At 70.9% G+C, this 161,517-nt stretch carries 153 protein-coding genes, 1 tRNA gene, 1 other RNA gene and 3 pseudogenes; 71 read left to right on the top strand and 87 right to left on the bottom strand.

Annotated elements, in window-relative coordinates:
* Nucleotides 1-234: 234 nt before the first annotated feature.
* The 6 genes from prfB to ssrA all read left to right on the top strand — a co-directional run bounded on the left by prfB (nucleotide 235) and on the right by ssrA (nucleotide 5,597).
* Nucleotides 235-1,356: a peptide chain release factor 2 gene (gene prfB / locus AB0J88_RS27255; protein WP_364361872.1), complete on the top strand. Its 1,122-nt coding sequence runs from the start codon at nucleotides 235-237 to the stop codon at nucleotides 1,354-1,356.
* Nucleotides 1,357-1,490: 134 nt separating this feature from the next.
* The gene (gene ftsE / locus AB0J88_RS27250; protein WP_089245428.1) at nucleotides 1,491-2,171 is read left to right on the top strand and encodes a cell division ATP-binding protein FtsE; all 681 of its coding nucleotides are present in this window, start codon (nucleotides 1,491-1,493) and stop codon (nucleotides 2,169-2,171) included.
* 74 nt (nucleotides 2,172-2,245) lie between these two features.
* A complete protein-coding gene (ftsX, locus tag AB0J88_RS27245) occupies nucleotides 2,246-3,121 on the top strand; it encodes a permease-like cell division protein FtsX (RefSeq protein WP_364361874.1) in 876 nt (291 codons plus the stop codon).
* Nucleotides 3,122-3,263: 142 nt separating this feature from the next.
* The gene (locus AB0J88_RS27240; RefSeq protein WP_364361876.1) at nucleotides 3,264-4,517 is read left to right on the top strand and encodes a peptidoglycan DD-metalloendopeptidase family protein; all 1,254 of its coding nucleotides are present in this window, start codon (nucleotides 3,264-3,266) and stop codon (nucleotides 4,515-4,517) included.
* A 137-nt stretch (nucleotides 4,518-4,654) separates the two neighbouring features.
* Complete coding sequence (gene smpB / locus AB0J88_RS27235; RefSeq protein ID WP_364361878.1) at nucleotides 4,655-5,131, top strand: SsrA-binding protein SmpB; 477 nt, start codon at nucleotides 4,655-4,657, stop codon at nucleotides 5,129-5,131.
* Between the two features lie 88 nt (nucleotides 5,132-5,219).
* Nucleotides 5,220-5,597, top strand: a transfer-messenger RNA (tmRNA) gene (ssrA, locus tag AB0J88_RS27230).
* A 97-nt stretch (nucleotides 5,598-5,694) separates the two neighbouring features.
* Here ssrA and AB0J88_RS27225 read toward each other — a convergent pair.
* Together AB0J88_RS27225 and AB0J88_RS27220 are read right to left on the bottom strand one after the other, a co-directional pair.
* On the bottom strand, nucleotides 5,695-6,714 hold the full coding sequence (locus AB0J88_RS27225) for a lytic polysaccharide monooxygenase (protein WP_364361880.1): 1,020 nt from the start codon (nucleotides 6,712-6,714) through the stop codon (nucleotides 5,695-5,697).
* Nucleotides 6,715-6,810: 96 nt separating this feature from the next.
* Nucleotides 6,811-7,299: a hypothetical protein gene (locus AB0J88_RS27220; protein ID WP_364361882.1), complete on the bottom strand. Its 489-nt coding sequence runs from the start codon at nucleotides 7,297-7,299 to the stop codon at nucleotides 6,811-6,813.
* Between the two features lie 72 nt (nucleotides 7,300-7,371).
* Here AB0J88_RS27220 and AB0J88_RS27215 point away from each other — a divergent pair.
* From AB0J88_RS27215 to AB0J88_RS27190, 6 genes and pseudogenes are all read left to right on the top strand, one after another.
* Nucleotides 7,372-7,575, top strand: a pseudogene (locus AB0J88_RS27215) (YibE/F family protein); the annotation flags it as partial.
* Between the two features lie 33 nt (nucleotides 7,576-7,608).
* Nucleotides 7,609-8,331 (top strand): YbaB/EbfC family nucleoid-associated protein, encoded by a 723-nt coding sequence (locus AB0J88_RS27210; RefSeq protein WP_364361884.1) that lies wholly within the window; start codon nucleotides 7,609-7,611, stop codon nucleotides 8,329-8,331.
* Nucleotides 8,324-8,647: a hypothetical protein gene (locus tag AB0J88_RS27205; RefSeq protein WP_364361886.1), complete on the top strand. Its 324-nt coding sequence runs from the start codon at nucleotides 8,324-8,326 to the stop codon at nucleotides 8,645-8,647. The genes AB0J88_RS27210 and AB0J88_RS27205 overlap by 8 nt, the downstream gene beginning before the upstream one ends.
* Nucleotides 8,647-9,141: a hypothetical protein gene (locus AB0J88_RS27200; RefSeq protein WP_364361888.1), complete on the top strand. Its 495-nt coding sequence runs from the start codon at nucleotides 8,647-8,649 to the stop codon at nucleotides 9,139-9,141. Before AB0J88_RS27205 ends, AB0J88_RS27200 begins: the two co-directional genes overlap by 1 nt.
* Nucleotides 9,142-9,143: 2 nt before the next feature.
* Nucleotides 9,144-9,629, top strand: a complete 486-nt coding sequence (locus tag AB0J88_RS27195) for an EndoU domain-containing protein (RefSeq protein ID WP_364361890.1) — start codon at nucleotides 9,144-9,146, stop codon at nucleotides 9,627-9,629.
* Complete coding sequence (locus AB0J88_RS27190; protein WP_364361892.1) at nucleotides 9,611-10,036, top strand: hypothetical protein; 426 nt, start codon at nucleotides 9,611-9,613, stop codon at nucleotides 10,034-10,036. Before AB0J88_RS27195 ends, AB0J88_RS27190 begins: the two co-directional genes overlap by 19 nt.
* 3 nt (nucleotides 10,037-10,039) lie before the next feature.
* Here AB0J88_RS27190 and AB0J88_RS27185 read toward each other — a convergent pair whose 3' ends face one another.
* On the bottom strand, nucleotides 10,040-10,699 hold the full coding sequence (locus tag AB0J88_RS27185; protein ID WP_364361894.1) for a LysR family transcriptional regulator: 660 nt from the start codon (nucleotides 10,697-10,699) through the stop codon (nucleotides 10,040-10,042).
* A gap of 92 nt (nucleotides 10,700-10,791) precedes the next feature.
* On the opposite strand from AB0J88_RS27185, the gene AB0J88_RS27180 reads away from it, so the two are divergent.
* Nucleotides 10,792-12,105, top strand: coding sequence for an MFS transporter (locus tag AB0J88_RS27180; protein ID WP_364361896.1), 1,314 nt, complete (start codon nucleotides 10,792-10,794; stop codon nucleotides 12,103-12,105).
* On the opposite strand, the pseudogene AB0J88_RS27175 reads toward AB0J88_RS27180, so the two are convergent.
* The 14 genes and pseudogenes from AB0J88_RS27175 to AB0J88_RS27110 form a co-directional block, all read right to left on the bottom strand.
* Nucleotides 12,096-12,839 (bottom strand): annotated as a pseudogene (locus AB0J88_RS27175) (beta-propeller fold lactonase family protein); the annotation flags it as partial. The gene AB0J88_RS27180 and the pseudogene AB0J88_RS27175 overlap by 10 nt on opposite strands.
* 311 nt (nucleotides 12,840-13,150) lie before the next feature.
* Nucleotides 13,151-14,545 carry a GH1 family beta-glucosidase gene (locus AB0J88_RS27170; protein ID WP_364361898.1) on the bottom strand — a complete coding sequence of 465 codons (1,395 nt, stop codon included), beginning with the start codon at nucleotides 14,543-14,545 and terminating at the stop codon, nucleotides 13,151-13,153.
* Nucleotides 14,542-16,758 carry an alpha-xylosidase gene (gene yicI, locus AB0J88_RS27165; RefSeq protein WP_364361900.1) on the bottom strand — a complete coding sequence of 739 codons (2,217 nt, stop codon included), beginning with the start codon at nucleotides 16,756-16,758 and terminating at the stop codon, nucleotides 14,542-14,544. The genes AB0J88_RS27170 and yicI overlap by 4 nt, the downstream gene beginning before the upstream one ends.
* Complete coding sequence (locus AB0J88_RS27160) at nucleotides 16,755-17,636, bottom strand: carbohydrate ABC transporter permease (RefSeq protein ID WP_364361902.1); 882 nt, start codon at nucleotides 17,634-17,636, stop codon at nucleotides 16,755-16,757. The genes yicI and AB0J88_RS27160 overlap by 4 nt, the downstream gene beginning before the upstream one ends.
* Nucleotide 17,637: 1 nt before the next feature.
* The gene (locus AB0J88_RS27155) at nucleotides 17,638-18,603 is read right to left on the bottom strand and encodes a sugar ABC transporter permease (RefSeq protein WP_364361904.1); all 966 of its coding nucleotides are present in this window, start codon (nucleotides 18,601-18,603) and stop codon (nucleotides 17,638-17,640) included.
* Nucleotides 18,604-18,663: 60 nt separating this feature from the next.
* Nucleotides 18,664-19,974: an extracellular solute-binding protein gene (locus AB0J88_RS27150; protein ID WP_364361906.1), complete on the bottom strand. Its 1,311-nt coding sequence runs from the start codon at nucleotides 19,972-19,974 to the stop codon at nucleotides 18,664-18,666.
* A gap of 80 nt (nucleotides 19,975-20,054) precedes the next feature.
* Entirely contained in the window at nucleotides 20,055-21,098 is a 1,044-nt protein-coding gene (locus tag AB0J88_RS27145) for a LacI family DNA-binding transcriptional regulator (RefSeq protein WP_364361942.1), read from the bottom strand.
* Between the two features lie 135 nt (nucleotides 21,099-21,233).
* Nucleotides 21,234-21,872, bottom strand: coding sequence for a CbiX/SirB N-terminal domain-containing protein (locus AB0J88_RS27140; RefSeq protein ID WP_364361908.1), 639 nt, complete (start codon nucleotides 21,870-21,872; stop codon nucleotides 21,234-21,236).
* Nucleotides 21,873-21,945: 73 nt separating this feature from the next.
* A complete protein-coding gene (locus tag AB0J88_RS27135) occupies nucleotides 21,946-23,031 on the bottom strand; it encodes a uroporphyrinogen-III synthase (RefSeq protein ID WP_364361909.1) in 1,086 nt (361 codons plus the stop codon).
* Nucleotides 23,028-23,354, bottom strand: a complete 327-nt coding sequence (nirD, locus tag AB0J88_RS27130) for a nitrite reductase small subunit NirD (protein WP_364361911.1) — start codon at nucleotides 23,352-23,354, stop codon at nucleotides 23,028-23,030. Before nirD ends, AB0J88_RS27135 begins: the two co-directional genes overlap by 4 nt.
* Nucleotides 23,351-25,786, bottom strand: a complete 2,436-nt coding sequence (gene nirB, locus AB0J88_RS27125; RefSeq protein ID WP_364361913.1) for a nitrite reductase large subunit NirB — start codon at nucleotides 25,784-25,786, stop codon at nucleotides 23,351-23,353. Before nirB ends, nirD begins: the two co-directional genes overlap by 4 nt.
* Nucleotides 25,783-27,177 carry an FAD-dependent oxidoreductase gene (locus AB0J88_RS27120; RefSeq protein ID WP_364361915.1) on the bottom strand — a complete coding sequence of 465 codons (1,395 nt, stop codon included), beginning with the start codon at nucleotides 27,175-27,177 and terminating at the stop codon, nucleotides 25,783-25,785. Before AB0J88_RS27120 ends, nirB begins: the two co-directional genes overlap by 4 nt.
* Complete coding sequence (locus AB0J88_RS27115; RefSeq protein WP_364361917.1) at nucleotides 27,174-29,180, bottom strand: molybdopterin oxidoreductase family protein; 2,007 nt, start codon at nucleotides 29,178-29,180, stop codon at nucleotides 27,174-27,176. The genes AB0J88_RS27120 and AB0J88_RS27115 overlap by 4 nt, the downstream gene beginning before the upstream one ends.
* 68 nt (nucleotides 29,181-29,248) lie before the next feature.
* Nucleotides 29,249-30,529 (bottom strand): MFS transporter, encoded by a 1,281-nt coding sequence (locus AB0J88_RS27110; protein WP_364361919.1) that lies wholly within the window; start codon nucleotides 30,527-30,529, stop codon nucleotides 29,249-29,251.
* A 122-nt stretch (nucleotides 30,530-30,651) separates the two neighbouring features.
* Between AB0J88_RS27110 and AB0J88_RS27105 the strand changes: the two genes are divergently transcribed.
* Nucleotides 30,652-30,951: a DUF1330 domain-containing protein gene (locus AB0J88_RS27105; protein ID WP_364361921.1), complete on the top strand. Its 300-nt coding sequence runs from the start codon at nucleotides 30,652-30,654 to the stop codon at nucleotides 30,949-30,951.
* Complete coding sequence (locus tag AB0J88_RS27100; RefSeq protein ID WP_364361923.1) at nucleotides 30,948-31,574, top strand: methyltransferase domain-containing protein; 627 nt, start codon at nucleotides 30,948-30,950, stop codon at nucleotides 31,572-31,574. Before AB0J88_RS27105 ends, AB0J88_RS27100 begins: the two co-directional genes overlap by 4 nt.
* Here AB0J88_RS27100 and AB0J88_RS27095 read toward each other — a convergent pair.
* On the bottom strand, nucleotides 31,567-31,992 hold the full coding sequence (locus AB0J88_RS27095; RefSeq protein WP_364361925.1) for a nucleoside deaminase: 426 nt from the start codon (nucleotides 31,990-31,992) through the stop codon (nucleotides 31,567-31,569). The two genes, AB0J88_RS27100 and AB0J88_RS27095, sit on opposite strands and share 8 nt — an antisense overlap.
* 121 nt (nucleotides 31,993-32,113) lie before the next feature.
* On the opposite strand from AB0J88_RS27095, the gene AB0J88_RS27090 reads away from it, so the two are divergent.
* Nucleotides 32,114-32,551, top strand: a complete 438-nt coding sequence (locus tag AB0J88_RS27090) for a hypothetical protein (protein WP_364361927.1) — start codon at nucleotides 32,114-32,116, stop codon at nucleotides 32,549-32,551.
* Nucleotides 32,552-32,601: 50 nt separating this feature from the next.
* On the opposite strand, the gene AB0J88_RS27085 is transcribed toward AB0J88_RS27090, so the two are convergent.
* Both AB0J88_RS27085 and AB0J88_RS27080 read right to left on the bottom strand, forming a co-directional pair.
* On the bottom strand, nucleotides 32,602-33,039 hold the full coding sequence (locus tag AB0J88_RS27085) for an Imm1 family immunity protein (RefSeq protein WP_364361928.1): 438 nt from the start codon (nucleotides 33,037-33,039) through the stop codon (nucleotides 32,602-32,604).
* Between the two features lie 141 nt (nucleotides 33,040-33,180).
* Entirely contained in the window at nucleotides 33,181-33,720 is a 540-nt protein-coding gene (locus AB0J88_RS27080; protein WP_364361930.1) for a helix-turn-helix domain-containing protein, read from the bottom strand.
* A 72-nt stretch (nucleotides 33,721-33,792) separates the two neighbouring features.
* On the opposite strand from AB0J88_RS27080, the gene AB0J88_RS27075 reads away from it, so the two are divergent.
* Nucleotides 33,793-34,281 (top strand): nuclear transport factor 2 family protein, encoded by a 489-nt coding sequence (locus tag AB0J88_RS27075; RefSeq protein ID WP_364361932.1) that lies wholly within the window; start codon nucleotides 33,793-33,795, stop codon nucleotides 34,279-34,281.
* Between the two features lie 190 nt (nucleotides 34,282-34,471).
* Here the strand turns inward: AB0J88_RS27075 and AB0J88_RS27070 are convergent.
* Both AB0J88_RS27070 and AB0J88_RS27065 read right to left on the bottom strand, forming a co-directional pair.
* Nucleotides 34,472-34,544: transfer RNA gene (locus tag AB0J88_RS27070), tRNA-Ala, on the bottom strand.
* A 76-nt stretch (nucleotides 34,545-34,620) separates the two neighbouring features.
* Entirely contained in the window at nucleotides 34,621-35,211 is a 591-nt protein-coding gene (locus AB0J88_RS27065) for a YqgE/AlgH family protein (RefSeq protein WP_364361934.1), read from the bottom strand.
* 177 nt (nucleotides 35,212-35,388) lie between these two features.
* On the opposite strand from AB0J88_RS27065, the gene AB0J88_RS27060 reads away from it, so the two are divergent.
* A complete protein-coding gene (locus AB0J88_RS27060; protein WP_364361936.1) occupies nucleotides 35,389-36,192 on the top strand; it encodes an S-methyl-5'-thioadenosine phosphorylase in 804 nt (267 codons plus the stop codon).
* Between the two features lie 2 nt (nucleotides 36,193-36,194).
* On the opposite strand, the gene AB0J88_RS27055 is transcribed toward AB0J88_RS27060, so the two are convergent.
* Together AB0J88_RS27055 and AB0J88_RS27050 are read right to left on the bottom strand one after the other, a co-directional pair.
* Complete coding sequence (locus tag AB0J88_RS27055; protein ID WP_364361938.1) at nucleotides 36,195-37,085, bottom strand: hypothetical protein; 891 nt, start codon at nucleotides 37,083-37,085, stop codon at nucleotides 36,195-36,197.
* 95 nt (nucleotides 37,086-37,180) lie between these two features.
* Nucleotides 37,181-37,600, bottom strand: a complete 420-nt coding sequence (locus tag AB0J88_RS27050; RefSeq protein ID WP_364361940.1) for a hypothetical protein — start codon at nucleotides 37,598-37,600, stop codon at nucleotides 37,181-37,183.
* Nucleotides 37,601-37,783: 183 nt separating this feature from the next.
* On the opposite strand from AB0J88_RS27050, the gene AB0J88_RS27045 reads away from it, so the two are divergent.
* From AB0J88_RS27045 to AB0J88_RS27035, 3 genes are all read left to right on the top strand, one after another.
* Nucleotides 37,784-38,317, top strand: coding sequence for an arginase family protein (locus AB0J88_RS27045; protein WP_364361944.1), 534 nt, complete (start codon nucleotides 37,784-37,786; stop codon nucleotides 38,315-38,317).
* A 167-nt stretch (nucleotides 38,318-38,484) separates the two neighbouring features.
* Entirely contained in the window at nucleotides 38,485-39,513 is a 1,029-nt protein-coding gene (locus AB0J88_RS27040) for an MBL fold metallo-hydrolase (RefSeq protein ID WP_364361946.1), read from the top strand.
* A gap of 5 nt (nucleotides 39,514-39,518) precedes the next feature.
* A complete protein-coding gene (locus tag AB0J88_RS27035) occupies nucleotides 39,519-39,932 on the top strand; it encodes a VOC family protein (RefSeq protein WP_364361948.1) in 414 nt (137 codons plus the stop codon).
* On the opposite strand, the gene AB0J88_RS27030 is transcribed toward AB0J88_RS27035, so the two are convergent.
* Entirely contained in the window at nucleotides 39,916-40,596 is a 681-nt protein-coding gene (locus AB0J88_RS27030; RefSeq protein WP_364361950.1) for a DUF2071 domain-containing protein, read from the bottom strand. The two genes, AB0J88_RS27035 and AB0J88_RS27030, sit on opposite strands and share 17 nt — an antisense overlap.
* Nucleotides 40,597-40,848: 252 nt before the next feature.
* On the opposite strand from AB0J88_RS27030, the gene AB0J88_RS27025 reads away from it, so the two are divergent.
* On the top strand, nucleotides 40,849-44,028 hold the full coding sequence (locus tag AB0J88_RS27025; protein WP_364361952.1) for a BTAD domain-containing putative transcriptional regulator: 3,180 nt from the start codon (nucleotides 40,849-40,851) through the stop codon (nucleotides 44,026-44,028).
* Between the two features lie 3 nt (nucleotides 44,029-44,031).
* Here the strand turns inward: AB0J88_RS27025 and rfbB are convergent, their stop codons facing one another.
* The 5 genes from rfbB to AB0J88_RS27000 all read right to left on the bottom strand — a co-directional run bounded on the left by rfbB (nucleotide 44,032) and on the right by AB0J88_RS27000 (nucleotide 49,827).
* On the bottom strand, nucleotides 44,032-45,000 hold the full coding sequence (gene rfbB, locus AB0J88_RS27020) for a dTDP-glucose 4,6-dehydratase (RefSeq protein ID WP_364361954.1): 969 nt from the start codon (nucleotides 44,998-45,000) through the stop codon (nucleotides 44,032-44,034).
* Between the two features lie 14 nt (nucleotides 45,001-45,014).
* Nucleotides 45,015-45,764 carry a GntR family transcriptional regulator gene (locus tag AB0J88_RS27015; protein ID WP_364361956.1) on the bottom strand — a complete coding sequence of 250 codons (750 nt, stop codon included), beginning with the start codon at nucleotides 45,762-45,764 and terminating at the stop codon, nucleotides 45,015-45,017.
* Nucleotides 45,765-45,858: 94 nt separating this feature from the next.
* Nucleotides 45,859-47,937, bottom strand: a complete 2,079-nt coding sequence (locus tag AB0J88_RS27010) for an MMPL family transporter (protein WP_364361958.1) — start codon at nucleotides 47,935-47,937, stop codon at nucleotides 45,859-45,861.
* 59 nt (nucleotides 47,938-47,996) lie between these two features.
* Entirely contained in the window at nucleotides 47,997-48,665 is a 669-nt protein-coding gene (locus AB0J88_RS27005) for a response regulator transcription factor (protein ID WP_364361960.1), read from the bottom strand.
* Nucleotides 48,658-49,827, bottom strand: a complete 1,170-nt coding sequence (locus AB0J88_RS27000; RefSeq protein WP_364361962.1) for a histidine kinase — start codon at nucleotides 49,825-49,827, stop codon at nucleotides 48,658-48,660. The genes AB0J88_RS27005 and AB0J88_RS27000 overlap by 8 nt, the downstream gene beginning before the upstream one ends.
* 163 nt (nucleotides 49,828-49,990) lie before the next feature.
* Between AB0J88_RS27000 and AB0J88_RS26995 the strand changes: the two genes are divergently transcribed.
* The 3 genes from AB0J88_RS26995 to AB0J88_RS26985 all read left to right on the top strand — a co-directional run bounded on the left by AB0J88_RS26995 (nucleotide 49,991) and on the right by AB0J88_RS26985 (nucleotide 52,229).
* Nucleotides 49,991-50,356, top strand: coding sequence for a YciI family protein (locus AB0J88_RS26995; RefSeq protein WP_364361996.1), 366 nt, complete (start codon nucleotides 49,991-49,993; stop codon nucleotides 50,354-50,356).
* Nucleotides 50,357-50,387: 31 nt separating this feature from the next.
* Complete coding sequence (locus tag AB0J88_RS26990; RefSeq protein WP_364361964.1) at nucleotides 50,388-51,608, top strand: RNA polymerase sigma factor; 1,221 nt, start codon at nucleotides 50,388-50,390, stop codon at nucleotides 51,606-51,608.
* A gap of 207 nt (nucleotides 51,609-51,815) precedes the next feature.
* Complete coding sequence (locus AB0J88_RS26985) at nucleotides 51,816-52,229, top strand: four-helix bundle copper-binding protein (RefSeq protein ID WP_364361966.1); 414 nt, start codon at nucleotides 51,816-51,818, stop codon at nucleotides 52,227-52,229.
* On the opposite strand, the gene AB0J88_RS26980 is transcribed toward AB0J88_RS26985, so the two are convergent.
* Nucleotides 52,226-53,389, bottom strand: a complete 1,164-nt coding sequence (locus tag AB0J88_RS26980; RefSeq protein WP_364361968.1) for an NAD(P)/FAD-dependent oxidoreductase — start codon at nucleotides 53,387-53,389, stop codon at nucleotides 52,226-52,228. The genes AB0J88_RS26985 and AB0J88_RS26980 overlap by 4 nt on opposite strands.
* Nucleotides 53,386-54,000, bottom strand: coding sequence for a PadR family transcriptional regulator (locus AB0J88_RS26975; protein ID WP_364361970.1), 615 nt, complete (start codon nucleotides 53,998-54,000; stop codon nucleotides 53,386-53,388). Before AB0J88_RS26975 ends, AB0J88_RS26980 begins: the two co-directional genes overlap by 4 nt.
* A 120-nt stretch (nucleotides 54,001-54,120) precedes the next feature.
* Here AB0J88_RS26975 and AB0J88_RS26970 point away from each other — a divergent pair, with 120 nt between their 5' ends.
* Nucleotides 54,121-55,362, top strand: coding sequence for an MFS transporter (locus tag AB0J88_RS26970; protein ID WP_364361972.1), 1,242 nt, complete (start codon nucleotides 54,121-54,123; stop codon nucleotides 55,360-55,362).
* Here AB0J88_RS26970 and AB0J88_RS26965 read toward each other — a convergent pair whose 3' ends face one another.
* Nucleotides 55,363-55,551: a DUF1918 domain-containing protein gene (locus AB0J88_RS26965; protein WP_364361974.1), complete on the bottom strand. Its 189-nt coding sequence runs from the start codon at nucleotides 55,549-55,551 to the stop codon at nucleotides 55,363-55,365.
* Nucleotides 55,552-55,668: 117 nt separating this feature from the next.
* On the opposite strand from AB0J88_RS26965, the gene AB0J88_RS26960 reads away from it, so the two are divergent.
* The 3 genes from AB0J88_RS26960 to AB0J88_RS26950 are packed head-to-tail and all read left to right on the top strand — an operon-like array spanning nucleotide 55,669 to nucleotide 58,336.
* Nucleotides 55,669-56,613 carry an ATP-binding cassette domain-containing protein gene (locus AB0J88_RS26960; RefSeq protein ID WP_364361976.1) on the top strand — a complete coding sequence of 315 codons (945 nt, stop codon included), beginning with the start codon at nucleotides 55,669-55,671 and terminating at the stop codon, nucleotides 56,611-56,613.
* Nucleotides 56,610-57,359, top strand: a complete 750-nt coding sequence (locus AB0J88_RS26955) for an ABC transporter permease (RefSeq protein ID WP_364361978.1) — start codon at nucleotides 56,610-56,612, stop codon at nucleotides 57,357-57,359. The genes AB0J88_RS26960 and AB0J88_RS26955 overlap by 4 nt, the downstream gene beginning before the upstream one ends.
* A 14-nt stretch (nucleotides 57,360-57,373) precedes the next feature.
* The gene (locus tag AB0J88_RS26950; RefSeq protein ID WP_364361980.1) at nucleotides 57,374-58,336 is read left to right on the top strand and encodes a membrane dipeptidase; all 963 of its coding nucleotides are present in this window, start codon (nucleotides 57,374-57,376) and stop codon (nucleotides 58,334-58,336) included.
* A 34-nt stretch (nucleotides 58,337-58,370) separates the two neighbouring features.
* Here the strand turns inward: AB0J88_RS26950 and AB0J88_RS26945 are convergent, their stop codons facing one another.
* The 4 genes from AB0J88_RS26945 to AB0J88_RS26930 all read right to left on the bottom strand — a co-directional run bounded on the left by AB0J88_RS26945 (nucleotide 58,371) and on the right by AB0J88_RS26930 (nucleotide 67,462).
* Complete coding sequence (locus tag AB0J88_RS26945) at nucleotides 58,371-63,242, bottom strand: DNA repair ATPase (protein WP_364361982.1); 4,872 nt, start codon at nucleotides 63,240-63,242, stop codon at nucleotides 58,371-58,373.
* On the bottom strand, nucleotides 63,235-65,250 hold the full coding sequence (locus AB0J88_RS26940) for a flotillin family protein (RefSeq protein WP_364361984.1): 2,016 nt from the start codon (nucleotides 65,248-65,250) through the stop codon (nucleotides 63,235-63,237). Before AB0J88_RS26940 ends, AB0J88_RS26945 begins: the two co-directional genes overlap by 8 nt.
* Nucleotides 65,250-65,840, bottom strand: coding sequence for a hypothetical protein (locus AB0J88_RS26935; protein WP_364361986.1), 591 nt, complete (start codon nucleotides 65,838-65,840; stop codon nucleotides 65,250-65,252). The genes AB0J88_RS26940 and AB0J88_RS26935 overlap by 1 nt, the downstream gene beginning before the upstream one ends.
* Before the next feature lie 98 nt (nucleotides 65,841-65,938).
* On the bottom strand, nucleotides 65,939-67,462 hold the full coding sequence (locus AB0J88_RS26930; RefSeq protein ID WP_364361988.1) for an amidohydrolase family protein: 1,524 nt from the start codon (nucleotides 67,460-67,462) through the stop codon (nucleotides 65,939-65,941).
* Nucleotides 67,463-67,598: 136 nt separating this feature from the next.
* Here AB0J88_RS26930 and AB0J88_RS26925 point away from each other — a divergent pair, with 136 nt between their 5' ends.
* Nucleotides 67,599-68,663, top strand: a complete 1,065-nt coding sequence (locus AB0J88_RS26925; RefSeq protein ID WP_364361990.1) for a serine hydrolase domain-containing protein — start codon at nucleotides 67,599-67,601, stop codon at nucleotides 68,661-68,663.
* A 101-nt stretch (nucleotides 68,664-68,764) separates the two neighbouring features.
* Nucleotides 68,765-70,792 (top strand): glycerophosphodiester phosphodiesterase family protein, encoded by a 2,028-nt coding sequence (locus tag AB0J88_RS26920; protein ID WP_364361992.1) that lies wholly within the window; start codon nucleotides 68,765-68,767, stop codon nucleotides 70,790-70,792.
* A gap of 46 nt (nucleotides 70,793-70,838) precedes the next feature.
* On the opposite strand, the gene AB0J88_RS26915 is transcribed toward AB0J88_RS26920, so the two are convergent.
* Genes AB0J88_RS26915 through AB0J88_RS26890 form a run of 6 tightly spaced genes read right to left on the bottom strand, consistent with a single transcriptional unit; the run spans nucleotide 70,839 to nucleotide 76,430 of the window.
* Entirely contained in the window at nucleotides 70,839-72,395 is a 1,557-nt protein-coding gene (locus tag AB0J88_RS26915; RefSeq protein WP_364361994.1) for a SpoIIE family protein phosphatase, read from the bottom strand.
* Complete coding sequence (locus AB0J88_RS26910) at nucleotides 72,382-73,728, bottom strand: sensor histidine kinase (protein WP_364361998.1); 1,347 nt, start codon at nucleotides 73,726-73,728, stop codon at nucleotides 72,382-72,384. The genes AB0J88_RS26915 and AB0J88_RS26910 overlap by 14 nt, the downstream gene beginning before the upstream one ends.
* Nucleotides 73,725-74,747, bottom strand: coding sequence for a SpoIIE family protein phosphatase (locus tag AB0J88_RS26905; RefSeq protein ID WP_364351079.1), 1,023 nt, complete (start codon nucleotides 74,745-74,747; stop codon nucleotides 73,725-73,727). The genes AB0J88_RS26910 and AB0J88_RS26905 overlap by 4 nt, the downstream gene beginning before the upstream one ends.
* Nucleotides 74,735-75,154 (bottom strand): ATP-binding protein, encoded by a 420-nt coding sequence (locus AB0J88_RS26900; protein WP_364351082.1) that lies wholly within the window; start codon nucleotides 75,152-75,154, stop codon nucleotides 74,735-74,737. Before AB0J88_RS26900 ends, AB0J88_RS26905 begins: the two co-directional genes overlap by 13 nt.
* On the bottom strand, nucleotides 75,151-75,579 hold the full coding sequence (locus AB0J88_RS26895) for an STAS domain-containing protein (protein WP_364351085.1): 429 nt from the start codon (nucleotides 75,577-75,579) through the stop codon (nucleotides 75,151-75,153). The genes AB0J88_RS26900 and AB0J88_RS26895 overlap by 4 nt, the downstream gene beginning before the upstream one ends.
* Nucleotides 75,579-76,430, bottom strand: a complete 852-nt coding sequence (locus AB0J88_RS26890) for an STAS domain-containing protein (RefSeq protein WP_364351088.1) — start codon at nucleotides 76,428-76,430, stop codon at nucleotides 75,579-75,581. Before AB0J88_RS26890 ends, AB0J88_RS26895 begins: the two co-directional genes overlap by 1 nt.
* A 117-nt stretch (nucleotides 76,431-76,547) precedes the next feature.
* On the opposite strand from AB0J88_RS26890, the gene AB0J88_RS26885 reads away from it, so the two are divergent.
* A complete protein-coding gene (locus tag AB0J88_RS26885; protein WP_364351091.1) occupies nucleotides 76,548-77,582 on the top strand; it encodes an ADP-ribosylglycohydrolase family protein in 1,035 nt (344 codons plus the stop codon).
* 38 nt (nucleotides 77,583-77,620) lie between these two features.
* Here the strand turns inward: AB0J88_RS26885 and AB0J88_RS26880 are convergent, their stop codons facing one another.
* From AB0J88_RS26880 to AB0J88_RS26870, 3 genes are all read right to left on the bottom strand, one after another.
* Nucleotides 77,621-77,857, bottom strand: coding sequence for a S1 RNA-binding domain-containing protein (locus tag AB0J88_RS26880; protein ID WP_364351093.1), 237 nt, complete (start codon nucleotides 77,855-77,857; stop codon nucleotides 77,621-77,623).
* Nucleotides 77,858-78,017: 160 nt separating this feature from the next.
* Nucleotides 78,018-79,445: a trypsin-like serine protease gene (locus AB0J88_RS26875; protein WP_364351096.1), complete on the bottom strand. Its 1,428-nt coding sequence runs from the start codon at nucleotides 79,443-79,445 to the stop codon at nucleotides 78,018-78,020.
* 104 nt (nucleotides 79,446-79,549) lie between these two features.
* Nucleotides 79,550-80,863, bottom strand: coding sequence for an FAD-binding oxidoreductase (locus AB0J88_RS26870; RefSeq protein ID WP_364351099.1), 1,314 nt, complete (start codon nucleotides 80,861-80,863; stop codon nucleotides 79,550-79,552).
* A 47-nt stretch (nucleotides 80,864-80,910) separates the two neighbouring features.
* Here AB0J88_RS26870 and AB0J88_RS26865 point away from each other — a divergent pair, with 47 nt between their 5' ends.
* The 3 genes from AB0J88_RS26865 (at nucleotide 80,911) to AB0J88_RS26855 (ending at nucleotide 84,319) form a co-directional block, all read left to right on the top strand.
* Nucleotides 80,911-82,308 carry a PLP-dependent aminotransferase family protein gene (locus tag AB0J88_RS26865; protein ID WP_364351102.1) on the top strand — a complete coding sequence of 466 codons (1,398 nt, stop codon included), beginning with the start codon at nucleotides 80,911-80,913 and terminating at the stop codon, nucleotides 82,306-82,308.
* An 86-nt stretch (nucleotides 82,309-82,394) separates the two neighbouring features.
* The gene (locus tag AB0J88_RS26860) at nucleotides 82,395-83,666 is read left to right on the top strand and encodes a histidine kinase (RefSeq protein WP_364351105.1); all 1,272 of its coding nucleotides are present in this window, start codon (nucleotides 82,395-82,397) and stop codon (nucleotides 83,664-83,666) included.
* Nucleotides 83,663-84,319 (top strand): response regulator transcription factor, encoded by a 657-nt coding sequence (locus AB0J88_RS26855; RefSeq protein WP_364351108.1) that lies wholly within the window; start codon nucleotides 83,663-83,665, stop codon nucleotides 84,317-84,319. The genes AB0J88_RS26860 and AB0J88_RS26855 overlap by 4 nt, the downstream gene beginning before the upstream one ends.
* 1 nt (nucleotide 84,320) lies before the next feature.
* On the opposite strand, the gene AB0J88_RS26850 is transcribed toward AB0J88_RS26855, so the two are convergent.
* Nucleotides 84,321-84,758: a GNAT family N-acetyltransferase gene (locus AB0J88_RS26850; protein WP_364351111.1), complete on the bottom strand. Its 438-nt coding sequence runs from the start codon at nucleotides 84,756-84,758 to the stop codon at nucleotides 84,321-84,323.
* A 42-nt stretch (nucleotides 84,759-84,800) separates the two neighbouring features.
* Between AB0J88_RS26850 and AB0J88_RS26845 the strand changes: the two genes are divergently transcribed.
* Nucleotides 84,801-85,712 (top strand): GNAT family N-acetyltransferase, encoded by a 912-nt coding sequence (locus AB0J88_RS26845; protein WP_364351114.1) that lies wholly within the window; start codon nucleotides 84,801-84,803, stop codon nucleotides 85,710-85,712.
* 89 nt (nucleotides 85,713-85,801) lie between these two features.
* Nucleotides 85,802-86,890, top strand: a complete 1,089-nt coding sequence (locus AB0J88_RS26840; protein WP_364351117.1) for a hypothetical protein — start codon at nucleotides 85,802-85,804, stop codon at nucleotides 86,888-86,890.
* On the opposite strand, the gene AB0J88_RS26835 is transcribed toward AB0J88_RS26840, so the two are convergent.
* From AB0J88_RS26835 to AB0J88_RS26805, 7 genes are all read right to left on the bottom strand, one after another.
* Entirely contained in the window at nucleotides 86,880-87,824 is a 945-nt protein-coding gene (locus AB0J88_RS26835) for a DUF2332 domain-containing protein (RefSeq protein WP_364351120.1), read from the bottom strand. The genes AB0J88_RS26840 and AB0J88_RS26835 overlap by 11 nt on opposite strands.
* 19 nt (nucleotides 87,825-87,843) lie before the next feature.
* On the bottom strand, nucleotides 87,844-89,001 hold the full coding sequence (locus tag AB0J88_RS26830) for a glycosyl hydrolase (RefSeq protein WP_364351123.1): 1,158 nt from the start codon (nucleotides 88,999-89,001) through the stop codon (nucleotides 87,844-87,846).
* Between the two features lie 70 nt (nucleotides 89,002-89,071).
* Nucleotides 89,072-89,881 (bottom strand): carbohydrate ABC transporter permease, encoded by an 810-nt coding sequence (locus AB0J88_RS26825; RefSeq protein WP_364351126.1) that lies wholly within the window; start codon nucleotides 89,879-89,881, stop codon nucleotides 89,072-89,074.
* On the bottom strand, nucleotides 89,878-90,792 hold the full coding sequence (locus tag AB0J88_RS26820) for a sugar ABC transporter permease (protein ID WP_364351129.1): 915 nt from the start codon (nucleotides 90,790-90,792) through the stop codon (nucleotides 89,878-89,880). Before AB0J88_RS26820 ends, AB0J88_RS26825 begins: the two co-directional genes overlap by 4 nt.
* Nucleotides 90,793-90,794: 2 nt before the next feature.
* A complete protein-coding gene (ngcE, locus tag AB0J88_RS26815; protein WP_364351132.1) occupies nucleotides 90,795-92,210 on the bottom strand; it encodes an N-acetylglucosamine/diacetylchitobiose ABC transporter substrate-binding protein in 1,416 nt (471 codons plus the stop codon).
* Between the two features lie 22 nt (nucleotides 92,211-92,232).
* Nucleotides 92,233-92,991 carry an SIS domain-containing protein gene (locus AB0J88_RS26810; protein ID WP_364351135.1) on the bottom strand — a complete coding sequence of 253 codons (759 nt, stop codon included), beginning with the start codon at nucleotides 92,989-92,991 and terminating at the stop codon, nucleotides 92,233-92,235.
* Complete coding sequence (locus tag AB0J88_RS26805; protein ID WP_364351138.1) at nucleotides 92,988-93,884, bottom strand: MurR/RpiR family transcriptional regulator; 897 nt, start codon at nucleotides 93,882-93,884, stop codon at nucleotides 92,988-92,990. The genes AB0J88_RS26810 and AB0J88_RS26805 overlap by 4 nt, the downstream gene beginning before the upstream one ends.
* Before the next feature lie 120 nt (nucleotides 93,885-94,004).
* Between AB0J88_RS26805 and AB0J88_RS26800 the strand changes: the two genes are divergently transcribed.
* Nucleotides 94,005-94,928, top strand: a complete 924-nt coding sequence (locus AB0J88_RS26800) for a BadF/BadG/BcrA/BcrD ATPase family protein (RefSeq protein WP_364351141.1) — start codon at nucleotides 94,005-94,007, stop codon at nucleotides 94,926-94,928.
* Here the strand turns inward: AB0J88_RS26800 and AB0J88_RS26795 are convergent.
* Entirely contained in the window at nucleotides 94,884-97,337 is a 2,454-nt protein-coding gene (locus tag AB0J88_RS26795; protein WP_364351144.1) for an FAD-dependent oxidoreductase, read from the bottom strand. The genes AB0J88_RS26800 and AB0J88_RS26795 overlap by 45 nt on opposite strands.
* A gap of 61 nt (nucleotides 97,338-97,398) precedes the next feature.
* On the opposite strand from AB0J88_RS26795, the gene AB0J88_RS26790 reads away from it, so the two are divergent.
* Nucleotides 97,399-98,199, top strand: a complete 801-nt coding sequence (locus AB0J88_RS26790; protein WP_364351147.1) for a TrmH family RNA methyltransferase — start codon at nucleotides 97,399-97,401, stop codon at nucleotides 98,197-98,199.
* On the opposite strand, the gene AB0J88_RS26785 is transcribed toward AB0J88_RS26790, so the two are convergent.
* Nucleotides 98,196-98,948, bottom strand: coding sequence for a class I SAM-dependent methyltransferase (locus tag AB0J88_RS26785; RefSeq protein WP_364351150.1), 753 nt, complete (start codon nucleotides 98,946-98,948; stop codon nucleotides 98,196-98,198). The two genes, AB0J88_RS26790 and AB0J88_RS26785, sit on opposite strands and share 4 nt — an antisense overlap.
* Before the next feature lie 83 nt (nucleotides 98,949-99,031).
* Between AB0J88_RS26785 and AB0J88_RS26780 the strand changes: the two genes are divergently transcribed.
* Nucleotides 99,032-100,426, top strand: a complete 1,395-nt coding sequence (locus tag AB0J88_RS26780; protein WP_364351153.1) for a sigma 54-interacting transcriptional regulator — start codon at nucleotides 99,032-99,034, stop codon at nucleotides 100,424-100,426.
* Nucleotides 100,423-102,375, top strand: a complete 1,953-nt coding sequence (locus AB0J88_RS26775) for a VWA domain-containing protein (protein ID WP_364351156.1) — start codon at nucleotides 100,423-100,425, stop codon at nucleotides 102,373-102,375. The genes AB0J88_RS26780 and AB0J88_RS26775 overlap by 4 nt, the downstream gene beginning before the upstream one ends.
* Nucleotides 102,376-102,393: 18 nt before the next feature.
* On the opposite strand, the gene AB0J88_RS26770 is transcribed toward AB0J88_RS26775, so the two are convergent.
* Both AB0J88_RS26770 and AB0J88_RS26765 read right to left on the bottom strand, forming a co-directional pair.
* Nucleotides 102,394-103,086: a hypothetical protein gene (locus AB0J88_RS26770; protein ID WP_364351157.1), complete on the bottom strand. Its 693-nt coding sequence runs from the start codon at nucleotides 103,084-103,086 to the stop codon at nucleotides 102,394-102,396.
* Between the two features lie 15 nt (nucleotides 103,087-103,101).
* Complete coding sequence (locus AB0J88_RS26765; protein ID WP_364351159.1) at nucleotides 103,102-104,106, bottom strand: DJ-1/PfpI family protein; 1,005 nt, start codon at nucleotides 104,104-104,106, stop codon at nucleotides 103,102-103,104.
* 42 nt (nucleotides 104,107-104,148) lie between these two features.
* Between AB0J88_RS26765 and AB0J88_RS26760 the strand changes: the two genes are divergently transcribed.
* Entirely contained in the window at nucleotides 104,149-105,444 is a 1,296-nt protein-coding gene (locus tag AB0J88_RS26760) for an MFS transporter (protein ID WP_364351161.1), read from the top strand.
* Here AB0J88_RS26760 and AB0J88_RS26755 read toward each other — a convergent pair.
* The gene (locus AB0J88_RS26755) at nucleotides 105,410-105,634 is read right to left on the bottom strand and encodes a hypothetical protein (RefSeq protein WP_364351164.1); all 225 of its coding nucleotides are present in this window, start codon (nucleotides 105,632-105,634) and stop codon (nucleotides 105,410-105,412) included. The genes AB0J88_RS26760 and AB0J88_RS26755 overlap by 35 nt on opposite strands.
* A 218-nt stretch (nucleotides 105,635-105,852) precedes the next feature.
* On the opposite strand from AB0J88_RS26755, the gene AB0J88_RS26750 reads away from it, so the two are divergent.
* Both AB0J88_RS26750 and AB0J88_RS26745 read left to right on the top strand, forming a co-directional pair.
* The gene (locus AB0J88_RS26750; protein WP_364351167.1) at nucleotides 105,853-106,740 is read left to right on the top strand and encodes a helix-turn-helix transcriptional regulator; all 888 of its coding nucleotides are present in this window, start codon (nucleotides 105,853-105,855) and stop codon (nucleotides 106,738-106,740) included.
* Complete coding sequence (locus tag AB0J88_RS26745; RefSeq protein ID WP_364351170.1) at nucleotides 106,733-106,933, top strand: DUF397 domain-containing protein; 201 nt, start codon at nucleotides 106,733-106,735, stop codon at nucleotides 106,931-106,933. The genes AB0J88_RS26750 and AB0J88_RS26745 overlap by 8 nt, the downstream gene beginning before the upstream one ends.
* On the opposite strand, the gene AB0J88_RS26740 is transcribed toward AB0J88_RS26745, so the two are convergent.
* The 4 genes from AB0J88_RS26740 to AB0J88_RS26725 all read right to left on the bottom strand — a co-directional run bounded on the left by AB0J88_RS26740 (nucleotide 106,915) and on the right by AB0J88_RS26725 (nucleotide 111,868).
* On the bottom strand, nucleotides 106,915-108,798 hold the full coding sequence (locus AB0J88_RS26740) for a DUF2075 domain-containing protein (RefSeq protein WP_364351173.1): 1,884 nt from the start codon (nucleotides 108,796-108,798) through the stop codon (nucleotides 106,915-106,917). The two genes, AB0J88_RS26745 and AB0J88_RS26740, sit on opposite strands and share 19 nt — an antisense overlap.
* Nucleotides 108,799-108,921: 123 nt before the next feature.
* Nucleotides 108,922-109,287 carry a nucleotide pyrophosphohydrolase gene (locus AB0J88_RS26735; protein WP_364351176.1) on the bottom strand — a complete coding sequence of 122 codons (366 nt, stop codon included), beginning with the start codon at nucleotides 109,285-109,287 and terminating at the stop codon, nucleotides 108,922-108,924.
* 11 nt (nucleotides 109,288-109,298) lie between these two features.
* Entirely contained in the window at nucleotides 109,299-110,453 is a 1,155-nt protein-coding gene (locus AB0J88_RS26730) for a hypothetical protein (protein WP_364351179.1), read from the bottom strand.
* A 119-nt stretch (nucleotides 110,454-110,572) separates the two neighbouring features.
* The gene (locus tag AB0J88_RS26725; protein WP_364351182.1) at nucleotides 110,573-111,868 is read right to left on the bottom strand and encodes a PQQ-binding-like beta-propeller repeat protein; all 1,296 of its coding nucleotides are present in this window, start codon (nucleotides 111,866-111,868) and stop codon (nucleotides 110,573-110,575) included.
* A gap of 248 nt (nucleotides 111,869-112,116) precedes the next feature.
* Here AB0J88_RS26725 and AB0J88_RS26720 point away from each other — a divergent pair, with 248 nt between their 5' ends.
* Nucleotides 112,117-112,506, top strand: a complete 390-nt coding sequence (locus AB0J88_RS26720; protein WP_364351185.1) for a cupin domain-containing protein — start codon at nucleotides 112,117-112,119, stop codon at nucleotides 112,504-112,506.
* 255 nt (nucleotides 112,507-112,761) lie between these two features.
* On the opposite strand, the gene AB0J88_RS26715 is transcribed toward AB0J88_RS26720, so the two are convergent.
* Nucleotides 112,762-113,829 (bottom strand): DNA polymerase ligase N-terminal domain-containing protein, encoded by a 1,068-nt coding sequence (locus AB0J88_RS26715; protein WP_364351188.1) that lies wholly within the window; start codon nucleotides 113,827-113,829, stop codon nucleotides 112,762-112,764.
* Nucleotides 113,830-113,845: 16 nt separating this feature from the next.
* Between AB0J88_RS26715 and AB0J88_RS26710 the strand changes: the two genes are divergently transcribed.
* Nucleotides 113,846-114,694, top strand: a complete 849-nt coding sequence (locus AB0J88_RS26710) for an aldo/keto reductase (RefSeq protein ID WP_364351191.1) — start codon at nucleotides 113,846-113,848, stop codon at nucleotides 114,692-114,694.
* A 201-nt stretch (nucleotides 114,695-114,895) separates the two neighbouring features.
* Here the strand turns inward: AB0J88_RS26710 and AB0J88_RS26705 are convergent, their stop codons facing one another.
* Nucleotides 114,896-116,116 (bottom strand): FAD-dependent monooxygenase, encoded by a 1,221-nt coding sequence (locus tag AB0J88_RS26705; protein WP_364351194.1) that lies wholly within the window; start codon nucleotides 116,114-116,116, stop codon nucleotides 114,896-114,898.
* Nucleotides 116,117-116,239: 123 nt separating this feature from the next.
* On the opposite strand from AB0J88_RS26705, the gene AB0J88_RS26700 reads away from it, so the two are divergent.
* Together AB0J88_RS26700 and AB0J88_RS26695 are read left to right on the top strand one after the other, a co-directional pair.
* A complete protein-coding gene (locus AB0J88_RS26700; protein WP_364351197.1) occupies nucleotides 116,240-117,259 on the top strand; it encodes a GntR family transcriptional regulator in 1,020 nt (339 codons plus the stop codon).
* Nucleotides 117,231-117,647, top strand: coding sequence for a DUF5655 domain-containing protein (locus AB0J88_RS26695; RefSeq protein ID WP_364351200.1), 417 nt, complete (start codon nucleotides 117,231-117,233; stop codon nucleotides 117,645-117,647). The genes AB0J88_RS26700 and AB0J88_RS26695 overlap by 29 nt, the downstream gene beginning before the upstream one ends.
* Before the next feature lie 222 nt (nucleotides 117,648-117,869).
* Here AB0J88_RS26695 and AB0J88_RS26690 read toward each other — a convergent pair whose 3' ends face one another.
* Nucleotides 117,870-119,255, bottom strand: a complete 1,386-nt coding sequence (locus AB0J88_RS26690) for a cellulose binding domain-containing protein (protein WP_364351203.1) — start codon at nucleotides 119,253-119,255, stop codon at nucleotides 117,870-117,872.
* Nucleotides 119,256-119,401: 146 nt separating this feature from the next.
* On the opposite strand from AB0J88_RS26690, the gene AB0J88_RS26685 reads away from it, so the two are divergent.
* Together AB0J88_RS26685 and ctaD are read left to right on the top strand one after the other, a co-directional pair.
* Nucleotides 119,402-120,511, top strand: coding sequence for an FAD-dependent monooxygenase (locus AB0J88_RS26685; protein ID WP_364351206.1), 1,110 nt, complete (start codon nucleotides 119,402-119,404; stop codon nucleotides 120,509-120,511).
* 579 nt (nucleotides 120,512-121,090) lie between these two features.
* The gene (gene ctaD, locus AB0J88_RS26680) at nucleotides 121,091-122,845 is read left to right on the top strand and encodes a cytochrome c oxidase subunit I (RefSeq protein WP_364351209.1); all 1,755 of its coding nucleotides are present in this window, start codon (nucleotides 121,091-121,093) and stop codon (nucleotides 122,843-122,845) included.
* Nucleotides 122,846-122,904: 59 nt separating this feature from the next.
* Here ctaD and AB0J88_RS26675 read toward each other — a convergent pair whose 3' ends face one another.
* A complete protein-coding gene (locus AB0J88_RS26675) occupies nucleotides 122,905-123,459 on the bottom strand; it encodes a hypothetical protein (protein ID WP_364351212.1) in 555 nt (184 codons plus the stop codon).
* A gap of 90 nt (nucleotides 123,460-123,549) precedes the next feature.
* Here AB0J88_RS26675 and AB0J88_RS26670 point away from each other — a divergent pair, with 90 nt between their 5' ends.
* Nucleotides 123,550-124,554 (top strand): DJ-1/PfpI family protein, encoded by a 1,005-nt coding sequence (locus tag AB0J88_RS26670; protein WP_364351215.1) that lies wholly within the window; start codon nucleotides 123,550-123,552, stop codon nucleotides 124,552-124,554.
* Nucleotides 124,555-124,809: 255 nt separating this feature from the next.
* On the opposite strand, the gene AB0J88_RS26665 is transcribed toward AB0J88_RS26670, so the two are convergent.
* From AB0J88_RS26665 to AB0J88_RS26650, 4 genes are read right to left on the bottom strand one after another with little or no spacing between them, the layout of a single operon-like run.
* A complete protein-coding gene (locus AB0J88_RS26665; protein ID WP_364351217.1) occupies nucleotides 124,810-126,030 on the bottom strand; it encodes an MFS transporter in 1,221 nt (406 codons plus the stop codon).
* On the bottom strand, nucleotides 126,027-126,608 hold the full coding sequence (locus AB0J88_RS26660; RefSeq protein ID WP_364351220.1) for an isochorismatase family protein: 582 nt from the start codon (nucleotides 126,606-126,608) through the stop codon (nucleotides 126,027-126,029). Before AB0J88_RS26660 ends, AB0J88_RS26665 begins: the two co-directional genes overlap by 4 nt.
* Nucleotides 126,609-126,618: 10 nt before the next feature.
* A complete protein-coding gene (locus AB0J88_RS26655; RefSeq protein WP_364351223.1) occupies nucleotides 126,619-127,905 on the bottom strand; it encodes a nicotinate phosphoribosyltransferase in 1,287 nt (428 codons plus the stop codon).
* 23 nt (nucleotides 127,906-127,928) lie between these two features.
* On the bottom strand, nucleotides 127,929-130,589 hold the full coding sequence (locus tag AB0J88_RS26650) for a LuxR C-terminal-related transcriptional regulator (protein WP_364351226.1): 2,661 nt from the start codon (nucleotides 130,587-130,589) through the stop codon (nucleotides 127,929-127,931).
* A 186-nt stretch (nucleotides 130,590-130,775) separates the two neighbouring features.
* Here AB0J88_RS26650 and AB0J88_RS26645 point away from each other — a divergent pair, with 186 nt between their 5' ends.
* The 6 genes from AB0J88_RS26645 to AB0J88_RS26620 all read left to right on the top strand — a co-directional run bounded on the left by AB0J88_RS26645 (nucleotide 130,776) and on the right by AB0J88_RS26620 (nucleotide 135,129).
* Nucleotides 130,776-132,341: a hypothetical protein gene (locus AB0J88_RS26645; protein WP_364351229.1), complete on the top strand. Its 1,566-nt coding sequence runs from the start codon at nucleotides 130,776-130,778 to the stop codon at nucleotides 132,339-132,341.
* A gap of 79 nt (nucleotides 132,342-132,420) precedes the next feature.
* Complete coding sequence (gene clpS / locus AB0J88_RS26640; protein WP_089246162.1) at nucleotides 132,421-132,711, top strand: ATP-dependent Clp protease adapter ClpS; 291 nt, start codon at nucleotides 132,421-132,423, stop codon at nucleotides 132,709-132,711.
* 3 nt (nucleotides 132,712-132,714) lie between these two features.
* A complete protein-coding gene (locus tag AB0J88_RS26635) occupies nucleotides 132,715-133,209 on the top strand; it encodes a DUF2017 domain-containing protein (RefSeq protein ID WP_364351232.1) in 495 nt (164 codons plus the stop codon).
* A 57-nt stretch (nucleotides 133,210-133,266) separates the two neighbouring features.
* Nucleotides 133,267-133,758 (top strand): M67 family metallopeptidase, encoded by a 492-nt coding sequence (locus AB0J88_RS26630; protein WP_364351235.1) that lies wholly within the window; start codon nucleotides 133,267-133,269, stop codon nucleotides 133,756-133,758.
* A 61-nt stretch (nucleotides 133,759-133,819) separates the two neighbouring features.
* Nucleotides 133,820-134,152: a MoaD family protein gene (locus tag AB0J88_RS26625; RefSeq protein ID WP_364351238.1), complete on the top strand. Its 333-nt coding sequence runs from the start codon at nucleotides 133,820-133,822 to the stop codon at nucleotides 134,150-134,152.
* A gap of 11 nt (nucleotides 134,153-134,163) precedes the next feature.
* Nucleotides 134,164-135,129, top strand: a complete 966-nt coding sequence (locus AB0J88_RS26620) for a cysteine synthase (RefSeq protein ID WP_364351241.1) — start codon at nucleotides 134,164-134,166, stop codon at nucleotides 135,127-135,129.
* A 268-nt stretch (nucleotides 135,130-135,397) separates the two neighbouring features.
* On the opposite strand, the gene AB0J88_RS26615 is transcribed toward AB0J88_RS26620, so the two are convergent.
* Nucleotides 135,398-136,111 (bottom strand): hypothetical protein, encoded by a 714-nt coding sequence (locus tag AB0J88_RS26615; protein ID WP_364351244.1) that lies wholly within the window; start codon nucleotides 136,109-136,111, stop codon nucleotides 135,398-135,400.
* A 361-nt stretch (nucleotides 136,112-136,472) separates the two neighbouring features.
* On the opposite strand from AB0J88_RS26615, the gene AB0J88_RS26610 reads away from it, so the two are divergent.
* The 6 genes and pseudogenes from AB0J88_RS26610 to AB0J88_RS26585 form a co-directional block, all read left to right on the top strand.
* The gene (locus tag AB0J88_RS26610) at nucleotides 136,473-137,222 is read left to right on the top strand and encodes an MBL fold metallo-hydrolase (protein WP_364351247.1); all 750 of its coding nucleotides are present in this window, start codon (nucleotides 136,473-136,475) and stop codon (nucleotides 137,220-137,222) included.
* Between the two features lie 74 nt (nucleotides 137,223-137,296).
* Nucleotides 137,297-138,442: a glycosyltransferase family 1 protein gene (locus AB0J88_RS26605; protein ID WP_364351250.1), complete on the top strand. Its 1,146-nt coding sequence runs from the start codon at nucleotides 137,297-137,299 to the stop codon at nucleotides 138,440-138,442.
* Complete coding sequence (locus tag AB0J88_RS26600; RefSeq protein WP_364351253.1) at nucleotides 138,439-139,602, top strand: glycosyltransferase; 1,164 nt, start codon at nucleotides 138,439-138,441, stop codon at nucleotides 139,600-139,602. The genes AB0J88_RS26605 and AB0J88_RS26600 overlap by 4 nt, the downstream gene beginning before the upstream one ends.
* 10 nt (nucleotides 139,603-139,612) lie before the next feature.
* Nucleotides 139,613-140,341 (top strand): ribonuclease PH, encoded by a 729-nt coding sequence (gene rph / locus AB0J88_RS26595; RefSeq protein WP_364351256.1) that lies wholly within the window; start codon nucleotides 139,613-139,615, stop codon nucleotides 140,339-140,341.
* Nucleotides 140,338-140,952 carry an RdgB/HAM1 family non-canonical purine NTP pyrophosphatase gene (gene rdgB / locus AB0J88_RS26590; protein WP_364351259.1) on the top strand — a complete coding sequence of 205 codons (615 nt, stop codon included), beginning with the start codon at nucleotides 140,338-140,340 and terminating at the stop codon, nucleotides 140,950-140,952. The genes rph and rdgB overlap by 4 nt, the downstream gene beginning before the upstream one ends.
* Nucleotides 140,953-141,096: 144 nt before the next feature.
* Nucleotides 141,097-142,017, top strand: a pseudogene (locus AB0J88_RS26585) (AraC family transcriptional regulator); the annotation flags it as partial.
* Nucleotides 142,018-142,071: 54 nt separating this feature from the next.
* Here AB0J88_RS26585 and AB0J88_RS26580 read toward each other — a convergent pair.
* The 3 genes from AB0J88_RS26580 to AB0J88_RS26570 form a co-directional block, all read right to left on the bottom strand.
* Nucleotides 142,072-142,146, bottom strand: coding sequence for a DUF6186 family protein (locus tag AB0J88_RS26580; RefSeq protein WP_364738039.1), 75 nt, complete (start codon nucleotides 142,144-142,146; stop codon nucleotides 142,072-142,074).
* A gap of 122 nt (nucleotides 142,147-142,268) precedes the next feature.
* A complete protein-coding gene (locus tag AB0J88_RS26575) occupies nucleotides 142,269-142,676 on the bottom strand; it encodes a hypothetical protein (protein ID WP_364351262.1) in 408 nt (135 codons plus the stop codon).
* A gap of 154 nt (nucleotides 142,677-142,830) precedes the next feature.
* Entirely contained in the window at nucleotides 142,831-143,745 is a 915-nt protein-coding gene (locus tag AB0J88_RS26570) for an alpha/beta hydrolase (protein ID WP_364351265.1), read from the bottom strand.
* 113 nt (nucleotides 143,746-143,858) lie between these two features.
* Between AB0J88_RS26570 and AB0J88_RS26565 the strand changes: the two genes are divergently transcribed.
* Entirely contained in the window at nucleotides 143,859-144,395 is a 537-nt protein-coding gene (locus tag AB0J88_RS26565; RefSeq protein ID WP_364351268.1) for a helix-turn-helix domain-containing protein, read from the top strand.
* Between the two features lie 309 nt (nucleotides 144,396-144,704).
* Here the strand turns inward: AB0J88_RS26565 and hutH are convergent, their stop codons facing one another.
* Genes hutH through AB0J88_RS26535 form a run of 6 tightly spaced genes read right to left on the bottom strand, consistent with a single transcriptional unit; the run spans nucleotide 144,705 to nucleotide 152,589 of the window.
* Entirely contained in the window at nucleotides 144,705-146,243 is a 1,539-nt protein-coding gene (gene hutH, locus AB0J88_RS26560; protein ID WP_364351271.1) for a histidine ammonia-lyase, read from the bottom strand.
* A complete protein-coding gene (gene hutI, locus AB0J88_RS26555) occupies nucleotides 146,240-147,409 on the bottom strand; it encodes an imidazolonepropionase (protein ID WP_364351274.1) in 1,170 nt (389 codons plus the stop codon). Before hutI ends, hutH begins: the two co-directional genes overlap by 4 nt.
* Nucleotides 147,403-148,740 (bottom strand): formimidoylglutamate deiminase, encoded by a 1,338-nt coding sequence (locus AB0J88_RS26550; protein WP_364351277.1) that lies wholly within the window; start codon nucleotides 148,738-148,740, stop codon nucleotides 147,403-147,405. The genes hutI and AB0J88_RS26550 overlap by 7 nt, the downstream gene beginning before the upstream one ends.
* Nucleotides 148,737-150,110, bottom strand: coding sequence for an allantoate amidohydrolase (locus AB0J88_RS26545; RefSeq protein WP_364351280.1), 1,374 nt, complete (start codon nucleotides 150,108-150,110; stop codon nucleotides 148,737-148,739). Before AB0J88_RS26545 ends, AB0J88_RS26550 begins: the two co-directional genes overlap by 4 nt.
* On the bottom strand, nucleotides 150,107-151,744 hold the full coding sequence (hutU, locus tag AB0J88_RS26540) for a urocanate hydratase (RefSeq protein WP_364351283.1): 1,638 nt from the start codon (nucleotides 151,742-151,744) through the stop codon (nucleotides 150,107-150,109). The genes AB0J88_RS26545 and hutU overlap by 4 nt, the downstream gene beginning before the upstream one ends.
* 11 nt (nucleotides 151,745-151,755) lie before the next feature.
* Entirely contained in the window at nucleotides 151,756-152,589 is an 834-nt protein-coding gene (locus AB0J88_RS26535; RefSeq protein WP_364351286.1) for a MurR/RpiR family transcriptional regulator, read from the bottom strand.
* 106 nt (nucleotides 152,590-152,695) lie between these two features.
* Here AB0J88_RS26535 and AB0J88_RS26530 point away from each other — a divergent pair, with 106 nt between their 5' ends.
* From AB0J88_RS26530 to AB0J88_RS26520, 3 genes are all read left to right on the top strand, one after another.
* Nucleotides 152,696-153,529, top strand: a complete 834-nt coding sequence (locus tag AB0J88_RS26530) for a class I SAM-dependent methyltransferase (protein ID WP_364351289.1) — start codon at nucleotides 152,696-152,698, stop codon at nucleotides 153,527-153,529.
* A gap of 24 nt (nucleotides 153,530-153,553) precedes the next feature.
* Nucleotides 153,554-154,360: an MOSC N-terminal beta barrel domain-containing protein gene (locus AB0J88_RS26525; RefSeq protein ID WP_364351292.1), complete on the top strand. Its 807-nt coding sequence runs from the start codon at nucleotides 153,554-153,556 to the stop codon at nucleotides 154,358-154,360.
* Nucleotides 154,361-154,434: 74 nt separating this feature from the next.
* Complete coding sequence (locus AB0J88_RS26520) at nucleotides 154,435-154,998, top strand: dihydrofolate reductase family protein (RefSeq protein WP_364351295.1); 564 nt, start codon at nucleotides 154,435-154,437, stop codon at nucleotides 154,996-154,998.
* Nucleotides 154,999-155,003: 5 nt separating this feature from the next.
* On the opposite strand, the gene AB0J88_RS26515 is transcribed toward AB0J88_RS26520, so the two are convergent.
* From AB0J88_RS26515 to AB0J88_RS26490, 6 genes are all read right to left on the bottom strand, one after another.
* Nucleotides 155,004-155,291, bottom strand: coding sequence for a DUF1905 domain-containing protein (locus AB0J88_RS26515; RefSeq protein ID WP_364351298.1), 288 nt, complete (start codon nucleotides 155,289-155,291; stop codon nucleotides 155,004-155,006).
* A 199-nt stretch (nucleotides 155,292-155,490) separates the two neighbouring features.
* Complete coding sequence (locus AB0J88_RS26510; protein ID WP_364351301.1) at nucleotides 155,491-155,961, bottom strand: hypothetical protein; 471 nt, start codon at nucleotides 155,959-155,961, stop codon at nucleotides 155,491-155,493.
* On the bottom strand, nucleotides 155,958-156,383 hold the full coding sequence (locus tag AB0J88_RS26505; protein ID WP_364738036.1) for an EndoU domain-containing protein: 426 nt from the start codon (nucleotides 156,381-156,383) through the stop codon (nucleotides 155,958-155,960). The genes AB0J88_RS26510 and AB0J88_RS26505 overlap by 4 nt, the downstream gene beginning before the upstream one ends.
* Before the next feature lie 90 nt (nucleotides 156,384-156,473).
* The gene (locus AB0J88_RS26500) at nucleotides 156,474-156,968 is read right to left on the bottom strand and encodes a hypothetical protein (protein ID WP_364351307.1); all 495 of its coding nucleotides are present in this window, start codon (nucleotides 156,966-156,968) and stop codon (nucleotides 156,474-156,476) included.
* Nucleotide 156,969: 1 nt separating this feature from the next.
* On the bottom strand, nucleotides 156,970-157,290 hold the full coding sequence (locus AB0J88_RS26495) for a hypothetical protein (RefSeq protein ID WP_364351310.1): 321 nt from the start codon (nucleotides 157,288-157,290) through the stop codon (nucleotides 156,970-156,972).
* On the bottom strand, nucleotides 157,287-157,652 hold the full coding sequence (locus AB0J88_RS26490) for a YbaB/EbfC family DNA-binding protein (protein ID WP_364351313.1): 366 nt from the start codon (nucleotides 157,650-157,652) through the stop codon (nucleotides 157,287-157,289). The genes AB0J88_RS26495 and AB0J88_RS26490 overlap by 4 nt, the downstream gene beginning before the upstream one ends.
* Before the next feature lie 210 nt (nucleotides 157,653-157,862).
* Between AB0J88_RS26490 and AB0J88_RS26485 the strand changes: the two genes are divergently transcribed.
* Genes AB0J88_RS26485 through AB0J88_RS26470 form a run of 4 tightly spaced genes read left to right on the top strand, consistent with a single transcriptional unit; the run spans nucleotide 157,863 to nucleotide 161,477 of the window.
* A complete protein-coding gene (locus AB0J88_RS26485; protein WP_364351316.1) occupies nucleotides 157,863-158,345 on the top strand; it encodes an aldehyde dehydrogenase family protein in 483 nt (160 codons plus the stop codon).
* Nucleotides 158,297-159,631 (top strand): aldehyde dehydrogenase, encoded by a 1,335-nt coding sequence (locus tag AB0J88_RS26480; RefSeq protein WP_364352064.1) that lies wholly within the window; start codon nucleotides 158,297-158,299, stop codon nucleotides 159,629-159,631. Before AB0J88_RS26485 ends, AB0J88_RS26480 begins: the two co-directional genes overlap by 49 nt.
* Complete coding sequence (locus AB0J88_RS26475) at nucleotides 159,628-160,134, top strand: discoidin domain-containing protein (RefSeq protein WP_364351319.1); 507 nt, start codon at nucleotides 159,628-159,630, stop codon at nucleotides 160,132-160,134. Before AB0J88_RS26480 ends, AB0J88_RS26475 begins: the two co-directional genes overlap by 4 nt.
* 53 nt (nucleotides 160,135-160,187) lie before the next feature.
* The gene (locus AB0J88_RS26470) at nucleotides 160,188-161,477 is read left to right on the top strand and encodes a sensor histidine kinase (RefSeq protein ID WP_364351322.1); all 1,290 of its coding nucleotides are present in this window, start codon (nucleotides 160,188-160,190) and stop codon (nucleotides 161,475-161,477) included.
* The last annotated feature ends 40 nt before the right edge of the window (nucleotides 161,478-161,517 follow it).

Below are 161,517 nucleotides of genomic sequence, written 5' to 3'. Positions count from 1 at the left end.
CGGGCTGATCCAGGCCCTGGCCGACGCAGCAGACATCGCCGCAAATCCATCGCAGTCGCTCGCCGAACTGGACCAGCCCTTGCTTCGCTCGGCTGGACGACACCGCACCGCGTGAGCGCGCTGCTCCGCTCCCTCGCGTGGCCAGGCGCCGCCGTTGGTCCCGCTGGACCGCCGGTTTGCGGTCCCTGACGCAGCGTGCGGTGATCGGTGGGTCAGCGCGTATTCTTTTCTGTTGTGACCGCTGCCGATTACTCCGACCAGCTCAAGACTCTCGATGCCACCCTGCGCAACATCGAGGCCGTGCTCGACCTCGACAGGCTGCGCCGGGACAAGGCTGACCTGGAGGAGCAGGCGTCGGCACCCGACCTGTGGGACGACCAGGTCAAGGCGCAGGCGGTCACCTCGAAGCTTTCGCACGTCAACAGCGAGATCGACCGGCTTGCGGCGTTGCGCGGGCGGCTCGACGACGCGTCCGTGCTCCTGGAGTTGGCCGAGGGCGAGGACGACCCCAGTGCCCTCGCCGAGGTCGGCTCGGAGCTGACCGCTCTCCACAAGGCCGTCGAGGAGATGGAGGTCCGGACCCTGCTCTCCGGCGAGTACGACTCGCGGGAGGCGCTGGTCGCGATCCGGGCCGGTGCGGGCGGGGTGGACGCCGCCGACTTCGCCGAGATGCTCCTCCGGATGTACCTGCGCTGGGCCGAGCGGCACAACTACCCGACCGAGGTCTACGACACCTCGTACGCGGAAGAGGCCGGTCTCAAGTCGGCGACCTTCGCGGTGAAGGCGCCCTATGCCTACGGCACGCTCAGCGTCGAGTCCGGCACGCACCGGCTCGTCCGGATCAGCCCGTTCGACAACCAGGGCCGGCGGCAGACGAGCTTCGCCGGCGTCGAGGTGCTGCCGGTGACCGAGACGACCGACCACATCGACATCCCCGAGAACGACATGCGGGTCGACGTCTACCGGTCGTCGGGTCCGGGCGGCCAGAGCGTCAACACGACCGACTCCGCGGTTCGGATCACGCACATCCCGACCGGCATCGTGGTCACCTGCCAGAACGAGAAGTCGCAACTGCAGAACAAGGCGTCGGCGCTGCGCGTGCTCCAGGCCCGGTTGCTGGAGCGCAAGCGCCAGGAGGAACAGGCCAAGCTCGACGGTCTGAAGACCGACTCCTCCGGCTCCTGGGGCGACCAGATGCGCTCGTACGTCCTCCACCCTTATCAGATGGTGAAAGACCTTCGAACTGAGGAGGAGACGGGCAACCCGTCTTCGGTCTTCGACGGCGAGATCGACGAGTTCATCGAGGCCGGGATCCGTTGGCGCAAGCAGCGCGAGTTGGAGTCAGACCCCGCGTAACCCGTTATCTTCGGTGACTGTCTGTGTGCGCCTCCGTCTAATGTGTGGAATAAATTTCGGCCTTTCCGGCAATACGGGCACGATGGATGCCTAGAGGCTTGGAGTTTTCGTTACACCGCGTAGACTCCTGACCCGTGATTCAGCTCGAGCACGTGACCAAGACCTACCCGAAGGCTTCGCGGCCCTCGCTTGACGAGGTCTCCGTCGGGATCGAGAAGGGCGAGTTCGTCTTCTTCATCGGCCCATCGGGTTCCGGCAAGTCGACGATCATCAAGCTGCTGCTGCACGAGGTCACGCCCAACCGTGGGCGGGTGCACGTCAACGGCCGCGATGTCACCGCGATGCGGTCGTGGAAGATCCCGGCGTTCCGCCGGCAGATCGGCTGCGTGTTCCAGGACTTCCGCTTGCTGCCCAACCGCACCGCGTACGAGAACGTGGCCTTCGCCCTGGAGGTCATCGGTAAGACCAAGGCCGTCGCGCGGCGCGTGGTCCCCGAGGTGCTGGAGCTGGTCGGCCTGGGCGGCAAGGAGCACCGCTACCCCCACGAGCTGTCCGGTGGTGAGCAGCAGCGCGTCGCCGTGGCGCGCGCGTTCGTCAACCGGCCGCTGATCCTCCTCGCCGACGAGCCGACGGGAAACCTCGACCCCGACACGTCGATCGAGATCATGCGGCTGCTGGACCGGATCAACCGCACGGGCACGACGGTCGTGATGGTCACCCACGACTCCAACATCGTCAACCAGATGCGCCGGCGCGTCATCGAGATCGAGAGTGGTCGCATCGTGCGCGACCAGGCCCGGGGCGTCTACGGCTGACGCGCGATACCCCCGTCGCGCTCATAGTCCCGGCAAGTCGTTAGTCCAGCGGAGCTCCGGAAGGAATCCCCCCGATGCGGTTGAAGTACGTCATGTCCGAGGTGATGGTCGGACTGTGGCGCAACGTGACGATGACCGTCGCCATGATCATCACGATGGCAGTTTCGTTGACGATGCTGGGCGCCAGTGGCCTGATCTACACGCAGGTCAAGGACATGAAGGCGTACTACTACGACAAGATCGAAGTCGCCATCTTCCTGAAGCCCGAGATCACCGACGACCAGCGCACCTCGCTCGAAGGCTCGCTGAAGGCCGACCCCCTGGTTCGTGAGGTCATCTACGAGTCCAAGGACGAGGCGTTCAAGAAGTTCCAGACCATGTTCTCCGACGTGCCGGCGGTCGTCGACGCGGTCAAGCCCGGCCAGCTCCCCGAGTCCTTCCGGGTCGGCCTGAAGAACCCCGAGCAGTACCAGGCGGTTCGCGAGGCGTACGTGGGCAAGGAAGGTGTCGACCAGATCATCGACCAGCGCAATCTGCTGGAAAAGATCTTCAATATCCTCGGCTCGGTGCAGACCATGGCGCTGGTGGCGGCCAGCGTGATGGCGATCGCGGCCCTGTTGCTGGTCGGCAACACGATCCAGGTCGCGGCCTACAGCAAACGCCGAGAAGTCGCGGTCATGAAGCTGGTCGGTGCGTCCAACTGGTTCATCCAGGCACCATTCGTGCTGGAGGCGGTGGTCGCCGGCATATTGGGCTCGATCATCGGCTTCGGGGCACTGGCCCTCGGCAAGGTGCTGCTGCTCGACGGCTCGCTGTCCGAGCTCACCGACCTGCTGACGCCACTGTCCTGGGGCAAGGTGCTGATCATGCTGCCGCTGATGGCGCTGGCCGGCACCCTGGTCAGCTCGATCACCGCCTGGGTCACGCTCCGCTTCTACCTGCGGGTCTAAGGCCGTTAGCCGTGAGGCGCCCGCCCTGTCGCGAGAGCGGCGGGGCGGGCGTTGTGCTATATGCGCCTTGTTACTCGGTTTCCCCTTTGTGCCCTCTGTGCCGTAGGTAGCGTCAAGCTCACGTGCGGGTGAAGGGTGCAAGATGTACTCCTATCGCAGGAAAAGTCCAAAGCTAGCGGGGCTGTTGGCGCTGGTCGTGCTGGCCACCATCGCGCCGGCCGGCGCCGCCCGGGGCGACCCGAGAGACGACAAGAAACGGATCGACGCCGAGGTCGCCAAGGCGTCGTCGATCCTCGAGGGCGCCACCGAGCGCGCCCAGCAGGCGGCCCGCCAACTCGTCCAGGCGAGCGGGAAGCTCCCGGCCGCGCAGCAGTTGGTGATCGAGAGTCAAGGTCAGGTCGTCGCCGCCCAGGTTCAGGCGGAGACGGCGCAGCGCAAGGCGGAGTCAGCCCAGGCGGCCGTATCCGCCGCGCAGAAACGGTTCGCGACCGCCGACCAGGAGCGCCGGGCCGGTCAGGAGCAGATCGGTGAGCTCGCCGCCGCGGCGTACAAGGGTGGCCCGCTGGCCAATCTCAACGTCCTGATGCGGGCGCAGAACGCCTCCGACACGCTCTACCGGTTCACCTACGTCGACCGGGTCGTCACCGAGCAGCGGCGGACGATCCGTGGCTACATCGACGCGCTCGCGGTCGCCCGGCGGGAGGAGAACGAGGCCACCGTGGCCCGGGCCGTCGCCGACGAGGCGATGCTGCACGCGGACGCGGCCCTCGACGACGCGTCGGTTGCCGAGGACCAGGCCGAGGACGCGGTACGCGAGGTCGCCCAACTGGTGAGCCAGAAGGAAGAGGCACTGGCGATCGCCCAGGAGGAGCGGGCCGCGAGCCTCCAGAAATACAAGGAGGCGAAGGCCGAGGAGGCCCGGATCGCGGCGGCCCTGCGGGCGTGGGAGGCGAAACAGCGGGCAGCGGCCGAGGCGAGGCTGTCGGCCGGGCGCCTGTTCCTTCCGGTGCACGGCTACAAGTCGAGCGACTTCGGCAGCCGGTTCGACCCGTACTACCACGTCTGGCAGCTGCACGCGGGTGTGGACCTGGCTGCCGACGGCGGCACCCCGATCCGCGCCGCGGCCGCCGGCAGAGTGATCATGGCGGGCTGGAACGGTGGCTACGGCAACTACACGTGCCTCAGCCACGGCAAGTACAAGGGCAGGTCGATGTCGACCTGCTACGGACACCAGTCGGAGATCCTGGTCCACGAGGGACAGCAGGTGAAGCGGGGCCAGACCATCGGCCGGGTCGGCACGACCGGCGCGTCGACCGGCGACCACCTGCACTTCGAGGTCCGGATGGACGGTGACCCGGTGCAACCGCTGGGCTTCCTGCCACCCTGCCTCTGCTGACCGACCTCTTTCACCGGCAGGCCCGCGTTCTCCGTGACGCGGGCCTTGCCGTGTCCGCGCCGTGATGGAACCCAGATGTCGCCAGCGCGGGTGGCGGGTAGCATTGCACAGTTGTCCGAGCGAAAGAGGTCGAGGTCGTGCCGCGGGAAAAAGGCCGCAAGGTCGTCACGTCCAACCGCCGGGCCTGGCACGACTACGCCATCCTCGACACCTACGAGGCAGGAATGGCGCTGACCGGCACCGAGGTCAAGTCGCTGCGTGCCGGCCGGGCGTCCCTGGTCGACGCGTTCGCCCAGGAGAAGTCCGGCGAGTTCTATCTCTACGGCATGCACATCCCGGAATACAGCCAGGGCACCTGGACCAACCACGAGCCCCGGCGCACGCGCAAGCTGCTGCTCAACCGGGTCGAGATCGACAAGCTCCAGGGCAAGCTCAAGGAGAGCGGGCTGACCCTGGTGCCCCTGTCCGTCTACTTCAACGACGGCTGGGCCAAGGTCGAGCTCGGGCTGGCGCGCGGCAAGAAGGCCTACGACAAGCGCCAGGACCTGGCCAAGCGCGACGCCGACCGCGAGATCCAGCGGGCGGCCGGCCGCCGCGGCAAGGGCATGGACTGATTCGTCCCTCGATGGGCGGTTCCAACCTCGGGAAGAAACCATTGGCGCGACACGTTAATCTGTAGTGGCTGCGGCAGTCGCAGCACGAGGGGGTGACTGGTTTCGACTTCGTCCGTTGCGACAGGGGAAGCGAGCCGAGGAAGCCAACGTCGTCTCGAAAATCGGTCGTTGGAAACTTATAAGCGCCAAGCAGAATCGCGCTCAGTTCGCCCTCGCCGCCTGACGGCGGGTTAGCGAACTTGTCGGCCTGGGAGTGCCTTCGGCCCAGATTGCCGGCATCAGCTAGAAGGCTGGCCAATCGGCCCCGGTCGCGGGGGCCGTGCGGCGAGATTAATCAGCGACTGGGCCCGTCTCACCGACTCGCTCGTGTGATCGGTGGGGCCGAGTAAGGACATAGCGAGCTGCGCTCGGAGAAGCCCTGACAAGGCGCCGAAGGACCCGGGTTCGATTCCCGGCACCTCCACGAGTGGGTGGGCGGGGTCTGTCTGCTGTGAAGCGACAGACCTCGCCCACTCGTCATTCCGCTCCGGGGGCCGAGCCCCCGGTGACCCCCACGGTTCGGGTTACGTGGCTGCGCAGGTGGCTGTGGGCGTCGCACTCGTTCCTGAGCCCAGTAGGCCGAAGGTTGTGCTGGCTCCCGCCGCTGCTGAGCCGTTGTAGCTGGCGTTTGTCACCGTTGTTGTGCTGCCGGTGGTGGTGGCTGTGCCGTTCCAGACTTGGGCTACCTGTTGGCCGTTGGGGTAGGTCAGGGTGACTGTCCAGCTGGTGATCGCTCTTGAGCCTGCGGTTACTCGGACGTCGGCTTGGAAGCCGCCTGTCCAGGAGCCGGTTTGGGTGTAGGTGGCTGTGCAGTCGGCTGAGCCGCTTGGTGGCGTTGTCGGCTGGGTGGTTGGTGGCGTCGTGGGGGTGGTTCCGCCGAAGTTGATGTCGCTGCAGAAGTAGTAGGACTGGTCCTGGTGGCTGGCTTGCCAGATTGTGTAGAGCATCGCGCGGCCGCTTCGGCCTGGGGCTGAGACCGGGATGTCGATCTGGACGCCCTGGCTTGCTGGTTGCCACTGGGAGGCCGGGGTGTTGCCGATCTGGCTCACCAGTGTCAGGTCGCTCCAGCGCAGGGGTTGCGTGGTGGGGTCGTAGCCCGCTCTTGTCACGTAGACCCTGATGTAGTCGGCTCCGTGGCTTGCCTGGTCCTGTAGGCGTAGGGAGAAGCTCGTGCTTACCGAGGTGGCTCGCCAGTTGCCTACTGTGTCCATCGCGTTGTAGCGGCCTCCCTCGGCGTGGCCTCCGCTGCAGAGTTGGCCGTCGGGGATGTTGGACTGGTGGGCGCCGGCCAGGTTTTCTCGGTACAGGCCGTTCCAGTTCCACATGGCGTTCGGGTTCGACTGCCACGCTTGCCAGCACATGGGGTCTTCCGTGGCCATCTCGGGGGCCTGGAAGCGGGAGCCCCAGCGTTCCCAGCAGCCGTAGTTGCGGGAGGCCGGGTTGATGACGCTGCCGTGGGCCGAGGCTGGGGCCGACGGTAAGACGACGACGATGACGGCGGCCAGTGCTATCAGTGGGGCCACCAGGAGTCGGGCGATGCGCATGAGAGCTCCACGAGTCGTGACGGAAGCCGCCCCTTGCTTCCGTGCGCCATGTCGCTCCCGCAGCGCGCCCAGGGTGTCATGACGCATGCATAAGCGTCAATTAAATCCCGTCAGGTCAGGTGCGTAGGCCACCGCTACGAAGCGGGCTGTGCGGCCCGCCAGGCAGAGGGTCGCGAAGACGGGCAACGACATGGATGTGCGGGCGACGTAGACCGTCGCCGCGATCAGGGGCGGGATGCCGGCGGTGGCGCTCGCGAACAACAGGAGCGCTGAATACCTTGGCTTGTCGAGCAAGGCGACCAGTGCCGTCATTCGGTCGCGGAACGCGGACGGGCGGGACGGCTTACTCGGCTTGTCGACGATGCGGCGGAGCAGGGAGCCGCGGAGCAGGCCGCGGGTGGCCAGGAAGATGACCACCTTGCCGGTGGTCTGGCCGACCGCCGCGACGAGGCCGGCCAGCAGCGGGGCTGTGTCCGTGGTCGCGGTGAGGCCGACCAGGTAGGCCTCGACCGGGGTGAACGGTTGGAACGCCGACGCGAAGCCGACGACGGCGACGCCGAGCAGGCTGACGACGTCGGCGCTCATGCCTCTATGGCGACATGACCGAGGCGACGGGTCAACCCCACGAATAAACCAGACAAAAAGGACCAGCCACGCCTAGCCTCGACGGTCAACACCATCGTCCTGGCGTACGCCGGCGCCTCGTTGCCGTTGCTCCTCCTGGTCATCATCGGCGGCCAGCCGGCGTCCACCGTGCTCACCAGCGAGTTCATCGTGGACGAGATCGTCCGCAGCGTCGTCGGCACGATCGGCCTGATCGCCGCGGTCCCCGTGACCACCGGGTTGGCCGCGCTGGTCACCGCGCGGCGCTGACCGGCTGATAGAGTCCGACCGATGTCGACGGACGCATCGGCGCAGGGCACCGCCTTCGCCGGCCAGGTGCGGGTGTTCGCGACCGCTCGGCGGCTGGAGCGGGTCGAGCTGGAGCCGCAGCTCCTCCGCCTGACCCCTGACGAGCTCGGCGCCTACGTCGTGGAGGCGGCCAACCTCGCGCTCGCCGAGGAAACCGCACCGATCGACCCGGCGGTGCTCGACGAGGCGTTGCGGACCGCCATGGAGTCCGGGTCGGCGCTGATGCGCACCATCTCCGAGTCGCTCGGTGACGTGATGTTCCGGCTGCGGGAGCGCACCGGGATGAGCGGCGACCCGGGCACACAGGGGCTGTCCTCGGTGCTCGACGAGGCCGGGGACCTGCTGCGCCTCGCCACGAACAACTCGGCGCCGGCCGAGCGGACCGGTGAGGGCGCCGCGGGCGCGGTGACAGCGACAGTCCGGGCCGGCCCGCGCGTGGTCGAGATCGGCATCGCCGGCAGCGCGCTGCGATTGGGTGCCGACACGCTGGCCGAGGAGATCGTGACAGCGGTCAACGACGGCCTCGACCGACTGGGCGACGCGACCGCTGCGGCGGAGGCCAGCCCCGTCACGCCCCAACGGATCCGTGACGTCCAGGACGCCAGCCTGGCGCACATGCGCGCCTACACCGGGGCGTTGCGTGCCCTGCTGGGCAGCGTCGGCGGGCCGGTGCCGACCACCCGTGAACGGAGCGACGATGGCTGACCTGGGCGTCGATGCGGCGGCGCTGCGCCATTCGGGCGGCGGTGTGCGCACCGCGGCAGAGGGGATGGCGCAGCGGCTGGCGGCCTTCCAGTCCGAGCTCGCCGCGTACGGGCAACCCTGGGGCAACGACGACCTCGGCTCGCTGATCGGCATGGCGTACGAGACCGTCCTGGAGGTGGCGATGGACTGCATCACCGGCAACCTCGACGGCCTCGCCGAGGACGGTGCCGGGCTGGTCGACATGGCCGACTCCTACGACGCGGTCGAGCAGGAGAACGTGGCGGGCAGCCAGGCGTTCGACGGCCGGCTCGGCTGATGGGGCTCCAGCTTCCCGGCGAGCTCACCGGGCTGCTCGCGATGCTCGGCTACACCTGGCCCGAGGCCGACGAGCAGAAGCTCTTCGAGATGGGGCGGAGCTGGCTGACCTTCGGCGGTGGGCTGCCGGCGGACCTCCAAGCCGCGCACGCGTACGCCCAGCAGGTCTGGACCAACAACGAAGGCCAGGCGGTGCAGGCGTTCCAGGCCGCGTGGTCGGACCCGGAGTCGTTCAGCGCCAACCTCGACGACGCGGGCATCGCCTCGACCATCGTCGGCGCGGCGCTGATGGCCTGCGCCGGCATCGTGCTCGCGTTGAAGATCAACGTCATCGTGCAGCTCGTCATGCTGGCGATCCAGATCGCGCAGGCGATCGCCACTGCCGCGGTCACGTTCGGCGCCTCCCTCCTGGAGATCCCCGTCTTCAAGGAGCTCACCGGGCTGATCCTCGACCAGCTGATCGACCTCGCGCTCCAGGCCGTCCTCAATGGATGATCGTGGCCAGGACTAGCCGCGCCGGTGGCAACGCCGGCCTCTTCGAGCCCGCGCTCAAGTGGATGCGCAAGAAGGTGCAGACGAGCCGGCGGCACCACCACGTCTTCCGGGGCGAGGTGCGGGGCAGCCCGGCCCGCGGTCCGCGCGGGAGCGGTTGGCACCACCGGTTCATGGGCCAGGACCCGCCGGACCGCCGGGTCGTACGGGTGACCCGGCGCGGCGTCGACGGCACCTACGCGGCCGACGTCGAGATGCGCGGGGGACCGACCGGCGCCTGGTACCCCAAGCCCGCCGGCAGCTCGTTCTTCCCGGATAATTGGACGCCGCAGCGGGTCGACCGAGCCATCAACGACGCCTTCGACAGCGGCGGCACCGTCCCCGGCACCGGCGGCCGGCGCTGGCGCGGTGTGGCCGACGGCGTGCTCATCGAGGGCTCGTACCACCGCAACGGAAGGACATGGAACTCAGGATGGCCGATCGTGTCATGAGCGGGGTCACCTTCTACCGCGACGAGTACGGCGGACCCGCCGCCCGTCCCCGCGACGACTCGTGGAGCGCGATCGGCTCGCTGATGACCGGCGACGTGCAGAACGTGGCGAGCTGGGCGCTTCGGCTGCTGGCGTACGTCGACGACGTCGAGTCCGGTCGGAGCGCCGGCGAGAGCTGGCAGGGCAACTCGTGGGACGTCGCGATCAGCAAGGCCGGCGTGCACCTCCAGGACCTCGAGTCCGACGACTGGACCGGCACGCACACCCTGGCGGAGACCCGCGCCGTCCTGCTCGAATACCTCCGCTTCCTCCTGCCGGGCATCGAGGAGCGCCGCGGCGAGCTCGCCGCCTGGGAACGGGACGAGGGCCGCGAGCACCCCAGCCGCGCGGCGGTCGAGACCGGCTGACTGTCAGTACGTTCCGGAGACCTGCGGTAGCCACACCTCGGCGTCGGGCACGGCGGCGTGCCGCGAGACCAGTTCCTGGCGGAGGGTGCCGAGCGCGGGATGTGGGTTGTCCGCCCGCCAGACCAGCGAGATCGGATAGACCGGCGCCGGGTCGCGCACCGGGATGCGGCGCAGGTCCCAGCTGTCCGGCCACAGATAGCGCGAATGCTCACCGACCAGCGTCGACAGCGAGGCGGAGCCGGCGATCTCGGCCAGCAGCACCTCGTTGCCGAAGCCCGGCCCGACCACGTCGATGGTGAGCCCGAACGCGGCGGCGAGCTCGACATTCGGATGCGCGCGGTGGAAGTCCTGGAGCAGGACGGCCGGCGCGATCCGCCGGCTGTGCACGTCGACCCGCAGCGGCCGCCGGCCGGGCCGCACGGACGCGTCGGCCCGGTCCGCGACGCGGAGAAGCTCGCGGGCGTGCGGCAGGAAGGCCTGGCCGTCGACGGTGAGCTGGACCCCGCGCGCCGACCGGGTGAACAGCCGCACCGACAGGTCCTGCTCCAGAGCGGCGACCCGCTTGGAGACCGCCTGCTGGGTGATCGCCAGCGCTGCCCCGGCCTCCTGGAACTGGCCGGCGTCGGCGGCGGCGACGAACGTACGCACAGCTTCGAGATCCACCCCGCGACCCTAGAGCCACAACCGATCGTTGTGGCTCGCCGTCGGTCGCGTTGTTTGATGCCGGCCCGGCGGCCTTGCTTGGATTCGACGCGATGGCGAAACGATCTCTGGGCCGGCAGTTCCGGTTGTTGTGGGCGGCGTACGCGGTCAGTGCCTATGGCTCCGGGCTGGGCTTCGGGGCACTTCCGCTGATCGCCCTGCTGGTGCTCGACGCCGGCCCCGCGCAGGTGTCGGCGTTGGCCGCGGTCGGCCCGGCGGTCGGCGCGCTGATCGCGGTGCCGCTCGGGCCGCGGGTGGAGGTCCGCCTCAAGCGGCCCGTCATGATCGCGATGGACCTGACCCGCTTCGCGGTGATGATGACGATCCCGGTGGCGTACGCCTTCGGCCGGTTGACGTTCGTCCAGTTGCTCGTCGTCTCGGCCGTGGTCGCCGCCGCCAAGATCGCCTTTGGCGCGGCCAGCGGCGCCTACCTCAAGGCCCTCGTCCCGCCGGCCGACCTGCTGGTGGCGAACTCGCGCTTCGAGTCGACGACGTGGAGCGCGATCGCCGTCGGACCACCGCTCGGCGGGGCCGCGATCGGCGTGTTCGGGCCGGTCACGACCGTGGTCGCCGACGCGCTCAGCTACCTGCTCTCCGCGCTGGGCATCACCGCACTGCGCGGCGCCCGCGAGGAGCGCGCCGTGCGACCCCGGCTGCGGGGCGGCGACCTGCGGGCCGGTTGGCGACACATCCTGCGTCACCCCGGGCTGCGGGCGCTCTATCTCAACCACCTGGTCGTCGCCGGCCTGATCATGGCCACCGAGCCGCTGCTGGCGGTCCTGCTCTTGCAGGACCTGGGCTTCGCGCCCTGGCAGTACGGCCTCGCGTTCGCGGTGCCCTGCCTCGGCGGGCTGGTCGGGTCCCGCCTCGCCCGGCGCGTCGTGGCCCGCCACGGCCAGCACCGGATCCTGCGCGTCGTCGGCACGCTGCGCGCGGTCTGGCTGATCGGCCTCGCGTTCGTCCAGCCCGGCGTCGTCGGTCTCGTGACGGTGATCGCGGTGGAGATCGCGATCATCATCAGCATGAGCCTGTACAACCCGGTGCTCGCGACCTACCGGCTGGAGCACACCCCGGACGACCGCGTCGCGCGTACGCTCTCCGCCTGGTCGGTCAGCAGCGGCATCGCCATCGCCGTCCTGAGCGCGGCGGGCGGGGTGCTCGCCTCGGCGACCAGCCCCCGCACGGCCATCGCGGTGGCGGGGGTGCTGATCGTCGCCAGCCCGCTGCTGCTGCCGTCGCGTGCTCAGTCCGCGGCGAGCCCGGCCACCGTCGCGGGAAGCTCGCCCCAGGACCCGATCGGCGACAGGCTGCCGTTGGCACCGACGGACCAGCCGAAGACCTGGCAGGAGTCGGCGTCCAGCGCGTAGAGGAAGCGTCCGTCGGTGGTGAGGTCCTCGTCCCGGAGCCCGGTGTGGCCCGCGTTGCCGACGCCGGCGGCCGGGTCGTCGAGCGTGAGGCTGCCGTCGGCGCCGATCGCGTACCGCGAGACGCCGCTGTCGGCGAAGTTGGTCGTGTAGAGGAAGCGGTTGTCGTCGGACACCACCGCCCAGCAGATCTCGCTGCGCCCGTTGCCGACCGATGCCGACACCGGGGTCAGATCGCCCGCCGCGGTGGCGTACGACGAGGTCGCCGCCTTGCCCTTCGCGGCGCCGAACGCCTCGACGACCAGCAGCGTGCCGTCGTCGGTGAACGCGAACCCGTACGGCGTCTGGCCGGCCGACGAGAACGTCTGCGGCTCGCCGAGCTGACCGTCGGAACCCACCGGGAAGCTGACGATCGCGTTCGCCATCCGTTCGGTGACCATCAGCGCCGAGCCGTCCGGGCTGAAGCCGACCTGGGCCGGGTCGGCGCCTGCCTCCAACGTGCGCGTCGATCCGGGGACCGGCTCGAGGCCGCCTGAGGTCAACCGGAACCCGCATACCGAGGGATCACCGGTGTTGAGCACGTACACCAGCCCGTCGTGCTCGGCGACACTCTTCGGCGCCGACCCGCACGAGGTCGTCCCCATCGCCCGAGGCCCGTCGTCGTCGACCGCGAGGACCGACAGGTCCCCACTGCCCGCGTTGGTGACGAGCAGTGCCCGCCCGTCGCCGCTCAACATGGTGCAACCCTGCGAGGCCAGGTGCGGGACACCGTCACCGGCCCCACCGGTCGCGATCGGACCCCAGTCCGACAATGCACCGTTGGGACTGGTCCGGAAGACCACCACCTGGTTGCCGGCACTCTCATTGCTCTGGACGTAAACGGCACTAGGCGCCGAATCGGTGCGCATGTCCGATCTCCCCCGACAATCGCTGATCAAACGGCATACCCGCCATCTGCCGCCTCAATCGCCGTCACCGGGCCGTTGCGAAGATCAACTGTGGGTTGAACCCACCGCGCCGGTCAGCGCCGGCGCGGTGGGTTCCGCGATCACAGCTCGCCCGAGGCGGCCAGCCGCTTGTACCAGTGCGCGCTCTGCTTCCACGTGCGCACCTGGGTGTCGTAGTCCACGCGGATGATGCCGAAGCGGCGGTCGTAGCCGTAACCCCACTCGAAGTTGTCGAGGAGCGACCACACGAAGTAGCCGCGCACGTCCGCTCCCTGCGCCCGGGCCTCGGCCACCGCGCCGATGTGCCGGTGCAGGTAGTCGATCCGCCGGTCGTCCTGGATCGTGCCGTCGGGCGAGACGACGTCGTCGAATGCGGCGCCGTTCTCGGTGATCATCAGCGGCTGGTTCGGGTAGCGGTCGCGCAGGCTCAGCAGGAGCTCGGTGAACGCCGGCGGGTCGATGTTCCAACCCATCGCCGTGTACGGCCCGGGCTGCGGCAGGAACTCGACGTTGTCCGCCGCGACCCACGGCGACGCCGAGGAGGCGCCGTGGCCGTCGGCGGAGGACCGCTCCGAGACGCCGTCCCAGGCGCGGACCAGCGTGCTGGAGTAGTAGTTGACGCCGAGCACGTCCAGCGGGACCGCGATCAGCTTCTCGTCGCCGTCCTGCACGAACGACCAGTCGGTGACCGAGGCGGTGTCCGCCAGCAGGTCCGCCGGGTAGGCGCCGTCCAGCATCGGGCCGAGGAACGCGCGGTTCGCCAGCGCGTCGATCCGCCGCACCGCGTCGTGGTCCGCGGGCGAGTCGGACGCCGGACGGATGACGTGCAGGTTCAACGTCACCGACAGCTCGGACCTCGGCGCGAGCTCACGGACGACCCGGCCGGCCAGGCCGTGCGCCAGGTTCAGGTGGTGCACGGCGGCCAGGGCCGCGGCAGGCGAGGTGCGGCCGGGCGCGTGCACGCCCGACGCGTAACCCAGGTAAGCCGAGCACCACGGCTCGTTGAACGTGGTCCAGGTGTGCACCCGGTCGCCGAGCGCCTCGACGATGCCGGCCGCGTAGTCGCGGAAGCGCAGCGCGGTCTCCCGCGACGCCCAACCGTCGGCGTCCTCGAGCTCCTGCGGCAGGTCCCAGTGGTACATCGTCGCCACCGGCTTCACGCCGCGCTCCAGCAGCCCGTCGACGAGCCGCCGGTAGAAGTCGATCCCGGCCTGGTTGAACGCGCCCGCGCCACCCGGCTGCACCCGCGGCCAGGAGATCGAGAACCGGTACGCGTCGAGGCCCAGGTCGGCGATGTGCCCGAGGTCCTCCTGCCACCGGTGGTAGTGGTCGGCGGCCACGTCACCGGTGTCCCCGTTGAGGGTGCGCCCCGGAGTGTGGCTGTAGGTGTCCCAGATGGACGGACCCCGGCCGTCCTCGTTCGCCGCACCTTCGATCTGGTACGCGGCCGTAGCCGAGCCCCACACGAAATCCTTCGGAAAGACGTACTCCGTCACAGCCCCACCTCGTAACCCGACGACGATCCCGCGATCAGTTCCGCGGTGACCGCACCATTGTCGTATCGCACCTCGAACTCAGCACCGGGGCCGTCCCCCGGCGACGGGATCCGCACCCGCGTCCGCTGTCCTTCGGCCGGCGTGAACGCCCGCAGGCGCACGCCGTCGGCCCATTCGTAGTCCGGCTTGTCGTCGCGTGAACCGAACGGGATCACGGCGCCGGGCCGGGCCAGCACCGGCACGCTGTCGAACTCGTGCTTCTCCGTCACCCACGCCGGGCCGGTCAGCTGGGTGCCGGTCACCAGGTGCGTCCAGGTGCCGGCGGGCACGTAGAACGTGACCTCCCCGTCGGCGCTCATCACCGGCGCCACCAGGACGTCCGGGCCGAGCATGTACTGCCGGTCCAGGTGCGCCGCGGTCGGGTCGTCCGGGAACTCCAGCACCATCGGGCGCATCATCGGCACGCCCTCGCGGTGCGCCTCGTCGGCGACGGCGGCCAGGTACGGCATCAACGAGAGCTTGAGCTTCGTGAAGTGCCGCAGCACGTCGACGGCCTCGCTGTCGAACGCCCACGGCACCCGGTAGGAGCCGGAGCCGTGCAACCGCGAGTGCGAGGAGAGCAGGCCGAAGGCGACCCAGCGCTTGAACACGGCCGGGTCGGGCGTGCCCTCGAAGCCGCCGATGTCGTGGCTCCAGTAGCCGAAGCCGGACGCGGCCAGCGACAGCCCGCCGCGCAGCGACTCGGCCATCGCGGCGAACGTCGACTCGCAGTCGCCGCCCCAGTGCACCGGGAACTGCTGACCGCCGGCGGTGGCGGACCGGGCGAAGACGACCGCTTCGCCAACGCCACGCGAAGCCTCGAGCAGTTCGAAGACCGCCTTGTTGTACGCCTGCGCGTAGTGGTTGTGCATCCGCTGCGGGTCCGAGCCGTCGTGCCACACCACGTCGGTCGGGATGCGCTCGCCGAAGTCCGTCTTGAACGAGTCGACGCCCATGTCGAGCAGCACCTTGAGCTTGCTCTGGTACCAGGCGACCGCGTCCGGGTTCGTGAAGTCGACCAGCGCCATGCCGGCCTGCCACTTGTCCCACTGCCAGACCGAGCCGTCGGCGCGCTTCACCAGGTAGCCGTTGGCGCGGCCTTCCTCGAAGAGGTACGAGCGCTGGGCGATGTACGGGTTGATCCAGACGCACACCTTGAGGCCGCGCTCGTGCAGCCGGCGCAGCATGCCCTCCGGGTCCGGGAACGTCGCGGGGTCCCACACGAAGTCGCACCAGTGGAACTGCCGCATCCAGAAGCAGTCGAAGTGGAACACCGACAGCGGCAGGTCCCGCTCGGCCATCCCGTCGATGAACTCGGTGACGGTCTTCTCGTCGTACGACGTGGTGAAGGACGTCGAGAGCCAGAGCCCATAGGACCACGCGGGTACGCGGGCCGGGCGACCGGTCAGCGCGGTGTAACGGCGCAGCACGTCCTTCGGGGTCGGCCCGTCGATCAGGTAGTACGTCAGGGTCTGGCCCTCGACGCTGAACTGGGTCTCGGACACCACCTCCGAGCCGATCTCGAACGAGACGTGCTCGGGGTGGTCGACGAAGACGCCGTAACCGCGGTTGCTGAGATAGAACGGGACGTTCTTGTACGCCTGCTCGCTCGCGGTGCCACCGTCGGCGTTCCAGATGTCGACGGTCTGGCCGTTCTTCACGAACGCGCCGAACCGCTCACCCAACCCGTAGAAGGTCTCGCCGATCCCGATCGCCAGCCGGTCGTGCACGTACGCCTTGCCGTCCGCGTCGGTGACCAGGCCGACGCTGCGCGCGGTCGACGAGGTGAGCACCCGGTCGCCGTGCAGGAAGTCGACCCGCCACCCGTCGACGAGGGCGACCCGGGCGGTCAGCTCGCCGGCGGTGATCGTGGCGGACAGGCCCGAGACGTCCACCGTGACCGGGTGGCTGTCGCTGGAGGCCACCTCGAACACCGGAGTCTTCGGCACACCGCCCAGGTGATGCGCCACGGTGACGCCGATGACGCCGTCCGCGGGGGAGAAGAACCGGGCGGTGACGACCGGGCGGTTGAGGGTGTCGCCACGGGTGACGACGCGGCCGGTGGGTGCGTACGCGGTGAATCCGCGCTCTTCGAGCTCGACCGACTCGACCGCGCCGGGGCGCAGGACGCTGACCCCCGGTCGCAGTTGCCAGTACCCGTCGGTGAACTTCACTTCTCGGCTCCTGCCGTGATGCCGCGCGAAAGCGTGCGCTGGAAGATGATGAAGAAGAGGACAGCCGGAATGAGGCTGATCAGCGCGCCCGCGTTCGTGGTCGGTGCGTCCATCAGCCGATCGCCCTGCAACGAGGCCAGCGCGACCGGGATGGTCTGTGTGCTGTTGTCGATGAGCATGACCAGAGGGATCAGGAACTCGTTCCAGGTCCAGATGAAGAAGAAGATGAGCAGCACCGCGAGGGTGGGCCGCAGGTTGGGGAACACCACCCGCCACAGCACGGTCCACTTGCCGGCGCCGTCCAGCGCCGCCGCCTCGAGCACCGACTTGGGGAAGGTGCTGAGCACGGACGCGAGCAGGTAGGTGCCGAACGCGCTCTGGATGACGGTGAAGATGATGATCACCGAGAGCTGGGTGTTGTAGAGGCCGACCTGCTTCGCGGCGTAGTAGAGCGGGTAGATCAGCGCTTCCTGCGGCAGCATGTTGGCCAGCAGGAACAGGCCCACGATCCAGAGCCGGCCCTTGACCCGACCGATGCCCAGGGCGTACGCGTTGAGCAGCGAGACGACCACGCCGAGCACCGCGACCGAGCCGGCGATCAGCAGCGAGTTCCAGAGCTTCAGCGGAAAGTTGACCTGGTGCCAGTAGTTGGTCAGGCCCTTGGTGTAGAGCTCCGACGGCCAGCTCAGCGGCCCGCCCGTGGAGTAGTCCCCGGGCGACTTGAACGCGTTGAGCAGCATGAAGACGAAGGGCACCAGCATCGCGAGCGCGGCAATGGTGACCAGGGCCAGGATGATCCAGCGGCTGACGCCGCGGCGGTGCCGGTCGCTGGACTTCGGTGTGGCCGGTCGCTTGGCCGAGATCGTTGTGACGGCCATGTCAGACCTCCCGGTCCTGGCGCTCGTTGCGGTACTGCAGGTAGATGAACACCGCGGCGACGATGATGATGATCAGCGTCAGCACGGTGGAGATCGCCGAGCCGTAGCCGACCTGAAGCTTCTTGAAGAACGTGTAGTACGCGAAGTACGACGGCACATTGGTCGCGTTCTCCGGACCGCCGCGGGTCAGCGCGAACACCGGGCCGAAGACCTTCAGCGCGGCGATCGTGCAGGTCAGCGCGACCACGAAGGTCTCGGGCCGGATCTGCGGCAGGGTGATCGCCTTGAACCGGTGCCACCAGTTGGCACCGTCGACCTCGGCGGCCTCGTAGAGCTCGGGGTCGACGCGTTGGAGCGCCGCCATGAAGACCACCACCGGGTAGCCGATCTGCACCCAGATCATCACGCCCATGACGCTGGGCAGGGCGGTGTTCGGGTCACCGAGCCAGTCATGCCGCAGGGCACCGAGACCGATCACGTCGAGCAGGCCGTTGAACGCGCCGTCGGGCCGCAGGATCCAGCCCCAGACGATGCCGGCCACCACGACCGGGAGCACCTGCGGCAGGTAGAACGCGGCGCGCAGGGCGGAAGCGGTGCGAGGCTTGAACTTGCGCCCGATCACGTCGAACAGCACGGACGCGAGCACCAGGCCGGCCAGCGTCGGCACCACCACCATCGCGACGATCATCGCGACGGTGTTCTTGAACGACTGCCAGAACACTTCGTCCTGGAACAGCCGCGTGTAGTTGTCGAAGCCGATGAACGTCGGGTCGCCGATGCCGGACCACTTGGTCAGCGACAGGTAGACCGTCGCGATCAGCGGCCCGCCGATGACGACGAGGAACAACAGCGCACCGGGCAGCAGGTAGAGCCAGTAGCCGGCGCCGCGGCCCTTGCGCTTCGGCGGCTTCGGTGCGGCGGGGGTGGCCGGCCTGTTCTGGGCGGCCGAGGTCTCGGTGAGTGCCATGGGAGATCCTTCCCGGCGGGACGGGCGCACCGACCGTGGCCGGTGCGCCCGCGTGCCGACTTACTTACCGGTGATCTCCTTGACGCCGTCGTCGTACGGCTTGGCGATCGCGTCGAGCACCTGGTCGGGCGTCTTGGACCCGTTGATCAGGCTCTGGAAGCCCGAGACCAGCACGTCGTAGTAGCCGGGGACCGGCCAGTCCGGGTAGAAGGCCAGGCCGTCCTGCTGGCTGACGGTGTTGAAGTTCTCGATCAGCTTCTTGTTCTTCGGGTCGGTGATCTGCGAAGCGTCCGCGGCCACCGGGACACCACCGTTGTTGCCGATCAGCGCCTGGATCTCCGGGCGCATGGTGATGTCGATGAAGTCGTACGCGAGGCCCTTGGCCTTGCTGCTCGTGGGAACGACCCAGAGGTTGCCGGACGAGCCGGCGCTCAGCTTGTTGCCGGGGAACAAGAACGAGTCCCAGTTGGCCTTCATCTCGTCCTTGAACCGGCCGTACCACCAGCTGCCGGAGACGATCATCGGCGCCTTGCCGGAGATGAAGGCGGTGCCCATGTCCTCGGCCTTGAGGCTCGCCGACTCCTTGGAGACGTAGCCCTTGGCCACGTAGTCCGCGAACGTCTGCGCGCCGTACTTCAGGGGGTCGGCCTTGAAGTCGACCGGGTTCTTGTAGAGCTGGTAGTCGTCGACGAACTTGCGGTCGGCCTTGCTCAGCGCGAGCTGGTAGAACAGCTGCCCGGCCGGGTACTCGGCACCGGCCTCGGCCAGCGGGGTGATGCCCTTGGCGACGAACTTGTCCATCGCCTGGGTGAACTCGTCGTACGTGGTGGGTACGGCGATGCCGTTCTTGTCGAACAGGTCCTTGTTGTAATAGACCATGACGTACTCGCCGTAGTTGGGCACGCCGTACCAGTTGCCCTCGCCCATCACGCCCTTGTCGCTGTAGCGGGCGGTGGTCTGCAGGCTGGGGCTGAGCTCCTTGTCCCAGCCACGCTTGGTGGCCTCTTCGGTCAGGTCGGTCAGCAGACCCTGGGAGGACAGCAGGCCCGCGGTGGCGTTGCCCTTGTTGTACTCCATGATGTCCGGACCTTCGTCCGAGTTGATGATCATGCCCGCGTTCTGCTGGATCTGCTCGAACGCCTTGCGCTCGAACGTCACCTGCACGCCGGGGTGCTCGGTCTTGAAGATCTCGATCGCCTTGTCCCAGGCGATGCCCATCGCGCTGTTCTCGCTCTCGTAGTGCCAGAGCTTGAGAACCTTGGCGTCACTGCCTTCGGTGGCACCGCCGTCGTCGCTGCCGCACGCGGCCAGCGTCGTGCCGGCTATCGCGGCCAGCGCGACCGCGACGCCCAGCTTGCGGAATCGCCCCATTGCTATCCTCCTGTTGAGTATCGAGCCCGGTACTTACTGGCCCGCCGTTGCGTGGCAGCGCGGCGGCGGGCCGTCGCTTGTCAACCGCCCGGCGCCCCCGTGCCGGACAGTTCGTTGTCGGGCCGCGCGGCCGGGCACGTCGAGCCCCGGACCTCCAACGCGCACGGCAACAGCTGTTGGTGGTGGCCGCCCGTACCGTCCAGCTGGCGCAGCAGCGCCTCCACCGCGATCCGGCCCAGCGCCGAGCCGGGTGAGGTCATCGCGGTGAGGGCCGGGTGGGCCAGCTCGGCGACCGCCGGTGAGGTCACCATCGAGACGACCGAGACGTCGGTCGGCACCGCTCGGCCCCGCACCGCGAGCTCCGCGAGGATGCCGAAGATGGCGTTCTCGTTCATGGCCAGGACGGCGGTCAGGTCAGGCGCCTGGGTCATGGCCTGGGCGAGCGCCGCACGGCCGCCGGCGGCGCTGTCCTCGGCCGCGATCATCACGGGCTCCAGGCCGTAGCCGGCCATCGCCGCGACGAACGACTCCCGGGTGCGCAGGGCCGGTCCGTAACCCGCCGCGATGGTGGCGGCCGAGTGGTTCACGTAGACGATCCTTCGGTGGCCGAGGCCCACCAGGTGGTCCACCGCTTCCCGGACGGTCTGGTCGAAGTCGATGTCGACGTACGAGAGGCCGGTGGTGTCGCTGGTCCGGCCGATCAGCACCAGCGGGACGCCGGTCTCCTGGAGCACGCCGACGCGCCCGTCTTCGACCTGCACCTCCATCAGGGCGACGCCGTCGACCATCCGCTGGCTGGCGAGCCGGCGCAGGTCGTCGAGGTCGCCGGCGCCGATGGGCGAGAGCACCAGGTGGTAGCCCGCGTCGCTGGCGGCGGCGGCCGCTCCGGTCACGAAAGCGGTCTCGGTGGCACCGAAACCGCGCTCGCTCATGGGCATCAGGAGGCCGACTATCCGGCTGCGCCGCGTGGCCAGGCCGCGAGCCATGGCGTTGGGCTGGTAGTCGAGCTCGGCCATGGCCTCGAGCACGCGCGCGCGGGTGGCGTCGGAGATCGGCCGGGTGCCGGTGAGCACGTAAGACACCGTGCTGACGGAGACGCGCGCAAGGCGTGCGACGTCATGCATGGTAGCCACCGCGCACCTCCTTTGGCCTGCGATGGGATCGCTCCCGCCCGATCGTCGAAGCGTTTCGACTAACCGGTTCGACGAGACCGTAAGTCACGCGTTACGACGGCGTCAATAGCTGATGTCGAAACCGGGTCAGGAGCGAGACGCCAGCGCGGGAGCGCGGGCGAGATCGAGGACCACGTCGACGACCGCCGGGTGGGATACGAGGGGCGGCGTGACCACGTCGCCGCCGGCCTGGCGGAGCGCCCGGTGGAACCGACCGTCGGCGAGCAGATAAGCCAAGATCACGATGCGCTCGGCACCCCCGGCCCGCAGCGCCCGGACGGCGTCGGGCACCGAGGGCTGGGCGGACGCGGCGTAGCCGACGGACACGGGGACCGGCAGGGCCGCGGCGGTGGCTTCGACCTCGGCCCGGGAGCGGGCGTCACTCGACCCGGCGGCGGCCAACACAACCGCGTCGGCCGGCCCGGCCGCGGCAAGCCGATCGGCCAACACACCGAGCAACCGCCCAGCGGTCCCGAGCGGGGGTGAGACCGTCGCATCCTGGAACGCCTCGGCGATGTCGACCCGGACGTGATGACCGGCGGTCAACAGCAGGGGCACGACGACCGCCGGCCGGACGGCGACGTCGCGGACGTGGGGCGCCTGGACGTCGACGTACGCGAGCCGCACGTCCCCGGCATATCGCCGCGCGACCCGCCGAGCAAGATCGCAAACCTGACCCTGCCCGGCCGCCACGCGGGTGCCATGGGCGACGAGCACGAGCGTCATGCGCACACCCGTTGGCGGCAGGCGGCACGACGCCACATGAGGTCACGGACCTGAGCCGGGAGCACCGCCGGGTTCATGCCGGCGTCCGCAGGCGGTAGCCGCGCTTGATGACCGTCTCGACCAGGTCGGCCGAGCCCAGCGACGACCGTAGGCGGGCCACGGCCATGTCGATCGCGCCCTGGGTGCCGCTGGGTAGGGCCGCGGCCAGGCGCGCGCGGGAGACGACCGTGCCGGGTTGGCTGGCGAGCGTTCGTAGCACCGCCATCGAGGCTGGGGCCAACGGGAGGAACTCCCCGTCGACGATCGCCGCGTGACCGCGGAGCTCGACCGTTCGGCCCGCCACCACCAGCCGGCGCGCGCGGGAAGGGAGCGCCTCGGTGACGGCCCGGACCAGGGCGCCCAGCCGTGCCCGGTCGGGCACCAGCGTCGGCACCCCCTGCTCGCGCAGCGGAGCTGCCGTGACCGGCCCGACGCAGGCGGCCAGCACCCGGTCCCGGAACGCGTCGAGCACCGCCGACGCCCGGTCGCCGCCCGCGGAGAGCAAGGCGATGACCGCCGGCGCGCTGGTGAAGGTCACCGCGTCGATCTGTCCCGCCACGATCTGGTCGACCAGTCGGCGCAGCGGCTCCTGGTCCTCCCGGGCCGTCCACCGATAGACCGGCACCTCGACGACCTGCGCCCCGGCCGCCCGGAGCGCCGTCGTGAACTCGTCCTGCGGGCCGCCGTGCAGTTGGACCGCGATTCTCCTGCCCGCCACTCCCTCGGCGAGCAGCTTGTCGAGGATCTCCGCGCACGACTCCGTCGGCGCCGACCACTGCTCGGTCAGCCCGGCCGCCCGGATGGCGCCGCACGGCTTGGCTCCGCGCGCGATGAGCCGCGCCCCGCCCAGGCCGTCCCGGAGCGCCTCGCCGACGCCCCAGCCCTCGGCCGCCTCCAACCAGCCGCGAAAGCCGATGCCCGTGGTCGCGACCACGACGTCCGGGGCGTGGTCGACGCACGCGACGGTGGCCTCCCGGAGCGCCGCGTCGTCCAGCAACGGGATGATGGTGATGGCCGGGGCCGAAACCACCCGGGCGCCGCGGCGTTCCAGCAGTGCCCCGAGCTCGTCGCGCCGTCGTTCCGCCGTGATCGCGACCGTGAACCCTTGGAGCACGGTCATGCCGTGCCTACTTCGACCACGCCGCCGCGTACCCGGATCGGGAACACCGGCACCCGTGCGTCGGCGTCGAGGCACTCGCCGGTGTCGAGGTCGTACGCCTGCTTGTGCATCGGCGATGCGACCACCGGCCGGTCGCCGCGCGTGCCCACCACGCCCCGGGACAGCACGTGTGCCCCGCTGACCGGGTCGCGGTTGCCGATCGCGCGCAGCCCGTCGTCGTGCAGCCGGAACACCGCCACCTGTGCGTCGCCGACCAGGGCCGCCACGCCGCGCTCCGCGAGCAGGTCCGTGAACCGGCACACCGGCGTCCAGACGACGATCATGACGGCATCCCCAGCGGTACGGGCTGCCCGCGTTCGCTCCCGAACGAGATCGACGGGTCCGGTGTCGACGGCGCGTTGACGAAGGAGACGAAACGCCGCAGTTTCACCGGGTCCTCCAGCACGTCCCGCCACTCGTCGGTGTGCGAGGCGACGTGGCGCGCCATCGCCTCGTCGAGGTCGGCGCACAGGCCGAGGCTGTCGTCGACGATGACGGCGCGCAGGTGGTCGAGGCCGCCGTCGAGGCTTTCGATCCAGGCCGCCGTGCGTTGCAGGCGGTCGGCGGTGCGGATGTAGTACATGAGGAACCGGTCGACGGTCCGCACCAGCGTGTCCGTGTCCACATCAGACAGGAACAGATCGGCGTGCCGGGGCCGAAAACCGCCGTTGCCGCCGACATAGAGGTTCCAGCCCTGCTCCGTCGCGATGATCCCGAAGTCCTTGCTCCTGGCCTCGGCGCACTCGCGCGCACACCCGGACACCGCCGACTTGATCTTGTGTGGCGCCCGCAGCCCTCGATAGCGCAGCTCCAGCGCCACGGCCAGCCCGACCGAGTCCTGCACCCCGTAACGGCACCACGTCGAGCCGACGCACGACTTCACCGTCCGCAGCGCCTTCCCGTACGCGTGACCCGACTCGAACCCGGCCGCCACCAGCCGCCGCCAGATGTCGGGCAACTGCTCGACCCGTGCCCCGAGCAGGTCGATCCGCTGCCCACCGGTGATCTTCGTGTAGAGCCCGAAGTCGCGGGCGACCTCGCCGATCACGATCAACCGCTCGGGCGTGATCTCGCCACCCGGGATCCGCGGAACCACCGAGTACGTCCCGTCGCGCTGGATGTTGGCCAGGAAGTGGTCGTTGGTGTCCTGCAACGCGGCCTGCTCGCCGTCGAGGACGTGACCGTTGCCGAGCGAGGCGAGGATCGAGGCCACCGTGGGCTTGCAGATGTCACAACCGCGTCCGCGTCCATAACCGGAGACCAGCGCCGAGAACGTCCGGATCCCGCGCACCCGGACCAGATCGAACAGCTCCTGCCGCGAGTACGCGAAGTGCTCGCACAACGCCGTCGACTGCGCCACGCCGGCCTCGGCGAGCAGCGACTTGAGCAGCGGCACGCACGACCCGCAGGTGGTGCCGGCCCGGGTGCACGCCTTGACCGCCGGCACGTCGCCGCACCCGTCGCCGATCGCGGCCAGCACCGCGTCCTTGGTGACGTTGTTGCAACTGCAGACCTGTGCGTGGCCCGGCAACGCGACGTCCGGTGCGCCGGCCGAGAGGAAGTCGGCCAGCTTGCCGGGCACCGGCCCACCGACGGCGGCCCGCAGCGTGCCGTAGGCGGTCGCGTCGCCGACCAGGATCCCGCCGAGCAGCGTCCCCGCGTCGTCGGTCAGCGCCAGCTTGGCGTAGAGGCCGTTGGCCGGGTCGGCGTAGACGACGTCGAGCGCCCCCGCCGTCTGGCCGAAGCTGGCCACGTCGACGCCGAGCAGCTTGAGCTTGGTCGACGTGTCGGCCCCACCGAAGCACGCGGTGCCGCCGAGCAGCCGGTCGACGACGACATCGGCCATCGCGTAGCCGGGCGCGACCAGCCCGTAGCAGCGCCCCTCGACGGCGGCGCACTCGCCGACCGCGTAGACGGCCGGGTCGCTGGTCCGCAACGCGTCGTCGACCAGGATCCCGCCGCGCTCGGCGACCGCCAGGCCGGCGGCCCGGGCCAGGTCGTCGCGCGGGCGCACCCCGGCCGCGAACACCACCAGGTCGGTGTCGAGCGCCAGGTCCCCGGCGGTGTCGACGCGCAGCCGTTCCCCGTCGGTGGCGAGGGCGGTCACCGCGGTGCCGGTGTGCACCGCGATGCCGAGCTCCGAGATCCGGCGGCGCAGCATCGCGCCACCGGCCGCGTCGAGCTGCATGGGCATGAGGTGCGGCGCGAACTCCACCACGGACGTCCGCAATCCCAGCAACCGCAGGGCATTGGCCGCTTCGAGTCCGAGCAGGCCGCCACCGACGACGATCCCGGAGGACCGGCCGGACGCGTACGAACGCAGCGCTTCCAGGTCGTCGAGCGTGCGGTAGACGAAGCAGCCCCGCGCGTCGCGACCCGGAACCGGCGGCACGAACGGGAAGGATCCGGTCGCCAGCACGAGCGCGTCGTACGGGTATGCCCCGGCCGCCGTCCGCACCACCCGAGCCGCACGGTCCACCGACAGCGCGGGCTCACCGAGCCGGATGTCGGTGCCGGACGGAACCCCCGCCGGGGCGAGCGTGAGCTCCTCGGCGGTCGCACCTTCGAAATAGGCCGACAACCGCACCCGGTCGTACGCCCGGCGATGCTCCTCGGCCAGCACGGTCACCGACCAGCGGCCCTCCGTGTCGCGGGCGGCGAGCGCCTCGATGAGCCGCTGCCCGACCATTCCGTTGCCGACGACGACCAGTCTCATGCCGCGACCTCCGTATCAGGGTCCACCGTGGACAGCCAATCGACGAGTCCACACACCGCGTCCCGGCAGCCTCCGCAGCCGGTCGTGGCCCGGGTCGCCGCGACGACCTCGGCGACGGTCCGGCCGCCGCCTCGCCACACTGCCGTGATCGCGGCTTTCCGCACCGTGTTGCACCGGCAGACGACGGCCGCGTCCGGCATCAGCGCGGGGGAGTCGGCCGCGACGGGTGGGTCGGCACCGTGGGCGCGGCCGAGCAACAGCGACCGGCGGTCGACCGGCGCCTCGGCGTCACGGTCGAAGAGCTGCACCACGGTGCCGACGGCCGGGTTGTCGCCCAGCAGCACGGCACCGGTGATCCGGTTCTCGTGGATGACCAGCCGGGCGTACGTGCCGCGGGCCGGATCAGCGAAGCTGACCACCTCGGCGTCGGCGGGGGCCTCCGGCGAGCCCATGGCCGCGAGGTCGACGCCGCTCGCCTTGAGCCGGGTCACCACCCGCGACCCCCGGTACGCCGCACGGCCACCGGCGATCCGGTCGGCCACGGTCGCCGCGTGGTCCCAGGCCGGCGCCACGAGCCCGTAGACCGTGCCGCGATGCTCGGCGCAGTCGCCGATCGCGTACACGTGCGGGTCGCTGGTCCGCAGCGCGTCGTCGACGACGATGCCGCGGCCGACGGTGAGCCCGGCCGCGGCGGCCAGCCTGGTGTCCGGCCGCACACCGCAGGCGAGCACGAGCAGGTCGGCCGGGATCCGGTTGCCGTCGGCCAGGTGCAGCGCGTCGCCGGTCCACTCGCGGGCGCTCGCGCCGAGGTGCGCCCGGATCCCCAGACCGGCCAGCGTGCGGGCCAGCACGCGGCCGCCGTCGCCGTCGAGTTGCCGTTCCATGAGATGGGTGCCGAGGTGGACGACGTCGACCGCCAGACCGCGTCCGGCCAGACCGCGGGCCGCCTCAAGCCCGAGCAGCCCGCCGCCGAGGACGACGGCCCGGCGCGCGCCGGCCGCGTGCGACGCGATCCGCCGGCAGTCGTCGAGGGTGCGAAAGGCGTGCACGTTGGCCGCGTCCAGCCCCGGCAGCGGTGGGATCACCGGCATGGAGCCCGTGGCCAGCACCAACGCGTCGTACTCGTGCTCCTCCTGCGTCGTCCGCACGAGCCGACGCCCGGGGTCGACGGCGACCACCGGCTCGCCCAGCCGCACGTCGGCGCCGGCCGGCGCGGCCGCGATCGCCAGGTCGTCCTCGCCCACCTTCCCGGCGAGCAGAGAAGACAGCAGGATCCGGTTGTACGGCCGGTGCGGCTCGGCGCCCAGGGCGGTGACCTTGACGTCGCGGGCGCGCAGGTCCGCGACGACCCGCGCGCCCGCCATCCCGTAGCCGACCACCACGACCCTCATGCGGGCGTCACCTTCGCCGCGCAGACCTTGAACTCCGGCATCCGGGAGATCGGGTCGAGCGCGGGGTTGGTGAGCAGGTTCGCGCCGCCGTAGTGAAAAGGCATGAAGACCGTGTCGGCCCGGATCGTCGTGCTGACCCGGGCCGGCGCGGTCGCGCTGCCGCGTCGGGTGGCCACCGTGACCGGAGCGCCGTCGTCGATCCCGATCCGGGTGGCGAGGTCGGGGTGGAGCTCCACGTACGGGTCGCCCGGCAGAGCGGAGATCCGCCGGGTCTGCGCGCCGGACTGGTACTGGGTCAGCACCCGCCCGGTGGTCAGGTAGAGCGGGAAGTCCGCGTCGGGCTCCTCGGCCGCCGGCCGGTGCTCGACCGGCACGAACCGGGCGCGGCCGTCCGGCGTGGCGAACCGGTTGAGGAACAGCCTCGGCGTCCCCGGGTGTGCCTCGTCGGGGCAGGGCCAGAAGACCCCGCCCTCGGCGTCGATCCGCTCGTAGGTGATCCCGGCGTAGTCGGCCACGCCGCCGGCGCTGGCCCGCCGAAGCTCGTCGAAGACTCGTCCGGGATCGGCGGAGGTCGGCACGCCCAACCGCCCGGAGAGCTCGGCCAGCACCGCGAGATCGGTCCGCACGCCTTGTGGTGGCTCGGTCAGCCGCCGGCGGCGGATCACCCGGCCCTCGAGGTTCGTCATCGTGCCGTCCTCCTCGGCCCACTGCGCGGTCGGCAGCACGACGTCGGCCAGGGCGGCCGTCTCGGAGAGCACGAAGTCCGCGACCACCAGCAGGTCGAGGTCGCCCAGCCAGCGCCGCACGCCGGCCGCCCGCGGAGCGGAGACCACCGGGTTGGAGCCGAACACCAGCAGGGCGCGGACGGCGTCCGAGCTGAGCAACTCGTATGCCGACGGTCCCGGCCCAGGGATGTCCTCGGGCGCGACGCCCCACACCCGTGCCACGTGCGCGCGGGCCGCCGGGTCGTCGATGCGCCGGTAGCCCGGGAGTTGGTCGGCCTTCTGCCCGTGCTCGCGGCCGCCCTGCCCGTTGCCCTGCCCGGTCAGGCAGCCGTAGCCGGAGCCGGGCCGACCAGGCAGGCCGAGGGCGAGCGCGAGGTTGACGAACGCCGTGACCGTGTCGGTGCCCTTGGCGTGCTGTTCGGCGCCGCGGGCCGTGAGCACCATCGCCCGCCGCGCGTCCGCGAGGCGTTCGACCGCCGCGTACACGTCGGCGACCGGCACCCCGGTCAGCCGCTCGACCCGGGCCGGCCACCACTGGGCCACCGCGGCGCGGACCTGGTCGAAGCCGGTGGTGCGCGCGTCCACGTACTCCTTGTCGAGGTGTCCCTCGGTGATCGCGATGTGCAGCAGCCCGTTGCCGAGCGCGAGGTCGGTGCCCGGAGTCGGTTGCAGGTGGAGTGCCGCCAAGCGGGCGGTGGCGGTGCGCCGCGGGTCCACGACGATCAGTCCGTCGCCGCGCAGGTGGCGCACGAACGGCGGCATCGTCTCGGCCGGGTTCGCGCCGACGAGCAGCACGGCGTCGGCCGCGGCGATGTCCTCGACGGGGAACGGGAGCCCGCGGTCGAGCCCGAACGCGCGGTTGCCGGCCGCGGCGGCCGACGACATGCAGAAGCGCCCGTTGTAGTCGATCGTGCGCGTGCGCAGCGCGACCCGGGCGAACCGGCCGAGCGCGTACGCCTTCTCGTTGGTCAGCCCACCACCGCCGAAGACCCCGACGGCGTCGCGTCCGTGCCGCTCCTGGATCGCGCCGATGCCCGCGACGATGCGGTGGAGCGCCTCCTCCCAGGTCGCCGGTCGCAACGTGTCGCCGTCCCGGACCAGCGGTGTGGTCAGCCTCTCGGGGTGGTGCAGCAGGTCGGCCGATGTCCAGCCCTTCTGGCACAGGCCACCCCGGTTGGTCGGGAAGTCGCGCGCCTCGACGTCGACCCCGTCCGCACCGGCCCGCAGCGTCATCGCGCACTGGAGGGCGCAGTAGGGGCAGTGCGTGTCGGCGGCCATGCCCACCACGGTCGCGACCTGCGGTTTCGGGGTTCGCTCGGCGCTGTTACCGGGTTGAAAATCGCGTATCACGTCGACCTCAGGGCGGTGGTGAGATCCCGGCGCAGGTAGCACCACCAGGTCACCAGCACGCAGACGGCGTAGCCGGCCAGGAAGACCAGGAGCGCGGCGTCGATCGACCCGGTCCGGGCGATCGACATGCCGAACCCGCGCGGGATGAGGAACCCACCGAACGCGCCGACCGCCGCCGCGATCCCGATGACCGCCGCGGCGCCGCCGTCCTGACCTCGGAAGATCGCCGGGATCATCCGGTACGTCGAGCCGTTGCCGACCCCGCTGGCCACGAAGAGCACCAGGAACGCGGCCAGGAAGGGGGTGAAGCCGTGACTCGTCAGGACCGCGCCGACCCCGGCGGCCATCACGACGAACGCCGCCACGGTGACCCAGGCGCCGCCGAACCGGTCCGCGAGCCAGCCGCCGAAGGGCCGCGCGGCGGAGCCGACGAGCGGGCCGAGCGCGGCGAAGTGCACGCCGGCCACCGCCGGGAACTCGGCCTTGATGAGCAGCGGCAGCGCCGCCGAGTAGCCGATGAAGCTGCCGAAGGTTCCGATGTAGAGGAACGACATCACCCAGGTGTGCCGGTTCTTCAGCACGGCGGCCTGCTGGCGCAGGGGCGCCCGGGAGACGGCCAGGTTGTCCATCCGCAGCCAGGCGAAGAGGGTGGCGAGCAGCACCGGCACCAGCCACAGCAAGGGGGCGTACGCGATGCCGGCGACGACGACCAGCGGCACCGCGAACTGCACGACGGCCACGCCGACGTTCCCGCCCGCCGCGTTGACGCCGAGCGCGAGGCCCTTGTGGCGCTCCGGATAGAAGTAGGAGATGTTGGCCATCGACGAGGCGAAGTTGCCGCCGCCGAGCCCCGCCGTGGCCGCCGCGACGGCGAACGCCCAGTAGGGCGTGCCGGGGTTGGTCACGCAGGCCAGCATCAGCCCGATCGGGAGCAGCAGGAGCGCTGACGAGACGGTCGTCCAGTTCCGCCCGCCGAACCGGGCCACCGCCGCCGTGTAAGGAATGCGCATCGCGGCCCCGACCAGGTTCGGCAGGGCGACGAGCCAGAAGAGCTGGTCGACGGAGAACGCGAACCCGGCGGCCGGCAGGCTGACGGCGACGGCGCTCCAGAGCAGCCAGACCGAGAAGCCCAGATGCTCGACGACGATCGACCAGACCAGGTTGCGCCGAGCGACCCGGCGGCCGGTCGACGCCCAGAACTCTTCGTCGTCGGGATGCCAGTCGGTGATCCAACCCCGATGCTCGGCGGGCTCGACCCGCGTGACAGTGGTCGTCATGGCGGTCACTGTCGTGCCGGTCCGTTGCGTCGCTGTGACCGCTGGTGTGCGGTGCGCGTGAAATCGCCATCACCACGCCCGTACCGGCGTGGATAGGTGGCGGCACGCCGCATGATGGGGATATGACCGCCTACTGGATCAACACGTTCGTAGCTATCCACGACGAGGCCAAGCTCGCGCGGTACGTCGAGTTGGCCGGCCCGGCCATCCATGCGGCCGGTGGGGAGTTCCTCGCTCGCGGCAACCCGGTGCACGTGCTGGAGGGATCGTCGGCGCTCCGCACCGCGGTCATCCGGTTCGAGAGCGCCGACGCGGCGGTCGCCGCGTACCACAGCCCGGCGTACCAGGCGGCGCTGGCGGCGCTCGGCGACGGCGCCGAACGCGAGATCCGCATCCTGAACGCGGTGGAAGGGTCGGCATGAGCGGCTCCGCGACGGCCAAGCAGAAGCGGGTGTGGGACAGGAACGCGTCGACGTACGACCGGCAGATCGCCTTGCTCGAGAAGATCTGGTTCGCCGGCGGACGTGAGTGGATCGGCCGGCGCGCGCACGGCCGGGTCCTCGAGGTCGCGATCGGCACCGGCCTGAACCTGTCCTACTACGAGCCCGAAGCCGCCGTCACCGGCATCGAGCTGAGCCCGGAGATGCTGGCCATCGCCCGCAGCCGCGCCGCCGACCTCGGCCGGGCCGCCGACCTGCGCGAGGGCGACGCCGAACACCTGCCCTTCGCCGACGGGTCGTTCGACACCGTCGTGTGCGCCTTCGCGCTGTGCTCGATCCCCGACCCGGCCGCGGCCGTCGCGGAGATGCGCCGCGTGCTCGTGCCCGGCGGCACCCTCCTGCTGGTGGACCACATCGGCAGCACCTGGGCACCCGTCCGCGCCGCGCAGTGGCTGCTGGAGCGGATCACCGTCCCGGTGGCCGGCGAACACTTCACGCGGCGGCAGCTGCCGCTGGTCGAGGCCGCGGGCTTCGAGCTGGCGGAGACCGAACGCCTCAAAGCAGGCTCGGTCGAACGCGTCGAAGCCCGCAAACCGGTCAGCTGAAGAACGCGTCGATCGGCGCGCGGGCCTCGTCGAACAGCGCGGGACCCTCGCGCGGCACCCGCTTGGGGCTGGGGACTCGCGAGAGCTCCTGGAACTGCTCGCTCGACAGGGCGAACACGACGCGGCCCAGCCCGGCGCGGTCGATGGCGTAGGTGCACATCTCGCAGGGTTCGCAGCTGGTGTACATGGTGGTCTCGGCGACCGTCGACGGCTCGAGCTGGCGGGCCGCCCAGCGGGCGAGCTTGAGCTCGGGGTGAGCGGTGATGTCCGCGTCACCCGGCACCGTGTTGTGCGCCTCGGCGAGCACGTCGCCATCAGGCCCCACCAGCAGCGAACCGAACGGCCGCCCACCGGCTGCGGGCGCCCCCGCCGCCAATGCGATGGCACGGCGCAGAAACTGCTCGTCTCGTTGATCCATGGGTCCCAGGGTAGGCACATTAATTGACTCATGCCTGTTGACCGCGACTGATAGCGTGCGGCCCGACATGAGGATGACGGGGGCAATACCAATGAATCGAACCCGGCTTTACCTGAGCGGCGTGGCCGTCGCCGCGCTGATCGCGATGTCGGGCTGCAACCCGGCGGAACCCGCGGACCCGCCCGCCCCGACCGTGGCGCCGACCGACACCGCGAGTGCGCTGCCGCCCAACAACGCGGCCGACGACGAGGTCACCGCGAAAGCCTGCGACGACATCAAGAAGGATATCGAGGACAACGCGGACAAGATCGCCAAGGCCGAGAAAATCGGTCCGCCGGCCGGTCATATCGCCGTCAGTGCACAGTGGATGGCGGGCTCGGCGCAGGTCATCGCGCACTCCATCGGAGCGAACGACTCGGTCAGCGCTGCCGCCGACAAGGTCCAACAGGAAATGGCCGACCTGGGCGAAGCAACCAACAAATCGGCCGACGCCAAGCCCAGCAAGAAGGACCTGGAAGCCGCCGTCAAGGAACTGAACGCGGCCTGCTCGGCAGTTTGACGCCATTCACGAGGGCTCGGACTTCCAGCGCGGATGGCCGGCGTCAACGATCAGCCGGTGCGCCAGGTCAGGCTTAGATCGGGCCGGCCGCTATGGCAGAACTCCTTGAGCGCGGCCAGCGCCAGGGTGCGGTCGACGATGTCGCTTTGCGCGTAGCGGTGCGCTTGACCGTCGTTGACGATCTCCACGGGCGTATCGCTGACGTCCGGAGCCTGAAGGACCGCGCGATCGTCATGATCGAACGCAGCGATGTAGACGTGATACCGCCCGATGCCGCCGCCGACGCTGATGAAGGCGCCGGTCCCGTCGATGAGCGTCATCGCGGTGCGAGACCGCTGATCCAAGGCGTCGAGCGCGCTGACGACATCGTCAAGAGTCGGCGACTGGACGACGACGAGCTGCCGGCCGCCCGCCCCGTCGACGTCGTACTCGAGCTGCGGCGTAACAAGAGACTTGCCACTCGGGTCCGGTTCGTAGTCGTCGCTCACAAGTAATTAGCGCCACCGGCTTTCGAGGCGTCACAACCTGCGGAAACACGCGTCAGCGGTTGTCCCAACTCCTCGACACCTCAGCGTTCGAGCACAGTGGATAGACCATCGGCGGCTATTCCTGTCCCGGTCGGCCGAGGGTCATCGGGTGGCGAAGCCGGCCAGGATGACCTCGACGGCACTGTCGAGCACGGCTGCCGGGACCGGCGTCGCCGCGGTGGTCTGGGCCAGGCCGCGGATCAGCAGGTAGAGCTCCTCGACACCGACGTCCGGCCGGACGCTGCCTGCGGCCTGGGCGCGGTGCAGTGCCGTGTTGACCGCCGACTTGAGCTCGGTCGACGCCGCGACGACGGCCGGCGGGGCATCGTCGCCCAGCATCGAGGCCAGCGTGAGCTTGCTGGCGCCTCTCTCGATCATCTCGTGGATCAGGGTGGCCAGTGCCGCGTACGGGTCGGTTGCCGTGGCCGCGGCCCGGGCGCGGTCGAGCAGGCCGACGAAGTGCCGCACCAGCGCGGCCTCGATCAGCGCCTCCTTCGTCGGGAAGTGCCGGAACACGGTGGCGATGCCGACGCCGGCCAGCCGCGCCACCTCTTCGGTCGAGCCGGTTTCGCCGCGCGTGCCGAAGACCTGTTCGGCGGCGGCGAGGATGCGTTCGCGGTTCTCCCGTGCATCCTGGCGCATGGAAGCACTTTAACCGAAGTGGGGACTCCGCTACGGTAAACGGAGTCCAGACTTCGTTGAAGGGCAGAGACCATGCGCACCCCCGAAGAAACCGTCCGCACCGTGGCCGCCGGGGTCTGTCGCCTCATGCGCGGCGGCCTCACCTCAGCCGAAGAAGCGGCCCAGTTCGACGAACTGGCCGCCTGCTACGCCGAGCACACCGACGTGCGGCACCCGCTGAACCCGTTCGGCGACAACCCCCTGCGCAGCCGAGCCGCGCTGCGCGAACACTTCTCCGGCGGCGCTGCCCCGACCGGCGTCGAGCGTTACGACGTCGTCGACGACCATGTGCACACGACGGCCGACCCCGAAGTCGTGATCTTCGAGTTCCGGTACGCCGGCGTGATCGACAGCCGCACCTTCTCGATACCGTGCATCTTCGTGGTGCGGGTCCGCGACGGCGAGATCGTCGAGTCCCGCGACTACGTCGACCACGTGGCCGGTGCCCGCGCGTTCGGCCGTTTGCCCGCCTTGGCGGCGGCACTGACCACCAGCGAATCACCAGATCACCAGGGCGCGTGACGATCAGCGGCAGAGGATCGGTCAGAGGCCACACCGACATGGTCGGCCGGGACCAACCTCGCGCGTCCCGCGCAGAGCGCCCATCACACCGTGGGGTCCGGGGGTCGCCCCCGGAATAGGAGGATGCGACACAAATGGCCGGTTGGATCCTGTTCGCGCTCTCTGCGAACAAAATCCAACCGGCCATTTGTGGAGCCGAGGGGACTCGAACCCCTGACCCCCACACTGCCAGTGTGGTGCGCTACCAGCTGCGCCACGGCCCCAATTCGCACCCGGTGTCCCGGGCACTCGCGCAATATTACACATGCCCCACCCGTGGGTCATCTCGCAGGGGGTGGGTCAGTTCAGCGCCACGTCAGCCGGGAAGTGGGCTACCGCCGACAGGATGCCTCCCTGCCTCCGGAGGACCATCGGCCACAGGTCGTCCGGTCGGTCGACGAAGGCGTCACCCGGGAGGGCGTCGAAGACGAACCACGAGCCGCTCTGGATCTCTTCCTCGAGTTGGCCCGGCGACCAGCCCGAGTAGCCGGCGAACACCCGTATGCAGGTCAGCTTCTCCCGCATCGCGTCCGGGTCGATCGAGAGGTCCAGCGTGCCGATCGAGCCCGACACCGGGTGGAAGCCGCGCATCCGGGGGCGCTGCGCTCGCATGCGGGCCAGGCAGATCGCCGACTCGGGTTGGACCGGGCCGCCCTCGAACAGCACCGCGGGGTCGCGGGCCAACGTGCCCCACGCGCCCAGCACCTCGGAGACCGGCACCTCGGTCGCTCGGTTCAGCACGACACCGAGCGCGCCGCCCGGCTCGTGGGCGACCAGCAGCACGACCGTACGGTCGAAATTGGGGTCTTTGAGCGCCGGCGCGGCCACCAGGAGTCGACCGGTCATCGACTCCATCGATCGGCCCCCGATCGCCTGGCCTTCGCCTTGCACGCGCCTACCCTCCGAACCCACCGGTGGGCGGCCGCGACCCGTCGCTGCCGCACGTGGACAGGACATCAGGGTCGGCCATCCACGCGCAACACATCCGGCGAGTCGTTGCCATGCATCGCACCCTAGCCTGACCTACGGCCATGGTTAAGGCTGACAGCCTCGGCGAGAGGGATGAAAGTGACAGCACGTGCGGAGCTTGCGGTAATCGGCGGTTCGGGTCTCTACGCCCTTCTCGACGACGCCACGGAACACGAGATGGACACCCCGTACGGGCCTCCGTCCGACCCGATCACCGTGGCCACCGTCGGGGACCGGAAAGTGGCGTTCCTGCCCCGCCACGGTCGCGACCACCGTTTCCCGCCACATCGGATCCCGTACCGCGCGAACCTCTGGGCCTTGCGCGCGCTCGGCGTGCGCCAGATCATCGCTCCGTGCGCGGTCGGCGGCCTGCGCCCGGAGCTCGGCCCCGGCAGCTTCGTGATCCCCGACCAGCTCGTGGACCGCACGACGAGCCGGGTGCAGACCTACTACGACGAAGGCGCCGTCCACGTGAACTTCGCCGACCCCTACTGCCCGGTCGGCCGCGCCACCCTCCAAGGCGCGACCCAGCGAAACCAGATCGCCGCGACCGACGGCGGCGCCATGGTCGTCATCGAAGGGCCGAGGTTCTCCACCCGCGCCGAGTCCCGCTGGTACAGCGAGATCGGCGGCGCTGTCGTCAACATGACCGGCCACCCGGAGGCCGTGCTGGCTCGCGAGCTGGCCCTCTGCTACACGGCCATCGCTCTCGTCACCGACCTCGACGCCGGCGTCGAAGGCGACCACGGTGTCACCCAGGAGGAGGTGTTCCGCGTCTTCGGCGAGAACACCGAGAAGCTGCGCGGCGTACTCATGGACGCCCTGAAGACGATCCCCCTGGACCGCGACTGCCCGTGCGGCCACGCCCTCGACGGCCTGAAGCTGCCGATCGAGCTTCCCTAGATTCAGGAACCGATTGGCAACAACGTCCCGTTGAGCCCGTCGAGCACGGGCCGGTCACCCAACGGCTCGGACAGCGTCGCCGTCACCGGCGAAATGATCAGCTGGTCCGTGCACACCCCGTCGTCCCGGGTGACGCCGCCGGACACGACGACGACGTGCTCGCGCTCGGCCACGATCGGGGTGATGTCGTGGTCGCACGCACCGACACCGAGCGAATAGTGCAGGTCCAGACCGTCAGCGCCGGTGACGTGCTGCACGGCGACCATCCCCGCGGGCGCGGAGCGGTCGGTCGGCGTCGGCGCGGGCGACGGCAACGGCGCGGGATCGGCGACCGCGGCACGCAACACCGCCCGTCCGTCGCCGATCTCGAACCGCCACGCCGGCACGGTGGCGACACCGCGGCTGGTGCGGATCTCCATCGTGCGCAACGACACCCCGGACACGGTCAGCCCGACACAGTCACCGACAGCGGGCGCGGACACGGAGCCGTCAGGACCCGAAGCAGCAGGAGCGGGCGGAGGGGCGGAAGGGCCGCACGGAGGCGGCTCACCCAGATCCATTTTCTGGTACGACGATGCGGCGCTCAGCAAGGGCGCGGTCAACGAGCCGTCGCGGAACACCACCGTCCCGGGAGCCGGCCGGTCGGTGGGCAAAGCGATCGCCGTCGCCCACCACCCGGCAGCCAGAGCCTGCTTCTCCGACCCGATCAGCGACCCGTCGACGGAGGTCGGCTCCTGCAGCGGCACGTACCCCTGTTTCCAGGCGGTGTCGGTCGGGGACCACGCGTCGGCCACCTCGTCGGCCCACTGCTCGATCGCCTCGTGGCCCGAGGACGTGGACCCGCCGCCGTCGCCGGCATCGCCACCGGGCGTGGCGCACGCCGACAGCGCCACGACGACGACAACACAGGCAACGGCGGCACGATGACGACCCATGCGGGTGTGACGGCCCTGCCCGGCCGACGGTTCCGCGAGATCACCCGATCGGGTCAGGTTTCTCCCCCGATGTCGGTCTCGTAGGCGTCGTAGACCAGGTCGGCACCCCGCTGCCGATGCCGGGAGAGCGCGCGCAGCACCTCGCCACCGCACCGGCGAAGCTCGTCCACCCGCGACCCGGCGAGGTCGGCGCGGCGTTGCAACGCCGACATCGACACGGCGATCGCGGCGTGCTCCCGGGTGAGCATCTGGACCCGACGGTGCAGCCGCGGCGCGTGCTCGAGCAGTTCGGCGTAGAGCCCGTCCTCGCCCTCGGTCACCACGATGTGTTCGGCGAACGCACCCCGCAGCGACCGCAGCCGCACGCCCACCCGCTCGCGCCAGCCGGGCTCGGCGCTCGGTGACGCGATCGCATGCTCGAAGAGATGGATCTCGCGGAGCAGTGCCGCCCGGTGCCGTCGTGCGATCTGCAAGGACAACGCGTCGGTAGAGCTCGGTTGTGTGCCGCCCACCGCACACCTCCTGGTCTGAAGCGACCTCTGCACCGATAGTGACGGCGGTCACACCATGCTGTAAAGGGGATCGGCCGAACCCGTCCGTCCCTCTGCGATCTCGCGATCCCACCCGCACCGCCGGACCCGCTAGCGTGGCGGACAATGACCCGGTACGGCGCGATGTACGGACCCGACATCACCTTCCTCGGCGTACCTCCGTGTGACCTGGATGTTCCGGACGCGTGGGCGGACGCGGACGTCGTCATCCTGGGCGCGCCGTTCGACGGCGGCACCTCGCACCGGCCCGGCACCCGCTTCGGCCCGTCGGCCATGCGCCAGGCCTGCTATCTGCCGCACGACGGGTCGCGACCGGCGCTCGCCCTGCGGACCGACGGGCTCAAGGACCTCAAGGTGTACGACGCCGGCGACGTCGAGTGCTTCTCCGGCGACATCGAACGCAGCGTCCGGGTGATCGAGGCGGCGGTCGCGACGATCGCCGGCGCCGGTGCCATCCCGGTCGTACTCGGCGGCGACCACACGATCGCGCTGCCCGACGTCACCGGCGTCGCGCGCGCCAAGGGCTTCGGCCGCGTGTCGGTGGTGCACTTCGACGCGCACGCCGACACCGGCTACAGCGAGTTCGGTTCGCTGCTCGGGCACGGCCAGCCGATGCGCCGGCTGATCGAGCCGAGGTGACCGCGTTCCTCGCCAACCGGGTCGTGCTGGAGGCCTTGTCCGCGATCGCGTTCCGCCGTGGCGGCGGCACCTGGGACCCGAGCCGGCCACTGCTCGACGGTCGGCGTACACCATGAAATTGGTCACCGCCGATTGTCCTGACCGGCCGGTCGCGGTCTGATCGACGCATGGTCGAGGTCACCGGCACCGAGCAGCGCGCCGCCTGGCAGCGTAAGACACTGCCGCCGGTGGAGATCGTCCGGCCTGGCCTCTGGTCGATCCCGGTGCCGATGACCGGCAGTCCGCTGCGCTACGTCCTGGTCTACGCGCTCGCTCTGCCCGACGGCGTGGCCCTGGTCGACGCCGGCTGGCCGACCGACGACGCCTGGACGGCGCTGGTCGAGGGCCTGGCGCGGTGCGGCTACGCGCTCACCGACGTGCGTGCCGTGCTGGTCACCCATTGGCACGCCGACCACCACGGCCTGGCCGGCTCGGTGCGCGAGGCGTCGGGCGCGTGGATCGGCATGCACGCCCTGGACGCCGCGGCGATCAAGGGCCGCCGCGATGCGGGGGCGTTCGTCACCAACATCTCCGCCTGGGTACGCAACCGGGGCGGCACGGACGCCGACGTCGCCGAGACGGTCGGCTCGGTCGAGGACGCGCGCCGGTTCCGCTCGCTGGCCGAGCCCGACCGCCTGATCGAGGACGGCGAGCGGCCGGTGGCCGGCATCCGTGCCGTATGGACGCCCGGACACACGGCCGGCCATCTCTGCTTCTTCGACGAAGAGCGGCGGCTGCTGCTCGCCGGTGACCACGTGCTGCCGCGCATCAGCCCGAACATCACGCTCCATCCAGGACAGACCGCCGACCCGCTGGGCGATTTCCTCGAGTCCCTTACCCGCACGGGTGAACTGGAGGCGGACGAGGTGCTGCCGGCACACGAGTACCGGTTCGCGGGGCTGCGCGACCGCGTCGCCGCGCTGCACGCCCACCACGCGGAGCGGCTGGCGGAGGTGACCCGGCTGGTCGCCGCCTCACCCGGCGCGACGACCTGGGAGCTCGCCGAGCAACTCACCTGGTCGCGCCCGTGGCCCCAGGTCCAGGGCATGATCCGGCGTTCGGCCGTGGGGGAGACCTACGCCCACCTGGCCCACCTGGCCGCCCGCGGCGCGGTGGTGCGGCAGGACGGCGACGTCGACCACTGGCGGCTAGCCTGACCTCCATGAACTGGACCCTGGAAGTCGTCATCGTTCCGGTATCCGATGTGGACCGGGCCAAGGAGTTCTACGCTTCGAAGCTCGGGTTCGCGGTCGACCACGACACGGCCGGCCCGGGTTTCCGGATCGTGCAGCTCACCCCGCCCGGTTCGGGCTGCTCGGTGGTGATCGGCTTCGGCGCGGTCGCCGACATGCCGCCGGGCTCGCTCAAAGGCCTCCAGCTCGTGGTCAACGACCTGGATGCGGCGCGGGCACAGCTCGTCTCGCGCGGGGTCGAGGTCAGCGAGATCGTCGTCTACGGCGCCAACGGTCCGCGGCCGCGTGAGGAGGGCGACGACCTCAACAACGTCGGCTTCATCAACTTCACGGACCCGGACGGCAACGCGTGGGCGGTGCAGCAGATCACGAACCGGCCCTGACCTCGCGCCAGCCGCTGACCCGCACCAGCACGCCGGCCGAGGTGTGGACCAGCGGGTCGGTGGTCGGCGTCGGCAGGTGGGCGGCTTCCAACAGGTTCTGGTCGAGGTCGAGAAGCTCGCCCTGACGCAGCGGCCAGGGGCCGTGCTCGGCGTCGGCGGCGACCATCCGCCCGGACCGCACGCTGTAGAGCCGGTGGCGGGCGGTCAGGAACTCTTCGAGCGGCGTGGGCTGGGGGATGGGCCGGCCGACCCGCACGGTCGCGTCGCACCGCCGATCCGGTCGCCGATGCCGGCGGCAGCGGTAGTGGTGCACCGGCCCGTCGACCCGCACGGACATCGCCGACCACACGTAGGGCAGCGAGTACGTCAGCTGGGCGACCACTACCGGCACCAGCCGCGCGGCGTCGAGGGAGAAGAACCAGATGCCGGCCCGCCCATCAGGCCCGATGACGTACGTGCGGACGTTGGTCTCGGGGAAGCGGGAGAGCCAGGGGAGCGCGGGCACGTACGGAGCCCGAATGCCGGCCATGACGAACGGCACGAGCCCGACCCAGGCGTCGCCGTCGTGCGTGTCGACGGTCAGCCCGTCAGGCAGCAGGGCCTGCACCACGGGCGCGGGATAACGCCAGTGCAGAAAGGTGAGCTCACGCCAGGTCTGAAACATAACCGGGCGATCAACAACGACCGGCGGTGCATCCACAGTTACACGCTACGTCTCACGACCCCGGATGCCGGAGGCGGCCGCCTCCGCCACAGCCGTCGGGGACGAAGCGGCACCGCCCCACCGTCGGTGCCGCTTTGCGGTGAGTCGCGACCCTCGCCGCCCCCGATGGGGACAGCGTGGCGGACCGCGCATACCGGATCGCTTACCGTCTGGGGTTTCGTCCGGTTGTGCAGCTCTATAAGGTCGGTCGGCGTGGAGTTTCGCCTGCTCGGTCCGGTCGAGGTCAGTGTCTGTGGCGGTCGTGTCGGGATCGGGCGGCGGCAGGAGCGGTGGGTGCTGGCCATCCTGCTGCTCGAGGCCGGCCAGGGCGTGCCCGTCGGGCGCCTGGTCGAGCTGATCTGGGAGGGCGAGCCCCCGCGTGGCGCGCGCGGCGTCGTGCAGACCTACATCTCGAGGCTGCGGGCCCTGCTCGGTGACGCGGCCCGGATCGAGCTGACCAACGGCTCCTACCGGATCGACGTCGACCCGAAGACGGTCGACGCGCACCAGTTCGCCGCGCTCGTGGCAGAGGCCCGTGACAGCGACGACCCCCACCACCGCGCCGAGCTGCTTCGGGACGCCCTGGCGCTCTGGCGGGGGCCGGCCCTCGAAGATGTCGGGCCCGGGCGGGAGCGGCTGGCCGCCCGGCTCGAAGAGGGCCGCAGGACCGCGCTCGACCTGCGGATCGCCGCCGATCTCGAGACCGGGCGCCACGGCGAGCTGGTCGGTGAGCTGACCGAGCTGTGCGCGGGGGCGCCGCTGGACGAGCGGCTCGCCGGGCATCTGATGACCGCGCTCTTCCGGGACGGGCGGCGGCCTGACGCGCTGGCCGCGTACGGGCGGATCCGCGACCGGGTCCGCACCGAGCTCGGCCTGGAGCCCGGCGACGAGCTCCGCCGGCTGCACACCCAGATCCTGCGCGACGACCCGGCACTGCGCCCGGCACCGGCCGGGAAGCTGCCCGCTCAGCTCCCGGCCGCCGTGCCCGATTTCGTCGGGCGGACCGCGCTGCTCGGACAGCTCGACGAGCTGCTCACCGCCGGCCGCACGCCGGTGGTCATCTCCGCGATCGACGGTGCCGGTGGGGTCGGCAAGACCGCTCTCGCCGTCCGCTGGGGGCACCACGTCGCCGACCGGTTCCCCGACGGGCAGCTCTTCGTCAACCTCCGGGGGTACGAGTCGGCGCCTCCCGTCCGGCCCGTCGACGCGCTGGCCCGGTTCCTGCGCGCGCTCGGCGTACCCGGTGATCGCATTCCGCCCGACCCCGACGAAGCCGGCGCGCTGTTCCGGAGTGAGATCGCCGGCCGTCGGGTGCTGATGGTGCTCGACAACGCCGCCACCGCCGAGCAGGTGCGGCCGCTGCTGCCGGGCGCGCCGACGTGCGTGGTGGTCGTGACCAGCCGCGCTCAGCTCGGCGGCCTGACCGCCAGCCACGGCGCTCGGCGGCTCACCGTCGACCTGCTCACGGAGCCCGAGGCGTTGCTGCTGCTCCGCACGATCATCGGCGAGCGCCGGGTCGATGCCGAGCCGGCCGCCGCGGCCGACCTCGTACGCGCCTGCGGCCTTCTCCCGCTCGCCGTGCGGATCGCCGCCGCGCAGCTCGACGCCGAGCCGGCGACCACGCTGGGTGACTACCTCCGCCTGCTCGACAAGGGTCCGCTCGACCGGCTGACGATCGAGGGCGACGAGCTGTCCGGTGTGCGAGCGACCTTCCGCGCCTCCTACGAGCGGCTCGGCCCGCTGGAGCGCGACGTGTTCCGGCTGCTCGGCGCCGTGCCCGGCACAGACGTCGACGCCGCCGGGGCCGCCGCGCTCGCGGGGCTGACCCGGGCCGCGGCCGCCGGCGCGCTCGACGGCCTCCGCAAGGCGCACCTGGTCACCACGCCCCGGCCGGGGCGGTTCGGCCTGCACGACCTGCTCCGCACGTACGCCCGCGAGCTGACCGGCGACGACGAAGCCGCGGTGGCCCTGGGCGGCCTGCATGCTCACTATCTGGCCACGGCCGACGCGGCAGCGCGGCGGCTCTATCCGCACATGATCCGGCTGCCGCTCGCGGAGCTTCCGGAGGTGGCCGGCTTCGACTCCAACCCGGCCGCGCTGGCGTGGCTGGACGCCGAGCACCGCAACCTGCTCGCCGCGATCGGCCATGCCGCCTCGGCCGGCCCGAAGGCCGGGGCGTGGCAGCTCACCGACGCCCTGCGCGGCTACTTCTGGCAGGGCAGCCACACCGTCGACTGGCTCGCCGCGGTCAATGCCAGCCTCGGGGCCGCCGAGGCGGAGGGTGACCTGCAGGCCCAGGCCGCGATGCGCACCAGCATCGCGCTGGCCCGGCAGAACCAGGGTGACCTCGCCGGTGCGGCGGCCGAGTTCGAGACGGCCGCCGAGCTCTCCGACCGGGCCGGCTGGTCGCGCGGGCAGGCCGCCGCGGCCGGCAACCTCGGCGTGGTCCTCAAGAACATGGGCGACTTCGCGGGGTCGGCGCGCAGCAGTGAACGGGCGTTGGAGCTGCACCGGGCCAACGAGTACCGGCCCGGCGAGGCCAGCACGCTGATCACGCTCGGCGGGCTCTATCACGATCTGGGCGAGCTCCGCCGGGCGGCGGACTACTGCGTGACGGCGCTGGCCATGCACGAGGAGATCGGGTCCTCGATCGGCCAGATGATCGCGCTGAACAACCTCGGCGCGGTCGAGCACCTGCTGGGCGAAGCGACCGCCGCCGACCGGTTCCGGGCCGCGATGGAGCTCCAGTCCGACGTGGCGAAGGCGTACTCGGAGGCGCACCTGCTCGGTGGACTGGCCGCCGTGCAACGCGACCGCGGCGAGCTGACCGAGGCCCTGGCCAACGCGGAGGCCGCCCTGGTCAAGGCCCGGGAAGCGGCGGACCCGATGGTCGAGGGCGACATCCTGTCGCTGCTCGGCACCGTGCACCACTGGCTCGGCGACCCGCAGCGGGCCGTCGAGGAGCACCGGCGCGGGTTGGCGATGTTGGGCACCGGAAGCGAGTACGTGCGCACGCGGACCACCATCGGCCTCGCCGCGGCACTGCGGGACACCGGCGATCCGGCCTCCGCGACGACCGTCGCCGCCGACGCGCTGGCCCACGCCTGGCGCGCCGGACACCGGGTGCTGGCCGGCAACGCCCACCTGCTGCTCGGCAGCATCCACCTGCGGAACGGCGACATCGACGGCGCTGTCGACAGTGGACAGCGCGCGCTCACCCTGCACCGACAGACGGGCCACCGGCTCGGTGAGGCGCGCTCCCTGCGGCTCCTCGGCGACATCGCCCGCGCGAACGGCCTCGGCACCATCGCCCGGGAGCAATGGCACGCCGCGCTGGCACTGCTGTCGGAGCTCGACAGCGGCGAGATCGCGGACGTTTTGAAGCGCAACTAGCGCTCAGGCCCAGGCGGCCTCGTCGACGGCCTCGCGCGCCAGCAGGGGCTGCCACCAGTCACGGTTTTCCTCGTACCAGGTGATGGTCTCGTCAAGGCCCTGCTCGAAAGCGATCGTCGGTGACCAGCCCAGCTCGCGCCGGATCAGGGTGGAGTCGAGGAGATAGCGGCGGTCGTGGCCCGGCCGGTCCGGCACGGTCTCGATCAGGTCGTGCGGCAGACCCAGGCGGTCGAGGATCGCCGTCGCCAGGTCCGCCACGCTGACCTCGACACCGGATCCGACGTGGTACGTCGCACCCACGCGACCGTCGTGCAGCACGCGGTCGATCGCCGCGCAGTGGTCGTCGACGTGGAGCCACTCGCGGCGGTTGGCGCTGGAGCGGTAGACCGGCAGCGGCAGGCCGCGCAACGCTCGCGTGGCGAACAGCGGGATCACCTTCTCCGGGAACTGGCGCGGCCCGTAGTTGTTGGCGCAGACCGTGACGGTGACCGGCAGCCCGTAGGTCTCGTGGTAAGCGCGCACCGCGTGGTCGGCACCGGCCTTGCTGGCGTTGTACGGGGTGCGCGGCCGGTACGGCGACTCCTCCGTGAACGCGCCGGGGTCGTCGAGCGCCAAGTCCCCGTACACCTCGCAGGTCGAGACGTGGTGGAAGCGCGCGATGCCGGCCCGACGTGCCGCCTCCAACAGGCGTTGGGTGCCGAGCACATTGGTGGTGAAGGACTTCTGCGGATCCTGCACGGCGCGGCTGTTGTGCGACTCGGCGGCGAAGTTGACGACAACGTCGACCCCGTCGAGCGCCGCGTCGGCGATGTCGGCGTGGACGAACGCGACCTCGGCCGGCAGGCTGGCGCGGTTGCCGGCGTAGGTGAGCGCGTCGAGCGCCACGACCGTGTCGCCGGGGTGGTGCCGCAACCAGTAACGCACGAAGTTGCTGCCGATGAAACCGGCGGCGCCGGTGACCAGAAGCTGCACGCGGATCCTCCTCCTCAAGAAACGGGTGTGACGCCGGGCGGCTCGGTGCCGGGGCCGCCGCGGAACTCGACCTCCAGCCGGAACCGGTGCCCGAGGTAGCGGTGCTCGGACAGCGCGAGCGGCGTGCCGTCGGCGCGCACCGCGAGCCGGCGGACCAGCAGCACGGGCGCCCCGGTGGTGGTGTCGAGACCGCGCGCGACCGATTCGGTGGCCGCGGTGGCGGCGATGCTCTGCCGGACGACGTCGATGTCGTGGCCCTGCCGGCGCAGGGTCTCCCACGCGCCGGGCTCTTCGGCGTCGGCTCGGCTGACCGGGCTGGCGAACTCCAGCGGCACCCATTCGGTGACCACGTCGAGCGGGTTGCCACCCGCGAGCCGGACCGCCCGCACCCGCAGCGCCTCGCCGCTGGTGCGCAACAGGGCGGCGACGTCGGGCGGTGCGGGCCGGTACTCGTAGCCGGTCACGGTGCGGGTGAGCGCCAGACCGGCATCGGCTACGGCGGAGCGGGCGTGGCGGAAGCTGCCCAGGGCCAGGGTCTGGCCGAACGAGGTGCCGGACCGCACGTACCACCCGGCGCCGCGACGGGCGGCGATCAGCCCCTCGTCGCGCAGCCGCTCGAGCGCCTTGCGCACGGTGACCCGGCTGACCTCGTAGCGGCGCCCGAGTTCGGCCTCGCTCTCCAGCGCACCGGAGGCCGCGAAGTCACCGAGCGCGATGCGTTCCCTCAGCTCAGCAGCGACGGCCTCGAACCGCGGACCTGTCATAGATTTGTATGCTACAGGACAGACAGCGCCAGCTAGCGGGACAGCCGGGAAACCGGGGTGCCCGCCCCCGTGTGCGGGCACCCCGGTTGACTCCTCAGCGGGTCAAAGCCAGCTCAGGCGCGGCAGCGGGTGCGGTCTCACTGACGCCGAACCGGGCGTGGATGCGGGCCAGCCAGGCCGGCGCCCACCAGTTGTAGCGGCCCAGCAGGGTCATGGTCGCCGGGACCAGGAACATGCGGACGATCGTCGCGTCCAGCAGGACGGCCAGGACCAGGCCCAGTCCGATCGACCGGATGGGGACGAAGCCGCCGGCCACGAAACCGGCGAACACGATCGCCAGCAGCAGGGCCGCCGCCGTCACGATTCGGCCCGTCAGCTGCAGGCCCTCCGCGACCGCGGCCTCCGGCGAGGCGCCGGCCAGCCAGCGTTCGCGCATCCGGGACAGCAGGAACACCTCGTAGTCGACCGACAGGCCGAAGGCGATCGCCGCGACCAGCACCGGCACCGTCAGGTTGGTGCCGTCCAGCTCCGGCAGGCCCAGGTTGCCCTGCTGGAACACCCAGACCACCGCACCGAGGGCGGCTCCGATGCTGAGCAGGTTGGTCAGCACCGCCTTGATCGGCAGGATGACCGAGCCGGTGAACAGGAACAGCAGCACCAGCGTGCCGAGCAGGACCAACGCGATCGCCCACGGAGCCCGTTCGGCGAGCATGGCCCGGTAGTCGACCAGTTGGGCCGTGTCGCCGCCGACCAGGGTCTCGACCGGGGCCGGCAGGTCACGCACGGCCGTCACGACCGCGTTCTGGTGCGTCTCGTCGACCGAGGCCTGGACCAGCGAGTGGTCGCCGATCGGCTCCACTTCGACCTCGCGTACGCCCGGCATGGTCCGCATCCGGTCGCGCAGCGTCGTGACGGCGGGGCTGTCGGGTGCGGCGGCGACGACCGCGGAGACCTCGTCCGGCCCGACCTCGTCGGGGTAGTGGACGGCCAGCTGGTCGTAGAGCGCGCGGGTCTGTGTGCTCGCCGGCAGCAGGCGGGCGTCGCCTGCGGACAGTCGCATGTCCAGCACCGGGACCGCGATGATCAGCATCGGAACCAGCACCAGGACCGCGGTCAGGACGGGCCGTCGCTGCACCCGTCGCGCGAGTCGGGCGAACACGCCGACGCCGGCCGGACGCGGTGCCCGGGGCTTGATCCGCTTGCCGAACAACGCGAGCAGGGCGGGCAGCAGGGTCAGCGCGGCCAGCAGGTCGAGCAGGACCACGGCGGTGCCGGCGATGCCCATCGAGCGCAGGAACGGGTCGGCGAAGACGGTCAGCCCGGCCAGCGCGACCGCGACGGTCAGGCCGGAGAACAGCACGGTGCGCCCGGCGGAAGCGGCGGTACGCAGGATGGCCGCCCGCACCTCGGGGTCCACCGCCCGCTCCTCGCGGAACCGGTAGACGATCAGCAGCGCGTAGTCGACGGCCAGGCCGACGGCGAGCATCGAGACGATCTGGATCGAGTACACGGACACGTCGGTGACCTGGCTGAACGCGAACAGCACACCGAACGTGCCACCGACGCCGACCAGTGCGATCAGCAGTGGCAGACCGGCGGCGAGGAGGCCGCCGAAGACGATCAGCAGGAGCAGCAGCATGACCGGCGTGCTGAAGATCTCGGCGCGGGCCACGTCGCTGGCGGCCTGGTCGGCGAACTCGTCCTCGCTGAGTGAGCCGCCGGAGACGATGAGGTTGCCGCCCGCCAAGGAGGTCCCGGCGCGGATCCGCTCGGCCGCCGAAGCCGCCACGTCGTCCGCGTCCTCGCTGACATCCATCGTGACGGTGAACAGCAGCGCCTGTCCCGTGTCCGGTGCCGGCACCGGCGGGCTCACCTCGGCCACGCCCGGCATCGACCGCACGTCGGCACTGACCCGGTCGATGGCCGCCGTGACCGCCGGGTCGGTCGCGTCGATCCCGCTCACGATGGCGGTGATCTCTTCCGGCGCGGGCGCCAGCGCGTCGCGGCGATCGGCGGCGCGGTCCGACTCACTGCCCGGCACCAGGCCGACGTCGCCGACGAGGCGCTCGAAGACGCCGACGCCGACAGTGAAGCCGGCAGCGACGACGGCCAGCCAGATCACCAGCACGATGACCGGGCGGCGTACGGAGAAACGTGCGAGTGAGGTTGTCATGGACGAAATCCAACGCTGATCGCGTCGAAAGAGGATCGCCGTCCGGAGTGGACTCCGGCTCACTCGCCGGAGCGAGGAACCACCAGTCCGGCCTCGTACGCGAGGACTACCGCCTGCACCCGGTCGCGCAGTCCGAGCTTGGTGAGCAGGTTGCTGACGTGCGTCTTGACGGTGTGCTCGGTGACGTAGAGCTCGGCGGCGATCTCCGCGTTGGACAGCCCACGAGCGACGGCCTTGAGCGTCTCGGTCTCCCGCACGGTGAGGGCGGACAATCGCGTGTCGGACGGTCGCGGGGCCGCGGCGCGCGACACCACGTCGGCGATCAGCCGCCGGGTCACCGTCGGTGCCAGCAGGGCCTCGCCGCCGGCCACCACGCGCACCGCGTTGACCAGGTCGTCGCGGCGCATGTCCTTGAGCAGGAAGCCGCTCGCGCCCGCCCGCAGCGCGTCGTAGACGTACTCGTCGAGGTCGAAGGTGGTCAGCACGAGGACCCGGGTGTCGGAGGCGGCGCAGATCTGTGCCGTCGCCGCGATGCCGTCGACGTGCGGCATCCGCACGTCCATCAGCACGACGTCAGGGCGCAGCCGCTCCGCCGCGACGATCGCCTGCGCGCCGTCGGCGGCCTCGCCGACCACGGTGATGTCGGGCTGGGCGTCCAGGATGAGCGCGAACCCGCCCCGGACCAGCTCCTGGTCATCGGCGACGAGCACGCGGATCGGGTCAGCCATGCGGCCGCGCGGGTACGACCTTCTCCACGACGGGCAGCGTAGCGTGCACGCGGAACCCGGGGCCATCCGTCGCGGCCCCGGTCGACAACGTGCCGCCACACGCCGCCACCCGTTCCCGCATGCCGATCAGGCCGTGCCCGCCGGTGCCGCCCGGACGCCGGCTCGGGCCGCGCCCGTCGTCGCGCACCTCCAGCACCAGCGCGTCGTCGGACCAGCTCAGCTCCACCTCGACCCGGGCCGCGCGGGCGTGTCGGACCACATTGGTCAGTGCCTCCTGCACCACCCGATAGGCGGCGACGGCGGTGTCCGCGGCGATCGGCCGCCGGTCGCCGGTCTCGTCGAGCGTGACGGCGAGGCCGGCCACCCGGGCCTGCTCTACCAGCGGCGCGATGGCGTCCAACCCGGGCTGCGGTGCCCGGGTCGCGGGCTCCGAGCGCAGCACGCCCAGCGTGCGGCGCAGCTGGGTGAGCGCGTCGCGGCCGGCGTCGGCGATCGCGTCGAACACCTGCTCCGCCCGGGCCGGGTCGCGCCGGACCACCACCGGGCCGGCCTCGGCCTGCACGACGATGAGGCTCACCGAGTGCGCGAGGATGTCGTGCATGTCGCGGGCGATCCGTTCGCGCTCGCGGGCGGCGGCCTGGGCGTAGTCGGCCGCGAGCTGCTCCGCGCGGGCCTCCAGGTTGGCGATCAGGCCGCGCCGGGAGCGGGCGATGGCGCCGAGGGCGTACGCACCGCCGAACAGGATCACCGAGGCGCTCACCGGCAACAGGCTGTTCTTCGGTGTCAGCGAGACGCTCAGCCCGACCACCGTGCCGATGATGCCGAACGCCCGCCAGGCCGGGTTCGCCAACGAGGCGAACGTGTAGGTCGCGACGAGCTGTCCGAACGGGACTTCTTTGATCAGGTCGTTGACCGCGAGGACGCAGGTGGCACAGCCGGTGAGGAGCGTGACCGGGACGGGCCAGCGCCGGCGCCACGCGAGCGGCAGGGAGCTGAGCGCGGCGAAGACGTACATCGTCAGGGTGTCCTCACCGTCGACCACCGGTGAGGCGATCGTCGCGAGATAGCAGAGCAATGCGATGACCGAGTCGACGACCAGCGGCGGCAGCCGGTATGCCGCGTCGGTCACCTGCCGGACGGCTCGGCGCGCCTGCTCGACCACGCTGGCAGTATCCGCCGCGCCCACCGGCCCGCGCCTCCCTCCCAGGAGGGAGCTCGAAATTAATCTGGGGTGCTGTCGAAAACGGCGGCTCCCCGTTCGACCACCGGGCAGAGGAAGGTCGCCGAGGGCGGCCCGAGACACAGGAGGAAACATCGTGAAGGTCATGGTCATGATCAAGGGGACCGGCGCCGACGAGGGCAAGATCGCTCCGACCGCCGAGATGCTGAAGACGATGGGCGAGTACAACGACAAGCTGATCAAGGCCGGCATCATGCTGGACGGCGGTGGGCTGCGCCCCAGCTCCGACGGTCGCCAGATCGTCTTCGAGGGCGGCACGACCTCGGTCGTCGACGGCCCGTTCACCGAGTCCAAGGAGATCATCGCCGGGTACTGGGTGTGGCAGGTCAGCTCGATGGAGGAGGCCGTGGAGTGGGCGCGGCAGTGCCCGAGCGACCCCAACCTCGGCGTGCGCTCGGTGCTGGAGCTCCGGCCGTACTACGACGAGGCCGACTTCGCGGACCTGAGCTGACGGACGGCTGATCGGGGAGGGGAGGGGCGACATGGACGCACGGCGGACCGTCGAGGCGGTGTGGCGGATGCATTCCGGGCGGCTGGTCGCCTCCCTCACCCGGCTGGTCAACGACGTCGGGCTGGCCGAGGACTTCGCGCAGGACGCGTATCTGGCGGCGCTCGAGCAGTGGCCGCGCGACGGCGTGCCGGACGAGCCGGCCGGGTGGTTGCTCACCACGGCCCGCCGCCGGGCGATCGACATGATTCGTCGAGAGGGGGTACGCGACCAGAAGTACGCCCTGCTGGCGGTGGACGAGGAGGCCGGCGCCGCCACGGCGACCGACGAGGAGCTGCTGTCACTGGTGTTCGTGGCGTGCCACCCCGTGCTGGCGCAGGAGTCCCGCGCGGCGCTGACCCTGCGGATGGTCGGCGGCCTGAGCACCGACGAGATCGGCCGCGCGTTCCTGCTGCCGTCGGCCACCATCGGCCAGCGGATCTCGCGGGCCAAGCGCACCCTGGCCGAGGCCGAGGTCCCGTTCGCGCTGCCCGACCCCGACGAGCTGCCGGCCCGGCTCAACGCCGTGCTGGAGGTCGTCTACCTGATCTTCACCGAGGGCCACGCGGCCACCTCCGGCGACGACTGGATCCGCCGGGACCTGGCCGAGCAGGCGATGCGCCTCGGCCGCGTCCTGGCCGCGTTGATGCCCGCCGAGCCCGAGGTGCACGGGCTCGTCGCGCTGATGGAGCTCCAGGCGTCGCGCTTCGCGGCCCGGATCGGCCCGTCCGGCGAGGCGGTGCTGCTCGAGGACCAGGACCGGTCGCGCTGGGACCGCACGCTGATCGCCCACGGCTTGACCGCCTTGGCGCGCGCCCGGCGGTTGCGCAAGCCGCTCGGGCCGTACACGGTGCAGGCCGCGATCGCCGCCTGCCACGCCCGTGCGCCCAGCTTCGCCGACACCGACTGGGCCGCGATCCTGGCGCTCTACGACGCCCTGTCCCAGTTGGCCCCGTCGCCGATCGTGCGGCTCAACCGGGCGGTGGTCCTGTTGCAGGTGGACGGTCCGCAGGCGGCCCTGGACGCGGTCGACGAGCTCGGGAGCGATCCCCGACTGGGCCGCTACCACCTGTACGGAGCGATCCGCGGTGACCTGCTGCTGCGCCTGGGCCGCCGGGCCGAGGCCGCGGAGGAGCTGGAACGGGCGGCCGGCCTGGCACCCACCCGCCAGGAGCGCAACCTGTTGATGGAACGCGCGGCCGCCGCGACCCGATGATTGAGGCGCTGGCCGCCGGGGCACATCGACGGGCATGGCTTCGAAACGGCGCTGGTTTCTTGGCGGCTCAGCTCCCTGGTCGCCTTCGCCTTGTCCGTGAAGTCACTCATGGCGACACGGTGCCCGGTAGGCCACTGCTCGAACGCCGGCTGACGGCATGAGGTCGACGGATGCGGGAATGCGGCACGTGACGACAAGGAGGCAATCATGACGACGTCCACGCTGCCCATGCTGGAGACCTACCCGCAGGCGATCAGCCTGGATCGCATCCAGCTCGCGGCCACCATCGACATTCTCGACGACTGCGCGGAGGCGTGCACGGCCTGTGCCGACGCGTGCCTGAGCGAGCCCGACGTGGCCGAGCTCGTCAGGTGCATCCGCACGAACCTCGACTGCGCCGACGTCTGCGCGACGACCGCGCGGGTGCTGTCGCGGCACACCGGCTACGACGCAACGATCGGCCGGGCGATGCTCCAGGCCTGTGTCATCGCCTGCTCCGCCTGTGCCCAGGAGTGCGGCCTGCACGCCGAGATGCACGAACACTGCGGCATCTGCGCCGACGCCTGCCGCGCCTGCGAGCAGGCCTGCCGAGACCTGCTCGCGGCGATGGACTCCGCTTAGGCCGCAGCCGCCCAGTCGACGTGGTAGTCGAAGACCTTGCGCTGGGCCGCGCTGTTGGCGGCCAGGCGCAGGATCGTGGGCAGCATCGCGTCGCGGATCACCCGCCCGACCGGGCCGGCGGCCTTGCTGCTGTTGTTGCGGGCGGCGGCCTTGATGATGGCTTCGACCCGCGGGCGCCGCGCGGCCTCGTAGCGGGCGAAGGCGTCCGCCGGTGAAGCGTGGTCGCGCAGGCACTTGGCCAGCACCAATCCGTCCTCGATGGACAGTGAGGCTCCCTGGCCCGACGTCGGTGTGGGTGCGTGTGCCGCGTCGCCGACCAGCACGACCCGGTGGGAGTGCCAGGAGCGCAGGCCGCGTACGGACGAGATCGCGTCCATCGGCACCAGCTCCGTCGTCGCGTCGATGACCGCCAGCGCCGGTCCGGCGTCGTCGGCGAACAGCTCGCGCAGCCGGGACCGCCAGTCGACCGACGCCAGCTCGCCGCGGGCCGGCTCGCGGCGGTGCGGCACGTTGGCGAACCACCACACCTCGTCGCCCGGCGCGACCAGGTAGCCGAAGAACGCCCGCCGGCCGAAGATCATTTCGTAGTGGCCCGGAGGTGCGTCGACCGCGGCCACCGGTGGCGCGAAGCCACCGTTCCCGACCAGCCCGGCGTAGGCCGGCGGCGGGGCGGCCGGGTCGATGGCCCGGCGGACCGCGGAGTGGATCCCGTCGGCGCCGATCAACACGTCGGCCGATGCGGTGCTGCCGTCGGCGAACGAGGCCCGCACGCCGGTCGACGTCTCGGTCAACCCCACGAGCCGTTTGCCGGTCACCACCGGGATGTCGCGCGCGATGGCCTCGTCGTGCATGCCCCGGTAGAGGTCAGCGCGGCGGAGCGTGAAGCTGCGCGACCCGCCGGTGCTCGACTCGCCCAGCACCTTGCCCGTGGTGCTGCGCAGAGTGATGCCCGGCGTCGGGAAGGCATCGGCGAGGGCCGACTCGTCGGCGTCGAGGACGCGCAGCGCGTCGACGCCGTTGGGGGCCAGGGTGAGGAACGCGCCGCCGCGCGGCGTGGTCGACGCCTCGTAGACGGTGGCGTCGATGCCGGCTTTGCGGAGCGCCATGGCGGTCGCCGGCCCGGCGATGCCACCACCGATGACGAGTGCGGTGCGAATCATGACTCGTGCCCCTTCTGTCCTGTGTGGAAGGCAGCCCATTGCGGACCCCAGCCCGTGTCTGGATCGGTGATCTGGCCGATGAACCGCTCGACGAAGGCGATCTCGGCGTCGAGCAGCGCGCCTCGGTAGTCCTCCTCGACGAGGAACAGCGGGTGCAGCCCGTTCGCGAGCGCGCCGTCGACCAGTGAACGGGTCTGCTCGCGCAGGGAGGCCAGGCGTTCCAGGCGCTGCCGGAGCAGGGTGACCGCCTCGTCGGGCGGCAGCGCCGCGATCAGGGAGAGCGCCGCGACGAAGTGCGGGTATTCGTGGTCGGGCTCGCCGACGAGCTCGCGCAGCCAGTCGCGCAACTCCGAACGGCCGGCGTCGGTGATCGCGTAGACCGTGCGCTCCGGCCGCTGCCCCTCCCGCGTGGTCTCCTGCTCGGCGACGAAGCCGGCCTTGGCGAGCTGCCCGATCACCATGTAGAGCGAGCCGTGGTTGAACCGGATGCTCCGGTCGTCGCCGTTGTCGCGCAGCATCCGCGACAGCTCGTAGGGGTGTTTCGGCCCCATCGTCAGGTAGGACAGCACCGCCAGAGCCAGCAGATTGCCGACCTTCCGCTTCGAAGCCACCGCGGGACCTCCTTCAGTTGAGTCCAACTATCCATGACTGAATAGTCAGAGTCAACTAATGAAATCGCGACAGGTTGCGTACGGCCATGGATGCCTGTTGGGTCGTTACCCATGGGGCAGGTGAGACGGCGACCGCTGGTGGCGTTCCTGGTCGCCGAGGGCGCGTCGCTGGCCGGCAACAAGATGACCATGCTGGCGCTGCCTTGGCTGGTGCTCGACACCAGCGGCTCCCTGACCCGGGTCGGCCTGGTCGCGTTCGCCCAGACCGGCTGCTACGTGCTGGTGAAGATCGCCGGCGCGCCGTGGATCGACCGGCTGGGTCGCAAGCGCTGCGCGGTCGCCGGTGGGGTGGCCAGCGCCGCAGTGCTCGCCGCCGCGCCGGTGCTGAGCCACTCGGCCGGCCTGCCGTTCGCCGCGCTGCTGGTGATCGTCGCCGCGCTCGGCGCGGTGCAGAGCATCACCGACGCGGCCAAGCGACTGATGGTGCCCGACCTCGTCGCTGCCAGCGGTGCGCCGCTGGAACGGGTGACCTCGCTGTACGCCGGCGTCGAGCGGCTCTCGTTCCTCCTGGGCACACCGGCCGCCGGCCTGCTGATCACCTTGCTGGGCGCGGTGAACGTGCTGCTCCTCGACGCGGCCGCGGCACTGCTGGCGGCGTCGCTGATCGCGGCCGCGGTGCCGGCGGCGCCCCGGCAGGAGAGCACCGACGGCTACCTGGAGTCGTTGCGGGTCGGGCTGCGTTACGTGCGCACCGACCGGCTGCTGCTGGCCATCTCGGCGCTGCTGCTGTTCGCGAACCTGATCGACCAGGCGACGATGGCGGTGTACGTGCCGGCCTGGATCAAGCAGGTCTTCGACAACCCGTCGCTGCTGGGCACGATCGCCGGCGCGTACGGCCTGGGCGCGGTGTTCGGTTCGATGGTGTTCGCCTGGCTGGGGCCGCGCCTGCCGCGCTACGCCACGTTCGCGGTGTCTCTGCTGCTGGCCGGTTCACCTCTGCTCTTCGGCATGGCCTTGACCACCACCCTGCCCCTGCTGCTCGCCATCTGCGTCTGGGCCGGCGCGATGTCGGCGTCGATCAATCCCATCATCAGCAGCGCCATGTTCGAGCGGGTGCCGCAGGACCTGCATGCCCGGGTGTTCGGCTTCACCGGGTCACTGGCGTGGGCGGGTATTCCGCTCGGCGGGCTGCTCGGCGGCCTGGTTCTGGACACGCTGGGTCGCACGCCGGGACTGTTGCTCTCGGCGTTCCTCTACCTCGGGGTCACCCTGCTCCCGCTGGTCTTCCGGCGCACGTGGCGCGAGCTCGACAGGGACGAGCTGCCCACCGGCGTCGAGCCGGCGGCCGCGGTCAGCGGCTGATCACTCCTCCTGGCGCTCGACGTGGGCCTCGGTGCCCGGGAACACCAGTCCTTCGGTGCCGTCCGGCCAACGAACCAGGTACGGCGGGCTGCCATCGGAATGGCGTACCTCGACGATCTCACCGAGCCGCCGCGGATCACCCACGTGGATGCCCTCGACGACGAGTCGGTCACCTACCTCGGCTTGCATGACATGCCTCCTCGACCCGCTCTTTCCCCCGCATTTCCGACCCACACCTTGACGGCCGCTGGGACTGTAGTGCAACACTAGAGTCCGACTATAGAGTTCGCCTCTAAGGAGATCACGATGCACGCTGTCGAGGCGTCGGGGCTGGTCAAGGCCTTCGGCGCGACGAGGGCGGTCGACGGCATCGACCTGACCGTCCCGACCGGCTCGGTCTGCGGCTTCCTCGGCCCGAACGGTGCCGGCAAGACGACGACGATCCGGATGCTGGCCACGCTGTTGCGCCCGGACGCCGGGCAGGCGCGGGTGTTCGGCCACGACGTGGTCGCCGAACCGGCCGAGGTGCGCGCCCGGATCAGCCTCACCGGCCAGTACGCGTCGGTCGACGAGACGCTGACCGGTCGCGAGAACCTGACCCTGCTCGGCCGGCTGCACAAGCTGTCGCGAGCCGCCACCGCGGACCGGGCCGACGAGCTGCTGACCGCGTTCCACCTGGCTGACGACGGGGACCGGCTGGTCCGGACCTACTCCGGGGGCATGCGCAGGCGACTCGACCTGGCCGCCGGCCTCGTGGTGCCGCCCGACCTGCTCTTCCTCGACGAGCCGACCACCGGCCTGGACCCGCGCAGCCGGCGCGAGGTGTGGCGGCTCGTGCGTGAGCTGGTCGCCGACGGTGCGACCGTGCTGCTCACCACGCAGTACCTGGACGAGGCCGACCAGCTGGCCGATCGGATCGCGGTCATCGACCACGGGCGGCTGGTCGCCGAAGGCACCAACGGCTCACTGAAGTCGTCGATCGGCGGCGGCACGCTGCGGGTGCGGCTGCACGACCCGGCCGAGCGGGAGGCCGCCCGGCGCGTGTTGGCCCGGGCGCTGGGCGCGACCGAGCCGGCCGCGAACGATCCGGCCGAGCTGACCGCACGGGCCGACGCGGCCGGGGGCGCGGCGGCGGCGCTCGCCGAACTGTCGTGGGCCGGCATCGAGATCGCCGAGTTCGCGTTGAGCCAGCCCACCCTGGACGAGGTCTTCCTCGCCCTCACCGCCGCACCGAAGGAGACGGTCGCATGACCACTACGACGCTGGTGTTCGGCGGCCGGGCACTGAAGAAGTTCCGCCGCACCCCGATCCAGCTCCTGGACGTCGCCGTGCACCCGGTGGTGTTCACGCTGATCTTCAGCTTCCTGTTCGGTGGGGCGGTCGGCGGCTCGATCGACGCGTACATCGGCTATCTGGTCCCGGGCATTCTGGTGATGACGCTCCTGGTGACGACCGGCACCACCGGCGCCGCGCTCAGCGTCGACATCGCCACCGGGGTGTACGACCGCTTCCGCACGCTCTCGATTCGCCCGAGCTCGGTGCTCTTCGGCGCCCTGCTCGGGGATCTGGTCCGTTATGTGCTGGCCTCGATCGTGGTGCTGGTGCTCGGCTTCACACTCGGCTTCCGGCCGGGCGGCGGGCTCGTCGGCGTGGTGGGCGCCGTCCTGCTGGTTCTGCTGTTCGCGGTCAGCCTGTCGTGGGTCTGGACCCTCCTGGCGCTGACGTTGAAGACGCCCGGCGCGGTGCTCGCTTTGACCCAGGCGGTCCTCTACCCGTTGTCGTTCTTCAGCAACATCTTCACCACACCGGCGACCCTGCCGGGCTGGCTCCAGGCGTTCGTGGACGTCAACCCGGTCAGCCATCTCGTCAGCACGATCCGGGCGCTGATGGCCGGCACCGCACCCGGGGCGGCGCTCGGTTGGCTGCTGCTCGGGTGTGCGCTGCTGACCGCGGTCTTCGCGCCTCTGGCACTGCGGAGGTTCCGGGCCGCGGGTTGAGGCATGATGCGGAGATGGATCAACGGCTGCTCTGGGAGCAGCACTGCTGCCTCCCGCTGGTGCCCACGGCCGACCTCGACGAGCTGACCCGCTACGCCCGACCCGGCGGCGCGTACGTGTCGGTCAACGTCGGCTTCTCGCCGCACTCGACGGAGCTGGTCTTCGAGCTCCTGCACACCTGGCGCCGCGGGGTGACCGAGCACGACCAGCTGACCCTGGTCGACGGGGTGGCCGACATCGACGCGGCGACCCGCGCGGGCCGGATCGGCGTGGCCTTCGACCTGGAGGACTCGGGACCGCTCGGCGGGCGGCTGGAGCGGGTCAAGGAGTTCTACGACCTGGGCGTACGCACGCTTCTCCCGACCTACAACCTCCGCAACGCCGCGGGCTCGGGCTGCATGGACGAGTTCGACGGGGGTCTGACCGCGTACGGGCAGGACCTGGTTCGAGAGATGAACGCGGTGGGGATGGTGGTCGACGGCTCGCACTGCAGCATCCGCACCGGGCTCGACCTGGCCGCGATGACCCAGGCGCCGATGGTCTACAGCCACTCCTGCATGCGGTCGGTCTGGGAGCACGAACGCAACATCACCGACGACCAGGCGAAGGCTTGCGCGGAGACGGGCGGGGTGGTCGGCATCACCGGCGTGGGCGTGTTCCTCGGCCCGAACGACGCCAGCGTGGAGGCGATGGTGCGCCACATCGACTACGCGGTGGAGCTCATCGGCCCGGAGCACGTCGGCGTCGCCTCGGACTACTCCTTCGATCTCGAGGACCTCAACCGCGAGATGGCCCTGAACCCGGAGCTGTTCCCGGAGCCGTACCGGCGCTACGGCCCGATCAAGATCATGCCGCCGGAGGACCTGCTCCGGGTCGAGCGGGCGCTGCTCGACCGCGGCTACCCGGCGGAGGCCGTCACCGGCATCCTCGGCGGCAACTTCCGCCGGGTGGCGGAACAGGTCTGGAAACCCCTCTGAGAAAGATCCATAACCGATCTGACTCGGATCCGAGTCATGCTCCGGAAATTGATCTTCTTAGGGTTGCTTCGACTTCGCTGATGCGGTCGGCGACCAGGCCGACCGCGCCGACCGCGCGGGCCATCGGGTCGTCGTCGGCGCCGCCGAGGGCGCGCTGGCGCAGGTAGGCCGCCTTGACCTCCGACCAGCGAGCCGCCTGCGACGGGGTCAGCCGGCCCCGCAGGTCGGCCAGCTTGAGCAGGTTCGCCTCGGCCGCCGCGGCCAGCGTCTGGGCCTCGCCGACGTAGTGGTCGTCGAGGACCGCTTCCAGCTCGTCGTCGTTCATCACCGGCAGGATGCGCTCGGCGAGCTTGTTCATGTTGCGGTACGAGCCCTGGAGCAGGAACGGCGGCTCCGTGCGGGACGCGTCGTCCTGGCCCGCGGACGCGATGTAGGCCCGGTTGACCGACAGCACCACGTCGCGCACCCGCAGCAGCTTGCCCAGCACCGAACGGATCTGGGTGAGCTCGACCGCCGGGTACGGGTGTGCGAGCTGGTCCGGCAGCACGGACGTGTCGCCCCGGGCCATGCGGACCAGCAGCTCCACGTCCCCTCTATCCCTAGTGGACAGTGGAGCCAGCACCGGGTTGGCGGTCAGCGCGTTCTCGACGTAGCTGAGCGCGAACAGCTCGTCCCGACCGGACAGCACGTCGCCCAGGTTCCACACGTCCGCGCGGTTCGCGAGCATGTCGGGCACCCGGAAGCGTTTGCCCGACTCGGTGTACGGGTTGCCGGCCATGCACACCGCGAACCGTTTGCCGCGCAGGTCGTACGTCCGCGTCTGGCCGTTCCAGACCCCCTCCATGCGGCGCTGGCCGTCGCACAGCGAGATGAACTTCTGGAGGAGCTCGGGCGACGTGTGCTGGATGTCGTCCAGGTAGAGCAGCACGTTGCTGCCCATCTCCAGCGCGAACGAGATCTTCTCGACCTCCTGGCGCGCGGTCGCGTCGGGAGCTGACGCCGGGTCGACCGACGTGACCGCGGTGCCCAGGGCCGGGCCGTTGACCTTGACGAAAACCAGCCCGAGGCGGCTGGCCACGTACTCCATCAGCGTGGTCTTGCCATAGCCGGGCGGGGAGATGAGCAGCAGCAGGCCGGACTGGTCGACGCGCTTGGCGTCACCGGCCGCGCCGACCTGCCGGGCCAGGTTGTCGGCGATCAACGGTAGGTAGACCTCGTCGAGCAGGCGGTTGCGCACGAAGCCCGACATCACCCGCGGCTTGTGCTCGTCCAGCCGCAGCCGCCGGCCGGCCTCCTCTGCGACCCGCGTTCGGAGCCGCTGGTACGCGCGGTATGCCGGCACCCGGTTGTCCCGGAACCCTGCCGTGCGGGCCAGCACCTCGTCCAGCCGCAACGTGAGCTGCCGCGAGACGATCCGGGGGTGCGTGCCCAGCAGGCCGTCGACGGTCGCGGTCAGCTCGGCCGACGATTCGTACCGCGGGACGTCACAGAGCTCGATCGCCACCGCTTCGGCCAGGAACTCGCTCTGCCCCGCGTACGCGGCCAGCCAGGCCTCGACGAGCTGGTGCCGCGCGGCCAGGTCCGTGCCGAGCGCGCGTAGGTCCTCGTCGAGCTCGCGGGCGCGCGGGCGGCCCAGCGCCTTGCGGAAACCGGCCAGCAGCGACCTGGCGCCCGCGCTGGTGCCGAAGCCGTTGCCCGCGGCCAGCTCCTCGAACAGATACTCGCCGGCCAGCGGATGGTCGGGCAGTCCCGGGCCACCGACGAAGGCGGTGACCGCAGCCGACAACTCGGCCTGGAGCTCGTCGATCGCCGGTGAGCCCCCGAACGCCGCGCGGGCGCGGGCGAGCGACGCGGCTCGGCGGGTCCACAGTGGCTTCGTCGCCTCGGCCGCGCCGTGGGCCCAGAAGAGCTGGGCCGCCGCCCGGGCCGCCGGCGGGTAGCGCAACAGGCCGGCGCCGGCGTGCAGGCGCAGCAGCGCGTCGAGGACCGCGGTGGCGTCGGCGTCGTGGATGCCCCGCTCGTAGCCCTCGTCGATGCGCTCCTCGGCGGCCCGCCGCACCAGCTCGCCCAGGGTGCCGCCGGCGGCGGCCGCGTGCAGCGCGTCAAGGTCGGCCGTGGCCAGGATCGAGGTGGCCAGGAACTCCGCGCGACTGACCGACGGCGACTCGGAGACCAGCGGCTGGTCCCAGAACTCGCCGGTCGTGCGGAACTCCGGATCGTCGACCGGCGCGCGAAAGTCGGTGCCGGTGACCGCGACCGCCATGGCCCCGTCGTGCGGCACCAGCGCCAGTTCGATCGCCTGGGTGTTGACGGCGAACCGGTGCCGGCCGAGCTGGATCGTCTCGCCGCCGTCGCGGAACAGGTCGATCCGGTCGCGCAGCGCCCGGCCGGCCTCCTGCCGGGTCGCCTTGACCCGGCCGTCGAGCTCTTCGCCGCGGACCGCGTCGCCGAGCGCGCGCAGCTCGTCGGCGACCGAGCGGAGCTTGGCCACCATCGGGTCGCCGGCGAAGTACGTGTTGACGTCGTCGAGAGTGTCCATCGTGGACGCGCGGCGGCGGACGCTGGTCAGGATCCGGTCCGCCGACTCGACCAGGCGGTCCGCGCGCCGCGAGCGCTCATCGACCAGTGCCTGCTTGCGGGCCGAGAACGCCTCGTAGACGTCGGTGCGCTTGGTCGAGAGCTCGGTCAGGAAGTCGTCGAACTCGCCGTAGCGGGACTCCAGGACCTCCACCTGGAGCAGCAGACGGCCGAGCTGGTCGTCGCACGCCTCAGGGGTGTCGCAGGCCGCCAGTGCGCCGGTCACGGCCTGGTTGAGCAGCGCGAACTCGGCCGCGAAGCCGGCCCGGCCCTCGACCGCGGCCAGCTCGCGGCGGCGGGCTTCGAGGGTGGCCCGCGCCCGGTTGACCGCGCCGAGCACGTCGCCGATTCGTTCGAGGATGGCGGTGCGCACGGTCGCGTCCGCGATGTCCAGCGTGCCGACCACGTCGGTCACCAGGCGCAGCGCGTCGGCCTGCTCGGTGAGCTTCTCGCCGACCGGTGCGGCGGCCGCGACGGTGGGCACCTCGGCACCCTCGGCGGTGAGCCGCTCGACCTCGGCGCCGTAAGCGGCGAACGCGTCGTCGCGCTCGAGGAAACCGACCGCCCGCCGGGCCGTGGCGTCGAGCTCGGCGGCCAGCTCCGCGGCCAGTGCGTCGATCCGGGCCAGGTCGACGTAGCGCAGCTCCCGCAGTGTCTCCAGGTGACCCTGGGCGCGACGCAGGTCGGCGAGCTGGCGGATCCAGCCGTCGGTGCTCGTCGGTGGTTCGCCGTTGACCCGGCGCAGGAGCGAGGCCAGATCGGCCGCGGCCGTGTCCAGTGCGGTGCCGGCGGCGGCGGTGAGGGCCTGCACGCGCTCGTACTCGTCGAGCACCTGTTCGGCGGTCGCGCGTACCTCGGCGAGCGGGGTGCGCAGGTCGCACAGCTCCGCCTCGCCCAGCCAGTGGTAGTGGTCGAAGACCCGCACGCACGCGGCGATCAGCGCCTCGAACACCGGCACCGACGGGCTCATCTCGCCGACCATCCGCGCCACCGACAGCGCGTCGGAGATGCCGCGGACGAGATCGGCGTTGCCCACCCGGGCCAGCGGGCCGGTGCCGGCGGGCTGGCGGGCGGCGTACGCGTCGGATCGGAACGGGGTCTGCCAGACCTGCATCGGGTGTACGCGGGTCGGCTCGTCGGAGGTGGCCCGGAAGACCACGAGCGTGCCGTCGTCGAACAGCGAGTAGCCGTGGCACGCGAGCGGCGTCGCGACCTCCTTGCGGATCACGTTGTAGGGCAGCAGCAGGCTGCGTCCCTCGACGACCGCGTGGAAGACGTAGAGCACGTCCTCGCCGTTGGGTGACCGGATCAGCCGCTCGAACACCAGGTCGGCCGTGTCGGTCTCGAACGTCTTCACCACGCCCGTGGTCAGGTAGTAGCCGCCCGGGAAGATGATCCCGTGGTCCTCCGGCAGCCGCTGGCAGGACTGCCCGATGCCGTCGAGCCGCACCACGTCCTTGGTGCGCGTGTTGAAGACCAGATGACGCCAGGCGCTTTCCTTGTACGGCCGGACGCGGAGCAGGATCAGCGGACCGACCCGCGCCCAGTGCACGTCGGCGTCGGCCAGGCTCTGCAGCGGCTGCTCCACCGGCTCCGCGTAGATGCCTTCGCCGGACTCGGTGTTGTCTTCGATCTTGAGGGTGAGGTCGCCGCCGACCGTCTCCACGAACAGCTCACCGGCGATCGAGATGTGCGGGTGCCGGCCGAGCACGTGGTCGTCGCGGGTGGTCTCCACCCACTCAAGGTCGTGGCTGGGCGGGAAGACGTGGTCGCGCTCACCCCGGTTGTCGACGTATGCGACGGTGCCGTCCGGGGCCGTGGCCCAGCGCAGCACGCGGATGTCCTCGGTGCGCGGGCCGGTCTGGAAGACGGCGAGCAGCTTCCCGTCGACCTCGCGCAGCGTGGCGAGGCGGGTCTCCCGGTAGTAGCGGTAGAGCTCCGCGAAGTCGCGCTGGAACGTCTCGTCGTCGAGCAACCCGGGCACCTCGGCCGGCGGCACGTCGTCGAACCGGAAGGCGTCGCCGTCGCGCAGGAACCGGTGCAGCGAGAACACGTCGCCGACCGAGGTCTCGGGCTTGAGGCCCAGGAACACGTTGTAGCCGAACAGCATCACGCCGGCGGCCGGCACGATGTCGCGCGGCACGCAGTTGTGCTCGGTGCGGACCCGGTCGGTGCCGACCAGCCGGAGCTCGGTGCTGCCGAACTCGGCCAGCCGCCGGGCGTTGAGCTCCTCCGCCCGGCTGGCCAGCTCGGCGGACCGCGCCGCCAGCCGGTCGCGCAGGACCTCATAGGTGCCGGCGTCCAGAGTTGCCGTGGCCTGCTCAGCCACGGGCGGCCGACGAGTTGAGCGCGGCCAGCGGCGCGTCCGCGACACCGAGCTTCTCGGCGGCCGTCAGGAGCTCGCGCAGCTTGCCGGAGTCGTTGCCGCCTGCCTTGATCTGCTGGAGCAGGAACGCCGAGAGGGTCAAGTTGGTCACGTCGGCCGTGTTCACCTTGCCGAGCAGCTTGCCGAGGTCGTCGGCGAAGCTGGACGAGCCGTCGAGCCACGGGCCGGCCAGCGAGGTGGCCACGGTCGAGTTGCCGACGAAGCCGTCGACGCTCTTGCCCGTCGAGATCGCGCCGATCAGGCGGTCGAAGAAGATGCTGTCGCCGCCGACGATGTCGATGTCGGCCTTCTCGAGGCCCTTGCCGATGAGCTCGGCCTGCGCCTCGGCCACCTGCCGCTGCACGTCGATGCCGGCGAGCCGGATCTCCTTCTCGGCCTCCAGGCGAAGGCGGTATTCCTCGTGCTCGCGGGTCGCGTCGTCCAGCGCCGCCATCGCGGCCGCCTTCTCGGTCAGACCCTCGGCCTCGCCCTTGAGCTTCTCGCGCATGCCCTCGGCCGCCGCGATCGCCTTCTCCCGCTCGACCACCGCTTCGGCCCGGCCGACCTTCTCGATCGCCTCGGCGTCGCGCTCGCGCACCTGCACGTCGGCCAGCCCGGCGGCGGCTGCCTCGGCCTGCGCGCCTTCGGCCAGCCGGATCTTCGCCCGGGTGTCGAGCTCGGCGGCCTGCTGCCGGGCCTCGGCGAGGACGAGCTGCTCGCGGGCGCGGTGCTTGGCCGAAACCTCCGCGGCCTCGGCCGCCTTGATGTCCTTGACCAGGTTCTCCTGCGCCATCGCCTCGGCCTGGATGATCGTCGACTGGCGCAGGCGCTCGGCCTCCTCGACCACCCGCAGGCGCTTGATGTGCTCCTCCTGCTCGGCGACGGTCTTCTCCACGGCGATCCGCTCGCGGATCACCTCGGCGATCGACCGCTTCTCCGCCTCGACCTCTTTGTTCTTGGCGATCGTCGAGAGCTCGGTCTCCCGCTCGCGACCGATCACCTCGAGCATGCGGTCCTTCTCGATCCGCTCGGTCTCGATCGCGATGACGCGTTCCCGGTTTTTCTCCGCGACCGCGATCTCCCGGGCCTGGTTCTCCCGCTGGACGCCGAGCTGCTCGTCGGTGCGCAGGTTCGCGGAGTTGTAGCGCAGCCGCTGCTCGGCCCGGACCAGCTCGGTCTCGGCCTCCTCGCGTGCCCGCATGGTGTCGATCTCGCGCTTCTGCTTGATCTCCGCGTCGGCCTGTCGGCGCTCCAGCTCGAGTATGGCTTCCTTCGCGTCGACGTTCTGGCGTGTGATCTCCTTCTCCTCGTTGCGCCGGAACTCGTTGGTGCGCACGTGTTCGGTGGCGGTCAGCTCGGTGATCTTACGAATGCCCTGCGCGTCGAGGATGTTGCGCGGGTCGAGCTGGTCGAGCGGAGTCTGCTCCAGCACGTCGATCGCCGCGTCCTCGAGCGAGTATCCATTGAGGTCGGTGCCGATGACGGCGAGGATGCGGTCGCGGAACTCGTTGCGCTTGGTGTAGAGGTCGACGAAGTCGAGCTGCTTGCCGACCGTCTTCAGCGCCTCGGAGAACTTGGCGCTGAACAGCTCCTGGAGCGTCGCCTGGTCGCTGGCGCGCGCGGTGCCGATCGCCTGGGCCACCTTCACCACGTCTTCGGCGGTCTTGTTGACGCGCACGAAGAAGGTGATTTTGATGTCGGCCCGGATGTTGTCCTGACAGATCAGGCCGTCGTTGCCGGACCGCTCGATGTCGATGGTCTTCACCGAGATGTCCATGATCTCGGACTTGTGGAACACCGGCAGCACCACGGCACCGGTGAACGTGACGTCCACCTTGCGGGTCTTCGAGATGATCAGCGCCTTGCCCTGCTCGACCTTCTTGAACAGCCGGCTGACGAGCAGCAGGACGCCAAGGAGTACGAGGATGAGCACCACGACGAGGACGAGGAACCCGAGCGAGATGACGTCCATCAACGGTCCTTCGATCGATTCGAGAGGTCGGCCGGCACGACCCAGAAGAACTCGCCGGCGGAGTCGTAGTCGTAGATGACCGCGCGGGTGCCGACCGCGAACGTGTCGACACCGGTCTGGCGCACCTGCACGATGGCCGACGACCCGTCGGCGGCGTGCACCTCGGCCTGGCCGAAGTCGATGGCCACGCGGCCGGTGCGAATGACGCACTCCCGGCCGACGAAGTCATGACGAGAAGCCTCGGGCGCGGTAGGGAAGAACCGGCGCAACGGCCGGCGAAGCAGGTTGGCGACGGCCCAGCCGACCACCAGGCTGGCGACCAGCACCAGGACCTCGAAGACGGCGTTGTCGGGCAGCACGACCGTGCCGACGAGACTCGCGAACCAGGCAACCGCGACCACAATGGACAGCACGATCGTCGCCGGTGTGCCACCGAGCCCGAGCCGGTCGAGAATGCCGTCGAGCCCGCCGTCGGTCTCGGTGTCGAGCCCACCCGCCAGCACGACGATCCAATAGCAGACGACGACCGTCAGCAGGACGGTGAAGACCACGGACGGAAAGCCCAGAGTCGTGTCGATGAAGTCGCCCACCGGTCGAAACCACCCCCATGAATGTTCCTCAGGATGATGGCATGGGCGCACAAGCACGGGGTCATCCGAATGGCCGGATGACCCCAGGCTGTCGCGGTCTAGCAGGGGCAGCGCGCAACGAGCGGTGTCGGCGCGGGCGGTGCGGCGGAGGCCGCCTTCTTGACGTCGTCGAGCATCCGTCGGCGGGAGGCCGGGTCGATCACCTGGCCGCCGACGACCACCGAGTTGATGCGGGTCGTGTTGCGGATGTCGCGCAGCGGGTCGGCGTCCAGCAGCACCAGGTCCGCGACCTTGCCGCGCTCGATCGTGCCGCGGTCGTCGGCGCCGAGGTAGCGCGCCGGCTCCAGCGTCGCCGTCTGGAGCACCCGCAGGTTCGACAGGCCCGCCTGGGACAGCCGGGCCAGCTCGTCGTGCAGGCTGAAGCCGGGCACCAGGTAGGCCGTGCCGTTGTCGGTGCCGGCCATCAGTGGGACGCCCGCGCGGTCGAGGTCGTGGACCAGGCGGAGGCGGCGCTCGAAGATCTCGCGACCGCGGGCGTCCTGCTCCGGGGTACGCCCGTCCAGGTAGATCATGTCCAGGGCGAACTGCCAGAACTCCTGCGTCGCCGCCGGGACGTACGCGTAGCGGGGGTCGGTCATCGGGGTGTCGCCCGGCAGGTCGGTGAACGTGTGCAGCACCAGCGTCGGTGTGACCCGCGTGCCGTTGCGGGCCAGCCGGGCGAAGACGCCGGCGGCCTTGTGCCGGTCGAAGCTGCGGGCGGCCGCGTACTCGTACGGATGCATCTTGTTGAGCCAGCCGTTGTATTCGCCGCCCGCGATCGGCACCGACGTGATCGCGCGGCGCAGCTCGTCCTCGCGGCTCGACGTGTCGTACCAGACCTGGAAGAGATGCTCGACGCTCGCGAGGCCGGCGTCGCTGGCCTCGGTCAGCTGGACGAAGTCGGAGACGTGCCCCAGGAACGGGATCCGGTGCCGTCGCGCCTCGTCGGCGATGGCGAAGAAGGACCGTCGTGACAGTCGGGTGTAGACCTTCACGAAGTCGGCGCCGGCGGCCTGCTGCGCCCGGACCGTGGCCCGGGCCTCCTCGGGCGTGGCGACGGCGATGTACGGCGCTCCGAGCCCCTCCCACAGCGACGGCGAGCCGTCGACGATCGGGCTGCCGACGGTGTAGCGCGGCGCGAGCCGGGTGCCGGCCTCCACCTCGCGGCCCCAGCGGGCGACGTCCGCGTTCGCGCTCATCTCGCGGACGGTGGTGATGCCGTTGGCGATGTTCAACGGCGGCTCGATCGCCTCGCCGTCGAACGTGTGGTTGTGCATGTTCGCCAGGCCGGGGATGAGGAACCTGCCGCGCCCGTCGACCACGTCGGCGCCCAGCGGCACGCCGAGGCGGCGGCTCGGTTCGACGGCGAGGATGCGTCCGCCCCTCAGCAGCACGGTCATGTCCCGCTTCGCGGGCGCACCGGTCGCGTCGATGACGGTCACGTGGGTGATGGCGGTCACGTGGTCGACGGCGGACGGCACCCGGGGCGTCGCGCTTGCCCGGCCGGTCCCGACGGCCGCCCCGGCTGCCAGCCCGAATGCCCCGGCGAGCACCGAACGACGGGAGAAGTTGCTGCGCTGCATGGCTGGCACCCCTTCGCGTTTGTGTGGTGCCTCCACGATCGCCCGAGCACCGGGCCGGGGTCATTGCCGTGAGCGGGCGTATCGACGGTAGGGAAAGCCCCACTAATCCGGTTGTGCGTCGCCGTAGCGTGGTCGTGTGATCGAGAAGGATGAGCTGCGGGAACAGGTCCGCGCGACGGTGGCCGGCCTGATCGCCGACGGGCGCGAGACCGGCGTGCAGGTGTGCGCCTACCTCGGCGGCGAGGTGCTCCTCGACGAGGCGTTCGGCGTGGCCCACGACACACCGATCTTCAGTTTCTCCACCGGCAAGGGGCTGACCGCGACGGTCGTGCACGTGCTGGCCGAGCGCGGGGAGATCGACTACGACCTGCGGATCGCCGACGTCTGGCCGGAGTACGCGGCACACGGCAAGGGCGACACCACCCTGCGGCACGCGCTCACGCACAGCGCCGGCGTGCCCGCGTTGCCGGCAGACATCACCCGGGCCGAGCTGACCGACTGGGACCACATGTGCGCGCTACTGGCCGACATGACGCCACTGTGGACACCAGGGTCGCGTTACGGCTACCACGCCTGGACGTACGGCTTTCTGGTCGGTGAGACCGTCCGCCGGGCCACCGGGCGCGCACTGTCGCAGGTGTTGGCCGACGACGTCGCCGCGCCGCTGGGCGCCGACGGTGAGCTGTTCCTGGCCGTACCCGATGGCGATCTGCCGCGGTTGGCCACGCTCGAGGACGGCAACCTGTCGGAGGCGATGGAGTCGATCAGCAAGTTCCTGGTCAACTTCGACCGGATCGCCCCGCCTGGCGTGCGACCCGGCGTCGAGCTCGGCAACGACCCGGCGGTGCTCCGGGCCGAGGTGCCGGCGGTCGGCACGGTCACCGCGCGGGCGGCAGCACGGATGTACGCGGCGCTGATCGGCGAGGTCGACGGCGTGCGGCTGATCTCGCCGGAGCGGCTGCGGGAGGCGACCACGCTGGCGATGACGGGCGACGACTGGGCGACCGGCTCCCCGGCCCCGCGCGGCCTCGGTTACCAGCTCGACGACGAGTTCTTCGGCGCGAGCGGCAACGGCGGCAGCATCGCGTACGCGTTCCCGGCCCTTGGGCTGACCGTCGCCGCCACGAAGACCCTGCTGTCGGCAGGCAAGGACGACCCGATGGAAGACCTGCGACGGTTGATCCGCCAGACATTTCCATAAGTTCATCTTTTGCACGCTCACGGGCCGTAACGGGCCTCCAGGATCGGCGGGACCACCGATCCCAGGAGGAACGAGATATGTCCCGTTGGCAACGACGTGCCGTGACGGCACTCGCCGCCACCGTGGCCCTGAGCGGGGTGGCCGGCCTGACCGCCGGCATCAGCCCTGCCTCGGCCGCACCCAAGACCTTTGACCTGCAGGCGCACCGCGGCGGCATCGGGCTGCGGGTGGAGAACACGCTCGCGTCGTTCGGCAACGCGCTACAGCTCGGCGTCTCCACGCTGGAGCTCGACGTGCAGATCACGCAGGACGGGCAGGCGGTGGTCACCCACGACCGCAGGACCACCGGCTCGAAGTGCAAGGACACCGCGCCGGCGTTCCCGGGCGACCCGGAGTTCCCGTACATCGGCAAGTACATCAACACCCTCTCACTGGCGCAGGTGCGCACGCTCGACTGCGGCAGCCTGACGCTGGCCGACTTCCCGGGCCAGGTCGCCGTGCCGGGTGCGCGGATGCCGCTGCTCAGTGAGGTTTTCGCGCTGGTCAACCGCTACCAGGCGCGCGACGTGAAGCTCAACGTCGAGACCAAGGTCGAGGCCGGCGCGCCCAGCGAGACCGCGCCGCGCGAGCAGTTCGTGCAGGTGACCGCCCGCGAGATCCGCGATTCCGGCCTGCTCGACCAGGTCACGATCCAGTCGTTCGACTGGGGCGCGCTGATGCGGATGCGCCAGGTCGAGCCGCGGCTGCCGCTGGTCGCGCTGGGCAACCCCGCGATGAACCAGACCGGTATGCCCGGCAAGTCGCCGTGGCTGGGCGGGCTCGACATCGACGACTTCGGCGGCGACCCGATCAAGGCGATCAAGACCTTCGGCGCTTCCGCGTTCTCGCCGGTGCACGGCGACCCGCAGAACGGCAAGGTGACCGACGCCAACTACAAGCCGTACGTGACCAGGGAGATGGTCGACCACGCGCACAAGAACGGCATCAAGGTCATTCCGTGGACCGTCGACGACGTGCCCACGATGACGAAGCTGATCAACGACGGCGTCGACGGCATCATCACCGACTACCCCGACCGGCTGCGCACCCTGCTGGGCCAGTCGCGGTTCAAGCTGCCCAAGGCGTACGCGTCGCCGTTCGACGTGCAGGCTCACCGCGGCGGCCGGGCCGACCTGCCCGAGAACACCCTCCCGGCGTTCGCGAAGGCGCTGGCCAACCCCGCCGTCTCCACGCTCGAGCTCGACACGGGCGTCACCAAGGACGGCAAGCTCGTCGTGCTGCACGACCGGGCGATCAACGGCTCGCACTGCGTCGACACGGCGCCGGTGCGGCCGAAGGACCCGATGTTCCCGTACGTCGGCAAGCTCGTGCACGACCTCACGCTGGCGCAGATCAAGACCATCGACTGTGGCACGAAGACGCTGCCGGAACTGCCCGACCAGGTGGCCGTGCCCGGCGCCCGGATCCCGACGCTCGACGAGGTCTTCTCGCTGGTCAAGGGGAGCGACCGGCCGGACGTCCGGATGAACATCGAGACGAAGATCAGCCCGACGGCGAACGACACCGAGGCGTTCGGCCCGTTCACCGCCAAGCTGGTCAAGGCGATCAAGAAGGCGCGCTTCGAGGACCGGGTCACGATCCAGTCGTTCGACTGGCGCACGATCATCCGGGCGCGCGAGCTCGACAAGAAGATCGAGACGGTCGCGCTGGTCTGGCAGTACGGCCCGGCCGAGTGCGCGTCGCCGGCCGACGAGTGCTCGCTGCAGGCGGTCTACGGCGACAGGTCCGTCAAGAGCCAGTGGACCGGCGGCCTCGACTGGTGGAAGTACCGCGACCTCGGCAAGCTGGTCCGCGCCGCGGGCGCCGGCACGGTCTCGGCCAACTGGCAGGTCCACGACCCGACGCAGGGCACCGTCGTCAGCCCCGACTGGTACCTGCGCCAGGACCCGAGCTACTACTTCGGCCCCGACGTCCCGGTGCTCCAGGGCCGCGACAAGCTCAAGGTCGTCCCGTACACGGTGGACGACCCGGCCGTCATGCAACGGGTGATCGACCTCGGCGTCGACGGCATCATCACCGACAACCCCCGGCTGCTGATCCAGGTAGCGATCCGCAACGGCCTGCGCTAGCGCTGGTGAGCAAGGGTCCCTCGCGCTGCGCCGAGGGGCCCTTGCCTCAGTGTCGGTGCAGGGCGACCACGGCTATGTCGTCGCCGACCGGGGGAGTGGCCAGGGACAGCAGGTGGTCGGCGTAGCGTTCCAGGTCCGGGTCGACCTCCCTCGCAGCTTCCGCGAGCTCGGCCAGGCCGTGGTCGATGTCGTGGGTTCGGCGTTCGATCAGGCCGTCCGTGTAGAGGACGAGCGTGCCGCCCGGCGGGAGGACCAGGTCGAGGTCGCCCGGCCGAGGTGCGTCGATGCCGAGCAGTGGTGCCGGGTGTTCGACAAACGTCACCACTCCGTCGACGATCAGCACCGGTGGCAGATGGCCGGCGTTCGCCAGGCAGATCTGGCCCGTCGCCGGGTCGAGCATCAGCACGCAGATCGTGGCCAGTTCGCCCGGCAACAGCTTGCGCAGCAACTGGTCGGTCATCGCCAACAACGTCGCCGGCGGGTGGCCTTCGACCGCGTACGCCCGGACCGCGTGCCGAAGCTCGGCCATGACCGTCGCGGCGTAGAGGGAGTGGCCCGTGACGTCACCGATCGCCGCCAGGAGCTGCCCGTCGATCATCGTCAGCTCGTAGAAGTCGCCACCGACCTCGGTTTGGGCGCTGGCCGGCATGTAGCGGACCGCCAGGTCGTAGCCCGGCACCTCGGGAATCCGTTGCGGCAACAGGCTGCGTTGGAGGGTGACCGCGATCCGGTGTTCCTCGTCGTACGTCCGCTGCGCCTCGACCGCCGTCGCCAACGCCTGGACCAGGAGCCGGAGCACGTCGGCCTGGTCGCGCAGCGCGCTGGCCGGGATGGCCACGTGCAGCGGCGGCCGGTCGCCGCGAATGCGGGCGGTGCCGACCGCGACCTCGTCGCCCGGCCAGTCGAGTTGCGGCCACTGTTCGCGGGGGTCGCTGCGGACCATCGCGCCGACCGGTACGACCGCCGTCGCGGCGGGCCATTCGCGGACGATCGGCGGCCCCGTCGGGTCGGTGACCGCGGCCACCAAGCGATCGCCGGCCGAGCTGCCCGCGGTGACCGTGTCCGCCGCGACCACCGCGCCGCTGCCGAAGATCTCGGCCGCCCCGAGCGAGGCGGCGGTCAACAGTTCGGTGAGCGTACGCGCCGAGTTGACCGCGACCGTCGTCTCGGCGAGGCGGGTCAACCCCGCGGCCAGCGTCTCGGCCTGTCGGCGGGCACGGTAGTACCGCAGCACCGCGTGCGCCGTCGCCACCAGCTCGTCGGGCTCGATCGGCTCGGCCAGGTAGGCGTCGGCTCCCCGGGTCAGGCCCTGTGCCCGGTCGGCGACGTCGACCGCGTGCGCCGACACGTGGATGACCGGGATCGCCGCGAGCACCGGATGCGACTTGATCTGCTCGGCGACCTCGAAGCCGCTCATGTCGCTCAGGCGCACGTCGAGCACGACCAGGTCGATGTCACCGTGCGCCACCCGCTCCAGCGCGGCCGTGCCGCTGTCGGCCTCGACCACGGTGAGCCCGGCCCGGGTCAACCAGCGGACCAGCAGGTAGCGCTTGGCGTCGCTGTCGTCGACGACCAGCACCGTGGCGGACTCAGGATGCTCCATAGTGCTCCGCCGCCGGCAGCCGGACGGTGAACGTGCTGCCCGCGCCGGGCTCGCTGGCCACGCTCAGTGTGCCGCCGAGCAGGGTGACCAGGCGGCGGGCGTACGGCAGGCCGAGCCCTGTGCCCTTCACGCCGGCAAGCGTGCGGCCGGGCACCTGGTAGAACTCCTCGAAGATCCGCTCGTGCAGCTCCGCCGGGATGCCGACGCCGGTGTCGGAGACCTGGATCAGCCATTCGTCGCCGCTGCGCGTCGCGGTCATCCGCACCTCGCCGGCGGTCGTGAACTTGAGCCCGTTGTGCAGCAGGTTGCGCAGCACCTGGGCGAGCAGCACCTCGTCGGAGCGGATCGTCGCGGGTTGCTCCGGGTCGGTGACCACGAGCTCGACGGCGCCGGTGGCCATGGCCCGCACGGTGCCCCGCAGTTGGCTGAACAGCGCACGCAGGTCCACTTCGGACCAGTCCGGCTCGATCGTGCCCGACTCGGCCTTGGCCAGGTCCAGCAGGTCGTTCACCAGACGCAGCAGGTCGTCGGCGGAACCGCGGATCAGTGCCACCTGTTGGGTCTGGTCGCCGGTCAGCGGGTCCGACTCGGGGTCGTCGAGCAGCCGGGCCAGCCCGATCACCGCCGTGACCGGCGCTCGCAGCTCGTGGCTCACGTTGGCCAGGAACCGGGTCTTCGCCTCGCTCGCCGCCCGCAGCTGGGCGGATCGCTCGTCGAGCTCGGCGTAGAGCGCGACCACGCCGCGGTTGGTCTCCTCCAGCTCGCCGGAAAGCTGGGTGTAGAGGGCCATCACACCGCGGTTGGTCTCCTCGAGCTCGGCGTTGAGCCGGACCAGGTCGTCGCGATGCGCCCGGGTCTCCTCGAGCGCGGCGAGCAGCTGCTCGTTCTGCTCGGCCATCTCGTCGAGCGGGGTGCGTGGCGCCGACGCGGCCAGCGCGTCGCGGACGCGGTCGAGGTCGTCGGGCGTCAGCTCGACCCCACCCGGGATCCGCCGGCTCATCCGCACCACCGTCGTCGTCGGTCCGTCGTCGATCGTCAGGCTGTCGACCAGGCGACCGAGGCTCGGCAGCTGCGCCGCCTGGCTCGGGCCGATCGCGACGACCTCGACATCGAGTTTCCCACCGTTGACCGCGAACCACACTTCGGCGCCGGTGGCCGGCGGTCCGCCCCTGGCCGTGAACAGGGTTCGGCCGACCTCGCTGAGAGCGGTGGCCAGCCGCACCTGGTCCTGGTGTTCGAGGCCGACCGCCTCGGCCACCTCGCGGGCCCGTTGCCGGGCCACGAACACGTCGGATTCGGTACGCAGCACCACGTGCAGCAGGCGGGTGGTCATCGGCCGGCCCTCGCCACCAGCACGCACGCGTCGTCCCGCCGCACACCGGCATCGCGTACGAGGGTGGCGGCGATCACCTGCGGCGAACGCCCGCGCAGCCCGGGGTAGTCGTCGAGGTTCCACCGGTCGACGACACCGTCGGAGTGCATGACCAGCAGCGCGTCCGGGGTGACGGGATAGCCGAACTCCCGGACCGCGCGGCGCTGGTGACCGGCGATGCCGGGGAGCGAGACCAGGCCGCGCCGGGTGGTGTCGTCGACGAGGACTCCGGTGATGTTGCCGAGTCCGGCGTACCTGATCTCGTCGTCATCGAGTTGGGCGACCGCGACGGCGGCGCCCCTGGTGTGTCGCACGGCACGGTGCAGATGCTCGACCACCGCCGCGGGAGGCCCGGCCGGAGCGACGTGGAACGCCTGCACCACCGCCGAGGTCGCGGCCGCCGCCAACGGCCCGTGCCCGAGCCCGTCGCAGACCAGCACCTGGGTGCGGCCGTCCGCGACGCGCACCGCGTAGCCGTCGCCGCAGACCTCCTCGCCGCTCATCGCCCGGCTGATCGCGGCCGCTCGGGCGGGCGTCGGTGCGGGGCCGGGCCAGACCTGGGCGATGGCGACCGTGCCGCGGCCGGCGACCGAGCTCATGTCGAGCCAGCCCGCCTGGCGGGCGATGGCGCCGAGGCCGATGCCGAGCGTGCCGGCGGTGGAGTGCCCGTCCCGCGCCGACCGCGCGAGGTCGCCCATGCCGGGGCCGGAGTCGACCGCCACGAGCTCGACGCCCGCGACGTCGCCGGTGCGCACCGCACGCAGCATCAACCGGCCGTCGTCGGCGTGCTTCACCAGGTTGCTGGCCAGCTCCGTGGCGACGATCCCGAGCGCGCCGACCTGGTTGGCGGGAAGCCCCACCTCGTTGCCGAGGTCCTGTGCGGCCCGGCGGACCGCACTGACCGCGCTGGACTCGTCGAGCCGGAACCAGAGTCCGCCGTCGACGAGCCCGCTGTCGCGGGTCACCGCTACCGCGCCCATTTCGTGACGGTGATCCGGGTGCCCTGGCCGGCCGCCGTGTCGATGTCGAACTCGTCGACGAGCCGACGGGCGCCGCTGAGCCCGAGGCCGAGCCCGCCGCCGGTGGTGTATCCGTCGGTCAGCGCCAGGTCGAGGTCGGCGATGCCGGGGCCGTCGTCACGGAAGACGATGCGGATGCCCTTGCGCCGGCCTCCGTCGATCACGGTCACCTCGGCGCCGCCGCCACCGCCGTACACGAGGGTGTTGCGGGCCAGCTCGCTCGCGGCGGTGACCAGCTTGGTCTGGTCGACCAGCGACAGCTTCGCCGCGACCGCGACGGTGCGCACCAACTGGCGCACGCGGACCACGTCTTCGTCGGCGGCGATGGTGACGACCTGTGGCTCGCCGAGCCCGACGTCGGTGGTCACGGCGTCGCCGTCGGGCCGAAGCTGTCGAGGTCGCCGAGTTCGTCGAGGTCGAGGCCCAGGTCGTGGTGGTTCGCCCGGGCCTGGGCCAGCAGCTCCATGCCCCGCTCGACGTTGAGCGCGGTGCGGATGCCGTCGAGCGAGAGGCCGAGCTCGACCAGCGTGATGGCCACGGCCGGGCGCATCCCGACCACCACCGTCTCCGCGTCGAGCACCCGGGAGATCGAGGCGATCGAGGAGAGCATCCGGCCGACGAACGAGTCGACGATGTCGAGCGCCGTGATGTCGATGATCACACCGTGGCAACCGGTCGCGACGATCCGGTCGGCGAGGTCCTCCTGAAGCGCCAGCGCGGTCTGGTCCTGCATGTCGACCTGGATGGAGACGAGCAGGATGTCGCCGATCTTGAGGACCGGGACGCGTTCCATCAGTTGCTCCGGCCCTTGCGTGCCGACTCGATCATCCGCAGTGCGTGCCGGAGCGCGTCGGCGAGCGTCGCCTTCGTGGCGATGTCGCCGAACTCGATGCCGAGGGCGACGATCGTCTGGGCGATCTGCGGGCGGATGCCGGAGATGATGCACTCGGCGCCCATCAGCCGGGCCGCCACCACGGTCTTGAGGATGTGCTGGGCGACCTGGGTGTCGACGGCCGGCACGCCGGTGATGTCGATGATGGCGTACGGCGAGCCCGTGTCGACCAGCGTCTCCAGCAGGCGTTCCATGACCACCTGGGCTCGCGCCGAGTCGAGGGTGCCGACCAGCGGGATCGCGACGACGCCCTCCCACAGCTTGACCACCGGTGTGGCCAGCTCCAGGAGCTGCTCGGCCTGGTCGGCGATCAGCTCCTCGCGGGTCTTGGAGTAGCTCTCGAAGGTGAACAGGCCCAGGTCGTCGATCATCAGCCCGGCCGCGATCAGGTCGGTGAGGACCTGCGGCTCGGCGGCGCGCACGTCGACGACGTCGAAGAGCGCCTTCTTGAGCCCGAACACGGTGACGGCGGTCTCAGGAGCGCTGAACCCTTGCCGGGCGCGGCTGCGGGACAGGTCGACGAGCGCGGCGCGCAGGGCGCCCGAGCCGTCACCGGTCAGGTCGGAGTCGCCGGAGCGCAGCGATTCGAGGATCGCCCGGTGCAGATCCTGCACCTGCTTGAGCAGCTCGGTCCTCGTCAGGCGCCCGCGCAGCGACGCCGCGACCGCGTCGGTCCAGCTCGCGGTCAGCTTCTCGGTGTGAGTGTCGAGCAGCGCAGCGATGCGGCCGCTCTCCGCCTCGGTCAGTCTCATCCACGCCCTCCCCGGTAACGAGCCGGTCGCTCTCGGGGCGCCAGCCGGGCAGACGCTACCACCGCCGTGTCAATTCCGTGCCAGGCGGCAACTACCTCACGATCTAGGATCGATCGGATGTCATATCGGGCACGGGTACGCGGTTGCCTGTTGGGCGGCGCGATCGGGGATGCACTGGGCAATCCCGTCGAATTCCTCTCAACACACCGAATTCAGGAGCGATTCGGGTCAGAAGGGCTGGTGGAGCTGCTCGGCGAGCCGGCTCTGATCACCGACGACACCCAGATGACGCTGTTCACCGCCGAAGGCCTGATCCGCGCGAGCGTGCGGGGCGCCGACCGCGCCGGCGTCGTCCATCGGGCCTATCTGAGGTGGCTCGACACCCAGCGGCTGCCCGGGCCGGCGGCGGCCCCTGACGGTTGGCTCGCGGGGCACGCCTTCCTCTACGCGCGGCGCGCGCCAGGCAACGCCTGCCTCTCCGGTCTGTCGACCGGCCGGATGGGCACGCCGACCGACCCGGCGAACCCGGACTCCAAGGGCTGCGGCGCGGTGATGCGCTCCGCGCCGTTCGGCCTCGATCCACGATGGACGGTTGAGGAGGCGTTCGACACCGCTGTCGAGTGCGCGGTCCAGACCCACGGGCACCCGTCCGGCTACCTCGCGGCAGGCGCGTTCGCGGCGATCACGCACGCGCTGGTGCACGCCGAGCGGGACCTGGTCGATGCGGCCAACAGGGCCCTCGGGCTGGTGCGGCAACGGCCGAAGCACGAGGAGGTCAGCGCGGCGCTGGAGCAGGCGCTGGCCCTGGACCGGGCCGCGACGCCCGAGCGGGTGGAGACGCTCGGCGGCGGCTGGGTGGCCGAGGAGGCGCTGGCCATCGGCGTGTACGCGGCGCTGGCCCACCCCACCGACGTGCGGCGCGCGCTGCTGGTCGCGGCCAACCACTCGGGCGACAGCGACTCGACCGCGGCCATCGCCGGCAACCTGCTCGGCGCGTGGCACGGCGAAGCGGCCCTGCCGGCGGACTGGGTGTTCCGTCTGGAGGGCCGGGGCACGATCCTCGAGGTGGCCGACGACCTGGCGCTGGAGTTCCTGCACGGCGCCGAACTCCACGCCGACGGCAGGTGGACGACCCGCTACCCGGGGAGCTGAGATTTTCCGGGGGCGGGCCCACCCCCGGACAACCTCGATCAGGCCGGATGCACCGCGAAGCGGCGGGCGTCCGGGTCGATGGCGGCGATGCGCACCGGGACGATCGCGCCCTCCTCGAGCGGGGTCGGCCACTCGCGCAGCGGCGCGAAGCCGTCGACCTCGCCGATGCGCACGAACGCGCCGAACGGCACGACGCTCACCACGTCGCCGTGGACGACCGAGCCGACCGCATAGCGAGCGACGAACGCGGACCAGGCCGCGTCGGTAACAGACATGTAGGAATTCACCTCCTCTCGAAAACACGCCTGCGAAAGCGATGGAGGAGGTGCGCCGGCGGGCCGCGGGCCCGCGGGGCGGTCAAGAGATGGCCGGGTAACCGATCGAAGTAAGGCCCGTCAGGGCCGACCCGGCAGTCACCCGGCCATCATAGGCGGATCAGAGAGTCAGCGTCCACGAGTTGAGGTAGCCGGTGTCGGCCGACGCCGCGTCACGCACCCGCAGCTTCCACGCTCCGTTGCGGGCCTCGCTCGACAGGTTGACCGTGAAGACCTGGTCGATGTTGTCGGCGCTGCCGCCCGTGCGGTTGGCCAGCGTGTAGAGGCTGCCGTCCGGAGCGACCAGGGTCACGACCAGGTCGCCACGGTACGTGTGCACGATGTGCACCTCGGCCGTCGACGCGGTCGAGGCGTTGCCCGAGCAGCCCGAGACGGTGATCGTGCTCTCCACCGTGGACAGGTCGGGGATGGTCAGGTCGGTGCCGTTGGTGATCGCGCCGCAGCTGCCGACCGGGTTGACCGTCCAGGTGTAGGACGTGCTGCCCGATCCGCCGGCCGAGGCGGTGGCGGTCACCGTGACGCTGTACGAGCCGGCCGTCGTCGGCGTGCCGGTGACGGTGCCGGTGGACGACGAGATCGACAGGCCCGGGGGAAGACCGGTCGCGGACCACGTGTACGGCGCGGTGCCGCCGGAGGCGCTGTGGGTCGCGGAGACCGCCGTGCCGACGGTCGAGGAGCGGTTGCCGGGGTTGCCGACCGTGACGCCGCCGCCGGGCGGGCCACCGCCCAGGGAGATCGCGGCCGCGAGAATGTCGGCCGCGAAGTAGCGCACCTCGGTGTAGACGCCGGGCGCGTTGGGCTGCGCGCAGCCGATGCCCCACGACGTGATGCCGACCTGTACCCACTCGTTGTTGGCGTCGCGCTTGAACATCGGACCGCCGGAGTCACCCTGGCAGGTGTCGATGCCGCCGCCGGGCAGGACACCGGCGCAGATCTCCTCGTTGGGGATCAGGCCGGCGTAGCTGCCGCCCTGTGCGGCGCAGGTGCTGTCGCTGATGAACGGCACGGTCGCCTTGCGCAGGTAGCGGGACTGGCCGCCGCCCTGCACCGTCGCGCCCCAGCCGGCCACCGTGAAGGAGCCGCTGTGCAGCGAGGTGTCGGTGGCGATCTTCAGTAACGGGCTGGCGCTGATCGGGCTGGACAGGCGGATCAGCGCCCAGTCCTTGCCGTCGCCGTTGTAGCCGGGTGCCCGGTAGACGTAGTTGGACGTGCGGGTGGTCCGGGTCGGGTCCTGCAGGTCGACGACGCCCCAGGTCGCCGTGATCGACGTGTTGTTGCCGGTGCCACCGACGCAGTGCGCGGCCGTGAGCACCAGGCTCGGCGTGTACATCGCGCCGCCGCAGCCCATGGACAGCCGCACCATCCACGGAAACTCGCCCGCGGCGGCCGTGGTGCCGCCGACGACCTGGTCGGGGCCGGTGGGCACGGGGTCTGGTGCGGCGCTGGCCGGGGCGGCGAGCGCCCCGCCGCCGGCCACCATGGCCAGGGCGGCGACGACGCCGAGCGTCATCCGTCGTAGTCGGGACAAGTGATCCTCCCCATCGAACCTTGTGAGTTTCGTGGGAATCTATCGGCTTCGATCGAAGATCGGTCATCCCGAATTGACGGGTAGTGCCAAGTGATGGATTCGCGTCAGGCCGGCGCGATGTTCTGGTTCAGGTGGAAGACGTTGGTCGGGTCGTAGGTGCGCTTCAGAGCGGCCAGCCGCGCCAGCTTCGCGGGCGGAAAGGCCCGCCGGACGCCGGCGGCGCCCTCGTCGCTGAGGGTGTTGAGATACATCCCGCTGGAGTACGGCGTCAGCGGCGCGACCGCGCTCCGGGCGGCGGCCATCCGGTCGGCGTCCTCGGCCGGGTCGTCCCAGCGCGCCGCCGCGACGAGCTCGAACAGCGTGCCCCGCTGGCCGTACGCGGCGTCGTCGTCCGGCACGTCCTGGATCGCACCGCCGTAGGCCTGCAACGACATCGTCGGCCGCAGCGCTTCGGCGGCGTCGCCGCGGTCGACCAACGCGGCGGCCGCCTCGGCGGGCAGGCGGTCGAGGTAGAGGCCCTTCCAGTAGCGGCGGAAGTGGTGGCCGTCCACGGCGTCGTCGATCGTCTGAAGCTCCAGATAGGACAGTTCACGGACGGTCTCGCGGCGGGTGCGACCGAGGCCGGCGAGGTCGCGGGTGAGCCGACGCCCCCGCACCGGGTCGCCCACCCAGACGAAGCCGACGTCGACCCCGGCCGCACCGATGGTGGCCTGGTAGGTGGCCTCCCGCGGCGCGGCCGCGCTGAGCTCCCGCCAGCCATCCAGCACGGCGACACCGTCCGCCGGGTCGAACACGTAGCTGGCCAGCAGCGCACTGGTGCCGATCTCGTGGAGCTGGAACTCGAACGAGGTCACGATGCCGAAGTTGCCGCCGCCGCCACGCAGGCCCCAGAACAGCTCGGGGTGCTCGTCGCGGGTCGCGGTGACCACGGCCCCGTCGGCGGTGACCACCTCGTAGGACACGACGTTGTCGCACGACAGCCCGTACCGCCGGGCCAGCCAGCCCATGCCGCCGCCGAGGGTGAGCCCGCCGACGCCCGTGTGCGAGACGTTGCCGGCCGTGGTGGCCAGGCCGTAGCGCTGCGCCGCCCGGTCCAGGGCGCCGAGCATGGCACCGCCCTGCACCCGCGCGCGCCGGGTACGCGGGTCCACCGTCACCCCGCCCATCGGCGTCAGGTCGATCATCAGGCCGCCGGCCGGCACCGCGAGGCCGAGCACGCTGTGGCCGCCGCACCGGACGCCGATCTCGAGGTCGTGGTCGCGGGCGTGGCGGACGGCGTTGACCACGTCGGTGACCGTGCCGCAGCGCACGATCAGGGCGGGCCGGCGGTCGACCATCGCGTTCCAGACGGAGCGGGCTTCGTCATAGCCGGGGTCGGTGGGGTGCAGGACCTGGCCGGTGAGGGATGTCGTCGTCATGTCACTGACGGTGCCAAGAATCGGTACTACCAATAAGCTCCGATTCCATGGTGGGATCCTGGACCAATTCTGGAGCCGCGAGCGACCTGCTGATTCCCCTCGACCGGGCCGCACCGGTCGCGTTGCATCGCCAGATCGAGGCGGCGATCCGCGAGGGCGTCCGGTCGGGCCGGCTCCCGCTGGGCGCGTCCGTGCCGCCCACCCGCACGCTCGCGGCCGACCTCGGGGTGTCCCGCGGCATCGTGGTCGAGGCCTATCAGCAGCTCGTCGCCGAGGGTTACCTGAGCAGTCGGCCCGGTGGCTACACCCGGGTGGCGGCAGGTCCGTCACCGGCGCCACCCCGGGCGCCGGTGCGGCCGGCGGCACTGGTCCGGATCGACTTCGGGTACGGTCGGGCCGACGTCGCGCACTTCCCGCGGGCCGCCTGGCTGCGGTCGCTGCGGCGGGTGCTGAACCACGCGCCCGACGACCGGTTCGGCTACGCCAGCGGCGGTGGCGTGCCGGAGCTCCGGCACGCGTTGGCCGACTACCTCAACCGCGTTCGCGGCACCGACGCGTCAGCGTCCAATGTGGTGGTGACGAACGGGTTCGCACAGGGCATCGCGCTGGTCGTGCAGGTGCTCGCCCAGCGGGGCGCCCGCCGGATCGCCGTGGAAGACCCGTCACCCGACGACGACGCCCGGGAACACGCCCTGGCCGCCGGCATCGAGGTGGTCGGCGTGCCGGTCGGCCCCGACGGTGTCGACGTGGCCGCCCTTGACCGGGTGTCGGCGGACGCCCTGGTGTTGACCCCGTCGCACCAGTGGCCGACCGGCGGTGTGTTGCCGCCACCGGCCCGGGCGGCGGTGCTGCGCTGGGCCAGGGAGCACGACGCGGTGGTGGTGGAGGACGACTACGACGCCGAGCACCGCTACGACCGCGCCCCGGTCGGGGCGCTGCAGGGACTCGACCCGGACCGGGTGATCTACGCGGGCACGGCGAGCAAGACCCTCGCGCCCGGGCTGCGGATCGGCTGGCTGGTGACGCCGGCCGGCCTGGTCGACGAGCTCGCCGGGGCCAAGGTGCGGGCCGACCGCGGCTCGTCGGCCGTGGACCAGCTCGCGCTGGCCGACTTTCTCGCCCACGGCGAGTTCGACCGGCACCTGCGCCGGATGCGCCCGATCTATCGGCGGCGCCGGGACGCTCTGCTGGCCGGTCTGGCCCGGCACCTACCAGGATTCCGGCCCGCCGGAGTGGCTGCCGGCCTGCACCTCGTCGCGTGGCTCCCGTCCGGGCTCGCCGAGGACGAGGTCGTCGCCGCCGCCCGGTCCGCCGGGGTCGGAGTCGCGGGCGTCGGTCGCTACCGGCTCACTCCCGGTCCCGCCGGGCTGATCTTCGGGTACGCCACCCTCGACCCGCCCGAGATCGACGCGGGGCTGGCCCTGCTCGCGGCGGCCCTGCACTAGCACAGCCATCCATCGGCTATGAGGCTTGGCTGGTTGGCCAGGATTACTGGTCGAGCGACGCGCGGCGTGCGTCGTACCCTCGCGGCATGAGCACGACCCGGCCCAAGCCCTTCCGCTCGCCGCGGTGGCTGCTGCCCGCGGAGCTGGCGGGGGTCTCGGTCGACGAGCCGCGTCGGCGCCGCACCGCCCGGGACTGGGCAGCCGACGCGGCGTTGTTCCTTTTCGCCCTTGGCTTCGTGGTGCTCGACTCCGGCGGGGCGCCGTACTACGGCGACGCGGTCCCGCAGTGGTTCCACACGGCTGACCCGTTCGTCAGCCTGGCGGCGTGCATCGCGCTGTGGTGGCGACGGCGGTTCCCCATCGTGGTGGCTGGTCTCGTGTTCGTGGCCTACATGATCGGCGACAGCACCGTGGGTGCCGCGCTCGTGGTCGTGCTCACCGTCGCCGTGCACCGGGGGTGGCTGGTCGCCGTGCTCGTGGCGGACGCCTACCTGGTGCCGTCGCTCTGGTTCAGCTTCGCGCACCCGCCGCCCAACGTGGCGTGGCAGGCGATGGTGGTGATCGTGTTGCTGATGTTCGTGACACCGCTTGCCTGGGGGATGGCGGTCCGATGGCGGCGGCAGGTCGTGGCCAGCCTGCGCCGTGACGCCGAATGGGCGGCGCGCGACCACGAGCGGCGGCTGGCCGACGCGCGTCGGGCCGAGCGGGAGCGGATCGCCCGGGAGATGCACGACACCCTCGCGCACCGCATCTCGCTGATCTCTGTGCACGCCGGAGCCCTGTCCTACCGCAGTGCACAGGCCGAGGCCGGCGCGGGGCGGCCATTGGACGCCTCCGACGTCAGCGCCGCCGTCGACGTGATCCACGGCAACGCCCGACGGGCGCTGGTGGAGCTCGGCGACGTGCTCGAGGTCCTGCGCACGGACGACGACGAGGCGGCGCCGGCGGCTGCCGGGCCGCCACAGCCGCGGATCGGCGACATCAGGCGGCTGGTCGCCGACGCGGAGGCCGTGGGGCAGCGGGTCTCGGTCGCTGTCGAATGCGAGCCGGACGAGGCACTGCGCGGCGCCGTGCAGCGCACGGTCTACCGGACCGTCCAGGAAGGACTGACGAACGCCCGCAAGCACGCGCCCGGCGCGCTCGTCGACGTGCGGGTCACCGGCGCGCCCGGCGTCGGGATCACGGCGACGGTGAGCAACCCGCTGCCGGTCGGCACGACGGCCGCCAGCGGCATCCCGGGCGCCGGCGTCGGGCTGGCCGGGCTTTCCGAACGGGTCGCGCTCGACGGCGGCACGCTGGAGCACGGCCCGCACGGGGGCTGCTTCCGGTTGGTGACCCGGTTACCGTGGCCGGTATGAGCCGACCGGTGCGCGTCCTGCTCGTCGACGACGACGCGCTGGTGCGGGCCGGGCTGCGACTGATGCTCGGCGGCGCCGCCGACATCGAGGTGGTCGGCGAAGCGGTCGACGGCTCGTCCGTGCCGGACCAGGTGCGCCGCACCCAGCCGGACGTCGTGCTGATGGACGTGCGCATGCCGGTGGTCGACGGGATCACGGCGACCCGGGCGCTCGGTCCCGGCCCCGCGGTCATCGTGCTCACCACCTTCGACGCCGACGCCACCGTGGTCGAGGCGCTGCGCGCCGGTGCCGCCGGCTTCCTGCTCAAGCACACGCCGCCCCAGGAGATCGTCGAGGCGGTGCGCCGCGCGGCGGCCGGCGAGGCGGTGCTCTCGCCGAGCGTCGCGCGCACGCTGATCGACCATGTGGCGACCGGCGGCGACCGGGTCGGCAGCAACCGCCGCGACCGGGCGCGGGAGCGGCTGGCGGTGCTCTCCGAGCGGGAGCGTGCCGTGGCCCAGGCGGTCGCCGAGGGCTTGTCCAACGGCGACATCGCCGAGCGGCTCTACATGTCGGTCGGCACCGTCAAGGCGCACCTGTCCAGCGCGCTGACGAAGCTGGACCTGACCAACCGCATCCAGTTGGCCCTGCTGGCCCACGACGCCTCCGAGTGACCTATTTCGGCCTGCGGGCCACCACCTCGTCGTCCTCGAGCTCGCCGGACTCGACGAAGCCCAGGCTGGCGTACAGGGCGCGGGCCGCGGTGTTGTCCGGCTGGTAGGAGAGGGCGAAGCTGGGCGCGTCGATCTCGGCCAGGGCCGCGCTGACCGCCGCCCGTCCGTAACCCCGGCCCTGGTGCGCGGCGTCCACCGTGATGCCGCCGAGCCAGGCCGCGCCGTCCTCGGGGTCGATCGCCCACATCAGGAAACCGACGACGCCACCGTCCGTGGTGGTGACGGCCAGCGGCCGCCAACCGACCGGGCTGTAGTGGCACAGCGCGAGGTAGTAGGCCGGCTCGGCGACCCAGGCACGCTGAGGCTCGGTGACGGTGAGTCCGGCGACCGCGCGCCAGTTGTCGGCGTCGACCGGGCGGAGGGTTACGGAGATGTCCATGGCATCAGTAAATCTGTTTGCGCCGCCTGTTAGACAAGTGGCATGACGACCGTCCGCCCCGGCACCCCTGACGACGCGGGTCCGCTGCTCGCCATCCGCGCCCAGGTCTTCCCTTGGCAGGTCAACACCGTCGCCGGGCTGCGGCACGGCTGGGCGCTGTCCGCCCGCAACGCCAAGGGCGCGTTGTTCGCCGTCGACGACGAGCAGGGCCTGGCCGGTTTCGCCCGGGCCGACCTCAACATCTGGACCTCCGAAGAGGGCGCGGCCGGCACCGCGGTCATCGTCCGGCCCGACGCCCGCGGCCGGGGGATCGGCACCGCGCTGCTGGCCGCGGCCGAGGCGCACCTGCGCTCGATCGGCGGGCGCAAGGTGGTCGGTTACGCCGTCGACGAGCCCGACACGCTGCGGTTCGTCGAGAAGCACGGCTACACGCTCAACCACGAGGCCCGCTACCAGCGGCTGCTGCTCGCCGACCTGCCGCCGGCACCCCCGCTCCCGTCTGGTGTCACGACCGCCAGCTTCGCCGAGGTCGGTCCGGAGGCGGTGTTCGCCGTCGACAGCGAGGCCATGCTCGACGAGCCCTCGGACACGCCGTTCGACAAGGTCGAATACGACGACTGGTTCGCGGACATCTGGCACGACCCCAACGTCGACCGAGACCTGAGCCAGGTCGTGCTGGTCGACGGCGACCCGGCGACCATGACCTACCTCTACGCCGACCGGGAGTCGGGACGCTTCATGTCGACCGGCACCGGGACCCGGCGGGCGTATCGCGGCCGGGGCCTCGCCAAGATTGCCAAATCGGTCGCATTCCGGGCAGCACGGGACGCCGGGTTCATCGCGGGATACACCGGCAACGACGAGGTCAACAAGCCGATGCTGGCGATCAACGAGTGGCTCGGCTACCAGCCGATCGGCGCCGAGCGCTCGGCGGTGAAGACGCTCGCAGAGTAACCCGGGCCTGGCGATGCCGGCCCGGATCCGGTGTTCGCGCCGGACGGCCTGGCGATCTTCCTACCGTGGAGAACGGGGGGAGATCGGCCATGCTTCGTACTGCCTTGTCCCTCGCGCTCCTGGCACCAGCGCTGCCCTTCGCGGCGGCGCCCGCCGCGGCCCAGCCCGACGCCAGCCAGGTGGACGTGGCCATGACCAGCGAGGGAAGCCGGGAAGCCGAGTATCGCGTCGTGGTGCGCAACCGCACCGAGGCGCCCACTGACCTGACGGTCCGGCAGAGCGTGCCGGACGGTGCCCGTGTGACGGCCACGAGCCCGGCACCCGGGCCGGGCGGTTCGCCCGGTCCGGGGTCGCCGAGCGAGCTCGCCTGGCCTGTCCATCTAGGACCGTTCGAGAGCACGACGTTGACGACCACGTTCACACCTGAACGCCGTGCCTCGATCTCCGGAGCGGCGTGCGCCTACGTCGGCCTGGCCGGCCAGCCGGTCGACTGCTCGGCGTCGGTCTGGACGCCCGCCGACGTCGGCCCGACCGCGAGCCAGGAGAACCGGTGGCAGCTCTGGTGGCTGCCGGCCCTCGCCACGCTGCTGGTGGCCGCATCCGTCCTGTTCGCCCGGTACGGGTGGCCACGCGCCGCACGGCGGATCGCGGCGCTGAGCGACAAGGGCCGGGCCGGCGTCGCCGTGCTGACCGCGATCGTCCTGCTGGTCGGGCTCTCCGTGCTGGTGGCGGCGTTGGCCGTGCCGAGACTGGCGTCCACGGCCGCGGGAGCGCAACGCACACCCCCCTCCGGCTGGCTGGGACCGGTGGTCACCGGCTCGCTGGGCACACCGTTGCGGGAGAGCACGTTCGAGTTCACCGCGTACAACTTCAGCTGCGCACCGGCGGGTGGCGGGCAGCGGTGTACCGCTGTGGTCGGCATGACCAACCACAGCGCGGCGCCGGAGCACTGGCACCCACACTTGCAACGGCTCGCCTTCGGCATCGACCAGTCCGTGTCGACCGACGAGATGGCGACCCGGGCGGCCAACGGTGGCCGTGACGTGTTCGACGCGCCGGTGGTGCCCGGACACCGTTTGCTGGCCCAGGTCTCCTGGTCGCTGCCGGCCGGCGTCGACCCGACCACGCTGGAACTGCACAGCGGTGCGTTCGCCCAGGGGGTACGGGTCAGGGTGTGACCCCGAACCAGGTCATCGCCTGGCCGTGCCCGCGCGCGTACGCCAACGGCGTGCCGTCCAGGGTGAGCACGTTGTGGAAGCCGGGCTCCGGCGGCGCGGGCAGGTCGTCGAGGCCGAGCACGTCCGGCGACTCCAGCGACACCCAGTGGCCGGGCAGCCCGCGCACCACCTCCACGAACGCGTCCCGGCGCTGCTGGGGCACCTGGTAGAGCACCGAGGTGTGGAAGACCACCAGTGTCGCCTCGGCCGGCGCCTGGGCGGCCAGCGCGGGCAGGTCGTCGACCAGGTCGCCGCTGATCAGCAGTGGCGGGTCGGCGGCGGCCACCGCGGCCGCCGCGCGCAGCCGGTCGCGGCGGTGCTGGTGCTCCGGCCAGATCAGCGCGTCGAGCCAGGCCACGTCGGCGGGCTCGCGCACGTCGAGGGGGTTGAGGTCGAGGCCGGCGCGCCACACGACCTCGGGAAGCGCGCTCGGCGGAGTCAGGCCGGTGGCTTCGCATTCCAGCAGCGGGTCGCCGGAGCCGACGACGTGGTCGCCGTAGCGGTACGCGTACCTGTCCGGGTAGAGGCCGAGGCCGGCCGACGCTCCGACCTCGAGCAGCGCGAGCGGCTGCGGCAGCGCCGCCAGCACGGGCAGCAGGACGGCGCACCGGCCGGCCTCGTTCGTCTGCGTCGCCCGCGACCGCATCAGCGCCTCGATCGTCGGCCAGTTCGCCAGCGCGTACGCCCGGAAGGTGTCCGGCTCCTCGACGGGGCCACCGAGCCAGCGCACCACGCCGAAGAGCAGGTTGGGCTGGCGCTTGGGCTCGGGTAGCCGGTCGAGCAGCGCGAGCAGCTCGTCGTCCGCGGAGACCGCGTAAGCCAGCCGTTCGTAGGCGGGTGAGACGCCGTGCGCCTCACCCGCCGCGAACTTCGCGTACACCGTGGCAGTCGTCATGACCACCATGATCGCGCATTTAGCAGGCGCCGAGGTCCCGCCATTGCGCGGTCCAGCCTGGCTCGGAGCCCTGCGTCCACCAGTTGGCCTGCCAGAGGTGCGGCTGGCCCTGTCGGTTCGGATGCTTCACCCGCTGGCCCTCGAGGTAGACCGTGCCCCAGTTCCACGCGGGCGCGCCGGAGCAGTTGACCGGGTTCTGCGTCGGCGGGTTCGTCGGGTTCTGCGTGGGCGGGTTGGTGGGGTTCTGGGTCGGCGGGTTGGTCGGGCAGTTGCCGTTGCCGACCGTGTCGGTGTGCGTGGTGCCGGCCGAGCGCAGCCCGGACACCCGCGTGGCGACCTGTGCCGGCGTCAGCGCCTCGCTGCCCGCGTAGTAGAGCCAGTCGACCTGCTGGTTGTAGACCGCTCGGCCGCCCGTGTGCGTGACCAGGTCGATGAACCACAGGTTGAAGTTGATCGACATGTTGGTCTCGGGGTAGTACTGGTCGCCGTGGTCGGCCACCTGCACGCCGTCGACGTAGTACTTGACCCGCCCGGCGGACACGTTGAACTGCAGGTTGTGCCAGCCGTTGAAGCTCTGCCGCTGCTCGGTGTGGGTGTTGACGGCCTGCCAGGGCTCGTTCTGGTACGTCTCCCAGGTGGTCTGGTAGAAGATCGGGCCCTGCTCGCCCCACCCGCCGTTGGGCAGGTACTCGAAGTCGATCTCGCCGTAGTTCGGGTCGAGCGGCCGGTCCAGCGGGGTAATGGTGAAGAACGTCTCCACCAGGTGGTCGCCGTCGTTGCCCGACACCGGTGCGTCGGCGAACTTCACGCGGGCCGCGTACGTGCCCTCGAAGAACTTGCGCTGGTGGAGCATCTCGGCGTGCGAGGTGCCGCCGGCCGTGCCGTCGGTGGCCGCGGCGAGTTGGAGCACCTTCTGGCCGTCGACGGTGGGGAAGGTGACGTTGGACGCGGGCCAGGACGCGCCGGGCACGCCGGGGCCGCCGGCATTGGTGCGGACGGTCCAGTTGCGCGCGGCGATCGCCGGGTCGCTCGACGACGAGTAGGTGAAGTCGTCGAACAGCGCGCCGCACGGTGCGGCCGCGGCGGGACCGGCCGCGCTGACGGCGGCGATGCCGGCGACCGCGGCGAGTAACGCGGCGGATGCCGCGCCACCCAGCAGTTTGGGGATGCGGGACATGAGCTTCCTCCTCAAAGGACAGAAGCGAACAAGGGGGAGCGCGCGACGGTGCGCGGTTGAGCCGGGGCGATTACCGGACCGCCCCCGCGGTCAGGCCGGATCTGATGTGGCGTTGGAAGATGACGTAGGCGGCCAGCACCGGCAGCATCGCGATCGTGAGGCCGGCGAACAGGCCGCTCCAGTCGGAGCGGTAGCCCTGGCTCACCGACAGAGCGGCGAGCCCCTGGGCCAGGACGTAGCGGTCCGGGTCGGGGTTGAGCACCAGCGGCAGCAGGTACTGGTTCCACAGACCCAGGAAGTTGAAGATGGCGACGGTGACCAGCCCGGGACGGGCCAGCGGGAGCATGATCCGGAAGAACACGCCCCAGTGCGAGCAGCCGTCCAGGAACGCGGCCTCGGCGAGCGCCGTGGGCAGCGTGCGGAAGAACGCGTGCAGGAAGAAGATGGTGAACGGCAGCGCGTACGCGGTGTAGACCAGGATCAGCCCCGGGTACGTGCCGAGCAGGCCGAGCTGCTTGACCACGAAGAACAGCGGCACGAGGGCCAGGAACACCGGGAAGAGCATGCCCGCGACGAAGCCGAAGTAGACCAGCCTGTTGCCGCGGAACGGGTAGCGGGCCAGGGCGTACGCGGTCGTGGCACCGAACAGCATCGTCAGCAGCAGCGCACCGCCGACCACGAGCGCGCTGTTGCCGAAATACCTGCCGATCTCCGCCTGGTTCCAGGCCCGAGACCAGTTGTCGAACTGCGGCGTCGACGGAAGCGACCAGGGCGAGGTGAGGATCTCCCGGTCGGTCTTGAGCGAGCTGACCACCGCCCACAGCAACGGCAGCGTGACCACCGCCGCCCAGGCGACCAAAAAGGCGTGCGCCCGTTTCATGCCAGCTCCACCCGTTCGCGCCGGCCCGCCCGCATCGCCAGCACGGCCAGCGTGAGGGTCAGGAAGAACAGCGTCACGCCCATCGCGGCCGCGTAGCCGAACTTGGAGAACGTGAACGCGTTGCGGTAGAGCCCCAGACCCATCACCTCGGTGGCGTTGTCGGGGCCGCCGGGTCCGACGGTCATCACCTGCACGACAGCGAACCCGTCGAGCGCCAGCACACCGAGGTAGACGAAGGCCACCTGCACGCTGTCGCGCAGCAGCGGCAGCACGATCCGCCACAGGGTGGCCAGCTTGCCCGCGCCGTCCAGCACCGCGGCCTCGATGATCTCCGTCGGTATCGCCGCCATGGCGGCCGCGAACAGCACCATGTAGAAACCGACCGACGACCAGACCAGCACGGCCATCACCGCCCACAGCGCGAGCTGTGGGTCGCCGAGCCAGGTGCGGGCCAGGCCGTCCAGCCCGATGCCCCGCAGCAGGCCGTTGAGCAGGCCGTCGTTGGGGTGGTACACGAACTGCCAGAGCAGCGCGATGATGGGCAACGACAACAGCTGTGGGAAGAAGTACGCGGTCTGGTACGTCGAGGCGCCACGGATCGCCGACCCGCGGCGCCCGCCGAACGTGACCAGGACCGCCAGCAGCAGCCCGAGCGCGATGGTGACCACCGGCACGACGAGGAGCATCAACCCGTTGTTGCGCAACGCCGCCAGGAACAGCGGGTCGCCGAACAGGCGGGTGAAGTTGTCGAGACCGACGAAGTTCACCTGGCCGGACACGCCGGTCCAGTCGGTCAGCGACAGGTAGAACGCCTGCGCGTACGGGGAGAGCACGAACACCGCGTACAACGCCAGCGCGGGAAGGATCGCGCCCGCGAGGAAGCGGTATCGGCCATGCCGGTCCTGGGCCATCGCTACCGCTGGTACTTCTTGACCGCGGTGTCGGTGGCGACGGCGTCGGCCGCCTTCTGCACCCGGTCGGACCACTGGGCCGGCGTGATCCGCTTGGTGGCGAGCTCGCCGGTGGCGTCGTCGACGGCCTTGGCCAGCGGCGCGTACCAGGTCCGGAACCGGTAGGTGAAGGTGTTGGGACCGGCCGCGTCGACCGCCGTCTTCACCGAGCCGAGCCCGCTGCTCAGGGTCAGCCCCTCCAGCGCACCGGCCACGCTCGGCATCGTGCTGTTGAGCTCGGCGAAGCGCTTGGCCGCGGTGGTGGAGAACAGGATGCGCAGGAACTCCAGGCCGCCTCGTGGGTTCTTGGCCTTGGCCGGCACGATGAACGACTCGCTGCTGGCCGCCTGCAGCGCGGTCTGCGGCAGCTTGTCACTCCCCGAGAGCGCCGGCGCCGGAGCCATCGCCATGTCGAAGCCGTCGGGCGTGATGCCCTTCTGCTCGGCCTCCAGCCATGATCCACAAGGGATGATCGCGACCTGGCTCTGCGACCACGCCGCCTGCGCCTCGGTGTGCGAGAGCGCCTCGCTGCCCGACAGGATGTAGCCCTTGCCGGCCAGCTCGGCGATCGCGGTCGCGGCGTCGACGAGGCCCTGCTGCTTCCAGGCGTTGGGCTCGAGGTTGTCGACCGCTTTCACCAGGTCGGGGCCGCCGGCCTTGGCCGCCATCGCGAGCAACGGGTCGTTGAGGTATTCCGGGTACTTCCCCTGGTAGGTCCACGGGGCGACGCCGGCCTTCTTGATCTGCTCGCAGAGCGCCAGCATCGCGTCCCAGGTGGTCGGGAACGTCCAGCCGTTCTTGGCGAACAGGGGCTTCGAATACCAGAGACCCCAGACGGTGTACGTGAAGTTGAGCGTCTGCACCTTGTCGTCGAACGTGCCGTCGTCGACCACGCCGGGCAGCAACGTGTCGCGGACCTTCTTGGCCGGGTCGTCGAGCGAGGGCGCGTCGAGCAGGTCGGCCAGGTCGCTCAGCTTGCCGGCCCCGACCAGGGTGGCCAGGTCGAGCCGGCCGGCGCCGGTGTTGTCGACGACGTCGGGCGGGGTGTCGGCCACGAACCTCGGCTGCAGCGCCTCACCGACCTTCTGGATGCCCTTGTGGTCGACCGTCGCGCCGGGGTAGCGCTGCTTGTAGAGCGACTCCGCGTTCACCGCGTACTCGTCGCCGTAGCCGCCCTTGAAGATGACCACCTCGATCGGCGTCTTGTCGGGCACGCCGAGCGGGTTCTCGGCCGTCTTCGCGCCCGAAGCGGCCTCGGTGGTGCCGTCGTCGCCGCCCGTGACGCAGCCGCCGAGCACCGGCAGGGCCGCGCCGGCCACCGCCGCACCGAGCACCGCCCGCCGGGTCGGGTAACGTCTGGGCTGGGAAGAGGGGTTCATTAGCGTGTCCTCACCTTCCTGGTTAAGAGGCGGTACGCCGGATGCGCCCGGCGTACCGCGCTTCAAGCTGTCGGTTGTGGTCGTCGCCGCCGGGCACGTTGTACGAGATGTAGATCGGTGGTGTCTCGCCCGCCGCGACGATCCGGGCAACCACCTCGCACACGAGTTGTTGCGCGAGCAGGGCGCCGGTGACGGAGGAGATCGCGCCGGTCTTCGCCTGGGTGTCGCCTATCTGGATCGTGGCGTCGCCGTATGGCGCGCAGTTGTCGAGCACCACGTCGGCCAGGTCGGCCAGCCGTGCCCCGGACGGGTGCTTCGGCTCCACGGCCAGGGTGTGCGCCAGCGACGTGACCGCGATCAGGCCGTGCCCGTTCTCCTTGGCGAGCCGGGCGAGCTCGACCACCACGCCGTTGACGCCGGAGTTCGAGGCGATCACGAAGACGTCGTCGGGCTTGACCGGTGCCAGCTCGTAGAGCCGCCGGGCCACCGTGGGATCGCGCTCCAGGAACGGGTCGTTCAGCACGCCGGGGTCGGCGCCGCCGAACAGCACCAGGTCGCGCAGCGCGATCTTGTTGCTGGGCACCAGACCGCCGGCCCGCCCGGCGATCTCCATCGCCAGCGCCTCGGAATGGCCGGCGCCGAACGCCTGCACCACGCCACCGGCGCGCAGCGACGCGGTCACCAGGTCGGCGGCTCGGCGCACCGCGTCGCCCTGGGTTGTCGCGACCTGGTCGATCGCGGCCGTGACGGCCGCGAGATAGCTTTCGGCGCCGATCGTCATGATCCCTCCGGTGTTCTGGTGCGCTTGCGGGGCAGGCGGTGCGCGTCGACCGCGCGGGCGGTCACCTCGAACGCCTCGGTGGTGCGTTCGTAGGTGCGCTGCGCGACGGCGACGTAGATCAGGTCGAGCACGAGCAGCTGGCTGTGCAGGGCGGACAGGGCCGCGAGCCGGAACGTGGTCTCCTGCACTGCCGTGGTCATCACCACGTCGGCCACCTCGGACAGCGGCGAACGCGGGAACGACGTGATGGCCACGGTCAACGCGCCGTGGTCGGCGGCCTCGCTGAGCACCTCGATCACCTCCCGGGTCCGGCCGCTGTGCGACAGCCCGATCGCGACGTCGCCCGGCCCGAGCAGCGCCGCGTTGGTCAGGGCGGTGTGCGGGTCGGATCGGTGCCAGCAGGGCACCCGGATGCGCTCCAGCCGGAACGCCATCTCGCGGGCGGCGTTGCCGGAGCTGCCCAGGCCGAACAGCTCGACCCGCTGCGCCGTCGCGACCGCCGCCGACACCCGCTCGACCGCGGCCAGGTCGACCTGGCCCGCGGTGTCCTGGATGGCCCGGGCGTCGGCGCTGGCGACCACCTCGAGCACCCGGTCGAGCGGTGCGTCGGGGGTGATCTCGTGGTCGATGTCGGTGTCCCAGCGGGCCTGGGCGGCCCGGCCAGTCTCGGTGGCGACCGCTACGCGGAGCTCCGCGTAGCCGCGGTAGCCGAACAACCGGCAGAACCGGGTGATCGTCGCGGTCGACGTGCCGGCACGCTCGGCGAGGTCGACGATCGTCGTGCGCGCCGTCTCCTCGGGTTCGCCGAGGAGCTGCTCGGCGACCCGCTGGAGGGCGTCGGGGAGCGTCGGCAGCTCGGTGCGCACCCGGCCCAGCAGCCCGGTCTCGGCCATGCGGTCATTCCTTTCGCTGTTGCTCGGTGATGAACAAAATTATTGTCGTGGTGCCCCTCGCGTCAAGATGTTTGACATAGACTCTTGTCTTGACGGTGCGGGTCGCGCAGCATGTGTCTCGTGACGTTGGTGATCGGCGGGGACTGCGGCGGCACCAGCACCCGTGTCGTCGTGACCACACTGGACGGTGCGGTCGTCGGCCGGGGGCATGGCGGGCCGGGCAACCCGGTCGCGCGCCCACCGGCCGAGACGGCGGCTGCGCTCGTCGGCGCTGTCCGCGAGGCGATGGGCGACCTCGACCCGGCCCGGGTGGTCGGTGCGGTGGTCGGCGTGGCCGGCTACAGCCGGTTGACGACCGCTTCGGGTGCGGCGGCCTACGCGTCCGCGTGGTCGACCACGGGCGTGCCCGTGCCGTTGCGCACGGTCGGCGACGCCGTGGTGGCCTACGCCTCGGGTGCGCGCGACGCGCCGTCCGGGTCGGTGCTGATCGCGGGCACTGGCGCCATCGCCTGCGAGATCGTCGACTGGACCGTCGGCCGGCGCGTCGACGGCATCGGCTGGCTGCTCGGCGACGAGGGCTCGGGCTTCTGGTTCGGCGTGGCCGCGGCCCGGCACACGGCACTCGCGCTGCACGCCGGCACGGGCGGCGCACTGGTCTCGGCGGTGCACGCCGCGGTGGGCGGGGCCGGCCCGGAGGGCTTCGTCAGCTCGTTCTACGCCCTGGCCCGCGACAAGATGGCGGCCCTGGCCCCGCTGGTCTTCGAGGCGGTCCGGCTCGGCGACCCGACCGCTGGGGCGATCCTGGCGTCCGGCGCCGACCGCCTGACGGCGACGCTGCTCGCGCTGCCACCCGGCGACGGCCCGATCGTGCTGGCCGGCGGCCTCCTGACCGCCGTGCCCGAGCTCCGCGCCGCGGTCGAGTCGCGGCTCCACGAGGCCACCGGCCGCACCGCCGTCCTTGCCGGCGACGCCGCGGAGGCCGCCGCCCGACTGGCGGTCCTACAGGTGGATGCGGGCGTTCTTCGGGTCGTAGAGGGGGCGTAGCGAGCAGCGGGCCGGGGCGGGGCGGTCGGCGACCTCGACGGTCCAGTCGCCGCTGTCCAGCCAGGCCTGGTCCAGGGCCTTCCCGTCGGCGCGGTCCAGCATCGCCAGGCCGACCGCGCCACCCAGCGTGAAGCCGTAGGAAGCGGCCCGGATGTAACCCACCGGCATGCCGTCGCGGCGGACGACCTCGCCATGGAACATCAGCGGCTCCGGGTCGGTCAGCAGGACCTGGACCAGGCGGCGGCTCAGGGGGCCGGCGGCCTTGCGGGCCAGCACCGCGTCGCGGCCGACGAAACCGCCGGGCTTGTCCAGCGCGACCGCGAAGCCGAGGCCGGCCTCCAGCACCGAGTCGGTGTTGTCGATGTCGTGGCCGTAGTCCCGGTAGCCCTTCTCCATCCGCAGGCTGGACAATGCCTTCAGTCCCGCGTGCCGCAACCCGACGGCGGCACCGGCCGCGGTCAGCCGGTCGTACACGTGGATCGCCTGCTCCGCCGGGATGTAGAGCTCGTAGCCGAGCTCGCCCAGGTAGGTGATCCGGACGCAGAGCACCCGGGCGAAGCCGAGGTCGATCTCGCGGGCGGTGCGGAACGGGAACGCCTCGTTGGACAGATCGGCGCTGGTCACGGACTGAAGCAGCGCGCGCGACCGCGGACCCTGGATGTTGAGCTGCGCGTAGCCGCCGGTGACGTCGGTGACGTGCGCGCGCTTCGAACTGAACGAACGTTCCATCATTTTGAGGGCGTGGCGATGCGCCGTGTCCGAGGCCACCACCCAGAACCGGTCGTCCGCCAGCTTCGTGACGGTGAGGTCGGCCTCGAGCGTGCCGCCCTCGTTGAGCCACTGGGTGTATGTGATTCGGCCTACCTCGCCGTCGACCGCGCCCGCGGACAGGTGGTCGAGTGCGGCGCCTGCCTCGTCGCCCTGCACCAGATATTTGGACATGAACGACATGTCCATCAGGATCACGCCCTCGCGGGCGGCGCGGTGCTCCGCTTCCCAGTAGGGGAACCAGTTCTGCCGGCCCCAGGACAGGCGTTCCACCTCCGGGCGCACGCCTTCCGGGGCGTACCAGTCGGCGCCTTCCCAACCGCTCACGTCGCGGAAGTAGGCGCGCTGCGCGACCAACCTCTCGTGGACGGGGGAGAGCTTCGCGCCCCGCGCGGTCTTCATCGACAGGCCCGGGAAATGGGTGGCGTAGACCTTGCCCAACGACTCGACGGTACGGGTCGCGCGATAGTCCGGTGTGGACTGGTAAGGCTCCAACCGGTCGATGTTCATCCCGGTCACGTCGATGTCGGGCCGCCCGTCGACGATCCACTGGGCCATGGCCCGGCCGATCCCGCCACCGGTCAGGATGCCGATCGAGTTGAGGCCGGCGGCGACGAAGTAGTTGCGCAGCTCCGGCGCCTCGCCGAAGACCGGCGAGAGGTCCGGGGTGAACGACTCCGGGCCGCAGAAGAACGTGCGCACGCCGACCTCGCCGGTGATCGGCACGCGGGCCATCGCCTTCTCCAGGTACGGCGCCATCCGGTCCCAGTCGGGCGGGATCGTGCCGAACGAGAACGCCTCCGGGACGCGGTCGACGTGCCAGGGCGCGCACTCCGCCTCGAAGAGGCCGACCATCAGGCCCGCGCCCTCCTCGCGGTAGTAGCCGTAGGACGACGGGTCCTCCAGCACCGGCAGGTCGCCGGACACGCCGTCGATCGGCTCGGTGATCAGGTAGTAGTGCTCGGCGGCCTGCAACGGGATGCTCACCCCGGCCTGCTCGCCGAGCTGGCGCGCCCACATGCCGGCGCAGTTGACGACGTACTCGGCCTCGATGTCGCCCTGCGGTGTGCGTACACCGGTCACGGTCCTGCCCTGGCGCAGCACGCCGGTGACCGGGACGCCCTCGATGATGGTCGCGCCGCGCAGCCGTGCGCCCTTGGCCAGGGCCATCGTCACGTCCACGGGGTTGGCCCGGCCGTCGTCGGCGACGTAGAACCCGGCCAGCAGGTCGTCGGTCCTGGCGAGCGGGAACAGTTCCTTGACCTCGCCGGGGCTGATCTCCTGCACGTCGATGCCGCAGTAGCGGTTGAACGCACTCACGCGGCGATATTCCTCGAGCCGGTCCGCGTCGGCCGCCACCTCGATGAAGCCGACCTGCTTGAGCCCGGTCGCCTGACCGGTCTCGGCCTCCAGCCGGGCATACAGGTCGCGGGTGTACTTGCGCATCTCGGTCGAGGTCTCGGACAACGAGCCGAAAGTGACCATGAGCCCGGCCGCGTGCCAGGTGGTGCCAGAGGTCAGTTTGTCCCGTTCGAGCAGCACGACGTCGGTCCAGCCGGCCGCGGCCAGGTGGTACGCGACCGACGTGCCGATCACCCCGCCACCGATTACCACGACGCGCGCACGCTGCGGAATACCCACTTCGCCACCTCTCCGAGTCCGACGATGGTAAACACAGCGCCGTGCGGAATGAGGTGGAGCCGTGAAGATCACGACGCGGAACGCGACGTTCCAGCAGTGGCAAGCGCTGTTGACCAACCGGAGCAAGCGGCACCGGGCGGGAGAGTTCCTGGTCCAGGGGGTACGGCCGATCAGCCTCGCGGTCGAGCACGGCTGGGAGCTCCGGCAGTTGATCTTCCCGGCCGGGCGCCGCCTCTCCGAGTGGGCCGCGTCGCTGCTCGACAAGGTTCCCGAGCCGGTCGAGATGGATCCCGAGCTGCTGGCCGAGCTGGGCGAGAAGGAGGAGGCGGAGCTCGTCGCCGTGGTCGGGCTGCCGCCGGACCGGCTGGACCGGCTGGGCCACCACGTCCCGGACCGGGCGGGCGCGCCGCTCTACGTGCTGTTCGACCGGCCGGCCTCGCCGGGCAACCTGGGCACGCTGATCCGGTCGGCCGATGCCTTCGGTGCCGAGGGGCTGATCGTCAGCGGGCACGCGGCCGACCCGTACGACCCGCGGGCGGTGCGGGCCAGCACGGGGTCGATCTTCGCGTTGCCGGTGGTGCGGATGAGCGCGACCGCCGAGGTGCTGGACTGGGCGGCGCCGCTCCGGCTGGTCGGCACCGACGAGCGGGCGACGGTCGACGTCGCCGATGCCGACCTGCGGGGACCCACGCTGCTCCTCGTCGGCAACGAGACGCAGGGGCTGAGCAGCGCGTGGCGGCAGGCGGCCGACGAGATGGTGCGGATCCCGATCGGTGGGGCGGCCTCCTCGCTCAACGCCGCCGCGGCCGCCACGATCGTGCTGTACGAGGCGGCCCGGCAGCGTACCCGCGCGTCTTCCTAGCGGACCCCGACGACCGCGGCGTCGGTGCCGCCGCGCCAGGCCAGGCCGACCTCCGTGAAACCCGCCTTGCGCAGGGTGGCCTCGTGCCAGGTCGCGGGCGGGGTCCAGTCGTTGTGCTCGGCGCTGGAGAAGATCTTCTTGCGCTCCGCGTGCGGCGCCGCCAGGATCTCGTCCCGACTGACCAGTTCCCACCAGGCCGGCCAGGACGTCGCGGCACCAGCGGCGTAGCGCGCGTTGCGGCGCTCGCGCGCCCGGTCGCGCAGGGTCCTGCTGAGCCCGGGCAGCCCTTCGTCGGGCATGTGGTCGGCGTTGATCAGGACGCCGCCGGGCCGGAGCAGGCCGGCGACCTCGGCGTAGAGGGCGGCCAGCCGGTCCTCGTCGAGCCAGTGCAGGGCGGTGGCGCTGAGCACCGCGTCGTAGTCGTCGTGCGGGAGGGCCGAGGTCCAGGCGGGGTCGCGCAGATCGGTGGTGACGATCGCGGTGCGGTCGTCGAGGCTCGCGCGGGCGATGGTCAGCAGCACCGGGTCGATGTCGACCAGGGTGGTGGTGGCGCGCGGGAAGCGGCGCAGGGTCCGCAGCGAGATCGAGCCGGTGCCGCCGGCCAGGTCGAGCACCCGGGGAGCCGGGCCGGCGACGGCCTCGACGATGTCCAGCATCGCGGTGAACCGCTCCTCGCGATCCGGGAGGAACGCCTCCTGCTGGCGGTCCCAGGACTCCTGCCACGCGACCGCGTCAAGGTAAGGACTCATGTTCGTCACACTAGTTACAGGTGCGTATTCGTGTCCACCCTTGTCCATACGCGGCGACACAATCGCGAGATAGCGTCGGTCGGGTGACAGAGAACCTGCCTCGCACGGTCGGGGAGCTGCGGGCCGCCGGCTACACCTATCGGACGGTCAAGGAGGAGCTCCGGGCCAACCTGCTGGAGCGGATGCGCACCAACCAACCCCGTTTCCCCGGGATCGTCGGCTACGACCAGACGGTGCTGCCCGAGGTCGAACGGGCCATTCTGGCCGGTCACGACATGGTGCTGCTGGGCGAGCGCGGCCAGGGCAAGACCCGGCTGATCCGGTCCCTGGTGGACCTGCTCGACGAGTGGACGCCCGTGATCCCCGGCTCCGAGCTCAACGAACACCCGCTGCACCCGCTGACCCCGTCGTCCCGCCGGGCCGCCGAGGAGGCCGGGGACGACGCGCCGGTCGCCTGGCTGCACCGATCGATGCGGTACGGCGAGAAGCTGGCCACACCGGACACCAGCGTCGGTGACCTGGTCGGCGACGTCGACCCGATCCGGGTCGCGCAGGGCCGCACCCTCGGCGACCCCGAGACCATCCACTTCGGACTCGTGCCGCGCACCAACCGCGGCATCTTCGCCGTCAACGAGCTGCCCGACCTGGCCGAGCGGATCCAGGTCAGCCTGCTCAACGTGCTGGAGGAGCGGGACATCCAGATCCGCGGCTACCAGCTCCGGCTGCCGCTCGACGTCCTGCTGGTGGCCAGCGCCAACCCCGAGGACTACACCAACCGCGGGCGGATCATCACGCCGCTCAAGGACCGGTTCGGTGCCGAGATCCGCACGCACTACCCGCTGGAGCTCGACCTCGAGCTCGACCTGGTCCGCCAGGAGGCCGCTCTCGTGGCGGCCGTACCCGATCACGTTCTGGAAGTCGTGGCCCGGTTCGCCCGCGCGGTCCGTGAGTCGCCTTCGGTCGACGCGCGGTCGGGTGTTTCGGCTCGGTTCCCGATCGCGGCGGCCGAGACCGTCGCCGCCGCCGCGCTGCGCCGGTCCGGCCTCCTCGGTGAGTCCGAGGCGGTGGCCCGGATCGGCGACGCCGAGTCCGTGACCAGCACCCTGCGCGGCAAGGTCGAGTTCGAGAGCGGCGAGGAGGGGCGCGAGGTCGAGATCCTCGGCCACCTGCTGCGCACCGCGACCGCCGAGACGTTCCGCGCCCGCCTGGCCGGGCTCGACCTGTCGAGCTTCGTCAACCTCGTCGCCGAGGGCGACATCGTGGAGACCGGCGAGCTCGTGCCGGCCGACGAGATCCTGCGCCAGGTCGGCACCCTGCCCGGGCTGGCGAAGGTGCTCGACCGGCTGGGCCTGGGCGACGCGCCGACCCGGGGCGAGGCCGCTGCCGGAGTCGAGTTCGTGCTCGAAGGACTGCACCTGACCCGGCGGATGTCCAAGGTCAGCGGCGACGGACGCACGATGTACGGCAGCCGCGAATGAAGCGGAACAGGTATGGGGCGTGGTCGGGCGGGCCGGACCCGCTGGCGCCGCCGTACGACGTCCGAGCCGCCGTCGACGACGTCGGCGCCGAGGTGTTGCAGGGCGGCTCGCTCCGGGACGCCCTGCGCAACCTGCTGCGCCGCGGTCCTGATGCTCGGGGTGGCCTCGACGACCTTCAGGCTCGGGCTCGCCGGATGCGGCGGGACGCGATGCGCCGGGGCCAGCTCGACGGGGCGGTGACGCGGGCGCAGCAGCTGCTGGACCAGGCTCTTGCCGCCGAGCGGGAGGCCTTGTCGGCGCGGGACGACGACGCGGCCCGGTTCAACGAGGCGATTCTGGACAACTTGCCCAGGTCGACCGCGCGGGCCGTCGAGGAGCTCTCCGACTACCAGTGGGCCAGCGAAGAGGGTCGGCAGCGCTATCAGGAGATCCTCGACGGGCTCCGGCGCGAGGTGGTCGAGCAGCGGTTCCGTGGCATGCGCGAGTCGCTCCAGGACCCGGCCGCCCAGCAGGCCGTCGCCGAGATGATGCGCGACCTCAACGCGCTGCTCGCCGCGCACGCCCGCGGTGAGGACACGACCGACCAGTTCGCGGAGTTCATGCGCCGGCACGGCGAGTACTTTCCCGAGCAGCCCTCGTCCGTCGACGAGCTGGTCGACGCGTTGGCGCGGCGGGCGGCGGCCGGCGAGCGGCTCATGCGCTCGCTGTCGCCCCAGCAGCGTGACGAGTTGGCGTCGTTGATGCAGCAGGCGCTGGGCAACGGCGACCTGGCCCGCGAGATGGGCGCGCTCAACGACAACCTGCGCGCGCTGCGCCCGGACCTAGCCTGGGACCGCCGGGAGCGGATGCGGGGAGAGGAGCCGCTCGGGTACGGCGACGCGACGGGCGCACTGGAGGAGATCGGCGAGCTGGACGACCTGATCGACCAGCTCGGCCAGGAGCACCCCGGCGCGACCCTGGACGACGTCGACGTGGAGGCCGTCTCGCGCACCTTGGGCCGGGCCGCGGCCGACGACGTGCGCCGGCTCCAGGAGCTGGAGCGGGAGATGCGCCGGCAGGGCTGGGTGACTCGTACCGCCGAAGGGTTGACGTTGTCGCCGAAGGCGCTGCGGCGGCTCGGTGGGACCGCGCTGCGCCGGGTCTTCGCCGACCTGACCGCCGGTCGGCGCGGGCAGCACGACCTGCGTGACGCCGGTGCGGCGGGCGAGGTGACGGGGGCCTCCCGAGCGTGGGAGTACGGCGACGAGCAGCCGTTGGACGTCGTCCGCACCGTGACCCGGGCGGTGGCCCGGCGCGGCGCGGGCGTGCCGGTCGCGCTGGAGGTCGAGGACTTCGAGGTCGTGGAGACCGAGCGGCGGGCCTCGGCGGCCGTCGCCCTCTGCGTCGACCTGTCCTTCTCCATGGTGTCCGAGGGCCGCTGGGGTCCGATGAAGCAGACCGCGCTGGCCCTGTCACACCTCGTCGCGACCCGGTTCCCGCAGGACGCGCTGCAGATCATCGGCTTCGGCCGCTCGGCTGCGCCGCTGTCGCAGGCGGAGCTGGCCGGCATCGAGCCCGACTACGAGCAGGGCACCAACCTGCACGACGCGCTCCGCCAGGCCGGGCGGCATCTGCGCAAGCATCCTGGAGCCGAGCCGGTGGTGCTGGTCGTCACCGACGGCGAGCCGACCGCGCACGTCGACGAGGACGGCTATCCGGTGTTCCGGTGGCCCCCGACCAGGGAGACGATCACCGCGACAGTGCAGGAGGTCGACCGGCTCACCAGGTACGGGGCCACGCTCAACCTGTTCATGCTCGGCGAGGACGCCGGGCTGCGCCGGTTCGTGGACGCGGTGGCCCGGCGCAGCGGTGGCCGGGTGTTCACCCCGTCCTCCGACGACCTCGGCGCGTACGTGGTCTCCGACTACATCCGCGCCCGGCGCGGCCGGCGGGGGAGCCGGGCCGCGTAGCGACTCGGCTCCCCCGCGTTAGCCGCCTTCGGTGGGCGCCGGTGACGCCGGCGCGGTGGCCGGTGGGGTCGCGGGCGGCGGGGGTGCGTCGTCGCCGGCGAAGACGCCCGTCGCGAACAGGATGCCCAGGAGGATGCCGATCGCGCCGATCGCCACGGCGCCGATCATCATCGGGTCGCGGGTCGGTGGCGGGGTGCCCGGGCGGCCGGAGCGGTTGCTCCGGCCCGCACCGCCGCCACCGGGTCCGCCGTAGACCGGGCCGCCGGCCGGCGGTCCACCGTAGGTCGGCCCAGACCCACCACCGTAGGTCGGCCCAGACCCGCCACCGTAAGTCGGCCCGCCGCTGGTGGGACTGCCGTAAGTCGGCCCGCCGCTGGTGGGACTGCCGTAGGTAGGTCCGCCACTGGTCGGACTGCCGTAGGTTGGCCCGCCGCTGGTGGGGCTGCCGTAGGTCGGTCCGCCGCTGGTCGGGCTCCCATATGTCGGGCCGCCGCTGGTGGGTCCGCCGCTCGGGCTGCCGTAGGTCGGGCCGCCGCTGGTGTGCGCGCCGCTCGGGCTGCCGTAGGTCGGTCCGCCGCTGGTGGGGCCGCCGTACACGGCGCCGCCGCTGGTTGGTTCGGCCTGGTCCGGACCTCCACTGGTCGGCGCGGTCGGGTCGCCGTAGCCGGGGCCGCCGTACACCCGGCCGCCCGGTCGCTCCTGCGGTTGCATGGCAGGCATAGTCGCCTATCCCGGCACCCTCTCGCCAGTAGGGGGGCGGAACGTGCGACGGTACGTGGTCGGCGACACACCGATCGCGGCGTGCAACTGTTGCCGCAATGCGGCCGCAGTGCCGAAGCCCGCGTGCCGGGCGACCTGGTCGACGGCGAGCCCGGTGGTCTCCAGCAGCCTCCGCGCATGGTCCGTGCGCTGCTGCAACAGCCAGCGGGCCGGGCTCGCCCCGGTCTCCTCGCGGAACCGCCGCGTGAACGTCCGTACGCTCATGTTGGCGTGTGCGGCCATCGCGGCCAGCGTCACGGGTTCGCCGAGCCGTTCGAGCGTCCAGGACCGGGTCGCCGCCGTGGACGCCGCGCCGTCGCCGGCCGGCAGCGGACGCTCGATGAACTGCGCCTGACCGCCGTCCCGCCAAGGCGGCACCACGCAGCGCCGGGCGGCGTTGTTGGCCACCGCCGAGCCGTGGTCGCGGCGGATCACGTGGAGGCAGAGGTCGATCCCGGCGGCCACGCCGGCCGAGGTGAGGATGTCGCCGTCGTCCACGAACAGCACCTCCGGGTCCAGGTCGACGGCGGGGTGGAAGCGGCGGAACCGGTCCGCGTACGCCCAGTGCGTCGTGGCCCTGCGACCGTCGAGGAGGCCGGCGGCGGCCAGCACGAACGAGCCGGTGCAGATCGACATCACCCGGGCACCGCGGGCGTGCGCCGCCTGGAGCGCCGTGGCGACCGCGGGGTCGACCCAGCCGTCAGTAAGCGCCGGCCCGTCGTGGATGCCGGGCACGATCACCGTGTCGGCGGTCTCGGTCAGCGCCAGGTCGTGGTCGGGCTGCACGGTGTAACCGGCGGTGCAGCGGACCGGGCGGCCACCCGCGGTGCATACGCCGACCTCGTAGAAGTGCCGGCCGGCGGCGTCGCGCGCGGTGCTGAAGACCTGCGCGGGCGTGCCGAGGTCCAGGCCGACGACCTGGTCGACGGCGAGGACGGCGATCCGATGGGTCATGGCCGAATTATTGCGCATGATGGCTGTCGGGCCACTCGCGGCGCGTACCCGGGATCGCCCATGCTTCTTGACGTGCGCCGTCTCGTTCACCCTGCCTGGCTCGTGGCCGCCGTCGCCTTCGTCGCGCTGATCGGCGCGGCCGGGTTCCGGGCCACTCCGAGTGTCATGCTCCACCCGCTGCACGAGGAGTTCGGGTGGCCGCTCGCGACGATCTCCGCCGCGGTGTCGGTCAACCTGCTGCTGTTCGGCCTCACCGCCCCGTTCGCGGCCGCGCTGATGGACCGGTTCGGCATCCGCCGGGTGGTCGCGGCCGCGCTGGTGCTGGTCTCCCTGGGCAGCGGGCTGACCGTGTTCATGCGCAGCAGCGCGGAGCTCATCCTGCTCTGGGGCGTGCTGGTCGGCGTCGGCACCGGCTCGATGGCGCTGGCGTTCGTGGCCACGGTCACCGGCCGCTGGTTCGTCAAGCGCCGCGGCCTGGTCACCGGCGTGCTCACGGCCGGCGGTGCGACCGGCCAGTTGATCTTTCTGCCCGTCCTCGCGTACCTGATCGAGCAGTCGAGTTGGCGGACCGCGTCGCTGGTGGTCGCCGGCGCCGCCCTGGCCGTCGTACCCCTGGTGCTGTGGCTGTTGCGCGACCACCCGAGCGACCTCGGCCTGCCCGCCTATGGCGCGACCGAGGTCGTGCCGCCGGTGCCGGCCGGCGGCGCCGCCCGGCGGGCGCTCGGTGCGCTGCGCGACGCGTCCCGGACGCGGGCCTTCTGGCTGCTCGCCGGCGGCTTCGCGATCTGCGGCGCGACCACCAACGGCCTCGTCGGCACCCACTTCATCCCGGCGGCGCACGACCACGGCATGACCGAGACGACGGCCGCGTCGCTGCTCGCGCTGGTCGGCCTGTTCGACATCGCCGGCACGATCGCCTCGGGTTGGCTGACCGACCGGTTCGACAGCCGGATCCTGCTCGGCGCCTACTACGCGCTGCGCGGCGGCTCGCTGTTGCTGCTGCCGGCGCTGTTCGGCGACTCCGTGCGCCCGTCGATGGTCGTGTTCATCCTGTTCTACGGGCTGGACTGGGTCGCGACGGTGCCGCCGACGGTGGCGCTGTGCCGCGAGTACTTCGGCGACCGCGGTGCCGTCGTGTTCGGCTGGGTGTTCGCGTCACACCAGATCGGGGCGGCGGTGGCCGCGTCGGCGGCGGGCATCGTGCGGGACCAGCTGGGCAACTACAACCTGGCCTGGTACGTGGCGGGGCTGCTGGCGATCGGCGCCGCGGGACTGTCGCTGATGCTGTTCCGCCGCCGGGGTGCCGTGGCTTTTGCTCCGGCTATGGCTGGAGCACCCGGATCCGCTCCACGGTGACGAGCGCCTGAAGCCTGCCGAGCGGCGTGCCGTCGCGGGCCAGCTGCTGGCCCTCCAACCAGACTTCACCCTCGTAGAAGCCGGACAGGTCGTCGCGCACCTTTTCCACGCGGAGGAACAAGGTGTGCGGCGAACCGGTGAACTTCCACGTGCCAGGCGGGCATTCGATCACATTTCCAGCGTCGATCATGATTGCCGCCCCCGGCCCCGCTCCTGTTCCCAGCCGCGTTCCCGGTCTCGTTCCCGGCCCGCTGGTGGATTTGGCCGCTTCCGACTGGTCATGTGTTGAATGTTGGGCGCGAGCCTTCCCAAACGCAATGTTGCGGAGCAGAATTCCGCCCACGCGGTACGAAGACGCAATGATCTGCTGGTGTCCACTACGGAATCGCTGTTCGGGGAGGAACGAACATGCCGACCGAGGACCACGGTTCGACGGTTCCGCGCCGACAGCTCGGCCGATATCTGAGAAGAGCTCGCGAAGACGCCCAGGTCACGGTCAAAGCAGCGGCCGATGCGCTGGAATGGTCGACCCCACGGATCTGGCGGATCGAAAATGGAACAGTAGGCATGCGCGCCCTCGACGTCAAGGCGATGTGCGAGCTATATGGAGCGTCCCCCGATCTGACGACAGCACTGATGGCGCTCGCGAGGGAAACCAAAGCGAAGGGCTGGTGGCAGTCGTACGGAGATGCTCTGCCTAGCTGGTTCGAGTTGTACGTCGGCCTGGAGTCGGCGGCGAGCCGGATCCGATATCTGCAGACGGACATCGTGCCGGGCTTGTTGCAGACGAAGGCTTATACCCGCGAGGTGATCGCCCTCGACCATCCCGAGTTGGGTGTGGAGGAGCAGGAGAAGCGCCTGGCGGTCCGGATGGAGCGACAGAACCTGCTGGTCCGGCGGGTGCCCGCGGCGCCGTCGCTGGAGGTGATCCTGAGCGAGGCGGTGTTGCGCCGTCCGCTCCAGGACCGCGCGGCCATGGCGGGGCAGTTGCGCTATTTGGCTGAGTCGAATGACCGGCCGAATGTCACTGTGCGTATGTTGCCGTTCGCTGCCGGTCTACACCATTGGGCATCGACAGGCGGATTCGCGATTCTCGACTTCCCCGAACAACGAGGCCGCGATCCCGAACCGCCGACGGTCTACAGTGACGGCCCGACCGGCGCTCTCTACCTCGACAAGACCCGAGAGGTGGATATGTACGAGTCAATCTGGCGAAGCGCTTCCGAGCGAGCGCATGACCGTGCACAATCGACTCGCGCAATCCGGGCGCTCTCGGAGGAGTTGTACAATGAGTGACGAAGCAGTCACCTGGACGAAGTCGACTTATAGCGGTGCCAACGGCGGATGCGTCGAATGGGCAAAGCTGGACAGCGAGATCGGCGTCCGCGACTCGAAAGACAAGACCGGCCCCGTCCTCACCTTCACCCGCACGGCCTGGCAGTCCTTCGTAGACGCCACCAGCCGCGGCGACTACAGGCCGGACACGTAACGCACGTCGGCTGACCGTACGGTTCGCACGAGACCCGCGAGATACTCGCGGGTCTCGGCGTCCGTCGAGTAGATCAACGTGCCCCGCATGCCCCGGGTCAGCAGCACCTTGTAGGTGTTGCGGATCAGCCGGTCGGCGTCTGCTCCCCTGGTGAGGGCCGGGTCCTTCGATTCGCTCCGCACGGTGGTCAGGCGGCCGTCCCGGGCGACGAGATCCGGACCGATGATCACGCCCGACCACTCGTACTCGAATCCCTGCGCGGTGTAGACGCAACCGACCTGCCCGAACCCGGCCTCGTCGGTGGCCCAGTACGCACTGCCCGGGGCGCCGCCGACGGTGCGCTCGCTCTTGGCGTTCCAGGGCTTGGCCCAGCCGCCGATGTGGATGTCGTCGACGAGCGAGCCGTCAGGACGCGGGTCGCTCCACGGCCAGCAGTAGCCGGCCGACATGCGGGCGGTCAGGTTCTTGGCGTTCTGGTCGGCGAGGAACGCTTCCATCTCCGCCGGCGAATCGGCGAGCCGCACGTCGAACCGGCCGTCTCCCTCCCACAGGGTCGGCTTCTCACCCTCCAGGCCGAGCAGAGCCAGCACCCATTCCTCGTAGGCGCGGGAGCCGCCGCAGCGGAACTGGTCGTGCAGCTCGACGATGTCGACCTTGAGTCCCAGCTTCGCGGCATGAGCCGAGATGACCTCGATGCTGCCCTGCTCGCCGGGTCGCACGACCTGGTGCTCGTCGAGCAGGAACACCGGCACGCGGGCCACCGACATCAGCTCGTCGACCTGCGGACGCTCAGCGCTGGCCGCCCGCCTGGCCTTCGGGGTGAAGCGGTTGACCGATGTCTTCCGCACCCGGTGCGCTTCGTCGCACAGCAGGACGTCGAGCTCGTTCGGCGCCGCCGCCATGAAGCTGTTGAAGTACATGAACAGGCGCTTCGTCCTGGTCGAGCCGGCTGCCGCGTACTTCCGGAGAGTCTGCGTGAACGAACGCGACCCGGTGGCGTGCAGCACCGTGCGCCCCTGGCGGGCCAGCTCGCCGAGGATCGACAGGGCGATCACGCTCTTCCCGCTGCCGGGACCGCCTTCGACGACCACCACGCTCTTGCGGTCGGCGACCCGAGCCCGCTCGACGGCGTGCATGACGAGCTCGTAGGCAACGCGCTGCTCGTCGAGCAGGGTGAACCGGGACCGCTGCTGGATCTCCTCGGCCGCGTGTTGAAGCAGCAGACGGCTGGGACGGACCGCGCTCGTCAGGAACCGGTCCGCGGCCGCCGCGCCGCTCTCCGCGGCCAAATAGGTCTGGAGGTACTCCAGGAACTCGCCGCGCCGTTGCTTGGTGAAGATGCGGCTCTGCTCGGTGTGCGGCAACGCGAACAGGTCACGCACATCGTGGTCGGCGGCGTTGTGCAGGTAGGCGGCGCCGCGCACCGCACCCGGCGTCTGCGACAGCACGCCGAGGAAGTCGGTGAGATAACCGCAGTAGTCGGCCACCTGCACTCCCGGGTGCAGCCGGGGCCGCGGCAGGCTGCCGACCGTGACGAGTCGCTCGGCGTCATCGAACGTCGACGCCTCCGACCACTGCTTGAGCTCGATGACTACGTAGGAGTCCTTGCCGGTCCGCGGGTGCACGCCGGCGAGCACGGCGTCGATGCGCTTGCTGGTCAGCGGAAGCTGGTACTCGCAGAGCATCTCGACCTGGGCCAGACCCGCATCGGTAAGGTCCTGCGCCAGCACGGCCAGGCTGTTCGTCCAGGATCGGCGTTCGGACGCGCCCACTCGCATCTGGATATGGTCGGTGATCGCTTCGGCCAGCCCACCGGAGGTCGCCTGGCGCAGAACGCTGGCCGCGGACGCGCGGAAAACCGACATCGGAAATTGCCCCCAGGCAGCACGAAGTAATCGTGCGGATGGGGGGCATATCCGCGCTGCGGAAGCCCGTCGGACCGCTCGTTGGTTCCGCCGACTGTAACCGGCGTGATCTCCGGGTCGCTATTACTCGACGGGTCGACTGCGTGCCTTGTCCGCGGAGCCGCGCACCCGTTCGGCCGGGTACCGGCGGGCCGCATCGTCCAACTTGGCGTTCGCGGCCGCCACAAGGTCGATGTCGAGGACACCCGCGAGTCGGGTCAGGTAGATCATGACGTCACCGATCTCGGCCCGTACCCGCTCGGCGCGTTGTTCGTCGCTCAGGACCGTCTCCGACTCGGCCGCGGTCAGCCACTGGAACTCCGCTGTCAGTTCACCGACTTCGCCGGCCAGTGCCATCACCAGGTTCTTCGGCGTGTGGAACTGGTCCCAGTCCCGTTCGTCGGCGAACGCGGCGAGGCGGGCGGTCAGCGCCGCCAGGTCGTGGTCCATGAGCGGTGACGCTAGTCGAGGCGCCAGGTGTCGCTTTCGGTGGCGACCAGGAGGCGGACGTCCGCATCGGCGCAGATCTCGTGCCAGGCCTGGTCTTCGACCTCCGTGACCAGCAGGTATGCCTGTGGCCGGCCAGCGGTGTCGAGGCGGTGCCGGTAGTCGAGGATCTGGCCGAGACCCAGGCGCAGCCGGTCGCTCTCGCTCGGGCCGAGCGCGCTCCTGGCCTCGGCGATGTGCAACTGGCCGTCCGGAGTGCGCCAGGCCAGGTCAACCCTGGGATCGATGGGCTGGAACGGCTTGACGTCGATCTCGTTGAGCCTGGCCATCAGCAGGACGAGCAGACGGTCGTGTTCGTCTCGAGCGGCCTCGTGCGCGTCCGAGGTGACGGCCTGCCATTCGGGGAACGCGCCGATGGCCGCGCGGCCCGCGTATCCGTGCGTCTCGTCGAGGGCGGGAATCGGCAGCGTTGCCGGGTCGGGCAGCGACAGCGCCTCGGCGGCGGCCCAGGCTTCCTCGGCCAGGTCCGGGTCGTAGCTCTTCTGCCACGCGAACTGGCCCGTCGCGACCAGGCGGGCGTTCATCAGCCGGATGGCCTCGCCGACGGCCGGCTGGTCGAGGAACCAGAGCAGGCCGTCGATGTCGGGACAGTGGTAGACGGTCGCGTCCTCGGCGAACGTGCGCAACCCGTCCGTGCGCCGGGTGATGCCGAACTTGTTGAGGTCCTCGATGCGCAGCGAACCCTCGGCGAGAGCCCGGCTGACCGGCGTGTCGGCCATCCGGAAGACGGTGGTGATCCGGCCGTCGTCGAAGTAGCTGATCTCGGCCGCCCAGCACATGCCGACGGTCAGCCGGAACCAGCGCTCCACGCCGTTCGCGTACGGGGTGAGCAGCCAGTGCTGGCCCGCGGACTCGGCGGCGGCCGGGACCGTCGTGCGGATGATGATGCCGGCGATGCCGAGTGCCACCTCGCGCAGGCTCTTCGCGTCGGCGTCGTTGATGGCTCGGATCAGGCCGGGCAGCCGCGGTCCCGCGGACGGGAGGGCGCCGAACGGCTGCGGCTCGCCGTCGGCCCGGAGTACCCAGTCGGCCAATGCCTCACGGCTCATGTAGGACCAGAAGCCGGACGTGCGGTTCGCGAATTCGGCCGCCAACGACTGGGTGTTCATGACGCTCCAGAGGGGAAGACACAGGAAATGCGATAATTACAGGCAGCAGCCCGGTGCCTCCACTTTGTCCTTCCTTTGAGGGACAGGCCCGAGTCGCGGGTATTTCACCTCTTCGTGCGTCAGCGCGGCCAGACGCCGAAGCTCAAGGCGCTGGCGCAGAGCACGTGTGCGACGCTCGTCACACACGTCGGGGGAGTGGGCCATTCCTCGGATCGACCGATCACGCGCGTACGTGCGCTCAGCGCGTCGAAGAGCCCGATCAGCTGTTGGCGCGGGCCGTCGTACCGCCAGACCAGCAGTTCCGGACCGTCGACGACGCCGAGCGCCCGCCACGGTGCCGGGTCGGCGCGGACCTCGCCGTTGCGGGGGTCGACGACCACCGTGCCGGGACCGTCGAAGCCCACGAACGTCTCCGCGGCGAACATGTGGTGGTCGTCGACCGGCGCCGACAGGTATCGCTTGCCGACCTTCCACGCCTGCCGCCCGGTCTGCCGGTCCAGCGCGACCGTGCCGCGGTCGTTGAGGTGGCAGATGTAGCGGCCGCAGTCGGCGAACGCGGAGAAGATTCCGACCAGGGGGAGGGGCTGACGCCAGAGCCGGCGGCCGTCACCCGTGTCGTACGCGGAGATCATGTTTTCGTCGTCCACGAGAATCGCCGTGCCGCCGACGACGGTGGCGCTGACGAGCGGCGCGGTGCTCTGGCGCGGGACCGCGGCGACGATCCGGCCGCTGTTCAGGTCGCGTACCCGAAACAGGTTCGCCACCACCTCGACCTGGTCGGAGTGCAACGGCCCGGCCACCCCGGCGACCACGGCCGTCGGCTCCATCTCGACCGTCCAGCGTGGAGTGCCGTCGTCGATCGCGAGCCCGCGCAGTGGTATCGCGTCACCGTCGAGGGGACCGTTGACGACGAGCACGTCGCCGGCCCGGCCGACGAAACGGGTCTGCTGCCGCCAACGGACGGTGCCGGTCGCGGCGTCGAGCACCTCGACGGAGGGGCGCTGACCGACGTCGACGGTGGCGATGCCGAGCCGGTCGCCGGCGATGACGAAGAGCGAGGCGAGGCCGACGACCCGGCGCGACCACAGTTGCGTGCCGTCGCTGAGCCGGTAGGCGCGCACCGTGTTGTTGCCGGAGACGTAGGCGCGGCCGCTGTCCAACGCCATCGCCTCGGCCGTACCCGCGCGCGTGAAGATCGGGTCAAGCGAGTCGGGGCGCGCGATGCCGGCGAAGTAGACGGTCGCGGCGACGGCACACGCCGCTGCCGCGGCAATGACACGGGTGCGGATGCTCCAAGGGCGTGGCTCGGGCGGCTGCCAGTCGGTGTCACGCTGAATCTCGATGACATGCGCATGCCGGCCGGCCGGGCCGCTGCCCGCCGCCGGCCAGTTGCCGATCCCGCTGCTGCTGGTCATCGCATCATTGCCGCCCTTGCGATGCAGTTAAGCGCGGCGAACGACGGCGGTCCATGAGCCGAACGGCGGACATTAAAACTCCCGCACCGCGGCGCCGATGCCCGCCGCGGTCGGGAGTCTTACCGTCTCCCACCGACGCAGCCCGCGAGCGGTACATCGACAGGGACCTGGTTACGAACTCGACTGCCCGGTGAATGGATGCGTCAAACCTCGTTCGCGGCATTAATCGACCGGGTATGGATGGGGACATGGAGCACTTCACGATCGCCGCGGTCGCCGACAAGAGCCCCGACTTCCGCCGGGTGCTGGCCACAGGCAAACACACACAGCTCGTCATCATGACCATTCCGCCGAACGGGGAGATCGGTGAGGAGGTGCACGAGACCACCGACCAACTGCTGACCTTCGTGAGCGGCGTGGGCGAGGCCCGGGTGGCAGGGGAGAAGAAAACAGTCAACCCCGGCGATCTGGTCTTCGTACCCGCCGGCACCAAACACAACTTCGTCAACACTGGCCCCAACCCGTTGGTCCTCTACACGGTGTACGGCCCGCCCGAGCACGCCGCGGACGCGGTGCACAAGACGAAGGAGGAAGCCGACCGCCTGGAGGAGAGCGGCCAGGACGAACCACCGGCGTAGCGCCTCCCGCCGCGTTCGGGGGTGGCCCGGAGGCGGCGGCTTTCCGCATCTGACGGTTTCGCTCTGGTCGGTCCCGTCGCTGGCGGGTTCGGCGGTCAGCGAGGTTTCGTGGCTGGCCGCTTCCGCCACTGCCGGCTTCCGCGGCCGGTGGCCTTCCTCAGCCGGATGTCGGCGCGTAGCCAGGCGTTGCGGAAGGCCTGCCGTTCTCGTGGCTGTCCGATTCCGCGGTCGGCGGCTCTCCGAGCCGGTCGGCTTTTAGCCGCTGTCGACGCGTAGCCAGTCGTCGGTGCGGCGGCCTGGTGTGTAGCCGGCATCGAGCCGCTTGGCGACCACACCGGGTAGGCCCTGTTCCTTGGCGGCGGCGAGGGCGAACTCGCCGCCGCCGTGGAACGTCGGTGGCGTCTGCCAAGCCGGTCCCGACAGGGCGAGGCCGTCGAGCAGTTCGCGACGTTGGGCGTAGGGCAGGTCGGTCGTGTGCCGGCCTTCCAGCCACAGCAGGTCGTAGACGAGGTAGCTGACGACCAGCCCCGGCGGTGGTCGACGGCCGTTGACGGTCTTGGGTGCCGGTTTGACCCGCCCCTGTCGGTCGAACGCCACGATCTCGCCGTCGAGCACCGCCTCGGTGGGCGCGAGGGCTGGCCCGAGCTCGCGAACCGCCGGGTAGCCGGAGCTGATGTCCTGGTCCGAGATCGACATGAGGCGAACCCGCCCACCGGAGACGTAGGCGACCGCCCGAGTGCCGTCCCACCTCATCTCGAAGGCCCAGTCATCGTCGGGTGTCGGCAGCGCGTCGGCAGGCGTAGGCCGGGAGGGCCGGACAAGGTCGGGCAAGGGTTCCCACCCGTCCGCCGGCGGCGACATGCGGCGGATCATCCACTCTTCACGCTTGCCGGGCTCGGGCCGCGCGGTGCGGAACAGCACGTAGCGGCCCGAGGCGCGAGAGCCGTGCAACGTGAACATGACCTCGTCCGGCTTCCACTTCTCCGTCTCGTACGTGCCGGTGTCGAACACGGTCATCCGCCCACCGCCGTACTCGCCGGCCGGAATGTCGCCGTGAAACGTGAGGTACTCCATCGGGTGGTCCTCGGTGTGCACGGCGAGGTGGTTGCGTACCTGGTCGCGGGGAAGCCCGCGAGGCACGGCCCAGGACACCAACACGCCGTCGCGCTCCAGCCGCAGATCCCAGTGCAGCGCCCGGGCATGGTGTTGCTGGATGACAAACCGGTCGCCGGCGCCCGACTGCTGTGGTGCTGCTGCGGGCAACGGCTCGGGGGTGCGTCCCGCGTCACGCTTGCGCCGGTATTCGTCCAGCCGGTCGGCCATGGTCATATTGTCGGGGATGACCCGGCGCCGCGCATCGCCGCGGACGGTATGCCAACCTGATGAACGGGTAGGGAAACGCATGAGCTCATCGACCGCGCAACCAACCGTCAAGCTGCCCGGCGACGTACAGATGCCGCTTCTCGGCTTCGGCACGTGGCAGGCGCACGGAGAAAGCGCACACCGGGCCGTGACTGTCGCGCTCGAGTCCGGATACCGGATGATCGACACAGCCACGGCGTACGGCAACGAGGACCTGGTCGGCCGAGCGATCGCCGACAGCGGCATCCCGCGCGAAGACATCTTCGTCACCACCAAACTCCCCGCTGAGCGGATCGGTCGAGAACAACGCACGATCGACGAGAGCCGGCAGATGCTGGGCATCGACCAGCTCGACCTCTGGCTCATCCACTGGCCACCATCGCGAGGCAGCCTGGTCGACATCTGGCGCCGCATGATCGAAATTCGCGATGCCGGCCAAACCCGCGCGATCGGGGTCAGCAACTACTCACTCGCCCAGATCGACGAACTGATCGCCGAGACGGGCGAAGCCCCAGCGGTGAACCAGATCAAGTGGGGTCCCCGCCTGTGGGACGCCGCGGAGGTCCAGGGCCACCACGAGCGTGGCGTCGTGCTCGAGGGCTACAGCCCCTTCAAGACCACTCGCCTGGGCGACCCGGTGCTCAACCGCATCGCCGAAGCCCACCGCGTCTCCCCGGCCCAGGTAGTCGTCCGCTGGCACATCCAACATGGAATCGTCGTCATCCCGAAGTCGGTCACGCCGGCCCGCATCCGCTCCAACGGAGACGTCTTCGGCTTCGAGCTCTCCGACGAAGAGATGACCGCCATCGACGCGATGGGCCAGTGATCACCCCGATACCGTGAAATCCCGCCACAACCGGCGGCGCGCCGTTTGGCCACAGTGGCGGCGAAGCGGTCATTGCCGTCCTGCCACGGCAACGGCGAGGCGGTTGTTGCCGTCTGGCCGTGGCGACGGCGCTACCGTCGTTGCCGAAGAGCCGTGGCGACTGGGTGCCGGTCATCGGTGCGGCATTCGGGTGGTCGCGCGTCATGGCGTCTTCATGGGGTCGCGGGCCACCGGGTAGTCGTTCAGCGTGATCGCGTTGGCCGCGGCCTGAAGGTTGCCGGTGAGTGCGCCCTTTCCCGGCAGCTTCGTCATCGTGCGGATGACCTGGTTGCGCATCCAGATGCCGGCCCGCGAGGCCGGTGCGAAGCCACGGTCACCGCCCGGCGGGCGCTTGAGGTTGCGTGTCACGTAGTCGCGCATGCCCGCCTCATAGGCGCGGAAAGCCGCGATCGGGTCGCGGGCAGTGGCGAGCTCGCCGGCCAGCACGTAGGCGCCGACCAGGGCCATGCTCGTGCCCATGCCGATCGAGCCGGCGAACGCGGCGTCGCCGAGCAGGGTGGCGCGTCCGTTTGACCAGCGGTCGAGCTGGGTGGCGGCGGAGCGGCTGAAATAGAAGTCGTCCGCCCGCCACATCTGGTCGAGTAGGTGCGGGATCTCCCAGCCCTCGTCGGCGAACACCTGGGCGAGCAGCGCCTTCTGCTCAACCGGGTCTCGGCGCTCGTGGCCCAGCGCCGGTGCCCACCAGGAGAACATCGCGCGGACCTCGCCGGCGCTCCCGACCGGATAGAGCAGCAGCACGCGACCGCCGACGCCGTTGCCGGCCGGGAGGTTGTACATGACCTCCCAGCCGCCTAGGTCGAGCGAGGTGTGTGCGGGGAAGTACGACACGTACATCCCCAGGTCGCGCAGCGGCTGCCGCTCGTCGCGGAAGGCGAGTGCGCGCACGCCTGAGCGCAAACCGTCGGCGCCGACGACGGCGTCGAAGGTGCGGGACGACGCCCGGTGGAACGTGGCGGTGATGCCGTCGGGGCCGTCGTGCAGTGCGGTGATGTGGTCGTCGAAGACGTATTCGGCTGAGGGCGCGGCGTCCCGCAGGATGCGCACCAGGTCGTCGCGGAGGATCTCGATCTCGGCCACCACTCCGCCTGAGTCGCCGAAGTCCTCGCCCGACATGCGCGCGACCGGGGCGCCGCGACGATCGACGTACATGATGCCGTGGGTGCCCGTGTGTTTGGCCCGGATCGCATCGAGAATGCCCATCCTTTCCACGACGGTGCGTGCGGCGCCGCGGATGTCGATGGCCTGGCCGCCCGAGCGAAGGGCTGGCGCACGCTCGACGACGGTCGCGTCGATGCCGTGCCGGCCGAGCCAGTGGGCCAGTGCGAGCCCGCCGATGCCTGCTCCAGAGATGAGGACGTTCATGTCGTTGCCTCCCGGTGGTCGTTGCCGCGTACAACGTACATCAGGCGTGCGTACGTTGTATAGCGCACTAGCTTCGAGGGTGATACGCTCATCGCGCACTAGTGCAGAGGAGGCTTGAGGGTCATGGTGGAGGAACCGCCCTACCGGCGGATCGCTGCGGAGATCCGGGAACGCATCACGCGCGGCGATCTCGCACCCGGCGACCGCATCCCGTCGACCCGTGAGATCACTCGCGACTGGGGCGTGGCGATGGCGACGGCGACCAAGGTGATCAGCGCGCTGCGCGATGCCGGGCTGGTGGAGACCCGGTCAGGCGCCGGCAGCGTGGTCATCGAACGCAGTGCTCCGCGGGTCGAGATGGTTGTCGAACCCGAGGTCCCGGCCCACGCCGGCGGTTTCCACGGTCCGATGGCCCCTAGGCTTCGTCGCGCATCCGACGGCGAGCTCAGCCGCGAGCGGGTCGTCCGGTCGGCTGTCGCGATCGCCGACGCCGAGGGCCTGTCGATGCTGACGATGCGGCGGGTGGCCACAGACTTGGGCGTGGCGACGATGTCTCTCTACCGGCACGTCCCGGGCAAAGACGAGCTGATCCTCGCCATGATCGACGCGGTCTTCGGTGAGGCGCCGCTGCCCGCTGACCGTCCAGCGCACTGGCGAGACCGACTGGAGGCGGCGGCCCGGCAGATGTGGCGCTCGTTCGTCGCGCACCCGTGGGCCGCTGATCCGCTGTCACTGACCCGTCCGCAGTTGCTGCCCAACCTGGTGCCCTATTCCGAATGGAGCCTCGACACCTTGCACTCACTGGGCTTCGGCGTCGACGAGATGATGCACATCCACCTGTCGGTCTTCGGCCACGTGCGATCCAGCGCCATGAGCCTTGACTCGGAGCTACGCGCCCGTGCCGACACTGGCGTCACCAACGACGAGTGGGCCGACATCCACGGCGACGAGATCGAGGCCGTCCTGAGTACGGGCGCGCCGGAGCGCTCCGCCGGCTTGCGTTATGTCGCCGAGCGTGGCTTCGACTACGACATCGAGGCGGTCTTCGAGTCCGGCCTACGCCTACTACTCGACGGAGTCGCGGTGGCTCTGGCCCGTCGGGAGGTGAACGGCGATGAGCAGGTGGACCTGTCCGTCGTGTGAGCGCGAGTTCGGCCGCGCCAACCAGTCGCACGTCTGCGTGCCGGCCGGCACGATCGACGAGACCTTCGCCCCGTACCGGCCCGAGTGGCGCCAGATCTTCGACGCCATCCTGGCGCACACCGAAGAGCTCGGGCAGGTTCGCACCGACGCCGTGAAGGTCGGCGTCTTCCTCAAGACCGAACGCACGCTGGCCGAGGTCCGTCCGCGAGCCCGGGCTGTCGACCTGATGTTGGTGCTACCGCATTCGATCGACGACGAGCGGATCCGTCGCACGCTGCCGAAGTCCGCCGACCTGGTGGCAAATGTGGTGGCCCTGACCGACGTACGTGACGTCGACGACCAGGTCCGCGCCTGGCTGACCGAGGCCTACCACGCGGCTACGGGCTAATTCCCACGGCGACGCAGGCGCGGCGGCGCTGGTGTTGGGGCACGCAGGTGTCGGGGCCGCGTGGTCCGAAAGCAATGCGGAGCGCGGGAGATGGAGATTGCGGTGGTAGGGACCCAGCACACACGAACGGACATCGGCCTGTGCGCCGGGCCGGTCGCAGGCGGAGATCGCAGCCGCGGTGTTCACCGCGACAGCGCGCCCGCGACCGGCGCGACAGATGCGCTATCCCACGGTGCAGGCCGAGCCGTTGAGCGCGAACGACGACGGAGACGCGTAGCCACCGCTGTGCGTGCCCTGATAGCCGAAGCTGGCGCTCGCACCGGCGGCCAGCGTCCCGTTCCACGACAGGTTGCGTGCGGTTACCGAGGACCCGCTGGTGGTGACGGTGGCGTTCCAGCTGCTGGTGATCGTCTGGCCGGACGGAAGGCTGTAGGTCAGCGTCCAGCCGTTGATGGTGCCCGTGCCGGTGTTGGTCACCGTCACGTCCGCGGTGAAGCCGTTGCTCCACGGGTTGGCCGCGTAGCGAACGCGGCAGCCGGAGCCGCCTCCGCCGGATCCCGCCGTGGTCGTAACGGTTCGACCCGGCGAGGCGGTGGAGACATTGCCGGCGGCGTCACGGGCGCGCACGGAGAAGGTGTACGTCGTGGACGCCGAGAGCCCGCTCGCGGTGAACGACGTGCCGGCCGTGCTGCCGACCATCGTTGCCGAGCCGGAGCCCTGCTGGCGATAGACGTCGTACCCGGTCACCCCAACGTTGTCGGTCGAGCCCGCCCAGGAGAGCGCCACGCTCGACGCGGTGATGGTGCCGGCGGTCGGCTGGCCGGGTGTGGACGGCGCCTGCGTGTCCCCGCCACCGTTGCCGCCGCCGTTCACCGCGGCCGAGAACGAGCTCACGCCGAGGCCCACGCCGCCGTTCCACGGTTCGAAGCCCGCCTGGATGCTGGTCAGATACCAGGAGTTGGTGATCGCCCCGCGCGACCGCACGTCGGCGATGAAATCCAGCACGCTGAAGTTCCACGAGTTGATCGGCGACGGGGCCACGTACGACAGGACGTTGTTGGAGCCGTTGCTGCCCTGCCAGACCTGCCAGGTCCGGCCGCCCACCGTCGCGTTCCCCACGGGACTGCCGATCGGTTGGATCGAGCCCTGCCGGTTGAACCAGATCATGATCTCCATCTGGTTGACCCCGTCGGTGCGTGGGGAGGGATCGAGCCAGATGTCGTACGAGGCGTTGTAGGTGCCGCTGGTGTACACGTAGTTGATCGACGAAGTGGCGCTGCTGATCCGGCTGACCTGCATCGGCAGGTTCGTTCCAGGCGAGCAGTTGGTGTAGTGGCAGCCAAGGAAGACCGACGGGTACGACAGCGGAGCACCGTTGGTGGCCGCCGAGCCCTGCTGGCTGGTGATGCTGAAGCCGGAGTCGGTGACGTTGATGCACTGCTGCGCGGTCGAGCCCCAGCGGTTGTTCTGCACGACGTATCGGCCCTGGATAGTGGTCGAGCCGTACTGCTCGCAAATCTGCGTGTCGGCTTGGGCCGGCGACGCCACGACCAACGCGGGAGCCGCGACGAGAGCGGCAATCACTGCGGCGCGGACAAGTCTGCGCATGCTGCTCCTTCCAATGACGGGACGGGGAATGGGAGCGCTTCCATCGACATTAGTCTACGCATAGGGCGCTGGATAGAGGTCCCGACAGCGAGTAATGTTCTGGCTTCATTGCGTGGCCCCTCGACCACCTCGGAGGCTTCGTCCACATGCTCCCGTCTACGCTGCGCGTCCTCGTCGTTGGCGCCGGCATCGCTGGTCTCGCTGTGGCCCGGGCGCTCCGCCTGGCCGGTTACCGCCCCGAAGTCGTCGAGAAGCTGCCCGCCACGACCGTTCCCGGCGCCGGGATCTTCCTGCCCGGCAACGCCGCGCGGGCTCTTCGCGACCTCGGCCTCGAAGATCCGGTCCAGCCGCTCGGCGACGTGGTCGAGCGACAACGGTTCCTCGACGAGAGCGGCACCGAGCTGTGCGAGGTCGACCTCGGCAAGCTCTGGGCCGGCGTGGGCGAGTGCCGTGCGCTGTCCCGCAGTGAGTTGCAGCGCGTCCTGCTCGCGTCCGTCGACGGTGACGTCCGCTACGACACGTCGCTGGTCCGGCTCGACGTCGACACCGAAGGCTCCGCCCAGGCCACGTTCGGTGACGGCTCGACCTCGTCGTACGAGCTGGTCGTCGGCGCCGACGGGCGCAAATCGTCGGTTCGTGCCCTGGCCGCCCTTGGTGGCCCGGCCCGCCCGGTCGGTCAGGTGGTCTACCGCAGCGTCGTCTCCGGCGGTCCCGCGATCGCCGAATGGACCGCCCTGCTGGGCCGGCGCTCGGCCTTCATCGTCATGCCGATGGGCGACGGACGCCTCTACCTTTACGCGGACGAGCCGGGCACAAGCGCGCCGGCCGACCCGCTCGCACGGCTCCGGGAGGTCTTCGCCGACTTCGGTCCGCCCGTGCCGGACATCCTCGACGCGGTCGACAAGGTGCAGGTCGCCCTGACCGACGAGGTCGAGATCGCCTGCTGGTCGCGCGGCCCGGCGCTCCTGGTGGGAGACGCGGCCCACGCCACGTCACCGACGCTGTCGGAGGGCGCCGCCATGGCGCTCGAAGACGCGCTGGTCCTGGCCGAGGCGCTCACCAACGCGGGGTCGGTGCCGGAGGCGCTCCGCCGCTACGAAAGCCGGCGTCGCCCGCGCACCAAGTGGGTCCTCGACCGCACCCGTGATCGCGACCGCACCCGCGACGTGGCGCCGGCCCTGCGCGACCCGCTACTCCGCGGCCGAGGCAACCGCATCTTCCGGGAGCACTACCGCCTCCTGGTCGACCCGGTCTAGGGAGTAACGACCCGGGCCGCGACGACAGTCAGCAGACCAGGTGTGCCGACAACCCCGGACCCGGCTACGGCGGGGAACCGTGGGTCGACGACAGCGGGCAAGACCGCGAAGACGGGACGCTGCCCCGCGCAGCATGCGGCGGTCCGGCCTGGCCGGCGGGACACCCATCCCACGCGGTGGCGAGTGCGGACCGGTTTCGACGGCGGAGGACCACTCCGCATGGTGACGAGGGTGATTCGGCCGCGACCGCGGGCCGACGGCTCCGCGCGGCGAGAACGGCGTAAGCCAGGACCAGACGGAGAGCAAGCGACCGGACCATGAAGGCCCACCCCGCTGCGGACACCGCCGAATGCCGATCGGCTATACGGCGTCTCGTACCCCCGGCAGATCGGATCTGTGACCCTCCGCCCGCGTTCCGTAACCGATCCTGCCGGCAACCCCGGGAAGCGTCCCTAACGGAGCCCCAACCTGCTCCGGCCAGCGCGGGTGTTGAGAGAGGTTCTCACCACCCAGCGCGGGAACCCGCAGATGCGAGGACTATTCTGCCTCCGACACAAACGACGATTGCGGAGGCCTGTGGTGACCACCGTTGCACCGAAGCCGATCGTGACCCGGCCCTGGCCGGTCCGCCAGCCGGTGAAGGGCTCGGCCTTCGCGCGCCTGCTGCGCACGACCGATGCGAAGCAGATCGGGATCATGTACATGGTCACGAGCTTCGCGTTCTTCCTCATCGGCGGGTTGATGGCGCTGCTGATGCGCGCCGAGCTCGCTCGACCCGGCATGCAGTTCCTGTCGCCGGAGCAGTACAACCAGCTGTTCACGATGCACGGCACGATCATGCTGCTGTTCTTCGCGACGCCGATCGTGTTCGCTTTCGCGAACTTCGTCGTGCCGTTGCAGATCGGTGCGCCGGACGTCTCGTTCCCGCGTCTGAACAGCTTCGCTTACTGGCTGTACGCCTTCGGCGGCTCGATCGCCCTCGGCGGCTTCTTCACCCCGGGCGGCGCCGCTGACTTCGGCTGGTTCGCCTACGCGCCGCTCAGCAGCGTCGAGCACACGCCGGGTGTCGGCGCCAACATGTGGATCGTCGGTCTGGCCATCTCCGGTCTGGGCACGATCCTCGGTGGTGTCAACATGATCACTACGATCCTGACGCTGCGTGCGCCCGGCATGACGATGTTCCGGATGCCGATCTTCACCTGGAACATCCTGGTCACCAGCCTGCTGGTCATCATGGTCTTCCCGTTGCTGGCGGCGGCCCTGTTCGCCCTCGCGGCCGACCGCATCCTCGGCGCGCACGTCTACGACGCGGCGACCGGCGGACCGATGCTCTGGCAGCATCTGTTCTGGTTCTTCGGCCATCCCGAGGTCTACATCGTCGCGCTGCCGTTCTTCGGCATCATCAGCGAGGTCATCCCGGTCTTCTCCCGCAAGCCGATCTTCGGCTACAAGGGTCTGGTCGGCGCCACCATCGCGATCGCCGCGCTGTCGATGAGCGTCTGGGCGCACCACATGTTCGCCACCGGCCAGGTGCTGCTGCCGTTCTTCAGCTTCCTGAGCTTCCTGATCGCCGTACCCACCGGCATGAAGTTCTTCAACTGGATCGGCACGATGTGGCGCGGCCAGCTGAGCTTCGAGACCCCGATGCTGTTCGCGGTCGGCTTCCTGGTGACGTTCCTCTTCGGCGGTCTCACCGGTGTGCTGCTGGCCAGCCCGCCGGTCGACTTCCACGTGTCCGACTCGTACTTCGTCGTCGCGCACTTCCACTACGTGCTCTTCGGCACGATCGTGTTCGCCGTCTACTCGGGCATCTACTTCTGGTTCCCCAAGATGTTCGGCCGCATGCTCGACGAACGACTCGGCAAGATCCACTTCTGGCTGACCTTCATCGGCTTCCACACCACCTTCCTGGTGCAGCACTGGCTGGGCAACGAGGGCATGCCCCGGCGGTACGCGGACTACCGCCCCAGCGACGGCTTCACCACCCTGAACGAGATCTCCACGATCGGCGCGTTCATCCTGGGCATCTCGACGCTGCCGTTCATCTACAACTGCTGGAAGTCCTACAAGGCCGGCCCGGTGGCCCTCGCCGACGACCCGTGGGGCTACGGCAACTCGCTGGAGTGGGCGACGTCGTCCCCGCCGCCGCTGCGCAACTTCGACCGGATGCCGCGGATCCGCTCCGAGCGTCCCGCGTTCGACCTGAAGTTCCCGGAGCTTGCCGCCGGTCGCTCGGTCGCCGGCCCGCCGGAAGGCGGCGCCAAACCGATGACCAGCGAGTCCGACAGCGGTGCCAGCTACAAGGAAGACACCGCGAGCAACATCGACCGCTAGCCGACCGAGAAAGGCGGCGCGCCGAGCCGGAACACGGGCCGACGCGCCGCCTTTCTCGTTCAGAAGATCAGCACGATCGCGACCACACCCAGGATCACGTCGACGACGAAGCACCATTCGGCGTACGAGCGCGGCACGACCCGATTGACCCGGTGGTGATAGGCATCCCAGGCCGCGTGCGCGAGCAGCCCGATCGCGACCAGCACCCCACCGAACACGAGCGAGCCGGCCTCGATCGCGATCACGGCCATGGCGGCGAACAGCACGGCCGCGATCACCTGAACACCGAAGCCCGGCGCCCGCCGCACGGTCCCGAGCACGACGAAGACAACGGACACGACCAGCAGCGCGTACGCCGCGTTCAGGTCGAAGATCCGCAAAGGTCCGACCGCGACGGCGCCGATCAGCACGGCCGGCCAGGTGATGCCCGGCCGGCTGAACGACGCGGGCACGAGGTAGGCGAGCGGGCACAGGACAAGCAGGAAAGCCAGGCCGCGTACGTCTTCGAGGTCGTACAGCGTCACCGCGACCAACGGGATCGCGGCCAGGGTGGGCCAACGGTGGGCCAGCCACCGCAGCAGCGAGGGGTTCTGGTCGGTCGTCGTGGAAGTCATGGTCCGACCGTGCCAGCGACCCCGCCTGGCCGGAACGGACCGCGATCGGCAGGTCCGAATCCCGGGGATCGGCGGCCTAAGGTCAGGGATATGGAGCCTCGCCACATCGTGATGGTCGGGTACGACGGCGCCGAGCTGCTCGACATCGCCTGCGTCACGTCGACCTTCGAACTGGCCAACGCGATCGGCCGACTGCGACCGGGCTACCGGGTCTCGCTGGCGACGCCCGGCGGCAACCCGATCAAGTGCGACAGCGGCCTGGTGGTGCAGGCCCAACTGACGCTTGAGCGCCTGACCGGCCCGCTCGACACCCTGATCGTCTCGGGCGGTTTCGGCCACGAGGCGGCCGCCGACAACGCATTGGTGGTCGCGCACGTCCGGCGCCTGGCCCGCGAGAGCCGCCGGGTCGCGTCGGTCTGCACGGGCGCGACGGTGCTGGCCGCGACGGGCCTGCTCGACGGCCACCGCGCGACGACCCATTGGCGGTTCGCGCCGCGACTGGCCAGCCGCTACCGCGACGTCCGCGTCGACTCCGCGCCCATCTTCATCCGCGAGGGCCGGATGGCCACCGCCGCCGGCGTCACGAGCGGCCTCGACCTGACGCTGGCGTTCGTCGAAGAGGACCACGGCCCCGAGCTGTCGCGACAGGTCGCCCGGGACCTGGTCACCTACCTGCAAAGACCGGGCAACCAGGCGCAGATGAGCGTGTACGTGGCCCCGCCCGCCCCCGACAACGACATCGTCCGGCGAGCGGTCGATCACGTCCTCAGCCACCTGGACGCGGACCTCTCCACCGCCCGCTTGGCGGACGCGGTCGGGGTGAGCTCCCGCCACCTGACCCGCCTGTTCCTCCGTGAGCTCGGTGACCCACCGGCCCGCTTCGTCCGCGCGGCCCGCGTGGACGCGGCGGCCCGGCTGCTGGACTCGACCGACCTCCCGATGCCGGAGGTAGCCACCCGCACGGGCTTCGGCTCGGCCGAAGCGCTGCGGCAGGCCTTCGTGGCCCGCTTCCGCATGCCCCCGGCCAAGTTCCGCGCCGTCTCCCGCCGCCCCGCAGCAGGCAGTCCGGAGCAAGAGAGCGCGCTGGCCGGCTAGCACCGGCCGGCTGGCGGTGGGCGGCGCGGGGCGAGGTCGGCGTGCGGAGCGGAGCGCATGGTCTCTGTCGAACTGGGGCCAGCTGGGGGCTTCATCCTGCCGGGCGAGACGGCCGCGATCCTCGGCGGCGTCGCGGCCAGCAGGTTCGGCGGGCGGCGAGGTTTATGCGACCGCTGGCGGTGTGCGGCTCCTGACGGGGTCCAAGGCGCAGCGAGCAGGACCGCACCGACTGCCCGGCGCGAGCGCGAAAAGAGCCTAGTCCGAAGCCACCAGCGCGTCGGCCCCCCGCTGCGCCGGCACCGCGCCAGCCGGTGGCTGCCGCCGCGACAGGTAGACCGGGAGCACCGCCAAAGCGACCAGCAACCCCGCGACCCCGGTAGCCACGAACCCCCACCGCGGCGAGGAAAGGTCGATGATCCACCCCGCCAGAGGAGCACCCAGCGCCAACCCGACCGTGATGGCCGACCCGTGCAAGCCCATCGCCTCGCCGCGCACCGATGGGGGTGCCAGGTGGGAGACCGCGTCCGCCGCGGCCGCCAGCGTTGGGGCGCACAGCGCCCCGGCGGGAACAAGGACCAGCGCCAGCAGGAACCACTGCGGACCCGCCAGCGCGACCAGGGCCGTCCCCAGCGCGAGCACGCCCAGTAGGACCACCAGCGACGGCACCCGGCTCAGCGACCCGTAGACGAACCCGCCGATCAGCGAGTACACACCCCACAGCGCCAGCACCACGCCGGTCCAGCTGACCTGGTCCGCTTCGCGTAGGACAGCTACCACCGTCACGTCCGTGCCGCCCAGGATCAGTGTTGTCGCGGCCGCGATGGCCAGGATCGACACCATTCGGGGTGACAGCCACGAGCGGCGCGGTGGCGTCGGGCCGGTGGCGACCTCCGACTCCGCGCGGACCGGTGGGTTGAAGACGAACAGGGCCGTGCCCGCGATGACCACGCCCGCGCCGATCGCCCACATCGTCGCGTGCGGTGAGACCGTCGTGGCCATCAGGACTGCCAACGCCGGGCCGATCATGAAGGACAGCTCGACCGACATCGAGTCGAGGGCGTACGCGGGGCGGCGCTGGTCCGGCGGCACCAAAGCGGCCAGCGACTGTCGGACCACCGAGAACACCGGGAGCATCAGGACCCCGGCGAACAGGGCGAGCACGAGCAGCAGCGGATAGGGGAGCGAACCGGCCACCGACCAGAACACGCCCTCCGCCACAGTGCAGATCGCCAGGACCGGGCGCAGGCCGCGTCGGTCGACCATGCGACCCAGCAGCGGTGCACCGACCGCGGCGCCGATCGTCGAAGCCGTCGCGACCAGACCCGCGGCGAAGTAGCCCCGGTGGAGCTCGCCCACCACGTGCAGGGTCAGAGTCACGGCGGCCGCGACCGACGGGATGCGGGCCAGGATGGCGACGATGATCAGCGGTCGGACACCGGGCAGAGCCAGGACCGACCGGTAGGGGGCGAGCCTCACGCGGCTTTGAGCACGGGACTGCCGACGAGCGTGACGCCCGCCTCGCGTAGTCGCTCCAGCGCCGCCTCGGTGGTGTCCGGCAGGACGCCCGCGGTGAGGTCGAGCAGCACGGTGGTCTTGAAGCCCAGGCGGACCGCGTCGAGGCTGGTCGCCCGGACGCAGTGGTCGGTGGCGATGCCGACGACCTCGACCTCGTCGACGTCGTGGTCGTGCAGCCAGGTCGCCATGCCGGCGCCGTCGTCGGTGTGGCCCTCGAAGCCGCTGTAGGCGGCCGCGTGCTGGCCCTTCTTGAAGACGGCCTCGATGCGGTCGGTCGCCAGGTTGGGATGGAAGTCGGAGCCCGGCGTGCCGGCCACCGTGTGCGCGGGCCATGTGGTCATGAAGTCAGGGTGGTCGCTGAAGTGGGCGCCCGGGTCGACGTGGAAGTCCTTGGTGGCGATGACGTGCGCCCACCGCTCGGGCGAGCCGGCCAGCGCCCGGGAGATCTCGGAGGCCACGCCCGCCCCGCCGGCCACGGCCAGCGAGCCACCCTCGCAGAAGTCGTTCTGCGTGTCGACGATGATCAGAGCGCGGGTCATGCCGAGAACACTAACTCGCGGGTACGACAGTGACGGGGACAGCGGGATCGCCCGCCGACAGCTTGAGCCCCTCCCACGGGATCGAGATCAGTCCCTGCCGCAGATGCTCCCGGGAGTCCGCGAGGGAGGGGAGAGCGACGGCCTGCCCACCGACCACGTACGGCCGCTGGAGTAACCGGTCCCCGGTGCGCGGCTCGGGTGTGCCCTGCGACACCACGATCTCCTCGATCGCCGTGCCGGTCGGCTTGTGGCGGCGCACCGCGACCTTGCGACCGCCGATGGTGGCCTTGTGCTCGGAGCGCTTCACCACCGGACGCCCGTCGACCTCGACCAGCTTGTAGACCAGCCCGGCGGTCGGCGCGCCCGAGCCGGTGACGACGGAGGTGCCGGCGCCGTAGATGTCGACCGGCTCGGCGGCGAGCGCGGCGATCGAGTACTCGTCGAGGTCCCCGGAAACGATGATCTTGGTCTCGGTGGCGCCCAGCGAGTCGAGCAGCTCGCGCGAGTGGTGGGCCAGCACGGACAGGTCGCCCGAGTCGATCCGGATCGCCCGCAGGTCCGGCCCGGCGACCGCGATGGCGGTGCGGATGCCCTGCGCGATGTCGTAGGTGTCGACGAGCAGCGTGGTGCTCTTGCCCAGCGCCGCGACCTGTGCGGCGAAGGCGGCGGCCTCGTCGTCGTGCAGCAGCGTGAACGCGTGGGCGGCGGTGCCCGCCGTCGGGATCCCGTACCGCATGCCGGCGGCCAGGTTCGAGGTGGACGAGAAACCGGCGAGGTACGCGGCCCGCGTCGCCGCGACCGCCGCCTCCTCGTGCGCCCGGCGCGAGCCCATCTCGATCAGCCCACGGCCGCGGGCGGCGGTGACCATGCGGGCGGCGGCCGCCGCGATCGCGCTGTCGTGGTTGAGCACCGACAGGGCCAGCGTCTCGAGCATCACGCACTCGGCGAACGTCCCGGAGACGGTGAGGATCGGCGAGCCGGGGAAGAACAGCTCGCCCTCGGCGTACCCCTCGATGTCGCCGTGGAACTCGAACTCGGCCAGCCAGGCGGCCGTCTGCTCGTCGACGACCGCCCGCTCCCGCAGGTAGTCGATCTCCTCGGCGGAGAACCGGAACTCGCGGATGAGGTCGATCAACCGACCGGTGCCCGCGACCACGCCGTAGCGCCGGCCCGGCGGCAGCCGCCGCGCGAACACCTCGAAGACGGTCTGCCGGTCGGCGGTGCCGTCCTTGAGCGCGGCACTGACCATGGTCAGCTCGTAGTGGTCGGTCAGCAAGGCAGGGTGGCCCTTGGTCATCCACCCACCCTAGGCGGCGACCCTCAGCTGTCGGGAACCATCCGCAACGCGGGGCCGAGCTCGCCCCGGCCGGCGACGCCGAGCTTGGCGTAGACGCGCTGGAGGTGGTTCTCGACGGTGCGGGTGGACAGGTAGAACTGGGCCGCGATGTCGCGGCTCGACACCCCGGACGCCGCCAGCTTGGCGATCTGCCGCTCGCGGTCGGTCAAAGCCGGTCGGGACAAACCCAACGCGGGGGTACGCAGCATGTCGCAATGACTGAGCAGCTCGCCCATCAGCCGGTTGGCGTTGGTGGCCTCCGCCGCCCGGGACTCGCGGAACCGGCCCGCGGCGCCGGCGGCCGCCTCGGCCGCGTACACCCAGAGGCCTTTGGCCTTGAAGAAGTCGGCGGCGATCATCAGGTCGGGGCCGGACCGCCGGGCCGACGCCTGGGCGTGCGCCGACATGATCCCCGGCAGGTCACCGTCGAGGGTGCTGGCCAGCTCGGCGAGCCGGTCGGCGACGGTCTGGCCCGGGTCGTGGTCGTCGGGCCAGTTGAGCGCCTCGTTCGCCCGGCCAAGCCGCACCAGGTCGTGCAGCGCCAGCACCTCGTGGCCGGCGAACCCGTCGCCGCGTAGCCGCCACACGAGCTTGCGGAGCACGTCGGCGGCTTCCGACAGGTCGTCGGCGACCGCGAAGACGGCGGCCCGGGCCTGCTCGCGCCACGGGTAGAGGATCGCCATGATCGGCGAGTGCGCCTCGTCGGAGTCGGCCATCGCCGCGCGGGCCTCGTCGACCTCGCCACGCAGCGCGTGGGCCTGGGCGCGCTCGGCGTGGGCCAGCCCCGCGTAGATCCGGCTGGTCGCCAGCACGGCGCAGGCCTGCAGGCTCGTGCGCAGCGCCTCGCTGGTCTGGCCGCGCAGGCGGGCCGCTTGGGCACGCAGGATCGCCAGGTAGCCGGAGCCGAGCCGGAAGTCGCCGGCGTCGGCCAGGTCGGCGAACTCGTCGGCGACGATCGCGTCGATGCCGGCCAGGTCGCCGGCGATCGCCAGCCGGGTGCCCCGGGCCAGTTCCAGAGCGAGCTGCAGATAGGGCATGTCGGTGCGCCACAGCGGCGCGTCGGCCTGGACGCTCGTCACCGCGCGCTCGCTGGCCCGGGCCTCGCCCTGGGCCGCCTGGAGGTGGGCGACCATGCACTGGGCCAGGCCGCGGGCGGCGACCGGTGCGGCCGGACGGTCGAGGATCGAGCGGGCGATCCGCAGCGCCTCGGCCGTCTCCAGCCTGTGCAGCCGCATGATCGCCTCGAAGGAGCGGACCCGGGCCTGGTCGGCCGGGTCGGGCAGGGCCTTGGCCTCGACAGCCAGCTCGTCGGGTGTGGACTCACGGCTGAGCCCCCAGTTCCTGACGAGGCCGCGGACCACCAGCCAGCGCGCGCGCAGATGCATGGAGGTGGCCTGCTCTTCGACGGCGTCGAGCACGTTGAGCGCCTCGGCCGGCTGGTCGCCGAACATCATCATCGTGGACAGCAGCTCGGCCGCGCCGAACCCGCCGCCCGCGTCCAGCGCCGCCCGGGCCAGGCGGGTGGCCAGGGGCACGTCGAAGCCGGCGAACGCCTGCCCGCCCGCCATCAGCAGCTTCATCGGATCGACAGCGGTGCCGGAGTCGAGCCGCCAGACCGCGACGCGCAGCAGGTCGTCACGGCGCCGGGCGCCGGCCGCCTCGACCAGATCGGCGAGCTGAGCCTCGAGCCGGCGCTTGCGGGTCACGGGGCACCGCCGGCGCACCACCTCGCCGTAGAGCGGGTGGGCCAGCCGGGCGTTCGACCGCCGGTCGCTCTCCACCACCCGGATGAGCTGGCGTTCCTCCGCGATCTCGACGTCGGCCGCGTCGGTCGCCTTGGTCAGCAGGTCGATGCCGATCGGCTCGCCGAGGGCGGCCAGCTCGACCACCGTGCGTACGCCCGGCGTGAGCTGCCCGATCCGGGTGTCGATCAGGTCGGTCAGGCTGGGTGCGAGCTCCAGCCGGCCCGTCCACCGGTGCACGCCGAACGACTTGGTGAACTCGCCGGCCTGCTTGGCCGCCAGCACGAGCTCGCGGAGCAGCAGGGCGTTGCCCTCGGAGAGCCGCCACAGCCGCTCGGCGCTGGCGTTGTCGATGTCGCCCTCGAGCATCTGCACCAGCAGGCGGCTGGTGTCGTCGACCGACATCGGCTCGATCTCGACCAGCTCGACCAGGTCGTCGGTCCACAGTGCGCGGATCGGGTGCGGGAACTGCTCGCCGCTGCGCAGGGTGGCCAGCACGGTCGCGCCCTCGTCGCGGGCCATCAGGTAGACCAGGGCGGCGGACGACGGGTCGAGCAGGTGCGCGTCGTCGATCGCCAGCACGATCGGGCGGCCCGCGGCCTGCTGGTTGAGCGCCTCGACGGCCCAGCGCAGCAGCCCGGCCGCGGTCAGGCCCGGCGGCTGGTCGGTGGGCAGCACCTGGGCGAGCCCGCCGAAGGGCAGAGACGCGGTCGCGATGTTGGCGGAGGCGGTCCAGACGGCCAGTCGCTCGGTGGGAAGCTGGGCCACTCCCTCGCGGAGGAGGCGGCTCTTGCCGATGCCCGCACTGCCGCTAAATATGAGCCCTCTTCCACTTCCGCCCGTGGCGGTCGAGATGAGACGGTTGAGTTCTGCGGCACGGCCGACAAATCTCCACGGACTCATCACCGCAGCATATAGAGAGTAATGGCGATGGGTACTCCCCGTAACGGGTTGAAGTTGAGTAGCCACCGAGGCCGGCATTGAGTAGTGCCGCACCTGTCATGTTAGGTGGCGGTTCGCATAGCGTTCCGGTGCTCGGTGGAACGCGGACGGTGATCGCCCGCGCGCAGTGGACCAGGAGGCGCAGGCATGGGCTCAGACACGCTCGATCGGCTGACCGGGGCAGAGGTCATCTCCCTGCCGCTACAGCGGCGCGCCGGCCGGATGAGTGGTCCCGAGCTCGAGCCGATCCCGGACGAGCCGATGGCCGTCGTTGCCCTCGGCGCCCGCGGCAGCGGCCGCAGCGACGTGATCGCCGCGCTGGTCGGCTCCGTCGGCCCGCTGCTCGACGTGCCGCCCGCCAGCTACCTCGTGGTCAACCACGGCCACGGCAAGGACATCTGCTCCTACCTGCCGGGCGCCCGCAAGGCACACCCGTTCCGCTCCGCCGTCGCACCTGTCGACGAGTCGGCCGCCGCCCGCCCGCCCCGCCGGGTCGAGCTGACCCTGCCCGACCCGCTGCTGCGCCACTTCGCCCTGGTCGACGCGCCCGACACCGAGACCCTCGGCGTCGCCGGCAGCCGGATCCTGCACGACGCCGTCGAGCGCGGCGGTGCGGTGATGTACGTGCTGAGCGCCGGCCAGCTTCCCGGCCGCTTCGAGCTCGACATCCTCGGCGAGGTCGCGCACACCAACGCCGCGGTCTTCTTCGTCGTCACGCCGCGCGTCGACGGCACCTGGTTCGCTCCGGCGCCGGCCCTGGCCATCGACGCGATCGACGAGCTCGACCTGCTCGCGCTCGGCGAGATCGCGCCCGGCCTCGACGACGACGACCCGGCCGCGGGTGCGGTCGAGGCGCAGCGGCTCGCGATCGCTACCGCCATCCCGGCCCTGGCCGACGCACCCTGGTTCGCGGTCGACCCGGCCGCCGGCGACACCGCGTTCCTGCGCCGCGCGCTCACCGAGTGGGCGGCCGGCGAGGGCATGCGCCGGGCAAGCAGCAACCCGCCGGTGCCGCCCAACGCGATGCGCACGGTGCGGGTCGCGGAGGGCATCCACGAGTCCGACTGGGCCGAGCGACTAGAGACGGCCGCGCGCAACGAGACGCAGATCGTCCGTCAGCGCCTGGCCATCGAGCTCGCCAACATCCACCTGCGCTGCGTCCAGGACATCGTCTTCGGCACCGGCCCGGCCGGCCTGGCCGAGACGCTCGACCGCGAGATGCACGCACTGTCGCTCAAGGCCGTCGCCGAGTGCGACCAGGCCGTCGACCGCCTGCTGCACGACGCGGCCACCCAGGTCTTCGGCGTCGCGCCCGACGAAGGTGTCCGGCGCCGGGTGGCGGCGGGCGTACGCCGCGCCCTCGCCGACGACCGCAACGCCCGCGACCTCGACAAGGTCCTCCTGATCACCAGCACCGCCGGGGTGGCCACGGTCGCCGGCGGCGGGGCGGTTGCCGGGCTGGCCGCGTACCCGGTCGAGGTGGGCCGCACGATCCTCCCGTCGGTGGGCGTCGGGCTGGCCGGCGGCTGCTACGGGCAGTGGCGCAACGCCGGCGCGGCCGACACCAACCGAGCCCGTTCGTGGGCACAGCGGTCGATCCGTGGCGTCGAGCTCGAGCTCCTGCGCGAGATCTCCCGCCGCCTCGACGCGACCCACCGGGCGCTCTCCGGAGTGCTCGCCGAAGCGGTCGACCACGGGATCCTGTTGGCATAACACCAGCCCAATAGAGATGAGGGCTACTGAGACGCATGTGGCGGTCGTCGGTGCGTCGATTTGCTCGTACGATGGCGGTGTGGCAGCCCCGCAGACGACCCCCGTGCAGTCGCCGGACGTCGAGACCCTGCCGGCGACCGACCGTCCGTGGATCACGGTTGTCCATGATGACCCGGTCAATCTGATGACCTATGTGACCTGGGTGTTCCAGAAGCAGTTCGGCTACACCTTCGACAAGGCCCAGTCCCTCATGCTCGATGTGCACAACAAGGGCCGCGCTGCGGTCTCGCACGGTGCCCGTGAGCGGATGGAATACGACGCGTCGTGCCTTCACGGCTACGGCCTGTGGGCGACGGTCGAGCAACCCTGACCCATGTTCCGGCGCTATGGAAAACACTGTGTGGCGACCTTCGCCCCCGACGAGGTGCGGGTGCTGCGCAAGGTCGCGACCGAGGTGGTCGGGCTGCTCACCGACGGGTTCGACCACGGCGACCCGGTGGTCGACCGGCTCTTTCCCGACGTCTACCCGACAAACGCCGACGACTCGGCCGAGTTCCGCCGGTTCACCGAGGGCGACCTCAAGACCGGCAAGATCGACCAGGCCGGCGCCATCCTGGCCGCGCTGCCCAGCAGCTCCGGCGGTGAGGTCCGGCTCGACGAGGAGGCCGCCGAGGCCTGGCTGCGGGCGCTCAACGACGCCCGGCTGGCGATGGGGGTCCGGCTCGACATCAGCGCCGACACCGACCTCGGGGAAGAGCTCGACGACGCCGTGCTGTCCGACCCTTCGTCCTCCCGGGTCTTTCAGCTCTCCGTCTACGCGTACCTCGGATATCTTCAGGAATCGTTGCTCACCGCACTCACTGAGTGACCATCGTGACCGCGGCCACGTCCCGGCACAGGCCGCGCAGACGGTAAGCTTGGGCACGTGCTGAGCATCGACCGGTCGATCATCGACGCGATCATCGCCCACGCACGCCGCGACCACCCCGACGAGGCGTGCGGCGTGGTCGCCGGCCCGGTCGGCAGCGACAAGCCGGTCCGCCACATCCCCATGGACAACGCCGCCCGGTCGATGACGTTCTACGAGTTCGACTCGATGGAGCAGCTCCGGGTCTGGCGCGAGATGGACGACCGCGACGAAGAGCCGGTCGTCATCTACCACTCGCACACGGCCACCGAGGCCTACCCGTCCCGCACCGACGTCTCCTTCGCCGGCGAGCCGGGCGCCCACTACCTCCTGGTGTCGACGCGCGAGCCAGACTCCGAAGAGATCCGGTCCTACCGCATCGTGGACGGCGTCGTAACCGAAGAGCCGGTCCGGATCGTTGAGCCCACCGTGGATCCGCACGCCGTTCAGTCATACATGTTCGGGCAGAGCCCGACGACGGTCGACTACGAGTGTTCGCCCGGCCGCTGACCCCCGCTGCCGCCAGCACACCCGTCCGTCGTTTTTCTCGTTCTTCCCAGGAGCAATGATCATGGCTATCGAAGTCCGCATCCCCACCATCCTGCGCACCTACACCGGCGGCGCGAAGTCCGTCGAGGGCGCCGGCGACACGCTGAGCGCGCTGCTCACCGACCTGGACAGCAAGTACTCCGGCCTGCGCGGCCGGCTGGTCACCGAGCAGGGCGGCCTGCACCGCTTCGTCAACATCTACGTCAACGACGAAGACGTCCGCTTCCTCGGCTCGCTCGACGCCAAGCTCAACGACGGCGACAACGTGACGATCCTGCCGGCCGTCGCCGGTGGTGCCTTCGGGTTCGCCGCCGCGGCCGCGCTGCTCGGCCGCTCGACGGCGCCCGTCCGCTAGGGGCAACCGCCATGTCGCGGTACGAGAGCCTGCTCGAAGCGGCGGGGGACACCCCGCTGGTCGGCCTGCCCAGGCTGTCCCCGGCGGTGCCGGAAGGCGCGCCGCCGGTGCGGCTGTGGGCCAAGCTCGAAGATCGCAACCCGACCGGGAGCATCAAGGACCGGGCGGCGCTGTTCATGGTCCGCGAGGCCGAACGCGCCGGCCGGCTCCGCCCGGGCGACACGATCCTCGAGCCGACCAGCGGCAACACCGGCATCTCCCTGGCCATGGTCGCCAAGCTGCGCGGCTACCGGCTGGTCTGCGTGATGCCGGAGAACGTCTCCACGGAACGCACCCAACTGCTCCGGATGTACGGCGCGGAGATCATCTTCTCGCCCGCCGCAGGCGGTTCCAACCAAGCGGTGGCGAAGGCGAAGCAGATCGCCGCCGAGCACCCGGACTGGGTCATGCTGTTCCAGTACGGCAACCCCGACAACGCCCGGGCGCACTACGAGACGACGGGTCCTGAGCTGCTCCGCGACCTGCCGACGATCACGCACTTCGTCGCCGGCCTGGGCACCACGGGCACGCTCATGGGCACGGGCCGCTACCTGCGCGAGAAGGTGCCGGGCATCGAGATCATCGCCGCCGAGCCGCGCTACGGCGAGGTGGTCTACGGGCTGCGCAACATCGACGAGGGCTACGTGCCGGAGCTCTACGACGCCTCGGTCCTGACCCGCCGGTTCTCGGTGGGCACCCAGGACGCGGTGCTGCGCACCAGGCAACTGGTAGAGGTCGAAGGCATCTTCGCCGGCTTCTCGAGCGGCGCGATCCTCCACGCGGCGCTGGCCGTGGCCCACCAGGCGGTCAAGGAGGGCATCCGAGCCGACGTGGCCTTCGTGGTCGCCGACGGCGGCTGGAAATATCTCTCCACCGGCGCCTACGGCGGCACCCTGGCGGAAGCCGAAGACGCGCTCGACGGTCAACTCTGGGCGTAGAACCCGCGCACTACTGATCCAACTGCCCAAGGTCAACGGCGAGATCCAACTGCGCAAGGTCAATTGCGTGATTTCCCGGGTTCGCGGTGGTCGCGCGCCGTCGCTCCCGCCGGAGACCGCTCCGCTTCGCTCCGGTGCCAGCTCCGCCGTTGGTCACCGCGAAGGGCAAGGCGATAGGCGCGCCACTCCGGCCGCGGATGGCGACAACCGTCTGCGCGCACCGCCTCCGACCAGGCGGTGCGCGCAGAGATGTGGGCCGGCGGCGGCGCTAGAGGGCGATGATCGTCAAAGCGATCGAAACCGCCAGCGGGATGGTGGCGAAGGCCAACATCAACCAAGGTGTGTAGCGGCGTTGGATGGTGACGAACGCGCCTACCGTCAGGAACACGCCGATCAGGCCCACGACGATCAGGGCCGGCTGGTACCAGCCCGGGGCGATGCCTCCGACGATCGCGGCCAGGCCGCGGATGCCGACGCCGACGCCTGCCAGGGCCAGCGCCGTTCCCCAGGCGCAGACGCCGAGCATGTGGGCGCTTTCCGGCGTCGGCCTGGTGTCCGAGTGCACCAGGTCGCCGAGTCGGAAGATGCCGCTCTGCGCCGTCGCCGCGTGCTTGGCCTTGTTGAGGCTCAGCCGGGTCGGTAGGCGCTCGACGCTGACCGGGTCACCGCTGCGCGGAGCCGCGCCCTCTGAAGGAGCAGCCGTGGGCCTGTCGTCCGACGGCGGCGGTTCGGTCAGGGTTGTCCCGGTCGACACGCCGCTGAGGGAGTTGCCGGCCGCTGTCTCCGGTCCCGCGACCGTGTCGAGGCCCGTGATGATCGGGACGCCGGGTGTCGTGTTCTGCCGCTCCGAGGTCGCGCCGCTGCCTGTTTGGCTCGGCGCCGGGTTCGGGCCGGTCGGGGGGACGATCGGCAGGGTCTCGAGCGCCTCGGCCGGAGGCGGCGAGGCGATCACGCCCGTCGGAGCGGCCGCGTCCGTGCCCATGGCGTGCCGGGGCGACGAAGGATCCGCCTTACTGTTGTCTGATTTGTCTGCCGAAGGGGTCTCTGCCTGGTTCGACACACGTCACCGTCCCGCGCCTTCGTCGGCCCGCCGCCTCCCGGTGGGCCCGCCATGGATTCAACGCTGGAATGTGACTACGCGTAACGGCATGATCTCCAACCGCGATCATCCAGAATTGCCGGAATGTACCCGACGCTGCGGTGTCACCTTCGCGACAAGTTCGATCAGTTCTTTCATGAGGTTCCGGGCCACGGCGTAGGCTGCGCAGCGTGACAATCTCGTCGACTCCGATCTTGTGCCTCCGAAAGGTCGGCGGGCCTGTCAACATGCCGGGAACGTTCGGATGCGCCTGACGATCCTCGGCTGTGCCGGCAGTTTTCCCGGCCCCGAGTCGGCCTGTTCCGCGTACCTCGTCGAGGCGGACGACTTCCGTCTTCTCGTCGACTTCGGCACCGGGTCGCTGTCGGCGCTGCAGCGCTACTCGAGCCTGCACGGCATCGACGCGATCCTGCTGACCCATCTGCACTGCGACCACATGTCCGACGCGTGCGACTACATCGTGGTCCGGCGCTACGCGCCCGAGGGCGCCTACCCGGCCATCCCGGTCTACGCCCCGGCCGGCGCACCGGCCCGGATCGCCGCCGGCTACAACAACGAGGTCGAGGACGCGCTCGACGACGTCTACACCTTCTACGGCCTGCAGCCCGGGTCGTTCCCCATCGGTCCGTTCCAGGTCGTCGTCGACCGGGTCAACCATCCCGTCGAGACCTATGGCGTACGCATCGAGCACCAGGGCCGGGTCCTCGCGTACTCGTCGGACACCGCACCCTGCGACGCGCTGCTGCGCCTGGCGCACGGCGCCGACGTGTTCCTGTGCGAGGCCAGCTACCTCGACGGCGCCGACAACCCGCCCGACATCCACCTGACCGGTGGCGAGGCGGGCGAGGTCGCCACCAAGGCCGGCGTCGGCCGGTTGCTGCTGACGCACCTGGTGACCGCGTGGGGCAGCGAGGCGCTGACCTTCGAGGCCGCCCAGGCGACGTACGCGGGGCCGATGGAGATCGTCCGGCCCGGCGCGCGCTACGAGATCTGACCCTTCAGGCACTGTTCGCCGGCCCGACAGCCGGCTGTCGCTCCCCGCACCGCACCGGCACCGACGGTGTGCCCATGCGTATCGCGCTCATCACGGAGTCCTTCCCGCCGGACGTCAACGGCGTAGCGAACTCCGTCGTCCGCGTCGCCGAGCACCTGGTCGCCCGCGGCCACCAGCCGATGGTGATCGCGCCAGCACCGTCGTCCTCGGCCCGCGGCGTGACCGGTGCTCGGTCGTATCCGGTGGTCCGCATCCCGAGCGTGCCGCTGCCCCGCTACCGCGGCTTCCGGTTCGGCATGCCCAGCGCCCGGCTCACCGACGCGCTCATCGCGCACGCCCCGGACGTCGTACACCTGGCCAGCCCGTTCTTCCTCGGCGCCCGCGGCGTGGCCCTGGCCAACCAGCGCAACCTGCCGACCGTCGCCGTCTACCAGACCGACATCGCCGCCTACCTGCGCAACTACCGCCTGGCCTGGGGCGAGGACATCACCTGGCACTGGATCCGGACGATCCACAACGGCGCCGACCGGACTCTCGCGCCCTCGTCGACCTCGGTGGCCGACCTGGCCGAGCAGGGCATCCGCCGCGTGCACCGCTGGGGACGCGGCGTCGACACCGTGCGGTTCCACCCGAGCAAGCGCAGCGCCGGAGTGCGCCGAGCGTTGGCGCCTGAGGGTCAACTGCTCATCGGGTACGTGGGCCGCCTGGCCGCCGAGAAGCGGCTCGACCTGCTGGCCCGGGTGTCGCGCATGCCCGGCGTGCGCCTGGTGGTCGTCGGTGACGGCCCCGGCCGCAAGGAGGCCGAGAAGGCCCTGCCGCACGCCGTCTTCCTCGGCCAGCGCGGCGGCGAGCAGCTGGCCCGGATCTACGCGAGCCTCGACGTCTTCGTGCACGCCGGGCCGCACGAGACGTTCTGCCAGAGCGTGCAGGAGGCGATGGCCAGCGGCGTGCCGGTCGTCGCCCCGGCCGCCGGCGGCCCGATCGACCTGGTGCGCCCCAACCTGACCGGCACGCTCGTGCCACCGGGCGACGGCGACGCCATCGCGGTCGCGGTCGGCACGCTGATCCAAGATCCCGAACTGCGCCAGCGGTACGGCCTGGCGGCGCGCGACGCGGTCGCCGGACGCACCTGGGCGGCGATCGGGGACGAGCTGATCGGCCACTACACGGCCGTCCTACAGGGACGCTCGGCCCGGCAGCGGCTGGCCGTCGCCGCATGAGCTCGGGGGCTAGCGGGCTGCGGATCGTGCGGCTCGCGAACTTCATCATGCCCAGGTCCGGTGGCCTGCGGACCGCGCTGCGCAGCCTCGGCGCCGGGTATCTCGCCAACGGGCACCAGCCGATCCTGGTGATGCCGGGGGAGAAGTACGCGGACGAGGAGACCGACCAGGGCCGGGTGATCACCCTCCCTGGCCCGATGGTGCCGCTGACCGGTGGCTACCGGGTGCTGGTCGGCCGGCGTCCACTGGCCCGGCTGCTCGATCGGCTGGCGCCGGACCGGCTGGAGGTGTCCGACCGCAGCACGCTGCGCTGGACCGGCCGCTGGGCTCGCGACGCCGGGGTGCCCAGCGTGATGGTCTCCCACGAGAGCCTGGCCGGGCTGCTGCGGATCTCCGGACTGCCGGGCGCGGCCGGGCGTCGGGCGGCGGACGCGCTCAACGCGCGCAGCGCCGACGCGTACGACACGATCGTCTGCACCACCGGTTGGGCGGCCGAGGAGTTCGTCCGGATCGGCAGGCCCGTGCGGCGGGCGCCGCTCGGCGTCGACCTCGACACGTTCCACCCCGTTCGGCACGACCCCGAGGTCCGCGCCCGATATGTCCGAGCTGGCGAGGTCCTGCTGGTGACCTGCACCCGGCTCTCACCGGAGAAGAAGCCGGAGCTGGCCGTGGACGCCCTGGCCGCGCTGGTCCGCGCCGGCATCCCGGCCCGGCTCGTCGTGCTCGGCGACGGCCCGCGCCGGCCGGTGCTGGAGTCCAAGGCAGCCGACCTCCCCGTGACCTTCGCCGGCTTCCTGCCGGACCAGGCGGCCGTGGCGGCGCTGCTCGCCAGCGCCGACGTGGTGATCGCGCCGGGTCCGGTGGAGACCTTCGGCCTCGCGGCGCTGGAGGCGCTGGCCTGTGGCACGCCGGTCGTGGTCAACGCGGCCAGCGCGCTGCCCGAGGTGATCGGCCCGGCCGGTGCGGCGGCGTCCGGCAGCGGTCCCGCGATGGCCGCGGCGGTCACCGGGCTGCTCGGGCTCGACGAGAGTCTGCGCCGGTCACAGGCCCGATCGCGGGCCGAGGAGTTCAGTTGGCCGGCGGCGACCGCGGCCTTCCTCGGGGCGCACCGGGCGGTCGTGACAGCGGGGCGCGCGCGGGCCGACGTGGAGGCCGCCTAGGCTGGCCCCCATGGCTCGACCAGACGGGCGGCGGCCCGACCAACTGCGACCTGTGACGATCACTCGACAGTGGAGCATGCACCCCGAGGGTTCGGTGCTGGTCGAGTTCGGCGACACCCGGGTTCTGTGCACCGCGAGCGTCACCGAGGGGGTGCCGCGCTGGCGCAAGGGCAGCGGGCTCGGCTGGGTGACCGCGGAGTACGCGATGCTGCCGCGGGCGACCACGACCCGCTCCGACCGCGAGAGCGTCAAGGGCCGGGTCGGCGGGCGCACCCAGGAGATCTCGCGCCTGATCGGGCGCAGCCTGCGGGCCTGCGTCGACCTTAAGTCGCTGGGCGAGAACTCGGTCGTGCTCGACTGTGACGTGCTCCAGGCCGACGGCGGCACCCGGACGGCCGCGATCACCGGCGCGTACGTGGCGCTGCACGACGCGGTGACCTGGATGGCCGGCAAGAAGATCCTGGCGGGCAAGATCGAGGAGGCGGTGCCGCGCTCGGTGTCCGCCGTCAGCGTCGGCGTCATCAAGGGCGAGCCTCGGCTCGACCTGATGTACCTGGAGGACGGCGCGGCCGACGTCGACATGAACGTGGTCTGCACCGGCGAGGGTGACTTCGTCGAGGTGCAGGGCACCGGCGAGGCGGCGGTCTTCAACCGGGCGGAGCTCGACGCGCTGCTCGACCTGGCCGTGGCCGGCTGCGAGTCGCTTGCCGACGCCCAGCGGAAGGCACTGGCGTCATGAGCCGCCGGATGCTGCTCGCCACCAACAACGCGAAGAAGCTCGTCGAGCTGCAGCGCATCCTGGACGCCGCGCTCGGCGGGGGAGTGGTCGAGCTGGTCAGCCTGCGCGACGTCGACCAGTACCCGGAGCCGCCGGAGACCGGCCTGACCTTCGCCGAGAACGCGCTGCTCAAGGCCCGCGAGGGCGCCAGCCGCACCGGCCTGCCGGCGATCGCCGACGACTCGGGCATCACCGTGGACGCGCTCAACGGCATGCCGGGCGTGCTCAGCGCCCGCTGGGCCGGGAAGCACGGCGACGACACCGCCAACAACGAGCTGCTGCTGGCCCAGATCAGCGACTTCGCCGACGAGCACCGCGGCGCGGCCTTCGTGTGCGCGGTCGCCCTGGTCACGCCGGGCGGGCGCGAGCATCTGGTCGAGGGGCGGCAGCCGGGGCACCTGCTGCGGGCGCCGCGCGGGGCGGGCGGCTTCGGCTACGACCCGCTCTTCGTCGGCGAGGGCCAGGACCGGACGAACGCCGAGTTGGCGCCGGAGGAGAAGGACGCGATCAGCCACCGCGGCAAGGCCCTGCGGGCGCTGGCCAAGGTCATCGCGAAAGAGCAGATCCGCTAGTCGGCTTTTGGGGTTTTTGGGGTTTTGGGGCTTTCGGGGTGAGCGCTAGCCACCCCGAAGCTGGCAGCGAAGCGTTCTCTGGCGGGAGCAACGGTCGTGCCCACCGCGAGCCCGAGTCATCCTGATTGTCGTTAGCATGGGTCGATGGATGCGCTAGCCGGGCTGCTGGACGGGCCGCGGGCGCGAGCGGCGTTCCTGCTTCGATGTGTGCTGGACCCGCCGTGGTCGTTGCGGATTCGCGACGAGGCGCCGTTGTCGATCGTGTCGGTGGTGCGCGGGGACGCCTGGGTGATCTTCGACGATGCCGAGCCGGTCTGTCTGCATCCGGGTGATGTCGCGGTGCTGCGCGGGCCGGACCATTACACCGTCGCGGACGACCCTGGGACCGCGCCGCAGATCGTCATCCACCCTGGTCAGCGGTGCACGACGCCCGACGGGGTCGACCTCCACGACGAGATGGATCTTGGGGTACGCACCTGGGGTACGAGCGTCGACGGCGGGTCGGTGATGTTGACCGGCACCTACCAGGTCAACGGCGAAATCAGCGATCGGCTGCTGCGGGCGCTGCCGACGCTGGTGGTGCTGCGCACCGGCGAGTGGGACTCACCCTTGGTCGGGTTGCTCGGCTCGGAGATCGTGCGGGACGAGCCGGGGCAGTCGGCGGTGCTCGACCGACTGCTGGACCTGTTGCTGATCGCGGTGCTGCGGACCTGGTTCTCGCGGCCGGAGGCGGAGGCGCCGGCGTGGTACCAGGCGCAGGCCGATCCCGTCGTCGGGCGGGCGTTGCGCATGCTGCACAACAATCCGGCGCATCCGTGGACGGTGGCGTCGCTGGCGGCGCGCAGTGGTCTGTCGCGGGCGGCGTTGGCGCGACGGTTCGGCGAGTTGGTGGGCGAGCCGCCGATGTCGTACCTGACATCCTGGCGGTTGGCGCTCGCCGCCGATCTGTTGCGGGAGCCCGACGCGACTGTGGCCGCGGTGGCTCGGCAGGTGGGCTACGGGAGCGCGTTCGCGTTGAGTACGGCCTTCAAGCGGGTGCACGGGGTCAGCCCGCAGGAGCATCGCAAGCGGTCCGCGGGTGGGGCTGGCTTGGCTGGGTCGTCAGCGGGCGAGGCTGGGTCAGCGGGCCAGGAAGTGGTAGCCGATCCAGCACCACCAGCCGAGGACGAGGACGCGGCCGAGCGGGGTACGCATCGCGGCGGTCAGCGCGGCGGCGACCGGCTCGGGTCCCTTGCCCCGACGGCGGCTGGTGAGGTCGACGACCAGCATCGCCGCGAAGATGACGATGAAGCCCGTGATCAGGACGAGACGAGGGCTCACCGGCTCGCCACCCAGGCTCCGGTGCTCAGCCAGATCACGTAGCCGATCACCCGGGCCGGATAGTTCTCCAGCACCGGGTCGAACGCGAGGCTCAGCGTGGGGTGGGCCTGGTCGTTGCCCCAGCCGAAGGCGACCAGCTCCCAGACGCAGAAGAGGCCGAGCAGCACGAACCAGGTGACGACCGTCGACCGGGTGGTCTTCACGGTCCGCTTCGGCACGCGTCGGGCGCCCCAGGCGATGAGGGCCAGCCCTGGGACGAGCACGGTGAACGACGCCGGCAGGGTCAGTGGGCGGGCGACCGCGGCGAGCAGCGCATATCCCGCGATGAACACGACCAGGGCGGCGTACCTGTTGAGGAGGAGGGGACGGCTGGCGGTCTCCTCACGTTGTCGCGACTCCACCATGCGGACAGTCTGCCGTCGATCACCGGTGTCGCGATGCTCATTCGCGAGTGAGTTGCCGCTCAAGGCGAATGAGCTCGCGACGGCTGTGGCTCGTGATCAGCTTGCGCCCCGATCAACCGACTGCGCCCTGCCCAGCCGGCGGCGGCGCTCCCGGCTAGCCCGCGGCGGCCTTGATGGCGGCGGCGGCCGCGGCGGGCTGGTCGTGGTGGATGTAGTGCCCCGCGTCGTCGACCACGATGTGCTGACCCCGGGGGTACGCGGCGGCGGTCTCCTCGGCCAGCTCGGCGGCACGCACCTGGAGCACGGGCAGCTTGCCCCGGGTCGCGGTCAGCACGGTCATCGGCAGGTCGGCCGGCGGATGGGCGGCGCGGGCGCGACGGGCACCGGCGACGTCGCCGGCGAGCCGGTTCTCGGTGCGGATGGAGACGACCTGGTGGCGCTGCGCGTACTCGGCGCGGTAGGCGGCCAGGACCAGCTCTTGGGTCGCCGGGTCGTCGGTGCAGGCCTTCATCACGCCGGTGGCGAAGCGGTCGAGCTGCTTGCCGAACAGGCCGAGGTACTTGAGCACCACCATCCAGTCCAGGGACAGGTCGGAGGTGATCCGCAGCCGTGCCGGCACCACGGCCATCACGCCCTCGTGGGTGGGGTCGATGAGCACCAGGCCGGTCACCTGGTCGGGCCGAGCGGCGGCGGCGAACTGGGCGAGCAACCCACCCCAGCTGTGCCCGACGAGCAGGGCCGGCCCCACCGCGTCGAGGAGCGCGACGAGGTCGTCGACCTGGGACTCGATGGTGAGCCGACCTCGCAGCGGATCGCTGTCGCCAAGACCGGCCCGGTCGTACGCGACGACCCGGAAGTCGGCGGCCAGCGCGGGCAGGATCGGCCCCCAGTCGAGCACGGTGTCGCCGGCGCCGCTGACCAGCACGATGGTCGGTCCGGTGCTGCTCGTCTCTATCCAGCGAAGGTGGCGGCCGTCGTCCCGGACCAGCTCACCCCGGCCGAGCTGCGCGTCGGGCGCCAGCGCCGAGAGTGCCGTGATCACGGGATCGCTCTGCCGCCGGCTCGCCATCAGTCGCCTCCTGGTTTCGAGAGAATTCTTTCGAGACGATATTCTCGAAAGGCAGGGCTCGAAACAAGAGAGGATTTTGCGCGATGGCTGCAAGGCTGCAGGGAGCGGCGGCAATGCGCGCGCTGGCGCATCCGACCCGTATCGCGCTGATGGAAGTCCTCCGGGTACACGACACGCTGACGGCGACCGAAGCGAGCGCCCTGATCGGCGAAACCCCGACGAACTGCGCCTTCCACCTGCGCGCGCTCGCTCGCTTCGGTTTCGTGGAAGAGGTCGGCACGGGCCCGGGCCGCCGCCGCCCATGGCGCGCCCTGGACGTCCCGCTGGCGTTCTCGGACGTCCAGGACGACGACCAATCACGAGCAGCAGCCCGGACGCTGTCGGACGTACTGATCCGCCACTGGCTGGAGCGGGTGCAGTCGGCCCAGGCAACCCGGCACGCCGAGCCCACCGAATGGCAGGACGTCCTCGGCGGTTCTGGAACGCTCGTGTACGGGACGGTCGACGAGATCCGGGACATGGTCACGGACATCCGGGCGGTCCTGAGCCGCTATGACGACCGGCTGCGGGATGCCTCTGCGCGGCCGGAGGGGGCGCGGCCGGTGGAGCTGTTGCTCTTCGCCCAGGGGTACGCCACCGGGGAGAGCTGACGGGTCGCTGCAACCGATCAGCCCGGTGGGACGCCGCGGGCTTCGGGCGCCAGGGGTCAGCCCGGTGCGACGCTGCGGGCTTCGGGCGCCAGGGGTCAGCCCGGTGGGACGCTGCGGGCTTCGGGCGCCAGGGGTCAGCCCGGTGGGACGCTGCGGGCTTCGGCCCCAGGGGTCAGCCCGGTGCGACGCCGCAGGCTTCGGCCCCCGGCGTCAGGCAGGGTTGGCCCGACGGCCTGATGTCCGGCAGAGATTCCGCCGGGAGTGGCCGCCGCCCCGCGGCGGCAGCCAACGCCAGGCGGGCCGATCGGGTCAGGGGAGCGGGCCGACCTCCGCCTCGATGGCGGTGCGTAGTTCGGTGCCGCTGATCAGCGCCCGCGCCGACTCCATGATCGGAGCCAGGAAGACATCCGGCCCCGGGGTCCCGGCGAACCGAGCGACCGCCGCCGTGGCGATCGTCCCCGCAGGCGACGGCGCCAGCGGCCCACGTAGCTGGATTCCCCGGACCGCGGCCAGCAGCTCCACCGCCAGCAGGCTCGTCAGGTTGTCCAGCACCGTGCGCAGCTTGCGGGTCGCGGCCCAACCCATCGAGACGTGGTCTTCCTGCATGCCGCTGGTCGGCAGCGAGTCGACCGATGCCGGGGACGCCAGGCGGCGGTTCTCCGCGACGATGCCGGCCGCCGTGTATTGCGCGATCATCAGCCCCGAGTTGACGCCAGCGTCCGGGGACAGGAACGGCGGCAGGTCGCGGGAGCGGCACACGTCGAGCAACCGGTCGACGCGGCGTTCGGCGATGGCACCCACCTCGGCGGCCGCGATCGCCAGGTAGTCGGCGGCGAACCCGAGCGGCGCGCCGTGGAAGTTGCCCGTGGACTCGACCCGGCCGTCGGGCAGGACGACCGGGTTGTCGACGACCGAGCGGAGCTCGCGGCCGGCGACCTGGGTGGCGAACTCGAGCGTGTCGCGGGCGGCGCCGGCGACCTGGGGTGCGCAGCGCATCGAGTACGCGTCCTGCACCGCGTGATTCAGGTCGTCGCGGTGCGAATCCATGATCGCGGAGCCTTGGAGCAGGCGGTGGATGTTGGCGGCGGACGTCGCCTGGCCGGGGTGCGGCCGGATCGCGTGCAGCTCCGCCATGAACGGGCGGTCGGAGCCCAGCATCGCCTCGATCGAGAGCGCGGCGGTCAGGTCGGCCATCGCGAACAGGTGCGCGGCGTCGCCGAGCGCCAGCAGCAGCATGCCGAGCATGCCGTCGGTGCCGTTGACCAGCGCCAGGCCCTCCTTGGCGGCCAGCTCGATCGGGCGCAGGCCGGCCTGGCGCAGCGCCTCGCCGCCGTCGATGCGGGTGCCGGACTTGTCGAGCACCCAGCCCTCGCCGAGCAGCACCAGTGCGCAGTGCGCCAGCGGCGCCAGGTCGCCCGAGGCGCCGAGCGAGCCGTGCTCCGGAACCCACGGCGTGACGTCGGCGTTGAGCAGGTCCACCAGCGACTGGGCGACCAGCGGGCGTACGCCGGAGTGGCCCAACGCCAGAGACCGGATCCGCAGCAGCATCATCGCCCGCACCACCTCGCGTGGCATCGGGGCGCCGACGCCGGCGGCATGGGAGCGGATCAGCGCGTGTTGCAGCTCGGCCCGGCGTTCGCTGGCCACGAACGTGCTGGCCAGCGAGCCGAAGCCGGTGGACACGCCGTAGACCGGCCGGCCGGACGCTTCGATGCGGTCGACGTGGGCGCGCGACGCGGCCATCGCTTCGACGGCGGTGGGGTGCAGCTCGACCAGGGCGGCCCCGCGGGCCACGGCGTGGACGTCGGCGGGCGCGATGCCGGTGGGCAGGATGGTGACAGTCGTCATTGGGGTGCTCCGTTGTGCAGGACCTTGGTGACCAGCGGTACGCCGGGCCGGTAGGCCAGGTGCAGATGGGTAGGCGCGTCGAGCAGCACGATGTCGGCCCGCGCGCCAGGGCGGATCACGCCCACGTCGTCGCGGCGCAGCGCCCGCGCGCCGCCCGCGGTGGCCGCCCAGACCGCCTCGGCCGGTGTCATGCCCATCTCGCGAACGGCGAGTGCGACACAGAAGGGCATCGAGGAGGTGTACGACGAGCCGGGGTTGCAGTCGGTCGCCAGCGCGACGGTCGCACCGGCGTCGAGCAGGCGGCGCGCGTCGGGATAGGTCGACCGGGTCGAGAACTCGGCGCCGGGCAGCAACGTCGCGACGGTACGCGACCCGGCGAGCGCGTCGATGTCGGCGCGGGACAGGTGGGTGCAGTGGTCGGCGCTGGCCGCTCCGAGCTCGACCGCGAGCTGCACTCCCTCGCCGGGGCCGAGCTGGTTGGCGTGCACGCGCACGCCCAGACCGGCGTCCTTGCCCACGGTCAGGATCGCGCGGGCGTGGTCGGCGTCGAACGCGCCCTTCTCGCAGAACACGTCGATCCACTTGGCGTGCGGCCGGGCGGCGCGCAGCATCGGACCGCAGACCAGCCCCACGTAGTCGTCGGCCCGGTTGGCGTATTCCGGTGGGACCACGTGCGCGCCGAGGAAGGTCGTCTCCTGCGTGAACTCGCCGGCGATCCGCAGCGAGCGGGCCTCGTCGGCGACCGTCAGCCCGTACCCACTCTTGATCTCGATGGTCGTCGTGCCCTGGCGAAGTGCCTCGGACCTGAGCCGGTCGACGTTGTCGCGCAGGATTTCGTCGTCGGCGGCACGGGTCGCCGCGACGGTGGTGCGGATGCCGCCGCCGGTGTAGGGCTCGCCGGCCATGCGGGCGGCGAACTCCGCGGCCCGGTCGCCGGCGAAGACCAGGTGGGCGTGGCTGTCGACGAAACCGGGCAGGACGGCACCGCCCTGTGCGTCGATGCGCCGGTCGGCGGCCGGCGCGTAGCGGCTCGGGCCGATCCAGGCGACGTCGCCCTCTTCGACCAGCACGGCCGCCTTGCGCCGGATGCCGAGCAGGCCACCCTCGCCGGTGCCCGGCATGTTGGTCACCAGCTCGCCGATGTTGTCGATCAAGAAACTCACCACAGGCTGTGCACCGCCTCTTCGAGGGCCGCCGGCACGTCTATCCGCACATGGTGCCCGTCGCGGACGGTGACCCGCCCGTCGACCACCACCGTGGTGACATCGGCGGCAGTGGCGGCCAAGGGTGCGCCGACCGCGGGGACGCCGGCCGTGCGCGGGCTCTCCACGTTGATCGTGACCAGGTCGGCCCGCTCGCCGGCCGCGATCCGCCCGACGTCGGTCCAGCCCAGCGCGTTGTGGCCGGCCACCGCCGCGGCCCGGACCAACTCGCCGGGCGTGAAGTGGCCACGCCGCTCGGTGCGCAGCCGCTCGTCGGCCTCGAGCGCGCGGGCCTCCTCGAACAAGTCGATCACGGTCTGGCTGTCACTGCCCAGGGAAAGCGGACTGCCGGCGTCGGCCAGCGCCCGGGCGGTGCCGATGCCGTCGGCCAGGTCGCGTTCGGTGGTCGGGCAGAAGCAGACGCCGGTGCCGGTGTCGCCGAGCAGCGTGCGGTCGAGGTCGGAGAGGTGGGTGGCGTGGACCGCGGTCGATCGTGGGCCGAGGACGCCGCTGTCGGACAGCAGTTCGGTCGGGGTGCGCCCGTGCGCTGCCACGCAAGCCTCGTTCTCGGCGCGCTGCTCGGAGAGGTGGAAGTGCAGCGGTCGGCCGGCGGTGCGCTCGGCGAACTCAGGAAGCAGAGCGGCCGGCACGGCGCGGACCGAGTGCAGCGCGGCGCCGATCCGCACGCTGTCGGTCTGGTCGGAGTTGGCCGCGGCCAGCCGGTCGAGCCGGGCCAGGTACGCGTCGAGGTCCAGGTCACCGAACCGCCGCTGGACGCCTTCGAGCGGCTCGCCGTCGACCGTCGCGGTCAGGTAGAGCGCGTCGAGCAGCGTGATCCGGATGCCGGCCTGCGCGGCGGCCTCGATCAGCACGGTGCCCATCACGTTGGGGTCGGGGTAGGGCTCGCCGTCGACATCGTGGTGCAGGTAGTGGAACTCGCCGACCGTGGTGATGCCGGCCAGGGCCATCTCCGCGTACGTGGCCCGGGCCAGCGCCAGGTAGTTGTCGGGGTCGAGTCGGCCGGCGAGGGCGTACATCCGGTCGCGCCAGGTCCAGAAGCTGCCCCGGTCGTCGGTGGTGCGGCCGCGGAGCGCCCGGTGGAACGCGTGCGAGTGGGCGTTGGCGAGCCCGGGCAGGGTCAGCCCCGGCAGCCGGATGGCGTCAGGCGGGGGCGTCGCGACGCCGACGGTGATCGCCGAGAACCGCGACTCCACCACCTCGATCAACACCCGATCGGTAGGCGCCTCGTCAGACCCCAACCAAGCCCAATCGGCGTACCAGAGTCCTTCGCTCATCGAGCCACCCCCTCGTCATGATCAACGAGTGGCCGAGCGGACAGTTCCTCCAGCACGCGAGCCAGGGCGCGGATGCCCTCCGCGCAGTCGGCGTCGCTGGCCGACTCGGCCGGGGCGTGGCTCACCCCCGTGGGGTTGCGGACGAAGAGCATCGCCGTCGGAAGGTGGGCGGAGAGCACCCCAGCGTCGTGGCCCGCGCCGGTGGGCAAGATCGGCACGCCGCCGAGCAGCCCGGCCAGGCGCTCGGCGAGTGTGGGGTCGAATCGGACTTCGCCCGTGGTCGACTCGGCGGTGAACCGGATCGCGGTGCCGTCGCGGCCGGCGCGTTCGGTCGCCTTCTTGGCCACCGCCTCGACCAGCCCGGCGAGGGTCTCGTCGTCGGCGGCCCGGGCGTCGAGCCACCCGCGCACGGCGGCGGGGATCGCGTTGGTCGCGTTCGGGCTGACCTCGACCCGGCCGACCGTCGCGTGTGCTCCGCGCAGCCGCGCCTCCTTGTTGGCGGCCAGCACCGTGAACGCGTACGTCAGCATCGGATCGCGCCGGTCGGTCATCAAGGTGGTGCCGGCGTGGTTGCCCTCGCCCTCGACGTCGAAGCGCCAGCGCCCGTGAGGCCAGATAGCACTCGCCACGCCGACCGGGCCGGCCAGCGCGCGGCCCTGCTCGACGTGGAGCTCGACGTAGGCGTCGAAGGCGGCGACCAGATCCGGCTGCGCACCGGCCGGCGCGGCACCGAGCACGTCGCCCAGGCTCATGCCGTCGCGGTCGGTGAGCTCGGCCGCCCGCTGCGGGTCGATCGCCCCGGTGAGCAGCCGCGACCCGAGGCAGGCCACGCCGAACCGCGACCCTTCCTCTTCCGCGAAGGCGGCGACGGTGATCGGCCGCGTGGGCCGGAACCCTTGCTCACGAAGCAGATCCACGGCGAGGAACGCGGACACGATCCCCAACGGACCGTCATACGCCCCGCCATGCGGCACAGAATCGAAATGACTCCCGGTCAACACCCCACCGGGCACCGCGCCAACAGAGCCGGCACCCGGCGGTCGCCCGCCGTCCGAGGGCGACCGGACCGCGAAGCGGTTGCCGCCCTCCGCGTCGGGCACCGCGTCAACGGAGCCGGCTGCGGCATCGGCACCCGGCGGTCGCCCGCCGTCCGAGGGCGACCAGACCGCAAAAAGGTTGCCGTTGCCGTCGTGCGTCACCGGCATTCCTCGGCGCGCCGCCTGGACGCGGAACCAGTCGCGCAGCGCAACCTCGGCCGGCGACCAGGCGAAGCGCAGGTAGCCGCCGTCCGGCGCGCGGCCGATGCCCGACAGCTCGGCCCACACCTCGCGGAAGGTGCGCTCGAGGGCGGGGTCGGTCGACAAGGTCATCCCTCCGCCATCGGGATGCGTACGCCGCGTTCGGTCGCCACCTCGGCCGCGCGGTCGTAGCCCGCGTCGACGTGGCGGATGACGCCCATGCCCGGGTCGTTGGTGAGCACCCGCTCGATCTTCTGGCCGGCCAGCGCTGTGCCGTCGGCGACGCAGACCTGGCCGGCGTGGATGGAGCGGCCGATGCCGACGCCGCCGCCGTGGTGGATCGACACCCACGAGGCGCCGCTGGCGGTGTTGACCAGGGCGTTGAGCAGCGGCCAGTCGGCGATCGCGTCGGAGCCGTCGGCCATCGCCTCGGTCTCGCGGTACGGAGAGGCGACCGAGCCCGCGTCGAGGTGGTCACGGCCGATCACCAGCGGTGCGGAGATCTCGCCGGAGGCCACCATGTCGTTGAACCGGACGCCGGCCTTGTCGCGCTCGCCGTAGCCCAGCCAGCAGATCCGGGCCGGCAGCCCCTGGAAGGCCACCCGCTCGCCGGCCATCCGGATCCACCGGGCCAGCGACTCGTTCTCTGGGAACAGGTCGAGCACCGCCCGGTCGGTCGCCGCGATGTCGGCCGGGTCGCCGGACAGCGCGGCCCAGCGGAACGGACCCTTGCCCTCGGCGAACAGCGGACGGATGTAGGCCGGCACGAACCCCGGGAACGCGAACGCCCGGTCGTAGCCGCCCAGCTGCGCCTCGCCCCGGATCGAGTTGCCGTAGTCGAACACCTCGGCGCCGGCGTCCATGAAGCCGACCATCGCGGCCACGTGCGCGGCCATCGAGGCGCGCGCCCGGTCGGTGAACTCCTCAGGCTTCGACGCGGCGAAGGCAGGCGCGTCGGCCAGGTCGACACCCTCGGGCACATAGGAAAGCGGGTCATGAGCGCTGGTCTGGTCAGTCACGATGTCGATCTCGACACCTCGACGCAGCAGCTCCGGGAAAACCGAGGCCGCGTTGCCGACCACACCCACCGACAGAGCGCGCCGTGCGGCCTTCGCGTCGAGAGCCAGCGAGACAGCCTCGTCCAACGACGAAGCCACCACGTCGAGGTAGCGCGTCGCCACCCGCCGCTCCAACCGCGACGGGTCGACGTCGACGATCAGGCACACGCCGTCGTTCATGGTGACCGCGAGCGGCTGCGCCCCGCCCATCCCGCCGCACCCGGCCGTCAGCGTCAGCGTGCCGGCCAGCGAACCGCCGAACCGCTTGGCCGCGACGGCCGCGAACGTCTCGTAGGTGCCCTGCAGGATGCCCTGCGTGCCGATGTAGATCCACGAACCGGCGGTCATCTGCCCGTACATGGTGAGGCCCAGCTTTTCCAGGCGCCGGAACTCGGGCCAGGTCGCCCAGTCGCCCACCAGGTTGGAGTTGGCCAGCAGCACCCGGGGTGCCCACTCGTGGGTGCGGAACACGCCGACCGGCCGGCCCGACTGCACCAGCATGGTCTCGTCGTCGCGAAGGGTGTCGAGCGTACGCACGATGGCGTGGAACGACGGCCAGTCGCGTGCCGCCTTGCCGGTGCCGCCGTAGACCACCAGGTCGTCAGGCCGCTCGGCCACCTCGGGGTCCAGGTTGTTGATCAGCATCCGCTTGGCAGCCTCTTGCTGCCAACCAAGGGCGGTGATGGTGCTGCCACGAGGTGCGCGCACGAGAAGGCCTCCTAGCTCACGAACAACTGACGACGGGACGCGGAACGTTCGAACTCTTCGAGCCGGCGCTGTGACTCGGCCGGCGCCGCGTCGCAGAGGGCCTGTAGCAGCACCATGGCCAGCGCCATCGGGGCCGCGTGCAGGTCGAAGACCAGTTGGGCGCCGACGGCGGCGGTCAGCACGACGTCGGCGTGGTCGGCAGCGGGACCGACCGCCGAGTCGGTGATCAGCACGACGGACAAGCCATCGGCACGGGCAGCGGCCAGCGCCTCGACCGCCTCACGCGGGTAGCGGGGTAGGACCATCGCCAGCAAGGCGGTCGCCCCGGCCTCGCGGGCCTGGTCGATCCGGTCGGTCAACATGCTGCCGCCGGTCTCGAGCAGCCGGACGTCGGGATGCACCTTGGCCGCGAAATAGGAGAAGTAGGAGGCCAGCGGCGCGGCAGAGCGCAGCCCCAGCACCGGCAAAGGACGGCTGGCGGCCAACAGGGCGCCCGCCCGGCTCAGCCGCTCAGGATCACTCAGCCGCGAAGCCAGGTCATGCAGGTTGTCGGCCTCGGCCCGCAGCGCCACCTGGAGCTCGTTGTCACCGACCCACGCGACGTCGATCGACGGGCTGACCACCTCGCGCAGCTTGCGCCGCAGCGCCGGGTAGCCGTCGTAGCCCAGCGCCAACGCCAGGCGTGTCACGCTCGGCTGGCTGACCTGCGCCAGCTCGGCCACCTCGGAGGCCGACAGATAGGCCGCTGACGAGGCGTTCTGCACGAGGCAGTGCGCGATCCGCCGCTGGGTCGGCGTCAACCGCACCCCACGGAACAGATCCACCACACGAACGCCTTCATTCACGAAGGCAGACTATGCATAGAACCATTCAGGAAACAAGCACGTGTGGCGATTCTGCGGTGACGGATAGCTGTGTGACGCAGGTAACACCGTCTGGTACAACTGCCGCGTGAACCGGACGAGACTTCGCAGAGCCATCGCCCGCACACCACTCGCACCGGTGGCGGCCTTCCCGCACCGGCTGCGTCGGGTTGCCCGCCACGACGCGAAAGTCATCGGCACCTCGGTGCGGTGGCTCTTCACGTCGCGCGAACACCACAACTACACCTACGAGTTGACCAAGCTGTCCCGCGAACACCTGGCCTGGTTCGTCAGCATCACCTGCGCCGTGCCGGTTTCCACGGTCCGTGGATATTTCGCCGAGATCGACGACGACGCGGACCTGCGCGACCACATCACCGCGGCCACCGCGGCGTCCGCGCGCCGTGGCCTGGCCGACAAGCAGGTCAGATATGCCAGGCGCATCGGCTGGTACGCGATCGTGCGCGCCCGCCGCCCCGCCCACGTCGTCGAGACCGGTGTCGACAAAGGACTCGGCACCTGCGTGATCGCGGCCGCCCTGCTCCGTAACACCGCCGAGGGCTCACCGGGCCGGGTCACGTCGCTCGACATCAACCCCGAGGCCGGCTACCTGGCCCGCAGCACGCCCTGGTCCGACGTGGTCGACCTGGTGATCGGCGACTCGATCGAGTCGATCGGCGCGCTGGACCGCAAGGTCGACATGTTCCTCCACGACAGCGACCACAGCGTGGCCCACGAACGCCGCGAGTTCGAGGCCGTCGAGGCCAAGCTCGCACCGGGCGGCATGCTGCTGACCGACAACGTGACCATGACCAACGTGCTGGCCGAGCACGCCGAACGGACCGGCCGGCGGTTCCTGGCGTACCGGGAGACTCCCTCCAAGCACTGGTTCCCAGGCGACGGAATTGGCCTCGCCTGGTGAGGGTGGCGGTGGCACCCTGAAGCGATGCGATTGAGCGCCATCTACACGTACCCCGTGAAGGGTTGTCATCGCGTCACCCACGACGAGGCCCGCGTCGAGCCGTGGGGGCTGGCCGGTGACCGCCGCTGGATGATCGTCGATGCCGACGGCGTCGGAGTGACCCAGCGGGAGACCGCCGCGCTCGTCTTCCTCGGCGCGGCGGTCGAGCCCGGCGCGCTGCGCCTGACGGCGCCCGGACGTGAGGAGATCACGATCCAGGAACCGCCACGGGCGTACGACGTGGGCGTCAAGATCTTCAAGAGCCGCCGCGCGCCGGTGCCGACGCGACCAGCCGGCCCCGACGCGGACGCCTGGCTCAGTGACTTCCTGGAGCGGCCGGTCCGCCTGATGTTCCTGCACGACCCGACCGCGCACGTGCCGGGCGCGAGCGCGACGCTGGGCACGATGTCGTTCGCGGACGGCTACCCGCTGCTGCTCGCCAACGCCGCGTCGCTCGAAGCGCTCAACGACTGGCTACAGGAGGAGGGCGACGAACCGGTGCCGATCACCCGATTCCGCCCGAACCTGGTCGTCGAGGGCGCCGCGCCGTGGGCCGAGGACGGCTGGCAAGGGGGTCTGCTGCGGGTCGGCGAGGTGGTGTTCCGGGCGATCAGCCTGTGCGACCGCTGCGTGGTGACCACGATCGACCAGGAGACGGCCGAAAAGGGCAAACAGCCGCTGCGCGCGCTGGGCCAGCACCGCAACATCGACCAGGGCCTGATGTTCGGCCTCAACCTGGTGCCGTCGGCGCCGGGCCGCATCTCTCTAAATGATGAGGTGGAGATTCTTTAGCGCGGGCTGTCGAAGGCCCGTCCTCCGCTCCGACGTACGAGGTGAAGGAACACTCTCGCGAAGGAGCGGTTGCGATGCGCAAGGTCATCTACTGGGTGCACACGTCGGTCGACGGTTTCGTGGACGGCCCGAACGGCGAGTTCGACTGGGCGGCGTTGGGCCCGGAGCTGTCCGCGTACGCGTCGGAGGTCCACGACCGCGTCGACACTTTTCTCTATGGCCGCGCGGTCTGGGAGATGATGTCCAGCTACTGGCCGACCGCCGAGCAGACGTCGGATCACCCGCACGACCTCGAGTTCGCCCCGATCTGGCGCGCAACCCCAAAGATCGTCTTCTCGCGTACGCTCCGCGGCCCCCTCGACCACGGCACCCGCCTGATCAGCGACAACCTGGTGTCGGAGGTAAAGGCCCTGAAATCGGCGCCGGGCAAAGACTTGCTGCTGAACGGCGGGTCACAGTTGGCGGGCGTGTTCGCCGAAGAGGGCCTGCTGGACGAAATCCAGGTGATCGTCCACCCAGTGGTGCTCGGAGGCGGCAAGCAGGTGCTGCCGCTGGACAAGACCCGCGTCAACCTGGACCTGGTCGAAACGCGGACGTTCGACGACCGAGCGGTGCTGCTGAGCTACGTCCCTCGCTGAGACGGTCACACATCCAAGGTCAACCGAACCGTCACGGTGTCACCGATATCGATCCGCTCAGCCTTCCGAACGGCGGTCTTGAGCGGCACGATGTAGCCGCCGTCCTTGGGCCAGAGCGAGGTCGTGAACCCGGTAGCCCCGATCCGCACCGCGACGGGAATCATGCCCCAGCCATAGCTGACCAGATCCGCATTGGCGGCGAGCTCCAAACACTCGGCCTCAGGCACAGTGACGAAGTGCCACGGTGCAGGCCCTTTCCAAAACCAGATCTCGCCGTCGAACAGGAAGTCCATCGACCCACCATAGGCGCGGCGGTCATGACCGGAAACAGATGCTGACCGCTCTGCTTCAGCGTTCGGCTAGACCTCGATGTGACGGCCCGCAGACCGCACGTGTTCGGCTCGCGCCGCACCGCTTCCGGACATCACTTGGCCATTGCTGCAGCAAGTCCGTCGACGCCATTCGCCCGAGCCAGAAATCCCAGCATCGCTGTCAGTCTTCGGGCAGGAGCCGGCCACGGTACGGATGACGTCGGTTCCAGGTTTGCTCCCACAGCAGGACCTCGGCCTGTGGCCTGGACAGCTCAGGCCAGAAGTCGCGCACGATATCGGAGCTTTCTGGCCGGCTCGCGAGGAAGGCCCAGTAAAGCTCGACCGTCTGGCGAAACTCGGCCAAGCTGTACTGTCCGCGTTCGTCGTCGGCCCAGTAGTTGCTGAAGGTCACGCCGCGCTGAGTCAACGTCAGGTCGTAATGTTCGCTGCTCCAGGGCTCGACAGGCCGTCCAGCTTCGACATCGTCGATCATCGCGAGTGCATCCAGGCAGACACCCATCATCAACGAGATGTCGATGATGGCCCACGCGCCAAGCGCCCGATAGCGCTGGTCGTCGACTTCGAAGCGGGCGGTGCCGAGGTCGCTGAGGTGGAACCGGATGAAGCTCATGCGGTCCTTTGCGAGGGTCATGGGAGCACTGGCCAGCCGTGCTTCAACGCGCCAGTCCCCGGGTCGAAGTAACCCTGGATGACGATTCCGGAGTAGCTGCCTTCCCACATGTTAGTTGTCCCGGCGACATGGGTGTGGTTGCGGAAAGCACCCGCGATCGCTGCGTCGACCTGCGCCGGAGTCCAGTGGTTCGGGAAGAATGAGCTGACTCCGTCGTGGCCTCCCTTGGGCTTCCACCGGCCCTGCGGTGGATCGAGAGCGGGGTCGAAGAATTCAGGTCGCGCGGTGTAGATGCCTGTGCGGGCATCGCGTGTGACCGAGCCTGGCCGTATGCGGCGGCCTGGCATGTCTCGGCCGCCGGGCCGATAGTGGTAGCCGGACCCAGTCGACTTCTTCGGCCGAAGGTCCCCCCGGAAGACATGGTCGAGACCGTGCGGACCCATCCGGCCGGGACGGGATCGCTTCTTCGCGCGTCGCAGGTAGCGGAGCGCCGCCCGCATCAGCTTGCCGCTGGCCTTCGTCCTCGCCATTGCTCATGCCTCGAGGAGCGTCGCGATGACCTCGTCGATCAAGGCGCCGACCGCGACTCGGGCGAGTTGTTGGAAGATCGGGATCTCGGCCAGCGAAGCGCCGAAGGTGACGGGGGCCGTGGCTACTGCCTGAGCGATCTGGATCGCCAGGATGGTCAGTTGGATGATGACCGCGACCTTCAACCCCAACACGATCGTCCCGCAGATGACCAAGCCGGTTCCGGTCAGGATCGCGGCTGGTACGCCGTCGCGCATTGCGGCCAAGGGGCTGTCCTCGTTGGTCCACCACTCCTGGAACGCCGTGATGTCGGTGCCTGTGTGGGTCGACCAGATTGGGGACGCTGTGGAGTTGGCGTTGGCTGTCAGCGTGTCCAGGGTCGTCGCGAAACGGAGCCAGGCCTGGCCCATCTCCAGCAGCTTGTCTTCGTCGGCCTCCGGCCACGTGTAACCCAGTACGCCCAGCAGCGACCGCAACTCCCCAGGGAGCTCCAGCGACATCTCATCCTCCGAGCGCGTCGAAGGCGCCGCGGATCTGTTCCTCTACCTCTCGGTAGTTGGTGGCCATGGCGCCCACGTCGAAGCCGGCCGCCGACAGTTCCTCCGCCGCCACCTCGAAGCACTCGAAGGCCCACTCCGCCACCTCCGAGTGGGCCGCGCCGATCAGTGACCCGATCTCGTCGGCACCCCATGGCGCGCCGAAGCTCGACAGCTCCGACTGGAAGGCGCGCAGGGCCGACGTGAACTCGCCGGCCACACCGGACAGTTCCGCGCCCGACGTGCCGAGGGCCGACGGGTCGACGCGGAAGCCGCCGCTGCTCATCGAGGTTCACCCGCCCGCCGCACCAGCGCCGCCTGCGCCTCGACCAAGGCCTCCGTGAACGCCGAGAACTGGCGGGACGTGCGCTCCTGTAGGTCGCGCAGCTGGTCACCCGAGACGTCGAAAGACCCGGGTAGGTCGGCCAGGGCCGCGTTGACCGCCGACGTCAGCTCCGCGGCCAGTTCTTCGAGAGGTAGCCCCGCCACCGCCGGATCGAGACGGATGCCGGTGATCCGGCCCGGCATCGCCGCGCGCACGACGATCAGCCCGTCGCAAGCCGAGGCCGAGCCCGTGACGGACGAGCCTGCCCCGAGCGCGGCCGCCGTAGAGGACAACAGATTGATCAAGCCTGATGGATCGGTCACGTCACGCACTGTAAGGCGTCGATGCGAGACCTGTGACGCACAAAGTGGACGGTGCGTTAATGGTGGGATGAGTATTGACGATGATCGCCAAGGTCTGTGACCATTCCGTCACGACATCGAAACTCTCGCAACCCTGAATGTCCACATCAGTGCAGGTCGAGTGCGTGGTGCAGGGCAAAGTGGGCGGCGCCGCCGGTTTGGAGTGATCGGATGTTAGCGGCCCACGCGGTCATCGCTGTCCACAATCCGGGAACGGGGGAGCGGCTCGGCGAGGTCCCGGTCACCACCCAGGACGGGCTCGACGCCGCGATCGAGGCAGCGCAGCACGGTCAGCGCGCCATGGCGAGCATGCCCGCCCACGAGCGGGCCGCACTGCTGCACCGCATCGCCGCCGGGATCGAAGAAGAACTGGAATCCCTGGCCCACCTGCTCGCACAAGAGAACGGCAAGCCGATCAGCCAGACCCGCGGCGAGGTGGCCGCCGCGATTCGGATCTTCCGCGGACTCGCCGGCGAGGCGACCCGGATCTTCGGCCGGCAGATCCCGCTCGACGCCGTGCCCGGCCTGGAAAGACATTTCGCCGTCACCATCCGCGAACCCCTCGGAGTCGTCGCGGCGCTGGTCCGTTCAACTACCCCGTCGAGCTGTACGCCCACAAGGCCGGCGCCGCCCTCGCCGCCGGCAACGCGGTGATCGTGCAGCCACCCCGCCGCTGCCCGCTCGCCCTGCACCGGATCGCGGAGATCATCCAAGAGCAGGGCATCCCGGAGCACGCCCACCAACTCGTCAACGGCGGTCCCGAGATCTCCCAGGGCCTCGCGGAGAAAGAGGGCATCGCCGCCGTCTCGCTCACGGGCAGCACGCGCGCCGGCAAGGAGGTCGCCAGCCGGGCCAGCCGTACCCTCAAGAAGGTCCTGCTCGAGCTCGGCGGCAACGACGCGCAGATCGTCTGCGCGGACGCCGACGTCGAGAAGGCCGCCGAGGCCGTCGTGCTCGGCCGTCTGGCCCGCGGCAACGGCCAGATCTGCTGCGCGGTCAAGCGGGTGTACGTGCAGCGGCAGGTACACGACGAGTTCGTCGACGCCCTGGTCGCCCAGGCCAGCAAGCTCACGGTCGGCGACCAGCTCGACGAGCGCACCGACGTCGGCCCGCTGATCGCCAAGGGTTCCGAGTGGGTGGCGAAGATGAACGTGCCCGACCACACGGGCGGGGTGATCCTGCGCCCGTCGCAGCAGCTTCCCGAGGCCTATCGGGTCGAGTACAAGCTGAAGACCATCGACTTCGGTGGCAAGCGCAATGGCACGATCAACTACGGCGGACGGGTCAACGGGTACGCGACGACCGGCTGCAAGACGCAGCATCCCTGGGGTGAGGGGTCCGACAGCCCGGGGTGGACCGGCGACGCGTCCGTGCCCTACTGCGAGTGGCAGGACGTGCGGGCCGGGAACTACGGCTACAACGGGTTCCATTTCATGTCCATCGTGGACTTCGCCAACCCGGCGCCCCGCAACAACCACTTCTGGCACTATCGCCGCAAGGTGCTGATGGACTCCTTCTCGCAGCATCCGGACCGGGTCGGCTCGGGCATCGGCGGGCGGGTCTGCGACTCCAACACCAACACCTACTACAACTACCGCGACAGCAACTTCAACACGGTCAACATGTGGATCAGCGGGATGCCCAACTGGAATCCGGGCCGCGGTGGGCTGGCCGGCAACTCGCAGTGGTTCATGACCTCTTGCTCGGGCGGCGTGGCGGAGCAGCAACTGTCGTCGGCCGCCGAGCTGCAACCCGAGCTGATGCCGAACACCTTCTACACGTTCGCGATCGAGCGGGACGCGACCGGCTACGTGCTGGAGGCTTCGGGCAATTTCGCCAGGGTCGGCCAGAAGACGTTGCGGTTCCACCGGCCGTTCGTGGTCAACACACCTGGCCCAACCAGTGGCCGGCCGGGTCCGCGTACCCGGACTGGTTCGTGATCGGAGACCTTTATACGAATGTGTACGAGGGCAGCGCGGGCCTGACCGACGTGCGGTTGTACGTGCCGTCGGCCGCACCCACGAACCTCGCGCTGAACCGCCCCGCGACGGCCGACAGCCAATGTGCGGCGGCTGAGGCGCCGGCGAAGGCGGTCAACGGGTCGGTGTCGGGTGGCAACGCTGACAAGTGGTGCTCGCTCGGCACCTCGAAGTGGATCCGGGTCGACCTCCAGGCAGCGCGCCAGGTCGGCCGGGTGGTGCTGCGGCATTCCGGTGCGGGCAACGAGAAGCCGGTCTGGAACACCCGCGACTTCGACGTGCAGGTCAGCACCGACGGAGTGAGCTGGACCACGGTGGCGTCACCGCGCGGCAACACGGCGAACGTGACGACGCATACCTTCACTCCCCGGTCGGTGCGATATCTCCGGGTCAACGTGATCACCCCGACCAGCGACTCGGATCGGGCGGCGCGAATCTACGAGCTGGAGGCGTACGCGTCGTGACCTCAGGTTGAGGGAAGGGGTCAATGTCGGACCCCTTCCCTAAACTGGCTCCCGTGACCACGACCCCGCTCGCTGCGACCTGGCGCCGCCCCGGCCCGACGCCGGAGCAGCGGCGTGCCGACGTGCTGATCGGGTTGGTGGTCACGGCGCTGGTGCTGCTCAACATGACGCTCACGACGTCCGCCGGGGTCTCGGTGTTCGGTGGTCGGGTGCCCGCCCTGCCCGAGCAGGTGTTCTGGACCGTGGCGATCTGCCTGCCGCTGTGCTGGCGGCGGCGCTGGCCCGAGGCCGTCGCGCTCGTCATCTCGGCGGCGTTCATCGCCGCGCAGGTCCGCGCCGCGCCCGAGCAGCAGCTCACGTCCGGGGTGCTGTTCGCGGCGATCTACGCGCTGGGCGCGTGGGGGCGTGACCGGCCGAGGGCGAAATGGATCCGCATCGGCATCACCGCCGCGATGTTCGCCTACCTCTTCGTCACCTTGGCGATCTTCCTACCGCGGGCTCAGGAGAGCGACTTCGAGCACGCCAGCGGGGTGCTGCCGCCGCTGTTCGCGGTGGCCGTCAACGGCATCCTGGTCAACGTGCTGATCTTCGGTTTCGCCTACTTCTTCGGCGAGATCGCGTGGACGTCGGCCCGCCGTGAGCACGAGCTGGAGCTGCGGGCCGAGCAGTTGCGTGCCTCCCAGGCGGAGGCGCGCGAGCTGGCGGTCTCCGACGAACGACTACGCATCGCGCGTGAGCTGCACGACGTGGTCGCGCACCACGTCTCGGTGATGGGCGTCCAGGCTTCGGCGGGTCGGCGGGTCCTCGGCAAGGACCCGACCAAGGCCCGCGCCGCGCTGGAGTCGGTCGAGCAGAGCGCCCGCACGGCGGTCGACGAGCTGCGCCGCATGCTGAGCCTGCTGCGCCAGTCCGGCGACGCGGTCGACGTGGCGGCGGGCGGCGTCGACCGGCTCGACGAGCTGCTGGCCAACGCCGGCGAGGCCGGCCTGGCCGCGCGGCTGGGCGTCTACGGCGATCCGGTGGAGCTACCCGAGTCGCTGTCGCAGGCGATCTACCGGATCGTCCAGGAAGCCCTGACCAACACCCTCAAGCACGCGGGGGCGACCAGCGTCGACGTCCGCATCCGTTACCTGGCCCACGAAGTGGAGGTCGACGTGACCGACGACGGTCGCTCGGTGCTGGTCGGCCAGCGCACCGCCGGCATGGGCCTGATCGGCATGCGCGAGCGCGTTGCCGCACACGACGGGGTCCTGTCGACGGGTCCGGTGGTCGACGGCCCCGGTCGCCGGGGCTTCCGGGTCCGAGCCCGCTTCCCGCTGACCCGCGTGGCGGTCGAGGCATGACCGAGCCTTGGCGAGGACATCATCGGCAGAGCCCGCCCGG

Source organism: Asanoa sp. NPDC049475 (genome assembly GCF_040676915.1).
Taxonomy (GTDB): domain Bacteria; phylum Actinomycetota; class Actinomycetes; order Mycobacteriales; family Micromonosporaceae; genus Asanoa.
Note: the sequence above shows the minus strand (reverse complement) of the source record. Positions and strands in the feature narration are given on the sequence as shown.

What these genes read in the sequence shown, in the direction of transcription:
- ftsX (WP_364361874.1), top strand. Translation starts at nt 2,246, where the DNA reads ATGCGGTTGAAGTACGTCATGTCCGAGGTGATGGTCGGACTGTGGCGC.
- AB0J88_RS27240 (WP_364361876.1), top strand. Translation starts at nt 3,264, where the DNA reads ATGTACTCCTATCGCAGGAAAAGTCCAAAGCTAGCGGGGCTGTTGGCG.
- AB0J88_RS27225 (WP_364361880.1), bottom strand. Translation starts at nt 6,714, where the DNA reads ATGCGCATCGCCCGACTCCTGGTGGCCCCACTGATAGCACTGGCCGCC.
- AB0J88_RS27220 (WP_364361882.1), bottom strand. Translation starts at nt 7,299, where the DNA reads ATGAGCGCCGACGTCGTCAGCCTGCTCGGCGTCGCCGTCGTCGGCTTC.
- AB0J88_RS27210 (WP_364361884.1), top strand. Translation starts at nt 7,609, where the DNA reads ATGTCGACGGACGCATCGGCGCAGGGCACCGCCTTCGCCGGCCAGGTG.
- AB0J88_RS27205 (WP_364361886.1), top strand. Translation starts at nt 8,324, where the DNA reads ATGGCTGACCTGGGCGTCGATGCGGCGGCGCTGCGCCATTCGGGCGGC.
- AB0J88_RS27200 (WP_364361888.1), top strand. Translation starts at nt 8,647, where the DNA reads ATGGGGCTCCAGCTTCCCGGCGAGCTCACCGGGCTGCTCGCGATGCTC.
- AB0J88_RS27190 (WP_364361892.1), top strand. Translation starts at nt 9,611, where the DNA reads ATGGCCGATCGTGTCATGAGCGGGGTCACCTTCTACCGCGACGAGTAC.
- AB0J88_RS27180 (WP_364361896.1), top strand. Translation starts at nt 10,792, where the DNA reads ATGGCGAAACGATCTCTGGGCCGGCAGTTCCGGTTGTTGTGGGCGGCG.
- AB0J88_RS27160 (WP_364361902.1), bottom strand. Translation starts at nt 17,636, where the DNA reads ATGGCCGTCACAACGATCTCGGCCAAGCGACCGGCCACACCGAAGTCC.
- AB0J88_RS27155 (WP_364361904.1), bottom strand. Translation starts at nt 18,603, where the DNA reads ATGGCACTCACCGAGACCTCGGCCGCCCAGAACAGGCCGGCCACCCCC.
- AB0J88_RS27150 (WP_364361906.1), bottom strand. Translation starts at nt 19,974, where the DNA reads ATGGGGCGATTCCGCAAGCTGGGCGTCGCGGTCGCGCTGGCCGCGATA.
- AB0J88_RS27145 (WP_364361942.1), bottom strand. Translation starts at nt 21,098, where the DNA reads ATGCATGACGTCGCACGCCTTGCGCGCGTCTCCGTCAGCACGGTGTCT.
- AB0J88_RS27140 (WP_364361908.1), bottom strand. Translation starts at nt 21,872, where the DNA reads ATGACGCTCGTGCTCGTCGCCCATGGCACCCGCGTGGCGGCCGGGCAG.
- AB0J88_RS27135 (WP_364361909.1), bottom strand. Translation starts at nt 23,031, where the DNA reads ATGACCGTGCTCCAAGGGTTCACGGTCGCGATCACGGCGGAACGACGG.
- nirD (WP_364361911.1), bottom strand. Translation starts at nt 23,354, where the DNA reads ATGATCGTCGTCTGGACGCCGGTGTGCCGGTTCACGGACCTGCTCGCG.
- nirB (WP_364361913.1), bottom strand. Translation starts at nt 25,786, where the DNA reads ATGAGACTGGTCGTCGTCGGCAACGGAATGGTCGGGCAGCGGCTCATC.
- AB0J88_RS27120 (WP_364361915.1), bottom strand. Translation starts at nt 27,177, where the DNA reads ATGAGGGTCGTGGTGGTCGGCTACGGGATGGCGGGCGCGCGGGTCGTC.
- AB0J88_RS27115 (WP_364361917.1), bottom strand. Translation starts at nt 29,180, where the DNA reads ATGGCCGCCGACACGCACTGCCCCTACTGCGCCCTCCAGTGCGCGATG.
- AB0J88_RS27110 (WP_364361919.1), bottom strand. Translation starts at nt 30,529, where the DNA reads ATGACGACCACTGTCACGCGGGTCGAGCCCGCCGAGCATCGGGGTTGG.
- AB0J88_RS27105 (WP_364361921.1), top strand. Translation starts at nt 30,652, where the DNA reads ATGACCGCCTACTGGATCAACACGTTCGTAGCTATCCACGACGAGGCC.
- AB0J88_RS27100 (WP_364361923.1), top strand. Translation starts at nt 30,948, where the DNA reads ATGAGCGGCTCCGCGACGGCCAAGCAGAAGCGGGTGTGGGACAGGAAC.
- AB0J88_RS27095 (WP_364361925.1), bottom strand. Translation starts at nt 31,992, where the DNA reads ATGGATCAACGAGACGAGCAGTTTCTGCGCCGTGCCATCGCATTGGCG.
- AB0J88_RS27080 (WP_364361930.1), bottom strand. Translation starts at nt 33,720, where the DNA reads ATGCGCCAGGATGCACGGGAGAACCGCGAACGCATCCTCGCCGCCGCC.
- AB0J88_RS27075 (WP_364361932.1), top strand. Translation starts at nt 33,793, where the DNA reads ATGCGCACCCCCGAAGAAACCGTCCGCACCGTGGCCGCCGGGGTCTGT.
- AB0J88_RS27045 (WP_364361944.1), top strand. Translation starts at nt 37,784, where the DNA reads ATGACCCGGTACGGCGCGATGTACGGACCCGACATCACCTTCCTCGGC.
- AB0J88_RS27040 (WP_364361946.1), top strand. Translation starts at nt 38,485, where the DNA reads ATGGTCGAGGTCACCGGCACCGAGCAGCGCGCCGCCTGGCAGCGTAAG.
- AB0J88_RS27035 (WP_364361948.1), top strand. Translation starts at nt 39,519, where the DNA reads ATGAACTGGACCCTGGAAGTCGTCATCGTTCCGGTATCCGATGTGGAC.
- AB0J88_RS27030 (WP_364361950.1), bottom strand. Translation starts at nt 40,596, where the DNA reads ATGTTTCAGACCTGGCGTGAGCTCACCTTTCTGCACTGGCGTTATCCC.
- AB0J88_RS27015 (WP_364361956.1), bottom strand. Translation starts at nt 45,764, where the DNA reads ATGACAGGTCCGCGGTTCGAGGCCGTCGCTGCTGAGCTGAGGGAACGC.
- AB0J88_RS27010 (WP_364361958.1), bottom strand. Translation starts at nt 47,937, where the DNA reads ATGACAACCTCACTCGCACGTTTCTCCGTACGCCGCCCGGTCATCGTG.
- AB0J88_RS27005 (WP_364361960.1), bottom strand. Translation starts at nt 48,665, where the DNA reads ATGGCTGACCCGATCCGCGTGCTCGTCGCCGATGACCAGGAGCTGGTC.
- AB0J88_RS26995 (WP_364361996.1), top strand. Translation starts at nt 49,991, where the DNA reads ATGGTCATGATCAAGGGGACCGGCGCCGACGAGGGCAAGATCGCTCCG.
- AB0J88_RS26990 (WP_364361964.1), top strand. Translation starts at nt 50,388, where the DNA reads ATGGACGCACGGCGGACCGTCGAGGCGGTGTGGCGGATGCATTCCGGG.
- AB0J88_RS26985 (WP_364361966.1), top strand. Translation starts at nt 51,816, where the DNA reads ATGACGACGTCCACGCTGCCCATGCTGGAGACCTACCCGCAGGCGATC.
- AB0J88_RS26980 (WP_364361968.1), bottom strand. Translation starts at nt 53,389, where the DNA reads ATGATTCGCACCGCACTCGTCATCGGTGGTGGCATCGCCGGGCCGGCG.
- AB0J88_RS26965 (WP_364361974.1), bottom strand. Translation starts at nt 55,551, where the DNA reads ATGCAAGCCGAGGTAGGTGACCGACTCGTCGTCGAGGGCATCCACGTG.
- AB0J88_RS26960 (WP_364361976.1), top strand. Translation starts at nt 55,669, where the DNA reads ATGCACGCTGTCGAGGCGTCGGGGCTGGTCAAGGCCTTCGGCGCGACG.
- AB0J88_RS26955 (WP_364361978.1), top strand. Translation starts at nt 56,610, where the DNA reads ATGACCACTACGACGCTGGTGTTCGGCGGCCGGGCACTGAAGAAGTTC.
- AB0J88_RS26950 (WP_364361980.1), top strand. Translation starts at nt 57,374, where the DNA reads ATGGATCAACGGCTGCTCTGGGAGCAGCACTGCTGCCTCCCGCTGGTG.
- AB0J88_RS26940 (WP_364361984.1), bottom strand. Translation starts at nt 65,250, where the DNA reads ATGGACGTCATCTCGCTCGGGTTCCTCGTCCTCGTCGTGGTGCTCATC.
- AB0J88_RS26930 (WP_364361988.1), bottom strand. Translation starts at nt 67,462, where the DNA reads ATGCAGCGCAGCAACTTCTCCCGTCGTTCGGTGCTCGCCGGGGCATTC.
- AB0J88_RS26915 (WP_364361994.1), bottom strand. Translation starts at nt 72,395, where the DNA reads ATGGAGCATCCTGAGTCCGCCACGGTGCTGGTCGTCGACGACAGCGAC.
- AB0J88_RS26910 (WP_364361998.1), bottom strand. Translation starts at nt 73,728, where the DNA reads ATGACCACCCGCCTGCTGCACGTGGTGCTGCGTACCGAATCCGACGTG.
- AB0J88_RS26905 (WP_364351079.1), bottom strand. Translation starts at nt 74,747, where the DNA reads ATGGGCGCGGTAGCGGTGACCCGCGACAGCGGGCTCGTCGACGGCGGA.
- AB0J88_RS26895 (WP_364351085.1), bottom strand. Translation starts at nt 75,579, where the DNA reads ATGGAACGCGTCCCGGTCCTCAAGATCGGCGACATCCTGCTCGTCTCC.
- AB0J88_RS26890 (WP_364351088.1), bottom strand. Translation starts at nt 76,430, where the DNA reads ATGAGACTGACCGAGGCGGAGAGCGGCCGCATCGCTGCGCTGCTCGAC.
- AB0J88_RS26885 (WP_364351091.1), top strand. Translation starts at nt 76,548, where the DNA reads ATGTCATATCGGGCACGGGTACGCGGTTGCCTGTTGGGCGGCGCGATC.
- AB0J88_RS26880 (WP_364351093.1), bottom strand. Translation starts at nt 77,857, where the DNA reads ATGTCTGTTACCGACGCGGCCTGGTCCGCGTTCGTCGCTCGCTATGCG.
- AB0J88_RS26870 (WP_364351099.1), bottom strand. Translation starts at nt 80,863, where the DNA reads ATGACGACGACATCCCTCACCGGCCAGGTCCTGCACCCCACCGACCCC.
- AB0J88_RS26865 (WP_364351102.1), top strand. Translation starts at nt 80,911, where the DNA reads ATGGTGGGATCCTGGACCAATTCTGGAGCCGCGAGCGACCTGCTGATT.
- AB0J88_RS26860 (WP_364351105.1), top strand. Translation starts at nt 82,395, where the DNA reads ATGAGCACGACCCGGCCCAAGCCCTTCCGCTCGCCGCGGTGGCTGCTG.
- AB0J88_RS26855 (WP_364351108.1), top strand. Translation starts at nt 83,663, where the DNA reads ATGAGCCGACCGGTGCGCGTCCTGCTCGTCGACGACGACGCGCTGGTG.
- AB0J88_RS26850 (WP_364351111.1), bottom strand. Translation starts at nt 84,758, where the DNA reads ATGGACATCTCCGTAACCCTCCGCCCGGTCGACGCCGACAACTGGCGC.
- AB0J88_RS26845 (WP_364351114.1), top strand. Translation starts at nt 84,801, where the DNA reads ATGACGACCGTCCGCCCCGGCACCCCTGACGACGCGGGTCCGCTGCTC.
- AB0J88_RS26840 (WP_364351117.1), top strand. Translation starts at nt 85,802, where the DNA reads ATGCTTCGTACTGCCTTGTCCCTCGCGCTCCTGGCACCAGCGCTGCCC.
- AB0J88_RS26835 (WP_364351120.1), bottom strand. Translation starts at nt 87,824, where the DNA reads ATGACGACTGCCACGGTGTACGCGAAGTTCGCGGCGGGTGAGGCGCAC.
- AB0J88_RS26830 (WP_364351123.1), bottom strand. Translation starts at nt 89,001, where the DNA reads ATGTCCCGCATCCCCAAACTGCTGGGTGGCGCGGCATCCGCCGCGTTA.
- AB0J88_RS26825 (WP_364351126.1), bottom strand. Translation starts at nt 89,881, where the DNA reads ATGAAACGGGCGCACGCCTTTTTGGTCGCCTGGGCGGCGGTGGTCACG.
- AB0J88_RS26820 (WP_364351129.1), bottom strand. Translation starts at nt 90,792, where the DNA reads ATGGCCCAGGACCGGCATGGCCGATACCGCTTCCTCGCGGGCGCGATC.
- ngcE (WP_364351132.1), bottom strand. Translation starts at nt 92,210, where the DNA reads ATGAACCCCTCTTCCCAGCCCAGACGTTACCCGACCCGGCGGGCGGTG.
- AB0J88_RS26810 (WP_364351135.1), bottom strand. Translation starts at nt 92,991, where the DNA reads ATGACGATCGGCGCCGAAAGCTATCTCGCGGCCGTCACGGCCGCGATC.
- AB0J88_RS26805 (WP_364351138.1), bottom strand. Translation starts at nt 93,884, where the DNA reads ATGGCCGAGACCGGGCTGCTGGGCCGGGTGCGCACCGAGCTGCCGACG.
- AB0J88_RS26785 (WP_364351150.1), bottom strand. Translation starts at nt 98,948, where the DNA reads ATGAGTCCTTACCTTGACGCGGTCGCGTGGCAGGAGTCCTGGGACCGC.
- AB0J88_RS26775 (WP_364351156.1), top strand. Translation starts at nt 100,423, where the DNA reads ATGAAGCGGAACAGGTATGGGGCGTGGTCGGGCGGGCCGGACCCGCTG.
- AB0J88_RS26770 (WP_364351157.1), bottom strand. Translation starts at nt 103,086, where the DNA reads ATGCAACCGCAGGAGCGACCGGGCGGCCGGGTGTACGGCGGCCCCGGC.
- AB0J88_RS26765 (WP_364351159.1), bottom strand. Translation starts at nt 104,106, where the DNA reads ATGCGCAATAATTCGGCCATGACCCATCGGATCGCCGTCCTCGCCGTC.
- AB0J88_RS26760 (WP_364351161.1), top strand. Translation starts at nt 104,149, where the DNA reads ATGCTTCTTGACGTGCGCCGTCTCGTTCACCCTGCCTGGCTCGTGGCC.
- AB0J88_RS26755 (WP_364351164.1), bottom strand. Translation starts at nt 105,634, where the DNA reads ATGATCGACGCTGGAAATGTGATCGAATGCCCGCCTGGCACGTGGAAG.
- AB0J88_RS26750 (WP_364351167.1), top strand. Translation starts at nt 105,853, where the DNA reads ATGCCGACCGAGGACCACGGTTCGACGGTTCCGCGCCGACAGCTCGGC.
- AB0J88_RS26745 (WP_364351170.1), top strand. Translation starts at nt 106,733, where the DNA reads ATGAGTGACGAAGCAGTCACCTGGACGAAGTCGACTTATAGCGGTGCC.
- AB0J88_RS26740 (WP_364351173.1), bottom strand. Translation starts at nt 108,798, where the DNA reads ATGTCGGTTTTCCGCGCGTCCGCGGCCAGCGTTCTGCGCCAGGCGACC.
- AB0J88_RS26735 (WP_364351176.1), bottom strand. Translation starts at nt 109,287, where the DNA reads ATGGACCACGACCTGGCGGCGCTGACCGCCCGCCTCGCCGCGTTCGCC.
- AB0J88_RS26730 (WP_364351179.1), bottom strand. Translation starts at nt 110,453, where the DNA reads ATGAACACCCAGTCGTTGGCGGCCGAATTCGCGAACCGCACGTCCGGC.
- AB0J88_RS26725 (WP_364351182.1), bottom strand. Translation starts at nt 111,868, where the DNA reads ATGACCAGCAGCAGCGGGATCGGCAACTGGCCGGCGGCGGGCAGCGGC.
- AB0J88_RS26720 (WP_364351185.1), top strand. Translation starts at nt 112,117, where the DNA reads ATGGAGCACTTCACGATCGCCGCGGTCGCCGACAAGAGCCCCGACTTC.
- AB0J88_RS26715 (WP_364351188.1), bottom strand. Translation starts at nt 113,829, where the DNA reads ATGGCCGACCGGCTGGACGAATACCGGCGCAAGCGTGACGCGGGACGC.
- AB0J88_RS26710 (WP_364351191.1), top strand. Translation starts at nt 113,846, where the DNA reads ATGACCCGGCGCCGCGCATCGCCGCGGACGGTATGCCAACCTGATGAA.
- AB0J88_RS26705 (WP_364351194.1), bottom strand. Translation starts at nt 116,116, where the DNA reads ATGAACGTCCTCATCTCTGGAGCAGGCATCGGCGGGCTCGCACTGGCC.
- AB0J88_RS26700 (WP_364351197.1), top strand. Translation starts at nt 116,240, where the DNA reads ATGGTGGAGGAACCGCCCTACCGGCGGATCGCTGCGGAGATCCGGGAA.
- AB0J88_RS26695 (WP_364351200.1), top strand. Translation starts at nt 117,231, where the DNA reads ATGAGCAGGTGGACCTGTCCGTCGTGTGAGCGCGAGTTCGGCCGCGCC.
- AB0J88_RS26690 (WP_364351203.1), bottom strand. Translation starts at nt 119,255, where the DNA reads ATGCGCAGACTTGTCCGCGCCGCAGTGATTGCCGCTCTCGTCGCGGCT.
- AB0J88_RS26685 (WP_364351206.1), top strand. Translation starts at nt 119,402, where the DNA reads ATGCTCCCGTCTACGCTGCGCGTCCTCGTCGTTGGCGCCGGCATCGCT.
- AB0J88_RS26675 (WP_364351212.1), bottom strand. Translation starts at nt 123,459, where the DNA reads ATGACTTCCACGACGACCGACCAGAACCCCTCGCTGCTGCGGTGGCTG.
- AB0J88_RS26670 (WP_364351215.1), top strand. Translation starts at nt 123,550, where the DNA reads ATGGAGCCTCGCCACATCGTGATGGTCGGGTACGACGGCGCCGAGCTG.
- AB0J88_RS26660 (WP_364351220.1), bottom strand. Translation starts at nt 126,608, where the DNA reads ATGACCCGCGCTCTGATCATCGTCGACACGCAGAACGACTTCTGCGAG.
- AB0J88_RS26655 (WP_364351223.1), bottom strand. Translation starts at nt 127,905, where the DNA reads ATGACCAAGGGCCACCCTGCCTTGCTGACCGACCACTACGAGCTGACC.
- AB0J88_RS26650 (WP_364351226.1), bottom strand. Translation starts at nt 130,589, where the DNA reads ATGAGTCCGTGGAGATTTGTCGGCCGTGCCGCAGAACTCAACCGTCTC.
- AB0J88_RS26645 (WP_364351229.1), top strand. Translation starts at nt 130,776, where the DNA reads ATGGGCTCAGACACGCTCGATCGGCTGACCGGGGCAGAGGTCATCTCC.
- AB0J88_RS26635 (WP_364351232.1), top strand. Translation starts at nt 132,715, where the DNA reads ATGTTCCGGCGCTATGGAAAACACTGTGTGGCGACCTTCGCCCCCGAC.
- AB0J88_RS26625 (WP_364351238.1), top strand. Translation starts at nt 133,820, where the DNA reads ATGGCTATCGAAGTCCGCATCCCCACCATCCTGCGCACCTACACCGGC.
- AB0J88_RS26620 (WP_364351241.1), top strand. Translation starts at nt 134,164, where the DNA reads ATGTCGCGGTACGAGAGCCTGCTCGAAGCGGCGGGGGACACCCCGCTG.
- AB0J88_RS26615 (WP_364351244.1), bottom strand. Translation starts at nt 136,111, where the DNA reads ATGGGCACGGACGCGGCCGCTCCGACGGGCGTGATCGCCTCGCCGCCT.
- AB0J88_RS26610 (WP_364351247.1), top strand. Translation starts at nt 136,473, where the DNA reads ATGCGCCTGACGATCCTCGGCTGTGCCGGCAGTTTTCCCGGCCCCGAG.
- AB0J88_RS26605 (WP_364351250.1), top strand. Translation starts at nt 137,297, where the DNA reads ATGCGTATCGCGCTCATCACGGAGTCCTTCCCGCCGGACGTCAACGGC.
- AB0J88_RS26600 (WP_364351253.1), top strand. Translation starts at nt 138,439, where the DNA reads ATGAGCTCGGGGGCTAGCGGGCTGCGGATCGTGCGGCTCGCGAACTTC.
- rph (WP_364351256.1), top strand. Translation starts at nt 139,613, where the DNA reads ATGGCTCGACCAGACGGGCGGCGGCCCGACCAACTGCGACCTGTGACG.
- rdgB (WP_364351259.1), top strand. Translation starts at nt 140,338, where the DNA reads ATGAGCCGCCGGATGCTGCTCGCCACCAACAACGCGAAGAAGCTCGTC.
- AB0J88_RS26575 (WP_364351262.1), bottom strand. Translation starts at nt 142,676, where the DNA reads ATGGTGGAGTCGCGACAACGTGAGGAGACCGCCAGCCGTCCCCTCCTC.
- AB0J88_RS26570 (WP_364351265.1), bottom strand. Translation starts at nt 143,745, where the DNA reads ATGGCGAGCCGGCGGCAGAGCGATCCCGTGATCACGGCACTCTCGGCG.
- AB0J88_RS26565 (WP_364351268.1), top strand. Translation starts at nt 143,859, where the DNA reads ATGCGCGCGCTGGCGCATCCGACCCGTATCGCGCTGATGGAAGTCCTC.
- hutH (WP_364351271.1), bottom strand. Translation starts at nt 146,243, where the DNA reads ATGACGACTGTCACCATCCTGCCCACCGGCATCGCGCCCGCCGACGTC.
- AB0J88_RS26550 (WP_364351277.1), bottom strand. Translation starts at nt 148,740, where the DNA reads ATGAGCGAAGGACTCTGGTACGCCGATTGGGCTTGGTTGGGGTCTGAC.
- AB0J88_RS26545 (WP_364351280.1), bottom strand. Translation starts at nt 150,110, where the DNA reads ATGACCTTGTCGACCGACCCCGCCCTCGAGCGCACCTTCCGCGAGGTG.
- AB0J88_RS26525 (WP_364351292.1), top strand. Translation starts at nt 153,554, where the DNA reads ATGCGATTGAGCGCCATCTACACGTACCCCGTGAAGGGTTGTCATCGC.
- AB0J88_RS26520 (WP_364351295.1), top strand. Translation starts at nt 154,435, where the DNA reads ATGCGCAAGGTCATCTACTGGGTGCACACGTCGGTCGACGGTTTCGTG.
- AB0J88_RS26515 (WP_364351298.1), bottom strand. Translation starts at nt 155,291, where the DNA reads ATGGACTTCCTGTTCGACGGCGAGATCTGGTTTTGGAAAGGGCCTGCA.
- AB0J88_RS26510 (WP_364351301.1), bottom strand. Translation starts at nt 155,961, where the DNA reads ATGACCCTCGCAAAGGACCGCATGAGCTTCATCCGGTTCCACCTCAGC.
- AB0J88_RS26505 (WP_364738036.1), bottom strand. Translation starts at nt 156,383, where the DNA reads ATGGGTCCGCACGGTCTCGACCATGTCTTCCGGGGGGACCTTCGGCCG.
- AB0J88_RS26500 (WP_364351307.1), bottom strand. Translation starts at nt 156,968, where the DNA reads ATGTCGCTGGAGCTCCCTGGGGAGTTGCGGTCGCTGCTGGGCGTACTG.
- AB0J88_RS26495 (WP_364351310.1), bottom strand. Translation starts at nt 157,290, where the DNA reads ATGAGCAGCGGCGGCTTCCGCGTCGACCCGTCGGCCCTCGGCACGTCG.
- AB0J88_RS26485 (WP_364351316.1), top strand. Translation starts at nt 157,863, where the DNA reads ATGTTAGCGGCCCACGCGGTCATCGCTGTCCACAATCCGGGAACGGGG.